Source organism: Planotetraspora mira (assembly GCF_016863275.1).
Lineage (GTDB): Bacteria > Actinomycetota > Actinomycetes > Streptosporangiales > Streptosporangiaceae > Planotetraspora > Planotetraspora mira.
The window spans coordinates 226,776-453,989 of the sequence record NZ_BOOO01000004.1 but is presented as its reverse complement, the minus strand read 5'-3'; the positions used below and the strand labels follow the sequence as shown (position 1 = coordinate 453,989).

Below are 227,214 nucleotides of genomic sequence, written 5' to 3'. Positions count from 1 at the left end.
GCCGCAGGCGGACCTGCTCCGAATGCGGACGCAGGTTCACCACCCAGGAGACCGTGCTCCTCATGGTGAGCAAGCGCAGCGGCGTGACCGAGCCGTTCTCCCGAGACAAGGTCATCGCCGGTGTCCGGCGGGCCTGTCAGGGCCGGCCGGTCAGCGAGGACTCGCTCGCGCAACTGGGGCAGCGTGTGGAGGAGACCATCCGGGGCACCGGATCGGCGGAGATCGCCTCTCATGAGGTCGGTCTCGCCATCCTGGGCCCGCTGCGGGATCTCGACGAGGTCGCCTACCTGCGATTCGCCTCGGTGTACCGGGGCTTCGAGACGCTGGCCGACTTCGAGGCCGAGATCGAGCAGCTCAGGGTGGCTCGGGCCCCGGCCGATCAGTAGCAGCCCGCCCCCGTGCCGGGTACCGGCCGGCACGTCGGTGTGGTTATAGAACATGTGGTCCGACAAGGGGCTCCCACCGGGCCCTTGAAGGGGGAAGTCATGACGGAGATCGTGAACGGCACCGCGACGGGGACCGGGGGGACGGCCGGCGGAGGCCGTGGGGGCAGGCGTCCGCGCAAGGGCCTCAAGATGAAGCGCATCTTCACCACCCCGGGGGTTCATCCCTACGACGAGGTCCGCTGGGAGCGCCGCGACGTCGTGATGACGAACTGGCGCGACGGCTCGGTCAACTTCGAACAGCACGGCGTCGAGTTCCCTGAGTTCTGGTCCGTGAACGCCGCCAACATCGTGACGACGAAGTACTTCCGGGGTGCCGTCGGCACGCCGCAACGCGAGTGGAGCCTGAAGCAACTCGTCGACCGGGTGGTGGGCGTCTACACCAAGACCGGCGTGGAGCACGGCTACTTCGCCACCGAAGAGGACGCCGAGATCTTCGACCACGAGCTCAAGCACTCGTTGATCCACCAGATCTTCAGCTTCAACTCGCCCGTTTGGTTCAACGTCGGCACGCTGTCTCCGCAGCAGGTGTCGGCCTGTTTCATCCTCGCCGTGGACGACACCATGGAAGCGATCCTCGACTGGTACAAGGAAGAGGGTGTGATCTTCAAGGGCGGTTCCGGCTCGGGCATCAACCTGTCCCGCATCCGCTCGTCCAAGGAACTGCTGTCCAGCGGTGGCACGGCCAGCGGCCCCGTCTCCTTCATGCGCGGCGCCGACGCCTCGGCCGGGACGATCAAGTCGGGCGGTGCGACCCGCCGGGCCGCCAAGATGGTCGTGCTCGACGTCGACCACCCCGACATCGAGGAGTTCATCGAGACCAAGGCGCGCGAAGAGGACAAGATCCGCGCCCTGCGCGACGCCGGGTTCGACATGGACCTGGGCGGCAAGGACATCGTGTCCGTGCAGTACCAGAACGCCAACAACTCGGTCCGCGTCTCCGACGAGTTCATGCGCGTCCTCGAGGCCGGCGGCAAGTTCGGCCTGCGGGCGCGACTGACCGGCGAGGTCATCGAGGAGGTCGACGCGAAGTCGCTCTTCCGCAAGATGGCCAAGGCCGCCTGGGAGTGCGCCGACCCCGGCCTGCAGTACGACGACACGATCAACGACTGGCACACCTGCCCGGAGACCGGGCGCATCACCGCCAGCAACCCGTGCTCGGAGTACCTCCACCTGGACAACTCGTCCTGCAACCTCGCGTCGATCAACCTGCTGAAGTTCCTGCGCGACGACGACACCTTCGACGTGCCGAACTTCGTCAAGCTGACCGAGCTGATCATCACCGCGATGGACATCTCGATCACCTTCGCGGACTTCCCGACCGAGAAGATCGGTGAGACGACCCGCGCGTACCGCCAGCTCGGGATCGGCTACGCCAACCTCGGCGCGCTGCTCATGGCCACCGGCCACGCCTACGACTCCGACGGCGGGCGGGCCATCGCCGGAGCGATCACTTCGCTGATGACCGGCACCTCCTACCGCCGCTCGGCCGAACTGGCCGCGATCGTCGGACCGTACGACGGCTACCAGCGCAACGCCGAGCCGCACAAGCGGGTCATGCGCAAGCACGCGGCGGCCAACGACGACCTCCGCACGATCGACGCGATCGACGGGGCCATCCACGCCGAGGCGACCCGGCAGTGGCAGGAGTGCCTCAAGCTCGGTGAGAAGCACGGCTACCGCAACGCCCAGGCCTCGCTCCTCGCGCCGACCGGCACCATCGGCCTGATGATGGACTGCGACACCACCGGCATCGAGCCCGACCTGGCTCTGGTCAAGTTCAAGAAGCTCGTCGGCGGCGGCTCCATGCAGATCGTCAACCAGACCATCCCGCGGGCCCTGCGGCAGCTCGGCTACCAGGAGGAGCAGGTCGAGGCGATCGTCGAGTACATCGGCGAGCACAGTCACGTGGTCGACGCCCCCGGTCTGCGGCCCGAGCACTACGAGGTGTTCGACTGCGCGATGGGTGAGCGGGCCATCGCCCCGATGGGACACGTCCGGATGATGGCGGCCACCCAGCCGTTCCTGTCCGGCGCGATCTCCAAGACGGTCAACCTGCCGGAGTCGGCCACGATCGACGACATCGAGCAGGTCTACCAGCAGGGCTGGAAGCTCGGCCTGAAGGCGCTGGCCGTCTACCGCGACAACTGCAAGGTGGGCCAGCCGCTCTCCGTGGCCAAGAAGCCCGCGGAAGAGGCGCAGGCCGAGACGCCCGCCGTCCAGGTCATCGAGGTGCCGCGGCCGACGCGCCGCCGGATGCCGAACCAGCGGCCGAGTCTGACCACGCGCTTCACGGTCGGCGGCGCCAAGGGCTACATGACGGCGTCCTCCTACCCCGACGACGGCGTCGGTGAGGTCTTCCTCAAGATGTCGAAGCAGGGATCCACTCTCGCCGGCGTCATGGACGCGTTCTCCGTGGCCATCTCGATCGGCCTGCAGTACGGCGTGCCGCTGGACACCTACGTCCAGAAGTTCGTCAACATGCGGTTCGAGCCGGCCGGGATGACCGACGACCCGGACGTCCGGATGGCGCAGTCCGTCATGGACTACATCTTCCGGCGGCTGGCCCTCGACTACCTGCCGTACGAGGACCGCGCGGCGCTCGGCATCTACTCGGCCGCCGAGCGTACGGCTCAGGCACGCGGTGAGGACCCGGCCGCGCTGCAGGACGTCGTGGACACCGCCGCGCTGGCCCAGTCGGCGCCGATCGAGGAGAAGCCGATCGAGGGCAAGGCGGCTGAGGGCAAGGCCGTGGCCGTCACCCCGCCCGCCTCACGTCCGGAACTCGAGCTCATCCCGTCGCTGGAGAGCCACGCGGGCCGTACGGCGGACGCCCCGCTGTGCATGACCTGCGGGACGAAGATGCGGCCTGCGGGAAGCTGCTACGTCTGCGAGGGTTGCGGCAGCACCAGCGGCTGCAGCTGAGATCGGGTGCAGACGCATCCGGCGCACCTGATCGGCTCCGGCTGAAACGGCGACTCTGAAGGGGGAACGGCTCCGGCCGTTCCCCCTTCTGCGTGCCAGGCGCCCCGGGTGCGGAGCGATTCGAATTCGTTCACCTGTGCGGCCGGCCCCAGGGGTCGTCCGGCCGTCCTCGCTGAGCGGTCGCCATCCGCAGGACGAGTGCGCCGATGTTCCAGGCGTCGTCCGCTCCGCTGTGGTGGCGCCCTTCCAACGGGAGCCCGGCGTGATCCAGGGCGGCCTTCATGCCCAGTCTCCGGGTCAGGCCGTAGACCTCGCGGAACACCGCCTTGGCGTTGACATGCCGCGCGCCGAACGGGTAGCCGCCAGGTGCGCACTGCCGCTCGAACTGCCGCCGGTCGTAATCGCCCCAGCTCGCCCAGGTCCGGTACCACGCGTAGTGGTCGCGCCTGAGGATGTCGCATGCCTCCGGGAATCCGACGCCGCCGTCGACCTCCTTCTGGGTCAGGCCGGTCAGCTCGGTGCAGAAATCGCCGACCGTCGACCGCGCCGGGCGGACCAGCAGCCGGTGGCGCGACACCCGTTCCATCGACTCCAGGTCCACGACGCAGAGCCCGATCTCGATGATCTCGCTGGTCTGGCCCGGTGGCGGACGGCCCTCCCAGCAGGTGGCCTCCACGTCGATCACGTTGAGGAAGCGTCCGAACGGCTCCATGGCGGACAGGCTAGTGATCGGGTTCGCGTCGGCGCCTCCCGATTTCACCCCGGCTTAACAGGCGATATGGCACAGAAGACGGCCGGGATCAGAAGAGCGTGCTCCCGCTGACCTGGCGCTCGAAGGCGAGCAGATGGCGTTTACGGTCCAACCCGCCCCCGTAGCCCACCAGGCTGCCCGAGGAGCCGACGACACGATGGCAGGGCACGATGATGCCGATCGGGTTCTTGCCGTTGGCCAGGCCCACGGCCCGGACGGCGGCCGGCTGCCCGATCCGCTCGGCGAGCTGCCCGTACGAGATCGTCTCGCCGTGGGGGATCTCGCGAAGGCCGGCCCAGACCCGCTGCTGGAACGGGGTGCCGACCAGCCTCATCGGGAGGTCGAACGTCGTGCGCCGCCCGGCGAAGTAGTCCGCGAGCTGGTCGCCGACCTCGGCGAACGGAGTGTCGTCCGGCTCGCCGAAGGTCTCCTCCGCCGGTCGGTGGCGCTGGCGTTCCATGTAGAGGCCGGCCAGGACGCCGTCCAGCGCCACGAGGGTGAGCGGGCCCACCGGGCTGTCCACCACGGTGTGCGTCCGGTGCCCCGTTCGGGCTTCCCTGGTCATCGAAGATCCCTTCCCGCCGGTCGGCCGGCTGTCGTCGATTCGCGATCCGCGTGCGCCTCCGGCATGCGGTTGATCGGGTGATCGCCGGTGGCCCACAGATGTTGTACGGCATAGGCGCGCCAGGGCCGCCAGGCGGCGGAGTGCCGGCTCAGGGCGGCGGGCGTCGCGGGCAGGCCCAGCTCGCGAGCGGCGACGCGGACGCCGAGGTCGCCGGGCACGAACGCGTCCGGATCGCCGAGAGCGCGCATCGCGATGGTCTCGACCGTCCACGGTCCCAGTCCGGGCAGGGCCGCCAGCTGGGCGCGGGCCCGCTGCCAGTCGTTGCCCGCGCCGAGGTCGACGTCCCCGGCGGCCAGGGCCGCGACCAGCGAGACGACGGCGTCGCGGCGTGCTCGTGGAAGGGCGAGCCCGGCCGGGTCCAACTCGGCCAGGGCCGCCGAGTCGGGGAACAGGTGGGTGAGCCCTCCTCCCGGGTCCGCGACCGCCTGGCCGTACGCGGCGGCGAGCCGTCCGGCATGGGTGCGGGCCGCCGCCGTGGACACCTGCTGGCCGAGCACCGCACGCACCGCGAACTCGTCCGCGTCGACGGTGCGGGGCACTCGCCGTCCGGGCTCCTTTTCCACGAGCGGGGCGAGGACCGGGTCGCGGCGGAGCAGGTCGTCGACGGCGACGGGATCGGCGTCCAGGTCGAGCAACTGGCGGCACCTCGTGATGGCGGTCGACAGATCGCGCAGGTCGGTCAGGGTCAGCACACAGGCGATGTGATCGTGTTCCGGCCGCAACGCGACCACGCCATGGCCACGGGGCAGGCGAAGAGTCCGCCGGTACGCGCCGTCCCGCCATTCCTCCACCCCCGGGACGGCGGTCGCGGCGAGATGGCCGAAGAGATTGCCGGGGCACAGCGGCGCCCGGAACGGCAGGCGCAGGGAGAGGACTCCGGGGGCCGCGGCCTGATGCCCGCGGGCCGCGCGGGCCCGGAGTTCGCTCGGGGTCAGGGCGAAGACCTCACGGACCGTGTCGTTGAAGGCCCGCACGCTGCCGAACCCCGCGCCGTGGGCGACGTCGCTCATGGGCAGGGAACTCGTCTCGATCAGGATCCGGGCCGTCTGGGCGCGCTGGGCACGTGCGAGCGCCAGCGGGCCGGCTCCCATTTCGGCGAGCAGTTGCCGTTCGATCTGCCGGGTGCTGTACCCGAGCCGGGTCGCGAGACCGGAGACGCCGTCGCGGTCCACGACGCCGTCGGCGATCAGGCGCATCGCCCGGGACACGACGTCGGCGCGCTCGTTCCATCGGGGAGACCCGGGGCTGGCGTCCGGCCGGCACCGTTTGCACGCCCGGAAGCCGGCCTGCTGCGCCGCGGCCGCGGTGGGATAGAACCGCATGTTCTCCGGCTTGGGCGGCACCCCCGGACAACTCGGCCGGCAGTAGATGCCCGTGGTGACGACCGCGGTGAAGAACCATCCGTCGAACCGGGCGTCCTTGGACTGCACGGCTCGCACGCATCGGTCCCGGTCATCATGCATGTCGACAACTGTGCGCCCAGCCATCCGCGCAAGCTAGCGGAAATCCGACATCAACGTCGACACGGCCCTCGGGTGACGTTGATGTCGGAATCTCGCCAGACCCCGGACCGCCGGTGCCGCTGGAATGCTCGTATGTCCATCTCTCACACTCAGACCGCGTTCTCGACCGACCGCGCCCGGCTGTTCCGCGCCCTGCACACGAGCGGCCGCCCGCTCGTGCTGCCCAACGTGTGGGACGTCGCCGGCGCCCGCGTGGTGGAGGACGCGGGCGCCGCCGCGATCGCCACGACCAGCGCGGGGGTCTCATGGAGTCTCGGCGCCGCCGACGGCGACCACCTCAGCCGCGACCTCGCCGTCGGCCTCGTCGCCCGCGTCTGTGCGGCGGTGAGGCTCCCGGTCACCGCGGACATCGAAGGCGGCTACGCGGACGATCCCGACGGGGTCGCGGTGACCGTCCGGGACGTGGTCGCCGCCGGAGCCGTGGGGATCAACCTCGAAGACGCCCGTCACGCCGGGCCGGCGGCGGCACTGCGGCCGGTGGGGGAGCAGGCGGAACGGATGGCGGCGGCCCGGCAGGCCGCCGATCCGGACGCGCTGTTCATCAACGCCAGGATCGACACCTACCTGCTCGCCGCCGGGGACCCCGCGACCCGCCTGGCGGACACCCTGAACCGGGCCGAGGCCTACGTCGCCGCCGGCGCGGACGGGATCTTCGTGCCCGGGGTCACGGACCCCGCGATCGTGTCGGCTCTGGCCGAGGGCGTGAGGGCGCCGCTGAACGTGCTCGCCGGTCCGGGGGCGAGCACCGTCGGGGACCTGGCCCGGCTGGGGGTGGCCCGCGTCAGCCTGGGCTCCTCCATCGCCGAGGCCGCCTACGCCGTCGTCCGGCGCGGTGCGCGAGAGGTGCTCACCACCGGCACGTACGGAACCCTCGCAGGGGCGCTCGACTACGGCGAGCTCAACGACCTCCTGCGCCGCCCCGAGGCGTGATCACGACGTCGCACGGGAGTACCGCTCGCCGAGCCGGCGGATGTGCTTCACGAGCTCGGGCGGCTCCGTGACCTCGAAGTCGGCGTCGAGCATGCCCAGGTAGAGGGCGAGCATGTGCGGGGTGTCCGAGCCCGCGGTGATCACGCAGGTGTGCTCGTCGACCGCCTCTACGGTTATGGCGGGCGGCAGTCGTCCGGCGATGACCTCCGCGGGCGCGTGCACGGTCACCCGGGCGCGGAACCTCCAGGTGGCCTGCCCCAGCCCGGCCATGACGTACGTCTCCAGGTCGGGCAGTTCCCTGGGGGTGAAGCGCGGGCCGGTGGGCGTCCTGGGCTCGATCCGGTCGGCCCGGAACGTCCGCCAGTCCTGCCGGTCGATGTCCCAGGCGACGAGGTACCAGCGGCCGCGGGTGTGCACGAGGCGGTGCGGCTCGACCTCGCGACGGCCTGCCGTACCGTCATGGCCGATGTAGTCGAACCGCAGTCGCTGATGGTCGCGCGCGGCTCCGGCGAGGGCGGTCAGGACCGAGGCGTCCACCGTGGGGCCAGACCCGGGGATGGTGACCGTCTGGCTCTGCACCGTGCTGACCCGGTGGCGCAGCCGCGCGGGCAGGACCTGTTCGAGCTTGGCCAGCGCACGCAGGGAGGTCTCCTCGATTCCGGACACGCTGCCGCCCGCCGCCGTCCGGAGTCCGACCGCGACCGCGACGGCCTCCTCGTCGTCGAGCAGCAGCGGCGGCAGGGAGGCGCCGGCGCCCAGCCGGTAGCCGCCGGTGACGCCCGGGCTCGCGTGGACGGGATAGCCGAGGGAACGCAGCCGCTCCACGTCGTTGCGGATGGTCCGCGTGGTCACGCCGAGCCGTTCGGCGAGTTGCGGGCCCGTCCAGTCACGCGGGGTCTGCAGCAGCGACAGCAGGCGCAGGAGACGTGCCGAGGTTTCCAGCATTCTTCGATGATTCCATCAAACGCGGAACGAAGCTTTCCGCATGGGATGACAACGTCGTCGTCATGGAGAACAACACCGACATCCGCCCGTTCCGCATCGACATCCCGCAGGCCGACCTCGACGACCTCGACGATCGGCTCGGCCGTACGCGCTGGCCCGGGGAGATCCCCGGCGTCGGCTGGACCCGCGGCGTACCCCTGGAGTACCTGAAAGGACTGGCCGCGTACTGGCGCGACGGCTACAGCTGGCGGGAGAACGAGGCAGAGCTGAACAAGCTTCCGCAATTCATGACCACGATCGACGGCCAGGACTTCCACTTCGTCCACGCCCGCTCGCCCGAGCCGGACGCCCTGCCGCTGGTCCTCACGCACGGGTGGCCCGGATCGTTCGTGGACTTCGCCAAGGTCATCGGCCCCCTGTCCGACCCGCGGGCGTACGGCGGCGACCCCGCGGACGCCTTCCACGTGGTGGTCCCCTCGCTGCCGGGGTTCGGGTTCTCCAACCCGGTCCGCGAGCAGGGCTGGGGGAACATCTTCCGGGTCGCGGGGGCGTTCATCGAGCTGATGGACCGGCTCGGATACGACCGGTTCGCCGCGCAGGGCGGCGACATCGGGTCCGGCGTGTCGGGGCTGTTGGCGACCCTCGCGCCCGATCGCGTCGCCGGTGTGCACATCAACGGGCCGGGGCCGGTCCCGTTCGGGCCTTCCCTGCAGGTGGATCAGTTCGGCGGGGCCGACAAGGTCCGCGCCGAACGGTTCAACCGCTTCCAGTCGGAAGGCATGGGATACCTGGGGATCCAGTCCACCCGGCCGCAGACCCTCGCCTATTCGCTCAACGACTCACCGGCCGGGCAACTGGCCTGGATCGTCGAGAAGTTCAGGGAATGGACCGACCCGGCGGCCGAGCTTCCGGAGGACGCCGTCGACCGCGATCACCTGCTCACCGGCGTGAGCCTGTACTGGTTCACGGGGTCGGGCGCCTCATCGGCCAACTTCGGTTACGAGGGGATGAAGGCCTTCAGGGAGGTCGTCGCCCGGTCCGGTGGAAACGGCTCGCACGGCCGGGTGGGCTCGCCCCGGCCGACCGGAGTGGCGGTCTTCGCCGCGGACAACGGCATCCGGAGCCTGCTCGACCCCGATAACGCGATCACGCACTGGTCGGAGTTCGACACGGGCGGCCACTTCCCGGCCATGGAGACGCCCGGCCTGCTGATCGCCGACGTGCGTGAGTTCTTCCGCTCACTGCGGTGAGCTGGGGAATGAGGGCCGTCGGCGGCGCGTTTCACCGGCCATGGTTATTGGACTGATCGGCAGCGGGCACATCGGCGGCACAATCGCGAAGCTGGCGCTCGGCGCCGGGCACTCGGTGGTCGTCAGCAACTCCCGAGGCCCGGAGACGCTGTCGGAACTGGTCGCGCAACTCGGCCCCGGCGCCCGCGCGGCGACCGCGGCCGAGGCGGCGGCCGCCGGAGACATCGTCGTGGTGACGATCCCGTTCGGCCGCTACCGCGAGGTCCCGGTCGAGCCGCTCGCCGGCAAGATCGTGATCGACACGAACAACTACTACCACGAGCGCGACGGGCGCTTCCCGGACATCGACTCGGGCGAGACGTCGGACAGTGAGACGCTCGCCGCGCACCTTCCCACGTCACGGGTGGTCAAGGCGTTCAACTCGATCCACTACGCGCAACTGGGGGACCAGGGGGTGCCCAGCGGAACCGAGGACCGGCGCGCGCTGCCCATCGCGGGTGACGACGCGGACGCCAAGAAGGCCGTGACCGACCTGATCGACTCCTTCGGCTTCGACGTGGTCGACGCCGGGCCGCTCGCCGAGGGCCGCCGGTTCCAGCGGGACAAGCCCGCCTACGGCCCGCGCTTCACGGTCGAGACGCTGAAGGACGCCCTGGCCCAGGGCTGAGCTAGCCCGCCTCGAAGGCGAGGCGGTCGGCGAGCCAGCGGTGGAACTTGATCGCGAACCTGACCCAGTGGGCGATGACCGTGGTCAGGTGCTCCCGGGTGACGCCCGCGCCGATGTACAACTGCGCGTCGCCGATGACCCGGATCACGCCGCTGTCCGGGGTGAACGCGTAGACCTTCGGCCACATGGTGTCCGCGTTCCACTCGTTCAGCGCCGTGAGCAACATCGGTTTCTCATCGACCGAGTAGTGCCGGTCATAGAAGGTCCGGATCGTGAAGAGATCGCCCTCCGAGCCGAACAGGAAGAAGACGGTCAGCTCCGAGGTGGAGATCGCGAGATCCCCCTCGGAGTCGACGGTGTGCTCGAGATCCAGCTCGTCGAGGATCTCTGTGATGAGCTCCTGATCCGGCTGGACGACCGCTGGCGAAGGGGTCACACCAACCATCCTGCACCATGCGGCCGTCAATAGGCTGGGGGTCGTGGCAGAGGAATTCGAGGGGCACCGTCAGCGGCTGTTCGGGCTCGCCTACCGGCTGCTCGGCTCGGGGGCCGAGGCCGAGGACGCCGTGCAGGACGCCTACCTGCGCTGGTACGCCGCCGATCGCGCGTTGATCGCGTCCCCCGAGGGCTGGCTGGCGAAGGTCCTGACCAATCTGTGCCTCGACCGGCTCACCTCGGCCCGTGCCCGGCGGGAGCAGTACATCGGGCCATGGCTCCCCGAGCCCGTCCTCACCGACGAGCCGGCTGAGACCGCGGAACGGTCCGAGTCGATCTCGATGGCGTTCCTCGTCCTGCTCGAACGGCTCACGCCTGCCGAGCGGGCGGTCCTCGTTCTGCGCGAGGCGTTCTCGTACGGCTATCGCGAGATCGCCGACGTGCTCGACCTGTCCGAGGCGAACTGCCGTCAGGTGCACCACAGGGCGCTGCAGCGGGTGTCGGGTGAGCGGAGGTTCGACGCCTCCGCCGAGTCGCGGCGGCTGATCGTCGAGCGCTTCCTCACCGCGGCCACGAACGGCGACCTCGCCGGTCTGGAGCAGATTCTCGCCGCCGACGTCGTCGCCTGGGCCGACGGCGGAGGCAGGGTCAGCGCGGCCCTGCGCCCGGTGTCCGGAGCCGTCAAGGTCGGCCGGTACGTGACCGGGATCGCCGAGAAGTACCGCGAGGTCGACGTCCGCCTGCTCTACGCCGAGGTCAACGGCGAGGCCGCGCTCATCGCGTCGATCGAGGACCGGCTTCTCGCGGTATTCGTCATCGAGACGGACGGGGAACGGATCCACGGCCTCCGCAGCGTCCTCAACCCCGAGAAGCTCGACTATCTCGCCGGCCAATTGGCTCGCCGCTGAGGGTTGTCACAATCCGGAGGCCTATCCCGTTCGTAGGAGTATGAGCCAATCCATACTCGTCACGGGGGGCACCGGCACGCTCGGCGTCCATGTCGTCGGCCGGCTCCTGGAGGCCGGGCATCTCGTCCGGGTGCTGACCCGGTCGCCCCGCCTCGACACTCCGTACACGGTGGTGGCCGGTGACCTGACCAGCGGCGCCGGAGTGGACGAGGCCGTCGCCGGCGCGGACACGATCATGCACCTCGCGACCGACCCCATGGTCATGGGCGCCGACCTCGAGGGGACCCGCCGGTTGGTCGAGGCCGCCCGCCGGGCCGGGACGGCGCACCTCGTCTTCATCTCGATCGTGGGCGTCGACCGGAATCCGTACTTCTACTACCGGGCCAAGCACGCGGCCGAGCGGGTGATCGAGGCCTCGGGCCTGCCGTACACGATCCTGCGGACGACCCAGTTCCACGATTTAGTCCTTTACGTGACCCGGAAACTGGCCCGTCGTCCCGTCATGCCCGTTCCGATGGGATGGCGATTCCAGCCGATCGACACCGGGGAGGTGGGGGAGCGGATGACCGCACTCGCCGCAGGAGGCGCCGCCGGCCGTGTTCCGGACATGGGCGGACCCGAGATCTTCACGTTCCGCGAGCTGATGAACCGCTATCTCGCCGCCGCGGGGTGGCGGCGCACGCTCGTGCCGGTCCCGATCCCCGGGAGGATCTCGGCGGCGTTCCGCCGGGGTGTGCAACTCGTGGAGGGAGACGGTGGAGGCCGCCGAACGTATGGCGCGTTCCTTGCTGATCGGGTCAAGCCGGGCCAACCGGTGGGAAGGTAGGGGGAGTCATGGACACCGTCTCCGCTCCGCGGCCGACTGTGGGTGGCCGTGCCGTATGGCTTCGTGTCGGATTCGCCTATCTGGCGTTCACGGAACTCGTCATCGGGTTGTGGCAGATGTCGGCGCCGCGCTCGTTCTACGACGACTTCCCCCTGCCCGGGCATCCGTGGGTCTCGATGTTGCCCGCGTACAACGAGCACCTGATGCGGGATCTCGGTGGTCTCAACACGGGCATGGGGGTCATGCTCGTGATCGCGGCGATCACGTTGAACCACACGGTTGGGTGGGTGACGCTGCTCGGGTACCTGATCTACTCGGTGCCCCACCTGCTCTTCCACGTCGGTCACCTCGCCCATTACACGCCGGTCGACGTGGCGGGCCAGGTGATCACTCTGGGGATCAGCGTCATCGTCCCGGCCCTGCTCCTGTACGGACTGCTGCGGACCCCGCGGAACGGTTCGCACCGGTGGTGACTCCGGTTGTCGTGCCGGGAGAGGGTGGGCCGACGATGGGAGCATGTCGATCTCAGGTGACGACGCGGGCGGCCGGGACGCGACGGGCACAGGCCCCGGCTCGATCAGCGGGTATGGGGCCGGGTCTCCCGCCGATCCGCTGATCCGGCGGGCCGTCGCGGCAGATGTCCCCGCCCTGGTACGGCTCCGCGCGCTCATGCTTCAGGAGATGGGGCTCGTTATCGGGGATCAGGACGCCGAATGGCGACACGGCGCCGGGACCTGGTTCGAGCGGCGACTGCGGGACACGTCGCGGTTCGCGGTGTTCGTGGCCGACGATCCCGAGCTGGGACTCGTGAGCTGCGCCGCGGGGATGTGTGAGGACCGCGCACCGAGCCCGACGAATGTCAGCGGGTTCCACGGCCATGTCTTCAACATCAGCACGGACGTCCGCCGCCGGCGACTGGGTCACGCGAGGGCATGTCTGGTCGCGCTGCTCGGCTGGTTCCGCGACGAGACGGCGGCCGGGGTGGTCAGCCTCAACGCCACTGAGGACGGCATGAACCTGTACCGGTCCCTCGGCTTCGAGGCTCCAGGATTCCCGCCGCTTCAGCTGCGGATTGAAGGCTTGGACGAGAGGCCGGACACACCTAGGGCTCCATGAAGCGCTGACACCTGGTTCGGGTCACCCACTGCACGGCGCACGTGTCTCCGCCTGAGAGCCCGGCCCATGTCTGAGAGAACGGCGATTCTCACGTCAGGCTTCTCACCAGCACCGTGATCTCCTCGGCGAGGAGGGCGTCGACGGGCGCGTGCCGGTTGAGCAGCCGGTACCACATGGCTCCGAAGATCATGTCGACGATGAGGTCGAGGTCCGCGTGGGAAGGCGCCGAGTCGCGCTCCAGCACTTCCCTCAGCGCGGCCCGCCGAGGGCCGATGAGCCGGGTGCGGAGCCGTTCCGCCAGATCCGGATCGCTCTGGGCCTCGGCCATGAGCCCCACGACCACCCGCCCGGCGACCCCGTCGGTCAGGGCGAAGGTCTCCCGCAGAAACGATCCGAGGTCCGGCGGCGACGGCGGAAGCCCGGGGGCGACGACGGCGGTCATCGCCTCCAGGAGCACGTCGGCCTTCGTGTTCCACCACCGGTAGAGCGTCTGCCGCCCGGTGCCGGCCTCCGCGGCGATGGCCTTGAGCGTCACGTTCGGATAGCCGTCGCGCTCACACAACCGCAGGGCGGCCTGGAGGATGGCCCTGCGGGACTCTTCGCTGCGCGGCCTGCCGACCATGCGGCCACTTTACAGGACACCGTGTCTCGTTTTAGCATTTACGAGGCACAATGTCTCGATTTAAGCAGGAGTACGGCATGAGGACGATTCTCATCACCGGCGCCACAGACGGCCTGGGCCGTCATCTCGCCGGGCGCCTCGCCTCCAGGGGCGACCGGGTGATCGTCCATGGGCGGGACGCGGACCGGGTGCGACGGGTGCGGGAGGAGATCGGCGGCGCCACCGAGAGCGTGCTGGCGGACCTGGCCGACCTGCGGCAGGTCGACCGCATGGCCACCGAGGTCGGGGAGCGGTTCGACCGGCTGGACGTGCTCGTGAACAACGCGGGAGTCGGCGGTGGGACGCCGGGGTCGGGCAGGCAGGAGAGCCGCGACGGAATAGAGCTCAGGTTCGCGGTGAACTACCTGGCCGGCTACCACCTGGCCCGGCGCCTCGCCCCGCTGCTGGTCAGGTCGGCGCCCGCCCGCATCGTGAACGTGGCGTCGGCGGGCCAGCAGGCGATCGACTTCGGCGATCCCCTGCTCACCAAGGAGTACGGCAGGCAGCGGGCGTACTCCCAGAGCAAACTGGCGCAGATCATGTTCACCGTCGATCTGGCGGATGAACTGGCCGGCGCGGGAGTGTCGGTCACGGCCCTGCACCCGGCGACCTACATGGACACCACGATGGTCCGCCAGTCGGGCGTTCCCGTTCTCACCCCCGTGAAGGAGGGGGGCGACGCGACCCTGCGCCTCATCGACGAGGACGTCCCGAGCGGCCGCTACTTCAACGGCACCCGCGAAGCCCGCGCCGACTCCCAGGCGTACGACGCCGAGGCGCGCGCCCGTCTGCGCGAACTCAGCGACGATCTCATCCGCCAGGCGCTCGGATAGGCGCCGGGCTCGGGTGGGCGCTGGACGGTCGGGTGGGCGCCGGGAGTTCGCCGAGCGCTCAGAGGGGCGTCTCCGCGCGGCGCATGACGTGGTCGGGGATCGGGCGGGTCGCCAGGGGATCGGTCACCGGCCGGCGCCACGAGGTCGCGAGCGGCAGCACGCCCGCCCAGACGTCATGCGGATCGTCGGCGTCTTCCGGCGGGCCCTGCCGTACCTTGACCGAGGCCTCCTCCAGGGAGATCGCCAGGATGGTCGTGGCGGCCAGTTCCTTGCGGTTGGGGCGGCGGGCGTAGTCCCACTGGCCGGGGGCGACGTGCTCGGTCAGGCATTCGAGCGCGGCCAGCTTCTCCTCGTCCTCCAGAGCGCGCGGAACGCCGTAGATCATGGCGCTGCGGTAGTTCACCCCGTGCTCGAACACCGAACGGGCGAGCACCAGGCCGTCGATGTGAGTGATCGTCACGCAGACCGTGGCACCCTGGGCGAGGCTGCGGCTGGCGACCGATCCGTGCACATAGATGTGGTCGGAGTCGAAACCGTAGACCGTCGGCACGACCATCGGGTCACCGTCGGCGACCACTCCCAGATGGCAGACGAACCCGGCGCGGAGCACCGCGAACAGATCCTCACGGTCGGTACGGCCCTGCTCCCGTAGCCGCCGATGACGGGTTCGGCTCGTAGCCGACAGATCACTCATAAGGTGACATCTAACCCAACAGCAGCCCTAGCCGGAAGCCTCCGATGTCATGCCGCCGAGGTCGGTCCCGAGGTGCGGGGGAAACGGATGACGTTGCCTCCGGTGTACGCCCGCAGATCGACGACCTTGCGGCTCGGCCGGATCGGCCTTCGGCGCAGAGCCGGTCCGATGTCCCTGACCTTGGCGAGTGACGGCACCACCTTGAGCATGTAGACCCCCCGACCGTGATGATTCCGTTATCCGTCCCCGATAGATACAGGTGATGGCGTAAAGCAAGCGTAAAAGGTCAGTAAGGCAGGCGGCGGCCGGAGGGCGAGCGCAGGTCGAGGTCGTAGAGGCCGCTCACGCGGCGGGAGTGGCGTGGCCGGGAGATCCTTATGCGTCTCATGGTCCGTGCCTCCTTGCGACGATGGTGAGCAGACTATGCTCCCTCTCGCTTGCGGTCCCCTTGTTTTCCGCTTGCAGCGTCAGCCGTGGGAGCCCGGGACCATACGGGTGGTCACGGAGATCCTGTTCCAGGCGTTGATCGTCGCGATCGCCACCACGAGAGCGGCGAGGGACTCCTCGTCGTAGTGCTCGGCCGCCTCCTGCCAGACCTCGTCCGGCACCGGGTCGGGCCGATCGCTCAACCGGGTGGACGCCTCGGTGAGCGCGAGCGCCGCCCGCTCGGCGTCGGTGTAGAAGGGCGCGTCCCGCCAGGCCGCCACAGTGAAGAGGCGCTCGTCGGTCTCCCCTTCCTTCTTGGCCTCGTGACTGTGCATCTCGACGCAGAAGGCGCATCCGTTGATCTGGCTGGCCCGTAGCTTGATCAGGTGGAGTGTGCGCTGGGGCAGTGCGCTCTCGCGAAGGAAGCGCTCCAGGCCGTAGAGCGACTGATAGGCCTTGGGAGCCGCCGCAGCGACGTTCATCCTCTGCATAATTATCCCCTTGTCATCCGCGTCATCCTTTTCGGGTCTGTACCCGCGGTGCAGAACGACGGGACCCAGGCCCCGATCTGTGACGCCGCCGTCCTGACACGGCGCGCCGACGGGGGCGGCGTCAGGCGAGATGTCAGGCGGATTCCCGGACGATCAGCCGGGTGGGGAGGATGACGGATTCCACGTGCTCCGCGCCGTCGATGAGCGCCAGCAGGAGCCGTACGGTCTCCTCCGCGACGTCGGCGAGCGGTTGGCGGATCGTGGTGAGCGGGGGATGGGTGGACAGGGCGACGGACGAGTCGTCGAACCCGCCGACCGCCACGTCGTCCGGCACCCGCCGCCCGGCGGCGCGCAGGGTCGCCAGCGCGCCGGCGGCCATCAGGTCGGAGGCCACGAAGACGGCGTCGAGATCCGGCGTGCGCTCCAGGAGCCGGGCCATCCCGCTCTCGCCGCTCAGCCGGGTCCAGTCGCCGTGCTCGATCAGCTTCCTGGACGCCTTGCGGCCGAGGACGTCCGCGAATCCCTCAAGTCGCTGGATGCCGCCCGGCGTGTCCATCGGCCCGGTGATGGTCGCGATCTTCTTGCGGCCCGCCTCGATCAGGTGGCGGGTCATCTGGCGGGCGCCCTCCCGGTCGTCGGCCGCGGCGTGGGGGATCACGCTCTCCCTGCCGATGACCGCGCCGAGGGCCACGGCCGGAATCGCGATGTCGACCAGCGCGTCCACCATCCGGTCACCGGCGTGGGTGGACAGCAGGAACACGCCGTCGGCGTGGCCGCCCCTGACGTAACGGATCACCCGGTCGCGATCGCCGTCGTCGCCCGCCACCATCATCACCAGCGACATGTCCCGATCGGCCAGCCGCCGGACCGCCGTGCGGATCGTCACGCTGTAGTTGGGGTCCTCGAACAGCTTCTCGTGGGGCTCGGACAGGACCATGACGATCGAACCGGTCCGCTGCGTGACGAGGCTGCGCGCGTTGCGGTTGACGATGTAGCCGATCTCGGCGATCGCCCGCCGGACGGCGGCGTGGGCTGCGGGGCTGACGTACCGATCGTCGTTCAGCACGCGGGAGACGGTGCCGCGGGAGACGCCCGCGACCGCCGCGACATCGTGAATGGTCGGACGCTTTGCCATGCCGGTATTGTCACTCAGCTCTTGACGGCGCCGCTGGACAGGTCGGTACGCCAGTATCGCTGCATCGTGAGGAAGAGCGCGATGAGCGGGATGAGCGAGACCAGCGCGCCTGTGATGATCAGGTTGTAGAGCGCCGGCTGATTGGAGCCCGCCGCGAGCAGCGTGTAGAGCCCGACCGTGAGCGGGAACGTGTGGTCGTCGCCGAGCATGATGAAGGGCAGCAGGAAGTTGTTCCAGATGGCGACGAACTGGAACAGGAAGATCGTGACCATGCCCGGCAACATGAGCGGCAGCGCGACCCGGCGCAGCAGCAGCCAGTGCCCCGCGCCGTCGATGCGGCCCGCCTCGAGGAGCGAGTCGGGGATCGCGGCGCCGGCGTAGACCCGCGCCAGATAGATGCTGTACGGATGCAGGATCTGGGGCAGCAGGACCGACCAGTAGGAGCCGGCCAGCCCGATCGAGGAGAACAGCACGTACTGGGGGATCGCCAGAACCACGGACGGAACGAGGATGCCGCCGATCAGCACGTTGAAGATCGCGTTTCTGCCCCGGAAGCGGTACTTCGCGAGGGTGTAGCCGGAAACGGCCGAGACCGCGGTCGACAACAACGCGCCGCCGCCCGCGTAGATCAGCGTGTTGAGCATCCACAACCAGAACACGCCGCCCCGGTAGGCGGCCAGGTCGGCGATGTTGGCGGCCAGGCCCGTGCCGGGGGCGAAGGTCGCCGTCGAGAACAACTCGGCCTTCGACTTGGTGGCGGCGATCAGCACCCAGCTCACCGGGAGGAGGCAGTAGACGGCGCCCAGCAGGAGGATCGCCGTCGGAGCCACACCGTACGGCCGGAGCGGTCTCCTGAGCGTGCGTTGCCTCGCGACGGTTCCGGTGGTGACGGCCATCAGCCCTCCTGGAACGCGCGGTCGCGGACGACGCGCAGGAAACCGAACGACAGGACGAGGGAGATCGCCGCGATGACGATCGACGTGGCGGCGGCCGAGTACAGGTCGCCGTTGACGAACGCGTCCCGGTAGACCTTCATGAGCGGACTCCACGTGGAGCTGATCGTGTTCGTCAGCGGCCGCAGTGCGGTCGGCTCGGTGAACACCTGGATCGTGGCGATGACGGAGAAGACGGTCGTCAGGATGATCGCCGGCATCAGGATCGGGATCTTGATCCGCAGCGCGATCTGGCGCTCGCTCGCGCCGTCGATGCGGGCGGCCTCGTAGTAGGTCCGGGGGACCGCCCGGAGTGCGGTGTACAGGACCAGCATGTTGAAGCCCGTGCCTCCCCAGACCGCGATGTTGGCCATCGAGAACGTCACGGTCCCCGGGCCGAGCAGGACGGCGTCGATGCCGAGGTCGCGCAGTGGCGTGACGCTGGGCAGGTAGAGGAAGCCCCACAACAACGTCGCCACCACACCCGGCACGGCGTACGGAAGGAACAGGGCGATCCTCGAGAACCGGGCGAGCCGTACGTGCGCCGAGTCGAGCAGCAGCGCGAACAGCAGCGCCAGGCCGAGCATGACGGTCAGCACGATCGCGCCGTACCCGAGCACGCGCAGCCAGCCCGCCCACAACTCGCCGTCTCCGACCGCCGCGCTGTAGTTGTCGAGGCCCGCGAAGACCTCTCTGCGTGCCCCGCGGCCGAGGCCGAGTCCCGAGACCTTCGTCCTGCGGAGGCTGAGGTAGGCGGTGTACACGATGGGGACCGCGGTGAAGAGCGTGAACAGCACCACGGCCGGCGCCAGGAACAGGTAGGGGGCGGCGCCCGCACCGCGGGCGCCGCTCGGCCGGTGTGCTCTCATTGCGCGAGCTGGAATCCGGACTTCTGCATGTCCGCCACGGTCGTCTCCTGCATCACCTTCACGGCGTCGGAGAACGAGGACGTGCCCTGCACGGCCTTGTCGAAGGCGTCCTTGAAGGCGTTGTAGGTCACGTTGACGTCCGGTCCGAAGGTGAAGCCCCGGGCCGTCGCGGAGATGTCGGCGGTCTGCTGCCAGAAGTCCGGCTGGTTGGAGAAGTAGTCGGGGGCGCTGGTCAGCGCGGCGCCGCCCTTCGTCGCCGCCGGGTAGACCGCGCCTTCCGTGACCAGCAGGGACAGCGCCTCGGGGTCGGTGTTCAGCCAGGTGGCGAATTGCGTGGCGGCCGCCTGGTTGGGCGACTTCTGGGCGACGGCGGTGGACGAGCCGCCCCAGAAGCCGGTGGCCTTCTCACCGGCGGACCACTGCGGAAGCGGCGCGATCGCCCACTTCCCCTTGCCCTTGGGAGCGTTGCTCGACAGGACTCCCGGACCCCAGACGGCCGAGGGCCAGGTCAGCAGGGTGCCGTCGTTGAGCGCCTTGTTCCATTCGGGGGTGAAGTACGGCTGGCCGTCGATGACCCCCTCCTTGACCAGGCCGCCCCAGTAGTCGGCGACCTTCTTCGTGGCGTCGTCGTCGATGGCGACCTTCCACGATTCGCCCTGGATCGACCACCACTGGGCGCCCGCCTGCTGGGCGAGGCCGGCGAACGAGCCGGGGTCCTTGCTCGAGAACGTGCCGAGGTAGACCTTGGGGTCGGCCTTGTGCACCTTGCGGGCGGCCTCGGCGTACTCGTCCCACGTCTGGGGCACCTGGACGCCGTACTTGTCGAAGAGGTCCTTGCGGTAGTAGAGCATCATCGGACCGCTGTCCTGCGGGATGGCGTAGACGGCGTCCGTGCCGAGTGTGACCAGCCCCCAGATCCCCTCGCCGAACTCGCCCTTGATCTGGGTGGTGCCTGCCGTCAGGTCGGCGACGGCGTCGGCGGCCACGAACGACGGCAACATCTGGTACTCGGCCTGGATCAGGTCGGGCGGGTTCCCGGCCTTGGCGGCGGTGAGGAACTTGGCGGCCGCGTCGTCGCCCCCGGCCTGCTTGCTCACGCTGACCTGGATGTCGGGATGCGCCTTGTTCCAGACCGCCACGATCTTGTCCATGTTGGGGACCCAGCTCCAGTAGGAGAGCGTGACCGGCCCCGCGGCGGAGGTCTGGGCGGCCGTCGGCGCGGCCGTTTCCCGTGATCCGCCGGAGCATCCGGCGGATAAGGCGAGGGCGAGGGCCGCGGCCCCCGCCACTGCGAGCCGACCTGAACGCATACGTGCCTCCATGGGGGTGGGGGAGACGTCAACAGTCTGGGAACGTTCACAGACTGGAATCCCGGTCTGCGAGTGTCAATGCTCGTTACATTGTCGTTAACTGACGCGTTGATCTGCGATGTTGGCGGCGACTCTTTTCTCGCGTGGGCGGCTCGATTACTGTGCACGTTCACAGAACAAGTCGAGGGGGAGCTTTGCCTGGATATCCCGTCCTGCCCGATGGCCTGGCATACGGGGGGGACTACAACCCCGAGCAGTGGCCGGAGGAGGTGTGGCAGGAGGACGTCCGGCTGATGCGCGAGGCCGGGGTGAACCTGGTCACGGTCGGCGTCTTCAACTGGGGGCTGATCGAACCCGCGGAGGACGTGTACGACTTCGACCGGCTCGACCGGATCCTCGACCTCCTGCACACCGAGGGCATCATGGTCGACCTCGCGACGCCGACGTCCTCACCCCCCGTGTGGTTCCGCAACCGCTACCCGGGAAGCCGGCTGGTCGACCGGGAGGGCCGCGTGCTCGGCGGAGCCACCCGCCACAGCTTCTGCCCCAGCTCACCCCACTACGCCGCCGCCTCGGAACGCGTGGCCGTACGGCTGGCCGAACGCTACGCCGGGCATCCGGCGCTGGCCATGTGGCACGTCCACAACGAGTACGGCTGGGCCAACGCGCACTGCTACTGCGCGACCTCGGCGGAGGCGTTCCGTGCCTGGCTGCGGGAGCGCTACGGGGACATCGGAGCCGTCAACGCGGCCTGGGGGACCACGTTCTGGGGGCTGACCTACGGCTCGTTCGACGAGATCGAGCCGCCGGTGCTCGCCCCGGTCGGCCTGCTGACCGGACTCCAACTCGACTTCATGCGCTTCTCCGTCGACACCCACATAGCGAACTACCGGCGGGAACGGGCCGCTGTCCGGCGGTTCAGCGACCTGCCGGTCACCACCAACTTCATGATCCCCAACTGCAAGCCCATGGACTACTGGCGGTGGTCGGCCGAGGTCGACGTCGTCGCGAACGACCACTACCTCGACGCGGAGGGACCCGACGCCCACATCGACCTGGCGATGGCGGCGGACCTCACGCGCTCGGTCGCCGGCGGCCGCCCGTGGATGCTCATGGAGCACTCGACGGGCGCGGTCAACTGGCAGCCCCGCAACCTCGCCAAACGCCGGGGGGAGATGCGGCGCAACAGCCTCGCGCACGTCGCCAGGGGCTCGGACTCGGTGATGTTCTTCCAGTGGCGCGCTTCGCGTCACGGCGCGGAGAAGTTCCACTCGGCGATGGTGCCCCACGCCGGGACCGACTCCGAGGTCTGGCGGGACGTCGTCGACCTGGGAGCCGACCTCGGCCGGCTGGCCCCCGTCCGCGGCTCGCGGGTCGAGGCGGACGTCGCCGTCATCTGGGACTGGGAGTCCTACTGGGCGCTCGAACTGGAGTGGCGGCCCTCCACGGACCTGCGGTTCCGGGAGCGGGTGGGGGCGTTCTACGCCGCCCTTTGGCGTGAGCACGTCACCGTCGACTTCGTCCACCCGTCGGCCGACCTGTCGGCGTACCGGCTGGTGGTCGCGCCCAGCGCGTACCTGCTCACCGAGGCGTCGGCCAAGAACCTGCACCGCTACGTCGAGGCCGGCGGTCACCTGCTCGTCTCGTTCTTCTCCGGCATCGTCGACGAGAACGACACGATCCACGGGGGGCCGTACCCGGGGGTGCTCCGCGAGGTGCTCGGCCTGTCGGTGGAGGAGTTCCATCCGCTCCGCGAGCACGGCACGGTCACCGTCACTCCCGCCACCGGGATCGAGGGATCCGTCGGCCGCATCTGGTCCGAGCGCGTTCGCGTCAGAGAGGCGACGCCCGTGTGGACGTTCGCCGACGGCCCCGACGCCGGCCACCCCGCGGTGACCAGGCACGACCTCGGAGCCGGCGCGGCCTGGTACGTCGCCACCGCCCTCGGCGAGGTCCACGGTGCGACGGACGGCGATGGTCACGGCGCGACGGACGGCGATGGTCACGGCGCGACGGACGGCGATGGTCACGGCGCGACGGACGAGGCTCACGGCTCCGGCTCGCGTGATCCGTACGGCCTGCGGGGGCTGCTCCGCGAGGTGCTCGACCACGCGGGTGTACGGCGGCTCGCGGGCGTCCCCGAGGACGTCGAGGTCGTCCGCCGTGGTGCCCACCTCTTCCTCATCAACCACGCCGACCGGCCGGTCACCGTTCCCGGCGTCACGGGAACCGGCCTGCTCGACGGCGTGGAACACCGGGGATCCGCCACCGTCCCGCCCGGAGGGGTGGCGGTGGTCCGCACATAGGGGTCCCCGGTGCCGCGCCGATTCCTGACCGCGGCGCGGCGCCGGGGACGCACGGGGGTTCGGGGATGTCCGTATCACTCCTCACCTGAGCGAGGACACATGAACAAGACCCTGATGGCGCTCGCCCTGTGCGCCACCGCGATGCTCGTCGCGATCCAACCGGCACGGGCCGACTCCGGCCCTCCCAAGGTCGTCAACGGCGGTTTCGAGAACGGAGTCGCCGGCTGGCGGACGTCCGCAGGCAAGAACGCTGCGGTGTCCGCCCAGGCGGGAGGGCACACCGGGGCGTACCGGCTCACGCAGCAGGCGGCGACGGCGTTCCGGGCCGAGACCCGCCAGACGGTGTCCGGGCTTCGGGACGGCTACTACACCCTGCGCGCCTGGGTGCGGACGGGGACGGCGAGCCAGAGCCGGATCGCCCTGAAGGACTGCGGCTCGCCGGACGCGGCCACCTTCGTCCCGGCATCCGGCTCGGAGTGGTTGCACATCGCGGTCACCCAGAAGGTGACGCGGGGCAGGTGCACGATCAGCCTCGGCACCGACGCGGCCGCCGGAGGCTGGGCCGAATTCGACGACGTCGCCTTCGCCCCGGGGAAGGCGATGCTCTCGGTGAAGGGGGCCGACACCTCGAGCCTGCCGAAGTCGGAGGCGAACGGCGGCAGGTACCTGACCGCGAGCGGCAAGCGGGCCGACGCCCTGAAGATCCTGCACGCCGCCGGGGCCGACTACGTGCGGCTCAAGGTGTGGGTCGACCCGGTCGACGGCTACAACGACAAGGCGCACGTGCTGGCCATGGCCAGACGGGTCAAGGCGCTCGGCATGGGCCTGCTGGTCGACTTCCACTACTCCGACGCGTGGGCCGACCCGGGCAAGCAGTACAAGCCCGCCGCGTGGACGGGCCTCGACTACGCGCATCTGAAGACCGCGTTGTACGACCACACGTACGACGTGCTCAACGCGCTGAAGGCACAGGGGACAACGGCCGACATGGTCCAGGTCGGCAACGAGATCAACGACGGGATCCTGTGGGAGGAGGGCCGCAGCTCTCACTTCGCCGACCTCGCGGGCCTGCTCAACGCGGGATATCAGGCGGTCAAGGACGTCTCGGACCGGACGAAGGTCGTCCTGCACGTGGCCGAGGGCGGGAACAACGGGCTGTTCCGCTGGTGGTTCGACAGCGCCGCGGCCAACGGGGTCCGCTACGACGTGATCGGCGTGTCCTACTACCCCTACTGGCACGGGACGCTCGGGGCCTTCCAGGCCAACATCGACGACATCGCGGCCCGTTACGGCAAGCCCGTGCTCATCGCCGAGACGGCCTATCCCTTCACCGACGCCGAGAACGACCCCCTGACCAACATCATCACCTCGGCCGAGCCGTACCCGAACTATCCCGCAACGCGTGCGGGCCAGACCGCGATGTTCCGTGACGTGCTGAGCATCGTCCAGGCGGTGCCGGACGGGCGCGGGCTCGGCGCCGTCTACTGGGAGCCGACCTGGACCGCCGTGCCCGGCAACGGCTGGGACCCGGCCGACCCCTCTTCCGGGAACGGCTGGGAGAACCAGGCGCTGTTCGGCTACGACAATCGGGCGCTCCCCGCGATGGGGGCGTTCGCCCACCAGTGAGCCCGGCCGTACGGCTCCCGCGACCCGCGCAGGTCGCGGGAGCCGTACGCGCTCCGCGTCCGGAGGCGTCAGCGGGTGAGCGGCGCCAGTTCCCGCCACTCGCGGCGCGGGAACGCCCCGTCCGCGCGCAGGACGTGGAGGGCGACGTGGTCGGCCCCCGCGTCGTGGTGTTCTGCCAGGCGGCCGGCGATCGCCTCGACCTCCCCCCAGGCCACGACCCCGTCGATCAGGCGGTCGCTGCCGCCGCCGGCCAGATCCTCGTCGGCGAACCCCTGGCGGCGCAGGCTCCTGGCGTAGTGGTCCATGGTCAGGAACGGCCCGAGGAAGCCGCGCGCGGTGGCACGCGCCCTGCCGGGGTCCCCGTCCAGCACGACGGCCTGGTACGGGGCGAGCGTGGGCCCCCGGCCGAGCGACTCCCGGGTGGCCGCCGTTGACTCGGGCGTGACCATGAACGGGTGCACCCCCGAGGTGCGCTGCCCGCCCAGCCGTACGAGGCGGGGGCCCATCGCGGCGAGGATGCGCTCGCCCGCGGGGAGGGGGACGTCCGCGTGGTCGAGGCGGTCGAGATACCCGTTCATGTCCTCCACCGGCCGGAACGGGCGGCCCGCCCCGTTCGCGGCGGCGGGGTCGCTCACCCCGAGGCCCGTGAGGACGCGTGCGCCGTACGCCTCCCGGAGCGCGGCGTGACCTCGGGCGATCTCCTCGGCGTCGTGCCGCCAGATGCTGATGACGCCGGTGGCCACCGTGGTCGTACGGGTGGCCCGCAGCAGCCTTTCCACGTCGCCGAGGACGTCGCCGCCGCCCAGGCCGGGGATCCACAGCGTCCCCCAGCCGAGGTCGTCCAGTTCGGCCGCGGCCTCCGCTGTCTCGACCGGATCGCCGAGACGGAGTTCCGTGCTCCAGATTCCCGCTCGTCCCAGGTCCATCGTTGACGCTCCTGTCCGTCCTAGTCCTGGTCTCAGATCTGGTTGAGGCCGCCGTCGACGTAGAGGTTGGAGCCGGTGACGAAGGTGCTCTGGCCGGAGGCGAGGAACAGGATCGCGTCGGCGATCTCCTCCGGCCGCCCCATCCGGCCCATGGGCACCTGGCTCGCCATGTAGCCCTTGAGCTGCTCGGCCTGCTCCTCGTCGGGGGCCAGGCCGCTGAATCCGGGGGTGTCGACCGGCCCCGGAGTGATGGCGTTGACCCGGATGCCGCGGCCTCTGAGCTCGTTGGCCCAGGTGCGGGCGAAGGAGCGGGTAGCAGCCTTCGACGCCGCGTACACACCGAAGGCCTCGGTGCCCGAGTCCGCGGCGGAGGAGGAGCTCACGATGATCGACGCGCCGTCGTTGAGCAGTGGCAGCGCCTTCTGGACGGTGAAGAGCGTGCCCCTGACGTTGGTGTCGAAGGTCTGGTCGAAGTGCTCCTCGGTGACCTGCTCGAGCGGGGCGAACGCGCCGCCGCCCGCGTTGGCGAACAGCACGTCCACTCCCTGCCCGCGCTGCTCGACCGCGGTGTAGAGGCGGTCGAGGTCAGTCAGGTCCGACACGTCGCCCTGGACGCCGACGGCGTTGGGTCCGATCTTCCGTACCGCGTCGTCGAGTTCCGGCTTGCGCCTGCCGAGGACGAACACGAGCGCGCCCTCCTGCGCCAGTCGCCGGGCAGTGGCGAGTCCGATGCCGGTGGTGCCTCCGGTGACGACCGCGGTCTTGCCTGCGAGCTGTCCCATTTGTCTGGTCCTTTCCTGCCAAAACTTCAGTACCGATCGGTACTGAAAAAGACCATAGCACTGCGCGGACGACTTGTGTACCGATCGGTTTCTCGTTGGCTATCCTGAAGGCATGGGCAGCACTGGACGGGCCGTGATCGGCCGGCCTCGCGGATTCGACGCCGACGCGGCGCTGGACCGGGCGCTTGAGGTCTTCTGGCGTCAGGGCTACGAGGGCGCCTCGCTCAGCGACCTCACCGAGGCCATGGGCATCAACAAGACCAGCATGTACGCCGCGTTCGGCAACAAGCGTGAGTTGTTCGGCAAGGCGCTCGTCCGCTACGCCGAGGTCGACATGGCCTACGCGCGCGACGCCCTGGCCGCGCCGACCGCCAGGGGGGTCGCCGAGACCTTCCTGCGGGAGAACGCCAAGGCCGTGACCACGCCGGACCGGCCGCCGGGGTGTTTCTCCATTCAGGGCGGCCTGTCCTGCGGGCCCGACAACGCCGAGGTGACCGCGACCCTCGCCCTCGCGCGCAAGGGCGGGGAACTCGCGATGCGCGACCGGTTCCGCCGTGCGATCGAGGACAGTGACCTTGGCCCCGAGAACGATCCCGACGACCTCGCCCGTTACATCATGACCGTGTCGGAGGGCCTGGCCGTCCACGCCTCCGCCGGCGCCACCCGCGAGGAACTGACCCGCACCGTAGAAATCGCCCTCCGCGCCTTCCCCTGACCTCCCTTGAGCGTGATCATGCACACATTCGGCAGCAGCCCACCTGGCCTGCCCCGATCCCCGTCGTGATCATGCACGCCTTCGGGGAGTGTCCGCTCACCTGCGGCAAGGCCTGTCGTGATCATGCGCAGATTCGTGCGCCTGCCGGATGACCTGGCCGAGCCTCATCCGTGATCATGCACGGAATGCCTCGCCAGCCGTACGGCACGAGCCGAAACGGGCGCCGACCCCCGGCGTGATCGGTGCGGGTCGCCCCCCGTGACCCTTGCGTGCATGATCACCACCGGTGTACGGCCAGGTCGGGGCGTGTTCTTCTGAATGTTCGCATGATCGCCAGATGTGAATGCGCTGGTCAGAGGCCCTTCTTGCGAGGGTATGCGTGATCACGGAAGGCGTCTGGGCAGGTCGGGCGGGCTGCTGCCGAATGTGCGCATGATCACGGTGGGGGTTTGGGCAGGTCGGGTGGGCTGCTGCCGAATGTGCGCATGATCACGGTGGGGGTTTGGTCACGGCGGGGGTTTGGTCACGGCGGGGGGGTGGGTCAGGGCTCGGGGGAGGCTTCCCATTCGTGGCAGGGGCGCAGCGCGTAGTGGTGGTAGATGATGATGCAGACCGCCAGGCGGGGGTCTCCCTCCGGGTCATCGTCGTCCGCCTGCTCCAGGCCGTCCGCCCGATCCCAGTCGAGGTAGGTGGCGTCCACGGGGTCCTCCCCGTCCAGAAGTCCCCGGCCGTCGGAGTCGGTCAGGTCGTCCGGGTCGACGACGCCGTCGAGGTCCGGGTCCTCCAGTAGGTCCGCCGCGCTCACGATCTGCCCCGCCGGGCCGCAGATGCAGTCCGGCGTGCCCTCATGGCTGATGACGTCGTCGAGCGGCATCACGTGAACGAACTTGTTCATGCCCCCTCCTGGCCCTCAATTGCCGGTCACATTACCTAAAACAGGCATAAAGCGGAACAAAATGGGCGAAAGTTGTACCAAAGCTCCTGTCGCGACGTGGAGCCCCGGTAGGCCGTTGACGTTTGTTCGGATGGACGGCAAACTAACTCCAAAGTCTTCGCATCAACGTTGGAGTGTCGCAAATGCCGTACCGCCCTCCCCTGATCGCGCGCGAGTACTTCGTGGCGGACCCGCCCGAGCTTCCCGTGCGGGAGCCGGGGGAGACGGGCCTGTCGGCGGTGAAGCGGGCGGAGGTCGTGTCCTCGGACGGAGACGGCGTCATCCTCAAGGGCGCCACCTCGGCGGACGAGACACTGGTCGTGCAGGTCACGGTGGCGGGGGAGGGCGTCATCCGGGTCAGGCTCGGTGCCGAGGCCGACGCCCGCAGTCGCGCCGCCCAGGTGACCACCATGGTCACCCCCGGCCGGTACGGCGAAGCGGTCGTGGAGGCGGGGCACAGCCGGGTGATCGTCGACGCGGGCTCGCTCCGGGCGGAGATCAGGCTCGATCCGTGGAACATGCGCTTCACCGACCGCGCCGGCCGGACCCTGGTCGAGCAGGACCCGGGAGTCCCGGACATCAGCGGCAGGCTCCGCACGCTGCCCTTCGGCCGGTCGAGCGTCGACGGCGTCCCCGTGGCCTACCACGAGACGTTCGTCGCCCCGGCGGACGAGGCGTTCGGCGGCTTCGGCGAGTCGTTCACGCCCGTGAACAAGCGCGGGCAGCGGCCGCTGATGTGGAACTTCGACGCCTTCGGCGCGGAGTCGCAGCGCGCGTACAAGAACGTGCCGTTCTACCTGTCCAGCAGGGGATACGGCCTCCTGGTCGACAGCGGATCACCGGTGGAGTTCGACGTCTGCCAGTCCACGCACAGCGACGTGCAGATCATCGTGCCGGACGACCTGATCGACTACTACGTGATCGCGGGACCGGCCCCCGCGGACGTGCTCGCCCGGTTCGGGCGGCTCACCGGAAAGCCCGAACTGCCGCCGAAGTGGGCGTTCGGCACGTGGATCTCCTCGGGGTTCTTCCGGGACAGCCAGGAGCGCGTGCTGGAACGGGCCGGAAAGATCAGGGATAGGGGCATCCCCTGTGACGTCCTCCACCTCGACACCTACTGGCAGGTCGGCGACCACTGGTCGGACATGCGGTGGGACCCCGAGACCTTCCCCGACCCCGTGGGGATGCTGACCACTCTCAAGGAGCAGGGCTTCAAGGTCTGCCTCTGGATGAATCCGTATATTTCACATCTCAGCCCGGCCTTTCCGGAGGCGGCTGAGAACGGATATCTCCTCAGGAGGCAGGATGGCGAGGTCTACGTGGCCGACTCCTGGCACGGCTCCCATCCGGCCTGCGGCATCGTCGACTTCACGAACCCCGCGGCCGTCGGCTGGTTCAAGGGACTGCTCCGCGACCGCCTGCACGAGGGCGTCTCGGTCTTCAAGACCGACTTCGCCGAGGGCGTCCCGGCCGACGCGGTGGCCTTCAACGGGATGACGGGCACCGACCTGCACAACGTCTACGCGCTGCTGTTCAACGACGCCGTCTCCGAGGTCACCCGTGAGGTCGCCGGTCACGGCATGGTCTGGGCGCGCTCGTCCTACCTGGGCGGCCAGCGGCACGCCGCGCAGTGGAGCGGCGACGTCGACGCCACCTACCCCGCGATGGGCAGCACGATCAGGGGCGGTCTGTCGCACGGCCTGTCGGGCATCCCGTTCTGGACCCACGACGCGGGCGGTTTCACCGGGACGCCCACGCCCGACCTCTACATCCGCTGGTCGCAGTTCAGCGCGCTCTCCCCGCTCGTCCGCTTCCACGGCACCACCAGCCGCGAGCCGTGGCAGTTCCCCGCACACGCCGAGCGGGGGGCCGTCGAGGCGATCCGGCTGCGCTACCGGCTCATGCCGTACATCTACTCCGCGGCGGTCACGGCGGCCGAGACGGGGGCGCCGATGATGCGGGCGCTCTGCGTCGACTACCCGGACGACCCCGTCGCGTGGCACGCCGACCTCGAGTACCTCCTCGGGACCGACCTGCTCGTGGCCCCCATGATCTCGGCCGACGGAACCCGGAAGGTCTACCTGCCTGCGGGGGTGTGGGTGGACTGGTGGACCGGGGAGGCGTTGGACGGAGGTCGTCACATCACGGTCTCGCCGCCGCTGGACCAGATCCCCCTGTTCGTACGGCACGGCGCGCTCATCCCGGTGACCGAGCCGGGCGACACGGTGGGCGAGGACGCACCGGTCACCCTGGTCGCCTTCGGCGTTCCCGAGAGCGGGAGCCGTACGACCATCAGGGACCCGGCCGGCGACACCGCGGTCACGGCCGTGCGCGACGGCGAGCGCCTGGTCGTCACGGTCGACGGTCCCCAGCGGATCTCTGGCGTCGAGTTCACGGGCCCCGGCGCACCGGTCATCATCAACTAGCACAAACCCCCTGGAGAATGACCATGTTGAAGATAGGCAGGACGGCCGCGGCGGCTGTGCTGGCCGCCTCCGCGCTGGTGCTCGCCGCGTGCGGCGGGTCGGGCGACCCGGGCGGCGGCTCCTCGTCGGGCCCGCGAACCCTCACGCTCTGGCACTACGAGGGCGCCGACAGCGCCATGGGCAAGGCCTGGGCGCAGGCGATCAAGGAGTTCGAGACGAGCCACCCCGGCGTCACGGTGAAGTTCGAGGAGAAGGGCTTCGAGCAGATCCAGAAGACCGCGGGCATGGTCCTCAACTCCGACGAGGCGCCCGACGTCATGGAGTACAACAAGGGCAACGCGACGGCCGGCCTGCTGTCCAAGCAGGGGCTGCTGACCGACCTGTCCGACGAGGCCGCCAAGCGCGGCTGGGACAAGCTGCTCAGCCCGTCACTCCAGACCACGGCCCGCTACGACGACCGCGGCATCATGGGCTCCGGCAAGTGGTTCGGCATCCCCAACTACGCCGAATACGTGATGGTCTATTACAACAAGGACGCCTTCAAGAAGCAGGGCATCGAGGTTCCCACGACCTTCGACGAGTTCACCACCGCGCTGGACAAGTTCGCCAAGGCCGGCATCACGCCGATCGCCACCGGCGGCGCGGAGTACCCGGCTCAGCAGATCATGTACCTGCTCGCGCTGAGCAAGGCCAACCGGGCCTGGGTCGACGGCTTCCAGCAGTACAAGGGCAAGGTCGACTTCCACGGGCCCGAGTTCACCTACGGCGCGCAGACGTTCGCCGACTGGGTGAAGAAGGGGTACATCAGCAAGGACTCGGCCGGGATCAAGGCCGAGGACATGGGCGTCTCCTTCATCGGCGGCAAGTTCCCGATCATGATCTCGGGTAGCTGGTGGTACGGCAGGTTCCAGGAGCAGATCAAGGACTTCGACTGGGGTTCGTTCCTGTGGCCGGGCGGCACGATGGCGCCCGGGTCGAGCGGCAACCTGTGGGTCGTCCCCGAGAAGGCCAAGAACAAGGACCTCGCCTACGACTTCATCGACATCACGATGAAGAAGGACATCCAGAACCTGCTGGGGAACTCGGGCGGCCTGCCCGTCGCCGCCGACCCGGGCGCGATCACCGACCCCAAGAGCAAGGAACTGGTGGAGAACTTCAACAAGCTCTCCGCCCAGGACGGCCTGGCCTTCTACCCCGACTGGCCGGCCCCCGGCTACTACGACGTGCTCGTCGCGGGCGTGCAGGAGCTGATCAACGGCAGCAAGACTCCCGAGCAGGTGCTCGACGAGATCGCCGGGCCGTACGACGACAACCTCGCCGACATCGGGAACTGACCTCCCGACGCGAACGCAAGGCTCCCGGCGGCAGGGGTGACCGGCTCCCGCCGCCGGGCATATTCCGAAAGGTCTGCTCATGGCGCCATCCCCGGTGCGTCCCCGAGGGCGAGGCGGCTACTGGCTCTTCCTGATCCCCAGTTTCGTGCTCTTCACCGTGGTCATCGTCGTGCCGTTCGTCATGAACGTGGCGACGAGCTTCACCCGCTGGTCCGGGGTCGGCACTCCCACCTGGATCGGGCTCGACAACTACACGAAGCTGTTCAAGGACGAGCGGTTCTGGACGTCGTTCGAGCACAACGCCGCCCTGATCGTCGCCATGGCCGTCGTGCCGACCGTGATCGGGCTCGTGCTCTCCGCGGCCCTGTTCGACTACATCGGCAAGAAGTTCGGCTCACGCACGGCCTCCGCCCTGCGTGCGGCGTACTACCTGCCGCAGGTGCTGCCCGTCGCCGTGGCGGGCGTGGTGTGGAACTGGATGTTGCACCCGTCGTACGGCGCCGTCAACGCGATCTTCGGGACGAAGGTCAACTGGCTGGGAGACCCCGACCTCGCCCTCGCCACGGTCATGGCGATCATGGTGTGGTTCCAGCTCGGCTACCCGGTCGTCATCTTCATGGCGGGCCTCCAGCGGGCCGACCCCGCGCTGCACGAGGCCGCCGAGATCGACGGCGCCTCGTGGTGGCGCCGGTTCTGGCACATCACGATCCCGCAGATCAGGCCGGAGATCTTCGTCGTGCTTCTCACCTGCACGATCGCCGCCCTGAAGGTGTTCGGGCCGATCTTCGTGCTCACCCGGGGCGGGCCGGGCAACGCGACGATGGTGCCCTCGTACTTCTCGTATCTGAACTTCTTCGAGAAGGCCAACGTCGGGTACGGCTCGGCCATCGCGACCGTCCTCGCCTTGATCATCGTCGTCGTGACCTTCCTCTTCCTGCGCGTCCAGGAGCGTGACTCATGAGCGCAGAACGCCCGGTCCGCGCCCCCGGGAGATGGGCGGTGCTGGCGGCCCTCGCGTTGCTGGCCGTCGTGATGCTGTCCCCGTTCCTGATCGTCACGCTCAACGCGTTCAAGTCGCCCGCGGAATACTCCTCAGGCGGGCCGCTGAGCCTGCCCAAGGGGCTCTACCTCGACGGGATCATCGACTTCTGGAACCGGGTCGACTTCGGCGAGAAGCTCTGGAACAGCCTCCTCATCAGCGGCGCCGTCGCGATCGGCGCGGTGGTGCTGTCCGTGCTCAACGCGTACGCGCTGGGGATCGGCAGGGTGCGGGGCCGGTTGTGGATCCTGGTGCTGTTCCTCGTCGCCAACACGCTGCCGCAGGAGTCGCTCGTCTACCCGCTCTACTACCTGTCGAAGCAAGTGGGGCTGTACGACTCCAAGCTGGCCGTGATCCTGATCTTCACCGTCATCCAGGCGGCGTTCGGGACCTATCTGCTCTCGTCGGTGCTCGGGCAGTTCCCCCGCGAGATCCTCGAAGCGGCCTCGATCGACGGGGCGGGCAAGTGGCGGGCCCTGTCGCGGATCGTCGTCCCGATCAGCCGCCCGACGTTGTCGGTACTGCTGATCTTCTTCTTCATCTGGACGTGGAACGAGTTCTTCCTGCCGCTGATCTTCCTGATCTCCAACGACAACCAGACCGTGCCGGTCGCCCTCGGCGTCCTGCAGGGGGAGAAGATGATGGACGCCACCATGTCGAGCGCCTCGGCGCTGCTCGGCATCGTGCCGGCCGTCGCCTTCTTCCTCATCTTCCAGCGCACGCTGACCAGGGGAGTCACGGTCGGCGCCATCAAGTGAGGACTCGGCTCCCTTTCGTCTTCCCCGGACCCCAGTGAACTCCATGCCCCCCACCTGACCTGGAGGCACCATGTCCCTGCGACGTCCGTTATGGGTGGCCGCCGTCATCGGCCTGCTGATGACGCTCCTGGTGGCCCCGGCCGCCGGGGCCGCGCAGGATCCGCCCTTCCGCGATCCCGCCCTCCCGCTCGGCCAGCGGATCGACGACCTGCTCGGCCGGCTCACGCTTGACGAGAAGATCTCCTGGCTGCACCAGTACCAGCCCGCGGTCCCGCGCCTCGGCATCGGGCTGTTCAAGACCGGCACCGAGGCCCTCCACGGCGTCGCCTGGTCCACCGACATCGACCACGGCGGCGCGGTCGTCACGGCCGACGGGACCGTCTTCCCGCAGTCCGTCGGCCTCGCCAGCACCTGGGACACCGACCTGATCGAGCAGGTCGGCGCCGCCGTCGGCGACGAGGCCCGCGGCTTCAACAGCCGCAACCCCCGCGTCTGGGGCCTGAACCTGTGGGCGCCCGTCGTCAACCTGCTGCGCGATCCGCGCTGGGGCCGCAACGAGGAGGGCTACTCCGAGGACCCGACGCTGACCGGCGCCATGTCCATCGCGTACGGCTCGGGCATCCAGGGCGACGACCCCGACCACCTGAGGGCCGCGCCGACGCTCAAGCACTACCTGGCCAACAACAACGAGGTCCGCCGGGACACCACGTCGTCCGGGCTTCCGCCACGGGTCGAGCAGGAGTACGACCAGGCCGCGTTCAAGCCCGCCGTCGCGGCGGACGCCGCCACCGGCGTCATGGCCTCCTACAACCTGGTCAACGGGCGGCCCGCCACCGTCAACCCCGACCTGGACGATGTCGTGCGGTCGTGGACGGACAGGGACCTGCTCAACGTCACCGACGCCGGCGCCCCCAACAACCTCGTCGGCTCGCAGGCCTACTACCCGACCCTCGCCGAGGCGGACGCGGCCACGCTCAAGGCCGGCGTCGACAGTTTCACCACCGACGACACCAACGCGGCTCCCACCACCGGGGCGATCAAGGCCGCCCTGGCGCAGGGGCTGATCACCGAGTCGGACGTCGACACCGCCGTCCGGCACATCCTGTCCATCCGCTTCCGGCTCGGCGAGTTCGATCCGGACGGAGGTCCGTACGGAAGGATCGGCCAGGAGGTCATCGACAGCCCCGAGCACCGCCGGCTGGCCCGTCAGACGGCCGCCGAGGCCATGGTGCTGCTCAAGAACTCGAGCCGGGCCCTCCCACTGAACCCGGCGGCCAGGAAGGTGGCCGTGATCGGCCCGCTGAGCCAGACTCTGTACACCGACTGGTATTCCGGCGGCCTGCCGTACAAGGTGACCCCGCTCGACGGGATCAGGGAGCGCCTCGGCGGCGGCGCCGTCACCGGAACCGAGGGCGCCGACCGCATCGCCCTGAAGGACGTCGCGACCGGGAAGTACATCACCGCCGGCGCCGGGGAGGCGGGCGCCGTCCTCAAGGAGAGCGCGACCACCGCGGGCGACACCGAGAAGTTCGACGTGTTCGACTGGGGCCAGGGCGTCGTGACGCTGCGCAGCGCGGCCAACGGCAAGTACGCCGGGTACAACTGGTCGAACTTCGTCAACGACCAGGCCCAGCCGAACGGCTGGTTCGTGCAGCAGCAGTTCAAGCTGGAAAAGCAGGCCGACGGCGCCTACCTGCTCCGGTACGCCGGCTATGAGACCGCCGAGAGCTGGTTCGGGCCGAACACCTACATCAAGGCGGGCGGCGACGGGACCCTCGTGCTCACCACCGCCGACCAGGCGTCCAGGTTCGCCAAGGAGACGGTCGCCAGTGGCGTGGACGCGGCCGCGGCGGCGGCCAAGGGCGCGGACGTCGCGGTCGTCGTCGTCGGCAGCATGCCGTTCATCAACGGCCGCGAGGCGCACGACCGAACGGACCTGAACCTCGCCGAGGGCCAGGAGGCCCTGGTCAAGGCGGTCAGGAAGGCCAACCCGAACACCGTGGTGGTGCTGGAGAACAGCTATCCGGCGACGATCGACTGGGAGCAGGCGAACGTCCCGGCGATCCTGTGGACCACGCACGCCGGCGCCGAGACCGGGCACGCCCTCGCGGACGTGCTGTTCGGCGACGTCAATCCCGCGGGACGCCTGACGCAGACCTGGCCCAAGGCGGTGGGCGACCTCCCGGGGATCCTCGACTACGACATCATCAAGAGCGGAGCGACCTACCAGTACTCGAAGGACAGGCCTCTCTACGCGTTCGGGCACGGACTCAGCTACACGACCTTCGGATACCAGGGCCTGAAGCTGAACTCGAACGCCGTGCGGCCGGACGGCACGGTCGAGGCGACGGTCAAGGTCACCAACACCGGCAGGGCCGCGGGTGACGAGGTGGTCCAGCTTTACACCCACCAGCGGTCCTCGCGGGTGGAGCAGCCGGTCAAGCGGCTTCGCGCGTTCGAACGGGTCCACCTCGAGCGCGGGCAGACCAAGACGGTGACGTTGTCCTTCAAGGTCGCCGACCTGGCCATCTGGGACGTCACCCGGAACAGGTGGGTCGTCGAGGCCTCCGGCCACGACGTCATGGTGGGCGGCTCCTCCGACGGAATCAGGCAGCGGACGACGCTGAACGTGAAGGGGGAGACGATCCCGCCCCGTGACCTGACCCGGTCGACCAGGGCCGTCGACTTCGACGACTACTCCGGCGTCGACCTGGTCGACGAGACGAAGGAGCGCGGTGACGCCGTCGCCGCGTCGAGCGGAGAGTGGATCGTGTTCGAGGACGCCGATCTCAGGAAGCCGGCGCGCATCACCGCCGGAGTCTCCTCGGTGAGCGGCGGCTCGTTCGAACTGCGCCTGGGCTCGCCCACGGGCAGGCTCCTCGCCACCGTCCCCGTCGCCGCCACGGGGGACGTCCGCACCTGGGGGACGGCCAACGCCCCGATCGGCCCCGCCGAGGGAGTCAAGGACCTCTACCTCGTCTTCACCGGCGACCTGCGGATCAAGGATTTCGTCCTCAACCGGTGACCGGCCGCTGATGGCAGCCGGTTCCGGGCGCCGCGTGCCACTGGGGGGCGCGGCGCCCGGGGCCGGTGATGAAAGTCCTGGTCAGTGGGTTGTTATGCGCGGTACATCGCGGTTCGCCGGTGTGGCCGGAGGGGTATGCCGGACTCGATATCGGCTAACCCGGGGGTGAACCATGGCGACCTGCGAGGTCTGCGGCAACGATTACGACATGGCTTTCGAGGTGCACGCGCAAGGGGCGGTGCACACCTTCGACAGTTTCGAGTGCGCGATAACCCGGATGGCGCCCGTCTGCGAGCACTGCTCGTGTCGCATCGTCGGTCACGGCGTGGCGGTGGACGGGCAGTTCTACTGCTGCGCCCACTGCGCGCGCGAGGCCGGCGCGACGATGGTCGCCGACCGTGAGACCGCTCCCGGCGGGCGGCGGTAGTCCCGGGGTCAGGACTCGAAGGCGATCAGACGGATGATCACATAACCCTCGCCGTCGGGGACGGGAGGGAACGTGGTGCCGGGCACGGCGTCGAACACGCTCGGACGCTCTGCCCGGGTCACCACGCCGAACATGTCGCCGGGCAGTGTCATGCCGAACACGTGCGCCCGCTTGGCCGCCGCGTAGAAGCTGCCGCCCGCCTCGAGGTCCGCGGCGACCGCCGCCGCGGCCCGGTGGTCGACGAGCCGCAGGAACGCGACACGCGCCTTGTCCGGCTTCGCTGTCTGTGCGCTGAGATAGTCCTCGATCTCCCAGATGAGAAGCTCGCTGAGATACCGAGAGGTGTCCTTCCACATAGTCAGCAGAGTGCCTTGTCCCGCTTGCGCATGAGTTGCACTTGAATTGCCTCGTCCATCCTCGGACTTGTGCAGCGCCCCGCCGCTCCCGCCTCGACCGGCGGTCACCGGGCGTCGATCCCCGGTCCGTCGCCACGTCCGCCCTGTCATCTGCGGCGGTGTGAACAATGCGCGAAATGCGGATCAACATGCCACGTCGGAGGCGGTGAAACGCGGAGAAGTCTTTGCGGCGCCATCGTGGAGCCTCAAACTAACGATGTGACCGACTTTGACGTACTTGTCCTTGGCTCCGGGCCAGGTGGGCAGAAGGCAGCGATCGCCGCGGCGAAGCTGGAACGACGGGTTGCCATCGTCGAGCGCCGCGACATGATCGGCGGGGTCTGCATCAATACGGGGACCATCCCCTCCAAGACGCTCCGCGAGGCGGTGCTGTACCTGACGGGTCTGACCCAGCGGGACATGTACGGCCAGAGCTACCGGCTGAAGGAGGACATCACCGTCACCGACCTGACCGTGCGGACGCGGCACGTCGTGGGCCGTGAGGTCGACGTGATCCGCAACCAGCTCGCCCGCAACCGCGTGACGGTCCTGACCGGGTCGGGTCACTTCGTGGATCCGCACACCGTGGCCGTGGTGGACGAGCGCGGCAACGAGATGAAGGTCACCGCCGACAAGATCATCGTCGCCACCGGGACCAGGCCCGCGCGGCCGGCCAGCGTGCAGTTCGACGATCAGACGATCATCGACTCGGACGGCATCCTGCAGATGGACCGCGTGCCCGACTCCATGGTGGTCGTCGGCGCCGGAGTCATCGGCATCGAGTACGCCTCGATGTTCGCCGCCCTCGGCACGAAGGTCACCGTGGTGGAGCGGCGCGAACGGATGCTGGACTTCTGCGACCTCGAAGTGGTCGAGGCGCTCAAATACCACCTGCGCGACCTCGCGGTCACGTTCCGGTTCGGCGAGACGGTCGCGGCGGTGGAGAAGCACCCGCGCGGCGCGCTCACCATCTTGGAGAGCGGCAAGAAGATCCCGGCGTCCACGGTCATGTACTCGGCGGGCCGCCAGGGGATGACCGAGAACCTCGTCCTGTCGGCGGCCGGGCTCGCCGCCGACGACCGCGGCCGGATCACGGTCGACGAGTTCTACCGCACCTCGGTCCCGCACATCTACGCCGTCGGCGACGTCATCGGGTTCCCCTCGCTCGCGGCGACGTCGATGGAGCAGGGCAGGCTGGCGGCCTACCACGCCTGCGACGAGCCCGTGAGCGGGATGAACCAGCTCCAGCCGATCGGGATCTACACCATCCCCGAGATCAGTTTCATCGGGAAGACCGAGGACGAGCTGACCGACTCCCTCATCCCGTTCGAGGTGGGCGTCTCCCGCTACCGCGAACTCGCGCGCGGCCAGATCATCGGCGACACCTACGGCATGCTGAAGCTGCTGGTCTCCCCGGAGGACCGGTCGCTGCTCGGCGTCCACGTGTTCGGCACCGGGGCGACCGAGCTCATCCACATCGGCCAGGCGGTCATGGGCTGCGGGGGGACCATCGACTACCTGGTGGACGCCGTCTTCAACTACCCGACCCTGGCCGAGTCGTACAAGGTGGCCGCGCTCGACGCCGTCAACAAGCTCCGGAGGGTGGCCCGGATCACCGACTGACCAGGGTCCCCGTGCTCTGGCCCGAAACGCCACTCCCCATCCCGCGCTCCCGTTAGTTAGTATTAAGGTCAAACAAAATGGGGAACGCCGTGCCTGTGGAGAGGCAGGGCATGCCGTGCCGCCCGCCCATGCGGCATGATGAGCCGGAGCACGAACGGGGCTGACTTTTGATCACATCGCACAACGGGCCTCAGCCTGCCGACTTCACCGACGTCCGGGCGACCAACCTGGCGGTCGTGTTGCGGTTCGTGCGGGAGAGCGCCCCCTGCTCGCGTGCGGACATCGCCGCGTCGACCGGCCTCAACAAGGCGACGGTGTCCAGCCTGGTGGCCGACCTGATCGACCGCAGGCTGCTGCGTGAGACCGGCCTGACCGAGAACCGGGTCGGCCGCCCCGCCACGATGCTCGTGCTGGACGGCTCGCCGTACGCCGCGATCGGCATCGAGGTCAACGTCGACTACATCACGGCCGTCGCGGTCGACCTCAAGGGCGAGGAACTGCTGAACTGGCGGCGCGCCTTCCCCGGAGGGACGTCGAGCGCCGGCCAGGCGGTCGCCGCGGTGGCCGCCATCGCCAGGCGCGCGGTGAGCCGGATGACGAAGGAGGCCCGGCAGGTGCTCGGCCTCACCGTGGCGGTCCCCGGCCTGGTCGACGTGAACGGCTCGGTCCGCATCGCGCCCAACCTGGGCTGGCACGACGCCGACCTGGGCGGCGATCTCGCGAAGGCCCTGCGTGATCCCGGCTTCCCCGTTCTGGTGGACAACGACGCGAACCTCGCGGCCCTGGCCGAGTGCCGGTTCGGCCCGCACGGCGACGTCGGGGACCTCGTGTACGTCACCGGAGAGGTCGGGGTCGGCGCCGGCGTCGTCATGGACGGCAGGCTGCGGCGCGGAGGCCACGGCTACAGCGGCGAGATCGGCCACATCGAGATCGACCCCGCAGGACCCGAGTGCCGCTGCGGTCGCCGGGGCTGCCTGGAGGCGGTGGCGGGCATCGGCGCGATCCTCGCCCACACGGCGCCCGGCGCCCCGCCGGCCGAGTTGGAGGCGGAACTCGACGAGGTCGTCCGGCGGGCAGGCAAGAACGACCCGGAGGTGCTCGCGCTGCTGGAGGCCGTCGGCAGGGGACTCGGCAAGGGCGTGGCGATCGTGGCCAACCTGCTCAACCCCGAGGTCGTCGTCCTCGGCGGCTACTACGTCCCGCTCGGGCCGTGGCTGCTCGGGCCCGCGCAGGACGAGATGCTCCGTCGTTCGCTCGCCCCCGCCGCGGGTGGCTGCCGGCTGGTCGTCTCCACGCTCGGGCATCGTGCGGCGGCCCTGGGCGCCGCGGCCCGCGTGCTCGACTCGGTCGACTCCGGGCGTCTTCCGCCGCGCCCCTGACCGGGGAAGCCCCGGGCGGCCCGTGATGCGGGCCGTCGAGGCGCGGTCTTGGGTCTTGACCGGAAGCCAATGAACCGGCAGTCTTCCGGATAAGTCCGGAATTAACACATCAGAAACTTCAGGGAATCCTTTTCGAAGCGCTTCGACTCCGGCTTGGCGCTTCAGCGAACCGAACACGGTCGGTCGAAAGCACAGGCGCCTCAGGGCGCGTTTTTCCGGCTGGTCGTCGAAGCGCTTCGACAGGAAGGTCGGATCCTGATGAACGAACCGGTCACCGCCTCCGGTCCGGCGGCTGACGATGAGGCGCCCAGCCGTGACGCCCACCCGTTCAGGGACCCCGCGCTGCCCGTCGGGGAGCGCGTGGGCGACCTGCTCGGACGGCTCACCCCCGAGGAGAGGCTCGGCCTGCTGCACCAGTACCAGGCCCCGGTCGACCGGCTCGGCCTGCGGGCGTTCCGCACCGGCACCGAGGCGCTGCACGGCCTGGCGTGGCTCGGCCCGGCCACCGTGTTCCCGCAGGCCGTCGGGCTGGCGAGCACGTGGAACCCCGACCTGGTCACGCAGGTGGGAGCGGCCACGGGTGACGAGGTGCTGGCCTTCCACCACAAGGATCCCGGCGGGGCGGGCCGCAACGTCTGGGCGCCCGTGGTGAACCCCCTCAGGGATCCGCGCTGGGGCCGCAACGAGGAGGGGTACTCGGAGGACCCCTGGCTCACCGGGGTGATGGGCACGGCCTACGCCCGCGGCCTGCGCGGCGACCACGACGTGTTGAAGACGGCCCCCACGCTCAAGCACTTCCTCGCCTACAACAACGAGACCGACCGCTACGTGACGTCGAGCAGCGTGCCGCCCCGTGTGTTGCACGAGTACGAGCTCAGGGCCTTCAGACCGGCGATCGAGTCGGGGGCCGCGGTCGCCGTCATGCCGTCCTACAACCTGGTCAACGGGCGCCCCGCCCACCTGTCGCCGCTCATCGGCGCCGAGTTGCGGACCTGGACGGACGACGACGTGCTGGTCGTCAGCGACGCCCACGCGCCGGCGAACCTCGTGGGCCCGCAGAACTACCACCACGACCTGCCCGAGGCGTACGCGCACGCCGTCAAGGCGGGGCTGGACAGCTTCACCCAGGACGACGCCGACGCGGCCGCGACACTCGGTCACATCAGGACCGCGCTGGACCGCGGGCTGCTGAGTGAGCGTGACATCGACGCCGCGGCGCGGCGAGTGCTCGCCGTCCGGGTCCGCCTGGGCGAGTTCGACCCGGCCACGCCGTACGACGGGATCACGCAGGACGTGGTCAACGGACCCGGGCATCGCGCGCTCGCGCGGGAGGCCGCCCGGCAGTCGATCACGTTGCTGAAGAACGACGGCATCCTGCCTCTCGCCGCGCCGAAGACGGTCGCCGTGATCGGCCCGCTCTCCGACGTCCTGCTGGAGGACTGGTACAGCGGCACGCTGCCCTACCAGGTCACGGCGCGTACGGCCCTCGGCGGACGATGCCGGACCGTGTACTGCGAGGGCGTCGACCGGGTCGCGCTGCGCGCCGCCGACGGCTACCTCCAGGCGACCGACGACCCGGCCGGCGGTCCGCTGAGCGTCGGGCCGGTCAGGTCGGCGTTCGACGTGTTCGACTGGGGCGGCGGCGCGTACGCCTTCCGGGCGGCGGCGAACGGGCGGCACGTTTCGGCGGGCGACGACGGCGTCCTCGTCAACGACCAGCCGGGGCCGAGCGGCTGGGAGGTGCGCCAGACCTTCCGGATGGAGGACCGGCCCGGCGGGATGGTCCTGCGGAACATCTCCACCGGTCACTACGTCTCGGTCGCCGGCGGCGTCGCCACCGTCGCCGAGGACCCCGAGGCGGCGACCGTGTTCGCGGTCGAGCTGATCGAGAGCGGCGCCGTCCGGGCCGCGGAGGCGGCCGCGGCGGCCGACGTGGCGGTGGTCGTCGTCGGCGACCACCCCCTGGTCAACGGCCGCGAGACCGAGGACAGGACCGACCTGCGCCTGCCGCGGCAGCAGGAGTCGATGGTCAGGGCGGTCCACGCGGCCAACCCCTCGACCGTCCTCGTCGTCTCCAGCGGCTACCCGTTCGCGGTCACCTGGGCCGACGAGCACGTGCCCGCGATCGTCTGGTCGTCGCACGGCGGGCAGGAGTACGGCAACGCGCTGGCCGATGTGCTGTTCGGCGACGAGGATCCGGGCGGCCGTCTCACCCAGACCTGGTACCGGTCGGCCGTCGACCTTCCCGACCTGCTCGACTACGACATCATCGGGACGGACTCCACCTATCTCTACTTCCTGGGCACGCCGCTCTACCCGTTCGGCCACGGTCTCAGCTACGCCCGCTTCGCCTACTCCGACCTGGTCCTGTCCGCCCCTGAGGTCGGGCCGGCCGAGACGCTGACGGTCCGCGTGACCGTCACCAACACGGGCGGCCGGGCGGGGGAGGAGGTCGTGCAGGTCTACACCCACCAGCGGCGCTCCCGCGTCAAGCAGCCTCTTCGCCAGCTCCGGGGTTTCCGCAAGGTACGGCTCGGGCCGGGCGAGAGCCGTACGGTCGCGGTGGACGTCCCGGTGGCCGACCTCGCGTTCTGGGACGTGACGCGCGGCCGGTTCGTCGTGGAGGACGCGCCGCACAAGGTGCTGGTGGGCCGCTCGTCGCGGGACGTCGAGCTGAGCGCGTCGTTCACCGTGAAGGGGGAGCGGATCCCCCCGCGCGAGGTGGTCGGCCGTTCGATCGAGGCCGCCGACCACGACGAGTACGACGGGATCGTGTTGTGCGACGCCGCGCCCGAGGCCGGTGACGCCGTCCGGTCCGCCGAGCCGGGCGCCTGGATCGTGTTCCGCGACGCGGATCTCACCGGTGTGCCGTCCCGTTGCGCGCTCGCCGCCGCCGGCGCCCAGGGCGGAATTCTGACGCTTCGTCTCGACGACCCCCTCTCCGGGGACGTGATCGGAACCGTCGCGGTGCCGCCCACTCCGACCAGGCACGACTTCGCCGGGCTCGGCACCCCTCTGGCGGGAGCCGCCGGAGTGCGCGATCTTTATGTCGTGTTCGAGAACGAGGGCCTTGTGGTGAGCGCGCTGGAGTTCCGCCCGTGAGCCCGCCCAGAACGGCGACCATCGCCGACGTCGCCAAGCACGCCGGGGTCGCGGTCAGCACCGTGTCGTACGTGCTGAGCGGCAAGCGGGCCATCTCGGCGAGCACCCGGCAGCGGGTGCTCGACAGCGTCCGGGCGCTGGGCTACCACCCGAACGCGGGCGCGCGCGCCCTCGCCAGCAAGCGGGCCAAGGTGATCGCGCTCGTGCTGCCGCTGCGCGCCGGCATGAACCTGCCGGTGCTGATGCAGTTCGCGACCTCGGTCGTGACCACCGCGCGGCAGTACGACCACGACGTGCTGCTGATGACGGCCGACGAGGGTCCTGACGGGCTGCGCAGGGTGGCGGCGAGCGCGCTGGTGGACGGCCTGCTGCTGATGGACGTGGAGATGCACGACCCGCGGGTGCCGCTGCTCCGCCAACTCGGCGAGCCGAGCGTGCTCATCGGCTTCCCCGCGGACAGGGAAGGGCTGACCTGCGTCGACCTCGACTTCGCCCGGGCCGGGGCCCTGTGCGCCGACCACCTCGCCGAGCGCGGCCATCGGGAGATCGCCCTGCTCGGCGCCCCGGGCGTGGTCTACGAGCGCGGCACCGGCTTCGCCGAGCGCACGCTGGCCGGTTTCGCCGAGGCGGCGGAGAGGCACGGCGTCAGCGCGCTCACCCGGCCCTGTGAGGAGTCCTTCGACGAGGTCTGCTCGGCCGTGCGCGATCTGATCGACGAGCATCCCGGCGTGTCCGGACTGGTGGTGCACAATGAGGCCGCGGTCGGGCACGTGCTCGGCGCGTTGCGCGTCCTCGGCAAGCGGGTGCCCGAGGACGTGTCGGTCGTGGCGATCTGCCCGGACGACGTGGCCGAGCGTGCCAGCCCGGCGCTGACCTCCGTGCTCGTCCCCGCCGAGGACGTCGGCCGGCAGGCCGTCAGACTGCTCATGGCCAAGCTGGACGACCACCCCGTACCGCAGTCGACCCTTCTCGAACCCCGCCTGACCATACGTGAGAGCACTAAATGACGACATTTCCTGATGGCTTCCTCTGGGGCGCGGCCACCGCCTCCTACCAGATCGAGGGAGCCGTCCATGCCGACGGCCGCGTGCCCTCGATCTGGGACACCTTCTCCCACACCCCCGGCAAGGTCCGCCTCGGGCACACCGGCGACGTGGCGTGCGACCACTACCACCGGTACGTCGAAGACGTCGAGACGATGTCGTGGCTCGGCCTGCAGGCGTACCGCTTCTCGGTCGCCTGGCCGCGACTTGCCGACCTCGGCTTCTACGACCGGCTTGTGGACGCGCTGCTCGACAAGGGCATCGCGCCGGTGGCCACCCTCTACCACTGGGACCTGCCCCAGAGCCTTCAGGACAAGGGCGGCTGGACCGACAGGGACACGGCGTACCGGTTCGCCGACTACGCGACGCGCGTCCACGACCTGCTGGGCGACCGCGTCCGCACGTGGACCACGCTGAACGAACCGTGGGTGTCGGCGTTCGTCGGTCACGGCTCCGGCCGGCACGCGCCGGGCGTGTCCGATCCCGCCGCGGCCTTCACCGCCGCCCACCACCTAATGCTGGCGCACGGCCTCGGCGTCCAGGCCCTCCGGGCGGCGGGGGCGGAGTCGATCTCGCTGACCCTGAACCTGACGCCCATCCTCGGCGACCCCGGACCGGCCCGCCTCGTCGACGGCCTCGCGAACCGGATCTTCCTCGATCCCGTGCTGCGTGGCGCGTACCCCGATGACGTCCTCGAGCACCTGTCGCGCTACACCGAGGTGAACCTGGACGACCTGGCGACCATCGCCGAGCCCATCGACGTGCTCGGGGTGAACTACTACACGGTCAACCGGGTGGTGGCCGACCCCGCGGCGGAGGGCTCCCCGGAGCATCCCGGCACTCAGGGGATCGCGTGGGCGCAGCCCCACGGCGCGCTCACCGAGATGGGCTGGGAGGTCATCCCCTCGGGGCTCGAGGACCTGCTCGTACGGCTCTCGCAGGACTACCCGGGCGTCCCGTTGATGATCACGGAGAACGGCGTGGCCGTACCGGACGGAGTGGCCGACCCCGAGCGGATCGCCTACCTCGACGGGCACGTGCGCGCGGTGCACGCCGCCATCGGCAAGGGGGTCGACCTGCGCGGCTACTTCGTGTGGTCCCTGCTCGACAACTTCGAGTGGGCGAGGGGATACGACAAGAGGTTCGGACTGGTCCGGGTCGACTACGACACCCTGGAGCGCACGCCCAGGGACAGCGCCCGCTGGTACCGCGACGTGATCGCGCGCAACGGCCTGCCGGCCTAGAGGGCCGCGGCCCGGCGGAACATCGGACGGCCACCGCGTGATCATTCTGAAGATCGCGCGGTGGCCGCGGAGCATACCCACCGGATTCGGGAGGATCTTGACCGTCATATATATGTCGTGTAATTTAATGACACGACATAGAACTTCTGGTGTCGCGCCGGGTGCAGCAGATCCGGCGCGACGCGCCCAGGAATCACCGAAGGAGCGAACGATGATCACAGGCCTTCTCGGATCCTCGCGGAGGGAAAAGGGCGTGAGGTTCGCCAACGCCGTACGCATCGAGCGTCCGGCCGGCACGGTCTTCGACTATCTGGCCGATCTGCGAAATCTTCCCGCCTGGAACTACGCGATTCGTGAGACCCGGCCGGTCACGCCGGGACCGGCCGGTCTCGGGTCGGTTTACGAGCAGCTCCGCAGCCTTCCCCGGGTCATGCGGGAACGACTCGAGATCGTCGAGTACGAGCGCGACCGCCGTCTCGTGATCGAAGGCGGCTTCGGCCCGTTCCAGGGGCGTGCGATCTACGACCTCGAGGGGTCCGCCACCGCGACGCACCTGGTCAACCGGTTCGAGCTCGAAGCCGGGGCCCTGAACGTGGTGAGCGGCCTGGCGGCCCGCGGCATGGCCGGCGCCGTCGCACGGAATCTCCAGGTTCTGAAGGACATCCTCGAGGCGCACGCGTCGCACAAATAATGCGGTCGACTCCAAATATGGAGTTCGGTTAAAATTCTCCTTCATGACCGAAGGGCTACGGGAACGCAAGAAACGCGAGACCAGGCGGCGCATCTCGGATACGGCCATCGGGCTGTTCGTCGAGCGGGGCTTCGAGCACGTCACGATCGCCGAGGTCGCCGCCGCAGCCGGAGTGTCGGCCAACACCGTCTACAACTACTTCGAGACCAAGGAGAACCTCGTCCTACCGCCCGACGAGGCGTCCCCCCAGCGACTCGCCGACATGGTGCGCGACCGCAGGCCCGGCGAAGCCGCCGTACCGGCCGTGCTGCGAACCCTGCGCGGCGAGGTGCGCCGCCGTGACCGCAGGATCGGCCTGACCGACGGGTTCGGCCGCGTCTTCGTGATGATGCGGGCCGCGCCCACGCTGACCGCCCGGCTTGAGGACCTCGGCCGGCAGATGACCGACACACTCGCCGCCGTACTCGCCGGAGAGACCGGCGCCTCCCCTGCCGACCCGCTGCCCCGCGTGGTGGCCTGGCAGGTCGGCGCCCTGCATGAACTCGTCTACACCGAGATCGGCAGGCGCACGGCCACCGGAGAAGACCCCGCCACCATCGCCGCGGCCGTCCTCGCCATCCTCGACACCGCCGAGGACCTGCTCGGCGGCCGCATCCTCACCTTCGCCACAAGACAGGAATCGCAGTGTTCAGAGTGATCATCTCCGGCCGATTCCGCGATCTCGACGAGTCCGGCCGCGCGGCCGTGCTCGCCGCGTCCGGGCTCGCCTTCAGCGAGCAGGGCGCCTTCACCCACGACGGCACCCTGTCAGCGTTCACCTTCCGCTGCCAGGTGCCCGCCAAGCCGGACGACAGCGAGCAGGACGCCACCCGGCGGGCCCTCGCGGCACTCGACGCCTACGGCCAGCAGTACGACGTACTGCGCGTCGCGGCGACCGACATGCGCAACATCAAGATCCGCAGACGTCCCGAACGATGATCCACTCAAAGGAGGTGGCATACGCGTCCACGACGGCCGCCACACCGCCTGCCTGACCTCACTGGATCCGTTAGAGGGAGCGTTCGGCGAAGAGCGTCACGACGAGGAGCGCGACCAGCGCTCCGAGGTGCGCGGTCGACGACCACAGCCCGATGGGGAAGCTCGCCGCGGCCAGCAGCGCGGCGAGGGGCCGCGCCGGACCGCGGCCGAGCCCGAGCAGGCGCCGGAACCACACGTTGCCGGCGATGAACAGGGCGACGCCGGCCGCCAGCGCGACGGCCGGCCCGAGGTCGAGATGGTCGTGCCCGATGGCCTTCTTGATCCCGGCGGCCGTGGCCACGACGCCGAGCAGCAGGGGGACGTGGGCGTAGAAGTAGGCCCCGAGGATGTGCCGGGTGCGGCGCACGACCTCCATCCCCAGCAGGGACCGCATCGGGGCCTCCTCGTCCCCGCCGAAGTACACCCACCACAGGGCGGCCGTGAGCGCGAGCCCGAGCAGGGCCGCGATGACCAGCCCCGCGCTCGGGTGCGCGCCGCTCGCGCCGATGCCGATGGCCACGATCGACTCGCCGAGCACGATGATGACGAGCAGCCCGTGCCGTTCGACGATGTGCGCCGGGTGGAGCGCGAAGCCCCGCTGGCCGATGAAGTACGGGCTGGTCCACACCAGGACGAGCGCGGCGGCCCAGAGCACGTAGTTCCACGGCGCCGACGCGAAGGCGGCGCCGAAGATGAGCGCGGTCGCTCCGAGGTTGAACGGCAGCAGCCTGAATACGGCGCTGGACGCCTGCAGGTAGAGCCCGCCGTGGACCAGAACGATGACGAGATAGCCGATCGCGAAGGTCACGCCGCCGCCGTCGAAGGCGCTCGGGACCGCCAGCGCCATGATCAGGAATCCGGCCATGCCGCACAGGATGAGGACCCGCCGGGCCGGCCTCTCCGGGGGGACGGCGTTCGTCAGCCAGGCGTAGCCGGCGTACATCCACCACAGGACGCCGAAGATGAGCAGCGTCTGGACGGCGCCCTGGCCGGTGAAGTGGTGCGCTCCCGGCGCCCTTTCCGTGAAGTCGCCGACGACCAGCGTGGTCAGCTGGGTGACGGTGAAGACGAAGACGAGGTCGAAGAAGAGCTCGATCGTCGAGACGCGGAGCTCGTTCTCGGGGGAGGTGGGTTCCACCTTTTCCGCGAACCAGGTGGGCAGGCGCATGCGGACATTGTGCGGCTTTCTTGATTACAAGATTGCACCGCTTAGATCACGTCTGGTCGAGAACCTCGTCCCGCAGTTGGGGGAAGACCTTCGAGACCTTGCCGAGCAGGTAGTCGCCGTACGTGCCGGTGAAGGCGCGCAGGTCCTGGCCGTCCCATCGGGGGCGTCCGCCGTCGGCCTGCGGCAGCGAGGGCAGCGGCGGCACCTCGCAGTCCCAGCCGGGATCGAAGAAGAACGGGAACGACAGGCGCTCCCGCCCGCTGAGGTTGCGCACGCGGTGCGGCGTCGACCGGTAGTGGCCGCCGGTCAGGCGGTCCAGCATGTCGCCGATGTTGCAGACGAACGTGCCGGGAATGGGCGGGGCCTCGATCCAGCCCCGGGAGGTGTGGACCTGGAGTCCGCCGTTGCCGTCCTGCAGCAGCAGCGTCAGCAGTCCGTAGTCGGTGTGCTCGCCCACCCCCCAGTCGTCGGAGTCCGGCGGCGACGGCGGGTAGTGGAACATCCGGAAGAGCACGGTCGGCGCCGCCGTGTAGCCGGAGGAGAAGTAGTCCTCGTCGAGCCCGAGGCTCAGGGCGATCCCGCGCATGACCGCCTGGCCGACGTCGGTGAGCATGCCGAGGTAGCGCAGCACCGTGTCCCGCAACTCCGGCACCTCGGCGGGGAAGAGGTTGCGGCCGTACAGCGGACGCTGCTCGTCGTCGGTCGCCTCGGTGCCGAAGTAGACGCCCTCCTTGAGGTCGGGACGCCCGGAGGTGAGCTCGCCGCCGACGGGGAAGAAGCCGCGCCAGGCCCGGCCGCCCCTGTTCATGGAGATCTCCATCTTGCGCTCGAGGGGGAGCGCGAAGAAGCGCCGCGCGGCGGCGTCCAGTCCGGCCACGAGTTCCGGCGGCACACCGTGCCCGCTGATGTAGAAGAACCCGCTGTCCCGGCAGGCCGCCTCGATCTCACGTGCGACGGCCGCACGATCCTCGGATGAGGCCGGGCCGACGAGGGCGCTCACGTTGATGATCGGCAAGGGTCCCGATGCGCTCGACATTCTCCTATCCCAACACATGGTCCGAAAATCGCTCGAACTAAGGTGCCATAGGGCATTACGCTCCTTACCGGCACGAGATCGTCTTGCGAGCAGAGGACTGCACACATGCGCCGGTGGGTTCCCTTCTTCATCCTGCTGGCCGCCATCTGGGGCAACAGTTTCTTCTTCATCAAAGTCGCCGTGGGCAGCCTCCATCCGCTCCAGATCTCGTTCGGGCGGATGGCGATCGCGTCGGTGACCCTGCTGGTCGTGCTGTTCGCCGGCGGGAGGCGCCTGCCGAGGGATCCCAAGCTGTGGGGTCACTTCGCCGTCGCCTCGATCGTGCTCACCACCTTGCCGTTCACCCTCTTCGGGTACGGCGAGCAGCACGTGTCCTCGGTGGTGGCCGCGATCTGGAACGCCACGACGCCCCTGTGCACGCTCCTGTTCGCCCTGCTCCTCAGGAGCGAGAAGGCGACCGCCGCCAGGATCACCGGGCTCGGCGTCGGCTTCGCCGGGGTGATGGTGGTCCTGGGCGTCTGGGAGCCCGTTTCCGGCGGTGAGCTGACCGGCAGCCTCGCCTGCATGGCGGCCGCCGCCTGTTACGGCATCGGCGGCGCCTATCTGGGCCGATTCATCACGCATCGCGGCGAGGAGCCGATGGTGCTGGCCACCACCCAGATCCTCGTGGGAACGGTCGAACTCGCCGTCATCACGCCCCTCGCGGGCGTGCCGCTCGTCAACCTCGATGTCCCTGGGGAGGTGTGGGGCAGCCTGCTCGCGCTCGGTGCGCTCGGCACCGGCATCGCCTATCTGCTTCTCTACCGCGTCCAGCGGATCGCGGGCGTCACGACCACCTCGACCGTGACATACCTTCTGCCGGTGTTCGCGACCGTCTCCGGCGTGACGATCCTCGACGAGCGGCTCACCTGGCACCAGCCGGTCGGCGCCGTCGTCGTGCTCGTCGGGATCGCGGTGATCCAGGGCGCCATCCCGCTCCGCCGCCGGGCTGCCCGCCCGGTGGCCGCGGTGGCCGCCGAGTAGCGACCGGCGTCCGGCCCCTCAGTCCTGCTTGCCGGTGCGCCGGCCGGCGACCAGGGTGTCGCCCGACTTCGGTGAGGGGGCCTCGCTGCGGCTCTCGGTCGTCTCGTCGGGCCGCTTGGGACGGCGGAGTCTCGGCTTAGGCACGGTGTTCTCCACCGCCTCCTTGGCGTCCGCGCTTCCCGTGTTCCCGGCCGTTCCGGTCTGCGACGGCGTCTCCGGATCGCGGAGCGACGAGGTGCCGGAGGCCGTCCCCTTCGTGGCCGAGCCCTTCTCGGCGGGCGCCTTCGCAGCGGGCGACGGCGTGGCGGCGCCCGGCGTTCCCGCCCCGCCTTCGCCCGGCCGGGTGTCGCCGGGCCGGGGCTCGCGCAGCGCGGCGATGACGGCGTCGGCCTCGGCGTCCGCGGCGAAGTCGTCGGCCGCCTCCGCCTCACGCCGTTTGATCACGACCATGTGATCGACGGACACACGTCCCGCGCCGACCACCGCGAGCAGCACGGACGCGGCTCCCAGCGCGACGATCAACTCGATGCTCCCGCCGGTGAGCGGCAGGCCGGTGTCCCCGGCCGTGAGGACGAAGACGGCGAGGGCCTCGGCGAACAGCACGAGCCCGATGGCCGGCACGGCCAGGCCCGCGATGAGCAGCGTGCCGCCGATCAGTTCGATCAGCATGGTGGCCGCGGCCCAGACGTCGGGCGCGGGGGCGCCCAGCTCACCGAACTGCGCACCGGTCGCGGTGAGGCCGGCTTCGAGCTTGTGCCAGCCGTTGGCGAAGAAGATTCCGCCGACGCCCATGCGGGCCGCCAGCGATGCGAGATCTTGGAGGGTTTTCTTCACGGCTCCTCATTCTGGAGGGCTGGGGGTGGCTTGCCCAGACAATCTCCCCATAACCCCTGCCCTCATGCGTGGTCGTCAGGCCGAGAGGCGATCGTCGTCCTCTTGGGGGGAAGGGCCGGACCGGGGGATCAGCACGGCGACGGCGAGCGCGGTCAGGCAGAGCAGGGCGACGCTGACGACGACCGTGGAGTGCAGTGCGGTGACGAAGGCGACCCGGGCCGCGCTGAGCAGCTCGGGACCGGCGGTGCTCCCCGTCTCCGTGGCCACGTGGGCGGCCGCGGCGAGCGATTCCCGCGCCTCAGCCATCAGGGGTTCCGGAACTCCCGGGACGGCGGCCAGCGACGGCGCGTAGACGATCGCGGTGATCGTCCCGAGGACCGCGATGCCGAGCCCGGCCCCCAGTTCGTAGGCCGTCTCCTCGATCGCGGCCGCTCCTCCGGCGCGCGACTCGGGGGTGGACGCCATGATGGTGTCCGAGGCCGCGAGCAGCGCAACCTCGACTCCGAAGCCGATCCCCACGAAGCAGAGCGTGAGCATGACAGGGTGCTGCTCGACGCCCCAGCTCAGGACGGGGATGAGGGACAGGGCGGTGAGGGCCAGCCCCCCGGTCGTCGTCGCGCGCAGGCCGATCCGCTGGAGCACGTGCGCCGCGGCGAGCCCTCCGGCGATCGCGGCCACCATCAGGGGCAACATGCGGACCGCGGCCGCCAGCGGAGTCAGGCCCAGCACGAGCTGGAGGTATTGGGCGAGCATCAACTCCAGCCCCACCAACGCGAAGATCGCGAAGAGCACGCAGGCCACACCGGTAGAGAACCCGCGCTGCGTGAAGAGCCCGACGTCGAGCAGCGGGAACGCCAGGCGGCGCTGACGCTGTACGAACCAGATCAGCAGGACGACGCCGGCGAGGAACACGGCCACGGAGGGGCCTCGGCCGATCGTGTGCCCGTAGCCGGCCTCCTTGAGCCCGAACGCGACCGACAGGATGCCGAGCGTCGACAGGACGGCGCTCAGCGCGTCCCACGGATGGCCGGAGCGGCGCCGCGACGGAGGCAGGAGCCGCACCGCCAGCGGCAACGCGACGATGAGCAGGGGGACGTTGATCAGGAAGACCGCCCCCCACCACAGGTGCTCGACCATCACGCCGCCGATCAGCGGCCCCACCGCCGCTCCCGCCGCCGCGACCGCGCTCCAGACGCCGAGGGCGATCGCGCGTTCCCTGCGGTCGGTGAAGACCTGCCGGATGATCGAGAGCGTGGCCGGCATGATCATCGCGCCCCCGACGCCGAGGAGCGCCCGGGAGACGATCAAGGCGAGCGGGCTCCAGGCGAAGGCGGCGGCCAGCGAGGACAGGCCGAAGACGACATAACCGGCGATGACGAAACGCCGTCTGCCGTACCTGTCGCCGAGCGTGCCGAAGGTCACGAGCAGCGGGGCGACGACCAGCGAATAGATGTCGATGATCCAGAGCAGCTGGATCGAGGAGGGCTCGAGCGCCGCCGTCAGTGCGGGGACCGCTATGTGCAGCACCGTGGCGTCGACGGCGATCAGGAGCAGGCTGAAACAGAGCAGCACAAGCACCGACCACCGGTTCGCCCGGTGTTCTCGCACATCGCCTCCAGCGCTGACAGCGCCGGACTCGGTCTCAACCCCGACCATGATCATAGGGGGATCAGGGCTCCTCGGCCCGCTGGAACATGCGTGGCAGCTTAGGCCATCACCGGAGACTTCCTCAGCCGCTTCCGGTGAGCTCCATCCGATATCGGGCTATGTCCTCTTAAGTCTCTCTAGAGAGCCATAGGTATATAGCCGCTGTCTAGGCAAGCCACGACCCGCAACGGATCATGCGGGGGTGGGGAGCGAGATCGATCAATGGGACACATCCCCGGTTCCGCCCCCGCACGACCGCGCCGACCCTCGGGCCTGGTGTGCGGTCGCGGTGGCGAGACTGTCGCGCGGCCAGCCGGACGCGGCGCTGGACGCGGCGCGCCAGGCGGTCGATCGTGACCCGCACGGCGAGTGGGGGCATCGCCTGGCGAGTCTCGCCCTCGAGCGTCTCGGCCGGGACTCGGAGGCGGTCGAGGCGGCCCGCGAGGCCGTACGGCTCGCGCCGGGGTCGTGGGCGGCCAGGCTGCGGCTCGGCGGCGCACTCCGCCGTGTGCCGGGACACTGGCGCGAGGCGTGGGCGGAGGCGCGCACAGCCGTCCGGTTCGCCCCAGAAGAGGCGGATCCGCACGTCCTCACCGGAGATCTGGCCCTGCTCAGGGGAGAACACGCGCGAGCGGCGAGGGCGTACGAGGCCGCGCTGAGCCGGTCGCGGGACCACCGGGTGGCGCGGATCAACCTCGGACTCACGCTCCTGCGCTGGGAACGGCCGCGCGGGCACCACGACCCGGCCTGGGAGGCGGACCCGCGCGACACGGGCCGCGCGAGGCACGCCATCGTGATGTGGTCGCGCCAGATCCGGGTGCTGCTCGCGCTGGCGCTGACCGCGGCGTCGGTCGCCGGCCTCGGGTTCGACCTGCGCAGGGAGGCGCAGATCGGGGGCGCGGCGGTGCTCGCCGTGGTGCTGGCGATCACCATCAGGCAGGCGGGCCGGGTGCGGTCGTGGCCGTACGTCGTCCCCATGATGGGACGCGACCTGTGGCTCAGCATGTCGGCGTCCGTCAGCCTCCTCGTCGTCGCCGCCTACGTGGCCGGCATCGCGACGCTTCCCGAAGGCGCTGCGACGGCGCTGCGACGGCCGGAAGACGGCGTGTGGGCCGGTGCGATCGGCCTGGTGCTGTTCAACGGCCTGGCCGTGGCGCTGACGCGCCTCATCGTGGAGACCTGGCGGGGCAGACTCGTCCCGGCGCTGACACAACTCGCCGCCGCCTCGGACGAGCGGACCGCCCTGCGCGACAGCGACGTGACGCTGTGGCTCGTGGTGGGCCGCGGGTGGTGGCTGGTCGTGCTCACCGCGCTGCTGCCGCCCCTCACCGGCGAGCCGTTCACGGCCGCCGTCGCGCTGGCCGTCCCGGCCGCCCTGCTGTACGGACGGGCGAAGGTCGCGCGGGGAGCCGGGCGGGGGCTTCCTCTGCGCGCGATCCTGCGAACCGACCGGTGGCTCGCGATCGCGCTGTCGGCGCTGCTCGTGGCCGTCGCCGGCCTGGTCGTGGCCGGCGTCGTCAGCGGGACCGCGGAGATCCTCGGCGGATCGGCGACGAGAGCCGTCCCGCGTCCGGACGCCGGGCCTGCCGCCGCCGTCGCCCGTGGGGCGTCGCTGTGCGTGCTGGGCGCACTGGTCGTCGTGGCCGTCGCGTTCGCGGCGCGGGCCGCGCGGGCGTGGTGGCGCGGCGGTCCCGGACCCCTGCGCTCCTCGCTCGTCATGTCGGACTCGCGGGCGGCACCGCTCTCCGGCGACGTCAGCCCGTCGATCGGGCTGAGTGACGACGTACGGCACGCCGCGACCTTCTCCCGGAGCGTGGTGCTGGCCTACACCGAGCCCGGCGGGCCGCGCGCGCTCGCGGTCAGCGCGGTCACCTCGGTGAGCGCGTCGGGGGAGTTCCGCCTGATCACCGGGGACGAGGCGTGGGACGCCGTGGAGCGCGACCCCCGTGTGGTCCTGTACGTCGGCGACCCGCGCTTCTGGGCGGAGGTCAGAGGCGTCGCCGTGCCCGACAACGACGTCCTGCGCGTCACCCCCCGGCACGTCCTCATGCGGGAGTACCCCGGCCGCCACCAGGCTCGCACTCGTTAGGTCCACCCATTGCGCCGTCCCGTGCGGTATAACCGGGGGCGAACCGGGGAGGCGTCGATGCGAGACTCCGAAAGGGCACGGTCCGCGGGGATCTTAAGACGGACCACGGCACGGGATGTGTTCGAACAGGTCCGCGTCCGCTATTTCCGCCTTTCGCCGTTCGCCAGACGTGTCGTGTTCGTGGGGCTGCTCATCGCCGTCATGGGCCTGGCCGCGGCGTTGAGTTGGCCGCTCAGCACGACGTTCGTCTGCACCGTCGTCGTGCTGGCCTTCGTCGCGCTCGCGCTCAGTTATCCGCGAGCCGCGGCGACCGTGCTGGTGATGGCCGCCTGGGGGCTGCTGCTCTGGCCGTTCCTTGGCGTGTTCGGCACGCAGTCGATCGCGCCGTCCCTGTTGCTGTTCCTCGCCGTCCCCGTCGCCGCGGCCGCGCACCTGATCCGCTGGGTGACGCCGTGGGTCACCACGCTCATGGCACTGGCCCCGGCCGGCGTCGTCGCGTTCGCGTTGTCGTGGTCGTCTCCCGCCGCGTCCCTGTGGGGTGCGTACGGCGTGGCCGCAGCCGTCCTCGTCTTCCGGTTCGTCCTGGCGCGCGGGGTCCGGGCCGACTACGAGCAGGAGGGGACGGAGGGCGAGGCGCAGACCGCCCAGCAGCGGATCCGGATCGGCGGCCATCAGGCGTCCACCGGTGACAAGGGAGCGCCGCCGCCCATCACGGTCGAGCAGGCGCTCGGCGAACTGGAGTCCATGATCGGCCTGGAGCCGGTCAAGGAGCAGGTGCGGGCGATCGCGGCCTCCATCGAGGCGGCCAGGCTCCGCAAGGAGGCCGGCTACGCCAACGAGCCGCCCATGCGGCACTTCGTCTTCGTCGGCCCGCCGGGCACGGGCAAGACGAGCGTCGCCCGCACGGTGGCCAAGATCTTCTACGCCTTCGGGCTGCTGGAGACCCCGTTCGTGGTGGAGGCCCAGCGGGCCGACCTCGTGGGCGAGTATCTGGGCGCCACGGCGATCAAGACCAACGAGCTCATCGACCGGGCGCTCGGCGGGGTCCTGTTCGTCGACGAGGCCTACAGCCTGATCAACTCCGGTGACGGCCAGCCCGACAGATTCGGCTCGGAGGCGGTGCAGACCCTGCTCAAGCGGGCGGAGGACGACCGCGACCGGCTGATCGTCATCCTGGCCGGCTACGAGAAGGAGATGAACGGCTTCCTGGCGTCCAACCCCGGTCTGTCCAGCCGGTTCGCCAGCAGGGTCCGCTTCCCGAGCTACACGCCGGCCGAACTGCTGGAGATCACCGAGGCGCTGCAGATCAAGCGCGGCGACGCCCTCGCCCCCGATGCCCGGCCGGTGTTCCGCCGCCTGTACGAGGACGTCCACCGTCGCGGACTCATCGACGAACTGGGCAACGCGCGGTTCGCGCGCAGCCTGACCGCGGCCGCCGCTCAGGCCCGCGACGTGCGGGTCGTCAGTGCCGGCGGCGCGCCGCGCGGCGAGGACCTGGTCACGATCATCGCCGCCGACGTCACCAGGGCGTTCAACGAGATCACCGCGCGGTTCCGCGGTTACCAGGCCACGCCGACGCTCGAGGACGCTCTGGCCGACCTCGACCGCATGGCCGGGCTCGAACCGGTCAAGCAGCAGGTCCACGCGATAGCGGCGCAGCTGAAGGTGGCGCGGATGCGCCAGGAGCAGGGGCTGCCCATCCAGTCGCAGATGCGGCATTTCGTCTTCGTCGGTCCACCGGGCACGGGGAAGACGACCGTCGCCAGGATCCTCGGCCGGATCTTCTCCGCGCTGGGTCTGCTCGCCCGTCCCGACGTGGTCGAGGCGTCACGCGCCGACCTGGTGGGACAGCACCTCGGGGCCACCGCCATCAAGACCAACGAACTCGTCGACCGGGCGCTCGGGGGAGTGCTGTTCATCGACGAGGCGTACAGCCTGGTCAACGCGGGCTACTCCGGGGGCGACGCCTTCGGGTCGGAAGCCGTGCAGACCCTGCTGAAGCGGGCCGAGGACGACCGCGACCGCGTCGTCATCGTCCTGGCCGGCTACCGGCGGGAGATGGACGCCTTCCTCGCGACCAACCCCGGGCTGGCCTCGCGGTTCGACCAGCGGGTGTCGTTCCCGTCCTACGCCCCCTCCGAACTGGCCGAGATCGCCGCGCTGACGGCGTCCAAGAGCGGCGACCGCTTCGACGACGCGGCGGCGCGGGACCTCGCGGACGTCTTCGACTGGGTCTGCCGCGAGGGGCTCATCGACGGGCTGGGCAACGGGCGCTTCGCCCGGTCGCTGTACGAGAAGGCCGCACTGCGGCGCGACGTGCGACTGGCGGCCCAGGGGACGGCGAACACCGCCGAGCTCACGACGATCACCAGTGAGGACGTCCGCAGCGCGGTCGACGAATTGTCCTGACCCGCTGAAGGAGTCCTGACGGTCTATGTCTTTCGTGCTCGCGCGTCCAGATGGCCGGGAGTGATTACTTTCTGCTACTAATCAAGTGCGATATGTAGCTGGAGGAATCGGAGAGCACGTTGAGAGCACGATGGCCGGCCGTCTTGGCCGCACTGATCGCTCTGGGATCCGTGAGCGCCTGCGGGGGCGACAACATCCCGGGGTGGCGCGGAAGCAGCCTCGCTCCGTCTCCCGTCAAGGCGATCGACATCAACCCGGTGCCGCGAGAGAAGGTGCGGGACGGCGGGACCCTCAAGTGGGGGCTCGGCGACTTCCCCACCCAGTGGAACCAGAACCACATCGACGGCGACATCACCAGCGTCGACACGGTCATGAGCGCCCTGATGCCGGCCCCCTTCCGGTCGGATGAGAGGGGGCAGGTCTCCTTCGACCTCGACTACGTCACCAACGCCAGGGTCACCGCGACCACGCCTCACCAGGTCATCACCTACACGCTGAACCCGAAGGCCAAGTGGTCGGACGGCAAGCCGATCACCTGGGCCGACTACGCGGCGCAGTGGAAGGCGATGAACGGGCAGAACAAGGCCTTCCGCGTCGACTCCACGATCGCCTACGAGAACATCCAGAGCGTGACGAGGGGTGCGAGCGACCACGAGGTGGTGGTCACGCTGGCGCAGCCGTTCAACGAGTGGCAGTCGCTGTTCTCACCTCTGTATCCGGCTTCGGCCAACGCGACGCCCGAGGCGTTCAACTCCGACTGGGTCAACAAGATCCCTGTCACGGCCGGCCCGTTCAAGCTGTCCTCGTTCGACGTGAAGAACAAGACGATCACGCTCGACCGCGACGACAACTGGTGGGGCGACAAGGCGAAGCTCGACAAGATCGTCTTCAGGGGCGTCAAGACCGACATGGTCCGCGCCTTCACCAAGGGCGAGGTGGACGTCTTCGACGTGGGCGCCTCTCCCGACGAGTACTCGCGGGCGAGAGGGGCCTGGGACGCCGTCGTACGGCAGGCGGCGGGCACCGACTTCCGGCAGTTCACCTTCAACGGCGAGAGCCCGGCGTTGTCCGACCTCCGGGTCCGCCGGGCGATGGCGATGGCGCTCGACCGCCGCGCCCTCATGCAACTCGACCTGAAGGGGCTCGGCTGGCCGGCCGTCACGCTCGACAACCACTTCCTGGCCAACAGCCAGCAGGGGTATCGCGGCAACGCGGGAGATCTCGGCGTCTACAACCCGCAGCGGGCCGGGCAGTTGCTCGACGAGGCCGGCTGGAAGTTGTCCGGCAAGACGAGGGCCAAGAACGGCACCCCGCTGAACCTGCGCTTCGTCGTCCCGTCGGGGGTCGGCGTGAGCGACACCGAGGCCGAGGTGACGAGGCTCATGCTCCGGCGCATCGGGGTCGGCGTCACGATCCAGACGGTGCCGTTCAACGACTTCTTCACCAAGTACCTGATCCCGGGCAATTTCGACGTCACCGCCTTCTCGTATCCGGCCACGCCGTACCCGATCTCGAACGCCTTCGACGTGTACGCCAATGGCGAGGCGGCCAAGGGTGACGACATGAAGTGGTACTCCAACCTGGGCCGCACCGGCAGTCACGAGATCGACCAGGCGATGTACCGGGCGGGCAGCGTGCTGGACCTGGCGGAGGCCGAGGAGTCCGTCAACACGGCCGACGGGCTGGTCTGGCAGGAGATCAACGTCCTGCCGCTCTACCAGACGCCGCAGAACGTGGCCGTGCGGTCCACCCTGGCCAACATCGGGGCCAGCGGGTTCTACGACCTCAAGTACGCCGACATCGGATTCACGTCCTGACGCCCGGCACCGGCCGGAACCACAACCGGTCGCCGGGTCGCAACTGCGCGACCAGGGAGAGGTCGCGCGCCGCCACCACACCGATCACCGGGTAACCGCCCGTCGTCGGATGGTCGGCGAGGAAGACGATGGGCCGGCCGTCCGGGGGGACCTGGACGGCCCCCAGCGTCATCCCCTCGCTGGGGATCTCGCCCCCGCGGGCCCGCTCCAGCGCCGTGCCCCTGAGCCGGACGCCCACGCGGTTGATCTCCGTGGCGACCTCGTACGGCCCGGCGCGCAGAGCCGCGACGGCGTCCGGCGTGAACCAGTCGGCCCTCGGCCCGAGCACGATCCGTACGGGCGGACACGAGGAGAACGGGCCCTGAACGGCGGAGTCCACCCTGATCGCGGCCGAGGGCCCGGCCCCGCCGACGGGAAGGACCGTCCCCGTCCGCAACGGCGGCGGCCCGAGCCCGGACAGCGAGTCGGTGGACCGGCTGCCCAGCACCGGTTCGACGCCGATCCCGCCCCGCACGGCGACATACGTACGCAGGCCCTCCCGGGGGGTGCCGACGCGGAGCGTGCCGCCCTGGGGGATCCAGACGGGCGCGCACATGCCCGTGGGCCGCCTGTCGGCGTCCACCGGGCACGGAGCCCCCGTCAGGGCGATCCACGCGTTGTCCCCGAAGCGCAGCGCCGCGCCCCCGAAGGTCAGCTCGATCCCCGCCGCGGACTCGGGATTGCCGACCAGCCGGTTGGCCAGGCGCAGGCTCGGGGCGTCCGCCGCGCCGGAACGCGGCACGCCGAGATGGGCGTAGCCGGGCCGGCCGAGGTCCTGGACGGTCGCGTACGGTCCCGGCGACACGATCTCGATCATGGCAGGAACCGGACCCGCGTCCCCGGCGGCAACTTCGTCGGAGGGTCGGCCGCCACGTCCCAGACCCGCACGTCCGTACGGCCGAGCAGCCGCCATCCGCCGGGGGACGCCGAGGGATACACGGCGGAGTACGGCCCGGCGATCGCCACGGACCCGGGCGGCACCGACGTGCGCGGCGCGTCCAGGCGCGGCGCGTGCAGCCGGGGGTCGAGCCCGATGAGATAGGCGAATCCCGGGGCGAAGCCGAGCCAGCCCACCACGAACTCCGATCCGGCGTGCAGCGCGATCACTTCGGCGACGGTGAGGCCGGTCAGCGCGGCCACGGAGTCGAGATCGTCGCCGTCGTAGACCACGGGGATCTCGACGATCCTGGCCGCCGTGCCGGTCTCGTCCCGCGCCGGACCGGCGTCCGTCACCGAGGCGAGCAGGCCGGCCAGCCTCGACTCCAGGCGTTCCTGGTCGGCGTCCGGCGCGACGACCAGGACGGTCTCCTGGCCGGGCACGATCTCCTCCACGTGCTCGGGCCGGTCGGCCCGCAGCAGCGCGTCCAGGCGATGGGCGGCCTCGAGCGAGCCCGTCTCGACCAGCAGGGCCTGCTCGCCCGCCCGCCGGATCGTCATGCGAAGGACTCCAGGGTGACGCCCGCCTCCGTGAGCGCCTTGCGCACGGCCTCCGCGAGCACCACGGCGCCGGGGGTGTCCCCGTGGACGCAGACGGAGCGGGGGGCGATCCGCACCTCGGTGCCGTCGACGGCGGTGACCGTCCCCTCGAGGGCCATCCGCACCGCGCGGGCGGCCACCTCGTCCGGGTCGTGCAGGACGGCGCCGGGCTCGCGGCGCGACACGAGCGTGCCCGCCGGTGTGTAGGCGCGATCGGCGAAGGACTCGGTCACCGTGGGCACGTCGTATCCGGCGGCGATCTCGTGCAGCACCGAGCCGGGCAGCGTGAGGACCGGCAGAGGCCGCCCTGCCGAGGGGATGTAGTCGGCCACGGCGGCCACCACGGCCTCCGCCTGGACGACGTCCCGGCAGGCCCGGTTGTAGAGGGCTCCGTGCGGCTTGACGTAGGTCACCTCGCCGCCCATGGCCCTGGCGATCCCGTCGACGGCCGAGATCTGGTAGAGCACCTCGGCGCAGAGTTCCTCGGGGTCGACGTCCATCTCCCTGCGGCCGAACCCGGCGAGGTCCCGGTAGGACACCTGGGCCCCGATGGCCACGCCCCGGTCCACGGCTGCGGCGCAGGTCCGTCTGATGATGAGCGGGTCGCCCGCATGGAACCCGCACGCCACGTTCGCACTCGTCACGATGTCGAGCAGGGCCAGATCCTCGCCGAGGCTCCAGACCCCGAAGCCCTCCCCGAGATCCGCGTTCAGATCGATCACTGCGTTCATGGTCTCCGCCGCCCCCCTCGCATCATCAATCCTGCCGCAGATCGGCCGGGCCGCGGGGTCAGACCGGTGGTTCGTCCGGGATGTCGGCGATGTCGTCCAGAGCCGCGGCCAGTTCGTCGGGGTGGTCGCCGATCCGCTCGGCGATCTCGATGAGGATGTGCAGCACGTCGTGCCGGTCGTGCCCGAGATCGATCAGCCGCTGGGCCGCCTCCCACAGTTGCGGAGGGTCGCCGACCCACAACCTGCCCGCTATCTCCTCGTGCCAGGCGAGATGCTCCTCGAGGTCGTGCCTGCTCAGCTCGTCCGCGTGGTCGATCTCGAGGAGGATCCGCCGGTCAGCCTCGTCCGACGGGTTGAGCAGGTCGAGGTCGGTCGAGCCGCGCATGCCCTGGAGCAGCGGGAACGCGAACGCCCGCCGGGCGAGGGCGGACAGGTCGCCGTCGGGCAGCAGCCGTCGCACGAGTGAGGGGTCCAGGCCGAACGACGTCGGGTCCCGGTAGGCCTCGGTGAAGCGTGCCGTCGCCTCCCAGACCGCGTCCAAGGTGGCCCGGACGCCCTCCTCCGGCAGTCCGATGCGCGGGGCGGCGAAACGTACCCAGGCCGACAGCACGTGCGGAATGGCGTCCTGCTCGGCGGGGGAGAGCAGGACCTTGCGCGGCAGCCAGTCGAGCAGGAACGTCTCGCACTTGGTCGGGCTCACCCGCATCGGCCGCCCGAAGTCCTGGTCACAGCCGTAGTCGATGATGTGGTCGGTGCATCGCGAGGCCGCCGACGGGTCGGACAGGTTCTCCGCCGCGTCCGAGGCCAGGAACTCGGCCGCGAGCATCGCGCGGCGGTCCCGGCTGTAGGGGGCCTCCGTGTGCGCCGGTTCCGGGCGCAGGCGTCCCGGCGGCAGGGCCTTGATCCGCGCCCGTGCGAAGGCGTGGTAGGCGCTGTAGCTGTCGCTGACGAGCTTGGGAGTCTTGCGGCCCTGGGCGGCCCCGGTCGCCTTCATGGCGAAGTCCAGCAGCGCCCGGGCCTGTTGCGGCTCGATCTCCTGGAAGCGCAGCAGGGCGTTCCCCGAGGCCTCCTGCCTGGCCTGCTCCAGCAGCTTGTCGACCTGTGACGACACCCACGCGTCCCTGGCCATGCCGCCCATGTTGTAGTCGACCACCAGGACCAGGGCGTGCGTGTCCTGCCCGTTGTAGGCGAAGGTGCACACGACGGTGTCCTGGTCGCCGTAGACGTCCCTGGAGACGTAGCACCCCGCGGGCTTCACCGCGCCGACGCGGTCGGCCCACTGGGGCCTGGCCACGTCCGACTCCATCAGCGCGAGCGCGGCGCCCTCGGCCTTGGCGGCCTGGCGGGCGGTGCCGAGATAGGCGACGGAGACGAGCAGCGTCAGCGCCGCGGGGGTGCCGGCCTTGGCCGCGTAGTCGACGAGACCCTCGCCGAGTATCTGCTCGACGTCGCCGCCGCGCAGCCGCCTTCCCCACCAGGCGCCGAGCATGTCGGACACCATGAGCTCGGCGTCGAGCGGGCTGCGGACGGCGAGCAGCTCCCGGGCCGCCAGCAACATCTCCGCGAAAACGTCGTCCGGCGGCCGGGTCTCCCGGGGATCTCGTCGGTGCCGACGACTCACGAGAACTCGTTCCGCTCGCTCACGCTCCCACCCTCTCGCATTCCCGCGCCGAACGGCATCAGGAACGCGGGCCGGTGACGTCCCCGTTATGTGCGGGACGGCGGAGCCGAGTTGACCATTCCGAGCAGGTGCTCGCGGGCGACCCGCTCGACGATCTCGGGTGTGACGTCGAGCCCCAGGTGACCTGCGCACGCGGACACGTCCGTGACGCAGCGGTTGATGGAGCTCACGGGGATGCTCAGGAATTCGGCGGCCAGCCGGGCGATCACGTATCCGCGGAGCTCGGCCTCCGCGGACGGGCCGCCACTGACACGCATTGCGAGTGCGGGCATAGGCTGCGTTCCTCGCTCAATGGGGACCTGCCGCCCCTTATTCCACCCCTTTCCGGGCGACTGTCAACCCTTTGATGACGTCACATGCCAAGCTTGTCGCATGCGGATCCAGCTCGCACAGCAACCGGAGGCCGACGAGTTGCTCGGCCGCAACCCCCTCGCCCTTCTGATCGGCATGCTGCTCGACCAGCAGATTCCGATGGAATGGGCGTTCTCGGGGCCCCGGGCCATCGCCGACAGGATGGGCCATGACTTGGCCGCGCGGGAGATCGCCTCCTATGATCCTGCGCAGTTCGCGGATCTGCTGGCGGCCAAGCCCGCGGTTCATCGCTATCCGAAGTCGATGGCGGGCCGGATCCAGCAGCTCGCGGCCTACCTGGTCGAGCATTACGACGGCTCGGCCGACGGGGTGTGGGAAGATGTCGGCGATGGTGCCGAACTGCTGGGCCGGTTGATGGCCTTGCCCGGATTCGGGCGGCAGAAGGCGCAGATCTTCGTGGCACTGCTGGGCAAGCAACTCGGTGTCCGGCCGCAGGGGTGGCGTGAGGCGGCCGGGCCGTACGGCGAGGAGGGCGTGCACCGGTCGGTGGCCGACGTCGTCGACGCCGGCAGTCTGGAACTGGTCCGTGCGACGAAACAGGAAGCGAAGCGGGCGGCCAAGAAGTAAGCCGGATCTTCCTGCGCGGGGTGCCGGTCTTTTGACAGGATGCGTTGACCGTATGGCGGGCGGGGCTTCCGTCCGTACATGCCCATCACCGATGATGTAGGGCAGATCGCGCTACCAATCACAGTTATGGAGATGTGCCTCGTGGGAGAGCCTGGCACGCGACGGAGGTGCCGACCATGAGCGCCGAAACCTCCGTGCCCCGGCCCCGGGAGTCCGGTTTGGACATCTCAGACTCCGACCTCTTCAGAGGTTTGATGTCGGAGGCTCCGTTTGCTTTTGCCTTTTTTGACCCATCCGGTCGATTTGTCCGAGTTAATTCCACATTTACCGAACTGACCGGACATCCCGTCGAGCGACATCTCGATCGCCGCCCCGCGGAACTTCTCGCCGCCGATCTCACGGCACTCATCGACTCGGCCCTGCGCCGGATCGGTGAGGAGGGCCTGCCGGTCACCGACCAGCGGATCAGGACCAGGGCGGAGAACGGCGACAGCCGTCACTGGGCGGTCTCGTTCTACCCGATGCACGGCGACGAGGGCGTCGTGGGCGTCGCCCTGTTCGGCATCGACCTCACCGAGCGGCAGATGACCGAGGAGGACCTGCGGCGCAGCGAGGAGCGGTACCGGTCGCTCGTCGAGTCGCAGCAGCAGCTCGTGTGGATCACCGCCCCGAGCGGCAGCGTCGTCGAGGACGCGCCGCAGTGGCGGGCCATCACCGGCCAGGGCCTCGAGGAGTACCTCGCCCACGGCTGGCTCGAGGCCGTCCACCCCGACGACCGTCCCGGGGCCGAGGAGGCGTGGCGCGAGGCGCTGCGCGGCCGGACGATGTTCGAGTGGAGCTACCGGGTCCGCACCCGGGCCAGCGGCTACCGGCACTTCGAGGTCCGCGCCGTGCCGATCATCAGGCACGGCCGGGTGGTCGAGTGGGTCGGTGCGAACTCCGACGTCACGCCGCAGCGCGAGGCGGAGGAGATGCGCGGACGTCTCACCGACCAGCTCGGCGCCGCGGCCCTGCGCACCGCCAGGCTCCAGGGCGCCACGGCCCTGCTCGCCGAGGCTCTCACCGTCGAGCAGGTGGTGCAGGTCATCATCGACGTCGGCCGTACGGCCCTGGCCGCCGACCACTCGGCGGTCGCCCTGCTCGACCCCGATCGGGCGACGCTCAAGGTGATCAACAGCGGTGGCATCCCCGACGCGCCCGGCGCGCCGGGCGAGGACATCCAGCTGTCCCAGTCCAGCGTGATGACCATCGCGGTCAACAGCCGCCGCCCGGTCTTCGCCGAGTCGCCGGACAGTCTCCGGACCAAGCTGGTGGACGCCGGCGCGGAGGAGGAGCAGATCCTCGGCTTCCTCCGGCACACCGACGAGCGCGCCTGGGTCGGCCTCCCGCTGCTGGCCGCGGGCCGCGCCCTCGGCGCGCTGCGGTTCTCCTTCACCCGCCCGCAGAAGATCTCCCAGGAGGACGGCGTCTTCCTGGAGGCCCTCGCGGGCCAGTGCGCGCTCGCCGTCGAGCGGGCGACCTTGTTCGAGCGTGAGCACCGGACCGCCGAGACGCTCCAGCGGAGCCTGCTGCCCGATCGCCTGCCGGTCGTGCGAGGCCTGGAGTTGGCCCAGCGGTTCAGGTCGGGCTCGCGCCACGTCCAGGTCGGCGGCGACTGGTACGACGCGTTCGTCCTGCAGGACGGGCGCGTGGCGGCCGTCGTCGGCGACGTCATGGGCAAGGGCGTCAAGGCCGCGGCGGGAATGGGCCGCATCCGCAACGCGATGCGGGCCCTCGCGCTGACCAACCCGCCGCCCGCCGCCGTCCTCACGGGTCTCGATCGGGTCTTCGAGGCCACCGAGGAGGAGGAGCAGGTCACCACGCTGGCCTACATGGTCGTCGAGCCGGGCACGGGAGAGGGCACGCTGGCGCTGGCCGGCCACCCGCCGCCCCTGCTCGTCTCACCCCAGGGGACCGCGATGCTCCACGAGACCGAGCCCGGCACGCCCCTCGGCTGGGCCACCAGCCGGAGGCAGTTCAGGTTCTGTGTGCCGCCCGGGCACACGGCCGTCCTCTACTCCGACGGTCTCGTCGAGAACCGCAAGCGGGGGCTGGATGCGGGGCTTCGTGAGCTTTCGTCCGTTGTGGCCGAAGCGCCCCCGGAGGTCGTGAGCAGCCCTCATATGTTGCTGGATTTCCTGGTGGACCGAATGTTGTCCGGGTATGAGCAAGATGACGACGTGACGGTACTCGCAGTTCATGTGCCGTCCGCCACGAAGAGTGACTGAATGAAACAGTCATAACGGTTGCTTTCGGGTATCAGTGACCGGCTTCCGTACGCACTAGTCTCTCGGTCCGCCTAGGGTGGAGAGGCAACCGGCGGTACGCGGCCGTATTACGTGCCGTGGCGTGCCACAATGGCATGTCGCGGTCCGCGCGGCCTCACCACCGGAAAAGAAGAAGCACTGGGTCCATTCCCGTCATGCGTTCGTTCGAGAGGTGTTCGTGTCGCCTGCAAGTTCGACTCGCTCGAAGCCGTCGGAGCTGAACGAGCCAGTGATTCAGCAGCTCCTCGAGCGTGGGCGCTCGCAGGGTTTCCTCGAGTCCGAGGATGTCCGCAAGGCCTTCGAGGAAGCGGACATCCCGCTGTCGCACGCTGCTGGATTCCTGCGCAGCCTCAGCAAAGAGGGTGTGACCGTCGTGGTCACCGCTGCTGACTCCGCGGCGCCGAAGCGGTCCCGAGGTCAAGCCAAGCGTCGCACCACCGCGCCCGTCAAGAAGACGACGACCAAGTCGGCCGCGGCCAAGGAATCGCAGCCGGAGACCGTCACCGCCGTGGTGACCGACTCCGCGCCGGCGGCCAAGCCCGCGGCCAAGAAGGCGCCCGCCAAGCCGGCCGCCAAGCCCGGAGCCGCAAAGCCCGCTCCGGCGAAGGCGCCCGCGCAGGCGGCCGCCAAGAAGGCCGCGCCGGGGGCCAAGCCCGGGGCCAAGGACGCGCCCGCCAACGGGCCCGAGTCCAAGGTGACCAAGGCCGACGCGAAGGCCAAGTCCGCCGACGCGTCCGAGGACGAGGACGATCTCGACCTCGAGGCCGATGTCGAGATCGAGGACCTCGACCTGGAGGTCGAGGACGTCGACCTGGAGGTCGAGGCGGACGCCGAGCCCGACGCGGAGGCCGAGCCTGACGCGGAGGCCGAGACCGACGAGCCCAAGGCCGAGGTCGTCGTCCAGTCCGACGATGAGGTCCTGATCCTCACCGACGACGACGATGACGCGCCGGTGGCCCAGGTCGCGGCCGCGGGTGCCACCGCGGACCCGGTCAAGGACTACCTCAAGCAGATCGGCAAGGTCCCGCTCCTCAACGCCGAGCAGGAGGTCGAGCTCGCCAAGCGGATCGAGGCCGGCCTGTTCGCCGAGGAGCAGCTGTCCAGCGATGGCGAGCAGCTTCCCGTCGATGTGCGGGCCGAGCTCGAGTGGATCGCCGAGGACGGCCGCCGGGCCAAGAACCACCTGCTCGAGGCCAACCTCCGTCTGGTCGTGTCGCTCGCCAAGCGCTACACCGGCCGCGGCATGCTCTTCCTGGACCTGATCCAGGAGGGCAACCTGGGCCTGATCCGTGCGGTCGAGAAGTTCGACTACACCAAGGGCTACAAGTTCTCGACGTACGCCACGTGGTGGATCCGGCAGGCGATCACCCGGGCCATGGCCGACCAGGCGCGGACCATCCGCATCCCGGTCCACATGGTCGAAGTGATCAACAAGCTGGCCCGTGTCCAGCGGCAGATGCTGCAGGACCTCGGCCGGGAGCCCACGCCGGAGGAGCTGGCCCGCGAGCTGGACATGACCCCGGAAAAGGTCATCGAGGTCCAGAAGTACGGCCGCGAGCCCATCTCCCTGCACACTCCTCTGGGTGAGGAGGGTGACAGCGAGTTCGGCGACCTGATCGAGGACTCCGAGGCCATCGTCCCGGCCGACGCCGTCAGCTTCACGCTGCTGCAGGAGCAACTGCACTCCGTTCTGGACACGCTGTCCGAGCGGGAGGCGGGCGTCGTCTCGATGCGGTTCGGTCTCACCGACGGACAGCCGAAGACTCTTGACGAGATCGGCAAGGTCTACGGGGTCACCCGTGAGCGCATCCGCCAGATCGAGTCCAAGACCATGTCGAAGCTCCGTCACCCGTCCCGCTCCCAGGTTCTGCGGGACTACCTCGACTGATCGGCTTTAACCTCTCTGTAACACCGTGGTAGCGCGCCGCGCACCCTGACACTCCTAGGCTCCGGCCATGGGAGCGATCGAGGTGGAACGGGCGCGTGCTCGGGGGCCACGAGCGATCTCAGCCCGCCCTTGGGCGGACGCCATGCTCGACGAGGCGGCCGAGGCCGTTCGCAGGGGGATTCTCGCTGCGGGGGCCTCGGCTCTTCTGGGGAGCCGGGGCGATCCCGAGGCGAGATCACTGCGGGTGGAGGCGCTGTCGCGCACCGCCGTCGGCTCGAGCCGGTCGATCGAGGCGCTCGTCGCCGCCGACCAGGCCAATCCGGACCTCTGGCTCTGGCTGGGCCGTACGAGGATCGAGGAGGCCTGGGCGCTCAAGCCCGACGTCCGGGCGAGAGCCGTACAGGCGGATCGGCTGCAGAGCTATCACGCGGCCATGGAACTCGGCCGCCAGCCGCTGCTGGCGGCCGCCGCGCTCGCTCCGAGTGACCCGGTGCCATGGGAGTGCCTGATGTGGCTGGCACTCGGGCTGGACCGGCCCAGGGCCGACAAGGACGCGGTCTGGCTCGAATCCTCGCGCCGATGGCCGACGTTGTACGGCGCGGCGGTCGCGCGCATGGTCACGCTGTCGCCCGGCTGGGGCGGCACCGCGCAGGAGATGCTCGAATTCGCCCGCCTGGCGGCCTCCCGCGCCCCTGAGGGGAGCCCGCTGCCGGCGCTCGTGCCGCTCGCCCACTTCGAACTCGTGGCCTCCGAGCGCACGCCGATGTCGCGTGGCGGGTGGTTCCCGTTCGACGTCCAGCGGGAGATGATCGTCGCCGCCGGCCGGTGGTCGGAACGGCGACCGGCCGGCGCCCATCCCAGGGCCGTCGAGGCCCACAACGCGTTCGGCGCCGCGTTCTTCCTCACCGATCTGCGGCGGCCCGCACGGGGTCACCTGGTCAGGACCGGCGGGAGGTTCAGCGAGCTGCCGTGGTCCCATCTCGGCGACCCCGGTCAGCAGTACCAGCGGGCGTGCGGGCGGCTCAACGTCAGCTGACGATCACGTCCAGCGTCCACGGCCTGCCTGCCCGGGGAGGATCTCCCAGCTCGGTCCGATGTCCCCGCTCCGTCAAGAACCCGGCGAGCTGCTGGGCGGTCCTGAGCCGGTCAGGGCACTCTACGAGAGAACGGGCGACGGCGCCCCTGGTCGCCTTGGCCATGTGGCTGACCACCGTGCGCGCCCCTGCGGCCTCGCGCAGGACCCGTACGGTCACCGCCCGCTCACCGGGCTGCCAGGCCGCCGCGTAGGTGGAGGAGCGCAGGTCGACCACCAGGCCCTTGACCGGTTCGAGGGCGGCCGTCACCGAGGGCTTCCAGAACGCCGCCAGGCCGCCCATGGGCGGAAGCCGCACGCCCATGGACAGCCGGTACGGCGGGACCCTGTCATTGAGTCTCAGGAGCCCCCAGAGCCCCGAGAACACCACGATCCGGCGGGTCGCCCTCGCCCTCGCCTCGGACGGCAGCGAGCTCAGGCCCAGGTTGTCGTACAGGACGCCGGTGTAGAGCTCCGACACGGGAAGGCCGGGTGCCGTGCGCAGCTCGCGATTGAGGGCGATGCCGGCCGCCTGGCCGTCCGAGAGGCCGAGCACCGACTGCGCCTGGCCGGATTCGGACAGCGCGATCAGGGCGTCGAGGACCTTCTCGCGCGGGGACGCCAGTTCGGGGAAGCTCAGCCGCCTGAGTTTCGAGGTCCCCCGGGGCGCCTTCCCCTCTGAGGGTGGCAGCAGGATGAGCACGATCCCGCACTTTATTAGGCCGCGGAGCCGGGCGTGCGGGCACCCCGCGTACCGGTGCCGCGACGGGGGCTCGACTACGCTCCACGGATGAATCGGGAGATGTCGCCGTTCGACCAGCTTGTGGATGAGGCGTGGCCTGCCCCGCACCGGGTGGAGGCGGAAGGCTGGATCTGCCGGCACGCGGGCGGCGTGACCAAGCGGGCCAACTCGGTGCTCCCGCTGGGGGAGCGCGACGATCTGCGCCGGGCCGTCGACGAGGCCGAGGGCTTCTACGCGGGGCTGGGACTGCCGTGCGTGTTCTCGGTGGGAGCGCAGGCGCCGCCTGATCTGGACCGTGAGCTCGAGCGCCGCGGATACCGGCGGGCGGACCCCACGCTCGTCATGACGGCGCCGCTGGCCGAGCCGGCCCCGGGAGCCGTCCCGGACGCGGAGATCCACGACAGCCCCTCCGAGTCGTGGTTGCGCACCTGGTGGCAGGTGGACGGCGGCCGCCATCCGGACGGGGGAGAGGTCGCGGCGCGCGAATGGGCCGAACGCATCCTCGGGGGCGTCGGCGCGGGCTACGCGTCCGCGGGCGCCGGGATGGCGGTGGGACGCGGTGTGCCGCAGGGAGATTGGCTGGGGATCTACTGCATGGCCGTGGACCCTGGCGCCCGGCGCCGGGGTCTGGGCGGATCGGTGCTACGCGCCCTGCTCGCCTGGGGACGGGAGCGAGGCGCCAGCCGCGCGTATCTCGTTGTCACGATGGCGAACGCCGGAGCCCGCGCCCTGTACGAGGGCGAAGGCTTCGGCGTCGCCGGGAACTATCACTACCGGATCGCACCCTGACGACACCGGCGGTGTGGCCGGAATGAGGGATCATTCCGGCCACACCGATCGATGATCAGCGTTCGTCGTCCGAGGCGGTCGCGGGGGATTCACTGAGTCGGGCCGACTCGTCCTGGATCTCAGCGCCTTTGTCGCGCAGGGCAGCCACGTGCTGACGCCCGTGATGGGCGCAGAACAGCAACTCCCCACCTACCACAGGCAGGGTCGCGCGGATGTAGGCCTGAGCTCCGCACCGGTCGCACCGGTCCAGGGCTGTCAGCGGCTTGGTGGGGGCGAGAGCTCCAGTCACGTATCGCCTTTCGGGTCGCCCCACCGTGTGGGGACGTTGGCGTCAGTCACTTGGCACAACATCTAACCGGATGGGGGCCTTCCCAACCGTGCCGCAACTACGCCGAGAGCAGAATGATCTGGAAAGTGACGCAGATCACAGCGTTGGTGCTGAGGACCCCGCTGCGCCTGGCAAGCTTGTACGCGTAAAACATGAGTGAGGGTTAAGCTGCGTACGCGTGTTCGATTGATAAGTGGGAGCTCGGTGTGACGGCGGTTAGCGCGGAGGCGGGTTATACGGCTCGTCATCTCTCGGTGCTGGAGGGCCTCGAAGCCGTCCGTAAGCGCCCGGGGATGTACATCGGGTCCACTGACACCCGCGGTCTCATGCACTGCCTGTGGGAGATCGTGGACAACGCCGTCGACGAGGCGCTCGCCGGCTTCTGCTCGCACATCGAGGTCGAACTGCATCCGGACGGGTCGATCGAGGTCCGCGACAACGGGCGCGGCATCCCCGTCGACGTCGAGCCCAAGTCCGGGCTCGCCGGAGTCGAACTCGTCTACACGAAGCTGCACGCCGGCGGCAAGTTCGGCGGCGGCTCCTACGGCGCGTCCGGCGGCCTGCACGGCGTGGGCGCCTCCGTCGTCAACGCCCTGTCCTCGCGCCTGGACGTCCAGGTCGACCGTGACGGCCGTACGCACGAGATCAGCTTCCGCCGGGGAGTCCCCGGCGCCTTCGAGGGCGACGGCCCGACCGCCAAGTTCCGCAAGAAATCGGGGCTGCGCGACGGCGGCGCGGCCGGGCGGAAGGCCACGGGGACGCGGGTCCGCTGGTGGACCGACCGGCAGATCTTCCTGCCCGAGGCCGAGGTCTCGGTCGATGAGATCCATGTGCGGCTGCGCCAGACGGCCTTCCTGGTGCCGGGCCTGTCCCTCACGCTCCGCGACGCACGGGGCGAGGAGCCGGTCGAGGAGTCCTACCGCTTCGACGGCGGCATCAGCGAGTTCACCGACTTCCTCGCCCGCGACGAGCCGGTGTGCGACGTGCTCAGGCTGCAGGGCGCCGGGCACTTCCACGAGACCGTCCCGGTGCTCGACGAGCAGGGCCACATGACGTCCACCGAGGTCGAGCGCGAGCTCATCGTCGACGTCGCGCTCCGGTGGGGCAAGGGCTACGAGACGACCGTGCGCTCGTTCGTCAACGTGATCGCGACCCCCAAGGGCGGCACTCACGTGGCGGGCTTCGAGCGCGCCCTCGTCCGCACGGTCAACGAGCAGCTTCGCGAGACGCGGCTGCTCAAGAACGGCGACGACCCGGTCACGAAGGAGGACATCCTCGAAGGCCTGACGGCCGTCGTGACCGTCCGCGTCCCCGAGCCGCAGTTCGAGGGCCAGACCAAGGAGGTGCTCGGCACCTCCGCGGCCACCCGCATCGTGGGCCACGTGGTCTCACGCGAGCTCAAGGCCCAGTTCGCCAATCCCAAGCGCGGGCAGAAGCAGCAGTTGCGGGCGATGCTCGAGAAGGTCGTGGCCGCGGCCAAGGCCCGTATCGCCGCCCGCGAGCACCGCGACAACCAGCGCCGCAAGTCGGCCCTGGAGAACTCGGCGCTCCCCGCGAAACTGGTCGACTGCCGCAGCGACGCCGTAGACCGCAGCGAGCTGTTCATCGTCGAGGGCGACTCCGCGCTCGGCACCGCGAAGCTGGCCCGCGACTCGGAGTTCCAGGCGCTGCTCCCCATCCGGGGCAAGATCCTCAACGTGCAGAAGGCGTCCGTCGCCGACATGCTCAAGAACGCGGAGTGCGCCGCGATCATCCAGGTGGTCGGAGCCGGATCGGGCCGGTCGTTCGACATCGAGTCGGCTCGCTACGGCAAGATCATCCTGATGGCCGACGCCGACGTCGACGGCGCTCACATCCGCTGCCTGCTGCTGACCCTCTTCCACCGCTACATGAAGCCCATGGTCGAAGCCGGCCGGGTCTTCGCGGCGGTCCCGCCCCTGCACCGGATCGAGGTCACCAACCCGGGCAAGGGCCAGGACAAGTACGTCTACACCTACTCCGACGCCGAGCTGCGGAAGGTCATGCGAGACCTGGAGCGGCGGGGCAAGCGCTGGAAGGACCCCATCCAGCGCTACAAGGGTCTGGGTGAGATGGACGCCGACCAGTTGGCCGAGACCACCATGGACCCGCGCCAGCGCGTCCTGCGCCGCGTCAGGATCGAGGACGTCGAGGAGGGCGAGCGGATCTTCGACCTTCTGATGGGCAGTGACGTCGCCCCGCGGCGCGAGTTCATCGTCGGCAGCGCGGCCGAGGTGGACCGCGACCACATCGACGCCTAGCTGGTGGGGCTGGGGATCGCGCAGCCGTCCGGGCCGCACATCCCGTCGCCCTCCCCGAGGGCCGGCAGGGTCCGGGGAGCGGGGTGGCTCTCGTCCCACGTCCTGATCATGGCGGCGAGCAACTCGTCGGCGCCGATCGCGCCGGGGATCGCGTACCTGTCGTCCAGGACGATGAACGGGGTGCCCTGGGCGCCGAGGCGCTGGGCCGCGCGCTGATCGGCCGCCACGCGATCACGGTAGCGCCGGCTGCCCAGGGCCTCGGCCGCGCCGTCGCGGTCCAGGCCCGCCTCGGCGGCGAAATCGAGGACCTCCTCAAGGGTCCACAGCTTGCGGGCCTGCCCGAAGTGGGCCCGGAACATCGCCGTCCAGATCTCGCCCCCGCGGCCCTGATCGGTGGCGTAGGCGAGGAGTTCGTGGGCGAAGTCGGTCGGGCCGAGCGTGCGCTCCAGTGCGTGGTAGGGCGTCAGGCCCTCTGACCGGGCAGCCGCTTCGATCGAGCCGAGGATCTGCTCGCCGGTCGCCGCGGGCATCCCGGCCATCCGGAACAGCTCGCGCTGGGTGACGCCTTCTCGGGGCAGGTCGGGGTGCACCTGGTAGGAACGATGGATCACCTGCACGTCCGGGGCGTGCTCGAAGCGGTCCAGGGCCCGGTGCAGCCTGTCGTCCATCAGCCCGCAGTATGGGCACACGATGTCCGACCAGAACTCGATCCTCATTGAGATCGTCCTCATTTCCTCGATACATACCTTCTGTTCGTAACCAGATGGTGCATTAGAATCAGAAGCTCTACAAAATGCACATTCATGTGCGTCGAGGTCACGACGAAGGAAGGGCGGCAGGCATGGGAGCGGCGGGCATCCGGAAGGCGCGGACAGGCGTGCGGGCCAACGTGCGACGAGTGCCCGGACCGTGCGCCCAGTGGGGCGACCAGGACGCGGACTTCATCCGGGAGGTCCTCGACCTCGTCGGCGACAAGTGGAGCGTGCTGATCATCGGGACCCTCGCCGACGGCCCGACCCGCTACTCCGATCTCGCCGACGCGATCCCCGGCATCTCGCAGCGCATGCTCACGCTCACCCTGAAGCAACTGCGGCGCACCGGGCTCGTCGACCGGACCGCGTACCCAGAGGTCCCTCCGCGCGTCGAATACTCCCTGACCGACCTCGGCGCCTCACTGCTGTCGATCGTCTTGGCCCTGGCGGCCTGGTCCGCCGACCGCCATGCCGAGATCCGCCGCCACCAGGCCGCCTTCGACGCCGCCACGGCGTCTGCGGGGGAGTCCTGAGGCCCGGCCGGGCCCTGCCCGCGGAAAGCTAGGAGCGGAGCAGGCGCCGTGCGCCGGGACCGTCGTCGCCGAGGGTGTCGCACGGGTTCGCCAGCGCGCACCGGTCGATCGACAGGCAGCCGCACCCGATGCATTCGGTGAGGTCGTCCCGCAGTCGCTGGAGGTGCTCGATGCGGTCGGTCAGGTCGTCCCGCCACCACGCGGACACCCGTGCCCAGTCCTCGCGGTTCGGAGTGCGCTCCTCCGGCAGGAGGGCGAGGACCTCCTTGACCCGGCTGAGCGGGATGCCCACGCGTTGCGCGACACGGATGAAGGCGACGCGGCGAAGGGCGTCACGGGAGAAGCGCCGCTGGTTGCCGCTGGTGCGGCGGCTCCGGATGAGCCCCTGGCGCTCGTAGAACCGAAGCGCTGACGTGGGGACGCCGCTTCGGTCCGCCAGGTCGCCGACCGTGAGCTCGCGGGCCTGCCAGGACAGAGTCACGTCCTCACGCTAGCGGACATGAACCATTGTTGAAGTACGTCCGCGGTCATCGGGGAGGCGAGGCGAGGCTCCAGACCCGGATCATGTTGTCGCGTCCGCCACTGACCGCGATCGGGTCGCCGGCCAGATCCCCGAAGGCGACACACCAGATCCTGTCGTCGTGCCCCAGGAACGGGGATCCGAGAGGCCGTCCGGTCCCGAGGTTCCAGACGCGGACGGTTCCGTCCTCGCCGCCCGACACCGCGACGGGTGTCCCGTTCAGGTCGCCGGCGGCGAGGGCCCAGACCGGGCCGCTGTGCCCGGTGAGCGTGGGACCGGCCTGCGCCCCCGTGGAGAGGTTCCAGACCCGGACGGCCGCGTCCTGGCCGCCGGTGACGGCGTAGGTGACACCGTCGAGTTCGTAGATCGCCAGCGCGCGCACGCCTCCGCCTCCGCCCGCGGCCATGGAGCGGATCTGCTGCCTGGTGGTCAGGTTCCACACGCGTACGGTGCCGTCGTCGCTCGCCGTGACGGCGACGGGCGTGCCGGTCAGCATGCCGAGGGCGATCGACCACACGGTGGCGGTGTGGCCTGAGAGCGGGTCGCCGAGCGGGCGGTGATTCGCGAGGTTCCAGACTCGGACCACCTTGTCCTGCCCGCCGGTGACGGCGATCGGCGTGCCGCGGAGGTCTCCGGCGGCCGTCGCCTTGACGGGCTGGGTGTGCCCGGTGAGTCTGCCGAGCTCCTCGTGCGTGGTGATGTCCCAGACGCGCACGGTCGTGTCGTCGCTCGCGGTGACGGCGACCTGGGCCGCCCCGACGGCCACGAACGCGACGGATCGCACCCAGCCCGTGTGGCCTTCGAACGGGGCCCCGATCGGCGTCCCGTCGGTGAGGTCCCAGATTCTGGCCGTGTCGTCGTCGCTGCCCGTCAGGGCGACGGGGGTGCCGTCGATCCGGCTCAGGGCCACCGATCGGACGTCGTCGGAATGCCCGGCCACAGGCTCGTACAAGGGGGTGCCGAAGGGCGGTGCCGTACGGGCGGCGCCGGACGGGCTCGACGGGGTCGTGGTCTTCCGCGTCGCCGGCTCGCCGTCGTCTCCGCGGAGGAGGGACGGCAGGGTCAGGGCCGCCGCCACGGCGACGAGCGCGCCGCCTCCCGCCACCAGCGCGCGGCGCCGGGACGGCCGGCCGTCTGGTGACGGCCGAGTGGCCGGGCCGGCGGGACGCACGGGAGTGGTGGCGTCCTCATCGGGCTCGGGTGACCGCGTCTCGTGCGGCTCTGCGGGCCGCGTCTGGGCCGAGTCGGCGCTCTTTGCCGGGTCCGGCCCTTGTGCCGGGTCTGCGGCCTGTGTCTGTGCCGGGTCCGGGCCTTGCGGCTGGTCCGCGGCCTGTGTCTGTGCCGGGCCGGTGCTCCGAGCCTCGCCGGGGACCGGTAACGGGGCCGTCGGAGCAGGCCGGGGCGGGGCGGGCGCGATCAGGGTGGCGGCATGGCCGCTGTCACCCGTGAGCGTGCGGTGGAGCTCGGACGCGGTCGGCCGGACGCCGGCGTCCTTCGACAGGCAGGTGGCCAGCAGGGAACGGAGATCGTCCGGAACTCCGGAGAGATCGGGCTCCCGGTGCAGGATGGCGTTGAGCACGGCGGGGACCGTGTCGCCGGTGAACGCGCGATGCCCTGTGGCCGCGTAGACCATGGTGGCCGCCCAGCTGAACACGTCCGACGCCTGGCTCACCGTCTCTCCGGTGAACTGCTCGGGCGACATGTAGCCAGGCGTGCCGACCGATCCGGATCGGGTGACGGTGTGGTCGTTGGCCCGGGAGATGCCGAAGTCGATCACGACCGGACCTTCGGGTCCGAGGATGACGTTGCCGGGCTTGAAGTCGCGATGCACGACGCCGGCCCGGTGAATCGCGGCCAGGGCGCTCACGGTCGCCACTGCCAGACGCTCCAGGCCGCCACCGGTTCGCGGGCCCGACTCTCTGATGACTTGGTCCAGGGACGGCCCGGGGACGTACTCGCTCACGATGTACGGCCCGTCGTCGTGGAGGCCGGCGTCCAGCACCCTCGCGGTGCAGAACGGCGCGACGCGGCGGGCGATCTCGACCTCGCGCAGGAAGCGCCTGCGCGCGTCGGCGTCCTCCGACATCCACGCGTGCAGGACCTTGACGGCGACCTTCCCCCCGGAGGGGGCGATCCCGAGATACACCACGCCCTGCCCGCCCTGGCCGAGCAACCCTGTCAGTCGGTAACCCGCTATCTGGCCGGGTGCCCCCGGATTGAGCGGACGGGGATCCGGCACGGCCACCCCTCAGGAACTAGCCCGGCGTTCGGAAAACCCTCTGATCATACGGCGTGGGCGCCGGGCGAAGCCGTGGAGAGACGGCATTCGCCCGGCTGCGATCAGGGCGACTCGATCTCCAGCGTGGTGACCCGGGAGCGCGCCTCCACCATGGCCTCGCGGTAGCGCTCGTCCCAGTGCGCGTCGTCGTCGGGGATGGCCCGGACGGTCTGCCTCGTGAGCTCGACCGGGCCGCGGCGGCCGGGGGCGGTCTTCTTGACGACGATCAGCGTCCACCCGTCCTCCATGACCGTGTCGACCTCCCAGCGGGGCGTGCCGGACGCGTCCTGCGCCGCCCTGCGCCATCCGCGCAGGAGGATCACGAGGAGGTAGACCAGGACGGCGACCACGATCAGGGTCGCCGGGAGAGCGAACAGCCGCATCGGGTCCCGACCCCTTTCGCTAGGAGTTCGACGCTTACTCGGTGGGTGGCGCGATTACTTGGTGGGCAGCGCGACGCCACCGGTGTTGCCCGGGGCGTACACCGTGATGCCCTGCGGAAGCGCCTTGAGCTTCTCGATCTCGGCACACGTGGGGCACTTGTTGTAGCCGTCCTGGCGGGCCTTGTTGGCGTCCGCCTCGGCGCGCGCCGAGGCGACCTTGGCCTGGGCCTCGGTGACCTGCGCGAACGCGGCCTGCGCCTTGTCGACCGCCGCCTGGACCTCGGGCGGCAGGGTGACGCGGGAGAGGTTGAAGTGGATGTTGGTCAGGAACTCCGCGCCCAGCGTCGACTTGAGGTCCTCGGCGAGGCTCGTGTTCACCGCGTCCTGGATCTTCGCGATGTTCGCGTTGTTGCCCTGCTGCTGCAGGCCGCCCTGCTGGTTGCTGTTGTTCTGCACGAGGGCGCAGGAGGACACGAGTTCCGCGCAGCGGAAGGCGTTGACCTGGGTGCGCAGGTCGTTGTCGATCACAGGCCGGATGATCTGGTCGAGGAAGGCGGACCAGCCCTCGTCGCCGTCCCAGGGGGAGAAGGTGCCGCCGGCCGCACTGCGGAACTTCCGCGTGCCGAACTTGTCGTCGAACGACTTGAGCGTCGCGTGGTCGAGATTGAGCGCGAAGTACACCGTGCCCTCGATGCCCATGTTGACGCCGTCGCTGCTCGGCACCGTGACCACGTCGACGCCGGAGCGCTCACCCTGCCCGGCGGTCGACGTGATCGTGTAGAAGCGCTGCTGCGCCGGATACCGGTGGATCTGCGACCACCAGCCGATCCAGGTGACACCCGAGGCGGGATCGATGACCTGGCGGACCTTGTTGTTGTCGAGAGGTCCGCCGTCACGGACGACGGCGACGTCGCCGCCGCTGGTCCGCTCGAAGCCGTTGAAGGCTCCGATCACGGTCGGCACCGCGAGGACGATGAGCGCGATCACGATCAGTACGGCGATTCCGCGGAAGGACCGGGATCCGCCGGTCTCCTTGCGGACGGAGGTGCTGGGCATCGGCGGTTCCTTCGAACGGTCGGGGGGTCCTCGTGGACCACGGGGGTGGTGATCCACTCAGCTGGAGAACGTAGCAGCCGAAGCCGGGGTTCCAGGTCCCGTACAGCCCCTGTGGCGCCGAACGGAACGGTTATGGGCGCGGTGGTTCGACCAGTCGCAGCCGGCCCGTGCGGACGTCGTAGAGCGCGCCTCCGACGGTGAGGGTCTGCGGAAGGAACGGGCTGGTCATGATGCGGGTGATGTCGTGCCGGAGGGTCTCCTCCTGATCGCGCACGGTCTGGAACTCCAGGCTCCGGGTGTCGATGCCGTGCTCGGCGGAGATGAGCCGGTGGACCTCCTCGTCGGTCGACTTCGCCATCCGGCAGTCGGTGTGCGGCATGACCAGGACGCGGTCGACGCCGAGCAGATAGACCGCGAGCACCAGGGTGCGGAGCACGTCGTCCGTCACGCGGGCGCCCGCGTTCCGCAGGATCTTGGCGTCTCCCGCGTGCAACCCGAGCAGGCCGAGCGGATCGATCCGGGAGTCCATGCACGTCACCACGGCGAGCCCGCGTGCGGCACGCCCGGTCAGCTCGCCATCCGAGAACGTGTTCGCGTACGTCTCGTTGGCGGCCAGCAGATCATCAAAAGCACCGGTCATGAGGTTGATGTTCTCTCATGTCCCTTTCCTTCGTTTAACGGGGGTCCGGTAGCCGGCGCGCCGGTGCTGTAGCGGCCGGGCGGAGCGCGCCGATATATCAGGCGTCCGGCTCGTTGGATCGCCGTGAGACTCAGGGAGAGTCGTGACGGATCTCGTTTACGGAATCGAGTTCGGCGCCACGCGTTCGGCCCTGGTGGTCGGTGAGGCGCACGGAAGTTACACCGGGGTCGGCGATCCCGAGCCGATCGAGAACGAGATCCCCGCCCGCGTGCTCGGCCTGCTCCGGGTCCGGGCCCAGGCACGGGTCCCGGGAACGCCGGCGATGGTGGTGATCGCCGTCCCGGCGTCGTGGGACGCCCAGCGGCGCGGCCAGATGGTGGAGTCCGCCGTGGCCGCCGGATTCGACCGGAGCAAAGTCCGCGTCGACACCTCCGACGCCGCGGTCGCCGCCCTCGGTGCGGGCGCCGGCAGGTCACCGGACGACGCGGAGGCGGTGGCGCGCGGCGCGGCGATCCTGGCCAGGACCCGGCTGGAGGAACTCCCCCCGACTCCGCCCGGCGCCGGGCTTCCGCCGTACACGCAGCCGGAACCGGTGCAGCCGGCGTCCGCCCGGCTGCCTCCCGTGTCCGACTTCCTGGCCGGCGCCCCCGCCCCGTCCCCGGACCCGTCCGCCTCCGCGACGGGGACCCGCAGACTTCCCGTCGTGTTGTCCGTGGTGGCGGGGGTCGCCGTCATCGGGCTTGTGGTCGGCATAGCGGCGGCCAACAGCGGTCCGTCCCCGGACCCGTCCGCTAGTCCGTCGTCGAGTTCGTCGGCCTCGCCGTCGGAGTCGCCGTCGGAGTCCGAGTCGCCGTCCCCGTACGAATCCCCTTCCTCCGACGGGCTGACCGTGGTCGACCCGTCTCCCACTCCGGAGTACGACTACGGCCAGGAGCAGGCGGAGGCGATCGACGACCTCCTCGACGACAGCGCCTCCTCACGCTCCGACCTGGCCGCGGCCATCAGCGACCTGTCGGCCTGCCGGGACATGGACAGCGCGCTCGGCACACTGTCGAGCATCGGCGAGGACCGCGACGACCAGGCGAGCAGTGCCGACGACCTGGAGGTCGACGCGCTCGACGGCGGAGAGTCTCTGCAGGAGTACCTGGTCGCGTTTCTGGAGGCCTCCGGCGCCGCCGACGACGCGTTCTACGAGGCGGGCCAGTCGTACCAGGACGACGACTGCAGCGGCAGCATCACGGACTACTCGTCCTACGACGACGGCATCTCCTATTCCGAGGACGCCGGCGACGCCAAGGGCAGCTTCGTCGACCTGTGGAATCCGGTGGCCGAGACGTACGGCCTGCCGACCCGCACCCGGGACGAGATCTGAGAACTCACGCGGCCTTTCCCGGCACACCGGCACCGGGCGGAATACCGGTATAGCGTTTTCGACCGGTGAGCCGAAGGAGGTAGGCGATGAGTGGGATCGCACGGATGCGCTCGATCGTGCTGGACTGCCCGGACCCGAAGGCGCTGGCGGACTTCTACGCCGCGCTGGTGGGGTGGAAGGTCGTCTGGTCGGATGACGACTGGATCACGGTGTCCGACGGCGGGCCGATCCGCCTGTGCTTCCAGCGGGCTCCCGACCACAAGCCGCCGGTCTGGCCCGACCCCGAGCATCCGCAGCAGTTCCACATCGACGTGACCGTCGACGACCTGGCCGAGGCGGAGGCCGAGGTACTGGCCCTCGGGGCCGTCAAGCACGCGCACCAACCCGGCGCCGACGACGGTTTCACCGTCTTCCTCGACCCCGCGGGTCACCCGTTCTGTCTCTGCGTCGACGACTGACCGCACGTCGGCCTAGAAGATCGGCGCCGCCTCCCCCTGGCCGTCCTGCGTGCCGTCCAGGAGTGAGCCGTCGGCGCCCGCACCGTCAGAGCCCGAGCCGGCGGGGTCCGCGGAACCAGCGCCGTCAGGCCCGGCTCCGAGTGCGCCGCCGATCGCCGCGACGCCGTGCAGCAGCCGCAGGCCCGAGCCGTCCCTGCGGCCGAGTTCCTCGGGCAGCGGGACGGGCTTGCCCGTGGAGGAGACGGCCTTGGCCGGGGCGGGACCCGCCCAGGCGAGCAGGATCGTGTCCTCGCCCTTCAGGAACCGCTGGGCGCGGACGCCTCCGGTCGCGCGGCCCTTGGCGGGGAACTCCGCGTAGTCCGACATCTTGCCCGCGCCCGTCTGGGTGCCGGCGAGGGCCGTCGACGAGCCCGCGATCGTCACGACCCGCGCCTCCTGCGTCGGATCGACCGACCCGAACCAGACGACCCGCGCGTCGTCCTCGAGGCGGATTCCCGCCATGCCGCCCGCCGGACGGCCCTGCGGCCGCACGTGGGACGCCGAGAAGCGGAGCATCTGGGCGTCGGAGGTGATGAAGACGAGGTCGTGATCGGCGGAGGTCAGCTCGACGGCGCCCACCACGGTGTCGCCCTCGCGCAGGCCGATGACCTCGAAGTCGTCGCGGTTCACGGGATAGTCGGGCAGGACCCGCTTGACCACGCCCTGGGCCGTGCCGATCGCGAGACCGGGGCCGCCGACGTCGATCCCGCCGAGCCCGACGACGTGCTCGCCCGGCTCGAGCGTGACGTATTCGGACACGGGATGCCCGCCCGCCAGAGAGGGCGGGTTCGCCGAAGGAGGCAGCGCGGGCAGGTCCAGCACGGAGACGCGGATCATGCGTCCCTGGGACGTGACCGCTCCCACCTCGCCGCGGATCGTCGCGCGGACGACGGAGACCAGGACGTCGTGTTGCGTCCGCTCACCCTCGCCCCCGATGGGGGAGGCGTCGGCCGTACGGGCGAGCAGGCCGGTCGACGAGAGCAGCACGAGGCACGGGTCGTCGGCCACCTCCAGCGGAACGGCGGCCGTCCTGACGACGTTCGACGACTCCAGCAGCACGGTCCTGCGCGGCGTGGAGTAGGTCTTGGCGATCTCGGCCAGCTCACCCGAGACGACGGCGCGCAGACGGTCCTCCGAGGAGAGGATCGCGGTGAGCTCGGCGATCTCGGTCTGGAGGGTCTCCTTCTCCCGGTCGAGCTCCAGCTTGTCGTAGCGGGTGAGACGGCGCAGCGGGGTGTCGAGGACGTAGTTGGCCTGGATCTCGCTCAGTTCGAAGACCTCGATGAGCCGGGCCCGGGCCTGGGCCGAGTCGTCCGAGGAACGGATGACCTGGATGACCTCGTCGATGTTCAGCAGCGCGATGATGAGGCCGTCCACCAGGTGGAGGCGCTCCTCCCGCTTGCGGCGGCGGAAGGCCGAGCGCCTGCGCACCACCTCGAGGCGGTGGTCGACGTAGACCGTCAGCAGCTCGCGCAGGCCCAGCGTCCGGGGCTGCCCGTCGACGAGCGCGACGTTGTTGATGCCGAAGGTCTCCTCCATCGGCGTCAGCCGGTAGAGCTCGTCGAGGATGGCCTCGGGGTTGAACCCGTTCTTGACCTCGATGACCAGCTGCAGGCCCTTGTGCCGGTCGGTGAGGTCCTTGAGGTCGGCGATCCCGGTGAGCTTCTTGGCGGTCACCAGCTCCTTGATCTTGGTGACCACCCGCTCAGGGCCGACGTTGTACGGAAGCTCGGTGACGACGATGCCCTTGCGCCGCGGCGTCACGTTCTCGATCGTCGCCTTGGCCCGCATGCGGAAGGTGCCGCGGCCGTTCTCGTAGGCGTCCCTGATGCCGCCGAGGCCGATGACCAGGCCGCCGGTGGGCAGGTCGGGCCCGGGGATGAAGCGCATCAGCTCGTCGAGTGTCGCGCCCGGGTGCTTGATGAGGTGCCGCGCGGCCGCGATGACCTCGCCGAGGTTGTGCGGCGCCATGTTGGTGGCCATCCCGACCGCGATGCCGGTGGCGCCGTTGACCAGCAGGTTGGGGAACGCCGAGGGCATGACCCCGGGCTCGGTCTCCTGGCCGTCGTAGTTGGGCCGGAAGTCGACGGTCTCCTCGTCGATCGACTGCACCATGAGCATGGCCGCGGGGGCGAGCCTGGCCTCGGTGTACCGCATCGCCGCGGGGGAGTCGTCGGGCGAGCCGAAGTTGCCGTGCCCGTCGACCAGGGGCAGCCGCATCGAGAACGGCTGGGCCATCCGCACGAGCGCGTCGTAGATCGCGCCGTCGCCGTGCGGGTGGAGCTTGCCCATCACCTCGCCGACGACGCGGGACGACTTCACGTGGCCGCGGTCCGGACGCAGGCCCAGTTCGCTCATCGAGTAGAGGATGCGGCGCTGGACCGGCTTCAGTCCGTCACGGGCGTCAGGGAGGGCGCGCTGGTAGATGACCGAGTACGCGTACTCCAGGAAGCTCGTCCGCATCTCGGCGGATACGTCGATGTCGACGATCCGCTCCTCGAACTCCTCGTCGGGCGTGGGTGTGGTCGTGCGTCGGGCCATATCGAACATTGTGCCGATGTCCAGGCGTGGTCGCGACTTGGCCAGGGTTCCTGCCCGATTTGGTGCTGCTTGTGCCGGGGTGGGAGTGGCTCGCGTCAAGGCGGGAGGTGGCCTTCGCCAAGGAGGTCACGTTCGTCCCGGAAGGGCAGATCTCACATTCCGTGCCCGGGACATCATTTCAGCAACATTCATTGCCAACCTCAGGGAAAAGGGCGACCATCCACTTCAGTGCTTGTGGGATATGGGTGGGGGAGCCGCGAAATGGCTTTGTGGTGCCTGGGAGTCGATCTAGGTACGAGTTTCTCCGCTGGAGCGATCGCGACGGACGACCGTATAGAAATTCTGGAAATAGGTGGAGAAAAGCGGATACCGTCCACAATTCTGCTCAATGAACAGGGCGTGCTGGTCGCCGGGCGCGTCGCTCAGCGGTCGATGGCCCGGTATCCGGAGCGGGTGGAGCGCAATCCGAAGCGGTACGTCGGCAAGAAGACGATGCTCCTGGGCGGGGTGCCCGTCGACGTCGGGGACGCGCTGGCCGCCCTTCTCGGGCTGTTCGTGAACGAGGGCCGGGTGCGCTTCAACGGGTCCATGCCGTCGTGTGTCGTGCTGACCTGCCCGGTCGCCTGGCGCGACGATCGCAGGGACGTCCTCAGGGCGGCAGGCGAGGCCGTCGTGCCGGACGCGCGGATCGTGCTCGTCGAGGAACCCGTGGCCGCCGCCCTCCACTACGCCTCCACGCATCGGGTGAGCGGCGGGAAGCGGGTCGCCGTCTACGACCTCGGCGGCGGGACGTTCGACGCCGCGGTCCTCGCCGCCGACGGCGACGACTTCAAGGTCATCGGCGAGCCCGGCGGTGACGACGCGATCGGTGGCGAGGTCTTCGACGAGCAGGTCTATGGCTTCTTCGGAGAGCAGTTGGAACGGACGCGGCCCGAGTTCTTCGCCGACGTGACCGGCAACCCCGACAGGCGGTTCCTGGCGGCCGCGGCCGACCTCCTGGAGGAGGCGCGGATCGCCAAGGAGACGTTGTCGGCGTACGGCACCGCGAGCCAGTACATCGCCGGCGCGGACGTGGACGTCACCATCACGAAGGACGATCTGGACGGGCTGGTGAAGGCCGACGTCACGCGTACGGCCGACCTGCTCGACGAAACCCTGGAACGTGCCAAGGTGACCGCGGCCGACCTCGCCGGGATCTTCCTGACGGGCGGCGCCAGCAGGATGCCGCTCGTCCACGCCACCCTGCGCGAACGCCACGGAGAGCTGGTCCACACCTCGGACGATCCCAAGATCGTCGTCGCTCTTGGTGCCGCCCGCCTCGCGTGGAAGCTGAAGTCCGACCACGAGAACCACATGGTCCCCGTCATGGAGGGCGTGATCGACGTCGCCGCGAGCACGGCGGGCGTCTACGCCCTGTGCGCGGGCGAGGCGGGCCGCCACGTGTTGCGGCGCATCGACCTCGCCGCCGGGCGGGCCGATCGCGAGCTGCAGTTCGGTGAGGTCGTGGACTGGGCGGTGTCGAGCGAGGGCGTCGTGGTGGCGGATCGGGCGCCTGACGGCATACGGCTGCGGACGCTGACGCCTGAGCTCACCATCCGTTCGGGCCAGTTGCTCCCGCCCGGCAGCGAGCCGCGGGTGCTGGCCCGCGACGCGGCCGGATGGGCCTTCTTCCAGCCCAGGCGGCCCACGCTGGTGAACAACGCGATCGGCCTGCCCTGGGGGGAGACCGGATCCCTGTCCGTCATCGAGGTGAGCCTGGGCGGCTTCTTCGCGCAGGAGGCGCCTCCGGTGCCCCTGGGCAACACCGCTCAGTGGTTCGTGAACGAGGACAACAGCCAGCGGCGGCTGCTCGACCAGGACAGCCCGACGGGCGGCCTCGCCGCGCTCGCCGTGGGATCGTCGGGGTGCGTCGTGGTGCTCGGCCAGTTCAAGTCGAAGAAGGGCGTCTTCGGCGGCGCTCACCAGAACTTCGTCCCCTGGCAGGTCCTCTGCCTGGTGGAACCCGGCGGCAAGATCAGCCGTATCGAGCGCCGGTCGCCCAACTGGCTTCAGCAGGTCGTGCTGCACGACGGCAAGTGGTTCATCTCCACCAACGCCGGGCTGGAGATCGACGCGTCCCCCGCCCCGCCCCAGGTGATCGTGCCGCGGCAGCGGGCCGGGGCCCTGCGGTGGTTCCCCGCGGGCACGGAGATGTACGCCGTCGGGATGGACACGGTCGTACCGGCGCGGGGCTGGTCCGTGCTGCACTACGACGCGGAGAGCGGAAGCGCCCGCGTGCTCGCGCAGGATGACCGCGAATGCCTGCTCGGGCACCTGACCTCCCGCGCCCCGCTGGAGCGCCCCCGGGTCGTCTCCGACGGAGACTCGCTCTGGATGGCGGTATCGGGTGAGGGCGGCACCTCGCGCATCCTGCATGTCACGCCCTCGGGCGCCACGGAGGTGTTCCGCGCGCCGGGATGGGTCGAGCCGGTGGCCAAGGTCCCCCACGGCCTGCTCTGCCTGCACCTGCCCGACACCCCGCCCGGCGTGAGCCGTCCCTTCGTCACCCGGTTGGTGCGCATCGCCGTGTAGGAGCCGCCGAGGGCCGTACAGGATGGGCGGGAGGCGGCGAGCCCGCGAAAGGGGTCCTAAGCGGGCGGCGCGTTCATCGCGTTGACGGCGGCGGCGATCTCCGCGCGCAGGTCCGCCGCCCGCCGGCTGAGCGCCGTGATCGTCTCGAGGCGCTCGCTGCCCGACGCGCGGGTCCGGTCCCGGCCGGCCGGGTCCCCGGCCGCCGCCGACCTGAGCTCCGCCCGGCGGCTCTCCAGCTCACGGCGCTGCTTGGCCAGCGCCTCGTCGGCCGTCTGCTCCACCGCCGTGCGCCAGCCCGCGACTTCTCGCTGCAGCGCGAGCGCGAGGTCGCCGGATGCCTGCGCGAACTGCTCGGTCAGCAGGCGCCGCAGCGAGGCCTGGTTCCGCTGGACCTCGTCCCAGCCCCGGCGCCGGGCGATCACCGCCGCCGCCAGCACCGGGCCGATCACGAACCCCACAGGCGTGAGATGCGCGAGCATGAGCCCGATCGAGGCCGCCATCGAGGCGGCGGGGACGCCCTCGCGGAAGAAGTCGAACCGCGTGGGCGCGGACGGCTCGATGCGCAGGTCGCGCGCTCGTACGGCGGGCATCGCGACCCGGGCGAGGTCCATCTCGGCCGGGGCGAGGCCCAGGGACGCGAGGAATTCGTTGAGCGCCTGTGTGGTCAGCGTGTGCGCCTCATCGAGGATCTCGTCCCAGGCGGCCTGGAGGGAGCGTTCCACGCTGTCGGGAAGCTGGTCCAGGTAGCGGTCGATCTTCGCCCGGGAGTCCAGCTCGCTGATCGCCTCCTCGTACGGCCGCCGGATCTCGGCCAGACGAGCCCGGACGAGCCCGGCGACCTCCTGCCCGAGGAACTGGTTGCCCGCGCCGAGCCTGCGGCGCTCCCGGGCCGTCGTGGCGAGCTCGGCCAGGGCCTTCTCGACGTCGGCCAGCCGGTTCGCGGGCTCGGTCCCGTCGTCGGACCCGGCGGCGACCCGGTCCTGGGCGACGGCGGCGAGCGCCGACAACACCGAGGTCGCGGCCGAGAGCACGGTGGCGCTCCTGGCGAGCTCGCGCGCGCCCGCGCAGCCGCGGATGTAGTCCTCCAGCGCCGCCATCCCGCTGCGGACGCGCAGCGCGTCGGCGCGCTCCGCGTCTCCCATGGACAGCAGGGCCGCCGACGCCTCATGGAGCTTCGCGCTGACGGGCAGCCAGGGCGCGTCGAGCAGGTGCCGGATTCGCTCTCCCGGCCCTCCTGATTCGCCCGGCGCGCCGACGAAGGCCGCCAGGCGGGCGCGGTTCTCCGTGAGGAGGCTCTGCCAGTTGGCGCTGTCCTCCACCTTGGTGAGGACGAACGCGACGGCCTGCACGCGCTCCGCGGCCTCGGCGAGGAACTCCAGCTCGTGCCGGAGCACGGGCTGGTCCTGGGCGCTGAGGGTGAACAGCAGCGCGTCGGCGCGCTGGAGCGTCGCGACCGTCACCTGGCGGTGCCCGACGGTGAGGCTGTCCACGCCGGGGGTGTCCAGCAGGCGCACACCCCGCAGCAGCGGATGGTTCATCGTGACGTCGACGCTCACCACGTCGCGCCGCCGTGACGGGTCGCCGGCCATCGACGCGTAGTCGGTGAGCTGCCCGGGGTCGATCGGGAAGCTCCCCGCGACCTGGTCGGTGACGACGGCGGTCAGCGCGGGGCCGTACCGCAGGGCCAGGCAGCAGTTGGTCGCCACGTCGGCGTCGACGGGGAGCAGCCCCGGCCGGCCGAGCATCGAGTTGATCAGCCGGCTCTTGCCGCGTTTTTGCGCCCCGGCGACCACGATGGTCGTCTCGTCCTCCTTCCAGCGCGCCGCCACCTTGGCGAGGATCTCCGACAGGTCTTCGCGGCCGTGCCTCCTGGCCAGGGTGTTCACCTCGTTGGCCAGCCGCAGCACCTGGTTGACGGATTCAGCGATGGTCGGCATGTCCTGGATCCTCCTGGGCGGGCCGCGCGCCGGCGAGCGCGATGGCGGCGAAGGTGTCGCACACGGTCTCGGCGGCCCGCCGTACCCGCAGCGGCAGCGGGCGCTGCAGGAGCGAGCGGAACCGCGCGCTCAGGGCGGCGGCCAGGGCGGCGACGTCCTGGGATGCCGTGCCCGCGGGAGCCCCGACCTGGGTGGCGCCCTCGTTACCCTCCATGAGGTGGTCGAGGGCCGTCCGGTCCTCCGGAGTGATCAGGGGTGACGCACGCAGCAGCCGTACGGCGTCGCCGTCCACGGGCACGGCGGGAACCGCGGGCGCGCGCCCGGGCGGAGCGGGTGCGTCCGCCGCCGAAGAAGCCGACGCCAGGTCCTCCAGCACACGCAGCACGTCATGGGCCCGCTGGCCGCCCACCCTGCCCTCGGCCATCGTCGCGAGCCCTCGCCAGCGGGCGGACGCAGCCCGGGCGGCCTCCGAGATCTCCTGCGGGGACGCGCCGGGAGCCAGTCCCAGCTGCGCCGCGGGGTCGTCCGAGCGGGCCAGCCGGAGCAACTCCGCCTGCGCCCGCTCGTCGAGCACGAGCCGGCCGCGGCTCATCGCCTCCACCGCCGTGAAGATCCGCAGCCCGCCGAGCCCCGCCGCGATCGGCCGGGTCTCGTCGAGCTCGGCCGCCAGTGCGTCGAGTGTCGTACGGTCCGAGCCGAACGCCGTGGCGCGGGCCAGCCGGCGGAGCTGGTTGATCCCGGCCAGAGCCTTGAGCTGGCCGGCTCTGCGGGCGAAGTGCGTGATGCCGGCGGCGACCGTCCCGCCCTGCGGGGGTGTGCCCGCCCCGAAGCCGGAGCGCTCCAACAGGACGCGGCCGAGCGACTCCGGGTCGGCGGCCCGCCCGCTCCTGAGCGCGGAGACGGCGGCGCGGATGCCGTACCGGTGAAGCCGCCTGACCAGACGGCGTCCCGTCTCGGCGGGGACGGGGGAGTAGGGCGAGCCGGCGAAGTCGTTGAGGTCGAGCAGCAGGTAGTCGAGCTTGTGCTCGTCGAGCGCGGCCAGCGCGGTCAGCGCCTCGATGTCCTCACGGCCGACGACGGGCGTCCGGGCGGTCTCCGCGAGCAGCCCGATCACCGGGACCACGTCGTACACCGCCGTGCGCAGGTCCGCGTACGCCCGTGTGGCCAGCCTCCGCGCGGTCGGCCACGGATCGTCCTCGTCGCCCCGCCGGTCGATCTGGCTCAGCACGGCCAGCGTGTTGACGCACGTCATGCCGCACGCCTCGGTCAGGTTCTTGAACTCGGTGAGGATGTCGTCGTCGAACCGCTGCACGTAACGCAGGACGTAGATCAGCGCCTGGGCTCTGTCGTCGTCCTCGGTGGTGCCGAACAACATCCGCCGCGCCGCACGCTCGTTCCCGGCGGTGAGCGTGTTCATCCCCGGCGTGTCCACGACGGTGACGGCGCGCAACGCCTCCGCGGAGAGCCGGACGCGGGCACGGACGATCTCGGTCACGGGCGCGCCGAGGTCGCCGGGCAGCCGGTCGTCCGGCTCCAGCCGCGACACCATGACGCGGCCGTCGCGTAGCTCGACCTCGATCCGGCCGTGGTCGGCGCCGTACTCGTACTGGGTGACGAACGGCGTGCACTCACCGGGGGCGACCAGCGCGACGGGGTAGCCGAGAAGCGCGTTGACCAGCGTGGACTTGCCGCTGCTCACCGAACCGGCCACCGCTACCTTCAGCGGCGCGTCGAGCCTGGACCGCACCTGGGCGACCTTCTCCCGCAGGCCGGGATCGGCCAGCTTGGCGGCCGTGGCGTCGCACAACTCCTTGAGCCGGTCGCAGGGGTCCGGCGTCATCCGTCGCCGTCCCCGTCTCCGGAGTAGCCGTCGTGGGGGTGATGGTGCTCGTGCCACCCGGCGGGGTCGTCGTGGGAGAACTCCGCGCCGGGATCCCAGTAAGCGGATTCGGCGGGATCGGAGACGAAGGGATCATGTTCGACTGGATCGAAATGGCTGTCTACGGGTGAATTGACAGTTTCAGTGAACATTGCGGTGCTTTCTTCCTCGGTCGGAGAAAGGACCGGGTCGTAAAGCAGACGCTGGAACTCCATTAGCTCCGCACCGTCGAGATCATGATTACGGTCGAATATCATGCCCGCTTATCCCCTGCCGGTGTGGCGTTCCACGTGATCTCATCGTGGCAGATTTCCGGACCTGGGGAGGTCGTCGGCGGATGTCTGCCCCCATAGTCGGCGACGACGAGAACATCCTTCTCCCGGCCGCACGCGCGGGAGACGCGGAGGCCTTCCGGCGTCTGTGGGCTCCCCTCGAGCGCAGGGCGTTCGGCCTCTGCCTGCACCTCACGGACAACCGGGCGGACGCGCTCGACGCGCTCCAGGAGACCCAGATCGCCGTGTGGCGCAACCTCGACCGCTTCGAGGGCCGGGCGCCGTTCGCCGCCTGGGTCATGGTGATCGCGCGCAACTCCGCCCGCTCGGTGGTGCGGCGGGTCAGAGCGGCGCGCGAGGACCTGCTGTTCCCCGAGGCCGCGGAGCCGGAGGCCGTGGAGAGCGGTTTCGACGAGACCGTCGCGGGCCTGGTCGACCTGCGCCGCGCGCTCGCCACACTCCCCGAGACGCACAAGGAGGCCCTCCTGCTGTGGGCGGGCGGGCTCACGTACGAGCAGACCGCGGCCGCGCTCCAGGTCCCGCTGAACACGGTCAGGATCTGGATCTTCCGGGCGCGCAAGGCCCTGCGGGAGACCCTCGGGCGGCCGTGAGCCTGCCGCATCAGCGTTCCAGCCGGTAGACGGCGACCCTCGGCACCCGCACGACGCGGTCGCCGTCGACGTATCCGGGGCGCTCGGTGCTCGCGACGACGTCCCGGAGGCGGGGGTCGGCCGTCGGGACGACCTCGACCGCTTCGTGCACCCGCCCGTCGAACGGCTGCCCGTCAGCGCGGATCTCGTGGACCCCGGCCGTTCCGAGAGCCTCCAGCAGACGGGCCGCCAGGAAGGGATGCCGCTCGCCGAGTTGGTCCCGGAACCGGATGCAGGCCTCCACGAGGGCGTCCCTGCCGGGCTCGGAGGCGAGCAGCCGGTCGATCTGCTGCGCCAGTGCCTCGCTCACTCCTCCGTCCGCGACCTCCCGCAGGGATCCGGCGAGATGACCGAGCCCGCCGGGTGCGGCCGTCCAGGAGGGTGCGGCCGTTCCCGTGGGCGCGGACGCGGGTGAGCCGGCCGCCCATGCGGACGCGACGGAGGCGGGCCCCCCGGAATGGGACGGCTGGACGGTGGGCACTCCTGGAGGCCAGGCCTCCATCCGCGGCGCCCGCCGCCCGCGCGAGACGAAGACCGCGCCCACAGCGACCCCGCCGACGAGGAGGACGAGGGCGAGCCCGCCCAGCAGCCAGCCTCCGGAGGAGCCGCTGGGCGTCACCGGCACAGGGGTGGTGACCCGGGTCGTCGCGGGCGCCGGGTTCGTGGCGTCGGCGGTGGGTGGGGTGACGCGCGGGGTCGCGCTCTTGCCGGGCGTGACCGGACCCCCACCCTTCGCGGGGCTCTTGGTGGCCTCCGGCTTCTTGGTCTTCCCTCCGGTTCCCTGCCCGGGCTCGCCGGTCGTCTTGGGCCTCACCGTCACCCGGGAATCGGACGTCACCGGGGGAGGCTCGACCGGGGCGGCCGCTCCGCCCACGCTCAGGGGAGTGATCCCACGGAGCTTCCCGGGGGTCGCGGCGGCCTGGTCGGCAGATGCACGGTCACCTGCCGGCTCCCTCTCCGGAGTGGTGACGACGGCCACCGGCTCCTGGCGGGCGGCCAGTTCCGCCTGTGTTCCTCCTGACCCGCAACCGGTGAGGACGACGACGATCAGCAGCAGGCCGGGCCCCGCGAGGTGACGGCATCTGACCGCCGGCGACGCGGACGTCGCCGCTCGGGGGCCTCGCCGGTCCCGGTGACCGGGTCGAGTGGGGTTCATGCCCTTGTCCTCCTGTCGAGCCGGTTGTCCTGGCCTGAGGCTCCTCCGGGGCCCTACTCGGCCGACTCGGCGCGGTCGGCCTCGATCCACGCGTCGGTGGTCGCCTGGTGTTCCTGGTTCGACCACTGGACCTCGCGGTCGTGCTGGATCACGTCGTTGTAGACCTGGTCCTGGTAGGTGTAGCCCTCGAGCACGCTCGAGTTCTGCGCCACGTTGTCGATCCGCTCCTCCGCCGCGGCCAGGTCGCCGGAGGAGACCGAGTTCGGGTCGAGAGCCGATCTGTAGACGGTCCCGGCGTCGGCCATCTGCGCGTTGAGGTTGTCGAGGAAGCCGCCCATGCTGCCGCTCACGGGCGGGACGTAGGCCGTCGACGCCTCGGGGAACAGCGGAGCGGGGTCCGGCGGGACGTAGGCCGGCGAGACCTCGGCGGCGGTGAGGGTCGCCGCGTCCGTGAGGTCGGAGGAGCCGGACGAGCCCGTGTAGTCCGATGAATCCGACGAGCCGGTGGAACCGGAGTAGTCCGAAGCGTCATCGGAGCCGGAGCCGGAGCCGGAGCCGGAGTCGGAGTCGGGCCCGGAGTCGGACACGGACTCGTACGAGTCGTCGGAGTCGTCTGAGGTCTCCGAGTCCGAGGAGTCCGAGGTGTCTTCCTCGTGGTCCTCCGCGTCCCCTGAGTCATCGGAGCCGGACGAGTCGTCCAGAGCGTAATCAGCGGAGACTAGCTGGATGTCCGCCTGGCCGTCGCTGTCGACGTCGAACAACTCCTGGTCGGCCGTCCCGTCGTAGTCGGTGTCGGTGTACTCCACGTCCGCCACGCCGTCCGCGTCGAGGTCGTACCTCTCGGAGTCGGCGATGCCGTCGCTGTTGCCATCGGTGAACTGCTGGTCGGCGATGCCGTCGCCGTTGTTGTCGACGAGAAGGGTGTCGTCGGTTCCGTCGCTGTTGAGGTCGGCCCACTGCGTGTCGGCGTCGAAGGCGTCCATGCGTTGCTCCGTCGTGATCCGGACAGGTGCGTCACGGATGGGATGCCGGCGGAGGCCGCATTGTTTCAGCCGAGCCTGACGGAATTCCCCGCCGGCCGTCGCGGGCCGGCGGGCGGGACGTCAGTCGCGCGGGCCCGCGCCCGCCCACGGACCGGGCGTCACGCCCGTGTCCTCGTCGCCGGGCACGTTCAGCCTGGTGTCGTAGATCCGGAAGCCGCGGGCCTGGTAGTTCGCCAGGGCCGCCGGGCCGTCCAGCGAGCAGGTGTGCACCCAGACGCGGCGCGTCTCGTCCCGGCCGGGCCAGCGGTCGGCGAGGTCCCAGGCGCGGGCCGCCCCGGTCGCCAGCAGGTGCCCGCCGAGGCCCTGCCCGATGGCGTACGGCAGGAGCCCGAAGCTGGCGATCTCCACCACGCCTTCCTCCTGGGCGACGAGCTCCACGTATCCGGCGGGCGTCCCCTGCGACCAGGCGACCCACGTCTCGACGCCGGGACGGCTGAGCCAGTCCATCCACTGCCGCCAGGTCCACGGCAGCCGCATGGTCCACTGCCAGTCGCCGCCCACCGCGGTGTAGAGGAACCGGCTGAACTCAGGGCTCGGCCGTTCCGCGCGGACGACCTCGGCGGGAGTGGGAAGAGGGCGGCCGGGACGTACGTCGCCGGGGCTGGTCTGTTCGAGATACCACGTGGTCACGTCCATAGCAGGCCTTATCAAACCATGACATCTCGCCCGTTCGGCCGCCCCCTCGGCCGGGAGGCCGCCGGGCACGGGGCCTTTCGTCACCTGAACCTGGTACCAATGACCGGGTGAGCGAAGAGGAGTCCCTGAGAGAAGAGGCCGAGGCCCGGTTGCGGGCGCTGGCCGGCGACGGCGCGCGCCTGCGTGACGACCAGTGGGCGGCGATCAAGGCGCTGGTCGTCGACCGCCGGCGGGCGCTGGTCGTCCAGCGCACGGGCTGGGGCAAGTCCGCCGTCTACTTCATCGCGACGGCTCTGCTGCGCGAGCTGGGCGAGGGCCCGACGGTCATCGTCTCCCCGCTGCTGGCGCTCATGCGCAACCAGATCGCCGCCGCCGAACGCGCCGGCATCCACGCCGCCACCATCAACTCGGCCAACCCGGAGGAGTGGGAGAAGACCTACGCCCAGGTCGCCGAGGGCATGGTCGACGTGCTCCTGGTCAGCCCCGAGCGGCTGAACAACCCCGAGTTCCGTGACCAGGTCCTCCCCGAACTGGCCGAGAGCGCGGGCCTCGTCGTGATCGACGAGGCCCACTGCATCTCCGACTGGGGGCATGACTTCCGTCCCGACTACCGCCGGCTCCGCACGATGCTCGCCGAGCTTCCGCCGGGCATCCCCGTGCTCGCCACCACCGCGACCGCCAACGCGCGGGTGACCCGTGACGTGGCCGAGCAACTGGCCGTGGTCGCGGACGCGGAGGAGGCCGATCTCGGTGACGTCCTGGTCCTTCGGGGGCCGCTGGAGCGTGAGAGCCTCCACCTCGGCGTCGTACGGCTCCGCGGTGCGGAGCAGCGGCTCGCGTGGCTGGCCAGGACGCTCCACGAGCTGCCCGGGTCGGGGATCGTCTACACGCTGACCGTGGCGGCGGCGCAGGAGATCGCCGCCTACCTGCGCGAGCAGGGGCATCCCGTCGCGGCCTACACCGGGCAGACCGAGCCCGCCGAGCGGCTGGCCGCCGAGGAGGATCTGCTCGCCAACAGGATCAAGGCGCTGGTCGCCACCTCGGCCCTCGGCATGGGGTTCGACAAGCCCGACCTCGGCTTCGTCGTGCATGTGGGCGCTCCGCCGTCGCCGGTGGCGTACTACCAGCAGGTCGGCAGAGCGGGGCGCGGGGTCGAGCAGGCCGAGGTGATCCTCCTGCCCGGCTCCGAGGATCAGGAGATCTGGAGCTATTTCGGCTCGCTGGCGTTCCCGCCCGAGCCGGTGGTCCGCACGACCCTGGACGCGCTCGCCGAGGCGGAGATCATGTCGACCGCCGCCCTGGAGACGCGCGTCGACCTCAGCCGCAGCCGCATGGAGATGATGCTCAAGGTGCTCGACGTGGACGGCGCGGTCCGCAGGGTCAAGGGCGGATGGGAGGCGACCGGCGAACCGTGGGCCTACGACGCCGATCGTTACGCGCGGGTCGCGGCGGAGCGCAAGGCCGAGCAGGACGCCATGCTCGGCTACATCACGACGGCCGACTGCCGCGAGGAGTTCCTCCGCCGCCACCTGGACGACGACGCCGCGACCCCGTGCGGCCGCTGCGACAACTGCACCGGCGCCCATCGCTCCGCGGAGATCGCGCAGGAGGCCGTCGAGGCCGCCCGGGCCCGGCTCACACGGCCGGGGATCGAGATCGAGCCGCGACGGCAGTGGCCGACCGGGCTGGCCGACCTCAAGGGCCGGATCAAGCCGGACCTGGCGGCCGACTCCGGGCGCGCGCTCGGCCGGCTGACCGACATCGGCTGGGGCACCCGGCTCAGGGAGCTGCTCGCGGCGGGTGACGCCCCCGTGCCGGGCGAGGTGCTGGCCGCGGTCGTCGAGGTGCTCACGTCGTGGAGCTGGGCGGAGCGGCCCGTCGCCGTGGTGGGCGTCCCCTCGGCCGGCCGTCCCGAGCTGGTCCGCAGCCTCGGCGAGGGGATCGCGCGGATCGGCCGGCTGACCTACCTGGGCGAGCTGGGTTACCGCAGCGGATCACCGGGCCGTCAGTACAACAGCGCGCAGCGGGTGGCCGCCATCCGGAACACCCTGGCGATGCCGCGAGAGCTGGGCGGCAGGATCGCCGAGCTGGGCGGCCCCGTGCTCCTCGTGGACGACCGCGTCGACACCGGCTGGACGATGGCCCTCGCCGCCGCCCAGATCCGGCACGCGGGCGCCCCCGCGGTGTTGCCCCTGGCGCTGGCCACGACCACCTGAGAGCAGGACGACGGAAGGGCCCCCGCCACGAGGCGGGAGCCCTTCCGGAGAAGTCAGATCAGAGGCGGGGACGGGCGCCGAGGTAGGAGATGCACCTGGCGGCCAGCGCGTTGCCCGCGGCCAGGGCCTCGGTGGGCGGCTTGCCGTCCAGCCACGGGGGAAGGAAGCCCGCGGTGAAGGCGTCGCCCGCACCTGTGCCGTCCACGATCCGGTCGACGGACTCGGCCGGCACGCGCACCGGCTCAGCCCGGTTGTTGGTGTACCAGAGCGAGCCTTCGTCGTTCAGCTTGATCACGACCTGCGGGAACCAGGCCGTCAGCACCTTGGCCGCGGATTCGGGCTCGTCGCGGCCGGTCAGGACCTTCGCCTGGTCGGTGTTGGCGAACAGCAGCTTCGCGCCGTGTGTCCACTCGAGGAACGGCTCCGCGCCGATGCGCTCGACGGGGGCCGACGACGCGCAGTCGACCGAGATCGACATCCCGGTCCTGCGGGCGAGGTCCAGCGCGGCCATGCCGGCGTCCCGGGAGCCTTCGTTGATCAGCGTGTAGCCGGACATGTGCAGATGGCTGCCGCCCGAGAAGAGGTCACGGGGCAGGTCCTCGGGGGAGAGCGCGGCGTTGGCGCCCGGGTCCGAGAGCATGGTCCGCTCACCCTTGTGCGTCACGAGGACGACACAGGTGCCGGTGGGCCGCTCGGGATCCATCACGAGACGGGCGTCCACGCCGTAGCCCATGAGTTCCATGTCGCGGTTCCGGCCGGTGATGTCGGCACCGCGGCGGCCGATGAAGGCCACCTCCGAGCCCTCCACGGCCAGCCAGGAGGCGACGTTGGCACCGGAGCCCCCACCGTGCATGGTCACAACGGCCGGGGTGTCGCTCGCCCTCGCGAGAGGGAACTTGGCGCGGGCGACCGCGTCCGTCATGAGATCGCCCACCACGACGACCCGCGTCATGATGTCACCACCTTGCCGACTGCTGTGGAGGCGAGGCCGCCGATGCCTATGGAGGGGCGGCGTCCTCTCCGTGCTGTGAGGCTGACGCGAAGAAACCTAACAGTTTCCGGGGGTGCCGTGGGGCATAGAGCGGACACCGGGGCATAGTCGATGCACAAGCGTTGCCCAACTCACCAGCTGGCGAGTTGTCTTTTTCCAGGGCAATCCGGGTCACCCCGGAGCGAGGGACTCCCTGGGTTTCGTAAAAGTAAGAATCACCTCAATCAACAGCAAGCCGGACAACGCTAACCTCTCGTTCGTGCGACCTCATTACCCCGCTCACTGGGAAGCGGACGTCGTCCTGTCCGACGGGGGCACGGCACACCTGCGCCCGATCAGGCCGGACGACGCCGATCTGCTGCGCTCCTTCTACTCCCGGCTCTCCGAGCAGTCGATCTTCTTCCGGTTCTTCGGCCCCCGGCCCAGGCTCACCGACCGCGAGATCGCCTGGTTCACCAACGTCGACTACTCCGACCGCGTGGCGCTCATCGCCACGATCGGCACCGAGATGGTCGCGGTCGTACGGTACGACCGGGTCGAGCCCAGGGACCACGCCGAGGTCGCCTTCCTCGTCGAGGACGCCCACCAGGGCAGGGGCATGGCGTCGATCCTGATGGAGCATCTCAGGGCCGCGGCGCGGGAGCGCGGGATCAGGACCTTCATCGCCGACATCCTGCCGGGCAACCACCGGATGACCGGCCTGCTCCGGCAGGCCGGCTACACGGCGCAGAGCCAGTTCGAGGACGGCGTCGTCCGCATGACGCTCGACCTCGCGACCACGGAGACCGCACTCGAGGTCAGGCTGGCCCGCGAGCACCGCTCCGAGGCCCGGTCCATCGAGCGCCTGCTGACGCCGGAGTCGGTCGCGGTCGTCGGGGCCAGCAGAGAGCCCGGCGGGATCGGGCAGACCGTCCTGCGCAACCTGCTCGGCGCCGACTTCTCCGGACCGGTCTACCCGGTCCATCGGCACGCGCGGGCCGTCGCGGGCGTGCGCGCGTACAAGAGCGTCTCCGCGATCGAGGGCGACGTCGACCTGGCCGTGGTGGCCGTGCCCGCCGAGGGCGTGCTGGACGTGGTCAGGGAATGCGCGGAGAAGGGCGTCAAGGGCCTCGTCGTGGTCTCGTCGGGCTTCGGCGAGACCGGCGACGACGGGCGGTTACGCCAGGAGGAACTGGTGAGCATCTCCCGGGCGTACGGCCTGCGCGTGGTCGGCCCCAACTGCCTCGGCATCGCGAACACCGACCCTTCGGTGCGGCTCAACGCGACCCTGGCGGCGACCCTGCCCGGCCGCGGCAGGGTGGGGTTCTTCAGCCAGTCCGGGGCGCTCGGCACGGCCCTGCTCCAGAGGGTGGCCCAGCGGGGCATGGGCATCTCGACCTTCGTGTCCGCGGGCAACCGGGCCGACGTCTCCGGCAACGACCTCCTCCAGTACTGGGAGGAGGACCCCGCCACCGACGTGATCCTGCTCTACCTCGAATCTCTGGGAAATCCGCGCAAGTTCACCCGGCTGGCCCGCCGGATCTCGCGGAGCAAGCCGATCGTGGTCGTCAAGAGCCGCGGAGTCCCCGGCGGCCACGCCGCGCCCGTGCTCAACCTGCCCGACACGGCGCTGAGCTCGCTGTTCGAGGAGGCGGGGGTGATCCGCGTGGACGATCTCACCCAGCTGTTCGACGTCGCCCAACTCCTGGCCTACCAGCCGCTTCCCGCCGGTCCCCGCGTCGGCGTGGTGAGCAACTCCGACGCCCTGGCGTTGCTCGCCGTCGAAGCCTGCGTCTCCGCCGGTCTGGAGCCGGCTCCGCCGGTGAACCTGGGCGCCCAGGCCCGGGCCGCCGAGTTCGCCGGGGCGTTGTCGGAGGTCCTCACCACCGTGGACGCGGCCGTGGCCGTCTACATGCCCCCGATCCCCGGCAGGTCCGACGAGATCGCCGCCGGGCTGGTGCGGGTCGCCCGGGAGTCGGGCAAGCCGGTCCTGGCCACATTCCAGGGCGAGATGGGCATGCCGGTCGCCCTCCGCACGCCTGCGGCCCCCGGGGACGCCGCCGGTGCGCCGGGCCAGGCGGCCCCGGGAAAGGGATCCATCCCCTCCTATCCCGCTCCGGAGGAGGCCGTACGGGCTCTCGCCCATGTCGTACGGCACGCCCGCTGGCGCGAACGGCCCGCGGGCACCGTTCCCGACCTCGACGGCATCGACGCCGCCGGGGCACGGGAACTGGTCGCCGCCGCGGTCGATGAGGACGGCCGGGACCGGGAGATCGACGCGACCGGGCTGCTGGCCTGCTTCGGCGTGGAGGTGTGGCCCGCGCAAGAGGTCGCCTCGGCCGACGAAGCCGTGGCGGCGGCCGAGCGGGCGGGCTGGCCGGTGGTGGTCAAGGCCACCGATCCCGACGCCTCCCACCGGGCGGGGACCGTCCGGATCGGCCTCGGCGAGCCGTCCGGCGTCCGGCAGGCGTACACCGGCCTGGCCGGTCTCCTCGGGCCGGGAGCGACCCTCGCCGTCCAGCGCATGGCCCCGCAACCGGCGGTGCCCACCGTCGTCGGCGTGGTCCAGGACGGCCATTTCGGCGGGGTCGTGTCGTTCGGGCTGGCCGAGGTCGCCGCCCGCCTCCTCGGTGATCGTGTGTACCGCCTGGCCCCCCTGACGGCGGAGGACGCCGAGGGCCTGGTCCGCTCCGTCCGCACCGCGCCGCTCCTGTTCGGCCGGTACGGCTACCCGCCGGTGGACGTGGGAGCGCTGAACGACCTGCTCGTCCGGGTGGGGCTGCTGGCCGACGCGCTGCCCGAGGTGGTCAGGATGGACCTCGACCCGGTCCTGGTGGGCACGTCCGGGGTGGTGGTCCTCGGCGCCCGCGCGGTTCTGCGGCCCGCTTCCGCGTTGCGCCCGGACGGGGGTCCCCGCCGCCTGGGCTGAGGGGCGGAGACCGCTCGGGTGTGAAACCGGTGTCCCTTACAGGGCAGGATGGACCCATGAGGGAAACCCGAGTCTCCGCCGCGGGCATGCGTGAGGCCATCGACCGCAGCGGCTACTACCCCGACCTGGTGGCTGACGCCGTGGACTCCGCGCTCGGCAAGGAGCAGGTCACGGCGTATGTCGTGCATCACGAGGCCACGTTCGACCCGGCGATGGAAGTCCGCAGGCACGTCACCGTCCTGGTGCTGTCGTCCAGCCGGCTGCTCGTCTGCCACACCGACGAGCACCCGCCCGCGGAGGGCATGCCCGCCTCACACGCCTCCACCACCACAGAGGCCGTGCGGCTCAGCCGGATCCAGTCGGTCGCGGTGACCAGGGTCGTTCCCGACCCGGCGACCTACGTGCCGGGGGTCGCCCCCAGCGAGGTCACGCTCACGATCGGCTGGGGCGCCATCTCGCATCTCGATCTCGAGCCGGCGACCTGCGGAGACGAGAACTGCGAGGCCGACCACGGCTACACCGGCGCGATCACGGCCGACGACCTGTCCCTGCGGGTGAGCGAGGCGGCCGACGGCCCCGAGGCGGTCGTCCACGTGCTCGCCTTCGCCAAGGCGCTTTCCGAGGCCACCGCCCGCGCCGCCACCTGATGACCGCTCGCATGTGAGCATGGAGGCGATGTGACCGAGCCAGGGACCCCCGGACCGCGGCCCGCGACGTCTGAGACGACGACGGCCGTGCCCTTCGTGCCGGCGTACGGCACCGCGTCGCTCGCGGACCTGCCGGGGTCCCTGCTCGCCTCCCTGGGGATGCCCACCGCCAACGTCCTCGGTCTCGATCCCGCGGAACGGGTGTGCCTGTTCCTCGTCGACGGGCTCGGGGCCGAGCTGCTCGCCGCCCATCCCGGCGCGGCGCCGTTCCTGTCCGCCCATCTCCGGCGGACGCTCACGGCGGGCTTCCCGTCGTCGACCCCCACGAGCCTGGCCACGCTCGGCACCGGCACCCCGCCGGGTGAGCACGGCATGATCGGCATCTCCATGGCGATCCCAGGTGAGGGGCGAATGCTCAACTGCCTGCGCTGGACGGCGCCGGGCCTGCCCGTCGACCCCGACCTCTGGCAGCCGGCCGACACCGTCTACCAGCGGATGGACTCCCACGGAATCCAGCCGATCTACGTCGCTCCCGGGGCCTTCGACGGCACAGGGCTGACCCGGGCCGTCTACCGGGGAGTGCGCTACCGGGCCGCGGAGACCGTCGACGAGCGGGTCGAGGGCGTACGGCAGGCCCTGGCGGAGACCTCCTACGTGATCGTCTACTACGGCGACCTCGACGCCATGGGCCACATGACCGGGTGGGGCAGCGCCCATTGGCTGGAGCAACTGACGATCGTCGACCGCATGGCCGAGCGGATCGCCGAGGGGCTGCCCGCGGGATCGGCCCTGTACGTGACGGCCGACCACGGCATGATCAACGCCGTCGACAAGGTCGACGTGGACGAGTCGCCCGTGCTCCAGGAGGGCGTCGTCATGCTGGGCGGCGACGCGCGCGCCCGCCACGTCTACACCGCCCCCGGTGCGGCGGACGCCGTCCTCGAGACGTGGCGCGAGATCTTCCACGGCCGTGCCTGGGTGGTCTCGCGCGAGGAGGCCGTCGCCGAGGGCTGGTTCGGCCGCACCGTACGGAAAGAGTGGCTCGGCCGGATCGGCGACGTCATGGCGGTGCCGTACGGCGACTGCGTGATCGTCGCCTCGCGCGCCGAACCGCTCGAATCGTCGCTCGTCGGCTACCACGGTTCGCTGACGGTGGCCGAACAGAGTGTGCCGCTGCTCGGGATCCGCCGGTGACGGCGCCGCGGAAGGGCACAATGACGAGGCACAACGCTTCAGGAGGGACGTTCCGATGAGCCCACTGATCACCCCGGAGGAGCTGGCCGCACTCCACGACGTCAGCGTCCTCGACGTGCGATGGCGGCTCGGCGGTCCGCCCGGGGCCGACTCGTACGCGGAAGGGCACATCCCCGGCGCCGTCTTCTGCGACCTCGAGGCCGACCTCGCGTCTCCGGCCGGGCCAGGCGGCCGTCATCCGCTGCCCACCGCCGACGCCTTCCAGGCCGCGATGCGCCGGCTGGGCGTGTCCGGGGCCCGCACGGTCGTGGTCTACGACGACGCGGACTCCACGGCCGCGGCCAGGGCGTGGTGGACGCTGCGCTACTACGGCCACGGCGACGTCCGCGTGCTCGACGGAGGGCTGCGGGCCTGGGACCGGGCCGGGCTGCCCGTCGTGAAGGACACCGCCGCCGTGCCGCCCGGCGACTTCGAGGCGGCTCCCGGCGGGATGCCGGTCCTCGACGCGGACCAGGCCGCGGCGCTCGCCGACAACGGGGTCCTGCTCGACGCCAGGGCCGGCGAACGCTACCGGGGCGAGGTCGAGCCCGTGGACCCGGTGGCCGGCCACATCCCCGGTGCGATCAGCGCCCCCACGGCCCAGAACGTCGAGCCGGGAGGCCGGTTCCGGTCGAGGGGATTCCTCCGCGAGCGGTTCAACACGTTCGGTGCGGTCGAGGGCGTCCAGGTCGGCGCCTACTGCGGGTCCGGCGTCACGGCCGCTCACGAGGTCCTCGCGCTGGAGGTGGCGGGGATCACGGCCGGCCTCTACGCAGGTTCCTGGTCCAACTGGGTGACCGACCCCACCCGTCCCGTCGCCACGGGCTGACCGGACCCCGCGCCCGATCCCGCCGGCCGCGGCGCCACGGGCTTACCGAGCCCTCGGCTCACCCCGCTCCGGCGGGCCGTGGCCCGTTCGGCCGATCGGCTCGTCTCCCGCGCCGAAGCAGACGAAGCCGCCGACGCCGGTCTTCGCCGCGGCCGCGGCCAGCGCCTCAGCGGGGGAGCGGCCGTCGGCGAGGAAGGCGTGGAAGACGGTCATCAGGGCCGCGGCCTCGTCGTCGCGCACCGGGGCGACCCCGGCGACCACACAGGCGGCGCCGCGATCGACGAAGGCCCCGGCCAGGCCGAGCACCGCACCGTCCACCGGCGCGTGCGCCATCCCCGCGTCGCACGCGGAGAGGATCACCAGTCGAGGTACGGCCCGGAGCCGTCGCAGCTCGTACGCCATGAGGGGACCGTCCTCCAGGGTGATCCGCGACAACATGGGGCTGCGCGGCGAGAACATCCCGTGCGCGGCCACATGCAGCACGTCGGCCCGCTCCAGCGCCGTGAGCATCCCGGACCTGGTCCCATCGGCCCGCTCGGCTCCCGGATGCGTCCTGACGACCAGGTCCACCTCAGGTCCGGCGTGCGCCAGTCCCGGCCCGGCCAGCGCGACGACCACAGGCGGGCCGTACGGGTCGCCCGTGCCCTGGGAGCGGACCCGTGTGAACCAGGAGGCGCCCTCGGCCGCCACCGACACCGCCCGCCCGCGAAGGACGGGAAGCAACGGCCACGGCAACGTGCACAGCGACCCCGTGGGGACGACGAGCACGGAACCCCCGACCGGTTCGACGGGCCCGAGCAGTCGCCGGCCGAGCAGGTCCAGCTCGTGGTCCAGCCCCTCCGCGGCCTCGGCGTCCCGCAGGTTGCGCCGGCGCAGGCCGTACCTGATCCGGACCGTCGCCTCCGCCGCGGCGGTGTACGAGCCGAGCGAGTGCAGCGTGCATCCCCGTGAGCCGACGGCGATCCCCCAGAGATCGTCGCCGTCCCGCACCAGCTCCAGGAGGGTGCCGTCCGGCACCGGGTGACGGGTGAATGCGGCGGGGGGCGGCGCGCCCCGCACGATCGCCCGCCACCGCTCCGCCCACGTGAGGACCGTCCAGGGATCACCGCGGCCGAGCGCCGTCCGCAGGCCGAACGCGGCGAGATCCTCCGCCGGCCGGGCCGCGTGCGCCCGCATCGCGGGCTCGGCCGCCTCGCCGTCGCGGACGGGCGCCGCGACCGCCTCCAGGCCCGCCGCCGCGGCCTCGAGGGCGCCGTCGACGTCACCGTCGAGGTGCAGACGCATCGCCCTGGCGTGCTGCCCGATCAAGGCCGTGGACGGAGATCCGGCCAGCAGGTCGAGCTGGTCCCGCGCGGTCCCGAGGTCGCCCAGGCGGCAGGCCAGACCGGCGGCGGTGAGCCGGAGCGCGCAGGAGGCGCCGGTCCAGCCGGACCCGGCCAGGCGCCCGGCGCACGCGAGGAGATCGGCCAGCAGTTCGTGACCCGGCTCCTCCTGGAGGACGCGGGCACGCAGAACGACCTCCGTCGCCAGGGGCGCCCACGCGGCCCGTCCCTGGCCGAGGAGCTCGGCGAGTGCGGTCTCGGCCGTCGTGGCGGCCCGGTGGCCGTCGCCGGTGAGGAGCTCCGCCCGGGCCAGCAGGAGCCGGGCCTCAGGGAGCGCCGCGTGCGCTCCGGCCGCCTCCAGATCGGGCACGGCCTGTTCCGCGACCGCCCGAGCCTCGCCGGGCAGGCGTGCCGCCAGCAGCGCCTCCGCGTAGTCCGTCCGCATCGCCGCGAGGCGTTCGGGGTAGCCGAACAGCGCCGACTCCGCGGCGTGGTACCTCTCGAAGGACGAAGGGATGTCACCTCGCCGGGCGGCGACGAAGGGGAGGTTCCCCTCCGCCAGCATGGCCACGTGGTCGAGACCGGCCTGTCTGGCCAGGTCCGCGCATGCCGACAGGTCCGCCTCCGCCGCGCCGTACTCCTCGAGGAAGGTGCGTGCCAGGCCGCGGTTGAGCAGGCCGCCCGCCTGGAACTTGGGATCGCCGTCCAGCGACTCGATCGCGTCGTCACAGTGACGGACGGCCTCCCCGTGGCGTCCGAGGAGGATGAGCGCCACCGAGCGCTGCACGCCGAGCCGCGCCAGGTCGCCGCCCGCCAGGTCCCGCTCCGCCAGGTCGGCGAGGCGGAGCCCGCCCTCGGGATCCCCGAGTTGGGCGCGGATCGTCACCAGCGACATCCGGGCCTGCGCCACCCGTCGCGGCCACCCCTCCCCGGCGGTGATCGCCTGAAGGAGCCGCTCCTCGGCCAGCGCGAGGTCGCCCAACTCCCGTGTCGCGAGGGCCGACGCGCGCAGCGCGATCGAGACCGCCTCGGCGCACGGCTCGCCCGCCGTCTCCGCCAGTACGGCTCTCGCCTCCGCCAGTGCCACACGAGGGTCGGTGCCGGAGAGCAGGACCGCCGCCTCCGCACGCGAGACGAGGCCGGCCGCCCCCTCCGGCGCGACGGGCTCAGGCGTGACGGGCTCGGGCGTGACGGGTTCGGGTGTGACGGGTTCGGGTGTGACGGGTTCGGGCGCGGCGGGGGTCACGGGCGGACGTGCATCCACCGGGTGGACACCGGCGGCTCGCCGGGACGGTGGCAGACCACGCTGACCCAGCCCGTCGGCAGGCCCCCGACCGCGAACCGGCCGTTCTCCGACAGATCACGTGTCTTGCTGAGGTGCGACGTGCGGATCTCGACCTGCCAGCCGGTGCCGGGTTCGGCGCTCGGACCGGAATCGGGGCGGGCGTCGGTTTCGGCACCGGAAGCGGGGGAGACCTGCCCGGCCACCTCCAGGCGGCCGTCGGCGACGACGGCCTCCACGTCGATGGTGAGCCCGGTCACCGCGAACCGGCGCACCCCCGGGCCTTCGTCCTCAGGGATGTCCGGCGCCCCGCCTCCGGACCTGGCGCCTCGCGGCCCGGAGATCTCGACGGGCGTTGCGACGATCCCCCCGGGCAGGCGCAGATGGAAGGCCGCACGGGCGTCGGCCGAGACACGGCCGGGCACGGGATCGGCGCCGGCGGCCATCCGGAGCGCGGCGAGCAGGTACTCGTCCCTCATGCGGGCTCCTCCAGCAGACCACGCAGGCGCGACATGCAGCGTGCCCGGGTCGGGCCGATGCTGCCGGGCGAGATGTCGAGGCGGATCGCGATCTGGGCGTACGTGGCCTCCGGCCGCAACACGGACATGCGCAGAAGCGAGCGGCAGGGCTCGCCGAGGGTGTCGAGCCGCTCCCAGACATGCCGGCCGAAGTCCGCGTCGACGATCGCCGCGGCCGGATCCGGCAGCACGGCGTCGGGCAGGTCGTGGCCCGACGCCACCTCTCCCCGGCGTCCGCGGCTCAGCCGGAGCGCCTCGTGCCGGGTGGTGGTGACGAGCCACGCGCCGATCCGCTCGGGATCGCGGATGCCGTCGAGGTTCTCGACCATACGCAGCCAGGCGCCCTGGACCGCGTCCGCGGCGTCGGTGTGGTTCAGCCCGAAGGCCCGGGCGACCGCCCACATCCTGGCGCCGAAGCGGGCGACGAGGTCTTCCCACGCGGCCTGGTCGAGACAGCCGAGCGACTTTTCTACGGTCATGGACGTCACTTCGCGCATCGAGGGGGGAACGCTGCGTGAGCACACTATCGATCCTGAGTGACCATGACCCCGAGATCCGGAATTCGCCGGCCGCCCTCGAGCACGTGCCGTACGGCGTCGCGGGGCGGCATGTCCCGGCACAGGCGGGCGACGGCTCCGGTGACGACGGCGGTCGCGAACGACGTGCCGCTCCAGGCGGCGTAGCCGTGGAAACCGGAATGCTCCAAGAAGCTGCTCGTCAGGCCGACGCCCTCGGCGCAGGCGTCCACCCATGGCCCATGCGCGGAGAAGTCCGCCCTGGCGTCCCCGTCGAGGGCGCCGACCGCGAGCACCCCGGGAAGCGCGGCGGGCCAGAAAGGACGTGCGGAGCCGGTGTTGCCGGCGCAGGCGATGGCGGCGGGAAAGGCGCTCAGCGCGTCCTCCAGCCCCACGGGAGGCCGGTCGTCGAAGGTGTGACCCCCGAAGGAGAGGTTGAGGACGTCGACCCGGTCGTGCCGCAATCCGGCCAGGGCCCGCAACAGGGCGGCCTCGTCGCCGACGCCGTGACTGTCCAGCAGTCGCAGGGCGCGCAGGCGCACCCCCGGAGCCTGCCGGAGGATCAGCCCGGCGACGAACGTGCCGTGCCCGGCCTGCTCGTCGAGCGCGCCGTCGCCGTCCGCGTCCGGCGTCTCGGCGATGTCGTCCCGATACCAGTCGAGCAGCCACGGGTGCGGCGCCAGGCCCGTGTCGAGCACGCCGACCGTGACGTCACAGGCCTCCCCCTTCTCGTACGGCACCGCGGGCGCGGGCGTCGGCCGGCTGCCCGGGCCGCCGAAGTACAGCGGCTGACCGACGATGAGGTGGTTGGGCGAGGCGACGTGGCCCCCGTCCCGCAACGTGGCGGTGAGGTCGAGCACGTCCACGCCGGGCGAGAGCCGTACGTGGTGGAGGGGGCCGGCCGGGGCGGCGTCGTCGGCCCAGCGCGAGACGGCGGCCGGGGACGAGGTGAGAAGCTCGCCGGGCCGGATGAGGGCGGGCCGGTCGGGGAGGTGCTTTACCAGCCGGGCGCGCATCCGGACATCCTTCGTGGGGGAGTCACGAGTAGATCACGATAGGTGCCTTTCCCGATCCGGAGCGTTAACAAGCCTGATTCGCTATGACCTCCCTCTGGTGCCGGGCCACGACGGACGGTAGTCTCTCTTACGTTTGAAACTTGTGATCATCCCAAACTATGAGGCCGTTGGGGAAGGCGCACCTCATGGGATTTGGGAGGTCCGGTGGCTGCTGCTCGTGGCGTCCTGTACGTCCACTCGGCTCAGCCTGCGTTGTGCCCGCACATTGAGTGGGCGGTCGCAGGCGTTATTGGCGTACCCGTCGACCTGACGTGGACAGCTCAGCCCGCTGCGCCGGGGACCTTACGGGCCCAGGCCGAGTGGGAAGGCCGTCCTGGCACGGCTGCCGCGATCACGTCCTCGTTCATGGGCTGGCAGCGCATCCGATTCGAGATCACCGAGGACGCCTCACCGGGCGTGGACGGTTCCCGGCAGGCCTACACGCCGACGCTCGGCGCCTTCACGGCCGTGGTGGGCGCGAACGGCGACATCCTCATCCCCGAGGATCGCCTGCGCAACGTCATGCTGATGGCCGCGCAGGGCCGTGCCGTCCTCGAGGACGAGCTCGACCGTCTGCTCGGCAAGCAGTGGGACGAGGAGCTCGAGTCGTTCCGCTACGCGGGAGAGGGTGCGCCGGTCCGCTGGCTGCACGCCGCCGTGTGATCACCGGCTGACCCCGGCGGGGCCGATTCGCCGATCACCGTACGACGACGCCGAAGGCGCCGGCCCCCCCACGGGACCGGCGCCTTCGGCGTCGTATGGGTGCGGATCAGCGGCGGATCACCGCCGGAACCGTCGCCTGATCAGAGCGGGATGTTGCCGTGGGCGCCGCGCGCCGGCGTGGCCTGTGCGATGACCCGGGCGATCGTGCCGCGCGTCTTGGCCGGCTCGATCACCTCGTCGATCACCCCGAGGTCGATGGCGCGCTGGAGGCCGCCGGCGACCTTCTCGTGCTCCTCGGCCAGGCGGGCCTCCAGAGCGGGACGCTCCTCCTCGGAGACCGCCGCGAGTTCGCGCCGCTTGAGGACGCGGACGGCCGCGACCGCGCCCATGACGGCCACCTCGGTGGTCGGCCAGCCGAAGACCCGGGTCGCGCCGAGGGAGCGGGAGTTCATCGCGATGTAGGCGCCGCCGTACGCCTTGCGGGTGACCAGCGTGACCCGCGGCACCGACGCCTCGGCGAAGGCGTGCAGCAGCTTGGCGCCGCGGCGCACCACGCCGTCGTGTTCCTGACCGACCCCGGGAAGGTAGCCGGGCACGTCGACGAGGACCACCAGCGGGACGCCGAAGGCATCACACATCCGCACGAACCGGGCGGCCTTCTCTGCCGAGGTGGAGTCGAGGCAGCCACCGAGCCGCATCGGGTTGTTCGCGACGACGCCGACCGTGCGGCCGCCGAGACGGCCGAGCGTGGTGACCATGTTCGGCGCCCACTTGGGGTGCAGTTCCACACCCGGCTCGTCGAGCAGGCCGTTCACGAGGGGGTGGACGTCGTAGGCCCGGCGGGGGTTGTCCGGGAGCAGGCTGCCGAAGTCGACCTCGTCGACCTCGCGGACCCGGCCCTGGTGACCGAGCAGGGTGGCGAGCTGGCGAGCCTTGAGCAGCGCCTCCGGCTCGTCCTTGGTGACCACGTGGACGACGCCGCTGCGCTTGCTGTGCGGCTCGGGGCCGCCGAGCGCCGCCATGTCGATCTGCTCGCCGGTGACGCTGCGGACGACGTCGGGCCCGGTGACGAAGATGCGGCCGTTGTCGGCCAGGATCACGATGTCGGTCAGGGCGGGGCCGTACGCCGCGCCGCCGGCCGCCGGACCCACGACGACGGAGATCTGGGGAACGACGCCGGAGGCCTTCGTCATGGCGGCGAACACGCGGCCGACCGCGTGGAGGGACTCCACGCCTTCGGCCAGGCGGGCGCCGCCGGAGTGCCAGACGCCGATCACGGGAACGCGTTCCCGCACCGCGACGTCGTAGGCGTGGACGATGTGCTCACAACCCTCGGCGCCCATCGCGCCGCCCTGAACCCGGGCGTCGCTGCAGAAGGCGACGACGGGCACGCCCTCGATGCGGCCGGTGACGGCCAGCACACCACTCTTGTCCTCGGGGGAGATCGGCCGGACGGAGCCCTCATCGAGGAGGTGGCCGAGACGCGCGCTGGGGTCGCGGGGGTCGACGGACTCCTGTTCGGAGTCCCCGGTCACCGTCCTGTTGTCGAGCACAGTCATGCGAGACTCCTTGGTCAAACAGATGTGAAGGCAACAGCGACGTTGTGCCCGCCGAACCCGAACGAGTTGTTGACCGCGGCGATCTGCCCGCCGGGAAGCTTGCGCGGCTCGGCGCGGACGATGTCCACGTCGATGCCGTCGTCCAGATCGTCCAGGTTGATGGTCGGAGGAACGATGCGCTCGGTCAGCGCGAGGATGGTGAAGACCGACTCGATGCCGCCCGCTCCGCCGAGGAGGTGACCGGTCATCGACTTGGTCGAGGTCACCAGCGGGTGCGTGCCGACCGCCTCCTTGATGGCGATCGTCTCGACGACGTCGCCGGCGGGGGTGGAGGTCGCGTGCGCGTTGACGTGGACGATGTCGGCGCCGGTCAGCCCGGCGCTCTCCAGTGCCCGGCGCATCGCGCTCTGAATGCCGGCGCCGCTGGGCTCGGGCTGGGCGATGTGGTGGGCGTCGGAGGAGTATCCGGCTCCCGCCGCCACGGCGTAGATCTTGGCGCCGCGAGCCCGCGCGTGCTCCTCGGACTCCAGCACGACGATGCCCGCGCCCTCACCGAGGACGAACCCGTCACGTCCCTTGTCGAACGGCCGCGACGCGCGGTCCGGCTCGTCGTTGCGGGTCGACATGGCCCGCATCGCCGCGAAGGAGCCGATGTTGAGCGGGTGGATGGCGGCCTCCGTGCCACCCGCGACCACCACGTCCGCCCGGCCGTCCTTGATCATCTGGACGCCGTAGGCGATGCCCTCCGCGCCGGTGGCGCAGGCGCTGACAGGCGAATGGGTGCCCGCCTGCGCGCCGATCTCGATGCTGATCCATCCGGCGGACCCGTTCGGCATGAGCATGGGCACGGTGAACGGCGAGAGCCGGTTCCAGCCCTTCTCCTTGAACACGTCGTAAGCCGCCAGGATCGTCGTGATGCCGCCGATGCCGCTACCGACGGCGACCCCCAGCCGCGTCGGCTCGACCTCCGGCTTGCCGGCGTCCTGCCATGCCTCGCGGGCCGCGATCAACGCGAACTGCTCGGCACGGTCGAGCCGCCTCGCCTCAGGCCTGGGGAGCACGTCCCCGGGGTCGACCGCCGACAGGCCGGCGAACTTCACCGGCACGGAGTCGATCCAGTCCTCAGTGATCGTGCGGACTCCCGACCGCCCGTCGAGGAGCGCCGACCAGGTCGAGGCGGCGTCCCCACCGACGGGCGTCGTCGCGCCGATCCCGGTGACGACCACTACCCGGTCCTTACTCACGTTTCTGCACTCCTCTTTGGTGGATTGGGGGAACGTGCCGGACCCGGCACGTTCACCGGGCCCGCGCCGACCGGCTAGGCCTGGATGAAGTTGATGACGTCCTTGACGGTCTTCAGGTGCTTGAGCTGGTCGTCGGGGATCTCAACGCCGAACTCGTCCTGCGCGGCGACGGCGATCTCGACCATGGAGAGCGAGTCGATGTCGAGGTCGTCCACGAAGCTCTTCTCCGGGGTGACCTCGACCGCCGGGATGCCGGTGATCTCGTTGACGATCTTGCCGAGGCCAGCCAGGATCTCCTGCTCGGTCAGTGCCATGTCGCTAGTTCTCCTTGAATTCATGGATTATCTGGATCTTGTACGGCAAGCCGTACAAAGCATTACGGGAGCTCGATCACCTGGGAGGCGTAGGTGAGGCCCGCGCCGAAGCCGAGCAGCAGGGCGAGTCCGCCCGAGGGCACCTCGCCGCGCTCGATCATGCGGGACAGCGCCAGCGGGATCGACGCGGCCGAGGTGTTGCCCGCCAGGACGATGTCCCTGGCGATGACCGCGTTGTCGGCGCCGAGCTTGCGGGCGATCGCCTCGACGATGCGGAGGTTGGCCTGGTGGGGGATGAACGCGGCGAGTTCGGCGGGGTCGACGCCCGCACGCTCGCACGCGGCCTTGGCGACCGGGTGGAGCGCGGTGGTCGCCCAGCGGAACACGGTCTGGCCTTCCTGCTGGAGGAAGGAGTTGCGGTCCCTGACCATGATCGCTTCAGACTTGTCGCCGGCGCTGCCCCAGGCCACCGGGCCGATGCGGGGTGTCTCCGACGGGCCCACGACCGCCGCGCCCGCTCCGTCGGCGAAGATGACGGCGGTGGTGCGGTCGTCCCAGTCGACCCACTGGCTGAGCTTCTCGGTGCCGATGACCAGCACGTTCGTGGCCGACCCCGCACGTACGGCGTCGTTCGCCGCGGCGAGCCCGTAGCAGAAGCCCGCGCACGCGGCGTTGACGTCGAAGGCGCCCGGCGCCTCGATGCCGAGGCGGTGCGCGACCCGGCCGGCCGCGTTCGGGATCTGCGCCTCGAGGGTGCAGGTCGCCACGATGACCAGGTCGATGTCGCTGCTGGACAGGCCACTCGCGGCGAGGGCCTTGCCTCCGGCCTGGACCGCGAGGTCGATCTCCGACTCCTGCGGGCCCGCGACGCGTCGCTCCTTGATGCCGACGCGGCTCTGGATCCACTCGTCGCTGGTCTCGATCCGCTGCGCGAGGTCGTCGTTGGTCACGACATCGGCGGGCTGGTAGCCGCCGAACGCGAGAACCCTCGCGCCGGGAGAACCTTGGCTGAGCCTCACTTGAGCACCTCTCGGGCGGCGTCGAGATTGTCGGGAGTCTTGAGTGCGACGGTCTTCACGCCGGGAAGGCCGCGGCGCGCGAGTCCGGTCAGAGTGCCGCCGGGCAGCAGTTCGATCATCGCGGTGACGCCCTCCGCCGCCATGGTAGCCATGCAGGCGTCCCACCGGACGGGGTTGGCGACCTGCTTGACGAGGCGGTCGACGAAGTCGGGGCCGGTTGCGACCAGGGCGCCGTCCGCGTTGGACAGCAGCCTCACCGTCGGGTCGCCCGGGGTGATGCCGTCGGCGGCCTGACGCAGGTGGTCGACCGCGGGGGCCATGTGGACCGTGTGGAACGCGCCCGCCACCGACAGGGGGATCAGACGGGCCTTGGCCGGAGGATCGGCTTTGAAGGCCTCGAGCTGCTCCAGGGTGCCGCCCGCGACGATCTGGCCGGCGCCGTTGATGTTGGCGGGCGTGAGGCCCTGCCCGGCGATGGCGGCGAGCACCTCGTCCTCGGCGCCGCCGAGGACGGCCAGCATGCCGGTCTCGGTGACGGCCGCGGCCTTGGCCATCGCCTGGCCGCGTTCCCGGACGAGGCCGAGCGCCTCCTCGCGGGTGAGCACACCCGCGATCGCGGCGGCGGCGAGCTCGCCCACGCTGTGTCCCGCGACCAGGTCGGGCGTCACGCCGAGCACGTCGTAGGCGGCGAGGGCGGCGGCCACGAGCAGCGGCTGCGCGACCGCGGTGTCGCGGATCTCGTCGGCGTCCGCGGTCGTGCCGTACGCGATGAGATCAAGGCCGGCGATCTCCGACCACGCGGAGATACGGTCACGGAACTCGGGGATCTCAAGCCATGGGTTGAGGAAGCCTGGAGTCTGGGCACCCTGGCCCGGGGCGGCGATGACGAGCACGTAGTTAACCCTGCCCTGTAGAGGTTCGCCACACTGATGGAGATCCGAACGAACTTTGGGCCCGCTGGTTTGTGGGGTACCTACAGTTTCCGTTTCGCTGCGGTTAACGCGGGCCCACTACATTACGGACAGGCGGCCGAGTATGAGCCCCACCTGAAGCGTGAAAGCGGATCTGCCCTCCGTGGGCTGGTATCCGGTCAGCTCGGTGATCTTCTTGAGCCGGTAGCGCACGGTGTTCGGATGGACGAACAATAGCCGCGCGGTGGCCTCCAGTGAGGTTCCCTGCTCGAGATAGGTCGCCAGAGTGTCCAGGAGCGGCGTGCCCGCGAGGGGTTTGTAGACGTTCTCCACAAGCTGGGCCCTGGCGTCGTCGTCGCCGTCGAGGGCGCGCTCGGCCAGCAGGTCCTCGGCGAGGACAGGCCTGGGCGCGTCCGGCCAGCCGGAGGCCGCCCGCAACCCGGCGATGGCGGCGCGCGCCGAACTCGCCGCGGCGTGCAGGTCGGGCACCTCCGGGCCGATCACGATGGGCCCCGGGCCGAACCGGGGGACGACGCTGCGGGCCGCTTCCTTGACGCTCGCGGCGCCACCGACGATCACGATCAGGCGGTCGCCCTGCACTCCGGCGAGCAACTCGTGGCCCACCCTGCGGCCCTTGTCGCGGAGCCCGTCGATGATGCTCTGCGGGTCGTCGTCGGGCGCGTGGCCCGCGAAGACCATGACGGGCGCGGACGTCCAGCCGAGTGCCGCGGCCCAGGAGTGCAGGCCGTCGTCCACCTGCCCGCGCACCAGGGCGTCGACGATGAGCGCCTCCAGCCGGGCGTCCCAGGAGCCGCGTGCCTCGGCCTCCCGCGCGTACACCTGGGCCGCGGCGAAGGCGACGTCGCGGGTGTAGCGGAGCATCGCGTGGCGGAGCACGTCCGCCCCGCCGGGCGCGGCGAGCTCTTCGACCTGGGCCTCCACGACCTCCACGACGATGCGGACGAGGTCGACGGTCTGCTGGAGGGACACGCTGCGCTTGAGCTCGCGCGGAGCGGTGCCGAAGAACTCGATGCTCGGCGTGGGCCGTCCCTCGCCTGCGTGGCCGAACCATTCGACGAACGCCGCGATGCCCGCCTGGGCGACCAGGCCGACCCACGACCTGTCCTCCGCGGACAGCGCCCGATACCAGGCGAGCTGCTCCTCCATGCGGGCCATCGCAGCCGTGCCCAGGCTGCCCATCGCACGGTCGAGCCGGCGCGCCGTGTCCTCCTGGACCTTCACGTTCATGACGCCTCCCCGGCCGGCCACGCGAGCGGCGGTGTCATCGTGCCCATCGTCGTGCGCCTGTCGGCCGTCCTGCTCTCCCGCTCGCTCACGTCTCTAGCGTGCCAGGTCATCCGGGGTGCTGCGGCACCCGGCGCGGCACGGCGGGCCGGGGAGGCCGTTTGCGGCGGTCATCCGTACAGGTCCTAGATGACCGCGACCGCGGTGACCAGGCCGATGACGAAGTGGGTGACGGACAACAGGAGGGCGGCCGGCTGGAGGGTGGGCTCCTGGACGAGCTCGCGGACGGAGATCCCGGCGACCCGGTCGAACACCACCATTCCGAGCGTCTGCGCGACGATGCCGACCAGGCCGAACACGAGCGTGGCGAGCAGTCCCTCCCGAAGAACACCCCCCGACGACCAGATCGAGGCCGCCACGATCAGGCCGACGGCCGCGAGGCTGGAGGAGGCGAGCAAGGTCGCGTTCGGGTTGCGCTCCGTGCGGATCACCTTGCTCAGCCGTCCGGGCGTGGCCAGGTCGATGACGTAGAAGCCGGCGATGAGCAGCAGCACACCGAGGATCGCGTAGGCCAGGATCGCCAGCGAGCCGTGTCCCAGGACCTCGGCGAACGATGTGGCGGGGGGTGCGGGATTCATCGAGCGGTCGCTTTCATCCGTGGATTCGATGGGGGACGAAGGAGGAGGTGTCGTCGGTGATCAGGCCGGAGGTCTCGCGGATGCCGAGCCCGGCCGACTCGTCGTCGACCACCCAGGCGCCGAGGACCGGCCGCCAGCCGGAGAAGTCCGGCAGCGGAAGGAACTCCTGGTAGACGAATCCCTCGGCGCCGTAGTCGCCGTCGGTCTCGACCGTGACGCCGGGGGACACGACGCGCATGGACGCGCCCTCGCGGCCGAGCAGCGGCTTCTCGACGTATCCGGGGCCTTCTGCGAGGTCACGCGGGCCGTCGAGGTAGGCGGGGAGCAGGTTCGGGTGGCCCGGGTAGAGCTCCCACAGGACGGCCAGCAGCGCCTTGTTGGACAACAACATCTTCCACAGGGGCTCGATCCAGGCCATCGAGATCTGCTGGGCCATGGCGTGCGGCCCGAACGGCTCGGCGACGATCCACTCCCAGGGGTAGAGCTTGCATAGGGAACGGACCACTCGGTGCTCCATGTCGACGAAGCGCCGGTTGAGGGCGTCCCAGCCGATGTCCTCCATGGCGATCGCGACCGTCTTCAGCCCGGCCTGCTCGGCGGTCTCCTGGAGGTAGGCGAGCGTCATCACCTCCTCGCCCGTCTCGTCGGCGCTCGTCCAGGCGAAGTGGACCGGGCCCGTCGGCAACGTCAGCGCCTTCCACCGGTCGATCAGCCGTTCGTGGATGGAGTTCCACTGGTCGTCGTCGGGGAAGACGTCGCGTAACCAGAACCACTGGACGATGGAGCTCTCCACCAGGCTGGTCGGGGTGTCCGCGTTGTACTCCAGCAGCTTGGCCGGCCCCGTCCCGTCGTAACGCAGGTCGAACCTGCCGAAGACGTGCTGGTCACGCCGCCGCCAGGACTCCGCGACGGCCCCGCGCCAGGCGGGCGGGACGGCGAAGTCGGCGAGCCGGTCGTGGGCGACCACGTGCTCCGCGGCTGCGAGGCACATCCGGTGCAACTCCTCGACCTGCTCCTCCAGATCGAGGACCTCGTCCATGGTGAAGACGTAGTGGACGCCCTCGTCCCAGTAGGGCCGGGACAGGCCCTCGGGGTGGGCCGACCGGTGGAACGCGAGGCCCTGCGACTCCACGGTGGCGGCCCAGTCGTCCCTGGGCCGTGACGCCTCCCTGCGCATCAGCCGCCGCCGCCGACGTGGAAGCCGAATCCGCCGCGCTGGATGACCCGCCCCGACCGCGTCGATATCTGCGAGCCGGACGGCTTGATCATCGTCCCGTTGAGGACCCGCCCGGCCAGGCGGGCGCCGCCGTAGTACCACCCGTAGGCGCCGTGGGAGCCGTGGTAGCGCGTGTCGTCGCAGTAGTCGTCGCCGACCACGGTGTACGAGCCGTCAGCCTGGCGGCTCGAGGTGTCGACACAGTCCGCGTTCACCTCTTCGTAGCGGTTCTGCGCGACGCAGAATCCGACGACCAGGGTGGACAGACCGCCGATCATGCCGAGCTTGATTACGCTCGACTTCTTGAGGCCGCCCGTCCGCCGATGGATGGGCGGGGCCATCCCCATCGGCGGGGGAGCGGGCGCCCGGAGAGGCGGCTCCTGCCGAGGGGGACCTTGTGGAGGTCCCTCCTTCGGAGCGGCGTCCTCCTCGGCGGCGTCTTTGGGCGGGGCGGTGTCCTCGGGCGGGGTGTCCTCGGGAACGGCGCCCTTTGGCGGAGCACCCTCGGAGGTGGTGTCCTCGGCTTGGGCGTCCTTGGGGGCGGTGTCCTTGGGGGCGGCGTCGTGCGGGGTGGGGTCGTCAGGGGTGGGATTCTGCGGGGGGTTCTCCCCGGATTCCGTCATAGAGCTCCCCCCAGTAGTGAATCTGTGCAGATCAGTCGAACGATAGCGCCAGCCAGACGAACGGGACAGGGCGGTGTTTGGTTCCCGGGTGGCCGCACGGGTATGGCCCGCGCGCGCCGGACCCGCCCTCGGGTAGCGTGCCGGTGTGGATCCGGTCGACGCGCTGAAACGGATCGCCTTCCTTTTGGAACGGGCGGGCGAGCCCACCTATCGCGTCCGCGCGTTCCGCGGGGCGGCCGCCACTGTCGGAGGTCTCCCGCATGACGAGCTCGTACGGCTCGCGCGAAACGGCGGGCTCGGCGACCTCAAGGGCATCGGCAAGGTCACCGCTCTCGCCGTCACCGAGGCGCTGAACGGCGACGTGCCCACCTACCTACGGCGCCTGGAGGACACCGCCGACGTCGACCTGGACGAGGCGACGTCCGCGCTGCGCGCGGCGCTCAGGGGCGACCTGCACAGCCACTCCGACTGGTCCGACGGCGGGTCGCCGATCGAGGAGATGGCGGCCGCGGCGCGGGCGCTCGGCCATGAGTATCTGGCGCTCACCGACCACTCGCCCCGGCTGACGGTCGCGAACGGCCTGTCCGCGGACCGGCTCCGCGCACAACTCGACGTCGTCGAGGAGCTCAACGCCGGCTTCGCGGCCGAGGGCGGGGCGTTCCGGATCCTCACCGGGATCGAGGTCGACATCAACGCGGACGGCTCCCTCGACCAGGAGCCCGGCCTGCTGGAGCGGCTCGACGTCGTGGTGGCGAGCGTGCACTCGCAGCTGAAGATGGGTGCGGGCGACATGACGCGGCGCATGGTGACGGCCATCGCGAACCCGCACGTCGACGTGCTCGGCCACTGCACGGGCAGGATCGTGCAGGCGGGCGGCAAACGGGGCGGGCTGCGGCCGGAGTCGGCGTTCGACGCGGAGATCGTGTTCGAGGCGTGCAGGCGGTTCGGCGTCGCCGTCGAGATCAACTCGAGGCCCGACCGGCTGGACCCGCCGAAGCGGCTGCTGCGGCTCGCCTACGAGATGGGCTGCTCCTTCTCCATCGACTCCGACGCGCACGCTCCCGGTCAGCTCGACTGGCAGCGGTTCGGTTGCGCGAGAGCCGTACAGTGCGGGATCGGTGCCGACCGCGTCGTCAACACGCGACCGTGGGACGAACGGCACGCCTCGCGCGACGCCCCCGGGTGATGTCGCGAGGTCGTCTCGGGGTGATGGTGGTGTGGCGTCTGGGTGAGACGTTTTCGTGGGGTTTCACCGGGCTCGTCGGCGTAGCTTCGAATCATGGACCGCCGCGACGCCCTGGTGGAGGAGCTCCGCACCGGCGGCCGGCTCTCCGCCCGCGAGCTGGCGTCGCGCCTCGGAGTGAGCAGTCGCACCGTCATCCGGGACGTCGCGCGGCTGCGTGAGGCGGGCGTGCCCATCCGGCTCGACCCCGGCGGATACACCATCACGGGGCTGGAGTCGGTCAAGCGGTCGATCGACCAGGCGCTGCTCGGACGGCGGGTCCTGCGGATCGAGTACGGCGACGGGCGGGGCGCGGTGACGTCCCGGGACGTCGAGCCCGGCATCTGCCTCGGCGGCAGGGGCGGCCACTGGTACCTGGTGGCGTGGTGCCGCCTGCGGGACGACGTCCGGGTCTTCCGCCTGGATCGGATCGTGTCGGCGGCAGTCACCCGTGAGCGTTATCCGGAGCCCGCGCCCGACCGTCTCGCGGACCTCGCGAACGCCGTCGGAGTCTGAGAATCTCCGGCTTCACGCGATCCTTGACGCTCCCTCATCTGTAAGTAAAGCTTACTAATTATTTACTCCGGCTCGTGGAGGACGCCATGAGGCCTGCCGTACGGCACGATCGGGCCTCGGGGCGCGGCTCCCGGCTCGCCCGGCTCGCCATGGTGTCGTTCACGGCCGCGCTGCTCACCGCCGGAGCGGGCGTCGCCGTGCTGACCGGCGCCGAGCCGGCGGACGCCGCGGCGTTCGGCGACGTGGTGCCCGCGCCCGTCTCGGCCCAGCCGGCGAGCGGGACGACCTACACGCTGCCCGCCGGCGCCGGCATCCTCACCGAGGCGGGATCCGCCCAGGCCGCCGACGTCGGGACCTACCTGGCCGGGATCCTGCGGCCCTCGACGGGCTACGCGCTGCCGGTCTCCGCCGCGGGGACGGGTACGCCCGTGAGCGGCATCTCGCTCCTGCTCAGCGGCGCGGACGCGAGCGTGGGGCAGCAGGGCTACCAACTCGACGTGACGTCGGCCGCCGTGGTGATCCGGGCGCGGACGGTCACCGGCCTGTTCAACGGTGTGCAGACGCTCCGGCAGCTGCTCCCCGCCGAGGTCGAGAGCACGACGGTCCGCCCCGGCCCGTGGACGGTGCCCGGAGGGCGGATCGTGGACTACCCCCGCTTCGCCTACCGGGGGACCATGCTCGACGTCGCGAGGCACTTCCACCCGGTGGCGACGGTCAAGCGCTACATCGACAGGATCGCCCTCTACAAGATCAACTATTTGCACCTGCACCTGTCGGACGACCAGGGCTGGCGGATCGTCGTGGACGCGTGGCCCCGGCTCGCGACGTACGGCGGCAGCACCCAGGTGGGCGGCGGGGTGGGCGGCTACTACACCAAGGCCCAGTACCAGGACATCGTCGCCTACGCCGCGCAGCGGCAGATCACGATCGTGCCCGAGATCGACATGCCCGGGCACACCAACGCCGCCCTCGCGTCGTACGCCGAGCTGAACTGCAACGGGGTGGCGCCCGCCCTCTACACCGGCACGGACGTCGGCTTCAGCTCGCTGTGCACCTCCAAGGAGACGACCTACACCTTCGCGCAGAACGTGCTGAGCGAACTCGCGGCGATGACGCCGGGGCCGTACCTGCACATCGGGGGTGACGAGGCGAGCGCGACCTCCGCGTCCCAGTACGCGACCTTCGTGAACCGGGCGCAGCCGCTCGTCGCCGCGACCGGCAAGGCGGTCATGGGCTGGCACCAGATCGGCGCGTCGGCCGTGCAGCACTCGCCGGGCCGCGTCACGCAGTATTGGGGCCTGACCACCTCGGACTCCCTGGTGACCAACGCCGTGTCGAAGGGCGCGAAGGTCGTGATGTCCCCGGCCAACAAGGCGTACCTCGACATGAAGTACACCTCGGCGACGACGCCCGGGCAGAGCTGGGCGGGCTACATCGAGGTGCAGACGGCCTACGAGTGGAACCCCGGGACCTACCTCAGCGGAGTTCCGGAGACCGCCGTGCTCGGCGTCGAGGCGCCCCTGTGGACCGAGACCGTCGTCACCGAGGACCACATCGAGTCCATGGCCTTCCCTCGGCTGCCGGCGATCGCCGAACTCGGCTGGTCTCCGTGGTCCACGCACAACTGGACGGCCTTCCGCCAGCGGCTGGGCGCCCAGGGGCCGCGCTGGACGATCATGGGGATCGGCTTCTACCGGTCGCCCCAGGTGCCGTGGGCCACCGAGGGCCAGGGGGCCGTGCGGTACGAGGCGGAGAACGCCGTCATCTCGCGCGGGGTGGCCGAGTCGAACCACGCCGGGTTCTCCGGCACCGGCTTCGTGAACTACGACAACGCCGCGGGAAGCTACGTGCAGTGGACGGTGAACGCCGCGGCCGCGGGCGCGGCGACGCTCAGGGTGCGGTACGCCAACGGCACGACCACCGGCCGGCCCATGGACATCGCCGTCAACGGCGCGACGGCGGCCGCGGGCGTGGCCTTCGACGGCACCGGAGCGTGGACCACCTGGCAGACCCGGACGCTGACCGTCAACCTGAACGCCGGGACGAACACGGTCAGAGCCACCGCCACGACGGCCGGCGGCGGTCCCAACGTGGACTACATCGAGATCCAGCGGTGACCGGACCCGCGCGGCCCGGGGGGACGCGCGGCCGCCGTAAATGTCGGTGGGGTGGCCTACCGTCTCGCCTGTGAACCGTACCGACCGGCTCTACGCGATCGTCGAAGACCTGCGGGCGATCTCCCCACGCTGCAGGTCCGCCCGTGATCTCGCCCGCCGGTTCGAGGTCAGCTCGCGCACCATCGAGCGGGACATCGCGGCCCTGCAACAGGCCGGGGTCCCCGTCTACGCCGAGGTGGGGCGTAAGGGGGGCTACGCGCTCGACAAGAGCATGTCGCTGCCCCCGCTCAACTTCACCCCCGCGGAGGCCGTGGCCGTCGCGATCGCGCTCAACGGGGCCGACCGGCAGCCGTTCGCGGACGACGCCCGGAGCGCGTTGCGCAAACTCGTCGCCGCGATGCCCGGTCACGAGGGGGACCGGGCGCGGCAACTGGCGGGCCGCGTGCAGATCATGACCTCCGATACGCCCGAGAGGCCGGGAGACGGCCTGGTCACGAGAGTCGTCGAGGAGGCCGTCCTGCAGGGTGTCGTCCTCGAGATCGAGTACGCCGACGCCGAGGGCACGCTGACGGCGCGGCAGGTCGAGCCCGGCATGTTCGTCGGCGGGCGCACAGGCTCGTGGTATCTGGTGGGCTGGTGCAGGCTCAGAGAGGCCGTCCGCGTGTTCCGGCTGGACCGGATCATGGCCGCGGCGCTCACCCGGCAACGGGCGCCCGCCCGTCCGCTGGAGACCTTCGAGTCCGATCTCTCCGACATGATCGTCCGGCACCCCGCCCTGGACTGAAAGGGCGGGACCGAACAGAGGAAACAACTCCGACCGAAACACCGACAGGGGGTTGTCGCCACTCGCTGGGAAGCTTGATCCCGACGGCTTGGAGCATCTACAGCAGTGAGGAGGCCGCCCATGAGCGTGCCTGCGATCAACACCGTGGCGTGGTTCGAGGTGGCGAGCGACGACCCGGCCGCCGTGCGGCGTTTCTACGGCGACCTGTTCGGCTGGCGGTTCCAGATCGATGAGGATTCCGCGGCCGGGGGAGTGGACTACCAGATCATCAGATACTCCGATGACGAGAAGGCCCGCGGCGGCGTCTTCAGCACCGGAGGTTCGCGGCCGGGCCACGCGGTCTTCACCGTTCTCGTGGCGGATGTGACCGCCACCTGCGAGAGGGTCGAGTCTCTCGGCGGCAAGGTGGTCTCCCAGGTCGTGGGCAACGCCCACGGGCCCGACCTCGCCTACGTGCAGGACACGTCGGGCAACCTCGTCCAGATCTTCGCCGAGGCGGGTTCCTGACCCGCTGAAGCGATCCTGGGCCGTCCGATCGCCCGCCGGGACCCCGTTCCTGTGCTTCCCCCTCCGGCACTTCCCCCCACGGCGACCTGCCACCGGGCCGAGAGGGCGATCGGACGGCCCCTCCCGCGTTCGGCCCCTCCCGCGTTTCGGCGCGGTACGCCCCGTCGCGCAGGCGCGGGATGACGCCGGGCTAAGAAGAAGACGCGGTACGTCGGGCCCGCAAAACAGAAACGGCCCCCGCCGTGGCGGGAGCCGTACTGCTGAGTGAACCCTCGGAGAGGTCAGACGCCCATCGACTGGGTGTCGTTGGTCTCCGGAGTCGGGTGGCCGACCACCTCGGTCACGCCGTTCTTGAGGTGGTAGCGGGCGACGGCCTCCTGAAGCACTTCCTGCTTCATCTCGCCACGCTTGACCAGCTGGGTCAGCACCGCCAGCGTGATCGAGGCCGCGTCCACGTGGAAGTGGCGGCGCAGTGCCGACCGGGTGTCCGACAGGCCGAAGCCGTCGGTGCCCAGCGAGGACCAGTCTCCCGGCACCCACTGCGCGATCTGGTCGGGAACCGCACGCATGTAGTCGCTGACGCCCACGAGCGGCCCCGGCACGCCGGCCAGCTTGCTCGTCACGTACGGGATGCGCTGCTCGGCCTCGGGGTTGAGCAGGTTGTGCTCATCGACCGCGAGGGCGTCCCTGCGCAGCTCCGACCACGACGTGGCCGACCACACGGCCGCCGAGACGCCCCAGTCGTCGGCCAGCAGGCGCTGCGCCTCCAGCGCCCACGGCCCGGCGACGCCCGAGGCGACGATGTTCGCCTTCGGCCCGTCACCCGTCGCGGGAGCGAAGAGGTAGAGACCCTTGAGCACACCCTCGACGTCGAGGTCGGCCGGCTGGGCCGGCTGCTGGTAGGGCTCGTTGTAGACGGTGAGGTAGTAGAAGACGTTCTCGGGCTGGTCCCCGTACATCCGCCGCAGACCGTCCTTGACGATGTGCGCGATCTCGAACGCCCACGCCGGGTCGTACGACACGGCGGCGGGGTTCGTCGAGGCGATGAGCGGCGAGTGGCCGTCCTCGTGCTGGAGGCCCTCACCGTTCAGCGTCGTGCGGCCCGCGGTGGCGCCGAGCAGGAAGCCGCGGCCCATCTGGTCACCGAGCTGCCACATCTGGTCGGCGGTGCGCTGGAACCCGAACATCGAGTAGAAGATGTAGACCGGGATCATGTGCTCGCCGTGGGTGGCGTAGGCACTGCCCGCGGCCATCACCGACCCCATCGAGCCGGCCTCGCTGATGCCCTCGTGGAGGATCTGACCCTCGGTCGACTCCTTGTAGGACAGCAGGAGGTCGCGGTCGACCGCCTCGTACGTCTGCCCGTGCGGAGAGTAGATCTTGGCGGTGGGGAACATCGCGTCCACGCCGAACGTGCGCGCCTCGTCGGGGATGACCGGCACGAAACGGTGGCCGATCTCCTTGTCGCGCATGAGGTCCTTCAGGAGGCGGACGAACGCCATCGTGGTCGCGACGTTCTGCTTGCCCGAGCCCTTGGACAGCTGCTTGTAGACGTCGTCGCCGGGCAGCTTGAGCGGCTTGGCCCGTACTACGCGCTTCGGCAGGAACCCGCCGAGCGCGGCACGGCGCTCCTTCATGTAAGCGATCTCTTCGTTGTCCGGACCCGGGTGGTAGTAGGGCGGCAGGTCGCCCTCGAGGTCCTTGTCCGGGATCGGCAGGTAGAGCCGGTCGCGGAACTCCTTGAGCTCCGCCTTGCTCATCTTCTTCATCTGGTGCGTGGCGTTGCGCGCCTCGAAGTCCTTGCCGAGCGTCCAGCCCTTGATGGTCTGGGCGAGGATGACGGTCGGCTGGCCGACGTGCTCGCGGGCCGCCTTGAAGGCCGCGTAGACCTTGCGGTAGTCGTGGCCGCCGCGCGACAGCTTGCGGATGTCGTCGTCCGACATGTGCTCGACCATCTTGCGCAGCCGGGGGTCGCCGCCGAAGAAGTTGTCCCGGATGTAGCCGCCCGACTCGACCGAGTAGGTCTGGAACTGCCCGTCAGGGGTGGTGTTCATCTGGTTGACCAGCACACCGTCGACGTCCGCCGCGAGCAGCGGGTCCCAGTCGCGGCCCCAGACGACCTTGATGACGTTCCAGCCCGCGCCGCGGAAGTACGACTCCAGCTCCTGGATGATCTTGCCGTTGCCGCGCACCGGGCCGTCGAGCCGCTGGAGGTTGCAGTTGATCACGAAGGTGAGGTTGTCGAGCTCCTCACGCGAGGCGACCCCGATGGGACCGAGCGACTCAGGCTCGTCCATCTCGCCGTCGCCGAGGAAGCACCAGACATGGCTGCGGCTGGTGTCCTTGATCTTGCGGCTGAGCAGGTAGCGGTTGAACCGCGCCTGGTAGATCGCGGCGAGCGGGCCGAGGCCCATGGACACCGTGGGGAACTCCCAGAAGTCCTGCATCAGGCGGGGGTGCGGGTAGGAGGGCAGGCCGTGGAAGCCGTGCGACAACTCCTGCCGGAACGCATCGAGGTCGGTCGCCGACAGGCGGCCCTCCAGGAAGGAGCGGGCGTAGATGCCCGGCGCCGCGTGACCCTGGATGAAGACCTGGTCGCCCGACTCGCCGTGGTCCTTGCCGCGGAAGAAGTGGTTGAAGCCCACCTCGTACAGCGACGCCGCGGAGGCGTAGGTGGCGATGTGGCCGCCGACGTTGGTGTGCGCGTTGGCGCGGCTCACCATGACCGCCGCGTTCCACCGGATGTAGGCCCGGATCCGGCGCTCGACGTGCTCGTCGCCGGGGAACCACGGTTCCTTCTCCGGCGGGATGGTGTTGATGTAGTCCGTGCTGCGCAGGCCGGGGACACCGACCTGGTGTTCACGGGCGCGCTCCAGCAGGCGGAGCATCAGATAGCGGGCACGGGTGCGGCCCTCGGTCTTGATGACGTTGTCGAGCGATTCGAGCCATTCCTGGGTCTCGCTCGGATCGACATCAGGCAACTGGCTGGGTAGGCCGTCGCTGATGATCGAGAAACGCTGGCGTCCGGAAGCCACTGGGTCTCGCCTTCCGAGAATGGACATTGGTCACGTCGGATCTTGCTGAACTCTTGCCGGCTGGGGGTGCGTCCTGCTGGATCGCCGCTCCTCTTGGTCTTCCATCCTTGCTCTTCGGTCCAGAAAGCGCATCTCTACTCCCCGGTAACCAAAATGTCCCTGCTGGCAGCAGGGCTTGGATGGCTTAGACCACCGATGGTAGGACGATTTTGGCAAACCGCACACTTGCTCCGTGCGGTGGGGCCGATGTAAGCCGTCTGCGGGGCTCGTGCCCGTGGACGCTATACGACTCCCGTCGGGTACTTCCCCCCGGGACCGCCCTCTAAATGGCTGACGGGCCCCTTCTCTGGTGGCGTAAACATCGGTGGGTCGCCGGGCGGTCCGGGATGCCGGTTTTCGCAGATTTTCAGGGCGAGGCGTCCGCCGTTTCGTCCCGGCGCCGGCGGGTCCCCGGAACGGCAGGAGAGGCGTCGAGGGGGCGGCCGCTGTGATCATGACGGCGACGGCGGCCGGGCCCATATCCGCAGCGTAACGTTTTGGTATGTGTTGTCCCCTCCTCTCGAGAGGGTGGGGTTTCTCCTCTTTCCAGGTGGCGATAGCCGTATCAGGCTCAGAGAGGGAGGGGATCGAGATGCACGCAACCGTTGGCGACAGGCTCGTGGTGCACGGTGCCGTCGTCGGAGAGCACGACAAGTGCGGCGAGATCATCGAAGTGCGCGGGTCTGGTGGCGGGCCACCCTTCGTGGTCCTCTTCGAGGACGGGCACCAGGCGCTGGTCTTCCCGGGCCCCGACGCTGTGATCGAGCAAGGCCAGAGGGGATCGTAGTATCACGCTGTGAAGTCGAGGGAGATCCAGGTGCGCACCGGCTCGCGCGAGCGGGTCCACGACATCACCCAGGAGTGTGCGGATTTCGCGCGCGAGTCCGGCGAAGACGGGCTGCTGCACGTGTTCGTGCCGCACGCGACGGCGGGCATCGCGGTGATCGAGCTCGGATCGGGCAGTGACGATGATCTGCTCGCCGCTCTCGGTGATCTGCTTCCCGCCGACGACCGCTGGCGGCATGCGCACGGATCTCGGGGGCATGGGCGATCACATGTCATGCCCGCGTTCATTCCGCCGTATGCGACGGTTCCCGTGCTGGGCGGAAGGCTCGCTCTGGGGACGTGGCAGTCGGTCGCCGTGATCGATCTCAACGTGGACAACCCGAACAGGCGTGTTCGTTTGTCGTTTTTGTCCAATTAACAGATAACGGTGCGGGTCACCGGCCGTGGCGACCGTTGACGACGATGGGTCACAGCGTGTGGACTGTGCCGAAGCATGGCTCTCCGGAGCCGGACGACCGCACAAAAGAGCGGGGTCACCCAAGCAGGAGGGATGAACGTGAGCGCGACCGCGGGTCAGGCGCAAGGCGAGCGCGGCCTGGCCGAAAGACTCGGCCTCAAAGCCGGTCAGGTGGTGCAGGAAGTCGGCTGGGACGAGGACAGCGACGAGGCGCTGCGCCAGTCCATCGAGGAGCTGACCGGCAACGAGATGGTCGATGAGGACTACGAGGACGTCGTCGACGTCGTGCTGCTGTGGTGGCGCGATGAGGACGGTGATCTGTTCGACGCCCTCAGCGACGCGATGACCGCACTCGCAGACGGAGGCCAGATCTGGCTGCTGACCCCGAAGGCGGGGCGTGACGGCCATGTCGAGCCCAGTGACATCGGCGAGGACGCGACGACCGCGGGACTGTCCCAGACGAGCAGTGTGAGTGCTGCCAGGGACTGGTCGGGGACCCGGCTCGTCGCCCCGAAGGCTCGCCGCTGAGCTGACCCTGCCGTACGGCTCGGCTGCGCCGTACGGCAGGAATGGTGTGCGGACGACGTCCGGGAGGACAGTTCATGGCGGTAGAGGTCGGGGCGATGGCCCCGGACTTCGAGCTCAAAGATCAGCACGGTGCCCCTGTCAGGCTTTCCGGCCTTCGGGGCAGGAGGATTGTGCTCGTCTTCTACCCGCTGGCGTTCAGCCACGTCTGCCAGGGAGAGCTGTCCGCGATCCGGGACGAGTTCGTCGTCTCGGCGGCTGACGACGTCCAGGTGCTGACGATCTCGGTCGACTCGATGTTCAGCCACCGGGTCTGGGCGGACCAGGAGGGATATACCTTCTCCTTGTTGTCGGACTTCTGGCCACACGGAGAGGTGGCCAGGTCCTACGGCGTGTTCGACGAGGAGAAGGGGCTCGCTCTGCGCGGAACGTTCATCATCGATGCGCAGGGTGTCGTCCGCTGGAAGATCGTCAACGAGATCGGCTCCGCGAGGGATGTCGTCGAGTACCAGAAGGTGCTCGACGGCATCTGATCAGCTATTTCTCGTGATTTATCGCGTCTTAACCGGCCGAAGCTTGTCTTCTGGACCTCGTTCGAGTTACCTGAATCTTGTGTCCGGGTCTCCTTGCCCGGACTGCCTTTATGGGAGGCGAACATGCCCTGCTATCGGTGCGGGGCCCGGCAGACAGACCCTGTCCGTGGCGCCAGCCCCTGGAAGCGTGGAGTGCGCGACGAGACGCAGGTCCTGATCTGCCCGGACTGTCAGCGCGCCTGCGACCTCGATCTCGACGCGTGCCCTTCGTGCGCGTCCACTTCCCTGATCCGCCGCCTCGGCGAGGTCGAATGCCGCTCGTGCGGTTCCGTACGGCAGGCGCGGCCCGAAGAGCCGCACGTCGCGACGGGGAAGCCGAGTAGGTCCACCGGCGCGCCGGGGCTGCCCGCCGAGGTGGAGGCCGCCCTCGACCGTGTGCTCGGACGCTCGTGACCACCACTGAAACCCCAGGAGTCACACACGTGGACTATGTCGTCGGGCTCGACGTGGGCGGTACGACGATGAAGGGTGGCCTGGTCACGCGCGACGGCGAGGTGACGGCCTTCGAGGGACGTCCCACCGGGCGTGAGGAAGGTCCCCAGGCCGTGGTGGAGGCCGTCCGCGCCTACTCGGGCGAACTGGTCGAACTCGGCACCTCCCAGTTCGGGGCTCCACCGGCCGGCATCGGCCTGGCCGTACCCGGCATCGTGACCGCCTCCACGGCCGTCTACTCCGCGAACATCGGCTGGCGGAACATCCCGGCGTCCGCGTTCGTCCCCGAAGGCATCCCCACACGGCTAGGCCACGACGTCCAGACCGGCGGACTCGCCGAGAGCGTGCTCGGCGCCGGCCGTGAGGCCGACGACTTCCTGTTCCTGCCGATCGGCACCGGCATCGCCGGCGCCGTGATCATCAAGGGCGAGCCGTACGGCGGCTCCCGGGGCTGGGGCGGCGAGATCGGCCACGCGCCGGTGTGGCCGACGGGGGAGAAGTGCGCCTGCGGCCAGATCGGCTGCCTGGAGACCTATGCCTCGGCTTCCGCCGTGGCCCGGCGCTTCGAGACCCGCACCGGCCGTTCGGCGACCGCGAAGGAGGTCGTGGCCCTGGCGGCGGCCGGCGACCAGGTGGCCGCCCAGGTCTTCGGTGAAGCCGTCGAGGCGCTGTCGATCTCGCTCGCGACGTACGTCCTGCTGCTCGATCCTTCGGTGATCGTGCTGGGTGGCGGGCTGGGGGAGGCAGGCCGGGTCCTGTTCGACCCCTTGGAGGAGCAACTGGCCGGACGGCTGACCTTCCGGGATGCGCCTCCGCTGCGTCAGGCGGCCCTCGGCATGCGTGCCGGAATGCTCGGCGCGGCCCTTCTCGGATGGCGTGCGGCGGGGGCGTTCGACGTGGGGCGAGGCTGGTCGCTCGATGTGCTGAGAGGCGGCGGTGTGTCGTAAGGTGTAGTCCCGTCCGGGCGGTTAGCTCAGCGGTAGAGCACTCGCCTTACAAGCGAGGGGTCACTGGTTCGAACCCAGTACCGCCCACCAGGCAAAACGCACCTTTCTGATCTTGTTTTCCCCGGCTGTATGTGACACTGGTCGGCACGTGAGGCCGCTCGGTCGGATCTTTCTGTCGCAAGATGCCAGAATTCACGCGGTGGATCGAGGCTGATAGCAGCCATCAGTGAGTGGCTGTGACAAGCACTTTTGAAACGCACCCCAGGCGGTCCAGCAGCGGGCGTACCCCGGGCTTCTCGGTCCCGGGAAACCAGCGCCTCCGAATCGGGCGTCAGGCCCCACACCGGAGGCGTGTCAGCATTATCACCGTGTGTGCAGCCGGTCCATTGCTGCTTGGCTGTCGTCGTCCGCGGCGCGGCAGATCATCAGCCGTTGGTCGGGGTCTTGAAGTGGCATGAGTACTTCGAAGTGGACTGCGATTTCTCCGGCGTCGGGATGCCGTATCACCTTGTGTCCGCGGCCGTTGATTTTGACGTCGCGTTGGGCCCACAAGCGTGCGAACTGCTCGTTGTGAGTGATGCACTGGGAGATGAGTTCGTTCAGAACCTGGTCCTCCGGATATGCGGCCCACGCGGCGCGCAGGTAGGCGATTCCCTCCCGCACGACGCGTTCGCGGTCGACGTAGTACTCGCGTGTTTCCGGATGGATCAGGCACAGCCACATCGAGTTGCGCTGCTGGGGCGGCAGGGTGTCGAAATCGATGAGCAGCCTCCCCATTTCGGGATTCCAGGCCAGGATGTCGTAGCGGTGGTTCAGCACCATGGCCGGCAGCGGGGACAGGTCGGTGACCAGCCGGGCCAGCGGCGGTGCCGCCGTGGTGGGGGGCTTGGCGGTGGTGCGGGGGCGTTGCCGGGTGAGGTCGTAGAGGTAGGTGCGTTCGTCGGGGGCCAGGCGCAGGGCGCGGGCCAGCGCTTCGACCACGTCGGCTGAGGGCCGCAGCGGGCGGGCCTGCTCCAGCCGCACAAGGTAGTCGATGCTGATCCCGGCCAGTTCGGCGACCTCTTCGCGGCGCAGTCCGGGGGTGCGCCGGGCCTGCCGGCGCACGGGCAGACCGACGTCACGCGGGTCAAGGCGCTCGCGTCGGGTGCGCAGGAACGCAGCCAGCTCCTGGGCCGGGTCCACGGCGCGGGTCGTCATGCCCTGTCCAACAGGCTGGGTGGGAGTGGTGTTCCCAGGAAGCGTCTTCCCTTACCCCTGGCTGCTGGCGGTCGCAGGCTGGTAGCCGACGTTGGATCACGAGCACAGGAGAACACGATGTCGCTGACCCTCGACACCTACCGGCTGCTGGGCCGCTCCGGGCTGCGGGTCTCACCGCTGGCGCTGGGCGCGGCGACCTTCGGCACCGAGTGGGGCTGGGGCGCCGAGCGCGAGGAGGCGCGCAAGCTGTTCGATCGTTACACCGAGCTAGGCGGCAACTTCTTCGACACCGCCAGCACCTACACCAACGGCAGTTCCGAGCGGCTGCTGGGCGAGTTCACCCGCACCAACCGCGACGGACTGGTGCTGGCGACGAAGTACTCGACGCTGCGCCAGCCCGGTGACCCCAATTCCGGGGGTACGCATCGCAAGAGCATGCTGGCGTCGGTGGAATCCAGTCTGCGGCAGCTGAACACGGACTACATCGATCTGCTCTATCTGAACGTATGGGACTTCAGGACGCCGGTGGAGGAGATCCTGCGCGGCCTGGACGACCTGGTGAGGCAGGGCAAGGTTCTGTACGTGGCGATCTCCAGCGCGCCGGCCTGGCAGGTGTCGCGCATGCAGACGATCGCCGACCTGCGCGGCTGGTCGCCGCTGGTCGCACTGGAGATCGAGTACAGCCTGATCGAGCGTACCGGGGAGCGTGACCTGATCCCCATGGCACGCGAGATGGGACTGGGCGTAGTCTCCTTCTCCCCGCTGGGCGGCGGGGTGCTCACCGGCAAGTACAGCCGGGAGGACCTGAACCCGACGGGCCCCGTTGCCGGCGAAACCGCCAGCAGCCGCAAGAGCCTCAACGCCGCCCTGGGAATGGTCACCGAACGTACCCTTGCCATCGCTGATGTGGTGAAGGAGGTGGCCTCGGAGCTGGGCCACACACCCGCCCAGGTCGCACTGGCCTGGACCCTGAACGCCCCGGGCGTGACGGCACCCATCATCGGCGCCCGCACTATCGCGCAGCTGGAAGACAACCTGGGCGCCCTGCAGGTCGACCTCACTCCTTCCCAGCTGGCCCGCCTCGGCGAGGTCAGCGCCATCGACCTCGGCATTCCGCACGGCCTGCTCGCCAGCGACCACATCCGCACGGTCACCACAGGCGACATGAAGATCGAAACCCGCAGCTGATCCACTTCATGAACGGCAACATCCAGACATAGCACCACGTTTTTGATGATGGAACGGAGCAACCTCGGCATGGGTAGGTACAGCGACAAGAATGTGGTGATCACGGGTGGCAGCAGCGGCATGGGGCTCGCGGTAGCGGAGCTGCTGGCGCAAGGCGGAGCCCGCGTGGTGATTACCGGCCGTTCTCAGGCCACGCTCGACGCGGCGCGCAAGCGGCTCGGTGAGAATGCCGTGGCCGTCCGGGGCGATGTGGCCTCACTGTCCGACCTGGATTCGCTCGCCGGCCGTGTGAAGAGCGAGCTCGGCTCGATCGAGGCTCTGTTCGTCAACGCCGGCATCGCACCCCACACGCCCCTTGAGTCGACGACCGAGGAGGTGTACGACGAACTGTTCGCGATCAACGTCAAGGGCGCCTTCTTCGCTGTGCAGAAGCTCGCCCCGCTGCTGAGCACGAACGCCGGCGTCGTCCTCACCACCTCGATCGCGAACGTCATCGGCATGGTGGACACCAGCGTCTATGCGGCCGGCAAAGCGGCGCTGCGCTCGATGGCCCGCACCTTCTCCGCCGAGCTGCTTCCGCGAGGAATTCGTGTCAATGCGATCAGCCCGGGTCCCATCGACTCGGGGATTCTGGAAACGATGATGTCCAAAGAGGCCGCCGACCAGTTCAGGGCGGAGCGGATCGCGAGTAACCCCATGGAGCGTTACGGCACCGTCGAGGAGTTCGCCAAGGCGGCCGCGTTCCTCGCCTTCGACGCCACGTACACCACCGGTATCGAGCTGGCCGTGGACGGCGGCGAAACCCAGCTCTGAGCTCGCCCTGCCGCTCTGCCATGGGCTCAGGCCCGGCCATGACCGACCGAGAGACTTCCATCATGACTGTCCAGAGACCATACGCCGTCGTCCTGCGCGAGCATCGCAGGGATCTGGCTCAGCCGCCCAGCTCACTGCTCGAGGTGGTCACGCTCCCTCCGCAGAAGCTGGCCGCCGGCCAGGTCCGGGTGCGGAACCTGTACCAGCAGGTGATCGCGGCGAACGGCGACCTGATGTTCGAGACCACTCAAATCCCGGTGCCCGCCTTCCGGGTCGGCGAGCCGGTCTACGGCACCGCGATCGGCACGGTCGTCGAGTCACGTGTCGACGGCCTGCCGGTGGGAACCGTCGTGCTGCACATGTCGGGCTGGCGCGAGGAGAGCATCCTGGGGCCGGGCAAGGCGTTCCCCGTGCCCGACAGCGTCTTCCCCGGTCCCGAGTACCTGCTCAACCAGGGCGTGCCCGCCTACCACGGCATCGTCGACATCGCCGCCGTCGGCGACGGTGACGTCGTCCTCGTCAGCGGAGCCGCCGGCGGCGTCGGGTCGATGGCCGCGCAGATCGCCAAGGCACGTGGCGCCGCGTACGTCATCGGCATTGCCGGCGGGCCCGAGAAGACCCGCTACCTCGTCGAAGAGCTCGGCCTCGATGCCGCCATCGACTATCGCAACGACGACCTCGACGACCGGCTCACCGAGCTCGCCCCCGACGGGATCACCGCCTTCTTCGACACCATCGGCGGCTCCCAGTTCGAAGCAGCACTCCGGCACACGGCGTTCGGCGCCCGCTTCGCGCTGTGCGGCACCCTCGCCGGGCAGGTCAGCGGCGGCGACGGCGGGCACCCCCGCTTCGACATCATGACCGCGCTGGTTCACGAGGTGCAGATCCGCCCCTTCACCACCAGGCACACCCCCGACCAGGTCCAGGCCTGGAACACCCACTATGCCCAGTGGTACGACGAAGGCCGGATCAGGTTCGCGCACACCCTCCTCGAAGGCACCCTCCAGCGCGTCATCACCGCGCAGGACGAGCTCCTCGCCGGCGTACACCGCGGCAACGTCATCGTGAGGCTGACCGCATAGGCGAGATTCACGATGACGCGGCGGCGCTGGTCCCGCCGCAGTCTCAGCTCCCCTGCCCCGGCGGCAGTCCCGACGTGGACGGGCCGGGTGCCAACGCTCAGGTCCCACGTGATCGCACCCCCGCGCATCAGCCCCGGACTGGAGATGGGTGAAGACCCGGTGCCAGATGCCTCTAGGCTTGACTTACAAGCGAGGGGTCACTGGTTCGAACCCAGTACCGCCCACCTGGAAAACGGGGCGCGTGTCATTAGCGTGCCATTAGCGGGCGCGGATGATCTCGCTTGGACACCACTCGCCTTGGGCGCGACCACTTTGTGATCTTGCCGTTCACCGCATTGGCGAATCGTGCGGTTGGCCTCGGTGTCCTGTGCTGACAGATCAACGCGGTGGAGGCGGCGAGGGCGCGATCACCTGGGGAGACGCGCGCGTTTGTCGGCAGGCCGAATCGCCTGCTCAAGTCCTCTGATTGGCTGGGCCGCGCTGAGGACCTGTACATACAGTGACGGCATGAGCGCGCAACCACACGAGTTCACCCCCGAAGGCTCCCTACCGGAGAAGAACCTGCGCGCCATCCGTAGAGCGTTGGTCGTGCCGCAGGACCGAGATGGGTTCGACGCAGGGTTGAACGTCGTCTTGGCTGAGGTTCGCGCCAGTTTGGACCTTGGTCGGCTGAACGAGTTCATCCATACCTGGTGGCTTGTCGCGTGCGATTCGATCAAGGATCAGCAGGGTCGCAGAGATCTTTACGAGCGGGCTGCTCGTGTCCAGGAACCGAGCGATGCCGGTCGGCCGATCCCGCGAGGCGACAAGACGTGGCGTCAACTACTGGCTGATCGCGGGGTCGAGCGGTAGGTGTACTCGATCGTCGAGCCCGATCCTGTCGCCCAAGACCAGATCGCGGCCCTTCCCGAGGATGCCTTGCGGTATCTGGTCGGAGTGCTGGACTTGATTGAGTTGGAGCCGTGGGCCGGCGGACCGTAAGCGCCGAGTAAGCCCGATGGCAACATGCGGGTCATGCCGTTCGGAGAACGTGGGCTCATGACCTATCTGGTGCTGGAGTCTCAACGCCAGGTGTACATCGTCCGTGTGCAGTGGATCTAGCTTGATCCTGGTACTGCGGTCGTGCTTGGTCACTGGCGCGTCGATGGCATGTACTGGGTGCCACTGGCGACGCTGACGCACGCCAGCCACATACGTCAGGCATGTCCCGGGACAGACAGCTAGGACAACGTTCAGTCTGCCGAATTGTGCTTATTAAAGATCAAGCGGCGGCGCGGCGCGCCGCCGTACCAAGCGAACTCGCCGACGCCAGCCCCCCGCGCCACCGCCAAACGTAGTCAGAGCTCAAGCACCATCAGGATCTCGTCGCGATCGTCACCGGGCGCGAGCCGGAGCGCACCAGGCCACCGGCCGATCTCTTTCCAGCCCAGCCGCCCATAGAAGTCTTCGAGCCCTACTCCACCCCGGGCGGCGAGATGGAGCTGTTCGAGCGCCATCTCTTCGCGCGCAAGGCGGCGCAGACGGTGCATCAGCGCGGCCCCGATGCCCCTGCCGCGGAAGCCGGTATGTGTCTGGACGTGATGGACCGTGCCCCAGTGAGCGATCAACGGGTTGGCGTCGCTGCGCACGTTCAGCCACCCAGCGAGCGTCCCATCGACGCAGGCCAGGAGGAATCGACTGCGTTGTGGAGCGAGGCCGGCAATGATCTGATCAGCGACCACCGCCACCTGATCGAAGTTGACAGGTGGGAAGGGAAAACCGGCCGCGCCCCCGGCGTTGGTCACCGTGACCCAGCACTCGATCATCTCCCGTCGCAAGTCGGACGACATCTCAAGTGGGCTGGTGATCTGCAGGAACTCAGGAGTCTCCTCGTGCATCATGGCCGCAGCCTGGCATACGCCTCCGACAGGACAAGAAAGACCGCCTCCGGCGGGGGCCTCCGGCTCCGGGATGATCGCCTGCGCACAAGTCGGGGCCATAGGTGGTTGCGACGGGAAGATCAACAGGGAGGACGTGCGGGCATGCGCCCCTGGCTGTGCAGTACTGCACCGAGTACTGCAACGCGGGCACATGGCCGCTCATAGCCACCGGCGTCCATCACCGCTCAGGAGGGTGGTCCGATCGTGGAGCGGCAGGAACGCGGGCCGAGCAAGGTCGGTCGGCTTACGCTCGGAGATCGAATCAGGAGCGGGGCCTCTGGCCGGGCTTCTCCGCACACTCCCTACCGTTCAGCGGTAAGGGTGGATTGGCGAAGTTGCGTAGAGGGCTCGGATATTGCTTTGCCGAACTCGGACGGGTTGCATAATTTTGCCGGATGGTAGAAATCAACACCGAGCGACTCACCCTGCGGGACTGGCGAGACTCCGACCTGTCGCCGTGGGCGGCCATGAACGCCGACCCGGAGGTCCGAGAGCACCTCGGGCCGCTTCTTACTTCGGAGCAGGCCGCGGCCTCGATGCGCAGTTTCCAGGAAGACCTAGACCGGAACGGCTTCAGCTTCTGGGCTGTGGAGGTTCGCGACACGGGGGAGTTCATCGGGTTCACTGGCCTCGACGTGGTGGATGAGGGAATGCCGTTCACCGGCGTGGAGGTTGGCTGGCGACTGTCCCGGTCGGCTTGGGGGCACGGGTACGCCACGGAGGCGGCGCTCGCGGTGTTGCAATACGGCTTTGACAAGCTCGGGTTGACCGAGATCTTGGCGGTAACCACAAGGACGAACGTGCGCTCGCAGGCCGTGATGCGCCGGATCGGCATGACCACGGACCCGACTGAGGACTTCGACGACCCCGAGGTGGACGACGGTCCGCTGCGCCGGTGCGTGCTGTACCGCAAGCGCGCGGATCCTAAGCGGCTGAGGCAGACCTGATCACCCCTGGTCGTCATACAGGAACAAGATCCGGAACATGCCCGGAATGACCTTGCTCCAGCCGAGAGGGACCGAGCGATCACCCGCAGGTCAGCGCGTCCCCAGGCCCAGAAACGGTGATCCACTTCTAATCCGATGGCCCTCTGAGCAGGCTGAACCGCTGCCGTCCTATTGCGGTGAATCGAGGCAGACGGGATCAGCGTGCCTTGAACCGCCCTCTCGGAGCCCAGGGGCTGACGCGAATCTGTTGCGTGCGGTAGGGACGTTGGCAGTCTCCTTCCGGTTCAGGGATTGGCCTGTCGAACTCGTCCTGGAAGCTTGACTCGAGAGCGCTGACGATCGTACTGATGACGGTGTGAATATCACTACTGTGGCGATCAGGCGAGTTGGGAATGGATCAGCGGAAATATGTGACAAATGCAGGCGCTCTTATTCGTCGTCTATCCGAATGATCTCGGATGTCGAGTCCGCGACTCGAATGTTTCAATCAGGGTTCCATGCTCTCGTAAGGCATCGATTCGGCCGATACCAAAGAGTTTCGTCAAGCCCGGTTTTTATATATCCATCCAATAATCTAATGGAAATAGACCCAGCCCCCGCCGCCACTTATAACCCTCTCGCGTGATTCGAAGCCCACTCTCAGGTTCTCCGGGTTCGGCCACTGCGCCTCTTGGAAGCAAGCGATTACAAGACTGCGCATTTCACGCACTTGAGCTACTAGTCCTTCTTCGTCGTCCAGCGGGACCCTGTCCGGAAAGAACCAGCTAGGAAGCTCGTCTGGCGAGATGTCGAGCAGTATCCACACGACCAAATGGCGAGGATCAATCTCTAATGCGCCATACGAAAAGACTTCTCTGATTATGTCTCCGTAGGCCTCTCGTAGCCCATGTTCGGCTTCCCCTAACGCCCTATCGCGACGTTCGCAAATTTCGGGCGAACCAGGCATTTCGGCGCCTCCTTCATCTTCGATCGGGGAGTTGGAGGTCGAACATTACTGTCTCTGCTTCACTCATAAAAGAAATACGCGTGAACCAGATATCAGGCTATGCAGTACACCGCAGTGGCGTCGTCGTGAGGTTGCTTCGTGGTAATCGTTGGCCGTGGAGGTCAGTCCGCTCTGCTTTGTGGACTTGGCGAATTAGTTCTGCTGGTACGGGTCGAATGGATCTATGGAATCCTCAGCGAGTGCTGCGGCGATCAACGTTCGCATGAACTCGTCGAGATTGGCGGCTACTGGTCCGAAGCCTGTGACGTCGGCATCGTAGATGCCGTTCTGGATTGCACTGTTCGGTAGCGCCAGGATCGGCCGACCATCAGGCAAGGGAGCCGCGTAGAGCACGCCGCCACCGTTCGAAGCGACGATCATCACTTCCTGAATTGTGGCGCCATGGCGGATGAACCTCGGGTCCTGGGAGCTGTGCAGCTCGATGAAGTAGCCGTTCCACAAGTCCGGAAGACTCACTTCGGCGATGGCGCTAAAGAAGGCTGATATGTCAGATGGGAGGGGAGCTCCTAGCTGCTGCGACAAGACACGGAGCTCTTCGTCTCCATCGCTCAGCACCGTCGCATTAGTGCCTGGCGGGTACCCGTACTTGCTCTCGAAGTCCGCAAGGAGAGCGCGTACGACGGTGTCGAGTTGCTCGATGATGTGATCGACATCCATGTCGTGCCTTCGCTACTTGGGTGCCTCGTCGAAGAGAACAGACCTTAACGCTGGTCAATGCTGTCTGAACCGAGCCGCTCGTACGAGTCCATCAGCGGTGGAAACCAGGGGTAACTCACCCTGACCAGGTAAGCGTGCGGAGCTGAGTCGGACGATGCTGCGAAAGCGGCAGTCGCCCCGTGTTGTGGCATACCGCAGCTGCTTAGCGCAGGACGGCCGCCAGCAGGTCTGTGCCCAGCGTCGTCATCTCGGGCAGATTGAGGGTGTAGTGGACGTAGCGCCCGCGCCGCCGGGTTGTGAGGAGGCCCGCGCGGCGCAGGACGGCGAGGTGGCGGGAGACCTCCGGGGGAGAGAGCTCCCAGGCGTGGGCCAGTTCGCCGGTGGTGTGCGGGCCGCGGGCCAGGGTGCGCAGCAGCCGCATTCGTACCGGATGTGCGAGTGCCTCCAGCCGGAGGGTGACCGTTTCCAGCGGTACCGGCTCTGACGGACTCGGCTCGGCCACGGGATACTGCACCACCGGCTGCCATCCAGGCGCGTGGATCACCACCAGATGCGGGCGGCCGAAGTCGCTGGGGATGAAGGTGACCCCGGTGCCGTGTGCGGCGGTTGCGTTGTCCTGCAGCTTGTCCACGATGATGCAGTCGCCGTCCGATGCCAAGGTTACGGCGCCGGAGACCGAGGAGAGTGCGGCCCCGATGCCCTGGCGTTTCAGCAGGTCGTTCTTGAGACGCAGGTCGGTGGCCAGTCGCACGGAGACGCGCGCCCAGGCGGCGTCGAAGAACGCCTCTGCGCACTGTTCGAGGGTGTGGCGCACACGCGCCCGCACCGCGGCCGGGTCCGCGAGCAGCCGCTCCGCGAATGCTTCTTGGAGTGCGCCGCGGGCCTGGGCCAGGTCCAGGGCCCGCTCGCGCGCGGTTGCGTCAGAGAGCGGCGACGGCGCGGCGAAGTGGACCCGATTGCTGCCGCACGTGGTGGTGAGCGCGGCGGCCACATAGGTCTCGTCGTCGATCCGGTCCACATCGTCCAACTCCTCGGCGAGGGTCTGCCGAGGTCGGGCGGGGACCAGGAAATCGGCTCGTGAGGAACGCCAGAGGAACTCCGCCTCCCGCAACCGCTCGGCCAGCTCCGGCCGCAGCCCGGACCAGACTTCCCCGGCCCAGCCGGCCAGCCGCGGGTGATGCCCGGGTTCGGCCAGGACGTGCAACATCGCGGTCAACTCGGCCAGCGGGGAGGCGGCGAACCGCAGCCGCTCGGCCGGCAGCCCGGTGATGTCGATGCGCAGCGTCATCCCCCCATCATTGCTGGTCGGACGGCTGGCGGCGGCGTCGGTTGACGATGTCCGTCAACCGACGTGCCGCATCCGGCGGCCCGGCACAACCGTAGGCGCCATGGCAACCACCACCAGAATCCAGCCCCGCGCCCTCCTCTATGCCTCCGGAGGCCCCCGCTACGCCGTCGCCCTGGCCGTGGACGCGCTCGGCACCGGTCTGCTGCGGCCCTTTCTGCTGCTCTACGGAGTAACGGTGCTGAGGCTGTCCACGCCGGTCACTGGCACCGCCATGACGGCCGGCGTCGTCGCGGGCCTGGTGTGCATGCCTGTGGTGGGCCGATGGCTGGACCAGGGCGCACGCAGCACGGTTGTGGCGGCATCGATGCTGGTGCGGGTACTGGGCGTGGCGCTGCTGCTGGCAACGCCGACGGGGAACGTCTGGCTGTTCGCGACAGCGGCGCTCTTCCTCGGCATCGGCAACCAGGCATGGCCGGCCGCCCACGCCGCCCTCGTGGCCACGGTCGCCCACGGCCGGGAACGCGACGCCGCCCTCGCAGGGGGCCGCGCCCTGCGCAACGCCGCCCTGGGTGCTGGTGCACTCGTCGCCACCGCCTGCCTGGCGGGCGGAACCACCGCATTGAGAACGTTGGCAGGCGTGACCGGGCTCGCCTACCTCGCGGCGGCGGCCTTGGCGTGGTCGGTCCACGTGCACGCGCGTCCGGCCGCTGCCGCTGCCGAGGACAGGGACGACGAGCCGACACCCCGGATGCGTGCGCTGCTGGCCGCCAACGTGATCTACGTCTTCTGCCTCAACGTCCCCGAAGTCGCCCTCCCTCTGGTCCTGGTGACGCAGATGCACGCCTCCCCGGTGTGGTCGGCGGCCATCTTTGTGGCCAACACGGTGCTGGTGGTCACCCTGCAGGTTCCGGTCACCCTCCTGACGTCACGTTTCCCCCGCCGGTCCGTGCTGGCATTCGCCGGCTTGGTGCTCACCGCGTCCTACCTCGGCTTCCTCGCCGCCACCTCACTGGGACACGGCTGGGGTGCCCCGGCCATCGCCGCGGTGTCCGTGGTCTGCACCCTCGGCGAGATCATCTATGCAGGCAGCGCCACCGCGCTCGTCACCGCACTCGCCCCGGCCCCTGCCCTGGGAGGCGCTCTCGCCCGCTTCCAGCTCTCCACGGGTTTCGGCCTCGCGGTCTCCCCGGCGGTCATCACCACTCTCGCACCGCAGGGCCCGGCTGCCCTCTGGGGCAGCCTCGCCGCCGTGACTCTTCTCTCCGCCTCCGCCGTTGTCGCTGAGAATGGTTCGAGCATGATGCGCCACGGAACGGCCGCTGCCGCCGAGAAGGAGCAAGGAACGCGGTTCAGCGGCTGGTGTCGCCGGGCGCGACCAGGCTCGTGAGCTCGGCAATCGCCTCTCCCCGCGCGTACGGCCCTTGATGGAGTGCCCGATCCTGCGGCCTCCTCCCCACTGACGCAAGCGCCGAAGGGCTCACCCTGTGGTTCGAGGACGAGAGTCAGGAGCCGGTCCAGATCCAGACGAAGCCGTCCATCCACGTGACGTGGTACCTGAAGGCGCCCGGTGTGTGGTGACCCCAGGGGCGGCTAACTAGATCTCCGTTCTCGCCTGCTCGACTTGCCGCACGATGGCATGGGCGCCATGCGCCTGTGCGATTGCGTGCGCCTCGTCGAGTGTCGCGAGCGCGTCCGCCCGGCGGTCCTGGGCGGCGGCGATGTAGGCCAGCCCGACCATGTTGGCGGCCACGCCCGGCAGGGCCCCGACCTCCCGGCGCAGCCGCGACGACTCCTCCAGCCGCTCGCGCGCTTCATCCAGCCGACCGGCCATGTGTGCCGCGATGCCCAAGTGCCGCAGGGCCTCGGACTGGGTCTGCTTGTCGCCGACCTGCGCCGCCAGCTGGCAGGACTGCTCCAGTTCCGGAACCGCAGTCTCGTTGTCACGCCGGATGACCTGATGGAGGCAGCCGATCCAGAACAACGCCTCGGCCTCGCCGCGCGCGTCGCCCAGCGCCCGGTACAGCTCGATCGCGCGCTCAAACAACGGCAGTTCAGCCGGGTCCTCGACGGGTGACGAGCCGGCGCTGGCGCGCTCGTTGAGAAACCGCGCATGCAGGATCCGCCCACGGGCCAACGCGGCATCGGCCTCCACCGCGTCCAGGCCCCGTTCGGCGTTGGTCAGCACGCTGGCGTCGCCGCTGAACACTGCCCGTTCATAGAGCGTCTTGGCCCGTTCGATCCGGTCTTCGGCGTTCATCGCCGCCCCCGCCCTGGCGTCGCCATTACGTGCTAGATCAGCAATAGAGTACTCCGGCCCAGGATCGTCATTCTGGCCGTCGAAGGCCGATTTGTTCAGGACGTTTGGAGGGTGTTGGGTCGATCAGTATGATCCCCGGGGTGTTCGGACTCTTCCGTAAGCCGCCCCTGAGGAGATCACCAGACGCCCAGCAACCCGTCGGCTTGTCCGCGAGATTCTCACCACAGCACCCATCAGCGTCAGGCGCGAGGCACACGAGTACGCCGAATCTCTAGGAGTGACCGCGTGACCCAGCCCGGCAAGGTTCTCTATGTGATCGTGTGCGCTGCCGGACCTGCCGGCGACGTCGGCCGCCTCGTCACCATGGCCCAAGATGAGGGATGGACCGTCCAGATCGTCGCCACCCCGCCCGCGCTCGACTTCATCGACGTCCCCGCGCTGGAAAAGCAGGCCGGCCGCCCCGTCCGGAGCCAGTACCGCAAGCCAGACGAACCCAAGCCCCCACGGGCGGACGCCATCATCGTCGCCCCCGCGACGTACAACACCATCAACAAGTTCGCCCAAGGCATCGCCGATACCTACGCTCTCGGGCTCCTCGCTGAAGCACCAGGACTCGGCATTCCCGTGGTGGTGTTGCCCTTCGTCAACAGCGCTCTAGCTACTCGTGCACCATTCCGGCAGGCTGTCGAACTGCTCCGTGCTGAAGGCGTTCGAATCCTCCTTGGCCCTGGCGAGTTCGAGCCACACGCCCCCAGCACCGGGGCCGACCGCATCGATACATATCCATGGCGGCGATCGTTGGATGATCTCGATGCTCTACTTCATCAGCGCGATAATCGCCGTCACGCCTGACGCGACGGTGGCGAAACCTCCGAGAGTCGCGATGCAGTCCCGAGGTTGAGTCCAGAGCCCGCGATTGGCTTGCGCCCACTTGCTGCGCGCTACGCGCATCTACGATGCCGGGTGACCGACCGCGAGACGCTCGTCAAATCATGACGTGGCCCTGCTCTTGGCGTTCGCTGACTTGACGCTGAGAACCGTGTCGAGGTAGTCGGCGATTGCGTCTCTGTTGCGGGTCAGGGACTCGATGCGTTCGGACAGCCGAGCTTGTTCGCATTGCAGTGTGACGATCATTTCGGGTGTCACATTGGGGACGTAGATGGTCTGCGGCTTGTCCAGGCACGGCAGGAGTTGCTGAATGATTCGGGTCGGCAGCCCGGCATCGAGCAGTCCCTTGATCTGCAGCACGACGTCCACGTGTGACTCTTTGTACTCACGGTAACCATTGAGAGCGCGGCTGGATGTGATCAGCCCCTGCTCCTCGTAGTAGCGCAGTAGCCGGCGGGATACGCCGGTACGCTCCGCGAGCTCTCCGATCCTCATGTGCTCAAGCCTACGCCTTGACCTTCACATCAATGTGAGTGTTTAAGACTCGCTGGGTGGGCCGAGAACAGCCGAAATCTGCCCTCTGCCGGGAAAGCGGGGGTAGGTGGGGCTCGGCTCAGTTCCTGCGGCGGCACGACATTCACGACTACATCGGAGGTCTCAAATGAGACTCGGACTTCGTCTGCCCCAGAGATTGGGAGTAGACCTACAACACGACTTGGTCGAAGCAGCTAGAACGGCTGAAGCGGCCGGATACGCCAGTTTGTGGACGTACGAACGGCTGCTCTTCCCGGAGACGCCCGCCGAACCATATGCCCCGCCGAACGTGCCGTGGCCGGAAACCCAGCGGCAGGCCGCCGACCCCCTGGCAGTCCTCACGGCAGCGGCGGTGGCAACCGAACAGGTGCGCCTCGGTACTTCCGTTCTGATCGCTGCACTCCACACACCCATCCAGCTGGCGAAGACGCTGGCCACGATCGATCAGATCAGCGGCGGCCGCATGATCGCAGGTATTGGCACCGGCTGGTCCACCGACGAACTCCAGGCCACTGGCGCCACCCGAGCGGATCGCGGCCGCTTCCTCGACGAGACGCTGGACGTCTTCGATGCCGTGTGGGGGCCGGACCCGGTGACCTTCCGGAGTCCTCGCGTAGTCATCGACAACGCCTCGGTCCTGCCCAAGCCTGTTTCGAAAATCCCCGTGATGCTGGGCGGCGGTGGCAGCGCCAAGGCCGTCGAGCGCATTGCCAAACGCGCAGACGGCTGGCTGCCGTTCCTCACCACGCCCGGGCCGGCTGGAGCCGCAGAACTGCGCGCACGCTGGGACCGTATTCGGGAAATGGCTTCTGAGTATGGCCGGGACACAAGCCGGATGGAGATGGTCGTGGTGGGAAACGTCACCTTCACCGACCGTCCGGCAGGACCTGACCGATCGCCGTTCGTCGGCACTCTCGACCAGATCATGGACGACATCCACTCGGCCGCAGAGGCCGGCGCCGACGAGCTCATCGTGGATCTGAATCTGCAGGACTGGTTCACCAGCACGCGGCAGATGCTTGAGACGGCGGTGGAGATCCGCGAACGGGCCGCGGTCTCATGACCGATCGCGGTGTCCCCGTAGGCGCGGAGGTGACGGCCCACGTCGACCTGGCGGACCTGGTTGAGGTGACGGACTTCAGCACCTATCGCCGCCTGTGACTAGTGCAGACAGGGCCTCTTCATGGCGCCCAACTTGGCCAGGGCCTCTTCGGAGGGGCTGCCTGGCTCCGCCCGGTTGGTGACAAGGATCTGGCCGGGCGTGCTGTCGACGGAGAACGACGCTTGCCAGAGGGTCAGGTCACCGACAAGAGGGTGGCGAACGTAAACGACGTCGTGGCGCCTGGAGCGTACGTCGTGGCGAGCCCACATCTGTTGAAAGTCTTCGCTTTCCTCCGAGAGTTCCTCGACCAACTCGAGTAGGGACGGATCTTCGTGGTCTGCCCCCACGGCGGCACGTAGGTGGGCCACCATGGCACGGGCCTCCTGTTCCCAGTCCTGCCAGAACCTCTTGGCGACCGGGTTGAGAAAAAGCATCCGCAGAATGTTGTCCGTGTGGTCTAACCCTTCGATGAGGGGAGAGACAGCGCGTTTTGGGCCAGCACGTCCGTTCGACGGTTCAGCACGGCCGCCGGCCCGTGGCTCCAGCTGTCCAGGAGCAGCAGCACATGCGACTTGACCTGTTCGTCCTGGCCATCGACTTCATACCTGCGCGCCCGGGCACGGGCGAGCTGGTGAAGATGCTCGGAGGCTTCGGCGTCGAGGTGGAACACGCGTGCCAGGGCGTCGAGCACCTGATCCGACGGACGGCGTTCTCTGCCCTGCTCCAGCCTCGTGTAGTAGTCGACACTGACCCCCGCCAGCAAGGCCACCTCATCGCGGCGCAAGCCCGGCGTACGCCGACGGTCGTGACCGCTTGGCAAACCCACCTCATCGGGGGAAACGACCTGACGCCGAGCACGAAGGAACTCGGCAAGGGGGCTCCGCATACCGGACAGAGTACGAAGCGTCAGGTCAAAGCCATGCAAAACGAGGGAGCTCGTGAGCGGGCGCAAAGACGTTCGTTCTTTACGGCGCGGCCGACGGGAGGCTCGCCCGAACACACGCCTTGACCTGGGGAGATGCGAGTACTAGCAGGTCGACCGGTTCGGGGACGATCCGAGCGGTGTCTGGTCGGAGCTGATGGACCATCTGTGCCCGCAGCTGGACCAGGCCTTCTCGGCGAGCTATGGGCGGCTATCGGGAGAAGAGGTCGTCCATCGTGTCGGCACCTTGCATGAGCATCTGAGACAGTGCGCTCGCCTAGGAGGTAACTGCTCGCTTTCGCGACAGGGAAAGCCGGCGTCCGTCGATTTCGGTAACGACAACGGTGACTTGGTCACCGAGTTGGACGACTTCCTCCGGGGCTTCGATGGACCCCCAGTCGAGCTCGCGAAGATGGACCAGGCCCTCGATACCGGCGTCTACGCGGATGAAGGCGCCGAAGGGGACGATCTTGGAGACCGTTCCCTGCAGTACTTGACCCACGTGAAGATTGAGGAAGATCTCCCGGTACGGGTCCGGTTGTGTCGCTCGAAGGGACAGCCGGGCCTCTCCGTTCCAGGTGTCGAACTGCAACACCGTGCATATGACCCGCTGTCCGACCTGGACAACGTCGGACGGCGCGTCGAAGCGCCGCCAAGACAGCTCGGGAATCGAAATGAAGCCCACACCGGGGAAGACGGGGTGGTCGGGAGCGTCGTCCAAAGCGACGAACACCCCGAAGGACTCGATCGCGGCCACCACGCCGGAACGGATCTCACCAGGGCGCAGCGACTCGAGGAACGCCCAGAGTTCTGGATTCTCGGTCGAGACGAAGGCCGGCCGCACCTCGCCCCAGTCGCCCCGCTCTTCCTCCGCTCTACTCATTTCGTCCACCCTGCCCAAGGTGGTTACGACGGGAATGATCTGTCAAGCATGTCCCGGGACGGGACATGACCGCGCTCGCCGTGTCGTCTTACAGTCCCGGCGCTCGGCATGTCGCCCCTGTCACTCCGAAACCGGGACCGGGACTCCATCGGCGGCTGTAGGTGTAGCGGCCATGGCGTCCTCCCAGGCGCGCAGATATGTCTCGATCGCGTGCCGGTTGCGTTGTAGCACGTCGATGCGTCGTTCGATGCTGCTGAGTTGACGTCGCAGTCCGTCCAGATCTTTTACCGCCGGGCACGCCGGGGCCTCTGTTTCCTCCTTCGCGGCCTCGAGACAGGGCAGGACCTCACGGATCATCTCCGTCGTGAAGCCGGATTCGAGAAGTTCGCGAATCTGCAATACACGGTCGATAGCGGGCTCGCCGTAGGTGCGGTACCCATTGCTGCTCCGGAACGGGTGCAGGATGCCGACCTCTTCGTAGTAACGAAGCAGTCGCGGCGCCACACCCGTCTTAGCGGCCAGGTCTCCGATCTTCACAGCGCTCTCCTCAACTAGGCGTCCGTTCAGGCGGTGCGCCTCGCCGTCGCACCGGTAGGCGACCTCGCCGTCGGCCGCTTGACCTTCACATTAATGGAAAGGTTTAGCTTTTCCGCATTCCCAGACCTGCCGAAGCGGGTTGATCAAGACCGCGTCAACAAGAATGTGAGATCAAGAGATGACGACGGGTTCCATAACAAACCCAAGCAAGCCGGGCAGTGGTGGATGGACCGCGGACCGAATGGCCGATCAGAAGGGCCGTACCTTCGTCGTGACGGGCGCGACCAGCGGTCTCGGCCTGGTGACGGCGCGCGAACTCGCGGCGCACGGCGGTCGGGTGCTGCTCGCTGTTCGTGACGCGGCGCGGGGAGAAGTGGTGGCGTCCTCGCTGCGTAGGGCGTATCCCGGGGTTGAGGTAGAGGTGCGTCAGGTCGATCTGCTGGATTTGGACTCGATCCGCCGGGCGGCGGAGGAAATCGGCGAGGAGGAGTCCGTCGACGTGCTGGTCAACAACGCGGGCATCTCCATGGTCGAGCACTCCGTGACCGCGCAGGGCGCAGAGCGCCATCTCGCTGCGAATCACCTTGGCCACTTCGCGCTCACGGCGTTGCTGGAACCGGCGCTGCGCCGGTCGCCGGCGCCGCGGGTGGTCACCGTGACCTCGTACATGCATGAGAAGGGCGAACTTGATCTGGACGATGTCGCGTGGATGCGGAAGTACACGCCTCTCGCCGCCTACTCGGCATCGAAACTGGCCAACGCCGTCTTCGGCGTGGAGTTGGCCCGGCGCGAGCGGTCGTCATCGTCGCCGATCACCAGCATTCTCGCGCACCCGGGCTACAGCAACACGCCGATGCAGAGCAAAGGCACCGGGATCACGGGAATCGTCATGCGCGTTTCCGGCAAGCTCTTCGCGCAGAGTCCGGAGATGGGAGCTCTGCCCCAGCTTTTCGCGGCAACCGAGCCCGATCTCGCCGGCGGCTCCTACATCGGACCTGACGGTCGGGGCGGACGATCTGGACATCCCAAACCCGTGCAACTGTCGGCGGCAGCCCAAGATCCAGAACTCGGCCGTCGCCTGTGGGAGCGCTCGCAGCAGCTGACCGGCATCCGCTGGCACACCCCCGAAGTCTGACCACGCCGCCCGCAGACGAGGACGATGTGCACTGCGTGCGGGAGAAGCAGGGCAGACTGATCCAGAGCCATCGTGTGGTGTCCTCCGCGAGAACCTTTGGTCGGGAACTCGCTGACCGTCACACGATGGCTCGCCCCCATGTCCGGGGCTTGCGTCACCAGCCTGGAGTTACACCACCCGAGGGGACGTCACCTCCCTGCAGGTCAGAAGGTAATGACGGTGGCGCCTTCCAGCGCAAAGCGCAGGAAGGCATCTCGGGCCACGTCCAGATTGAACCCACAGTTCAGCAGTTCCTCGTCCGTGTTGGCTTCCTTCGCCGCATTGATGCAGGCGCCGACGGGAACGCCCGCGGCGATCAGCTCATCGAGCCGGCTGTTGTAAGCCGAACGGGCGTCGTCGGCGAGGTCGTCTGTCAGTCGTGCCTGTACGGGCGGCGCAGCGGAGATCGTTCACGCGACCGCCGCCCTGGGTGGGGTCCAGGCGGAGGGAACCGTCGTCACGTAAGTCCCGCCCGGCGAATGCTCGCGGGGAACTCGCGGAGCCGCCATGATTGCGTCAGTCCACGAAAGGCCGGCAATGCGGCGCTTAGGCCGACACCTCATGGATTTCATGGTGGAGTTCGTCGGGGAGTTCGTTGTCTGGGGTGTCCTCGCAGTCATCGGAGCGGGTTTCGTCATCGCGGTATCCGCGCTGTTCCATCTGCCATGGCTGACCAGAGCGCTTGTGACGGGCGACAACGCCAGCATCAGGCTTCTGGCGATCATCGGTCTGGTTGCATTGATCGGAGCGGTTGCCGCTGTCACCTGGCTGGTACGGAAAATCAGGAAGAAGAAGGCTCCACCGCCAGACGCACAGAATGCGGGGGAAGGCAGAGAAGGGTCCGCTGTCCCGCATCGCAAGGGACGGGGCCGGCACGCGGCCTCAGAGGGCCGCGGGCCGTTCGGTCACTCGCCCTGAATCAATGCCGCCATCGACTGCCACGGCGCAGTGTCGAAGATCAGCATGATGTTGTTGATCTTGCCGTTCTCGTCGAGGTGGAAGTGCTCGGCGGTGCGCTGGGTGCCGGCCGGCGTGGCTGTGTGGACGTCGTAGACGAGGGTGGCCTCGGCCTCGCCGTACAACTCGCTGATCATGTCGACGCCTGTGACCACCTGGACGAATCCCGGCAGCCCGGCCAGATGGCCGGCCGGGTCGGTGGAGGTGATGAACGGGCTGCGAAAGCTGAAGGGCTCCGCGAGGTGTGCGGCCGCTGCGGCCACGTCACCTCGGAATCTGGCGTCGTGGTAGCCGCGGACGGTCTGTGCGGTGGTCATCGGGCTCCGTTCAGATACTGGGTGAGCTTGTGATGGTTGTCGGCAAGACGCAGGCACAGGTGGCGCAGTTGCGCCAGGTCGTCGGGGGTGAAGTCGCGGAAGATCGCTCCCATGGCGAGCTGGGTCGGCCGCCGCCAGTTCTCGATCCACTCCTGCCCGGCCGGCGTGATCCTGGCCAGGACGGAGCGCCGGTCGTGGGGGGCGGGAGCCCGCTGCACCAGGCCGTCGCGTTCAAGGGTGTCGACCAGCCCGGTGACGTTGCGGGAGCTCACCCCCGCCGATTTGGCCAGGTCGCCGATGGTCATCCCGTCAGCCGAGGCGCTCAGGCGCAGGAGAACGTCCAGCGTCCCCGAGCTGAGCCCGCGATTTTCGGAGCCCTGGGCGCGCATGCGCTCGATCGCGTGGGAAGCGGTGCGGACGGCCGCGGCAGCCTCCATGGCAAGGGTGTCGTCGCCGCCGATGAACTGGACCAACGCGGCTCTTGCCTGAGGGTCGAAGAGACGGCCGTCCGCGTCGGCGGAGACATTATGTACGTCCTTCATGATGAAGTCGTACTTTAATACGTCCTTCCATAAATGGGAAGCGGCGAGTCCACCGGGCCTCAGGCAGAGCCGTACAGAGGTCAGCCCTGACGTCCGAGGAATCTCAGGAACTGGGAGCGGATGGTGGGGTCAGCGCCTGTGGCCAGTTCGGGGGCGTAGTGGCGCGGATCGCGGTCCTTCCCGATGACCTGGCGGGCCGTCTTGAGGCCAACGGCCCAGACCTCGTCCGGACAGGAGTACTCCGCTCCCACTGCGGCTTCGAGGTCCCAGCCGTGCGCGAGCAGATCGAAGAGGTTGATTCCGGCCGCGAGATCGGCCGAGAACTCACCGAAGGGCAGGAAACAGGTACGGGACAGGTCGGCGCCGGCCCAGGAGACCTTGGCTGCCTGGACCGCCTTCTCGAACGCCCGATGGTGGTCCGCTCCGACAAGATCGCCCTTCGGAGTCCTGGGCTGATCTGTCGCTCCGGCGGCGAACGCGGCGAACTTGAGCGTGACTCCGATCGAATGGCCGATGACGTCGCGCACCGTCCAGCCCGGATTCGGTGTGATCAGGTGTAGCTGTGAGGCGGTGATCCGTCTGACGAGACCGGCCGAGCTGTCCAGCGCGATATCGAGGGCGCCGATGGTCGGCAGGCCTCCAGACGGATTCATCGTCACAGTTTCCACCACGTTGAGCAGCCGGCCGGGACCGTGTCCGGAAGCGTCGTGTGGAGCAGGGTCCCGGCCGACCGTGTCGTGGTCCTCCGCGGAGACGGGCAGGGCGTCGATCCCGCGCTGTGTGCGCCTACGAGCAAGCCACCGGGGCGGTGATGTTGCCGGACACACCCGCCGTTGTCTGCGTGTGCGTTTCGACGAGGTCGCAGCTCGGCGACGTCTTGTACGTCCACGACCAGCCGCCCAGGTCCAGCTGCGCGAACTTGGTGCCGGCCGGGAAGAACTGCTTCACCCACTCGCCGGTCGACGAGGTCAGCGGCGGGTCACCCGCACCGGTCGCCGGCACGGCCAGCTCGTCCGGGGTCTTGGAGTCCGCGTAGAAGGAGATGCCTTCTGTTCCGCCCTCGATGCCGCCCGTGATGGCCGCGCCGATCGTCTTGGACGGGTCGGCGGGCGTCTTGGCTCCTGCGATCGTCGTGAACGTGCCGTCGTCCACCAGCGTGCCGGTGTAGTAGTAGCAGACCGTCGCGCCCGCACCGCAGGTCTCCTTGGGGACGCCGTACTCGCGGGTGATGGTGACCGTACGGTCCATCGTGTCCTTCGCCCACGTCTCCCCGCTGGTCCCGGAGTCGGACCGGTTCGTCAGGTGCGTGGTCGCCTTGAAGGTCTTCTTCGCGACCGGGGCGGGTGCGCCGTTGTCGCCCTTGTCGCCCTTGGGCCCCTGAGGTCCGATCGGCCCCGCGGGCCCCTGAGGACCGGTGTGTCCAATCGCGCCCTTCGGGCCGGCAGGACCCGCGGGACCGGCCTTCAGCTTGAGCTTGTCGATCGCCCACTGAGTGGGGAGGAGCACGAATTGCTCGGAGCCGTCCTGTGCGCAGGTCGCCTTCGACGAGTAGCCGGGATCCACCGACGCCGACCTGATGGCCCGGCTTTTGATGTTGAAGCAGAGACCCACGGCATCGGGCTGGTGTTTGGAGTCCATGGTCGCGGCGGAGGTGTTCGGCCGCGTCTTCGTCGCGGCGATCGCCGTCGACGCGGCGTAGCCACCGACCGCCACGACTGCGACGCCGGCGGTGATGGCGACAATTCGGGTGCGCTTGCGCATGGATCCTCTTTCCGGGGGGTGAATTGTCGGCGGTTTCCGACAAAAGCGGCAGAACGTCCCCGGGCGCGGTCCAGAGCCTTCCTGCTGATCAGCTTTCGGCGATTCAGTTGGAATCACAAGTCGCGTTTACGGCGGCAGCCACAATGGGCGCGCCTATATACGACTCCCGCCATCGCACCATGGTTTACCGCGCCATGTGAGGCGGGGCATTCCTGTTGCGAATGAATGCAATTCAAGATCGAGGAGTGAAGATATGTGCTGGGCGGCAGGTCCTGTGCCGGTCGGTGAGATGATCTCAGCGATCTCTGGGGACCCAGTTGTGCTCGAAACGGGTCAGGACATCATTCAGCTCTGGGGTGTGTCCGGTGGATCCTTGTTCGTGGTGCACCCGGACAAGGGTCCACCGGACGGCTAGTTGACGCAGCCCGGGATGGTGTTCAGCGGACTGCAGTTGTCGGGGAAGTTGTCATTGACGATCGATTTCCGGAGGGTGACATCCGCGTTGCCGGTGGCGATCCCGCCGCCACCGGATCCCCTGTTCTGCCCGACCACGGTGCCGTCGAGGCTGACGGTTCCCAGGTTGGAGATGCCTCCTCCCAGGCCGCCGGCCGTGTTGTTCTGCACGGCGCCCTTGATGAGGTTCGACACGCCGCCCGGCTGGGTGTTCAGAGCGCCGCCGTTGATCGGCGCGGTGTTCTTGGTCAGGATGACGCCGGACAGCGTCAGCGTCCCGAAGTTGATGACGGCGCCGCCTCCGATGCTCCCGGCCGCGTTCTCCTTGAGCACGCTGTGGGAGATCATCGCGTTGGATCCCGCGAGATTGGCGAACGCACCACCGTTCGCCGCCTGGTTGCCGGACAGGATGGTGTGGTCCAGGACCACGGTGCCGGCGTTGGAGATCCCGCCGCCAAAGCCCGTCGTGCTTCCGCCCACGATGGAGACGCGTTGGACACGGAGCGTCGCCCCGGATGCCACTTCCAGGATGCGGAAGCCGGGTGCGGCCGGATCGCGCCTGATCGTCGTGTTCAGCCCGCCAACCAGAGCGATATCGCCCGTGATGATCGGGAGGGCGTCGTCGGGGACGGTCGCGGTGGAGTAGTTGTAGATGCAGTTCGGCGCGAGAAAAAGCGTGGCGACCCCGGCCCCGTTGGCTGTCTGGATCGCCGTGGCGAGCGTGGCCGCGTCGCACGGGACGTTCACGGCCTGCGCCAGACGGGGCATCGCCTGCGCCGACGGCGCCGCCGCACCCAGTGTCATCCCCGCCAGCGCAAGGGCGCCCATGCCGCCGATAATTCTAGAAAAATAGCCCATCGGGCCGCCTCTATATAGAAATGGACATTTGTCCTGCCGCTAAACGAATGCCCTGTCGACATCGCCGACAATTAGGGAAACACGCCCGAGCTGAATGAATGTTCAGGGCGCGTCTCTGCTCGAAACAGTTGACCAAGATTTGCAGGCGCCTTTCATGGCGTCCGCCGCCTGCTGTGTCCCCCACGTCGAGCGTCCGGTTCCAGACGGGACGGCGACGACTCCGGGGGAGGGGAGCCGGTGAGGCCCGGGTGTGATCGGTGCTAGGCCTTCTCGCCGAGGAGTCGGCGGACTGTGACGGCGTACTGCTCCTGCACCCTGGCCAGATCGGCGCCGTAATCGTTGTCGGCCCTGGCCAGGATCTGGTACGTCGAGACGGCCTCAGAGCCGAGCCGCAGAGCCTCCTCGGCCGCGCCGGGTGATCGCAGGACCGCCAGAATCGACGCAAGCCTGCCCTTGGCGTCGGCGGTCATGGCGGCAAGCCGGATGAGGTCGCCTCGGGGCGTCAGCGTCGGGCGGGGCGAATGGGACAGCCTCATCAGCCGATCCTCCAGGATCGCCGCCTGACTGACCTCGCCGCCGGTGAGTTCCAGATAGCTGTCCAGGCAGGCGCGGGCGGTGTCGGCGGCCTCGGCGAACTGCCCGCTCTGCGTCAGCATTCCCGCGTGGTTGTAGAGCTTGCCCGCGAGTTGAGCGAGGTGCTGCTCGTTGTTCGGTTCCTCGGCTCGAAGCCGGCGGATGACGGTGAGCGCCTGCCGGTTGTGGACCAGTGCCTCATCCGCGTGTCCCGCCCGCCAGAGGAGCAGCGCTGTCTCCGCGTGCTTGTTGGAGGCGTCCTGTAAAGCCTGCAACCGCCGCTCGCGTCGCCACCCAGAGCTGAACAACCCCACGTAGACTCCCGGCTTCGCTCATTTATTCGCGTGACAGGAACACTTGAGTGAACGATATCAGCGCAAAGTTGACAGTCGATGTGACATTCGGTGCATAAGTGGATATCGGCGCGAGCTAAGGCATAGGCGGCGAACGCGAGTTTTCGCGTCGACCGGTCAGGCATTTCACCAGGATGGCGACTGTCCGCGTCTCCGGGTGCCGGCGGTCGCCTCGATGAACCTCGACGGGCGACTCGATGTCGCCCGTGTCTGCGGCCGCCCGGAGCAGGTAGGGGCGTGCAGGGAAAACCTGTTGCGGAGGCCCGGCGGCTCGTCGGTAGTTTGGGGGGCATGTCGCATACGCCCGAGCCGGAGAACGACCCCCGCGCGGAGACCTCGGCAGAGGGAGAGCCCGCCCGGCGATTCGGATGGTGGGACATGTTCGTGCACCCCGATGAGGATCAGCGGAGCGAGGGTGGGTTCCAGGGCGAGCGCGCCACGCTCGTCGGATACCTGCGCGATCAGCGCCTGACGCTGGAGATGAAGTGCTCCGGCCTCGACGCCGCCGACCTGGCTCGCGGCTCGGTCGAGCCGTCCAACATGTCATTGCTGGGGCTGGTGCGCCACATGGCCGGGGTTGAGCAGAGCTGGTTCCGGATCAGGCTGGCAGGTCAGGACGGACCCCGGCACTATCGCACCGAAGACGACCGCGACGGAGACTTCAACGGTGCGGTTCCCGACCCCGCCGTCGTCGCCCACGCGTGGGAGACGTGGCGGGCCGAGGTCGCGTTCGCGGAGCGGTTCGTGGCCGAGGCGCCCGATCTCGACCTTGTCGGGAAGCAGGGGGACTGCCTGCGCGAAGTCCTGGTGCACATGATCGAGGAGTACGCGCGGCACAACGGTCATGCCGACTTTCTGCGCGAGCGGATCGACGGGCGAGTGGGCCAGTAGCCCGTCCCGCACGAGGACCAGGACGAGGACCGGTACGAGGAACACCGCCTTGAACCCCGAACACCGGCTCGCTGCCTAGGATGGCCGGCGTGATCTCTCCCCCTGAGACCGTGATCGACGAGATCCGGATGCGACTGGTGACGCCGGCCGACGCGGAAGCCCTGCGGCAGGCGTACCTGCGCAATCGCGAGCACCTGCTGCCCTGGGACCCGGACCGGGATGAGCACTTCTACACCCTCGACGGCCAGGCCGACCGCGTGCGCGCCCTGCTGGCGCAGCAGGACTCCGGCCGGGCGCTGCCGTGGGTCTTCGCCGATGGCGATCGGGTCGTCGGCACCATGACCCTCTCGAACATCGTGCTGGGGCCGTTCCGCAGCGCGAGCCTCGGCTACTGGATCGACGCCGACTACAACGGCCGCGGTCTCGCCACCAGAGGCGTCGAGTTCGTGTGCCGCACGGCCGACGAGCACCTCGGCCTTCACCGGATCGAAGCCAGCACTCTGATCGACAACGTCCGATCGCAACGGGTCCTGACCACGTGTGGGTTCCGGCTGATCGGCACCGCGCCCGACTACCTTCACATCAACGGGGCGTGGCGCGAGAATCGTCTGTTCCAGCGCATTCTCAACGACCGGGGCCCAGGTGACGTGCCGCGCCGGCCCACGGTGGGTGTCAGCGGAGTCGTGCCGCCGGATCTGCCCGAAGGCTGAACACGGCTACAGGGGGCTCTACGTCCTTAAGCGGATGGAACGGACGTGAGCCGAAAAGGCTCGCATGGAGTGAGGAAGCTTGCGTTCGCCCGCTTTTTTTAGCGGTGCCGCGCCGCGACATCAATTGAATTGCGCCATGCCGGGAGGGTCTTGCTAGCGTGCCGTACATGAACTGCTCGTTCTTCATCAGGATCCGCCGCTTCTAGCGGCGGGCTGATTCGCGTTCATCACCACAGCTCTGCCGCCTTCGGTGTCCTCGCCGGTGCGGCTCTTCGTGCTGCCCGGCGCTATTCCGGGTCCACGCGGAGAGCATCCATGCATCACCCCTACCAGGGCGGGCGGCACGAACTCGGCCAGAATTTCCTGGTCGATCGCTCGGTCATCGCCACCATCGAAGAACTGGTCGCCCTGACGACCGGCCCGATCATCGAGATCGGCCCCGGCGACGGCGCGCTGACGCTGCCGCTGAGCCGCTCCGGCAGGCCGATGACCGCCGTCGAAGTCGACCCCCTGCGTGCGTCACGGCTCGTCCGCCGGACGCCTCAGAACGTCACCGTCGTCAATGCGGACATCTTGAGATACCGGTTCCCCCGGCATCCGCACGTGATCGTCGGAAACATTCCGTTCCATCTGACGACCGCGATTCTGCGGAGGATCCTGCCCGCGGGCCACTGGCGGACGGCGGTGCTGCTGGTGCAGTGGGAGGTCGCCCGCAGGCGAGCGGGAGTCGGCGGCGCCAGCATGCTGACGGCGGCCTGGTGGCCCTGGTACGAGTTCGGACTGCGCCGCCGGGTGCCCGCCCGGTCCTTCCGCCCGATGCCGTCGGTCGACGGCGGCCTGCTGACGATGACGCGCCGAGCCGTCCCTCTCATCGAGGAGCGCGGGCGGTATCAGGATTTCGTGCGCCAGGTCTTCACCGGCCGTGGACGCGGGCTCGGCGAGATCCTCGGCAGGGTCGCACGCGACGACCGCGCGGCCGTACGCGACTGGCTGAGGAGGGAACGCGTGTCGCCGCACCTGCTGCCGAAGGACCTGACCGCCGAGCAGTGGGCCACGCTGTGGAACACGGCCGGCGGAGGCGACCCGCGCAACCGCTGATCGAGGCTCGTGTTCACCGGCGCCGGTCCGGGAGCCGGAAAAACGGGGAGGGGGCGCCCGCCGGACGAGGTGCCCATGTTGCCACCTCGTCCAGCGGACGACCCCTCTTTGACCTGCGATGCGCCGGGCCCGAAGGCGCCGGCCCGCCGGTCCTCGTGCCTAGAGGCCGAGCCCGAGGCCGAGGCCGAGGGCCAGGCGGAGCCGCAGCGCGAGGGCCAGCCGGACGTTCGCGGCGACGTCGGCCGTCGCCAGCGGGGTGTAGGTCGGCGCATACAGCGTGGTGGTCGTGACCGGCCGCGGCGTGTACAGCACCGACGTGGTGGTGTTCGTCGTGGTCGGCACGGTCGTCACCGTGGTGGTGGTGTTGTTCGTCGTGGCCGGCAGCGTCGTCACCGTGGTGTTGGTGCTGTTGTTCGTCGTGGCTGGCAGCGTCGTGACCGTGCTGGTGGTCGTGGTCGGCAGGCTCTGCGTGACGGTGCCGCCGCCGTTCACAGGGTCGTCGTTCTGCTGCTGCTGCTGTTGCTGTTGCTGCTGGGTGGAGGCCGAACTGCTGGACGAGCTGCTGGCCGCGGCGCTGGCCGTTTGGTCGATCGTGCCCTCATTGCTGGCGTTGTTCGAGTTGTTGACGTTCGTGACCGGCGGGTCGGTCGGCCCCGTAAGGGAAGCGTCCGAGGTCTGGTCCGAGGTCTGGTCCGTGGTCGCGGTCGTGTCCGACGTCTGGGACGGCGTCAGGTTGACGTTGATGTCGTGCAGCATGTGCTGCCGCTCGCGCATGTTCAGGCGGCCGTGCTGCCGCTGCCTGTCGCGGTTGCGGTTGAAGTTGCGGTTACGGTTGCGGTGCTCGGAGTCCCAGCTCGCGTCGTCGTCGTCATCGTCGTCATCGGCGACGTGGCGAACCTGGCTCGAGACGCCGCTGATGGCTCCGGCGGAGGCGCCGGCGGAAGAGGCGGTGACGGCAGCGCCGAACACGAGGGCGCCACCCGTCAGGGTGGCGGTGGTGGCGAGCACCGCGATGAGGCCATGAGCCTTGGGCATTTGGTTTCTCTCCTAGAAAGGATTACTGCCCTGCATTCTGATATTTTTCAGAATTGGCAAGAATTGCATTTTCTGAAAAACCCTGCAGATCAACACTGCGTTGTCTTGTTTCCCGGCGATCCCTCCCGCAAACGATCATCAGCGGCTTTTGCCGTTCGGCTGCCACTTTATTGATGAAGCCACGCGAATCCCGTGTCGAGCCAGGCCGAATATCCCTCCTGTCGTATTTTGTGTGCGCGCTCGGACATGTCCGATGTGTCATCCAAATATCCTTGCATCCCGACAAGTGGAATTGCCTGCATAAATGCGTTAAGAAAGACAAAGGGGTTGTGCCGCTGGTTTCGGCTGATGAACTGAAAAGGTGTCTCCGGAGCGCGCCACGGGCTCGGGGAACAACCGCACGTCCCGGGAGGTTCTCGCGGGCATGGGTGACTATGGGCGTGATGTCGAATTCGGATACTTCCTCGTGCCGAACGCGGGGGATCCCCTGCTGCGGACCGCGCAGGCGGCCGACCGGCTCGGGCTCGACCTGATCGGCGTCCAGGACCATCCCTATCAACGGCGCTACGTCGACACGTGGACGCTCCTGAGCGTCATCGCGGCCGGCACCGAGCGCATCAGGGTCTTTCCCGATGTCGCGAACCTGCCCCTGCGACCGCCGGCGGTCCTGGCCAAGTCCGCCGCGAGTCTGGACCTGCTCAGCGGCGGGCGGGTCGAACTGGGACTCGGCGCGGGCGGCTTCTGGGACGCCATCGAGGCGTACGGCGGGCCGCGCCGTACGCCCAAGGAGGCCATCGACGCGCTGGAGGAGGCCGTCGAGGTCATCCGCGGAGTGTGGAGCGGCGAGCCCGCCCTGCGCTTCGAGGGCGCGCATTACCGGTTGAAGGGCGCGAAGCCGGGCCCGGCGCCCGCGCATCCGATCGAGATCTGGCTCGGCGTACGCGGGCCGAGGGCGCTCGCGCTCACCGGCAGGCTGGCGGACGGCTGGCTTCCCTCGAGCGGGTGGGCTCCGCCGGAGTCGCTGCCCGGACTCAACGCCCGCATCGACGACGCCGCGGCCGCGGCCGGGCGTGAGCCGCGGGACATCCGGAGGCTGTACAACGTCAACGGCACGATCACCGACGGCTCGTCGTCGGGGTTCCTCAACGGCCCCGCGGACCAGTGGGCCGACGAACTGACCGATGTCGCGGTCGGCTACGGGATGGACACGTTCGTCTTCTGGGGCGAAGGAGACCAGGAGACCCAACTCCGCCGGTTCGCCGAGGAGGTCGTGCCGGCCGTACGGGAACGGGTCGCCCAGGAACGCGCGGGCTGACCGGCGTCAGGCGGTCACGAAGCGGCGTCCCGCCCGGTTCCCGCCGAGGATGATGAGGGGCGTCAGCAGCCAGAGGTACGGGACGCCGTCCGCCAGCCAGCTCAGAGCAGCCGTGATCAGCCAGAAGACGCCGACCATGGACAACATGACCGCTGTGACGCGCAGGTGATGGGTGTCGGTGCCCGGCCTGGCGACTCCGCCGCGCACGACGGAGAGGTTCAGGCCGGCCTGGCAGAACAGCAGGCCCGCCTCCGCGCCGGCGAACAGGGTCACCGACAGCGGGTTCAGTGAGGACTCGCCGATCAAGGCCGTCGGGTACGGCAGCAGCACGACGAGGATCAGCAACGGGATGTGGATGCGCAGCATCCCCGGACTCACCTTGGTGATCTGGTCGAACAGCCGATGATGCTGACGCCAGGTCGCCCACAGCACCATGAACGCGATGAAGAACGCCAGGAAGATGCCGGCGTTCTCGCCGAGGAAGTGCCAGAGTTCGCGGGCCATCGCCATGCGGTCGCCGCGGTCCCCGCGGGAGTGACCCTCCGGGCGGGGGATCTCGATGACGAGCAGGGTCATGGCGATGGCGAAGACCGCGTCGGTGAACATGCCCACCCGCTCATGGGTCAGCCCCGGCGCGGCGGTGGTCACGTCAGACGATTCGGTGTCGGTCATCGGGCTCCTCGGGCACGAGAACGGCTTTCGCGGCGAACGGGAGGATAGTCCCAAACGCCGGAACACGTGGGCGCGGCAGTCCCGGGAAGGACGCGGCCGCGCACGATGTGACGCCGCGCGGCGGAGTGACGGCTCGGTCCCAGCGAACGTTCAGGTGATCTTCAGTCGTTCACCAGGCGGCCACCGGTTAATCCATCGGCCGTCATCGCGCTGTCGGGACGCCTCTTTACCGTCCGAAAAGCCCCCAGTAACCACAAGTCAATAATGGGAGGGCCTGGACGATGTTGAGGCGCAAGGCCGCGATCGCGACATTTCTTGCGGCCGCAAGCGTGGCAGCCGGCACCGTGGTCGCGGTGCTGGGCGACGCCACAGTCGCGTCGGCGGCGACCGCCACCTTCACCCCGGTGGCCGACACCTATGTCGACAACTCCGTGACCACCACCAACTACGGCACATCGGCTCAACTCGGCGTGGACAACTCTCCCGTCAAGCGGATGTTCCTCAGGTTCACCGTGTCCGGCGTGACCGGAACGGTGACCGGGGCCAAGCTGCGGGTCCACACCGACGACGTCTCGGGCGCGGAGAGCCCCAGCGGCGGCACCTACAAGGCGATGAGCAACACCACCTGGTCGGAGACCGGGGTGACCTGGGCCGACCAGCCCGCCATCGACGGCGCGACCCTCGGCTCGGTCGGCTCGGTCGTGCGCAACGCCTGGTACGAGGTCGACGTGACCTCCTACGTCAAGGGCAACGGCACATTCAGCATCGGCGTCACGTCGTCGAGCAGCGACGGCGCCGACTTCGACTCACGCGAGTCGGGGTCCACCGCTCCGCAGTTGGTCATCACGACCGGCACGACGTCGACCCCCACACCCACCCCGACCCCGACTTCCGGGGACCCCGTGCTGGTCGGCGCGGGCGACATCGCGAACTCCGGATCCGGCGACACCGCGACCGCCGCCCTGCTCGACGGCATCCCCGGCACCGTGTTCACCGCGGGCGACGACGCCTACGACAACGGGTCCACCGCGGACTTCAACAACTACTACGCGCCCACCTGGGGCCGGCACAAGGCGCGCACGCGCCCGGTGGCAGGCAACCACGAGTACAACACCTCGGGCGCCTCGGGCTACTTCGGCTACTTCGGGTCGTCCGCGGGCGAGCCCGGCAAGGGCTACTACTCCTACAACCTCGGCAACTGGCACATCGTGGCGCTGAACTCCAACTGCTCCTCGATCGGCGGCTGCAACGCCGGTTCGGCGCAGGAGCAGTGGCTGCGCTCCGACCTCGCGGCCAACACCCGGCCGTGCACCCTCGCGATCTGGCACCACCCGCGCTTCACCTCGGGCTCCAACCACGCGCCGACGACCTCCGTCGGCCCGCTGGTGCAGGCGCTGTACGACAACAACGCCGAGGTGATCGTCACCGGTCACAACCACCAGTACGAGCGGTTCGCCCCGATGAACCCGAGTGGCCAGCTCGACAACACGCGCGGCATCAGGCACTTCGTCGTGGGCACGGGCGGCGCCGGAATGTACAACTTCGGCACGATCCAGCCCAACAGCGAAGTCCGTAACAACAACACCTTCGGCGTGCTGAAGTTCACCCTGCACTCCAACAGCTACACCTGGCAGTTCGTGCCTCAGTCGGGCAAGACCTTCACCGACGGCGGCACCAACTCCTGCCACTGATCCCGGCCGTACGGCGCCGCGCCCGGCGTGCCCCTCGCACACCGGGCGCGGCATCCCACCCCCACTCGGGAAGGTGTGCACACCCGTGTACCTGTCCACGATCGGCCGGCAGAGGACGCGCACCGGCGACGGCCAGGCCGGTCGGCGCCGCTGGACGGCGATCGGCGCCAACGTGTTCGCTCTCGGCACCGTCAGCCTCGTCACCGACATCTCATCGGAGATGGTCACCGCGATCCTGCCCGTCTACCTCGTCGTCGGCCTGCAGTTCAGCCCCGCGGCCTACGGCGTCATCGACGGCGCCTACACGGGGGCCACGGTGTTGTTGCGCCTCGTCGGCGGATACCTGGCCGACCGGGTGCGGAGGCGCAAGGCCGTCGCCGGCCTCGGCTACGGCATCTCCGCGGTCGCGAAGCTCGGGCTGCTCGCGGCGGGCGGATCGGTCACCGCGATCGGCCTGGTGATCGCCGCCGACCGGGCGGGCAAGGGCCTGCGCACCGCCCCGCGTGACGCGCTGATCACCCTGTCCGCCCCGCCGGACCAGCTGGGCCGGGCCTTCGGGGTGCACCGGACGATGGACAGCGTGGGCGCCTTCCTCGGCCCGCTGGTCGCCCTGGCCGTGCTCGCTCTGGCCGGGCAGCAGTACGACGCCGTGTTCGTCACGAGTTTCTGCGTCGCCGCGTTCGCCGTGGTGATCCTGGCGCTGTTCGTCCGGGACCACGCGGGGCCGGCCACCGGGCCGGATCCGTCCCGGAAGGCGGTCTCGGTGCGTCAGGCCGCCGGTCTGCTGCGCATCCCCGGCGTGCGCAGACTCCTCGCCGCGGCGTGCCTGCTGGGCCTGGCCACGGTGGGCGACGGTTTCGTCTACCTCCTGCTCCAGCGCAGGGAAGACCTGTCGCTCGGCTGGTTCCCGCTGCTCGCCGTGGGGACGAGCCTGGCGTACCTGCTGCTCGCCGCACCGCTGGGCGTCCTGGCCGACCGCGTGGGCCGGCTCCCTGTGACGCTCTGCGGCTACGGCGCACTGATCCTGGTGTACCTGGCGCTGCTCGGGCCGGTCGGCGGGCCCGTGCTCGTCATCGGCGTGCTCGGGCTCTACGGACTCTTCTACGCCGCGACCGACGGCATCCTGATGGCCCTGGCGGCGCCTCTCCTGCCGGAACGGCTGCGCACGACAGGGCTCGCACTCGTGCAGACCGGCCAGGCCATGGCTTATCTGGGGTCGTCCGTCCTGTTCGGCGTCGCGTGGCAGTTGTGGGGGACCGGTGCCGCGATCCTGCTCGCCGTACTGGCCGGGGGAGTCGCGATCACGGCGACGGCGGTGCTGCTGTCCGGACAGGACCGGCGGACGAGCGGAACGGAGGAGGCGACGGCATGAGCGACGTCATGAACGACCCGAGCGGGTCCAGCGAAACCGGTCCGTCCAGCGTGCCGGGCGACACCGGCGGAGGTTCCGGCGTGTCCGGCTCCGGCGGCGGGCTGAGCCTGCGGGCCAGGGTGTCCATCGCGTTCGCCGCGGCCGTCCTGCTGGCGGTGGTGGGGGTCGTGTACATCCTCCGGGCCCCGACCGGCTCACCGGCGATCGCGGAACCGAATGCCGCGGACGCGGGCACGATCAGTGCCGGCGGCCCCAGGCTCCGGATGCTCGACAACGGCATGGTGGCCGCCGTCTCACTCGGCGATCCGCGCGGACCCCGGATCGTCACCTCGCAGCGCTGCGACCGCGCCTACGCGGCCGCCGGCACGGTGGCCTGCCTCCGTCCGGCGAGCGCCCTCGGGGCCACCCGGCTCGCCGTGCTCGACGACGACATGCGGGAGAGACGGTCGATCCGGCTGACCGGCTTCCCCAATCGTCTGCGTGTGTCCGACAGCGGACGGATGATCGCCTGGACGTTGTTCGTCAGCGGTGACTCCTACGCGGGCGGAGAGTTCTCCACGCGGGCCGGCATCCTGGACACCCGCACCGGCCGGATGGCCTCCTCCGTGGAGGAGTTCGCGGCCGTCGTCGACGGCCGGCCGTACCGGGCGGCGGACGTCAACGTGTGGGGCGTCACCTTCACCCGCGACGACAACCGGTTCTACGCCACGATGGCGACCGCCGGGCACCGCTACCTCGTCGAGGGCGACTTCGCGGCCAGGACGCTCAAAACCGTGGCGGACGGCGTCGAGTGCCCCTCCCTGTCACCGGACGGCACCCGCGTCGCGTTCAAGGCGGCGATCGACGGCGACCCCGCCCAAGGGTGGCGGCTGTCGGTGCTCGACCTGGCGGGCAAGAAGGTCGTCGCGACGGCGGAGAGCCGCAGCGTGGACGACCAGGCCATCTGGCTCGACGATCGCACGGTCGCCTACGGCCTGCAGCGCAGCGACGGCGTCAACGACGTGTGGGCCGTCCCCGCCGACGGGAGCGGCGGCCCGCGACTGCTGGTCCCGGGAGCCAACTCCCCGTCTGTGGAGGACCCCGGATTCTGATCACCCCGGGTATGCCGTGACCAGGGTGATCACCCTGCCGATCCCGGCGATCCCGGCGAAACGCCGGCCGCTCGGGAACGCTTGTGAATGAGGGCGTCGAGGGCCATTGCACGGGGTGATCGGCGGGCGTAGCTTCCAGCCATGGACGTCATCCATCAGGAACGTGTGGCGTGGGAAGGCGCACGCGCCTTCGTCGCCGCGTCCGGCGCCGACACCTATTGGTGGCTCAGCGAGATGCTCGAGCGGAACCTCGGCCGCACCTACCAGGTGTGCCTGGCCACGACGCGGACGCGCCTGCAGCGGGAAGAGGCGTCACTCGCCGAGATCGGCGCGTGGCGGGTACGTCTGGAGGATCTGCTCCGGGTCCGCCCGGACGTCCAGCCCGCCCTGCTCGAACTGGTCACCGAGACCTCCGCCCGGCTGGGCCGCTACTGAACCGAGCCTGAGCCACCACTGGGCGAGCAGTGGGCGTGAGCCATCCCTTGGGCGAATACTTGCGGGCCCCTGATGAGCGACGGCAGGGTCCCGCGGCCGCCGGAGGATACGTTGGCCGGTGAGCGGGCGTTTTGTCCGCTAGTCGGCCCGGGTGCGGCCTTGTGCGACGCGCGCGGTCATTCCGAGCGAACCAAGGAGCACGCATGACTCGCCCTCCGGTCCCTCCCTTCACTCACCAGACGGCCGTCGAGAAGGTCCGCCTGGCAGAGGACGCCTGGAACTCGCGTGATCCGGAGAAGGTGTCGCTCGGCTACACGACCGACAGTCGCTGGAGGAACCGTTCGGAGTTCCTCACCGGCAGGGACGAGATCGTCGCGTTCCTGAGCCGCAAGTGGGCGAGAGAACTCGACTACCGGCTGATCAAGGAGTTGTGGGCCTTCGGCGGCAATCGCATCGCCGTGCGGTTCGCCTACGAGTGCCGCGACGAGGCGGGCAACTGGTTCCGCTCCTACGGCAACGAGAACTGGGAGTTCGGCGAGCAGGGGCTCATGCGCGTACGGCTGGCCAGCATCAACGACCTGCCCATCAAGGAGTCGGAGCGCGCCTACCACTGGCCCCTCGGCCGCCGGCCCGACGACCACCCCGGGCTCGGCGACCTGGGCTTTTGAACCACGGGTCACACGGGCGGCGCGTCGTCCAGGGCGAAGTCCAGGTAGCGCTCCGCGGAGCGGCGGACGGCCTCCGACCCGTCGGTGCGCACCACGTGCTTCCACCAGGCTCCGTAGACCTGGTCGAACGGGTACCGCTCCAGCAGTGACAGGGCCCGGCGCACGGTGCGGGGCCGCTCCGGGATGAGGTTCGGGTAGCTGTACATGAAGCCGACCCAGCGGCGGTCCTTGACGACCTGCAGGATGTCGCCGGAGAACAGGGCGCCGGCGCTGTCCGGGGCGTCCCGCCAGTGCAGCACCTGGCCGCCCGCGAAGTGGACCCCGGCGTTGACCAGGGTGAGACCGTCGCCGATCTCATGGGTGTCGCCCTCCCAGAAGACGACCGAGTCGTCGGGACGCGCCACCCACTCGCGGTCCAGCGCGTGGATGTAGACGGGTGCGTCGAACGCGTGCGCCCAGTCGACCATGGTGCCGTAGTAGTGCGGGTGGCTGATCGCGATCGCGCTGATCCCGCCGAGATCGCGCACCTGCCTGATGACGTCGTCGTCGAGGTAGGTGACCATGTCCCACAACACGTTTCCCGCAGGCGTCCGGACGAGCAGCGCCCGCTGGCCGATCCCGGTGGCCGGCACCGTACCGACGCCGACGACGCCCGGGCCCTCCTCCTCGATCCGGGCCCGATGTCCCGCCCGGCGCAACGCGTCGAGCGAGGTCCACCGCTGGCCGTCCCAGCCGACGTACTGCCGCTCGTCCTCGCAGATCGGGCAGTCCTCGCGGCTGCCGGCGTACTGGACGCCACAGGTCAGGCAGATGGGCAGGTCGTTCATCCGCGCCCCTCCTCGTGGTGACGTTGGGTGACCGCCGAGTCCTCCGCGATCTTCGTTCTGATCTTTCCGGGCCACGATGAATCAGGTCAAATCGGGCTTAGTCATATCATTACGCATATAGCGTTGCGTGTCTGAATTGTCACGGGGTGTAATCGCATGGGCGATGAGCCAGACCTACCTGGCTCGAAGGAGACACTATGACGTTCACGACGATGAACCCCACGTCCATGGCCATGCCGCTGGGATTCGGCTCTCAGCAGCAGCTCTCTCCTCAGCACCTCGGTCAGATGTCCCCGGCATCCTCGATCCACGCGCCGAACATGCAGGCGCTTCAGCAGCTACAGGTGCTGCAGCAGGCTCAGGTCCTGCAGCAGGCACAGGCTCAGCTCCAGGCCTTGCAGCAGGCACAGGCTCAGGTCCAGGCACTGCAGCAGGCGCAGGCGCTGCAGCAGATGTCGCCGCTCGGGGCCGTGGTGCCGCAGGATGAGCAGATCCTGCCGCAGGAACACGTGCTGAGCCCGGTCACCTTCTGGAACAAGGTCGCTCACATCGGTGCCCGGCATGGCGCCGCCGTCGTCAGGCAGATCCTCGACGGCATCCAGCTCCAGCAGGTGGCCTCTCAGCAGGTCGCCTTCCAGCAGCTCGGTCAGGTGTCGCCACTCCAGCAGCTGGCCCAGCATCAGTTGGCTCAGCACCAGATGGCCAACCAGATGGCTCAGCAGCTGCCGCAGTCGCTGCAGCAGACGGCCATGGCGTTCGGCCAGGCCCAGCACTTCCCGCAGCAGCAGGGTCAGGTCGCCCCGCACCACCTGCAGCAGCAGGTGCCGGCGGCGTTCGGCCAGGCGCTGCAGCAGCAGCCCATGGTGTACGGCCAGGCCGTACATCACCTGCAGCAGCAGATGCCCATGGCGTTCGGCCAGGCCGGCCAGCAGGTGTCCCCCCAGCAGGCTCCGGTGGCCGCCGGCTCCGGGTTCTGAGCGGAGGACGCGAGGTGGACTCGATCGGTGGGGGACCGCTGGGTCCCGGTGCCGGCTCGGGTGGGATGGGTGCGGTCACGGGCCCGGCGATGTCGCCGGGCCCGGGGCGGCCCGGACCATCCGGCCTCCTGCAGGTGCACTGCGCCATGAGCCTGCAGCAGCTCTACGGCTGGCTGCAGGCGACCATCCCACAGGCGCCGCAGGTCGCCGGGATCGTTCCTCTGGTGGTGCGGGCGGTGCAGCTCTACCGGGCCGGGCAGCACGAGGCGTGCGTGGCGCAGATCCAGTCGGTGCTCGACAGCATCGCCACGGGTCACTGGTCCGCAGCCCCGGTGACCCGGCCGATCGCCTGATCCGGTCGAGCCCGCGAGGGTGCGGCCAGTGAGACCAGCCTGAGCTGGGGAAAGTCGGGACGCAGTGACCAGTGACGACAAGCCCAAGAACGGAAGCGGGCAGTCGCGCCCGCCGGGCCCGAACCGGTCGCGGCAGACGTCGCGGCAGGGCCCGCAGCCGGTGCTGCCGCGTCCGCTGCGCTACATGGTCGCGCTGCCACCCCAGGCTCATCCGCAGGCGGGGACGGACGGCCAGGCTCTCGACGCCGACGGGCTGCACCGGCTGCTCGAGAGCGATCCCGAGGTCGCCGTACGCCGCAGGCTTCCCACGACGGCCGCGGAGCCGGGCATGGGAGCCCGGGCCTTCCCGGCCGTCGTGGTCGCGGACATGACCGTCGAGCACGCGGCCGCCCTGCGACGGCGGCTGCCCCAGGTGCACATCGAACGCGACCGGCTGCTGACCTACAGCGAGGTCCCTTCGCCGCCACGGAAGAGGAGGCAGGCGTCGGCCGCGCCGCCTCTGGGGACGGAGAGCACCTTCGCGTTCCTGGTCCAGGGCTCCGACGGCACGCCGGTGCCGGGGGCCGTCGTCATGCTGACCGGGTCCGGCTGGCCCGCCCAGGCGGTGACCGGGCCGGACGGCCGCGCCACGGTCACGATGGTGGGCGAGACGGCGGAGTCGATCGTCAGCCTGCTGGTCAGGCCGCGATCCGGCCACTGGAGCTCGTATGTGGAGCGACCGGCCCTGTCGTCGAGCCGGGAGAACCTGATCGAGGCTGCGGGGTTGTCCGACGGACTCGAGGGATTCCCCGGGCGGCAGGTCTTCGGCTGGGGACAGAGGGCGATGGATCTCGACCGTCTCCCGCGGGCCCTGAGCGGCGCGGGAGTCAAGATCGCGATCATCGACTCGGGGGCGGCGGCCGAGCATTCCGATCTCCTCGGCCGGGTGACGTGCGGCATCGATCTGGCGGGGGGAAAGCCGGACGGCTGGACGGACGACACCGCCCACCACGGCTCTCACTGCGCCGGGATCATCGCGGGTGGGGACGACGGGCGGGGCATCGTGGGCTTCGCCGCGGAGGCGGAGGTCCACGCCTGCAAGATATTCCCCGGTGGCCGGTTCAGCGACCTCATCGAGGCGCTCGACTACTGCATCGAGCAGCGCATCGACGTGATGAACCTCAGCCTCGGCAGCCGCCATTCCTCGCGGCTCGTCGCCGCGAAGATCGAGGAGGCGCGCCGGGCGGGGGTGGCGTGCGTGGTCGCCGCCGGAAGCGACGGCGGCTCCGTCGGCTTCCCCGGCAACCTTCCGACCGTGCTGACGGTGGCCGCGATCGGGAAGGTGGGGACGTTCCCCGGCGGCAGCGGGCACGCCGCCGAGATCCGGGGGCCGGTGACGGGCGAGGGCTACTTCTCGCCCCGATTCACGTGCCGCGGGCCCGAGGTGGACGTGTGCGCTCCGGGAGTCGCCGTCCTGTCGTGCGTCCCTCCGGAGACGTACGCCGCCTGGGACGGAACCTCCATGGCCGCGCCGCACGTCACCGGGCTGGCCGCTCTGGTGCTCGCCCATCACGATGACTTCCACTACGCGTACGGCCGGCGCGACGCCCGCAGGGTCGACCGACTCTTCCACGTCATCAGGGCCAGTTGTCAGGCGCTCGATCTCGGTGATCCGTACCGGACGGGAGCGGGGCTGCCGAATGTGCTGCGCGCCCTGGGCCCGGCGCTCATGCGGGTGAGGCCGCAGCCTGAGGAGGTGCGGAGGCTGTCCGCCGAACTCACCGCCGAGATGGGCCTCGCCGGGCTGCTGCCCCTCGCCACGGGCCGGGCGGCCATGTCCGGGGACGTCCAGGCGGCGGGCACCGTCCCCGGGACGGGGGTCACGCTCGCGGCGGTCAACGGCTTCGCGCCGCAGGACGGCATGGCCGTCATGAACGGTCCCGTGCCCTTCGACGGGCTCATGCCGGCCAACGGGCTCACGCCTGCCGACCACCCCGGGCAGACACCCGGCGGCGGGGCGGCCGGGAGCGCCCCCACGGCCTCGAACGGCTCGGATCCGATGGCGGGCGCCGTACCGGCCGGTGACGGTGACCCGGCGAAGGCGGCGGGACAGGGCGCCGATGCGGATGGCGTGCCGACGGCGAACGCGACTCACGCGTCCGACGGGGTTCCGGCGGCGGGTGTGACATCAGGGGGACACGCGGCCCATGAGGGAGGCGCGGCCCATGAGGGAGGCGTACGGAACCGGCAGCAGGACGGGGAGGCCGCGCTCGCGTGGCTGACCAGGGAGATGGGCGCAGCGGGGCTCATCGCCGGCCAGCGAGCCGCTGACCCGCTCCATTGAGCGCGTGGCCCGTGACCGGGACGCCGTCAGCGCCGCTCGCGCGCCGATCCGGCCAACTGGGCGACGTCCTCGGCCCCGTCGCCGATCAGCTTGGCCGCCAGATCCGACAACGCCCGGCCGACGGCCAGTTCGTCGCCGATCTCCGGCACCGGGCGGTCCGTGGGATTGCGGCGGGCGTGGGCGACGCTCTCGTGCCTGCGTCCCGCGTCGGTGTACAGCACCGCGGTCGCGCTGGTGACGTTGTCGCTCTCGTCCTCGGTCAGGAAGACCTCCACCGTCCATCGTTTGGTTTCCATGACGAACACCTCCCGCTCCAGCATCCCCCCAGGGGAATCGCGGCCGGAAGGGACTTTCGGCCTCCTGCGACGCCGGCCGGCCGGGAACCGCGCGGCAACGCCCGATGAAGGAAGGAAAGCCCATGCCCGATCCGATCATCGTCGGCACCGACGGCTCGGCCGCCGCGCTGGCAGCCGTGGAATGGGCGGCGGACGACGCCGTCCGGCAGGGACGCCCGTTGCGCCTTGTGTACGTCGTCGATCGCTGGGCGTACGGCATCGTGAAGTTCCCCACCACCGCGGGCGACCCCTTGACGCTGCACGCCGAGCGGGCGCTGGCCGAGGCGGAGGCGGCGGCGAACAAGCGCCAGCCCGACGTGACGGTCAGCATCGAGATCATCGAGGGGCTGCCCGCCAAGATCCTTCGTGACAAGGCCAAGGAAGCGGCCGAGATCGTGCTCGGCACGAGAGGCCTCGGCGGGTTCGCCGGAATCCTGATCGGCTCGGTCAGCACCCATGTGGCCGGCCAGACGCACGGCCCGGTCGTCGTCGTGCGCCCCGGATGGAGGGACACGCACGGCGAAGTGGTCGTCGGCATCGACGACTCGGCCGAATGCGAGGCCGCGATCGAGTACGCCGTCGCGCAGGCCCGCTTCCGCGGCAGCGTGCTCCGGGCGGTCTACGCGTGGCAGCTTCCCGTCCACGCGCTCGCCCCCGAGATCACATACGACATCGACGGGGTGCGCGAGGCCCAGCACCGGGTGGCGGCGGAGAAGCTCGCCCCCTGGCGGCGGCGGTCCGAGGTGACGATGCTGGAGGACGTCGTGTGCGGACACCCCGTCGACGCGCTGACCGACGCGTCCAAGGCCGCGGACCTGCTCGTGGTGGGCTCACACGGCCGAGGCGCCCTCGGGTCGGTGATGCTGGGATCGGTCAGCCGGGCGGTCCTGCATCACGCCCAGTGCCCGGTGGCCGTGGTCCGCCCCTGAGCGGCGGTCGTCACCCGTCCTCGGGCGTGTCGTCACGCTCCCAGTCCATCCTGTCGACCACGTCGACCACGCCGTTGACGCGTTCGGTCATCCGTACGAGCGTCAGGACGTCGCCCCGCAGGGGCATCGTGCCGCTGAGCGTGACCACGGCGTCGGCCACCGACACGCGGACGTGCGAGGTGTCCGCCCACAGGGCGCCCTCGACGATGTCGTCACGGATCTCGCGGGCCACCTCCTCGTCGCTCCTGACGATCGTCTTGAGCAGGTCGGTACGGCTGACCACGCCCTCGAGCCGTCCCTCGTCGTCGACCACGGGCAGCCGCTTGACGCCGTGCTCGCTCATGAGCCGGGCCGCGCTCACGGCGCTGGTGTACGGCCTGGCCGTGATGGCGGGCGCCGTCATCAACTGGGCGGCGGTCTCGCCCCGGGCCTTCACCGCGGGACTCCTGCCGGGCGAGCCGATGCGCTCACGGAGCCGCACACGCAGGGGAGGACGGTAGCCCTCGCCGTAGAACTGCTCCCTGAACTCCTCCTTGCGGAGCAGATCGGCCTCCGAGACGACGCCGAGCACGTGGCCCTCGCCGTCGACCACCGGTACGGCGCTCACGCCGTGGGTGTGCAGCACCTCGGCGACGTCCCTGAACGGCGTGCAGCCGTTGACGGACACGATCTGCCTGGACATGACGTCCCGCACCTTCATGTGCATGATCAGCCCCTCACGTCCGCGACGCGGCCACGCCTCCCATTCCACCGGAGAGCGGCGCTCCGCACAGGAGGCGGAGGTCCCCGAGTGCCAGGGCCGTTCGGCCACTGCGGGCATCTGTTTCGATCGAGGGTTCCCCTACGGGTCAGGGGTTGGAGTACACCCGCCGAGGGGTGAGCAGGACGGCGGTGCGCCGCTCCGCGGCCATCACCCGGTCGTAGTCGTCCCAGTCGTCGTGGGTGCCGCCCGCGGCTTTGAAGATGTTCCTGAGCAGAAGCCGGAGGCCCTCCGCGTCGAGCCCCTCGAGCGGGTCGTCGGGGCCGGCCAGGTCGATCCCACCCTCTGCGGCCGTCCACTGCCAGCCGCTGCGCACCACGATGGTGGCCTGCGGCCTAGCGCGCATGTCGGCCAGTTTGCGGGCCGTTCCCCGCGCGACGAACCCGACCACCGACTGGCCGGTGGCCGGATGGTCGAGGACCCCCGCATTGACCACGGAGGAGCGGATGCCTCCGTCGGGACGCAGGGTCGAGACCACGCAGAGGCCGTGGTCACCGGAGACGAGGCCGGCGAATTCCGCGAGATCGGTCACCTGAGGAGCCTAACTCCGCCGTCCGGTCTCCCGCGGTTCCGCGGGCCCGCGCGCCGGGCCGCCCTGCTTGTGGCGGCGGGCCTGTGGTGGCGAGCCTGTGGTGCCCGGCCTGTGGCGGCGGGCAGGCCCGGGGTGACGGCGGCCGGGGGTCAGCCGGTGGTGACGGTCAGGTCGGCGCGGGCGCGCACGTCATGGGCGGCGTAGTACCGGTCTTCCTGGCGTGCCCAGCGCAGCCAGTGCGGTGCGTAGACGTCCCCGTCGCGTGCCAGCGCCCTGGCCCGGCGCACGCCCGCGCCCGCCTCCAGCCACACGAGCCCGCTGAGGTGGGGCGCGGCCTGGCGGGCGCCGGATCCGACGCCTTCCACGATGAGAGCGGCGGCGGGCGGGGCCTCATGCCATTCCGCATACTCGCTCCGCTCCCAGTCGTATCGCCGCCACCGTGCGGGCCGGCCGGCGGCGAGGGGCCGGAGCACCCAATCCAGCAGGGCGTCCACTCCGGCGAGCAGGCCGTCCCAGCCGTCGTAGAGGTCGTCCATCCGGATCACCGGAGCGCCGAGTTCCGCGGCGACGGCGGCGGCGAAGGTGGACTTGCCCGCTCCCGATCGCCCTTCGACGGCGAGGACACGGGTCGTGCGCGCCCGTGCGGGACGGCCGCGCAGCCAGGCGGCGACCTCGCCCGCCGCGTGCCCGTCGGCTAGACGCCCGCGCGGGAGGGCATGCGGATTCCCCGTTCCATGTTGGGGTCCTCCCATTCCTCCGTCACGCGCCCCTTCTCGGCGTGCATCTCCTCCATGCGAAGGGCCACGCCCATCGCGAAGAACGTCGGGGCCCACTCGCCCACGAACAGGCCCCAGCGGTCCGCACGGTCCATGCCCGCCGACTCGTAGTTCTTCGACAGGAACCAGGAGGCGGCCGTCAGGCCGATCGACGCGATGCCGGCCGTGTACATCATGCTGGAGCGGACGCCCATTCGGTGAAGCTGGCGGATCATTTTGTCCCCCTTTGTAGCGATTTCTACCTACCTCGCTACCCCGTGTCCCCGTCCGCGACACGCTGAGTGATCACCCCGCCCGTACGGCCATGCTTACGACCTCTCTGTACGGGTAGCGTTGATCGGCGGACTCTGGAGGAAGCCATGGAAGCGCTGGGCATAGATATCGGCGGCTCGGGGATCAAGGGCGCCACTGTGGACACGGTGGCGGGCGAGCTCACGCGGGAGCGGTTGCGCATACCGACGCCGGAGCCGTCCACGCCCGCGGCGGTCGCGACGGTCGTGCGGGAGATCATCGACCACTTCTCGTGGACGGGGCCCGTGGGGGTGACCTTCCCCGGCGTCGTGCTGAACGGCGTCATCAGGACCGCGGCCAACGTCGACCGATCGTGGATCGGCGTCAAGGGCGAGGAGTTGTTCGGCGCCGGAGCCGCCCTGCTCAACGACGCCGACGCGGCGGGCGTCGCCGAGGTCGCCTTCGGTGCGGGCCGTGACCGTGCCGGCGCGGTGCTCATGCTGACCTTCGGCACCGGCATCGGCAGTGCTCTGTTCACCGGTGGGCGACTGGTGCCCAACACGGAGTTCGGGCACGTCGAGATCCGCGGCAAGGAGGCCGAACACCGGGCCTCCGACCATGTGCGCGAGAAGCACGACCTGAGCTGGGAGAAGTGGGCCGAGCACGTTCAGGAGTACCTGGTGCACATGCGCGACCTGCTCTGGCCCTCCCTGATCATCATCGGCGGCGGCGTCAGCAAGAAGGCCGACAGGTTCCTTCCGCTGATCGACCTCGGTGACACGCCGGTCGTGCCCGCCGTGCTGCGCAACGAGGCGGGCATCATCGGAGCGGCCATGACCGCTGTCGACCGGTGAGACGAGTATTACCTTAATCCCTACTTGAAAAGCATGGAATACTCGTGTCACGATGCCTTCATGGCTTCATGGCGAAGACTGACCGAGCGTCGTCACATCGACCTGCTCCGCGTCTGCGGCGCCGCCTGTTGATCGCCGGGATCACCCCATCCGGAAATGCTTCAGGCAAGGAGAAACCACGAAATGTCACATGTCATTGATTTCGTCGCGCGCCGGCGTGAGCCCGGCTACGACCCCTCACCCCCCGACGAGGGGACCGTGCTCAGCGTGCTGCCCATGCCCGGGGCGGACGCCGCGCTCGTGATCGTCGGTTACGTGGTCCCGCTGGACGGCGGATCGCGGTCCGCCCGGGGTCTCCGGCTCCCGCAGGGGGTCACCCTGCCGGAGGGGGGCGCGGAGCGGGCCCAGGACGTGAAGTGGCCCCACGGGATCGCACTGGTCCAGGAAGCCGAGCTGCCGGAGGGCCTCGCGGCGTTCCAGAGCGCCGCCACGGGAGTCGCGGAGGTCCATGAAGGCTCCGAGGCGTCCGGCGCCGACAGGCCGGCGAGGGCCGCACGTGGGGCCGGAGCCGCCCCCGGCCTCGTGGCGCACCCCGATCGCGGAGGCCACGCCTCCCGCCATGGCCGGGCGTCCGCACCGGTGGAGGAGCTCGTCGTGGACCGGGCCTCCCGCGTGGTCCGGGTGGACGGTGTGGAGATCGACCTCACCTACCGCGAGTTCGAGCTGCTCGACTACCTGTGCTCGGCGCCGGGCCGGGTCTTCAACCGTCGGCAGCTGATGGCCGCCATCTGGGACAGGTACGGCGACGAGGGCGCCAGAACCGTCGACGTGCACGTCCTCCGGCTCCGGCGCAAGCTGGGCCCGCACGCCGGGCGGATCGTGACGGTGCGGAACGTCGGCTACAAGTACCAGCCGCCGCGTTCCTAGGCGCCGCCCGCCGGGCCCCGGAAAAATCGGCTGGCGGAACCGTGGGGGCGGGTGCCTATCCTTGAGCCTGGAATGAACATGCTCGCCGATCTCCAGAGCCGCCTGCCCGGCCTGATGCTGCGCGACCAGCGCAGGCTGCGCCGCCGTCTCGACGGAGTGCGCAAAGTACGTGACGGCACGTCACGCCAGTCCGTCGCCCTCCAGATAGCGGGTGACATCGAGGCCGCCGAGTCGCGGGTCGCCGCCCGCCGTGAAGCGGTGCCGCGTCTCAGCTATCCACCCGAACTGCCGGTCAGTCAGCGCAAGGACGACCTGCTCGCGGCGATCCGCGACCACCAGGTCGTGATCGTGGCGGGGGAGACGGGCTCGGGCAAGACGACGCAGCTGCCCAAGATCTGCCTGGAGCTGGGCCGGGGGGTGCACGGCCTCATCGGGCACACCCAGCCCCGGCGGATCGCGGCGCGCACCGTGGCCGAGCGCATCGCCGAGGAACTGTCGATCTCGCTGGGGGAGGCGGTCGGATACAAGGTCCGCTTCACCGACCATTCCAGCGACGGAACCCTCGTCAAGCTGATGACCGACGGCATCCTGCTGGCGGAGATGCAGACCGACCCGCTGCTGCTGCAGTACGACACTCTGATCATCGACGAGGCCCACGAACGCAGCCTCAACATCGACTTCATCCTCGGATACGTCAAGCAACTCCTGCCGAAGCGTCCCGACCTCAAGGTCATCATCACGTCGGCGACCATTGACCCCGAGCGGTTCTCCCGGCACTTCGCCCCGCCCGGGGGCGACGGAGGCGCTCCGATCGTCGAGGTGTCCGGCCGCACCTACCCCGTAGAGGTGCGCTACCGGCCGGTCGAGGAGGACGACGACCAGACCCAGGCCATCGTGCAGGCGGTCGACGAACTGTGCGCGGAGGGCCCCGGGGACATCCTCGTCTTCCTGAGCGGCGAGCGGGAGATCAGGGACACCGCCGACGCGCTCAAGGGCCGTCCGGAGGAGGTCCTCCCGCTGTACGCGCGGCTGTCGGCGGCCGAGCAGCACCGCGTCTTCCAGGCGCACCGGGGCCGCAGGATCGTGCTGGCGACCAACGTCGCGGAGACCTCCCTCACCGTGCCGGGCATCCGGTACGTCATCGACCCCGGCACGGCGCGCATCTCGCGGTACAGCCACCGGCTCAAGGTGCAGCGGCTGCCGATCGAGCCCGTGTCGCAGGCGTCGGCCAACCAGCGCAAGGGCCGATGCGGCCGGACCTCGGACGGCATCTGCATCCGGCTCTACGCCGAGGACGACTTCGTCACCCGGCCGGAGTTCACCGACCCGGAGATCCTCCGTACGAACCTGGCGAGCGTCATCCTGCAGATGACGTCGCTGGGGCTGGGCGACATCGCGGCGTTCCCCTTCGTCGAGCCGCCGGACAGCAGGCAGATCCGGGACGGCGTCAACCTGCTCCAGGAGTTGGGCGCGCTCGGCGACAAGGGCGCGAACCTGACCCCTCTCGGGCGCAAACTCGCCCAGCTCCCCGTGGACCCGCGTCTCGCGCGCATGGTTCTCGAGGCCGAGGGGAACGGCTGCGCGCGCGAGGTCATGATCATCGCTGCCGCGTTGTCGATCCAGGATCCCCGCGAGCGGCCGGCGGACAAGCAGCAGGCGGCCGACGAGAAGCACCGGCGCTTCGCCGACAAGGAATCCGACTTCCTGACGTACCTGAACCTGTGGAAATACCTGCGCGAGCAGCAGCGGGCGCTGTCGTCCAGCGCGTTCCGCCGGATGTGCAAGGCGGAGTTCCTCAACTACCTGCGCGTCCGCGAGTGGCAGGACATCGACAGCCAGCTCAGGTCGGTGGCCAAGAGCCTGGGCATCGTCCCCAACAGCGTCGACGCGGACCCGCAGCGGATCCATCAGGCGCTGCTGAGCGGCCTGCTCTCGCACATCGGCGTCAAGGACCTCGAAGCCAAGCGGAAGCAGGACGGGCCGCGGCGCCCCATCACCGAGTACGTCGGCGCGCGCAACGCGCGGTTCGCCGTCTTCCCCGGCTCCACCCTGGCGAAGACGCAGCCGCTGTGGGTGATGTCGGCCGAGCTCGTCGAGACCTCGCGGCTGTGGGCGCGCGTCAACGCCAAGATCGAGCCGGAGTGGATCGAGCCGCTCGCCCAGCACCTGATCAAACGGACCTACAGCGAGCCGCACTGGGAGAAGGACCAGGCCGCCGTCATGGCCCTGGAGAAGGTCACCCTGTACGGCGTGCCGATCGTCGCGGAACGCAAGGTCAACTACGGCCGCATCGACCCGGAGCTCAGCCGCGACCTGTTCATCCGCAACGCCCTCGTCGAGGGCGAGTGGCGGACCCACCACAAGTTCTTCCACGACAACCGCAAGCTGCTCCAGGAGGTCGAGCAGCTGGAGGAGAAGGCCAGGCGCCGGGACATCGTCGTCGACGACGAGACGCTGTTCGACTTCTACGACGGACGCATCCCGCCCGAGGTGGTCTCCGGGCGTCACTTCGACAGCTGGTGGAAGAAGACCTCGCGCGAGTCTCCCGGCCTGCTCACGTTCACGCCCGAGATGCTGGTCAACTCCGGCGCCGGGGTCAGCGCCCGGGACTATCCCGACTCATGGGGACAGAGCGGGCAGCGGATGCGGCTGACCTACCGGTTCGAGCCGGGCACGGCCGTGGAGAAGGCCGCGGAGAAGGTGGCGGACGGCGTCACCGTGCACATCCCCCTCGACGTGCTGAACCAGGTCGACCCGGCCGGCTTCGACTGGCAGATCCCCGGCCTGCGCGAGGAACTGGTCACCGCGCTCATCAGGTCGCTCCCCAAGCAGTTGCGGCGCAACTTCGTGCCCGCCCCCAATTTCGCGAAAGCCGTACTGGAACGGGCGGAGCCGGGAAGCGAACCGATCCTGGACACGCTGGAGCGGGAGCTGTACCGGATGACCGGCGTGACCATACCCCGCGAGGCCTGGGCACCCGACCAGGTGCCCGACCACCTGCGCATCACCTATCGGGTGGTCGACGACAGGAAGCGGCCGGTCGCCGAGGACAAGGACCTCGAGGCGCTCAAGCGCAGGCTGGCCCCCCGGCTGCGGGCCACGCTGTCGAAGGCGGCCGACGACCTGGAGCGCACCGGACTGCGGAGCTGGACGATCGGGACACTGCCCAAGGTCTTCGAACGGGGCAGGCTGCGCGCCTATCCGGCGCTCGCCGACGAGACCGGGAGCGTCGGGGTCCGGATGTTCGAGACCGAGGCCGAGCAGCGGCGGTCCATGTGGGCGGGCACCCGCAGGCTGGTGCTTCTCAACACGGTCAGCCCGGCCAAGGCCATCCTTCGCGGGCTGGGCACCGCGCAGAAGCTCGCGCTCAGCCGGAGCCCGCACGGCGGCGCCGCCGAGTTGTTCGACGACTGCACGATGTGCGCGGCCGACAGGCTGATCGCCGAGGCCGGGGGACCGGCCTGGGACCAGGCAGGGTTCGAACGGCTCCACGACCACGTGCGCGCGTCGTTGTTCGCGACGACCGAGGAGGTGGTCGCCAGGGTCGAGCGGATCCTGGCCACCTGGCATTCGGTGCAGACCGTCCTTAGCGGTCCGGCCGATTCCGTCGCCGACATCAAGGAGCAGCTCGACGGGCTCATCTACGCCGGCTTCGTGACGGGGACGGGCTACGACAGGCTGCCCGACCTGCACCGCTACCTGCGGGCGGTCGAACGGCGACTGGAGAAGCTGCCCGACGACCCGCACCGAGACCGCGAGTGGATGCACCGCGTGCACGACGTCGAGGACGACTACCGCGACCTGCTCGACCGGCTCAAGCCCGCGGAGCGGGACGCGAAGGCCGTACGGGACATCCGGTGGATGATCGAGGAGCTGCGGGTGAGCTTCTTCGCGCAACAGCTCGGTACGCCCGCCCCCGTCTCGGAGAAGCGCATCCGCAAGGCCATCGACGCCATCTAGGAGAAGTCCCGGAAGCGGGGTCCCGCCCTCGGCCATGACATTCCGGGCCGGGTGCGTTCTAGGCGTGTCCGAATATGGCCGAAATCACTGCATGTCGGCGCTGTGAGTTACCCAGGGAGTGCCCTCGTTCCTCGACGATCTCCTGCGCAAGGCGCTTGGGGAGACGGCGGACCTCCAGTGGGCGGGATGGACGGTCAGGGACGGGCGCACTAGCGACCGAGAGCGGCGCCGATCAGCGCACGGGGGTCGGCGGCTCCCGCGAGCACACCCGAGGGCAGGACGTCGATCAGGTGGGCGTGGCCGAAGTTGGAGCCGTACTCGACGGCCGTGACCGGGTGGCCGCGCTCGCGCAGGCCGTCGGACCACGGCGCGCCGTCCTCGACCTCGACGACGGCCTCCTGCCGCCAGGTGTCGAAGCCCGTGTCGGCGCCGCTCACGCCGAGCGCCCACCGCGGGGCGTCGATGACCTGTCCCGGGGCCTGGTCGTGATGCAGGAGCCGGGTGATCAGTTGCAGCAGGATCTGCGGCTGGGCGTCGCCGCCCATGGTGCCGACGACCGACCGCAGCGAGCCGTCCTGGCGCGTGATCAGCGCGGGGGAGAGCGTGTGGGGCGGCCGCCTGCGCGGGCCGTACTCGGCGGGGTGATCGGGCGTGAGCGAGAAGCCGATGCCGCGGTTGTGCAGGTTGATGCCGGTGCTCGGTTCGAAGAGCAGGCTGCCGAAGCCCGCCGCGTTCGACTGGATGAGGGAGACGCCCATCCCGTCGCCGTCCACGGCGCACAGGTAGGTGGTGTCGCCCGGAGCCGTGTGGTCGACGAACGGCGAGCGCCGTTCGGGATCGATCATCGCGCGCCTGGCGTCGGCCGAGCCCAGGGGCGCGACGGCGCCCTCGTGGAGCACGTCCAGCCGGTCGTGGCCGGCCGCGCGGGCCGACTCGACGAGGAGGTGCGCCCATCGGGGGTCACCGGGGTCGTCGGGCAGGTCGAGCTTGTCGAGGATCGCCAGGGAGAGCAGCAGCAGGTAACCCTGCGAGTTCGGCGGGACGGTCCAGATCCGGTGACCGAAGGCCTCCGCCTGGATGGGGTCCACCCAGTCGGCGTTCGGCCGGGCCAGGTCCTCGGGGACGTACTCGCCGGCGCCGAGCGTGAGCAGGCCCTCGCCGAACTCGCCCTCGTAGAAGGCGGCCCGGCCGCCCGAGGCGATCGCCTCGAGTGTCCGCGCGACGCCCGGGCGGCGGATGATGTCGCCGGCGCGCCTGGCCGAGGCGAAGTCGCCCGCTCCGGGGAGTGAGCCGATGAACTCGCCGCCTGGTGCCAGCAGCGGCGAGGCGGGGAAGCCCGCCGCGGCATGCCGGATCGCCGGGGCGAGCAGATCGGCGAGCGGGAGCCGTCCGAAGCGCTCGTGCAGGGCCGACCAGCCGTCGACGCAGCCGGGCACCGGCACCGACCGGATGTCGTAGAGGTGCGGCATGCGGTCCAGGCCCTCGGCGCGAAGCCGGTCAGGATCGGCGCCCGAACCCGACCTGCCCGACGCGTTGAGCGCGGTGGTGGCGGATCCGTCGTGGACGAGAGCGAACAGGTCGCCGCCGAGTCCGCACAGGTGCGGGGACGTGACGGCGAGCACCGCGTTGGCCGCGATCGCGGCGTCCACCGCGTTGCCCCCCCGCTCCAGGACGGACACCCCGGCGGAGGACGCCAGATGGTCGACGGTGGAGACCATGCCGTTCAGGGCATACCGCGTTTCGCTCACGATTGGGGACTCTATGACGGGGGGATCGCCTGGACGAGTCCGCCCCCTAGAGTGGCCGCGATAGTGACGAAACAGTGACGAATGCAAAGGAATTGCCGTGATCCGGGTGCTGGTGTTCGACGTGGGGGAGACGCTGATCGACGAGACTCGCATCTGGACGCGCTGGGCCGACAGGCTGGGAGTTCCCCGGGGGACCTTCCTGGGGCTCGTCGGCGGCATGGCCGCCCTCGACCGGCCGCTCCGTGACGCGTTCGAACTGGTCCGGCCCGGATTCGACCTGGAGGCGGAGATCGCCGCCTGGCGCGCCGACGACCCCGCCGGTCTGCGCGAGAACTTCGACGAGGACGACCTCTATCCCGACGTACGGCCGGGCCTCGGCGCGCTCCGCGACGCCGGATACCGGCTGATCGTCGCGGGGAACCAGCCGCCGCAGGCCTATGACGCGCTCGCCGCGATGAACCTGCCCGTGGACGGCGTCCACACCTCGGCGGCCTGGCGGGTCGAGAAGCCGGAGCCCGGATTCTTCGCCAAGGTCTCCGAGGTGGCCGGGCACGCTCCGGAGGCGATCCTCTACGTGGGGGACCGGCTCGACAACGACGTGCTCCCCGCGAGGAAGGCCGGCATGCGGGCCGCACTGCTGCGCCGCGGCCCCTGGGGCTTCCTCCACGCCGCTCGTCCCGATGCGGACCAGGCCGATCTGGTCGTCGACGATCTCGCCGAACTCGTCACGCGGCTCGGCTGAGCCGATCACCGGGCGTCGCTAGCCTGCCTTGGTCAGATCGCCGTTGTACTCCAGCAGGCCGGCGTCGTCGTTCCACCGGTAGGCGAGTCCGCCGCCCTTGCGCTGCAGGCGGACCGTCCCCGGTACGCACTGGCCCGCGTCCACGAGGTCGAAGGTCAGCGTGGAGCCGGTGGCCTCGGTGAGCTTCAGGGTCCCCTCGCAGGAGTTGGCCGGCTCCTTCCACGTTCCCTTGTCGTCTCCGGACTCCAGGTCGATCTCGATGTCGTAGTCGCCCGTCAGGCCTGCCGGAGTCGGCGTGATGTGCCCGCGCCAGGTTCCCGCGAAGGCCGCGGAGACTCTCTTGCCCGAGCCGCCCTCGTTCGCGTCGCCGCCGGAGCCTGTGGCGGGGGCCGGGTCCGTGGAACCGTCGGTGGTGTCGTACGGGCCGGTGGTCGTGGGATCCGGGGTCTCCGCCACCCCGGGCGTGGTGCGGGACGTCGTGGGGGTCGTGGAGTCGGATGACGCGACGGAACCGGACGGAGGGAACAGCCGGGGCACGAGGAGCGCCGCCGCGACCGCCACGGCCGCCACGAGGGCGACGAGCCCGGCGATCACTGTGGTCCGGGAGCCGCGCCGTCCACTAGCCGGCTCGGTGCCCAGCGGCTCCGGCCTGCCCGGCCCCGCCGGTGGCCCGGGCTGAGGCTCCGCGCTCACGGGATGCGCCATCGCCTGTCCGGCGGGCCGCCGGGGCTGGGTCCGGTCGTCGTCCGGGTGGTCCTGACCGCTCTCGTGCCCTCCGCCGTCCGCGGCCGCCACACCGGCCACGAGCGGGTCGGGCGCGGATCCCACCAGGCCCAGAAGCAGGTCGCGGGCCGTGGGCCGCACCGCCGGATCCTTGGCCAGGCAACGCCGGACCGTGGCCTGGAGGGGCGCCGGGACCCCCGTGACGTCCGGGTCCATCGTCATGATCTTGTGCAGCACGGCGGCGACGCTGTCGCCGCCGAAGGCTCGATGGCCGGTGGCGGCGAAGACGATCGTGGCGCCCCACGCGAAGACGTCGGACGCCGGGCTCGCCGGGCTTCCGGCGATCTGCTCGGGAGCCAGGTAGGCCGGAGTGCCGATCGGGCCCGCCGTGATCGTTTCGCTCTCGCCCTGCCGGGCGATGCCGAAGTCGACGACACGCGGGCCGTCCGGGCCGAGCAGGACGTTCCCCGGCTTGAAGTCACGGTGGACGATCCCGGCCGCGTGGATCGCGGTCAGGGCGGTCGCGGTGCCGACCGCGAGCCGTTCCAGCTCTCCGCCTCGCAGCGGACCGCCGTCGGACACCCGCTGCTGCAGCGAGGGCCCGTCGACGTACTCGCTCACGATGTACGGCTCGCTCCGGTCCACCACCGCCGTCAGCACGCGGGCGGTGCAGAAGGGGGCGACGCTCCGCATCGCGTCCAACTCGCGGGCGAGCCGGGTGCGGACGGCCGGGTCGAGCCCGGTCTTGATGACCTTCACGGCCACGGGTTCGCCGTCGGAGGCGTAGCCGAGATAGACGACTCCCTGACCGCCCTCGCCGAGGCGTCCGGTCAGGCGGAATACGCCGAGCGTGGTCGGGTCATCGGGGGCCAGAGGGGCGACCATGGTCATACCGTAGCGATCCCGGCAGGTTGTCCGAGACTCAGAGTTCCCGCAGGACGACCGCGTCAGCCAGCCTCCGGCGTCCGGCGTCGCTCATGTGCAGGTGGTCGCCGGCGTCGTAGGCGCGGGCCAGTCGCTGCGGAGAACGGGGGTCGCGGACCGCCTTGTCGAAGTCGGCGACGGCGTCGAAGGCGCCGCCGGTCCTGATCCACCGGTTGACCTGCTGCCGGATCTTCTCCCGCTTCTTGGTCCAGGAACCGAAGCCGTGGAACGGGGTCAGCGTGGCGCCGATCACCCGCAGATCCTTGGCGTGGGCGGCCTCGATCAGCTTCTTGTAACCGTCGATCAGCGGTGTGGCCGAGTCGTAGGAGCCCCGGGAGATGTCGTTGATGCCTTCGTAGACCACGACCGTGCGGACACCGGGCTGGGACAGGACGTCGCGCTCGAACCGGACGACCCCGCTGGGGCCGACGGTGGGGCGCAGGATCCGGTTCCCCGCCATGCCGGCGTTGAGCACGCCGAGCCTGGTCGGCTTGGCCGCTCCCGACAGCCGCCGGTGAAGGTAGTCGGTCCAGCGCCGGTTGGCGTCGTTTGCCTGTCCGGTCCCGTCGGTGAGCGAGTCGCCCAGCACCGCGACGGATCCGATCGTGGACGCCGCGCTGACCGCGACGCGGTCCAGGAAGAACCACTGGTTGCTGGTGTAGGTGTAGCCCTTCGCGGACTCCTCCGCCGCGTGGTCGCCGGGACCGGACATGTAGGTGGTCGCGTAGGCGCGGTCGTGACCGGTCACTCCGTGGACATAGGCGGGGAGGTGGACGCTGACGACGAGGTCCTGACCGCCGGCGACCTTCCCGGGCACCATGTCGCTCCAGACGCTCTGCCCGGCGGGGACCGTCACCGACGGGGCGCCGTCGAACGTCACCGGGCGGTTGGTGCCCGCGCGGACCTTGGCGCCCGAGCCCTGGATGCCGAGATGGACGTCGGCGAACGTCACGGGAGCGAGGCCGAACACGTTGGACAGGTGGATGCGCGCCTGCGAGCCGCCGAGGCTCGCCCGGACGACCATCCGGACGGTCTGGCCGCCGACGGCCGTCGCCACGCGGGTGGTCGCGGCCGACCAGGTGCCGACCAGGTGCTCGTCCGCGGGCGGCTCGCTCGGGGGCGTCGTGGACGACGGCGACGGCGTGCCGTCCAGGCGCCGGGCCTCGGCCGCCGAGAAGGGGGTCGCGGCCGCGACAGTCGCGATCATGGACGCCGCGAGCGCCAGGGCCACCACGGACAACCGGTGAACCGGCCGTGCCATCCAGTTCCTCCACAACATGTGACCGCGGAAGGCTCCCGCGGCGGGAAGAGCGTCTGCGGTGCCATACCTTACCGATGTTTTGACATCGGCAGACGGGATGCGGACGCGGTCGCCCATAGGTAGATCGATTCTGCTTGAATCACGGGTGAGAAGCGGTCGTCCACGACGCCCGAATCCCCGAGGCCCTGAAGGACAGGACGGATGCGCCGGTCCAGGCACGATGACAGACTTCCCGCCCGGCGACGGTCGTCGATCGCGGGCCCGGCCGCGGCGGGCCTGCTCGCCGCCGTCGCCAGCGCGCTCGGCACCTCCCTCAACATCTGGACGCTCCCCGTTAGCGCCCGGGTTGTGATCACTGTGGTCTCCGCCGTACTGGTCGGAGCGCTGGCCTGGGCGACGACGGATCCGCGGCCGGCGCCGCCCGCCGCGCCGCCCGGTCCCGAGGCCGTCCCGCCTCCCGCCCAGCTCCCCCCGGCGATCGCTCACTTCACCGGGCGGGGGGAGGCCCTCGCCGAGTTGCGCGAGCAGTTCGCCGACCGCGCGGACGACTCGCCGCTGGTGGTGTCGATCTACGGCCAGGGCGGGGTGGGGAAGTCCGCGCTCGCGACGAAGTTCGCCCACGAGATCATCGGCGCGTTCCCCGACGGCCAGCTCTACTTCGACCTGCGCGGACCGGACGGCACCGCCGGGCCCGAGGACGTGTTGCTCGGGTTCCTGCGCGCCCTGGGTGTCCGCCTCACCACCGACCCCGGCGGCCTCGCCGAGTTGCAGAAGCTCTGGTGGACCTGGACCAAGGACCGCCAGATCCTGATTTTTCTTGACAACGCCCAGAATGGTGACGACGTCAAGGCCCTGATTCCGCCCGAGGCCCGGTGCGCGGTCATCGTGACCTCCCGGCAGCCGCTGTTCCTCCGCAACCGCCACGACCGCCAGCTGGGAGCCTTCACCGAGGCGCAGGGCGTCGAGCTGCTCGCGCGGCTCGCGGGCGACGAGAGGGTGGCGGGGGATCTCGACTCCGCCCTCGCGATCGTGCGGCTCTGCGACCGTCTGCCGCTCGCCATCAGCATCTGCGGCGGCCGCCTGGCGACCAGGGAGAACTGGTCGCTGAAGGAGCTGGCCGACCGGCTGGGCGACGAGCGCCGCCGCCTCGACCACCTGGAGGTCGGCCGGCGCATCGACAAGAGCGTCCGCGCCTCCCTGCAGCTCAGCTACGAGGACTGCACGGACGTCCAGCGCCGCCTGCTCCGGCTGATGGGCCTGCTGACGGCGCCCGACGTGCAGGGCTGGGTGGCGGGCGACCTGCTCGACACCTCGGTGCTGGACGGCGCCGACCAGCTCGAGGCCCTGGTCGACACCCAGCTCGCCGAGTGCTCCGGGCGCGACGGCACCGGTGAGATGCGCTACCGCCTGCATGACCTGGTGCGCCTGTTCGCCCGTGAGCTGGCCGTGGAGGAAGAGCCGGAGAGCCATCGCCGCGCCGCCATCGAGCGGGTCCTGTACGGCTATCGTCGCCGGGCGGAGGCCGCCGCGACCGACCGGTGGCCGCAGGACTGGCGCCGCAGGGGCACCCGCAGGGGACCTGTCGCGAGCGGACCGGAGTCGCCGGCCGAGATCTCGTCGGCCGAGTGGTTCGCCGCCGAGCGCGTGGCGCTGCTGTCGGCGATCCACCTGGCGAGGGACGCCGAGCTCTGGGACCTCGCGTGGGGGACGGGCCGCGCCTTCTGCTCGCTCTGCCACTCGCTGCGCGCCTACTGGTCGGACTGGCAGGTGGTGGCCGACGTCGTCTGCGAGGCGGCGACCCGGGCGGACGACCCCCGCGCGCTCGGGATCGCGCTCATGGAGCGGTCGGCCGTCGTGGGAGGCATGGGCCGGCCGGCGGAGGCCAGGCACGACGCCGAGCGGGCGCTGGAGATCTTCACCGGCCTCGGCGAGTCCTGGTGGGCGGCGCGGGCCACGCGTTCGGTCGGCATGTCACTGTTCAGCGACGGCAACCTCGACCGCGGTCAGGGCCATCTGATCGACGCCATCGCGGCCTTCAAGGCCGAGGACGACCGATGGTGGCAGGCGAGGACCCAGCGCAACCTGGCCGAGCTGCGCCTGGCGCAGCGCCGGTACGGCGAGGCGAGGGAGTTGCTGGAGGACTCACTCGGCGTCTTCCAGTCCGACGCCAACCGCTACTCGGAGGCTCAGACCCAGCGTGTCCTCGGCGAGGTCCTCGCCGCCGAGGCGCGCGGCCACCTCAGGGACGGAGAGGCCCTGGAGGCGGAGCGGAAGTTCATCCTGGCGGGCAACGCCCTCCGCTTCGCCATCCGTGCCTTCCGCGACCGGCACGAGGAGTGGGAGGAGGCCAGATGCCTGCGGGCGGCGGGGGAGATCGGCGACCCGCAGAACGGCCTGCAGGAGTACGCCTCCATGCGCCGGGCCAAGGAGCGGCTCGTGAAGCTCGGTGACTCCTGGGGTGTGGCGAGGACGGAGCTCTCGGAGGGCAGGGTCCTCGCCCGGCTCGGCCGTACGACGGAGGCCGTCAAGGCCCTGCGCGGCGCCGTGGAGGACTTCGAGGAACTCGGCGACCGCTGGTGGCAGGCGCGCAGCCTGCGCACCCTCGGTGAGGCACTCGTGGACGCGGGGCGGCGGCAGGAGGCGCGGGAGCCGGTCGAGCAGGCGCTGGAGATCTACCGGAGCCTCGAGAACGAGGCCGGAGTGTCACGTGCCCAGGAGGTCCTCGAACGGGCCATGCGTCCGTGACGCCGGTATGGGGCAGACGTTCATTGGGCGATCACGCCGCTGACACATGCCGACAGATAGGCTCATAAGCGATGAACAACTATGAGCGTTGGATAGTTCTCGAAGGTGCGGTCAACGTGCGGGACCTCGGCGGCCTCCCCACCACCGACGGAGGCACCACGCGGTTCGGACGGATCCTGCGGGGCGACAACCTCCAAGGGCTGACCGGCGGAGACGTCACCCGCCTGGTCGGGGAGCTCAAGCTGAGGCACGTCGTCGACCTCCGGTCCGACACTGAGGTCCGGCTGGAAGGCCCCGGCCCTCTCCATCAGGTGGCCGACGTCGGCATCCACCACCTCAGCCTCTTCGCCGAGGGCGGCCATCTGACCGACGTCGACGCGGACACCATCGACGCCAAGGCGCTGCCGTGGCAGGACCGGCTCGACGAGGAGACCCTCGCCGAGTTGCGGGTCACCGGTTACTACTACGGCTATCTCCGCGACCGTCCCGACTCGGTCGTGGGGGCGCTGCGGGTGCTCGCGGAGAACGACGGCATGGCGCTGGTCCACTGCGCCGCGGGCAAGGACCGGACCGGCGTGGTGAGCGCCCTGGCGCTGGCCGTGGCCGGAGTCGCCAAGGAGGCGATCATCGCCGACTACGCGGCCACGGGCGAGCGCATCGAGGCGATCCTCGCGCGGTTGCGGTCGAGCGAGACCTACCGTGCCGACCTCGACGGCAAGCCGGCCGACAGCCACCTTCCCCGGCCCGAGTACATGGCGCAGTTCTTCGCCACCCTCGAGGACAGGTTCGGCGGCCCGCTCGGCTGGCTCGCGGCCAACGGCTGGACCGACGGCGACACCGAGGCGATGCGCGCCCGTCTCCTGAGCTGAACGTGCCTGGGGAGTCGCGGCCTAAGCCGGGTCCGCCTGGTCCATGACCACGGTGGAACCGGTGGCCGCGGAACGGGCCGCCGCCTCCAGCACGGCGACGGTCTCGGCCGCGCTCTCGGGGGCCACGGGCGGAGGCGTCCCGTCCCGCAGGCAGGCCGCCACACCCGCGTAGAACTCCTGGTAGGCGCCCGGCTCCGTGGGGACTGCGCGGACGTCGTCCCCGGCCCCCAGCATGCCCCAGCGCTCGGAGGGCTCGGCGCCCCAGACGGCTCCGTCCGTGCCCGGGCGCTCGCCCGCGCGCAGGCGCTCCTCCTGCGGGTCGAGACCCCACTTGACGTAGGCGCCCCGGGATCCGAGCACCCGGAACCGGGGGCCGAGTTGTGCGGTGACCGCGCTCATCCACAGGTGCGAGCGCGTCCCTCCGGTGTGGGTCAGCGCGATGAACGCGTCGTCGTCGGCCCGGACTCCGGACCGCCTGACGTCGCTCTCCGCGTGGACGTGCGAAACCGGGCCGAACAACTGCAACGCCTGGTCGACCAGGTGGCTGCCGAGGTCGTAGAGCACACCCGCGATCTCGTCGGGCCCGCCCATCTCGCGCCAGCCGCCCTTCGGGACCGGGCGCCAGCGCTCGAACCGCGACTCGAAGCGGTGGACGTCCCCAAGTTCCGGCAGCAGGCGGCGGATCGTCAGGAAGTCCCCGTCCCATCGCCGGTTCTGGAAGACCGTCAGCATCGATCCGCGGTCGCGGGCCAGCCGTACGAGGTCGCGGGCGTCCGCGGCCGTCCCGGTGAGCGGCTTGTCCACGACGACCGCGAGACCCTGCTTGATCGCCTCCTGCGCCAGCGGCACGTGCGTGCGGTTGGGCGAGGCGATCACCACCAGGTCCGAACGGCTCCACAGGTCGTCGGCCGTTCCCACGACCTCGGCGCCGGGATGGTCCTGCCGTACCTGCTCGGCCCTGGCGGGGTCGCGCGTCACCACGGCGGCGAGCCGCAATCCCGGGGTAGCGGCGATCAGAGGCGCATGGAAGAACGATCCCGCCGGGCCGTAGCCGATCAGCCCGACGCGGATCTCAGAGGTCGGCATGGACACACCATATGCGGCATGGATCAGTTGTCGTGGTCGTCCCGTTCCGCGAGGAAGGCCTCGAACTGGGCGGCCAGCTCGTCACCCGTCGGCATCGGGGTGCTCTCGGCGAGGAGGTTCTCCCGTTCGGTTCCCGACTGGAACGCGTCGTACTGCTGCTCCAGGCCCTGGATGGCGCCGGAGAGCTCGGTGGAGGCGCTGATCTGCTGCTCGATCTCGGCCGTGGTCTCCTCGGCGGCGCCCCGGAGACTGTCCATGGGGAAGACCAGCCCGGTGCCGCGCGTCACCGCCTCCAGAGCCGTGACGGCGGACTGGGGGTATTCGGCCTGCGCGAGATAGTGCGGCACGTGGATGGCGTAACCCACGGCGTCGTGGCCCTTGGCGCCGAGGCGTAACTCGATCAGCCCCGCCACGCTGCCGGGCACCTGCACCCTTCCGAAGGGGCTCGGCGGGCCGACGACGAGCTCGCTCCGGCTGCCGTGCGAGGTGAGGCCGAGGGGGCGGGTGTGGGGAACGCCCATCGGGACGCCGTGCATCGTGACGAGCCTGCCGACGCCGAGCCGCGTGGCCAGCATGCCGATGGCCTCCGTGAACAGCTCCCACTCGCGGTCGGGCTCGGGGCCCGTCATGATGAGGAACGGCGTCCCCGTCACGTCGCGAGTGAGATAGACCACGAGTTCGGGGCTGTCGTAGTCGACCCAGTGGTCGGAGTCGAAGGTCATCACGGGACGGCGGGAGCGGTAGTCGATCAGGCGGTCCACGTCGAAGGTCGCGACGACCCGGTGCTCCAGCTCGGCGAGCAGGTGTCCGAGAGCCAGCCTGCCGGCGCCTCCCGCGTCCACGAACCCCTCGAAGTGGTAGAGCAGCACCGGATCGGTCAGCTCCGGGACGTCCCCGTCGAGCCGGTAGAGATCCGTGGGGTCGAACACCGTGTTCCAGCCTTTCTCAAGGGGGCTTTGCCAACTGTTACCTACTGAACCGCTGGGGAGCCGCCTGGATTCCGTGTGATGGAGGTGACCTTACCGGTGGACAATGGTCGGTATGGAGCCGGATCCGGAGCTCGAAGAGTTCGCCACCAAGGTCTTCGGCCTCGCACGGGCGGGGGAGACCGAGGTGCTGTGCGCCTACGTGGACGCGGGAGTGCCCGTCAATCTGAGGAATGACAGGGGCGACACGCTGCTGATGCTGGCGGCCTACCACGGGCACGCGGCGACCGTCCGCGCTCTCACCGAACGCGGCGCGGACCCGGATCTCGCGAACGACCGCGGGCAGACGCCACTCGCCGGAGCCGTGTTCAAGAAGGAGCCTGAGGTGATCCGGGCGCTGATGGACGCGGGTGCCGATCCCACCGCGGGCACGCCGTCCGCGCTCGACACTGCCCGGTTATTCGGCAGTTCGGACATTGTGGGCTTGTTAGGGCCAGGTTGAGGTTGAGGGCCGAAATTTCCGTAAATGCTGTCGGTCTAGCGCTCTAATGACCTAATGGTCATGCTTGGCGGATGGCGACTCCCTCTGTGGTACAGATCGGTAGGGACCCGATCCGCATCCCCTCTCTCACCTGCCCCTTCCCCAGCGCCGTGAATCCGCATGTGGACGAGGTCGACAGAGACACGCTGGCGTGGCTTGCGACCTCAGGAATGGTCGACGATCCGGAGCAACTGGAGCGGTTCCAGCGAGCCGCGTACGGATGGCTGGGCGCCCGGACCTATCCGTACGCGTCCCGGGAACTGTGTCAGCTCGTCACCGACTGGTGCGTCTGGCTGTTCGCGTTCGACGACGCGTTCTGCGAGTCCGACAGGCGCGCGGCCGAGATCGCCCGGGCGCTGCCCCAGCTCTACGTCGTGGTGGACGATCTCGCCGGAGACGATCCCCACGGCTCGAAACAGGTCGACGACCCCTTCGCCCGCGCCCTGCTGGACATCAAGGCGCGCATCACCGTCCACGGCGGTCCCGACCAACTCGACCGGTGGCGCACCGTCACCAAGGACTACCTGTTCGCCCAGGTGTGGGAGGCGGCCAACCGGGAGGACGATGTCGTCCCGACGGTGGACGACTACCTCTTCATGCGGCGCAGGACCGGTGCGATGCTCACCGTCTTCGCGCTGATCGACGTGGCGGCCGGGGAGCGGCTCACTCCCGAAGAGTGGCGCCACCCCGCGGTCCACGCGATGACCGAGCACGCCAACGACGTCGTCGTGTGGGACAACGACCTCATCTCCTACGCCAAGGAGCAGAGCGGGGCCAACGTCCGCAACAACCTGGTCAGCGTCCTGTCCGGCCACACCGGCCGCTCCATCCAGGAGGCGATGGACCGGATCGGCCAGATGCGCGACCAGGCCGTCGCCGACATGGTGACGCTCGGGCCGGTCCTGGAGTCACTCGGCTCGCCCGCCGTCACGGCCTACGCCCGCGGCCTGGAGTACTGGATCAGCGGCAGCGTCGACTACTCGCTGACCAGCTCGAGGTACTTCGACGTCTGACCGCCGTCAGTCGACGGGAGCGCGGAAATCGTCGAAGTCGTCCAGCGCGTACTCGATGAGGTCGCTCAGGCTCAGCCGCGCTCCCTCGGCGTAGGCGTCGTCATAGGCGGCGTCGCCGATCGCCTTCTTGCACTCCTTCACGCACTGCTCGTGCTCCGTGGTGAAGAACGGCGAGCCGAACTGGGGCAACCCGAAGGTCTTCCAGTTGGCCTGGGCCGCGCCCAGCAGGAACGCCGTGCGCTCGGGCCAGCCGAGGTCGAGGCTCAGCCCCGCCAACTGGTCCACGCACAACACCACGCCCAGCACGTCGTGGAAGTGGCGCTTGATGCGCAATGCCTCCTTGCACGCCGCCAGGGCCTCGTCACGGCGGTCGGTCCCGCGCCGGACGAGCGAGGTGACGTACCAGGCGTACGACCGCAACCACAGCTCACCGCGCTCCTGGCAGACCTTGAGACAGTCGGCCAGCAGCGTCTCGGCCTCCATGTAGTCGCCCTGGGCGAGCAGGACCATCGACAGCTCCACGATCGCCGGGAGCAGGCCGGGGTTGAGCTCACGTCCGCCGCGGTGGAACTCGATGGCGACGCCGAGCAGAGCGGTCGCCTTCTTGGCGTCCCCCTGCAGCATGGCGGCGGTGCCCTGCATCTGGGTGGCCAGCAGGACGGCGACGGAGTCACCCACCTGGACGGCGTCGGTGCTGCACTCCTCGGCCGCGGCGAGCGACCCCGGCAAGTCGCCCTGGGCGCTGCGCAGGTAGGCGAGCACCCACAACGCCTTGCAGCGCTCCTTGCTCGGGGTGGGGCAGCCCTTCAGCGCCCGCTCCAGATAGAGAGCGCCCTCCCTGGCGAACCCGCAGGCGACCCAGAGGAACCACAGCGACGACAGCAGCTCCAGCCCGATCCGGGCCTCGCCCGGGGTGGTCAGGCAGTAGTCGACGGCGATGCGGATGTTGTCGTGCTCCTGGCGCATGCGGGTGTACCAGTGCACCTGCCGCGGGCCCGACCACGACTTCTCGCTGCGCTCGGCGAGCTGGAGGTAGTAGTCGCGATGGCGGCGGCGCAGGGCCGCGGTCTCGCCGAGCTTGTCGAGCCACTCCCCGCCGTACTGCCGGAGCGTGTCGATCAGCCGGTACCGCTGGCCCGCCGCCGTCGCGAAGCTGAGCAGCACCGACTTGTCGACCAGGCCGGACAGCACGTCCGCGATGGTGGCCGGCGCGAGGTTGTCGCCCGCGCACACCGATCGGGCGGCCTCCAGCTCGAAGTCTCCGGAGAAGACCGACAGCCGCGCCCACAGCAGGCGCTCGGCGGGCTCACACAGCTCGTGGCTCCAGCCGATGGCCGCGCGGAGCGTCTGGTGCCTCGGCAACGCCGTACGGCTGGCACCGGCGAGCAGGCTGAACCGGTCGGCCAGCAGCGCGAGGATCTGCTCGACCGACAGCGTCCGAAGGCGGACCGCGGCGAGCTCGATGGCCAGGGGGATGCCGTCGAGGCGGCGGCACAACTCGGCCACGGCGACGACGTTGTCCTCGTCGAGCACGAAGTCGGGCACGACGACGGAGGCGCGCTCGCTGAACAGCTCGACCGCTTCGTTGTTGTACGGGTTGTCCGCCGGGTCCTCACTGGGGACGGTCAGCGGCGGGACCGCCAGGGTGTACTCATGGCGCGCGTTGAGCGATCGGCGGCTGGTCGCGATGATGCGCAGGTTGGGCGCGCGGTCGAGCAACTGGTCGGCCAGGCGGGCGCAGGCCTCGACGAGGTGCTCGCACGTGTCCAGGATCAGCAGGAGCTCGCGATCGCCCAGCCACTCGGCCAGGGTGTCGGCCTCGTCCCGGGACGACTGGTCGGCGATGCCGAGAGCCGAGGTGATCGCGTGGTGCACCATTCCCGGGTCCTGCAGCCGGGCGAGGTCGGCGTACCAGACGCCGTCCTTGTACTTGCCGCGAACCTGGTGGGCGATGCGGAGGGCCGTCCGCGACTTCCCGACTCCGCCGATCCCGGTCACGGTGACCAGCCGGGAATCCTGAAGTCGCTGCCTGAACGAGGCCAGCAGGCGCGTGCGGCCTACGAAGCTGGTCAGCTCAGTGGGCAGGTTGCCCTCTCGTCGCCATCCTGATGGCGTTGCCATGCCGCCTCACGGGGGGGATCGTCCGGCGTGCTGTCTGTTCCCGCATCGTACCTTCGGCGACCGATAGATGTCCGGATGTGCGGTCGCGACGTTTCCGCTCCGGGGGAAAACTCCGCACCCCTGCGGCCCGGATCCCCGCCCCCGCACGGGAGAAACATCCGGCCGGCGTCCTCGCCCCGGAGCAGGCACCCGGTCTGGCCGCGCCCCCCCGACACGGCCGGATAGCATTGGACCGTGACTGCGCAGCATCCGGATGACATGCGTCCGGTGGACCTCTTCGACGAGGGATTGCCGGTGCTTCCCGACCAGACCAGTGACGACACCGACCTGGGGTGGGGCGAGTGGAGCTCCGGCTCCGACGACTCCCGTTTCCTGGAGGAGCGCCCGCCTCATTGGGACTAGCGCGTCCTTCCGGCATCGCGTCTAGGACACCACGTCCTTGCGGCGGAAGCGCCGGAAGGCGAACGCGATCAGGATCACCGAGTAGGTCACCGAGACCGACACGCCCTTGATCATCCCGCTGTAGTCGGGCTGGGGCGACAGCGCGTCCAGCCATGCGGTGTTCCAGAAGGTGGGCAGGAACTCGCGGAACGAGCCGAGGGCCTCGACGGCCTGGAGGATGCTGCTCACGATCACCAGCCCAACGGCGCCCCCGACCGCGCCCAGGGGGGAGTCGGTGCTGACCGAGAGCAGGAAGGCCATCGCCGCGACGACGAGCTGGCTGACCAGCGCGTACCCGATGACGAGGGCGAACTTGGGCAGCACGTCCGACGCCGCGATGATCTCTCCGGTGCCCGGCACCCGGATGTCGTTCCAGCCGAACGCCAGGGTGCCGGCCAGCAGCGCCATAAGCGGCAGCACGGTCACCGCGGCCGCCGAGTACCCGAGCGCGACGATCAGCTTCTGGCGCAGCAGCCGGTCGCGGGGGATCGGCGCGGCCAGCAGGTAGCGCAGCGACGACCAGTTCGCCTCGCTCGCCACCGTGTCGCCGCAGAACAGGGCGACGGCGACGACGAGCAGGAAGCTGGCCGACACCGACAGGGCGAACGCGGCGAAGTTGAGCCCGCCCGCGGTGGCCAGGTCGGACAACCTGAGCGAGTTGCCGCCGTTCGATCCCGGCCCGAACTGGAAGGCCACCACGAGCACCCAGGGCAGGGCCAGCAGCAGGGCGAACATCGCCATCGTGCGACGCCGCCTGAACTGGCGCACGATCTCCACGCGCAGCGGCAGGGTCCGCCCGGGGGTGTACCCGGGGGCGTACCCCAGGGTGTTCTCGCCGGCGGCGGGGCTCGCGGGCGCGCTCATCTGCTCTCTCCGATCAGGTCAAGGAAGACGTCCTCCAGGCGGTGGCCGGAGCCGTTCGGCGTGGAGGAGCCGAGCAGGCCGTCGACCGGTCCCTCGGAGACCAGCCGCCCGCGGTGCATCACGACCACGTGGCTGCAGGTCTGCTCGACCTCGCCGAGCAGGTGACTGGAGACGATCACCGTGCGGCCGCGCTGCGCGTAGGCCTTGAGCACCTTGCGCATCTCCGCGATCTGGGGCGGGTCGAGCCCGTTGGTGGGTTCGTCGAGCACGAGCAGGTCGGGCAGGCCGAGCATGGCCTGGGCGATGGCCAGCCGCTGCCGCATCCCCTGGGAGTAGGTGCGCACCGCGCGCTCCAGAGCGGCGCCCAGCCCGGCGATCTCCAGCGCCTCCTCCAGGTGCGAGTCCTCGGCCGGCCGGCCCGTGGCCTGCCAGTAGAGCTCGAGGTTGGCCCGGCCCGACAGGTGCGGGAGGAAGCCGGGCCCCTCCACGAACGACCCGAGCCGGGACAACACGGGGGCGCCGGGCACCACCGGATGGCCGAAGATCCGGATCTCACCCTCGTCGGGGAGGATGAGCCCCATCAGCATGCGCATCGTCGTGGTCTTGCCGGCGCCGTTCGGGCCGAGCAGGCCCAGCACCTGGCCCTTGTCCACCCGGAAGGACAGGTCGTCGACCGCCTTCTCGCCGTTGCTGTAGCGCTTGCCCAGGCCGGTGATCACCAGCGGCACGTCGGCCAGGTCGGGGCGGTCTCCGGCCGATCTGGCGGGGCGGGCGCGCCGGGTCAGGACGATGGCCGCTGCGGCCACGATCGCGGCGAGCGGCAGGGCCCAGGTCCACCACGCGGGGCCGGTCGACGGGGTGATCAGCGCCGGGTCGGCGGGCACCGTCAGCTCGGGTGAGGCCAGCCCGATCCGGTAGACCGCGGGCGCGGCCGGCGTGCTGAACCCGAGGTCGGTGGTCGAGATGACCACCCGCATCCGATGGCCGGCGTCGAACGTCCTGTCGATCGCCGGAAGCGTCACGGTGACCGGCGTCCCCGCCTCCGTCGCGGTGACCCGGAACGGCGCGACCAGGCTCGACGGCAGCACGGCCACCGGTCCGCCGGAGGAGTCGTAGAGCTTGGCGAACAACGTCGCCTCGCCCGTGCCGTACACCTTGACCTGGACGGTGGGGCTGCCGGTGACGTGCGCGGGAGCGGCCAGGGGAGCGGACTCGAACGCGGCCGCCTGTCCGGGGACGTCGATGGAGACGCCGAGGCCGCCGCTGCTGCGCAGAAGGCCGCCGAATCCCGGGACCGAGGAGATGGACGCGGGCGAGCCGCCCGGAGGGTTCGCGACCTGCTGTTCGGGCCCGGAGAGCGTCACCGTCGTCTTGTCGGTGCCGGACAGGCCCGGATAGCCGCCCGCGGCGGCGTGCACGAGCACGGTCTGCCGTGTGCCGGGGTCGCGTCCGCCGTCGCGGCTCACGGTGAAGGCGTCAGAGCCCGTTCCCGTGCCCGTTCCCGCGCCGTTCGCGTCCGCCGTCGTGCCGGGGCTGTTCTTGAGCCAGCGGTCGAACCAGCCGGCCGTACGGTCGAAGACCCAGTCGGGCTCGCTGTCGCCGCCGTCGTGCCCGCCGTTGATCCAGGCAATCTCGACGGGCGCGCCGGTCGCGGCGATCTGCCGTGCGTTGGCGTCGGCCTGCCCGAGGGGGAACAGCGAGTCGCGCTGGCCCTGGATCAGGAGCGTGGGAATGCGGATCCCGTCCGGCACCGAGGAGGGGCTCGACCGGCGCAGCAGGCTGATGGCCTCCGGTGTCGCCCGTCCGGTCGAGGCGACGGTCTGGTACATCTCACAGATCGCCGGGAGGAACCGCCCGCACTGCACCTGCTGGGGAGTCAGAGCCTTGGCGGCGCCGGAGGGTCCGGACAGTCCGGCCAGGCTCGCCGCGTCGAGGCCGCCGTCGGGGGCGAGGTCGCTGCCGCCGGAGCTGAAGAAGATCCCCGCCCACATCTTCTTGAAGACGCCGTTCATGGGGCCGTTGCCCCCGGCGTCGGGGAAGAGCGCGTCCGCGAGGTCGTTCCAGGTGATCTCGGGGGCGATCGCGTCGATCCGGCTGTCGTAGGCCGCGGTCATGAGGGCGATGGCCCCGCCGTACGAGCCGCCCGCGATGCCGACGCGCGGGTCGCCCGCCCGGTCGAGGCGGACCTCGGGGCGCTTCGCCAGCCAGTCGACGAGCTGGCGGACGTCCTTGACCTCGTAGTCGGGGGAGTTCAGCGCGATCTCGCCGGTGGAGCGGCCGAATCCGCGCGCCGACCAGGTGAGCACGGCATAGCCCCGCTGGGACAGTCGTACGGCGAGGTCGCGCACGCTCTGCTTGCTCCCGCCGAAGCCGTGTGCCAGCAGCACCGCGGGAGCCTTCCCGCCGGAGGCGGGCGGGAAGAAGGTGGCGTCGAGGGTCACGTGCTGGTCGTCCGCGGGGCCGTCCACCACGGTGATGGCCGTGTCCTGGCCCCGGACCGGGTGCCCGGACGGCCACAACGCCCATGCCAGGCCGCCCACGACCACGAGGACCAGTGCGACCACGGCAGTCAGGGCCCGCCGCCCGCCCGGAAACGTCATATCGCGATGCTACTGAGCGATCAGAGGAGATCGATCCACACGAGCCGGGTTTTCGGGCCGGGCCGGGTCTCGATTGAGCTCAGGTGTCCGTCCGAACCCGCGGATAACTGGAGTGGGGCCTCCGTAGGATCCCGCGGACCCTCGCCGAGCGTTTCCGGGCGAGCGCGCGGATCTCGGAGAGGGCCTTCGTCACGAGCCGTCGGATCGTCGGTGAGGGGTCTTGCACAAGAACGCCGGACGCTTCTCCGGGACATCCCCGATTGCGCCTACAACCGGCGGAGCGGCATCATTTCGCGCGTGACGACAGGAACGACGCTCAAGCAGGTCCCCGCTCGCGTCATCGAGTGGGCCCTCCCCTACTGGACCCGCGGGGAGGCGGGGAGGCAGACCCCGGCTGATCTGTTCAGGGTCCTCTATCTCGGCTGGCTCGCGGCGTTCGTCCTGAAGGTGCTCGGGTCGACGTGGGACGTCTCGTGGCACTTCAAGTGGCTGCGTGACGACCTCGCCCCGCCGCACATGCTCAACACGGTCGGCACGGTCATCGCCGTCGGGCTGGCGATCGTGCACTGGTACACGGGTTACGGCGTCGACCGCCTCGCCTCCCGGCTGATCCAGTGGGGGACGGGGATCTTCCTCATCGCGATCCCGCTGGACCTGATCAACCACCGGGTCAACGGCCTCGACATCACCGCCTGGAGTCCCTCGCACGCCCTGCTGTTCATCGGGACCGCCCTGATGATCGCCGGAGTGATCCGGGGCTGGTATCTGGGGGCCGCGTCCTACGGCGTGATCTCCGACCGGCGGCGGACCATCGTGCTCGCGGTGTTGTTCACGTTCTTCTTCGAGAACGTGCACTTCCCCGAGCAGCACCAGGAGTACGGCGTGCTGGAACTGGCCTCGTGGGATCGGGGTCAGCCGTACGCCGAGCCGAGCCTGCTCCAGTTCGCGGCCAACCAGATGGGCCGGGCGGTGGATCGGCCCATGATCCTCAAGTTCTCGCTGCCGGTGCCCGACTACGTCTACCCGGTCTACGCGGGCGTGGCCGGCATGATCATCCTGGTGGTCGCCCGGATGATCGTGGGCAAGCGCTGGACGGCGACGTCGATCGCGGCGGTCTACGTCGCCTATCGCTGCCTGGTGTGGCCGCTGCTCGTCGGGACGACCTTCCCCCCGTCGGCGATCCCGTTCTTCTTCCTGCTCGCCGGACTCGCCGTCGACCTTGCCTTCTTCGTGCGGGTTCCGTACTTCAGGCCGGTCCTGGGTGCGGCGCTCGTGACGGCCGGGGTGTACGGCGGGCTCGCCCTTCAGGACCGACTCCTGGACGCTCCGCCGTACGCGGCGGCGTCGTGGCCGGTGACCGCCGCCGCCCTGGCGGCGGCGTGGCTGCTCGCCGAATGGCTCGTCGGCAGGCGCCAGGCGTCGGCCGTGTCCGTGAGCGGGTCGTCAGTGAGCGGGTCGGCTTTGAGCGGGGCCGCCTTGGGCGGGGCCGCGGAGACGAGGGCGGAGACAGGGGACGAACCGGCGCGGGAGCCGGGTGCCGAGCCGGTGCCGACCACCGCGCCCGTGCGTGACTCGGGTGCGGCCACCGCGTCCGACGGAGGCGACGTCTAGCGGCGGACCGCGGACCACCGGTGTGGACGGCCCGGCAGGCTTGGTGGCCTGCCGGGCCGTCGTCATCATGCCCCGGGTGTGTGCGCCTTCGTCGCGGGACTCGGGACGGCCGTCAGGCGATGGGCGCTCTCGTGAGCGCCACCGCGACGCCGAAGGCGAGGCCCATCACCGCCAGTTCGAACGCCGCCCATGCCGCGAAGGCGGTGGGGGCCTGCCGGGTGATCGCGGGCAGCAGCCGCCACCGGATGTTGGCGCCGAGCAGCGCGATCACGACGACGAACACGGTCTTGGCCAGCACGAGCCAGCCGTACCGGGTGGTCACCAGCGACTCGGGGAAGCTCTGGGCGGGGGCGAGCAGCAACTCGACCAGGGCGTTGAAGACACCGGACAGGCCCACGACGATCAGGGCCACCGTGGCGAGCCGGGAGAACCGGGGCAGGGCGCGGGCCAGGAGTCCGCGGTCGCGCACCAGCAGCACGGCGAGCGCCGCAAGCCCGCCGGTCCATACGGCGGCGCCGATGACGTGCAACTCCATCGAGACCATGGTCAGGTCGTGCCAGTACCAGTTCGAGGCGTGCCCGGTGACGGGGATGGGGAGCAGGCCGAACGCCGCGACGAGCACCCGCAACTCCGCGGGCACCTTCTCGCCGAACCGCACGGCCAGCATGCCCACGGTCGCGCTGACCAGGGCGCACGACGCGCTGATGATGAGCCCCTGGCCGGAGCCGATGCGGTCGACGTAGGTGGCGACGTCGGGGAACGTGCCCGGCTGCACCTCCGCGGCGCTCAGGATCGTGGAGACGAGCGCGGCGGCGCACCAGAGCAGTGCGCTCAACACGGCCCAGTGCCTGGCCCGGGCCGCGATCGGTTCCGTCCGGTCGGGATCGTCGAAGCCGAGGAACTTGGGCAGCAGGCTCAGGCCGACGGCGGCCGTCGCGGACAGGTCGAGGACGAGCCGGGCGACGGGCAGGCCGTACTCGACGAACCCGTCCGGCATCGGGATCCCCTCGGCCGGCCCCGGGCGCGTGACCCACGTCGCGATGAGGACCGCGAGCAGCCCGGCCGCCGAGGCTCCCGCGATCGGGAACCTCGACCTGGACCTTTCCGGGATGCCGCCCCGTATCTGTTGCTGCGCGGCCGTCGTGGTCATGCGCCGCTCCCCACGCGCCGGTCGTGCCGTACGAGCCCGAAGGCGGCCAGGGCGAGCAGCGCCGCCGTGGCGGCGAGCAGGCCCCAGACCCAGGCGCCGCTGGACGGGCTCACGGGCGGTGCGATGCCGGCGGCCACAGGCGGGCCCGTCGCGGGTCCCATGGTCGTCCCGGGGACCGGGGGAGCGGCGTTCGTGGCGGTCTGGCCGCCCGTGGCGTTCCCGACGGCGAAGGAGACGGTGCCCGTCACGGGATGCCCGTCGTTGGAGACGATCCGGTAGCCGATGACGTAGGTTCCGGACGGCCCCTGGCCGCGGAGGGCGACGAAGATGCCGCTGCCGCTCACTCCCACGTCGCCCTGCTCGTAGTGGGCCCCGTCGGGGCCCGTCACGGCGATCCTCGCGAAGTCGCGCCGGACGGCCTGGTCGAAGGTCAGGGTCACTTTCCCGGGCATCGCCGCGAGCACCGCGCCCTGACGGGGATCGCTGCCGGTCAGCACGTTGTGCGCCCGCGCGGGCGTCGCGATCAGCAATGTGGCGGCACATGCGGTCAGCACGACTACGGCCGCGCGCATGATCGGGCTGCGGCCGGACGTCCCGGCACGCGCGACCTGGAACACCTGAGTCGACCTCCGCTTCGCGAGCCTCGCTGAGACCCGGTGAGTCTTCGTGAATTCGGGTGAATCTGGGTGAGTCGTGGAGTCCAGCCATGGTCCCACTGATCGTGCGCGGTGCCGCCAGGGGCCCGTCTCCGCCGCCTGAGACGCCGATGCCCGGCGATCCGTCGGGGGATCGCCGGGCATCGGCCGGGAGGCTCCGGGCCGCGCGAGTGTCACCGGTCTCACGCGGCCCGGAGGCGTCTGCCCGCAGTCAGGGTGGGTCACCCGTCGTGGCGGGCATGCCTGGGTTCAGATCTTCTTCCAGAGGACGGGGCCTTCGGCTCCCAGCCGGTTGATCGGAAAGTAAGCCCGTGTGACCAGGCCCGTCAATGCTCTCTATAAGGAAACTTTCCTGATAGTTAGCCTCTTGACCCTCCCTTAAGCCCCCTTTAAGCCCCTTCCCGCGTGATCATGCACAGATTCGTGATCAAGCCCTCTGGCGTGCCCCCACACCGGGCGTGATCATGCACAGGTTCGGCGACACGCCGTCCGGCCAGCGCGAACTCTCGCCGTGATCATGCGCAGATTCGGGATCATGCCGTACGACCAGGGTGAACGCCGAGCGTGATCATGCACGAAATCCCAGCCGAAGCGGAGGCGCAGGAGACCCGACTCTGGAGCCGCCCGGAGGGGTCGCTACACCACCAGCCAGCCGTACATCCAGGTGATGAAGGCCAGCCCGGCCAGGCACGGGACGATCGCGAACGCGCGAGCCCGCAACCGGAAGGCGGACACGGTGGACACCAGCCATGCGGCGATGGCGATCAGGCCGTACCAGGGGATCTCCTCCGGAAGGCCGATCGCCAGCGTCATCGGCGCGAAGCCACGCAGGCTGTCGATGACGAGCCCGATGAAGGCCAGCCCCAGCACACCGCCGAGGACGGCGAGCCAGTCGCCGCGCCGCCGGACCAGCGCCACCAGGCCGAGCAGAAGCTGGAGCGCCGATATGAGCGCGAACCCCAGCAGCGGGATCAGCATCACCGGATGCTTCGTGATCTCGTACGCGGACGAGGTCAGCAAGATCGTGCCGGGCTGGACCATCGGCCGGGGCGCCTCCGCGGGGTCGCAGGGCGCGCTCGCGGCCGGGTCGTCGAGGAACGCCGCGATCGTACGGCGCCCGCAGCCGCTGTTGAGGAAGACCGCGTGCCCCACCCCGGCGAACTCGACGAAGCGCGCGGACGGCGTGCGCAAGGCGGTCTCGCGGGCGGCCTCGGGAGGGGTGGTGGCGTCGAACTGACCGCCCACGACGAGTACGGGCGCGGCGAGGGCCGGCTTGCGCACCGGTGGCCTCGGGGTGCGGGGGGTCCTGGACTTGACCCTCCCGGTCCGTCCCGTCCCGCGTGTGTTTCCTGATCCGGTCGCGCCGGGCGTCGTGCGGGCCCTCGGAGTCCGGCCCTGGACGGTGCCGGTCTTGCCCGTACCCGTACCGGAGGCGCCGACCGCGGAACCGCCGGTCCCGGTCGTGCCGGTGCCGGTGGTGTTGGTGCCGGTCGTGCCCTTGCCCGGGGTCCCGGTCGCACGATTGGGGGTTGTGCTCCCGGTGCCTGGCGTCTTCCCGGGTGTGGAGGCCGGGGGCGAGCTGACCGCCGTCTTCGGAGGGGCAGGCCATGCCGGACACACGGCGGCGTCGGCGGCATAGGTGAACAGCGGCCGGCTCCCGGGCGCCGGGGCCGAGGGCGGCTGGTCCTGGCACAGGACCGTGTAGTACAGGCCCCACTCGTGCGACAGAAGGTCGTTGCCCACCTCGTCCAGGAGCGGCTGAAGCAGCCCGGTTCGGCCGTCGGCGACACCGTCGACGAGCGCGGGGAAGATCGGGATGACGTCGGACGACTGGAGGGACTCCGCCAGGATCGTGGCCACGTCCGCCCCGTCGAGGAGCAGCGTCACCTCAGCGCCCGTGATCGGGTTGCGGGTGGTGAGCGTGACCGGCTTCGCGTTCAACCGCGCGACCATCGCGTCGAAGCGGGCGGTGATCCCCAGTTTCGCGATGGTCGCCGCGAGCCTGGGCCAGCCGTCGCCGTTCGGCGCCACCCGGCCGGTCACCAGGGAGTCGAGCACCACGCTCCTGGTGCCCTGCGGGTCCTTGGCGGCGGCCTGGAGCATCACACGCGTGGAGTAGCTGACGCCCAGAAGGTTCCACTTCGAGTAGCCGAGCGCCTTGCGGAGATCGACCACGTCTGCGGCGATCTCGGAGGTCCGGTAGCCGGAGAGGGAGGCCTGTCCCGAGAGGCGATCCTGGCAGGTCAGGGCATCCTTGGCGAGCAGCGCGCTCTCCTGCGCCGCCTGGCCGGTGGTCTGGAGCGTCTGGACGAGGCCCTCGGCGATCTCGGGGCACTGGAGCCGGGGCTCGGAGTAACGATCGCCGCGCTGCTCGATCGTGATCACGTCACGGTTGGGCAGCATCTCCGCGAGGAACCCTGTCAGCTGCTGCGACGACGACCCCGGGCCGCCACCCATGTAGACGACCGCGTCGGCCTTGCGTCCGGGGCCCTCCGCGTGGTGTACGGCGTAGCCGACCTTGATGGTCGGGCCGGACGGCACGTCACGCCGTTCGGGGACGATGAGGAATCCGCAGATGGTCCCGGCCGGAAGCTGCTTGGAGCAGGGGTGCTGCTCGACCCGGGCCTGCTTCGTGGAGACGGCGCCGGGCGCCTGCGACGTCGATCCAGCGGTGCGGGTGGCCTTCGGCGTGGGTCGGCCGGTGGCGTGCGGTTTGGCGCGGCCGGTCGTCTGTGGTGTGGCTCCGCCGGTCGTCTGCGGTGTGGGGTCCGCGGTGACTCGCTCGGCGCGCGCTGCCGCCTGTGCACCCGGCATGACAAGAGAAGTCAGAACAAGTGCCGTGACAAATGCCGTGACGGCCGCTCCACGTATGCCCTGCAACCGTCAGCCCCGTTTCACCGAAACCCTGCAATTTCGCAGAAACCATAGCGCGAACACCACACGGTCGGAGCAAAGGGTTCAAGCGTGAATGAAGGGGTCGAGCCGGGTTCCTCCCGCTGGAGGACCGTCGATTTCCGGTCGCCACCCGGCCATGGATGGCCCCTGCGGCACGGACCCGGCCGGGCCCACCCGCTTGTACGGCTATGGCCGTACAAGCGGGTTAACCCGGTAGTGGAATTTCCCGACTGAGGGATCTGCCTCAGCAGCTCGGCTTGGGCCCGAGGAGTGTTTTCGGCTGATTTCCGCATCTCAACAGGGGCGTCAGCGAGGCGGCTCGGTGCTTTCGCGGATGACGAGGTCGGTCGCCAGTTCGACGCGGCGGGCATCGGACCCTTCTCCGCGCCCCATGGCGAGCACCATGCGCGCCGCGAGGGCGGCCATCTCCTGAAGCGGCTGCCGGACGGTGGTCAGCGGCGGCCAGGCCGACCGGGCCAGCGGCAGGTCGTCGAAGCCGACGACGCTCAGGTCCTCGGGGACCCGGAGGCCGCGCTGGCGTGCGGCCTCGAACACACCGAACGCCTGCAGGTCGCTCCCGGCGAAGATGGCGGTGGGCGGCTCAGGAAGCGACAGCAGGCTGTGCCCGTGGTCGTGGCCGGAGTTGACCAGGAAGTCGCCGTTCCGGATGAGCTCGGGATCGATGGCGAGGCCCGCGGTCTCCAGCGCCGCACGGTAACCGTCGATCCTGGCCCGGCTGCACAACATGTCGGACGGCCCGCCGATCATGCCGATCCTCGTGTGACCGAGGCTGAGGAGGTGGCGCGTGGCGGCCAGGCCGCCGTGCCAGTTCGTGGCGCCGACGGACGCGACACCCGGCGCCGGCTCACCTTCGGGGTCGACGACGACGAACGGAATCGAGCGGGCGCTGAGCTGCCCCTGCTGCCGCACGGAGAGCCGGGAGCCGACGATGATCACCCCGTCGGTGCGCCGTGCCGCGATGCGCTCCAGCCAGTCGCGCCCGGGGCCGGCGTGGGTGTGCAGAACCGAGATGACGACGCTCGCGCCGGCCTCGTGGGCCACGGTCTCGGCCCCCCGGACCAGTTCCATCGCCCACGGGCTCTCGATCTCCGCGAAGACCAGGTCGAGCAGCCCCACTGGTCCGTCGCCCTGTCCGGTCCTGCGCTGGTAGCCGTGCTTGTGCAGCAGGCGCTCCACGCGCTGCCGGGTATCCGGAGCGACCTCGGGGCGGCCGTTGATCACTTTGGAGACGGTCGGTACGGAGACGCCGGCCTCCTGGGCGATGAGGGCGATCGTCACCCGCCTTTTTGCTGGCATGCGTCAGAGCGTATCCGAAAACTTTCGGGGCTCTTCTCGCAGGGTGGGGGCCGTATGGTGGAGATCAGGTGGTGGGATCGCTCCCACGAGACCCTTGACGATGTCACTCGGCTTATTTATTCTCCGGGTCACGAAACATTCGGTTAATAGCCGAAAATTTCGGAAGCCGTGTGGAGGGCCGGACAGGTCGGCGTCCGACCCTCCCCGGCTGGCTGAACGAACATGGAGAACTCCCTCTCCAACCCGTGATCATGCACAGGTTCGGGGAAACGGTCGCTGACCTGCCACGACACCGGCCGTGATCATGCGCAAGTTCTGCCGTACGCCCGCTGACCAGCCGAAACGGCATACGTGATCATGCGCTGGCCGTCCACGGGCACGCCGCGTGGCGAGCGGGGCGCGGAGTGAGCGCCCTGAGCGAGAACATTGGCGCTGATTGAACGACCACTGCATGATCATCAAACGTGTCAGGCCTGGTCGGCGGCCGTTTCCAAGAACCTGTGCATGATCACAAAATGGATCGGCGCAGCTCAGCGTGCAAGTCGCAGAAAGTGTGCATGATCACGGCCGGGGTTGTGGCAGGTCAGTGGCCACTTCTCCGAACCTGTGCATGATCACGCCCGAGGGGAGGGTCAGGGGAGGGCTCGGCGGGTGGCTTGGCGGGTCACGTGGACGGCCAGAGCCGGCGAGAGCCGTACGAGACTCCATGCCCGCCTGGCGAACGACGGCACCACGATGAGCGCCTGGTCATGCTCCATGCCCCGGATGACGTCACGCGCCACGGCGTCGGCGGGGTAGAGCCGCTTCTGCACCCTGACCCCGATCGTCCGGGCAAGGCGGCCGATCTCGGTCTGCGGCAGGCCGGGGTTGGCGTGGTCGAGCAGCGGCGTGTCGACGAAGCCGGGACAGATGGCGCTCACCTTGACACCGTGCGCCGCCGCCTCGACCCGCAGGGCGAGGGACAGGCCGACGACGGCGTACTTGGTGGTGGTGTATGGCAACATCAGCGGCGCGGGGATCAGCCCGGCCAGGGAGGCGGTGTTGACGATGTATCCGAACCCCTGCTCGACCATGATCGGATATGCCGCATGGACGCCGTGCACCACGCCGCGCAGGTTGACGTCGAGCATCCGGTTCCAGTGGTCGAGAGTCAGCTCGTCGGTCCGGCCCGCGACCGCGATGCCGGCATTGTTGAACATGAAGTCCAGCCGCCCGCGGTCCGCCTTGAGGCCCCTCACCAGATCCTCCACGGCCGTCGCGTCCGTGACGTCCACTCGCGCTCCGGAGCATCCGAGCTCGCGAGCCGCCGACTCGGCGCCCGAGATGTCGGCGATCGTGACGTCGACGCCGCGACGGAGCAGTTCGATCGCGACGGCTCTTCCGATGCCGGACGATCCTCCGGTGACGATCGCGGTCTTCGCCATGTCGGCTCCTCCCCGCCGGTGCCGGTTCGTCATGCCGCGCGGGCCGTCGGCGCGTACCAGACGATCTATTCTACGAACGTCCAATAGCGCTGGCGAAGGTGCGTCGGCACACTGCGAACTCGCTCCATTTCCGCGCTTTCAAGATTCCCGCGCGGTACAGTTGCCGACCAAGGCCACGAGTCTGTGACCTTCTAGAACGGCGCTGCCTCGCCTACCGTCGAAGCGAGGGGATCGCGCGGAAGCACTGAGGAGCCCGGGTTGCCTGAAACCTGCGATGTCGCGATCATCGGCGGTGGTGTGATCGGATGCGCGATCGCTCACCGCCTTGGTTCTGAGGGACGCGACGTCGTCCTCATCGACGCGGGGGATCGCCTCGGTCTCGGCGCCTCCGACGCGGCCATGGGCGGCATCCTTACGCAGACGGAGCCCGCCTGCCTGGGCCCGCTGAGCACGGTCATCAAGCGCAGCCGCGACATCTACCCGGAATGGCTCGACGAGCTCACCTCGATCTCCGGCGCCGCGGTCCACGTGCTGGACGGCGGCGACATCCAGGTCGCGCTCGACGACGCGGCGATGACGCGGCTGGAGACCGATGTCCTGCCTCAGTGGAAGAACTCGCCCTTCGCCGTCGTCCGCCTGACCGCCGCGGACGCCAAGGAGCTGGAGCCGCTGCTGAGCGACGCGGTCGTCGGCGGGTTCCTGCTCCCCGAAGAGCTGGCGCTGGACCCGCGGGAGCTCATGGTGGCCCTCGGCAGGACGCTGACGCGGGAAGGCGGCGCGGTGCGGGTCCGGCTGGGCTCGCGGGCCACCGGCCTCGAGTCGACGCCCAACGGTGTGGTCGTCGAACTCGGCGACGGTTCGCGCATCTCGGCCGGCACGGTCGTCGTCGCCGCCGGGCATCACAGCGTGCGTTTCCTGCCCGAACTCAGGGAGCACCTGTTCCCGATCAAGGGTGAGGCCTTCGACATGCGGCCGCCCGGCGCCACCACCTACCCGCTGCGTCACCACGTCTTCACCGAGATCATCGAGGACGGCTACGAGGGGTACCCCTACCTCGTCCCGCGGCACGACGGCAGGGTCGCCGTCGGCGTCACGTACGAACCGCGTGTGGGTGACGCGGAGGTGACCGACCGGGCCCGTGACGAGATCATGAGGGGCGTGGCGGCGCTGATGCCGGCGGCCGCGAACTGGCCCATCGAGAAGCGCTGGGCCGGGCTGCGACCGGGGAGCACGGACCACATGCCGATCATCGGCTTCGTCGACGCGCATGAGCGGGTCCTGGCGGCCACCGGTCACAGCGGCCTCGGCGTCACCCTCGCCCCCGTCACCGCGGAGATGGTCTCGGCCCTCATCCGCCGTGACGTCGACGCGGAGACGCGCAAGCGGCTCGACATCTGCCGGCCCGACCGCGAGTTCCTCGCGGCCACACCGGCGGAGTCCACGGCGGCCGCGGCTACGCCAGCGGAGACGCCAGCTCCCACAGCTCTCTGAAGCGGTCGGTCCGCCGCTTCACCTGCGGCGGTTCGAGCACCAGGAGGGTGTGCACGAAGGTGTGCGTGGTGATCTCACCGACCTGCGGAGACGGGGTCACCTCATAGCTGACGACGTCGTCGAAGACGATGAAGTCGAACAGTCCCAGCGGAGTGACGAGGGTGTTCGGCGTGAGGACGCGCACCTGGACGCCGATCTCGGAGTGCATCTTGCAGATGCGGCGGAACTTCTCCGACTCCACTTCGGAACGATCCACGAAGAAGATGCGCCGGATGCGCACACCTTCACGGATGCGGTCCCGCTGCGCCTCGAGATAGCGCTGGCCCGCGTCGGTGGTCCAGAAGCCGCCGTCGAACTCGGTGATCCCCTGGTCGACCAGGTTGAGGCTGAGGGCGTCCAGGGAGCGCTGCGTGTTCGCGGTGAGGCCGAGGAGCCAGTCGCGGTCCTCGCCCTCGTAGATGACGTTGCCCTCGCCGAGCTCGCGGAGAAGCGTGGAGATCCTGGCGATCTCCGTCTGGGCGAACGCCTGGACGAGCGCCGGCATCCCCCTGTCGACCCGGGTGGCGTTGCGGACGAGCTGGGTGACCACGTCGGTCTGTACGGCGGACGCCTCCACCAGGCCGAACAGCTCGGTCGCCTCGTTGATCCTGGACATGCCCGCGACCATTTCCAGGCGGGTCGACTCGAGTTGCCTGTCGACGTCGATGAGGTACTGGACGACGATGACCACGCTGCTGATGAAGACGGTGAGGACGAGGCCCCACGCCTGGGGTTCCGCGTCGTTCCCGAGGAACGGGCCGTTGTCGTCGGTCACGAAATAGGTCGGGATGCCGACCGCCGCCGTGATGAGGATCTTCCTGAGCGTGCGTGGCATGATCTCGCGCGTCAGCTTGCTCTTCACCGTCACCGGGCCCCGCCCCCGCTTTTCTCTCGTAAGAAGGCCAACGTGTGGACCGCGAGCTGGTCGCGGACACGGTCGACCAGCGACTGCCACTGACGTGTGAATCCCGGACGCCGGTCGAGGCTTTCCCAGTAGGCGCTCAGCACGTCGTCGACCCGGGCGGACGGCATCCACAGATGCAGGAGGTGGTCCACGGCGGGAGCCAGCTTGACCGCCGCCTCCGGCCCCGGCGTGCCGCCGATGCGGGCGCGTTCGATGATGACCAGCAGGGCCGTCAGCAGCCAGTCGTGCAGCGCCAGATCCTCGCAGAGGTCGGCGACGGCGGGGGTGAACTCGCCCGTGTGGACGAGTCGCACCGTGCGCATCTGCTCGGAGTGAAGGGTGAAGCGGATGGCCGGCTCGCCCTGCTCGGCCACCCAGCGGAGGCGCGTACGGGCGATCTTGAACGGCGCCCGCCGGTCGAGGAGCGGGGACGACTGGACCACGTCGAGAAAGCGCGCGCTGATCGCGCCGAGGTCGAGGCCGTCCGCGGGCGGATCCTCGGCGAACCCGTCGGCGAGGTCCCGGGATTTGACCTTGCCCAGCACCTCGACCACGCCCGGCCGCGCGAGGTAGTGCGACCACGGCTGCCGGCGGTCGGAGCCGCTGCGCTCGATCCGGGTGTAGGAGGAGCCCTGCACCACCCGCCCGCCCGTGATGGAGGAGCGGGACAGAACCGTGCCCGCTCCTCTGATCCGCGACTGCGAGGCCGACGGCAGGCGGCAGTCGACTCCGGTCAGCAGATCCGGCGACACCGCGTAGACGATGGGACGCCGGGAGACGCGGACCCTCTCGCCCGAAAGCAGCTGGAGCACGTCCCGGCAGGTCGATTCGGGTATCTCCCCGGAGTTCTGCAGCAGCCCGGTGTGGACTTCCCCCATGACAAGCATCAGCTCGAAGGCTCCTAAGCGAAGACGTAGGAGATGCGGTCCACGAGCTCTTCTTCGAGCCGGATGCCCTCGCCGCCGCTTCGAGCGACCACCTGCCGAAGGACGTCGCCGTCCACCGCCACCTGGCTCAGGATCGTGCGCACGGCCAGTTCGACGGGCAGGAAACGAGGAGAGAGGACGGACAGCGTGGTGTACGCGCTGAACGGCGCCGCTGCCGGGTTCAGCTGCATGACGGCGGGGAGGGACTCCCAATCGTCGGGGAAGGCGTCTTCACGCATGACCGGCCGGAGCGGGAGCCGCCCGTCCGTGCGCAGCAGCCCGAGACGCAGGAGTTGCCAGACCGCGGCCAGGAACGGGCACGACCATGTGCGCTTCCCGCCGTTCTCGTCCCACAGCTCCACGTCCACGAAGATGGAGTGGCCACGCTTGGCGTTCTGCAGCGGGGGCGCCCACCGATTGGCCTTGCCCATGGCCTGTACGGTTCCCACCTGCGGAGACCGTGCGCCGTTGCACAACCAGCCGCTCTCCTTCACCGGTGGGCGGGACCCGTTGGTGTCCGGCGGCGGGTCGTTGACCAGCCGGTCCTCCACCAGCCTGGCCAGCTCGACGCCGTCCGACACGGCACAGGCCGACTCTCTGGCGATGTAGTCGATGGTCAGGTCGCAGTCGGCCGCGGCCTCGAGCACCATCGGCACCAGCTCGGCCGGTGTGCTGAACCGGCTGAAGTAGTCGTCGATGAGGAAGCACGTGCTGACCCTGGCGCGACCGCCCGGAACCCGGTCCTGCCAGCTCGACCGCACGGTGCCGGCCCAGGGGGCGACCCGGCGGAACTGCTCGCGCAGCCGTTCCGGCCCGGCCTCGAAGTCCTCCATGTAGAGATGCCCGAGCTCGATGGACACGTGGGAGAGGGGAGCGGACGCGATCCGGCGCTCAGCCGCGACCTCGCCGAACGTCGCGTTCACCGACGTCACAGACCCTCCCACGCGGCGTCGTCCACGATCTTCTTGGCCAGGTCGTCGAACGCCGCGGCCGTCTCGGCATTCGCGATCTTGCTCGCCAGGACGTCCTCGTCCGAGATGAGCTGCTCGCGCCACTGGAGGATCGGGTCCAGCGGGATCTTGCCGAGCATCGACGTGCGCCCGACCTTGTGCCGGCTTGCCAGCTCGCGCAGCTCGGTGTCGCACGCGAACAACCAGGCGCGCTGCTCGTCACGCAGACCCACCAGTTCGGCGGCGTCGGGTTCGAGCACGGCGGTCCTGACGAAGCGGATGCGGTCGCGGAGGGCGTCGCGTTTGTGCCCGAACCTCGTTCCGGCGTCGAGGAGTCCGTCGGCACCGGTGACCAGACCGTCCGCCGCGATGATGTGCTGCCGGGTCCAGCGGTGGAAGACCAGCCAGCGAAAGGGCACCGACGGCAGCCTGACCGTGGCCTGCAGGACCATCTCCGCGGTGAAGGAGCGGCCGGCGCTCACGTCGACCATGACCAGGTCGAACTCCTCATCGAGACGGCTGAACAACTGGACGCACCTTCGGAGCGTCTCCTCCTCGACGGCGGGAAGCTCGCCGCCGCCCTCGTTGCCGGGCAACAACACCAGCCGCCCCGCGCCGGGCGGCTTGGTCCGCAGCCCCTCTCGATCGGACTCGGTCCAGACGTCCACGCGGTGCGGCTCGGGGGCGCCCTCGCCGAGGAGGTAGTCGTGCAAGCCCTTCCGCGTGGTCCCTCTGGCCACCGAGCCGACGCTGAAGATCGCCCCGGCCGTCGGGGAACCGAAGTCGAAGTCGAGATAGCAGACGTCGTTGCCCTGCAGGGCATGCCTGTACACGATGTTGGTGCTGGTGACCGAGCGGCCTGTGCCGCCCTTGTCCGAGATGGCGAAGATCAGCATCAGATCGCCTCCGAGGCGCTGTCACGCGCGGTGGTGAGGCGTTCCAGGTCGAGAAGCGCGTCGATCACGAGGGCGTTGGCGGTGGCGGGCCGGCTACTGATGATCAGCCGGGCCCGGTTGAGGGCGGCCTGAATGCTTCGCAGCTTGGGCTGGATGGTCTGCCCGGTGATCAGCGGCCGGGTGACGAGTTCCTGGTCCAGCAGGTGCTCGGCCTCGCTGAGCATCTGGTAGGCGAAGTCGACCAGTTGCGGGCTCCGCAGGGGGGAGTCACCACTGGCCTGGGCGGCCGCGACGAGGAACTCGACCACGCGCTCGCTGAAGTACCAGGACGGCTCCTCGTGGTGGGCGTCCAGGTCGGTGAAGACGTTGGCGGGCTGGTCCCAGAGCCCGCGCCCGACACCCTCGGTGCCCCGGCGCTGCATGATGTGCCGCCAGATCCTGTCGGCGAGACTCAGCAGCTTCTCTCTGGTCCTGGTGTTCTGCGCGATCGAGGCGGCCCAGATCGTCCTCTTGAGCAACGTGATCGCGAAGTCGGAGACGACCCAGACCATGTGGGGGCCGAGGGAGTCGCTGCCCTGCAGATTGACCTGGACGCCGGGGGAGTGCATGAGGACGGGCAGGTCGCCCGGCACGGCCCTGCGGATGATCCTCGCCCGGATGGCGAGTTCCTCCAGGACGTCCGCGACCCGGCCCAGGTCGACGTCGCCGGTGCGGTTGTTGACGAGGCTCTGGACGACCATCGCGGTGACGCCGAGGCTGTAGTACTCCGACTCCTTCTCGTCGGAGGTCTTCCAGGGGATGTCCTCCAGGGGCCAGGTGCCCTTGCCGTACATGGCGATGGTGCGCCAGTAGCGCTGGGTGATGTCCCAGCGGCGCTGGAGCGCCTGGGCGAGGGTCAGCTGGTCGTCGTCGAGCAGGCCGAGGATTCTGGTCCGCTCCGACCACAGGTCCTGGACGCCGACGAGGGCGTTGACCGTGAAGTACAGGAAGGGGTTGTCCGCGGCGACGCCCTTGGGCTGAGGGCCGACGTGCAACGGCGTGACGACGTCGGGGGCGTCCTTCACGATCCCCCACGTCCAGCCGCACTCGAACAGCAGGTTCTCGTTGTCGAGGTCGACCTCGCTGCCGGATCCGATCGTGAGGTCGCGAAGGCCGGCGCGGACGGGGCGCAACTCGCGTCGCAGGTCGTCGAGGACCCGCCGCTCCGCGGCGCCCGTCTGGTTGACCGTGCGCAGCAGCGCGCGGCCCGCGGGGGAGCCGGGGTCGAAGGCGTTGACCGTGAAGCTGCGCAGCAGCCCGACCATGGCCGCGGACAGGCGGGTGTTGGACATGTTCTCCAACTCCCGGATCTCCTTGCGGATGTCCTCGCGCCGGACGCTCTGCCGGAAGACCTTGAGGAAGCCCAGTGTGCCCAGCATGAGCGTGACCGACATGGAGAAGGAGTCGACCACGTCGAGTTGCATCTGCTCCGGGGTGACCTTGACGTCGGGGTCGGCGGTGCTGAAGTAGGTACCGCCGGAGAAGAGCGGGCGCCCGTCGTCTCCGGTGTAGGTGCGCAGATACTCGCCGATGACCTTCAGGAGGAGCTTGGGGATCTCGACGCTGTCGCCCAGCCGGGACAGTGCCGTCAGCACGTCGTCGGCCGTCTCGTCCGGGGCGTCCAGCCGGAAACCGGGGAGTTCGGAGGCCGGATGCATGAAGCACAGGAGTTGCTCGGCGTCCGAGATGGAGTTCGACCCGTCTCTCCCGCCCCATGTCCACACCCCGTCACGGAGTGAGGTGCGGGCGGCCGCCTCCCAGACCTCCAGAAGCTGCTGACGGGGTTGGAGTTTCATATGTGAACCCTCTCTGCACTACGGGTGACGACGTAGTCCGGCGGGCCGATGAAGGGGTTCTCGGCTTCCTTTAGGGCTTGCTTTTGCTGCTAGGTGGAGACGAGACCACCAAGACCCTTATACCATTGAATTCCTGCTCCGTCGCCTGACCAAGCGGGCAAATCGCCTCACAGGCAGGTTTGCTGTGATGGGAGCTGCTCGCGAGAAAAACGGACATTGGTGTCCTAAGTCTGAGAGATAAAATGCCCCATACCGATGTGATCACGGATATATCGGGCCATTTTGACATGGCCGATCGCCCTATCCAGGCGAGGGCGGTGAACAGGACGATCCTGGTCACGGGGACGGGCATCGACGCGGGGCGGCTGGAGGCTCTGAAGGCACGGGGGTACGACGTCAGGCAGCCCTCTCCTGTGCTGACCGAGGAGCAGTTGACGCATGAGCTGCAGGGCGTGGTCGCCTACCTGCACGGAGGCGAGGAGCGTGCCTCCCGCGCGGCGCTGGAGAGCGCGAAGGCCACGCTGAAGGTCGTCGCCTTCCTCGGCGTCGGATACGAGACCTTCGTGGACGTGGCCGCGGCCGACGACCTGAAGATCGTCGTGACGTCCACGCCCGGGGCCGCGAGGGACTCGGTCGCGACCTTCACCGTCGGTCAGATCATCAACGCCAACCTCCGGATCTTCCAGCAGTACGGCAACCGCTACCCCGACTGGACCTCGGCCGAGGAGTTGCCGTCCGAACTGAGCGTCCGGAACGTCGGCATCGTCGGGATGGGCGTCATCGGCTCGCGGATCGCGGAGATGTTGCGGGTCGCCTTCGACGCGAACGTGGCGTACTACAGCCGGACGCCGAAGAGGCATCTCGAGCGGTCGCTGGACATGAAGTTCATGGAACTCCCGGATCTGGCGGAGTGGAGCGACATCCTCGTCGTCATGGTCCCCGGGAACGACACGACCACCTCCATGATCGACGATGAGGTTCTGGGCAGAGCCCGCCCCGGGACGATCCTCATCAACACGGCCCGTCCGTCGGTGGTGGACCCCGTCGCCCTGTACGCGAGCATGAAGGCCGATCGTGTCCACCTCGCCGTGTTCGACGGGTTCTACGGCAAGGATTCCGAGGCGGCCGTGAGGCTCCTGCAGGACTTCGGCAGCCGGATGTTCGTGACCGGCCACGTCGCCTCACACACCCGCCAGGCGATGGACAGGATGCTCGACCAGGCGGTCATGTCCATCGAGAACCTCCTGGGCGGCAACGCCGACCCCTATGCCGTGGGCGCGGCCGACCGCATTCCCGAGCCGTAGGGAAAACGTTTCGCCCGGGGCGAAGAAAAAGGGTTTGGCGTCGCGGAAGCGCGGAAACAGACTAGAAATGCTTCTGCGACTCCACCCGCCCGGAAGCGATGCCTGATTTGAACTCCCCAGCCGGCCGGACGACGTCGTTGACTGGGGCACGTGCGCTTGTCGCGGCCCTCCGCTTACACGGAGTGGACACCGTATTCGGCATTCCCGGAACGCATAATCTCGCGATTTACCAGGAACTCGACCTCGCCGGCATCAGGTGCGTCACCCCACGTCACGAGCAGGGCGCCGGATACGCCGCCGACGGCTACGCGCGGGTCACCGGCCGGCCCGGCGTCATCGTGACCACGACGGGTCCCGCGGCGGTCAACGCGGCAGCGGCTCTCGGCCAGGCGTACTCCGACTCCTCACCGCTCCTGCTCATCTCGCCGGGCGTGCCCACGGACCATCCCCGTCAGGGCAGGGGATACCTCCACGAGAGCAAGGACCAGTCGGGCGCCATCGACGCCCTCTGCGCGTGGAGCCACCGCGTGAGCTCCGTGCGGGAGATCCCCGCGGGCGTCGCTCGCGCGTTCGGCCAGTTCGCCGAGGGCCGCCCCCGGCCGGTGCACGTCGAGATCCCCGCCGACCTGCTCGACCGGGAGGGCGAGGCCAGGCTCGCCCCGCCGTACCGGCTGATGCCGCGCACCCCCGACCCGGAGGCGCTCGACGAGGCCGCACGTCTCCTCCGTACGGCCAGGCGTCCCGGGCTGGTGCTCGGCGGCGGCGCCCAGCGGCCGGGGGCGCGGGAGCAGCCCGTCGGCCGGCTGGCCATGCGGATCGCCGAGTGCGTCGGCGCCCGGGTGGTGACCACGGTCAACGGCAAGGGCGTGGTGCCGGAGAGCCATCCGCTCGCCCTCGGTGCGACGTTGCACCTGGAGGGTGTCCGGCGATGGCTCGCCTCCTGCGACGTCGTCCTGGCGGTCGGGACCGAACTCGGGCCCGCCGATCTCTGGGAGGACGACTACGTGCTCCCCGGGACCCTGATCCGGGTCGACGTGGACCCCGGGCAGATGTACGGCGACCACGTCGCGGACGTGGCCGTCGTATCCGACGCGGGGCTCGCGATGGAGGGTCTGCACGGCAGGATCGAGCAGGCGGGAGCCGTACCGAGACCGCGGCAGGAGCCGTGGCGGGGGCACATCCCGGAGATGGACGAGCTCACCGCCCGGTGGGCCGGCCACATCGCCGCGCTGCGCAGGGCGCTGCCGCAGGACACGATCCTCGTCGGCGACAACTCGATGATGGTCTACCACGGTGCGCTCGTCGCCCTGCCCATGGACCCGCCCGGGCGGTTCCTGTTCCCCACGGGATACGGCACGCTGGGATTCGCGCTCCCCGCAGGGATCGGGGCGAAGATCGGGATGCCTGACCGGCCCGTCGTCGTGCTCGCCGGAGACGGCGCCCTGCAGTTCAGCGTCCAGGAGTTGGCCACCGCGGTGGAGTTGCGGCTGAGCCTGCCCATCGTCGTGTCGGCCAACGGCGGATTCGGCGAGATCCGCGACGAGATGAAGAACCGGGGCATGACGCCGGTCGCCGTCGACCTGCATGCGCCCGACTTCGTCGCGCTCGCCGTCGCGTACGGCGCGCGCGGACGGGCGGTGGGCTCGCCCGACGACCTGCACGAGGCCCTCACCGAGGCGCTGGGAGCTCCCGTGCCGACGGTGATAGTGATCACCGAGTGAGTGTCAGGGGTTTGCCAGGGGAAGCCGCAACACGAACCGTGCGCCGACCGGGCTGTCCTCGATGGTCAGCGTTCCCTTGTGGCTCTCCGCGATCTGGCGGGCGATGGAGAGGCCGAGCCCGGTGCCGCCGGCGTCCTTGCTGCGCGCCGCGTCGAGCCGGGTGAAGCGCTCGAAGACCACGTCTCGCTGGCCGGGGGGAATGCCCGCACCGTCGTCCACGACCTCCAGAACCCCGAAGTCCTTGTCGCGGCACGCCCGCACCGTGATCAGCGATGTGGCATGACGTTCGGCGTTGTCGAGCAGGTTGTTGAGCAGGCGCGCGAGGCGGAGCCGGTCACCGATGATGATCATGCCTGGTTCCAGATCCCTGGCCACGTCGACCTTGCGCTGGCGGCGGTCGAGTTCGCGGGTGGCCAGGTCGGAGAGATCGACGTTGTCCAACTTGTGCGGTGCGCCGGCGTCCAGCCTGGCGATCTGGAGCAGGTCGGTGACCAGGGCCTGCAGCCGGTCCAGGCTGTCGAGCAGGGCCTCGCCCGTGGCGTTCCAGTCGGCGATCTCCGGGTGGAGCATGGCCTCCTCGATCTCGGTGCGCATCGCGGTCAGCGGGCTGCGCAGGTCGTGCGACGCGTCGGAGGCGAACCGGCGCTGCTGCTCGACCGCCAGTTCGGCCCGGTCGAGCGTCTGGTTGGCCGTTTCCGCGAGCCTCCTGATCTCGTCGCGGAACCTCGGCACCGGCACGCGCTGGCCCAGGTCGGTCGTGGTGATCACGGCGAGCTTGTCCGCGATCGCCTCGACGGGTGACAGGGCCTTGCCCACGGTCTGGTAGGTCCCGAACGCGGTGAGCGCGATCAGCAGCAGAGAGCTCCCGATGAGGGCCAGCAGGAGTTCGGAGCTGACGTACCACGGCACCTCGGTGCCGGCCGAGTAGACCAGCCACGCGCCGTCGGGCTGCGGGACGCGCAGGGCGACGATGATCACGCACTGGTCCGGGTACGCGGGTGAACGGCACAGGACCTTGGCGTCCTGCGCGCTGGACTCGCTGGGGCGGAAGGCCGCCATCCTCGGCCTGCCGGCGATGTCGTGGCTCGTGGACACGATCTGGCCCGTGGGATTGACGACCTGAACACCGGCGACGTCCTCGTCGAGGATGACCGGAGGCAGCCGCTCGCGTTTGATGAGGTAGCTGACGCGGATGGCGGCGGTGACGACCTCTTCGGTCTTGTACTTCTCCGCGGTGCCGCGGACGGAGAGCAGGACGAAGGCCCCGGCGGCGGCGCAGACCAGCAGCATGACGGCGCTCGCGATCACCGCCAGGCGCGTTCTAACCGACCATCCGTGCCACAAGCTCACCAGATCCCCCCGGTGATCAGATGATCACACTTGGTCGATCTGTCGCCAATTAAGGGAGATTCGATACTAAAAGCGGGCAAACCACCTCAAGAATATCGCTACCCAGCGAGCCACTCCACGGAGGTCGTCACCTCGTCGAGGACGGCCGGGTCGGGGTCCACCCCGATCCCCGGGCCCGCGGGCACGTCGAGGTGCCCGTCTCGCAACTCGAACGGCGGCGTGATGTCCCTCGCGAAATACCTGCGCGACGCCGAGGTGTCACCCGGGAGCGTGAATCCCGGGAGCGCGGCGAGGGCGACGTTCGCGGCCCGGCCGATGCCGGTCTCGAGCATGCCGCCGCACCAGACGGCGACGCCGTTCGCCCGGCACAGGTCGTGGATCCGTCGGGCCTCCAGATAGCCGCCGACCCGTCCCGGCTTGATGTTGATCACCGAGCAGGCCTTGAGCGAGATCGCGGCGGCGGCGTGGGCCGCGGACTCGATCGACTCGTCGAGGCACACCGGCGTCCGCAGGCGCTTGGCAAGCTCGGCGTGCTGCACGAGGTCGTCGTCGGCCAGCGGCTGCTCGATCAGCAGCAGGCCGAACGCGTCGAGCCCGGCCAGATGCGCCGAGTCGGTCAGCGTGTAGGCGGCGTTCGCGTCCACCTGCAGCAGCACGTCGCCGAACCGCTCCCTCACGGCCCGGACCGGCTCGAGGTCCCAGCCCGGCTCGATCTTGAGCTTGATCCGGACGTACCCCTCGGCGACGTAGCCGTCGACCGCGTCGAGCAGTTCCGGGATCGAATTCATGATCCCCACGGAGACGCCGCAGGGCACGGCCTCCCGCGACGCGCCGAGGAATCGCGCGAAGGACTCCCCGGAGGCCCGTAGCTGGGCGTCGAGCACGGCGGTCTCCAGAGCGGCCTTGGCCATCCGGTGCCCCTTCAGGGGTTCCAGCGCCTGGCCGACGCCGTACGCGTCGACGTGGTGCAGCGCCGTCAGGGCCGGGACCATGAAGCGGCGCATCACGTCGGCCGCCCCGTCCACGTACTCCGGCGAGTACAGCGGCTCACCCATGGCGACGCATTCGGCCCAGCCCTCGGCCTCGGGCGTCACCACCCGGACCAGCAGCACGTCGCGGGAGTGCTCGGTCCCGAACGACGTGCGGAACGGCGCGACCAGCGGCATCGCGATCCGCCGCAGCTCGACTCCTGTGATCTTCATGTGCGCTCCACCACGTAACAGCCGTCGGCCAGACCCGTCACCCGGGCGCCCTGCGCCATCATCCCGCCCAGCACCTCTCGTACGGCGTGCCGCCAGGCCTTGGCGAGCCCCGGATCCTGCTGACGAAGAGTCTCGATGTCCTCGGGGAGCGCCACCAGCACGACACGCGCGTCCGTCGGCCCGACCATCGGCCGCCCCTGGTGCGACGCGACGCCGGCGACCGCGTCCGCCGGGACCTCCGGCCGGTACGGCCTGCCCTCGCAGGCCTCCGCGACGTGCGGATCGGTCAGCCGCCAGACGGCCAGCAGCCGGTCCGACTCGTCGCCCGCGTTGACGGCGTCGGTCATGGGCCCGTAGAACTCCGGCAGGTACGCCTCGGGACGGGCCCCCAGCTTCGCCAGGTTGAAATAGGCGTTGCGCCGTACCAGCGGGTCGTAGGTCCAGGTGATGACGCCGATTCCCCGGCCGAGCGCCCAGGCCCGCTGGTGGAGCTTCAGGGCGAACCCGGCGCCCCGCCTGACCGCGCCGGTGACGTGGGAGTGCAGCACCTGGCCCACGGGGGCGGCGAAGAATCCCGCCGACGCCCCCACGAGGGTCGATCCGTCGAACGCGCCCGTGACGTAGTTCCCGGCGTGAGACAGCGCCCGCATCATCTCGACCGTGATGGGAGGGTCGGTGGGGTCGGGGTGCCAGATGTCGTCGAAAAGCCGCGCCACCTGTTCGAACGCGGGGATGTCATGCAGTTCGCAGAGCCGTACGCCGCTCCTGATCGCGGCGTCCGCGGCCTGACGCGCGGGGTCGCTCACCGGGCACGCTCGCCGGAGAGCACGTGGGAGGTCAGCGCCGCGACCAGACGTGCCCTGACGGGCATCTCCGCGACCACGACGTGTTCCCCCGGCGCATGGGCACCTCCGCCCACGGCGCCGAGCCCGTCGAGAGTGGGACAGCCGACCCCTGCGGTGAAGTTGCCGTCGGAGCCGCCGCCCACCGAGACGCCCTCGAGCGAGCCCATGCCGAGGTCGCCGGCGATCCGCCCGGCGACCTCGAAGAGCCCGGCCGAGGCGGCCGCGTCGAGCGGCGGGCGGTTCGGGCCGCCGAGGAGCTCCAGCCGGGTGCCCGGGGTCCGGGGGGTCAGGGCGCGCATCAGCTCGTCCACCCGCGCCTGCGCGCCGGCGTCGGGGACACGGACGTCGATGGCGACCCTGCCGATGGCGGGAACCGTGTTCGTGCTGGTCCCCGCGGACATCAGGGTCGGCGTCACCGAGACCAGCCCGGCCTGAGAGGACGACTCGACGGCGTTCGCGATGTCGGTGATGGCGATGATCTGGTGCGCCAGCTCGACGCCGGCGTTGGCGCCCAACTCGGGCTCGAGCCCCGCGTGGGCCGCTCTGCCGTGGACGACGAGTTCGTACCGGGATACGCCCTTGCGTGCCGTCTTGAGCGCTCCGCCGTTCGCGCTGGCCTCCAGGACGAGCGCCGCCTCGCAGCTCGCCGCGCTCGCCTCGATCAGCGGACGGGAGGTGGGGGAGCCGAGCTCCTCGTCGCCCACGATGAGGACGGTCACCCCGTCCGGTGAGGGCAGCGACGCCAGCGCGTGGAAGAGCTGCACCAGGCCGGCCTTCATGTCGAAGACGCCCGGCCCCGTGGCGACGCCGCCGGAGACCGACCAGGGGTGGTCGCGCAGCGAGCCGATCGGCCAGACGGTGTCGTGATGGCCGAGCAGCAGCACCTTGGGCGTGCCGAACGACCAGCGCAGATGGGTGACCCCGCCGATCACCGTCGTCTCGGGCTCCGCCTGGAGCATCCGGGTCCCCAGCGCGGCGACCACCCGCGCGCTCCGCGCCACCGCGTCGTGGTCGCTCGAGTACGACTCGCAGACGACGAGCTCCTCGAGATCGGCCAGCATGCCGTCGAGGTTCACCGGCGGCCCTGCCCCAGCTCGGCGCGGAACAGGCGCATCACGTTGCCGCCGACGATCTTGACGATCTCGTCGTCGGAGAAGCCGTGCTTGAGCAGGGACTCGGTCACCAGCGGCAGACCCCGGGGACCCTCGAGGCCAGGGATGGCCGCCATCGCGTCGATCTCGCTGTAGCTGAAGCCCTCGCAGCACGGCGGGGTCAGGTCGAGATGGACTTCCCGCATGAAGTCGGGCCCCAGGCCGACGTGGTCGATCCCCGCGACACCCGCGATGTGCTCGATGTGATCGACCAGATGGTCGACCGTGGCGGCGCGGGCGTCCATGGTCAGGAACGCCGCCAGGAAGTTCACGCAGATCACGCCGCCGCCGGCCGCGATGGCGCGGAGCTGGTCGTCGGTCAGGTTGCGGTGGTGGTCGCGCAGCGCGCGTGCGGAGGAATGGGTCGCGATCACGGGCCGGGTGGCGAGCTCCAGGACGTGCCCGACGCCGGAGGCGCCCAGGTGGGAGACGTCGAAGATCATGCCGAGCCGTTCCATCTCCTGGAGGGCTTCGACGCCGTGGCTGGTGAGCCTCGATCCGGTGCCGTCCTGTCCGCTGCCGTCCGCGAGAGCCGTACGGCCCCAGTGGGCGATGGAGGCGACGCGGACGCCGAGGCGGTGCACCGTCGAGATCAGCTCCACGGTCTCGTCGATGCCGGGCATGCTCTCCATGGCGAGCACCAGGGCGATCTTGCCGAGGGCGAGCGCCTCGTCGATCTGGGCGCCGTCGTGGCAGATCCGCACCGCGTCGGCGTTGCCCTCGGCCAGCACGTGGGCGCACTCGATCATGCGGAGCGTCTGACGCAGCGCTCCCTCCGGGCGGTACGCGTCGTCGATGAACACCGGGAGGACCTGGACGTCGACGCCGCCTTCGACCAGTTGGGGCAGCCACTGTTCGCGGAAGAAGGAGGCCCACAGCCGCGGCGGGCGGGCGGAGACCGCCATCAGGAGATCGTTGTGAGTGTCTGCGACGACCGCGTCCCTGTGGATGTCCTGCTGGTCAACGGACACGTCGGTTCCTCCCTTGCAGCGTGGTGTCACATGGACGTTACCTCGGTTTGCCGTTCTCGATAGTCTGCGCGGATGCCAACCTGCTCTCTCGCCGAGGTCGTCGCCGAACTCGAGGCGCGATACGACCCGGCCTGGGCCGAGACCTGGGACGCGGTGGGGCTCGTCTGCGGCGATCCCGCGCTGACCGTACGGAAGATCCTTTTCGCGGTGGACCCGGTGGCGGCGGTGGTGGACGAGGCACTCGAATGGGGCGCCGACCTGATCGTCACGCACCACCCCCTCTATCTCCGGGGCACCACGACCGTCGCGGCGACCACCTTCAAGGGCCGGGTGATCCACCGGCTGATCAGGAACGACGTGGCCCTCTACACCGCCCACACCAACGCCGACGTCGCAAGCCCCGGGGTATCGGACGCGCTCGCCCGCGCCGTCGGGCTGTCCTCCGAGCTGCGCCCGCTCCAGCCGTCGGCGGACGACCCGCGCCGCGGGCTCGGCCGGATCGGCACGCTGCCGTCGCCCATGCCGCTGGGTCGTTTCGCCGAGCTCGCCGCGGCCGGTCTTCCCCGTACGGCACTGCGCGTGGCCGGTGATCCGGAGCGTATGGTCGAGACCGTCGCCGTGAGCGGGGGAGCGGGGGACTCGCTGCTGGGGGCGGCTCGGGACGCAGGCGTCGACGTGTTCCTGACCGCGGACCTGCGCCACCATCCGGCCAGCGAGCACATGGAGGCGGGCGACCGTCCCGCGCTCATCGACGCGTCCCACTGGGCCACCGAATGGCCGTGGCTGGCCGACGCCGCCGGACATCTGACGTCGGCGCTGGCGGCCAGGGGCATTAATGTTGAGGCGCGTATCTCCCGCGTCGTCACGGATGTATGGACGACCACAGACCTGGATCGAGGATGGGGATGAAGGCCGCACCCGAAGCACAGAGGCGTCTGCTCGATCTTTCTGAGCTGGATGCGGGGCTCGACCGGCTGAGGCATCGCCGTCGCACCCTGCCCGAGCTCGCCGAGATCGAAGAGATGTCGAAGAGGCTCGCTCAGCTCGCCACCCAGGTGATCGCCGCCGAGACCGAGGCGGGCGACCTGTCGCGCGACCAGACCAAGGCCGAGTCCGACGTGGACGCCGTGCGGACCCGAGCCGAGCGTGATCAGAAGCGGCTCGACTCCGGCCAGGTGTCCTCGCCCAAGGATCTGGCGAGCCTCCAGTCCGAGATCACCTCGCTCCAGCGGCGCCAGAGTGACCTGGAGGAGGTCGTCCTGGAGATCATGGAGCGCCGTGAGGCCGTCGACGCCCGGGTCGCGGCGCTCAAGTCGGAGCGGGACGAGGTGACGGCCACGCTCGACGCCGCCGGGGACCGCCGCGACGCCGCGTTCGCCGAGCTCGACAAGGAGGTCGCCGAGCTTCAGGGCAAGCGCTCCGGGATCGACGACATCCCGGCCGACGTGCTCAGCCTCTACGAGAAGCTGCGCGAGCAGTCCGGCACCGGAGCGGCGATGTTGCAGGGCAGCCGGTGCCTCGGGTGCCGCACCAGCCTGTCGATCGCCGAGCTCAACCGGATCCGGGCCGCCGGCCCGGATGAGGTGGTCCGCTGCGAGGAGTGCCGCCGGATCCTGGTCCGAACCCCCGAGTCCGGGCTGTGAGCTCCTTCGTCGTCGAGGCCGACGGAGGGTCGCGGGGCAACCCCGGCCCCGCCGGGTACGGCGCGGTGGTGAAGGACTCCGACGGGCAGGTCGTCGCCGAGGCGGCCGAGTCGATCGGCACCGCGACCAACAACGTGGCCGAGTATCGCGGCCTGATCGCCGGCCTTCAGGCACTGGTCGCCCTCGGCGCCGAGGGCGCCGCGGTCACGGTGCGGATGGACTCCAAGCTGGTCATCGAGCAGATGGCCGGTCGATGGAAGGTCAAGCACGAAGGACTGCGGCCGCTCGCACTGGAGGCGGCGGCGCTCGCCCGGCGGTTCCGTGTGACGTGGACGTGGATCCCGCGAGAGAAGAACACCCACGCGGACCGGCTCGCCAACGAGGCCATGGACGCCGCGGCGCGGGGTGAGAAGTGGCAGGCCAAGACCGTCTCGGCCACGGCCTCGGCCACCACGTCCGTGACGGCGCGTGTCGAGTCCGCCGCGGCTTCGGAGGCCGGCGGCACCGGGTGGATGCCCCGGCCGGCCCTCAGACCGACGTCCCTGATCCTCCTGCGCCACGGCGAGACTCCGCTGTCCGTGGACAAGCGCTTCTCCGGTCTGGGCGACCCGTCCCTCACCGCGGACGGCATGGCTCAGGCCGAGGCCGCCGCGACGCGGCTGTCGCGCAAGCCGTACGAGATCGAGGTGATCGTCAGTTCGCCGCTGACGCGCGCCCGGCAGACCGCCGAGGCCGTGGCCTCCCGTACGGGCCTCGCCGTGTCGGTGGAGGAAGACCTCCGCGAGACGGACTTCGGCGCGTGGGAGGGGCACACGTTCGCCGAGATCCAGAAGAGGTGGCCGGACGACCTGGCGGCCTGGCTGGCGGACCCCGAGGTGGCTCCGCCGGGCGGCGAGAGCTTCGCCACGACGGCCCGCCGGGTCGAGCGGGCGCGGGCGAGGATCATCGAGGCGCACCAGGGCCGGACGGTCCTCGTGGTGTCGCACGTGACGCCGATCAAGCTGCTCGTCCGTTCGGCCCTCGAAGCCCCTCCGCAGGCCCTTTATCGGATGCATCTCGACCTGGCCTGTCTCTCGTCGATCGACTACTACGCCGACGGCCCTGCCGTGATGCGTGCGTTCAACGACACCGCGCATCTTCAGATGTGAGCCCAGAGGCGTCCGTGGCGGGGGCGAACCCGTCGAGCCGCTAGGCTTGTACATACAGCGGACGAGTCGGCCGGGCGGCCGCGTCAGGGCTTTCGGGCCCTGCCGAGGAAGGTCCGGGCTCCACAGGGCAGGGTGGTCGGTAACGCCGACCCGGGGTGACCCGCGGGACAGTGCCACAGAGAGCAGACCGCCCCTTCGGGGGTAAGGGTGAAAGGGTGGTGTAAGAGACCACCAGCGCCCACGGTGACGTGGGCGGCTAGGTAAACCCCACCCGGAGCAAGGTCAAGAAGGGGCGCCTCCTCGGAGGCGTTCCGCGCGCGGCGTTCGAGGGCTGCTCGCCCGAGTCGTGCGGGTAGACCGCTTGAGGCCGTCGGCAACGACGGTCCTAGATGGATGGCCGCCGATCAGCTCCGGCTGATCACAGAACCCGGCCTACAGGCCGACTCGTCCGCTGTTTCCAGGTCTGACCTGGAAGTTCTCCCCGCCTCATTCATGATCGGGGCACATTGGGTGAATGCGGCCTGATTGCAACGGCACTGCGCAGCAATCCTTCATACATTTCGTCAGAGACGTCACCAACCTTGCTCAGCTCGGAAATCGCCCTGCTCAGAAAGTCAACGGCCGCAGAAATTCGGCCTCCCTTACTAAGCAGCGCCGGGGGGAGATCGTAACTGTTTGGACTTAGGGACACGGCCAACGGCTCAAGAACGTAATAAATCCATGATGGCTCGAAAAAATCTTGCAGATCCTCTGACGCAGCAACAAGGGCGGCATCTATGCAGATCAACGCATCGGTTGCATGCGTACTCCATGGCGAGTCCAGCTCGTGGCCATTCGGTACAGATTCCAGCAGTCGATCACGAAGCTCGCGATTATGTTGAGCTGGAGCATCCCCAAGCGCAAATTCCCTCGAAATCAGAAGAGCCCTTTCCGTGTCAGGAAAAGTCCACTGGCGCATGAAACGCTCCTCCACCTCCCGTAGGATCGGCAGCAATGCGTATCCACAGACTCCAAAGAGCGTAGCGTTGCCCTGCAACGACAATCCCGATAGTTGATCTTCTAGGGGCTTGGAGATCTGGCCAAGATCGACTGGGTTCAGCATTCATGCTCGATTCCCCGAGCGTCCATCTGACCCGCGCCATCACGCCGGTCTGATCTATAGGCGCCCTGATTGTCACTTGCTACTGGCACGCCGGCCAACCTACTGCGGAGACGGCCGGGGCATTTTGGGTGCAGTACGTATCCATGGTCTCGGCGATCGTGGCATGGGCGCCGCCCTGGACCCGCTCGAACCGTCGCCAATTTCCACCCGAGGTCCGCCTTTTCCTGCCGTAGTGCCCGCCTTCCGGCCGCCGGGACCCTACCAACGACGCACGCTCATACCGAAAGTCGCGCGCTCATGCCGAGAAGGGGACGTTAGGCGGGCTGCTACTGGCCTGGGGACGGCGCTGATGTTCAGCTGAGAAACTCCCCTAGTGCGCGGTTGAGGTGCTCGGGGTTCTCTGTCGGGACGGTGTGGTGAGACACGTCGGGCAGGACCGCGGTGACGATGTGGGGCATGAGTTTGCGGGCGTTGGCCGACACCTTGTGGATGTCGTGCGCCCGGCTCTTCTCGGCCAGGAGTAGCAGCGTCGGGACGGTCGAGGCTCGCAGCCGATCAGGGGCGGGGTGGCGCGGCATGACGACTTTCGCGCTGGGGAACCCGGCACTGAGGCATATCAGCTTCAGCCATGCCGGGTCGACTGGCACGCCTGCGCTCTCCCGCGTGATGAAGGCGCGCATTCGTTCGGCGCTTGGCCTGACGAATATCGGCACGGCGTGCAGGCGGTAGCTCAGCCTCAGGCCGGTGAAGCAGTCGGTCGGGTCGAGTAGCGCGAGCTTGTGCACCCGATGCGGCGCGTGCAGGGCGTAGTTGAGTGCGAGCCAGCTGCCGTACGAGTGGCCGCAAAGGGACGCACTGTTGAGGTCCAATGCGTCGAACAGTCCGTCGAGCCAGTCCATGAACCTGGCCAGGGTGTCGACGGGTCGGCCGTCGTTGACGCTGCGGCCGGCGTCTCCGATGGTGTCGATCGCGTATATGCGGTGGGTCCGGCTCAACTCGCCCACGTTGGCGAACCATACGGTTGACGTGGCGCCACGGCCGTGCAGCAGGACCAGGGGCTTGCCGTCGCGTGGTCCGCAGATGTGGACGTGGGTCGTGCCGTACGGCGACCGGAGGCCGACGGACTCGAGGGCAACCGGCCACTGGGTCAGGACGGTGTCGTATGCCGCGAAGTACTCGGCTTCTCCCTGCCCGGTGTTGAACGCGGGCCGGGTGGCGGGGCTCGATGCGGCGTCGTCGACCATTGGTCACCTCAGCTTGTCTGATTATCACGGTGAACGATATTCTCGGTGAGCGAGATATCACCCTGTCAAGAGAGTAAGCGGGCAACATGGACGACCAGGAGCCAGGGCTGCAGTTGGTTCACCTGCTGCGAGGTCTCACGGTGGAGTTCGACCTGTTCGCGGCCGAGTTCGCGAATACGCACCGCCTGCACCCGACTGACCTGCGCGCACTGATCCATCTCCTGGACGCCGCCCGGGCCGGGACCGTGGCGACGCCGGGCTGGCTCGGCGAACAACTGGGACTCAACTCGGCCTCGACCACGGGCCTCATCGACCGGTTGGAGAAGGCCGGGCATGTCCGGCGGGTTCGTGACACCCAGGACCGTCGCCGCGTCCTGCTCGCCGTCGAGGAGCAGGCCATCGCCTTGGGCTGGACATTCTTCGGCCCACTGATCACGGAGTTGGTGACCGCGATGCGGTCG

The 227,214-nt window shown here is 69.8% G+C and carries 204 protein-coding genes, 1 tRNA gene and 1 other RNA gene (2 of these 206 running past the window's edge); 101 read left to right on the top strand and 105 right to left on the bottom strand.

Going from position 1 to position 227,214, the window contains the following annotated elements; translation table 11 throughout:
• Nucleotides 1-386 carry the 3' portion of a transcriptional regulator NrdR gene (nrdR, locus tag Pmi06nite_RS05610; protein WP_203951728.1) on the top strand. The gene continues 76 nt to the left of window position 1, outside the view, so the window shows 386 of its 462 coding nt (coding positions 77-462); the start codon falls outside the window, past its left edge; the stop codon is at nt 384-386.
• 99 nt (nt 387-485) lie between these two features.
• Nucleotides 486-3,368 carry a vitamin B12-dependent ribonucleotide reductase gene (locus tag Pmi06nite_RS05605; protein WP_203951727.1) on the top strand — a complete coding sequence of 961 codons (2,883 nt, stop codon included), beginning with the start codon at nt 486-488 and terminating at the stop codon, nt 3,366-3,368.
• A gap of 130 nt (nt 3,369-3,498) precedes the next feature.
• Here Pmi06nite_RS05605 and Pmi06nite_RS05600 read toward each other — a convergent pair whose 3' ends face one another.
• The 3 genes from Pmi06nite_RS05600 to Pmi06nite_RS05590 form a co-directional block, all read right to left on the bottom strand.
• Nucleotides 3,499-4,080, bottom strand: a complete 582-nt coding sequence (locus tag Pmi06nite_RS05600; protein WP_203951726.1) for a 3'-5' exonuclease — start codon at nt 4,078-4,080, stop codon at nt 3,499-3,501.
• Nucleotides 4,081-4,168: 88 nt separating this feature from the next.
• Complete coding sequence (locus Pmi06nite_RS05595; RefSeq protein WP_203951725.1) at nt 4,169-4,684, bottom strand: methylated-DNA--[protein]-cysteine S-methyltransferase; 516 nt, start codon at nt 4,682-4,684, stop codon at nt 4,169-4,171.
• On the bottom strand, nt 4,681-6,207 hold the full coding sequence (locus tag Pmi06nite_RS05590) for a DNA-3-methyladenine glycosylase 2 family protein (protein ID WP_203951724.1): 1,527 nt from the start codon (nt 6,205-6,207) through the stop codon (nt 4,681-4,683). Before Pmi06nite_RS05590 ends, Pmi06nite_RS05595 begins: the two co-directional genes overlap by 4 nt.
• 132 nt (nt 6,208-6,339) lie before the next feature.
• Between Pmi06nite_RS05590 and Pmi06nite_RS05585 the strand changes: the two genes are divergently transcribed.
• Complete coding sequence (locus tag Pmi06nite_RS05585) at nt 6,340-7,197, top strand: isocitrate lyase/PEP mutase family protein (RefSeq protein WP_203951723.1); 858 nt, start codon at nt 6,340-6,342, stop codon at nt 7,195-7,197.
• On the opposite strand, the gene Pmi06nite_RS05580 is transcribed toward Pmi06nite_RS05585, so the two are convergent.
• Nucleotides 7,198-8,142: a helix-turn-helix transcriptional regulator gene (locus Pmi06nite_RS05580; RefSeq protein WP_203951722.1), complete on the bottom strand. Its 945-nt coding sequence runs from the start codon at nt 8,140-8,142 to the stop codon at nt 7,198-7,200.
• Between the two features lie 62 nt (nt 8,143-8,204).
• Here Pmi06nite_RS05580 and Pmi06nite_RS05575 point away from each other — a divergent pair, with 62 nt between their 5' ends.
• Together Pmi06nite_RS05575 and Pmi06nite_RS05570 are read left to right on the top strand one after the other, a co-directional pair.
• A complete protein-coding gene (locus Pmi06nite_RS05575) occupies nt 8,205-9,392 on the top strand; it encodes an epoxide hydrolase family protein (RefSeq protein WP_203951721.1) in 1,188 nt (395 codons plus the stop codon).
• 40 nt (nt 9,393-9,432) lie between these two features.
• The gene (locus Pmi06nite_RS05570) at nt 9,433-10,059 is read left to right on the top strand and encodes an NADPH-dependent F420 reductase (RefSeq protein WP_239113676.1); all 627 of its coding nucleotides are present in this window, start codon (nt 9,433-9,435) and stop codon (nt 10,057-10,059) included.
• 1 nt (nt 10,060) lies between these two features.
• On the opposite strand, the gene Pmi06nite_RS05565 is transcribed toward Pmi06nite_RS05570, so the two are convergent.
• Nucleotides 10,061-10,495 (bottom strand): YbjN domain-containing protein, encoded by a 435-nt coding sequence (locus Pmi06nite_RS05565; protein ID WP_203951720.1) that lies wholly within the window; start codon nt 10,493-10,495, stop codon nt 10,061-10,063.
• Nucleotides 10,496-10,538: 43 nt separating this feature from the next.
• Between Pmi06nite_RS05565 and Pmi06nite_RS05560 the strand changes: the two genes are divergently transcribed.
• Genes Pmi06nite_RS05560 through Pmi06nite_RS05545 form a run of 4 tightly spaced genes read left to right on the top strand, consistent with a single transcriptional unit; the run spans nt 10,539 to nt 13,344 of the window.
• Entirely contained in the window at nt 10,539-11,402 is an 864-nt protein-coding gene (locus Pmi06nite_RS05560) for an RNA polymerase sigma-70 factor (RefSeq protein ID WP_239113675.1), read from the top strand.
• Between the two features lie 40 nt (nt 11,403-11,442).
• Nucleotides 11,443-12,228, top strand: coding sequence for an SDR family oxidoreductase (locus tag Pmi06nite_RS05555; RefSeq protein WP_203951719.1), 786 nt, complete (start codon nt 11,443-11,445; stop codon nt 12,226-12,228).
• Between the two features lie 8 nt (nt 12,229-12,236).
• Complete coding sequence (locus Pmi06nite_RS05550; RefSeq protein WP_203951718.1) at nt 12,237-12,701, top strand: hypothetical protein; 465 nt, start codon at nt 12,237-12,239, stop codon at nt 12,699-12,701.
• 43 nt (nt 12,702-12,744) lie between these two features.
• On the top strand, nt 12,745-13,344 hold the full coding sequence (locus tag Pmi06nite_RS05545) for a GNAT family N-acetyltransferase (RefSeq protein WP_203951717.1): 600 nt from the start codon (nt 12,745-12,747) through the stop codon (nt 13,342-13,344).
• Nucleotides 13,345-13,432: 88 nt separating this feature from the next.
• Here Pmi06nite_RS05545 and Pmi06nite_RS05540 read toward each other — a convergent pair whose 3' ends face one another.
• The gene (locus tag Pmi06nite_RS05540) at nt 13,433-13,966 is read right to left on the bottom strand and encodes a TetR/AcrR family transcriptional regulator (protein WP_203951716.1); all 534 of its coding nucleotides are present in this window, start codon (nt 13,964-13,966) and stop codon (nt 13,433-13,435) included.
• A 77-nt stretch (nt 13,967-14,043) separates the two neighbouring features.
• On the opposite strand from Pmi06nite_RS05540, the gene Pmi06nite_RS05535 reads away from it, so the two are divergent.
• On the top strand, nt 14,044-14,838 hold the full coding sequence (locus tag Pmi06nite_RS05535) for an SDR family NAD(P)-dependent oxidoreductase (protein ID WP_203951715.1): 795 nt from the start codon (nt 14,044-14,046) through the stop codon (nt 14,836-14,838).
• A gap of 58 nt (nt 14,839-14,896) precedes the next feature.
• On the opposite strand, the gene Pmi06nite_RS05530 is transcribed toward Pmi06nite_RS05535, so the two are convergent.
• The 7 genes from Pmi06nite_RS05530 to Pmi06nite_RS05500 form a co-directional block, all read right to left on the bottom strand.
• Nucleotides 14,897-15,532: a pyridoxamine 5'-phosphate oxidase family protein gene (locus tag Pmi06nite_RS05530; protein ID WP_203951714.1), complete on the bottom strand. Its 636-nt coding sequence runs from the start codon at nt 15,530-15,532 to the stop codon at nt 14,897-14,899.
• 47 nt (nt 15,533-15,579) lie between these two features.
• The gene (locus Pmi06nite_RS05525; protein WP_203951713.1) at nt 15,580-15,741 is read right to left on the bottom strand and encodes a hypothetical protein; all 162 of its coding nucleotides are present in this window, start codon (nt 15,739-15,741) and stop codon (nt 15,580-15,582) included.
• 258 nt (nt 15,742-15,999) lie between these two features.
• Nucleotides 16,000-16,440, bottom strand: a complete 441-nt coding sequence (locus Pmi06nite_RS05520) for a carboxymuconolactone decarboxylase family protein (protein WP_203951712.1) — start codon at nt 16,438-16,440, stop codon at nt 16,000-16,002.
• Between the two features lie 142 nt (nt 16,441-16,582).
• Nucleotides 16,583-17,584, bottom strand: a complete 1,002-nt coding sequence (locus Pmi06nite_RS05515; RefSeq protein WP_203951711.1) for a LacI family DNA-binding transcriptional regulator — start codon at nt 17,582-17,584, stop codon at nt 16,583-16,585.
• Nucleotides 17,585-17,598: 14 nt separating this feature from the next.
• Nucleotides 17,599-18,480 carry a carbohydrate ABC transporter permease gene (locus Pmi06nite_RS05510; protein ID WP_203951710.1) on the bottom strand — a complete coding sequence of 294 codons (882 nt, stop codon included), beginning with the start codon at nt 18,478-18,480 and terminating at the stop codon, nt 17,599-17,601.
• Nucleotides 18,480-19,385, bottom strand: coding sequence for a carbohydrate ABC transporter permease (locus Pmi06nite_RS05505; RefSeq protein ID WP_203951709.1), 906 nt, complete (start codon nt 19,383-19,385; stop codon nt 18,480-18,482). The genes Pmi06nite_RS05510 and Pmi06nite_RS05505 overlap by 1 nt, the downstream gene beginning before the upstream one ends.
• Nucleotides 19,382-20,695, bottom strand: a complete 1,314-nt coding sequence (locus Pmi06nite_RS05500) for an ABC transporter substrate-binding protein (protein WP_203951708.1) — start codon at nt 20,693-20,695, stop codon at nt 19,382-19,384. Before Pmi06nite_RS05500 ends, Pmi06nite_RS05505 begins: the two co-directional genes overlap by 4 nt.
• A 194-nt stretch (nt 20,696-20,889) precedes the next feature.
• Between Pmi06nite_RS05500 and Pmi06nite_RS05495 the strand changes: the two genes are divergently transcribed.
• Nucleotides 20,890-23,001, top strand: coding sequence for a beta-galactosidase (locus Pmi06nite_RS05495; protein ID WP_239113674.1), 2,112 nt, complete (start codon nt 20,890-20,892; stop codon nt 22,999-23,001).
• Nucleotides 23,002-23,100: 99 nt separating this feature from the next.
• Nucleotides 23,101-24,627: a glycoside hydrolase family 53 protein gene (locus Pmi06nite_RS05490; RefSeq protein ID WP_239113673.1), complete on the top strand. Its 1,527-nt coding sequence runs from the start codon at nt 23,101-23,103 to the stop codon at nt 24,625-24,627.
• A gap of 68 nt (nt 24,628-24,695) precedes the next feature.
• On the opposite strand, the gene Pmi06nite_RS05485 is transcribed toward Pmi06nite_RS05490, so the two are convergent.
• Together Pmi06nite_RS05485 and Pmi06nite_RS05480 are read right to left on the bottom strand one after the other, a co-directional pair.
• Nucleotides 24,696-25,553, bottom strand: a complete 858-nt coding sequence (locus Pmi06nite_RS05485) for a TIGR03620 family F420-dependent LLM class oxidoreductase (protein WP_203951707.1) — start codon at nt 25,551-25,553, stop codon at nt 24,696-24,698.
• 32 nt (nt 25,554-25,585) lie between these two features.
• Nucleotides 25,586-26,335 carry an SDR family NAD(P)-dependent oxidoreductase gene (locus tag Pmi06nite_RS05480; RefSeq protein WP_203951706.1) on the bottom strand — a complete coding sequence of 250 codons (750 nt, stop codon included), beginning with the start codon at nt 26,333-26,335 and terminating at the stop codon, nt 25,586-25,588.
• A 112-nt stretch (nt 26,336-26,447) separates the two neighbouring features.
• Between Pmi06nite_RS05480 and Pmi06nite_RS05475 the strand changes: the two genes are divergently transcribed.
• Nucleotides 26,448-27,050 (top strand): TetR/AcrR family transcriptional regulator, encoded by a 603-nt coding sequence (locus tag Pmi06nite_RS05475; RefSeq protein ID WP_203951705.1) that lies wholly within the window; start codon nt 26,448-26,450, stop codon nt 27,048-27,050.
• A gap of 541 nt (nt 27,051-27,591) precedes the next feature.
• Here the strand turns inward: Pmi06nite_RS05475 and Pmi06nite_RS05470 are convergent.
• Complete coding sequence (locus tag Pmi06nite_RS05470) at nt 27,592-27,945, bottom strand: hypothetical protein (RefSeq protein ID WP_203951704.1); 354 nt, start codon at nt 27,943-27,945, stop codon at nt 27,592-27,594.
• 182 nt (nt 27,946-28,127) lie between these two features.
• Between Pmi06nite_RS05470 and Pmi06nite_RS05465 the strand changes: the two genes are divergently transcribed.
• The 6 genes from Pmi06nite_RS05465 to Pmi06nite_RS05440 all read left to right on the top strand — a co-directional run bounded on the left by Pmi06nite_RS05465 (nt 28,128) and on the right by Pmi06nite_RS05440 (nt 36,993).
• Complete coding sequence (locus Pmi06nite_RS05465) at nt 28,128-30,410, top strand: TIM-barrel domain-containing protein (protein ID WP_203951703.1); 2,283 nt, start codon at nt 28,128-28,130, stop codon at nt 30,408-30,410.
• Between the two features lie 23 nt (nt 30,411-30,433).
• The gene (locus Pmi06nite_RS05460; RefSeq protein ID WP_203951702.1) at nt 30,434-31,744 is read left to right on the top strand and encodes an ABC transporter substrate-binding protein; all 1,311 of its coding nucleotides are present in this window, start codon (nt 30,434-30,436) and stop codon (nt 31,742-31,744) included.
• A 79-nt stretch (nt 31,745-31,823) separates the two neighbouring features.
• Nucleotides 31,824-32,705 (top strand): carbohydrate ABC transporter permease, encoded by an 882-nt coding sequence (locus Pmi06nite_RS05455; protein WP_203951701.1) that lies wholly within the window; start codon nt 31,824-31,826, stop codon nt 32,703-32,705.
• Nucleotides 32,702-33,541: a carbohydrate ABC transporter permease gene (locus Pmi06nite_RS05450; protein ID WP_239113672.1), complete on the top strand. Its 840-nt coding sequence runs from the start codon at nt 32,702-32,704 to the stop codon at nt 33,539-33,541. Before Pmi06nite_RS05455 ends, Pmi06nite_RS05450 begins: the two co-directional genes overlap by 4 nt.
• A 70-nt stretch (nt 33,542-33,611) precedes the next feature.
• Nucleotides 33,612-36,566, top strand: a complete 2,955-nt coding sequence (locus tag Pmi06nite_RS05445) for a glycoside hydrolase family 3 protein (protein ID WP_203951700.1) — start codon at nt 33,612-33,614, stop codon at nt 36,564-36,566.
• A 172-nt stretch (nt 36,567-36,738) separates the two neighbouring features.
• A complete protein-coding gene (locus tag Pmi06nite_RS05440) occupies nt 36,739-36,993 on the top strand; it encodes a metallothionein (RefSeq protein ID WP_203951699.1) in 255 nt (84 codons plus the stop codon).
• Nucleotides 36,994-37,001: 8 nt separating this feature from the next.
• On the opposite strand, the gene Pmi06nite_RS05435 is transcribed toward Pmi06nite_RS05440, so the two are convergent.
• Nucleotides 37,002-37,349 carry a hypothetical protein gene (locus Pmi06nite_RS05435; protein WP_203951698.1) on the bottom strand — a complete coding sequence of 116 codons (348 nt, stop codon included), beginning with the start codon at nt 37,347-37,349 and terminating at the stop codon, nt 37,002-37,004.
• Between the two features lie 258 nt (nt 37,350-37,607).
• On the opposite strand from Pmi06nite_RS05435, the gene sthA reads away from it, so the two are divergent.
• The 8 genes from sthA (at nt 37,608) to Pmi06nite_RS05395 (ending at nt 47,448) form a co-directional block, all read left to right on the top strand.
• On the top strand, nt 37,608-39,011 hold the full coding sequence (sthA, locus tag Pmi06nite_RS05430) for a Si-specific NAD(P)(+) transhydrogenase (RefSeq protein ID WP_203951697.1): 1,404 nt from the start codon (nt 37,608-37,610) through the stop codon (nt 39,009-39,011).
• Between the two features lie 167 nt (nt 39,012-39,178).
• Nucleotides 39,179-40,390, top strand: a complete 1,212-nt coding sequence (locus tag Pmi06nite_RS05425) for an ROK family transcriptional regulator (RefSeq protein ID WP_203951696.1) — start codon at nt 39,179-39,181, stop codon at nt 40,388-40,390.
• A gap of 258 nt (nt 40,391-40,648) precedes the next feature.
• Nucleotides 40,649-43,492: a glycoside hydrolase family 3 protein gene (locus Pmi06nite_RS05420; RefSeq protein WP_203951695.1), complete on the top strand. Its 2,844-nt coding sequence runs from the start codon at nt 40,649-40,651 to the stop codon at nt 43,490-43,492.
• A complete protein-coding gene (locus Pmi06nite_RS05415; protein ID WP_203951694.1) occupies nt 43,489-44,499 on the top strand; it encodes a LacI family DNA-binding transcriptional regulator in 1,011 nt (336 codons plus the stop codon). The genes Pmi06nite_RS05420 and Pmi06nite_RS05415 overlap by 4 nt, the downstream gene beginning before the upstream one ends.
• Nucleotides 44,496-45,779, top strand: coding sequence for a GH1 family beta-glucosidase (locus Pmi06nite_RS05410; RefSeq protein WP_203951693.1), 1,284 nt, complete (start codon nt 44,496-44,498; stop codon nt 45,777-45,779). The genes Pmi06nite_RS05415 and Pmi06nite_RS05410 overlap by 4 nt, the downstream gene beginning before the upstream one ends.
• A gap of 211 nt (nt 45,780-45,990) precedes the next feature.
• Nucleotides 45,991-46,470 carry an SRPBCC family protein gene (locus Pmi06nite_RS05405; protein ID WP_203951692.1) on the top strand — a complete coding sequence of 160 codons (480 nt, stop codon included), beginning with the start codon at nt 45,991-45,993 and terminating at the stop codon, nt 46,468-46,470.
• 43 nt (nt 46,471-46,513) lie between these two features.
• Entirely contained in the window at nt 46,514-47,167 is a 654-nt protein-coding gene (locus tag Pmi06nite_RS05400; protein WP_203951691.1) for a TetR/AcrR family transcriptional regulator, read from the top strand.
• A complete protein-coding gene (locus Pmi06nite_RS05395; RefSeq protein ID WP_239113671.1) occupies nt 47,155-47,448 on the top strand; it encodes a DUF6204 family protein in 294 nt (97 codons plus the stop codon). Before Pmi06nite_RS05400 ends, Pmi06nite_RS05395 begins: the two co-directional genes overlap by 13 nt.
• Nucleotides 47,449-47,518: 70 nt before the next feature.
• On the opposite strand, the gene Pmi06nite_RS05390 is transcribed toward Pmi06nite_RS05395, so the two are convergent.
• Nucleotides 47,519-48,655 (bottom strand): low temperature requirement protein A, encoded by a 1,137-nt coding sequence (locus Pmi06nite_RS05390; RefSeq protein ID WP_203951690.1) that lies wholly within the window; start codon nt 48,653-48,655, stop codon nt 47,519-47,521.
• 46 nt (nt 48,656-48,701) lie between these two features.
• Nucleotides 48,702-49,691, bottom strand: coding sequence for an isopenicillin N synthase family dioxygenase (locus Pmi06nite_RS05385; RefSeq protein WP_203951689.1), 990 nt, complete (start codon nt 49,689-49,691; stop codon nt 48,702-48,704).
• A gap of 105 nt (nt 49,692-49,796) precedes the next feature.
• On the opposite strand from Pmi06nite_RS05385, the gene Pmi06nite_RS05380 reads away from it, so the two are divergent.
• Nucleotides 49,797-50,714, top strand: coding sequence for a DMT family transporter (locus Pmi06nite_RS05380; protein WP_203951688.1), 918 nt, complete (start codon nt 49,797-49,799; stop codon nt 50,712-50,714).
• Nucleotides 50,715-50,732: 18 nt separating this feature from the next.
• On the opposite strand, the gene Pmi06nite_RS05375 is transcribed toward Pmi06nite_RS05380, so the two are convergent.
• Both Pmi06nite_RS05375 and Pmi06nite_RS05370 read right to left on the bottom strand, forming a co-directional pair.
• The gene (locus Pmi06nite_RS05375) at nt 50,733-51,548 is read right to left on the bottom strand and encodes a DoxX family membrane protein (protein ID WP_203951687.1); all 816 of its coding nucleotides are present in this window, start codon (nt 51,546-51,548) and stop codon (nt 50,733-50,735) included.
• A gap of 75 nt (nt 51,549-51,623) precedes the next feature.
• Entirely contained in the window at nt 51,624-53,156 is a 1,533-nt protein-coding gene (locus Pmi06nite_RS05370; protein ID WP_239113670.1) for an MFS transporter, read from the bottom strand.
• Between the two features lie 241 nt (nt 53,157-53,397).
• Here Pmi06nite_RS05370 and Pmi06nite_RS05365 point away from each other — a divergent pair, with 241 nt between their 5' ends.
• The 3 genes from Pmi06nite_RS05365 (at nt 53,398) to Pmi06nite_RS05355 (ending at nt 59,510) form a co-directional block, all read left to right on the top strand.
• On the top strand, nt 53,398-55,284 hold the full coding sequence (locus Pmi06nite_RS05365) for a tetratricopeptide repeat protein (protein WP_239113669.1): 1,887 nt from the start codon (nt 53,398-53,400) through the stop codon (nt 55,282-55,284).
• A 57-nt stretch (nt 55,285-55,341) separates the two neighbouring features.
• Nucleotides 55,342-57,693: an AAA family ATPase gene (locus tag Pmi06nite_RS05360; protein ID WP_203951685.1), complete on the top strand. Its 2,352-nt coding sequence runs from the start codon at nt 55,342-55,344 to the stop codon at nt 57,691-57,693.
• Between the two features lie 143 nt (nt 57,694-57,836).
• The gene (locus Pmi06nite_RS05355; protein WP_203951684.1) at nt 57,837-59,510 is read left to right on the top strand and encodes an ABC transporter family substrate-binding protein; all 1,674 of its coding nucleotides are present in this window, start codon (nt 57,837-57,839) and stop codon (nt 59,508-59,510) included.
• Here the strand turns inward: Pmi06nite_RS05355 and Pmi06nite_RS05350 are convergent.
• The 5 genes from Pmi06nite_RS05350 to Pmi06nite_RS05330 all read right to left on the bottom strand — a co-directional run bounded on the left by Pmi06nite_RS05350 (nt 59,500) and on the right by Pmi06nite_RS05330 (nt 63,709).
• Nucleotides 59,500-60,366 carry a 5-oxoprolinase subunit C family protein gene (locus Pmi06nite_RS05350; protein WP_203951683.1) on the bottom strand — a complete coding sequence of 289 codons (867 nt, stop codon included), beginning with the start codon at nt 60,364-60,366 and terminating at the stop codon, nt 59,500-59,502. The two genes, Pmi06nite_RS05355 and Pmi06nite_RS05350, sit on opposite strands and share 11 nt — an antisense overlap.
• Nucleotides 60,363-60,986: a 5-oxoprolinase subunit B family protein gene (locus Pmi06nite_RS05345; protein WP_203951682.1), complete on the bottom strand. Its 624-nt coding sequence runs from the start codon at nt 60,984-60,986 to the stop codon at nt 60,363-60,365. Before Pmi06nite_RS05345 ends, Pmi06nite_RS05350 begins: the two co-directional genes overlap by 4 nt.
• The gene (locus tag Pmi06nite_RS05340; protein ID WP_203951681.1) at nt 60,983-61,756 is read right to left on the bottom strand and encodes a LamB/YcsF family protein; all 774 of its coding nucleotides are present in this window, start codon (nt 61,754-61,756) and stop codon (nt 60,983-60,985) included. The genes Pmi06nite_RS05345 and Pmi06nite_RS05340 overlap by 4 nt, the downstream gene beginning before the upstream one ends.
• Nucleotides 61,757-61,814: 58 nt before the next feature.
• A complete protein-coding gene (locus tag Pmi06nite_RS05335; protein ID WP_239113703.1) occupies nt 61,815-63,314 on the bottom strand; it encodes a hypothetical protein in 1,500 nt (499 codons plus the stop codon).
• A 149-nt stretch (nt 63,315-63,463) separates the two neighbouring features.
• Nucleotides 63,464-63,709, bottom strand: a complete 246-nt coding sequence (locus Pmi06nite_RS05330; RefSeq protein WP_373317254.1) for a hypothetical protein — start codon at nt 63,707-63,709, stop codon at nt 63,464-63,466.
• A gap of 100 nt (nt 63,710-63,809) precedes the next feature.
• On the opposite strand from Pmi06nite_RS05330, the gene Pmi06nite_RS05325 reads away from it, so the two are divergent.
• The 4 genes from Pmi06nite_RS05325 to Pmi06nite_RS05310 all read left to right on the top strand — a co-directional run bounded on the left by Pmi06nite_RS05325 (nt 63,810) and on the right by Pmi06nite_RS05310 (nt 69,606).
• Nucleotides 63,810-64,376, top strand: coding sequence for an HhH-GPD-type base excision DNA repair protein (locus Pmi06nite_RS05325; protein WP_203951679.1), 567 nt, complete (start codon nt 63,810-63,812; stop codon nt 64,374-64,376).
• Between the two features lie 176 nt (nt 64,377-64,552).
• Nucleotides 64,553-66,643 (top strand): SpoIIE family protein phosphatase, encoded by a 2,091-nt coding sequence (locus tag Pmi06nite_RS05320; RefSeq protein ID WP_203951678.1) that lies wholly within the window; start codon nt 64,553-64,555, stop codon nt 66,641-66,643.
• 217 nt (nt 66,644-66,860) lie between these two features.
• Nucleotides 66,861-68,570 (top strand): RNA polymerase sigma factor, encoded by a 1,710-nt coding sequence (locus Pmi06nite_RS05315; protein ID WP_203951677.1) that lies wholly within the window; start codon nt 66,861-66,863, stop codon nt 68,568-68,570.
• Between the two features lie 67 nt (nt 68,571-68,637).
• A complete protein-coding gene (locus Pmi06nite_RS05310; protein ID WP_203951676.1) occupies nt 68,638-69,606 on the top strand; it encodes a hypothetical protein in 969 nt (322 codons plus the stop codon).
• Here the strand turns inward: Pmi06nite_RS05310 and Pmi06nite_RS05305 are convergent.
• Nucleotides 69,599-70,345: a YaaA family protein gene (locus tag Pmi06nite_RS05305; protein ID WP_203951675.1), complete on the bottom strand. Its 747-nt coding sequence runs from the start codon at nt 70,343-70,345 to the stop codon at nt 69,599-69,601. The genes Pmi06nite_RS05310 and Pmi06nite_RS05305 overlap by 8 nt on opposite strands.
• A gap of 87 nt (nt 70,346-70,432) precedes the next feature.
• Between Pmi06nite_RS05305 and Pmi06nite_RS05300 the strand changes: the two genes are divergently transcribed.
• Nucleotides 70,433-71,173, top strand: a complete 741-nt coding sequence (locus Pmi06nite_RS05300; RefSeq protein WP_203951674.1) for a GNAT family N-acetyltransferase — start codon at nt 70,433-70,435, stop codon at nt 71,171-71,173.
• A 55-nt stretch (nt 71,174-71,228) separates the two neighbouring features.
• On the opposite strand, the gene Pmi06nite_RS05295 is transcribed toward Pmi06nite_RS05300, so the two are convergent.
• Complete coding sequence (locus Pmi06nite_RS05295) at nt 71,229-71,462, bottom strand: DUF7455 domain-containing protein (RefSeq protein ID WP_203951673.1); 234 nt, start codon at nt 71,460-71,462, stop codon at nt 71,229-71,231.
• Between the two features lie 245 nt (nt 71,463-71,707).
• On the opposite strand from Pmi06nite_RS05295, the gene Pmi06nite_RS05290 reads away from it, so the two are divergent.
• Nucleotides 71,708-73,780 (top strand): DNA gyrase/topoisomerase IV subunit B, encoded by a 2,073-nt coding sequence (locus tag Pmi06nite_RS05290; RefSeq protein ID WP_203951672.1) that lies wholly within the window; start codon nt 71,708-71,710, stop codon nt 73,778-73,780.
• Here Pmi06nite_RS05290 and Pmi06nite_RS05285 read toward each other — a convergent pair.
• Entirely contained in the window at nt 73,777-74,496 is a 720-nt protein-coding gene (locus Pmi06nite_RS05285; RefSeq protein ID WP_203951671.1) for a DsbA family oxidoreductase, read from the bottom strand. The genes Pmi06nite_RS05290 and Pmi06nite_RS05285 overlap by 4 nt on opposite strands.
• 125 nt (nt 74,497-74,621) lie before the next feature.
• On the opposite strand from Pmi06nite_RS05285, the gene Pmi06nite_RS05280 reads away from it, so the two are divergent.
• A complete protein-coding gene (locus Pmi06nite_RS05280) occupies nt 74,622-75,065 on the top strand; it encodes a winged helix-turn-helix transcriptional regulator (RefSeq protein WP_203951670.1) in 444 nt (147 codons plus the stop codon).
• Between the two features lie 28 nt (nt 75,066-75,093).
• On the opposite strand, the gene soxR is transcribed toward Pmi06nite_RS05280, so the two are convergent.
• The 5 genes from soxR to Pmi06nite_RS05255 form a co-directional block, all read right to left on the bottom strand.
• Entirely contained in the window at nt 75,094-75,546 is a 453-nt protein-coding gene (soxR, locus tag Pmi06nite_RS05275; RefSeq protein WP_373317253.1) for a redox-sensitive transcriptional activator SoxR, read from the bottom strand.
• Nucleotides 75,547-75,592: 46 nt separating this feature from the next.
• Entirely contained in the window at nt 75,593-77,824 is a 2,232-nt protein-coding gene (locus tag Pmi06nite_RS05270; protein WP_203951669.1) for a protein kinase domain-containing protein, read from the bottom strand.
• A gap of 101 nt (nt 77,825-77,925) precedes the next feature.
• The gene (locus Pmi06nite_RS05265) at nt 77,926-78,246 is read right to left on the bottom strand and encodes a hypothetical protein (protein WP_203951668.1); all 321 of its coding nucleotides are present in this window, start codon (nt 78,244-78,246) and stop codon (nt 77,926-77,928) included.
• Nucleotides 78,247-78,300: 54 nt separating this feature from the next.
• Nucleotides 78,301-79,302 carry an SPFH domain-containing protein gene (locus tag Pmi06nite_RS05260; RefSeq protein WP_203951667.1) on the bottom strand — a complete coding sequence of 334 codons (1,002 nt, stop codon included), beginning with the start codon at nt 79,300-79,302 and terminating at the stop codon, nt 78,301-78,303.
• A gap of 130 nt (nt 79,303-79,432) precedes the next feature.
• Nucleotides 79,433-79,942: a beta-class carbonic anhydrase gene (locus Pmi06nite_RS05255; RefSeq protein WP_203951666.1), complete on the bottom strand. Its 510-nt coding sequence runs from the start codon at nt 79,940-79,942 to the stop codon at nt 79,433-79,435.
• A gap of 142 nt (nt 79,943-80,084) precedes the next feature.
• Here Pmi06nite_RS05255 and Pmi06nite_RS05250 point away from each other — a divergent pair, with 142 nt between their 5' ends.
• The gene (locus Pmi06nite_RS05250) at nt 80,085-81,314 is read left to right on the top strand and encodes a hypothetical protein (RefSeq protein ID WP_203951665.1); all 1,230 of its coding nucleotides are present in this window, start codon (nt 80,085-80,087) and stop codon (nt 81,312-81,314) included.
• Between the two features lie 86 nt (nt 81,315-81,400).
• A complete protein-coding gene (locus Pmi06nite_RS05245) occupies nt 81,401-81,772 on the top strand; it encodes a VOC family protein (protein ID WP_203951664.1) in 372 nt (123 codons plus the stop codon).
• A 12-nt stretch (nt 81,773-81,784) separates the two neighbouring features.
• Here Pmi06nite_RS05245 and Pmi06nite_RS05240 read toward each other — a convergent pair whose 3' ends face one another.
• Nucleotides 81,785-84,352, bottom strand: coding sequence for a DNA gyrase/topoisomerase IV subunit A (locus Pmi06nite_RS05240; RefSeq protein WP_203951663.1), 2,568 nt, complete (start codon nt 84,350-84,352; stop codon nt 81,785-81,787).
• Nucleotides 84,353-84,751: 399 nt separating this feature from the next.
• Between Pmi06nite_RS05240 and Pmi06nite_RS05235 the strand changes: the two genes are divergently transcribed.
• Nucleotides 84,752-86,923, top strand: coding sequence for an Hsp70 family protein (locus tag Pmi06nite_RS05235; RefSeq protein WP_203951662.1), 2,172 nt, complete (start codon nt 84,752-84,754; stop codon nt 86,921-86,923).
• A gap of 56 nt (nt 86,924-86,979) precedes the next feature.
• On the opposite strand, the gene Pmi06nite_RS05230 is transcribed toward Pmi06nite_RS05235, so the two are convergent.
• From Pmi06nite_RS05230 to Pmi06nite_RS05220, 3 genes are read right to left on the bottom strand one after another with little or no spacing between them, the layout of a single operon-like run.
• Nucleotides 86,980-88,860, bottom strand: a complete 1,881-nt coding sequence (locus Pmi06nite_RS05230; RefSeq protein WP_203951661.1) for a dynamin family protein — start codon at nt 88,858-88,860, stop codon at nt 86,980-86,982.
• Nucleotides 88,844-90,700 (bottom strand): dynamin family protein, encoded by a 1,857-nt coding sequence (locus Pmi06nite_RS05225; protein WP_203951660.1) that lies wholly within the window; start codon nt 90,698-90,700, stop codon nt 88,844-88,846. Before Pmi06nite_RS05225 ends, Pmi06nite_RS05230 begins: the two co-directional genes overlap by 17 nt.
• Complete coding sequence (locus Pmi06nite_RS05220; RefSeq protein ID WP_203951659.1) at nt 90,697-90,996, bottom strand: hypothetical protein; 300 nt, start codon at nt 90,994-90,996, stop codon at nt 90,697-90,699. The genes Pmi06nite_RS05225 and Pmi06nite_RS05220 overlap by 4 nt, the downstream gene beginning before the upstream one ends.
• Nucleotides 90,997-91,076: 80 nt before the next feature.
• Here Pmi06nite_RS05220 and Pmi06nite_RS05215 point away from each other — a divergent pair, with 80 nt between their 5' ends.
• Complete coding sequence (locus tag Pmi06nite_RS05215) at nt 91,077-91,622, top strand: RNA polymerase sigma factor (RefSeq protein WP_203951658.1); 546 nt, start codon at nt 91,077-91,079, stop codon at nt 91,620-91,622.
• Between the two features lie 10 nt (nt 91,623-91,632).
• On the opposite strand, the gene grpE is transcribed toward Pmi06nite_RS05215, so the two are convergent.
• The 3 genes from grpE to Pmi06nite_RS05200 all read right to left on the bottom strand — a co-directional run bounded on the left by grpE (nt 91,633) and on the right by Pmi06nite_RS05200 (nt 94,496).
• Entirely contained in the window at nt 91,633-92,817 is a 1,185-nt protein-coding gene (grpE, locus tag Pmi06nite_RS05210; protein ID WP_203951657.1) for a nucleotide exchange factor GrpE, read from the bottom strand.
• Nucleotides 92,818-92,870: 53 nt separating this feature from the next.
• Nucleotides 92,871-93,800, bottom strand: coding sequence for a hypothetical protein (locus Pmi06nite_RS05205; protein WP_203951656.1), 930 nt, complete (start codon nt 93,798-93,800; stop codon nt 92,871-92,873).
• Nucleotides 93,801-93,920: 120 nt separating this feature from the next.
• Nucleotides 93,921-94,496: a GNAT family N-acetyltransferase gene (locus Pmi06nite_RS05200; protein WP_203951655.1), complete on the bottom strand. Its 576-nt coding sequence runs from the start codon at nt 94,494-94,496 to the stop codon at nt 93,921-93,923.
• Nucleotides 94,497-94,603: 107 nt separating this feature from the next.
• Between Pmi06nite_RS05200 and Pmi06nite_RS05195 the strand changes: the two genes are divergently transcribed.
• Nucleotides 94,604-96,712, top strand: coding sequence for a RecQ family ATP-dependent DNA helicase (locus Pmi06nite_RS05195; protein ID WP_203951654.1), 2,109 nt, complete (start codon nt 94,604-94,606; stop codon nt 96,710-96,712).
• A gap of 58 nt (nt 96,713-96,770) precedes the next feature.
• Here the strand turns inward: Pmi06nite_RS05195 and Pmi06nite_RS05190 are convergent, their stop codons facing one another.
• Nucleotides 96,771-97,664 carry a carbohydrate kinase family protein gene (locus Pmi06nite_RS05190; RefSeq protein ID WP_203951653.1) on the bottom strand — a complete coding sequence of 298 codons (894 nt, stop codon included), beginning with the start codon at nt 97,662-97,664 and terminating at the stop codon, nt 96,771-96,773.
• Nucleotides 97,665-97,962: 298 nt separating this feature from the next.
• On the opposite strand from Pmi06nite_RS05190, the gene Pmi06nite_RS05185 reads away from it, so the two are divergent.
• The 4 genes from Pmi06nite_RS05185 to Pmi06nite_RS05170 are packed head-to-tail and all read left to right on the top strand — an operon-like array spanning nt 97,963 to nt 103,320.
• Nucleotides 97,963-100,611, top strand: coding sequence for a bifunctional acetate--CoA ligase family protein/GNAT family N-acetyltransferase (locus tag Pmi06nite_RS05185; RefSeq protein WP_203951652.1), 2,649 nt, complete (start codon nt 97,963-97,965; stop codon nt 100,609-100,611).
• Between the two features lie 56 nt (nt 100,612-100,667).
• Nucleotides 100,668-101,258, top strand: a complete 591-nt coding sequence (locus Pmi06nite_RS05180; RefSeq protein WP_203951651.1) for a DUF5998 family protein — start codon at nt 100,668-100,670, stop codon at nt 101,256-101,258.
• A 30-nt stretch (nt 101,259-101,288) separates the two neighbouring features.
• A complete protein-coding gene (locus Pmi06nite_RS05175; protein ID WP_239113668.1) occupies nt 101,289-102,452 on the top strand; it encodes an alkaline phosphatase family protein in 1,164 nt (387 codons plus the stop codon).
• A 55-nt stretch (nt 102,453-102,507) separates the two neighbouring features.
• Nucleotides 102,508-103,320: a sulfurtransferase gene (locus Pmi06nite_RS05170; protein WP_203951650.1), complete on the top strand. Its 813-nt coding sequence runs from the start codon at nt 102,508-102,510 to the stop codon at nt 103,318-103,320.
• A gap of 42 nt (nt 103,321-103,362) precedes the next feature.
• Here Pmi06nite_RS05170 and Pmi06nite_RS05165 read toward each other — a convergent pair whose 3' ends face one another.
• The 4 genes from Pmi06nite_RS05165 to Pmi06nite_RS05150 are packed head-to-tail and all read right to left on the bottom strand — an operon-like array spanning nt 103,363 to nt 107,973.
• On the bottom strand, nt 103,363-105,888 hold the full coding sequence (locus Pmi06nite_RS05165) for a CHAT domain-containing protein (protein WP_203951649.1): 2,526 nt from the start codon (nt 105,886-105,888) through the stop codon (nt 103,363-103,365).
• Nucleotides 105,885-106,403 (bottom strand): hypothetical protein, encoded by a 519-nt coding sequence (locus Pmi06nite_RS05160; protein ID WP_203951648.1) that lies wholly within the window; start codon nt 106,401-106,403, stop codon nt 105,885-105,887. Before Pmi06nite_RS05160 ends, Pmi06nite_RS05165 begins: the two co-directional genes overlap by 4 nt.
• Entirely contained in the window at nt 106,400-106,921 is a 522-nt protein-coding gene (locus tag Pmi06nite_RS05155; protein ID WP_203951647.1) for an RNA polymerase sigma factor, read from the bottom strand. The genes Pmi06nite_RS05160 and Pmi06nite_RS05155 overlap by 4 nt, the downstream gene beginning before the upstream one ends.
• Nucleotides 106,922-106,965: 44 nt before the next feature.
• The gene (locus Pmi06nite_RS05150; RefSeq protein WP_203951646.1) at nt 106,966-107,973 is read right to left on the bottom strand and encodes a S8 family peptidase; all 1,008 of its coding nucleotides are present in this window, start codon (nt 107,971-107,973) and stop codon (nt 106,966-106,968) included.
• A gap of 204 nt (nt 107,974-108,177) precedes the next feature.
• On the opposite strand from Pmi06nite_RS05150, the gene Pmi06nite_RS05145 reads away from it, so the two are divergent.
• The gene (locus tag Pmi06nite_RS05145) at nt 108,178-108,675 is read left to right on the top strand and encodes a DUF3145 domain-containing protein (protein WP_239113667.1); all 498 of its coding nucleotides are present in this window, start codon (nt 108,178-108,180) and stop codon (nt 108,673-108,675) included.
• Between the two features lie 140 nt (nt 108,676-108,815).
• On the opposite strand, the gene Pmi06nite_RS05140 is transcribed toward Pmi06nite_RS05145, so the two are convergent.
• The 9 genes from Pmi06nite_RS05140 to Pmi06nite_RS05100 all read right to left on the bottom strand — a co-directional run bounded on the left by Pmi06nite_RS05140 (nt 108,816) and on the right by Pmi06nite_RS05100 (nt 117,444).
• Complete coding sequence (locus Pmi06nite_RS05140) at nt 108,816-110,234, bottom strand: acyl-CoA carboxylase subunit beta (protein WP_203951645.1); 1,419 nt, start codon at nt 110,232-110,234, stop codon at nt 108,816-108,818.
• Between the two features lie 14 nt (nt 110,235-110,248).
• The gene (fabF, locus tag Pmi06nite_RS05135; RefSeq protein WP_203951644.1) at nt 110,249-111,478 is read right to left on the bottom strand and encodes a beta-ketoacyl-ACP synthase II; all 1,230 of its coding nucleotides are present in this window, start codon (nt 111,476-111,478) and stop codon (nt 110,249-110,251) included.
• Between the two features lie 74 nt (nt 111,479-111,552).
• On the bottom strand, nt 111,553-111,792 hold the full coding sequence (locus Pmi06nite_RS05130; RefSeq protein WP_203951643.1) for an acyl carrier protein: 240 nt from the start codon (nt 111,790-111,792) through the stop codon (nt 111,553-111,555).
• A 62-nt stretch (nt 111,793-111,854) separates the two neighbouring features.
• Entirely contained in the window at nt 111,855-112,811 is a 957-nt protein-coding gene (locus Pmi06nite_RS05125; protein ID WP_203951642.1) for a beta-ketoacyl-ACP synthase III, read from the bottom strand.
• Nucleotides 112,808-113,704, bottom strand: coding sequence for an ACP S-malonyltransferase (locus Pmi06nite_RS05120; protein WP_203951641.1), 897 nt, complete (start codon nt 113,702-113,704; stop codon nt 112,808-112,810). The genes Pmi06nite_RS05125 and Pmi06nite_RS05120 overlap by 4 nt, the downstream gene beginning before the upstream one ends.
• Before the next feature lie 117 nt (nt 113,705-113,821).
• Nucleotides 113,822-114,970, bottom strand: a complete 1,149-nt coding sequence (locus tag Pmi06nite_RS05115; protein ID WP_239113666.1) for a PucR family transcriptional regulator — start codon at nt 114,968-114,970, stop codon at nt 113,822-113,824.
• Between the two features lie 182 nt (nt 114,971-115,152).
• Entirely contained in the window at nt 115,153-115,605 is a 453-nt protein-coding gene (locus Pmi06nite_RS05110) for a DUF350 domain-containing protein (RefSeq protein ID WP_203951640.1), read from the bottom strand.
• Nucleotides 115,606-115,618: 13 nt separating this feature from the next.
• Nucleotides 115,619-116,782, bottom strand: a complete 1,164-nt coding sequence (locus Pmi06nite_RS05105) for a glutathionylspermidine synthase family protein (RefSeq protein WP_203951639.1) — start codon at nt 116,780-116,782, stop codon at nt 115,619-115,621.
• The gene (locus tag Pmi06nite_RS05100) at nt 116,782-117,444 is read right to left on the bottom strand and encodes a hypothetical protein (protein WP_203951638.1); all 663 of its coding nucleotides are present in this window, start codon (nt 117,442-117,444) and stop codon (nt 116,782-116,784) included. Before Pmi06nite_RS05100 ends, Pmi06nite_RS05105 begins: the two co-directional genes overlap by 1 nt.
• Before the next feature lie 145 nt (nt 117,445-117,589).
• Between Pmi06nite_RS05100 and Pmi06nite_RS05095 the strand changes: the two genes are divergently transcribed.
• The 5 genes from Pmi06nite_RS05095 (at nt 117,590) to Pmi06nite_RS05075 (ending at nt 122,590) form a co-directional block, all read left to right on the top strand.
• Complete coding sequence (locus tag Pmi06nite_RS05095; protein ID WP_203951637.1) at nt 117,590-118,630, top strand: PHP domain-containing protein; 1,041 nt, start codon at nt 117,590-117,592, stop codon at nt 118,628-118,630.
• 93 nt (nt 118,631-118,723) lie between these two features.
• Complete coding sequence (locus Pmi06nite_RS05090) at nt 118,724-119,182, top strand: helix-turn-helix transcriptional regulator (protein ID WP_203951636.1); 459 nt, start codon at nt 118,724-118,726, stop codon at nt 119,180-119,182.
• Between the two features lie 74 nt (nt 119,183-119,256).
• Entirely contained in the window at nt 119,257-121,299 is a 2,043-nt protein-coding gene (locus Pmi06nite_RS05085; protein ID WP_239113665.1) for a family 20 glycosylhydrolase, read from the top strand.
• A gap of 70 nt (nt 121,300-121,369) precedes the next feature.
• Complete coding sequence (locus tag Pmi06nite_RS05080) at nt 121,370-122,083, top strand: helix-turn-helix transcriptional regulator (protein ID WP_203951635.1); 714 nt, start codon at nt 121,370-121,372, stop codon at nt 122,081-122,083.
• A 120-nt stretch (nt 122,084-122,203) separates the two neighbouring features.
• Complete coding sequence (locus Pmi06nite_RS05075; RefSeq protein WP_203951634.1) at nt 122,204-122,590, top strand: VOC family protein; 387 nt, start codon at nt 122,204-122,206, stop codon at nt 122,588-122,590.
• A gap of 281 nt (nt 122,591-122,871) precedes the next feature.
• Here the strand turns inward: Pmi06nite_RS05075 and aceE are convergent, their stop codons facing one another.
• On the bottom strand, nt 122,872-125,625 hold the full coding sequence (gene aceE / locus Pmi06nite_RS05070) for a pyruvate dehydrogenase (acetyl-transferring), homodimeric type (RefSeq protein WP_373317249.1): 2,754 nt from the start codon (nt 125,623-125,625) through the stop codon (nt 122,872-122,874).
• 631 nt (nt 125,626-126,256) lie between these two features.
• On the opposite strand from aceE, the gene Pmi06nite_RS05065 reads away from it, so the two are divergent.
• The 7 genes from Pmi06nite_RS05065 (at nt 126,257) to Pmi06nite_RS05035 (ending at nt 129,494) form a co-directional block, all read left to right on the top strand.
• The gene (locus Pmi06nite_RS05065; protein WP_203951633.1) at nt 126,257-126,451 is read left to right on the top strand and encodes a DUF1918 domain-containing protein; all 195 of its coding nucleotides are present in this window, start codon (nt 126,257-126,259) and stop codon (nt 126,449-126,451) included.
• Nucleotides 126,452-126,460: 9 nt separating this feature from the next.
• Complete coding sequence (locus Pmi06nite_RS05060) at nt 126,461-126,868, top strand: secondary thiamine-phosphate synthase enzyme YjbQ (protein WP_203951632.1); 408 nt, start codon at nt 126,461-126,463, stop codon at nt 126,866-126,868.
• Nucleotides 126,869-127,006: 138 nt separating this feature from the next.
• Nucleotides 127,007-127,435: a DUF3052 domain-containing protein gene (locus tag Pmi06nite_RS05055; protein WP_203951631.1), complete on the top strand. Its 429-nt coding sequence runs from the start codon at nt 127,007-127,009 to the stop codon at nt 127,433-127,435.
• A 74-nt stretch (nt 127,436-127,509) separates the two neighbouring features.
• On the top strand, nt 127,510-127,965 hold the full coding sequence (locus Pmi06nite_RS05050) for a peroxiredoxin (RefSeq protein ID WP_203951630.1): 456 nt from the start codon (nt 127,510-127,512) through the stop codon (nt 127,963-127,965).
• A gap of 192 nt (nt 127,966-128,157) precedes the next feature.
• Nucleotides 128,158-128,418 carry a hypothetical protein gene (locus Pmi06nite_RS05045; protein WP_239113664.1) on the top strand — a complete coding sequence of 87 codons (261 nt, stop codon included), beginning with the start codon at nt 128,158-128,160 and terminating at the stop codon, nt 128,416-128,418.
• A 29-nt stretch (nt 128,419-128,447) separates the two neighbouring features.
• Nucleotides 128,448-129,404: an ROK family protein gene (locus Pmi06nite_RS05040; protein ID WP_239113663.1), complete on the top strand. Its 957-nt coding sequence runs from the start codon at nt 128,448-128,450 to the stop codon at nt 129,402-129,404.
• A gap of 15 nt (nt 129,405-129,419) precedes the next feature.
• Nucleotides 129,420-129,494, top strand: a tRNA-Val gene (locus tag Pmi06nite_RS05035).
• A gap of 273 nt (nt 129,495-129,767) precedes the next feature.
• Here the strand turns inward: Pmi06nite_RS05035 and Pmi06nite_RS05030 are convergent.
• Nucleotides 129,768-130,601, bottom strand: coding sequence for a helix-turn-helix transcriptional regulator (locus tag Pmi06nite_RS05030; protein WP_203951628.1), 834 nt, complete (start codon nt 130,599-130,601; stop codon nt 129,768-129,770).
• A 117-nt stretch (nt 130,602-130,718) separates the two neighbouring features.
• Between Pmi06nite_RS05030 and Pmi06nite_RS05025 the strand changes: the two genes are divergently transcribed.
• The 4 genes from Pmi06nite_RS05025 to Pmi06nite_RS05010 all read left to right on the top strand — a co-directional run bounded on the left by Pmi06nite_RS05025 (nt 130,719) and on the right by Pmi06nite_RS05010 (nt 134,536).
• Nucleotides 130,719-131,789, top strand: a complete 1,071-nt coding sequence (locus Pmi06nite_RS05025; RefSeq protein WP_203951627.1) for an aldo/keto reductase — start codon at nt 130,719-130,721, stop codon at nt 131,787-131,789.
• A gap of 48 nt (nt 131,790-131,837) precedes the next feature.
• Nucleotides 131,838-132,602, top strand: coding sequence for an SDR family oxidoreductase (locus Pmi06nite_RS05020; RefSeq protein ID WP_239113661.1), 765 nt, complete (start codon nt 131,838-131,840; stop codon nt 132,600-132,602).
• Between the two features lie 62 nt (nt 132,603-132,664).
• A complete protein-coding gene (locus Pmi06nite_RS05015; protein WP_203951626.1) occupies nt 132,665-133,684 on the top strand; it encodes an MDR family NADP-dependent oxidoreductase in 1,020 nt (339 codons plus the stop codon).
• A gap of 507 nt (nt 133,685-134,191) precedes the next feature.
• The gene (locus tag Pmi06nite_RS05010; protein ID WP_203951625.1) at nt 134,192-134,536 is read left to right on the top strand and encodes a DUF6247 family protein; all 345 of its coding nucleotides are present in this window, start codon (nt 134,192-134,194) and stop codon (nt 134,534-134,536) included.
• Nucleotides 134,537-135,021: 485 nt separating this feature from the next.
• On the opposite strand, the gene Pmi06nite_RS05005 is transcribed toward Pmi06nite_RS05010, so the two are convergent.
• Nucleotides 135,022-135,564 carry a GNAT family N-acetyltransferase gene (locus tag Pmi06nite_RS05005; RefSeq protein WP_203951624.1) on the bottom strand — a complete coding sequence of 181 codons (543 nt, stop codon included), beginning with the start codon at nt 135,562-135,564 and terminating at the stop codon, nt 135,022-135,024.
• Between the two features lie 434 nt (nt 135,565-135,998).
• Here Pmi06nite_RS05005 and Pmi06nite_RS05000 point away from each other — a divergent pair, with 434 nt between their 5' ends.
• Nucleotides 135,999-136,550 (top strand): GNAT family N-acetyltransferase, encoded by a 552-nt coding sequence (locus tag Pmi06nite_RS05000; protein ID WP_203951623.1) that lies wholly within the window; start codon nt 135,999-136,001, stop codon nt 136,548-136,550.
• Nucleotides 136,551-137,688: 1,138 nt separating this feature from the next.
• On the opposite strand, the gene Pmi06nite_RS04995 is transcribed toward Pmi06nite_RS05000, so the two are convergent.
• Together Pmi06nite_RS04995 and Pmi06nite_RS04990 are read right to left on the bottom strand one after the other, a co-directional pair.
• On the bottom strand, nt 137,689-138,213 hold the full coding sequence (locus tag Pmi06nite_RS04995; protein ID WP_203951622.1) for a hypothetical protein: 525 nt from the start codon (nt 138,211-138,213) through the stop codon (nt 137,689-137,691).
• A gap of 202 nt (nt 138,214-138,415) precedes the next feature.
• The gene (locus Pmi06nite_RS04990) at nt 138,416-139,501 is read right to left on the bottom strand and encodes a DUF5937 family protein (RefSeq protein WP_239113660.1); all 1,086 of its coding nucleotides are present in this window, start codon (nt 139,499-139,501) and stop codon (nt 138,416-138,418) included.
• A gap of 100 nt (nt 139,502-139,601) precedes the next feature.
• Here Pmi06nite_RS04990 and Pmi06nite_RS04985 point away from each other — a divergent pair, with 100 nt between their 5' ends.
• On the top strand, nt 139,602-140,888 hold the full coding sequence (locus Pmi06nite_RS04985) for an MFS transporter (RefSeq protein WP_203951621.1): 1,287 nt from the start codon (nt 139,602-139,604) through the stop codon (nt 140,886-140,888).
• Between the two features lie 207 nt (nt 140,889-141,095).
• Here the strand turns inward: Pmi06nite_RS04985 and Pmi06nite_RS04980 are convergent, their stop codons facing one another.
• Nucleotides 141,096-141,758, bottom strand: a complete 663-nt coding sequence (locus Pmi06nite_RS04980; RefSeq protein ID WP_203951620.1) for a tetratricopeptide repeat protein — start codon at nt 141,756-141,758, stop codon at nt 141,096-141,098.
• 285 nt (nt 141,759-142,043) lie between these two features.
• On the opposite strand from Pmi06nite_RS04980, the gene Pmi06nite_RS04975 reads away from it, so the two are divergent.
• Nucleotides 142,044-142,610, top strand: a complete 567-nt coding sequence (locus Pmi06nite_RS04975) for a flavoprotein (protein ID WP_203951619.1) — start codon at nt 142,044-142,046, stop codon at nt 142,608-142,610.
• A 138-nt stretch (nt 142,611-142,748) separates the two neighbouring features.
• Here the strand turns inward: Pmi06nite_RS04975 and Pmi06nite_RS04970 are convergent, their stop codons facing one another.
• The gene (locus Pmi06nite_RS04970; protein WP_203951618.1) at nt 142,749-143,141 is read right to left on the bottom strand and encodes a MerR family transcriptional regulator; all 393 of its coding nucleotides are present in this window, start codon (nt 143,139-143,141) and stop codon (nt 142,749-142,751) included.
• A 220-nt stretch (nt 143,142-143,361) separates the two neighbouring features.
• Here Pmi06nite_RS04970 and Pmi06nite_RS04965 point away from each other — a divergent pair, with 220 nt between their 5' ends.
• On the top strand, nt 143,362-144,243 hold the full coding sequence (locus Pmi06nite_RS04965; protein WP_203951617.1) for a TIGR03619 family F420-dependent LLM class oxidoreductase: 882 nt from the start codon (nt 143,362-143,364) through the stop codon (nt 144,241-144,243).
• A gap of 98 nt (nt 144,244-144,341) precedes the next feature.
• On the opposite strand, the gene Pmi06nite_RS04960 is transcribed toward Pmi06nite_RS04965, so the two are convergent.
• The 4 genes from Pmi06nite_RS04960 to Pmi06nite_RS04945 form a co-directional block, all read right to left on the bottom strand.
• Nucleotides 144,342-144,716 carry an MmyB family transcriptional regulator gene (locus tag Pmi06nite_RS04960; RefSeq protein WP_203951616.1) on the bottom strand — a complete coding sequence of 125 codons (375 nt, stop codon included), beginning with the start codon at nt 144,714-144,716 and terminating at the stop codon, nt 144,342-144,344.
• A 23-nt stretch (nt 144,717-144,739) separates the two neighbouring features.
• The gene (locus Pmi06nite_RS04955; protein ID WP_203951615.1) at nt 144,740-145,168 is read right to left on the bottom strand and encodes a helix-turn-helix domain-containing protein; all 429 of its coding nucleotides are present in this window, start codon (nt 145,166-145,168) and stop codon (nt 144,740-144,742) included.
• A gap of 313 nt (nt 145,169-145,481) precedes the next feature.
• Nucleotides 145,482-146,096 (bottom strand): S1 RNA-binding domain-containing protein, encoded by a 615-nt coding sequence (locus tag Pmi06nite_RS04950; RefSeq protein WP_239113702.1) that lies wholly within the window; start codon nt 146,094-146,096, stop codon nt 145,482-145,484.
• Between the two features lie 111 nt (nt 146,097-146,207).
• Nucleotides 146,208-146,624, bottom strand: coding sequence for a MerR family transcriptional regulator (locus Pmi06nite_RS04945; RefSeq protein WP_203951614.1), 417 nt, complete (start codon nt 146,622-146,624; stop codon nt 146,208-146,210).
• A gap of 178 nt (nt 146,625-146,802) precedes the next feature.
• On the opposite strand from Pmi06nite_RS04945, the gene Pmi06nite_RS04940 reads away from it, so the two are divergent.
• Both Pmi06nite_RS04940 and Pmi06nite_RS04930 read left to right on the top strand, forming a co-directional pair.
• Nucleotides 146,803-147,759, top strand: a complete 957-nt coding sequence (locus Pmi06nite_RS04940; RefSeq protein ID WP_203951613.1) for an oxidoreductase — start codon at nt 146,803-146,805, stop codon at nt 147,757-147,759.
• Between the two features lie 600 nt (nt 147,760-148,359).
• Nucleotides 148,360-148,716 (top strand): hypothetical protein, encoded by a 357-nt coding sequence (locus Pmi06nite_RS04930; RefSeq protein WP_203951612.1) that lies wholly within the window; start codon nt 148,360-148,362, stop codon nt 148,714-148,716.
• Here the strand turns inward: Pmi06nite_RS04930 and Pmi06nite_RS04925 are convergent.
• From Pmi06nite_RS04925 to Pmi06nite_RS04900, 6 genes are all read right to left on the bottom strand, one after another.
• A complete protein-coding gene (locus tag Pmi06nite_RS04925) occupies nt 148,704-149,072 on the bottom strand; it encodes a hypothetical protein (protein ID WP_203951611.1) in 369 nt (122 codons plus the stop codon). The two genes, Pmi06nite_RS04930 and Pmi06nite_RS04925, sit on opposite strands and share 13 nt — an antisense overlap.
• On the bottom strand, nt 149,069-149,614 hold the full coding sequence (locus Pmi06nite_RS04920; RefSeq protein ID WP_203951610.1) for a MarR family winged helix-turn-helix transcriptional regulator: 546 nt from the start codon (nt 149,612-149,614) through the stop codon (nt 149,069-149,071). Before Pmi06nite_RS04920 ends, Pmi06nite_RS04925 begins: the two co-directional genes overlap by 4 nt.
• An 80-nt stretch (nt 149,615-149,694) precedes the next feature.
• Nucleotides 149,695-150,267 carry a TIGR03086 family metal-binding protein gene (locus tag Pmi06nite_RS04915; RefSeq protein ID WP_203951609.1) on the bottom strand — a complete coding sequence of 191 codons (573 nt, stop codon included), beginning with the start codon at nt 150,265-150,267 and terminating at the stop codon, nt 149,695-149,697.
• A gap of 133 nt (nt 150,268-150,400) precedes the next feature.
• On the bottom strand, nt 150,401-151,375 hold the full coding sequence (locus tag Pmi06nite_RS42530; protein ID WP_203951608.1) for a collagen-like triple helix repeat-containing protein: 975 nt from the start codon (nt 151,373-151,375) through the stop codon (nt 150,401-150,403).
• A 411-nt stretch (nt 151,376-151,786) separates the two neighbouring features.
• Nucleotides 151,787-152,656 (bottom strand): hypothetical protein, encoded by an 870-nt coding sequence (locus Pmi06nite_RS04905; protein ID WP_203951607.1) that lies wholly within the window; start codon nt 152,654-152,656, stop codon nt 151,787-151,789.
• Nucleotides 152,657-152,946: 290 nt separating this feature from the next.
• Nucleotides 152,947-153,573, bottom strand: coding sequence for a hypothetical protein (locus tag Pmi06nite_RS04900; RefSeq protein ID WP_203951606.1), 627 nt, complete (start codon nt 153,571-153,573; stop codon nt 152,947-152,949).
• 330 nt (nt 153,574-153,903) lie between these two features.
• On the opposite strand from Pmi06nite_RS04900, the gene Pmi06nite_RS04895 reads away from it, so the two are divergent.
• From Pmi06nite_RS04895 to erm, 3 genes are all read left to right on the top strand, one after another.
• The gene (locus tag Pmi06nite_RS04895) at nt 153,904-154,503 is read left to right on the top strand and encodes a DinB family protein (RefSeq protein WP_308442483.1); all 600 of its coding nucleotides are present in this window, start codon (nt 153,904-153,906) and stop codon (nt 154,501-154,503) included.
• Between the two features lie 89 nt (nt 154,504-154,592).
• Entirely contained in the window at nt 154,593-155,213 is a 621-nt protein-coding gene (locus Pmi06nite_RS04890) for a GNAT family N-acetyltransferase (RefSeq protein ID WP_239113655.1), read from the top strand.
• A gap of 315 nt (nt 155,214-155,528) precedes the next feature.
• Complete coding sequence (erm, locus tag Pmi06nite_RS04885; protein WP_203951604.1) at nt 155,529-156,311, top strand: 23S ribosomal RNA methyltransferase Erm; 783 nt, start codon at nt 155,529-155,531, stop codon at nt 156,309-156,311.
• A gap of 159 nt (nt 156,312-156,470) precedes the next feature.
• Here erm and Pmi06nite_RS04880 read toward each other — a convergent pair whose 3' ends face one another.
• A complete protein-coding gene (locus Pmi06nite_RS04880; protein ID WP_203951603.1) occupies nt 156,471-157,346 on the bottom strand; it encodes a hypothetical protein in 876 nt (291 codons plus the stop codon).
• Between the two features lie 424 nt (nt 157,347-157,770).
• On the opposite strand from Pmi06nite_RS04880, the gene Pmi06nite_RS04875 reads away from it, so the two are divergent.
• Entirely contained in the window at nt 157,771-158,661 is an 891-nt protein-coding gene (locus Pmi06nite_RS04875) for an LLM class flavin-dependent oxidoreductase (protein ID WP_203951602.1), read from the top strand.
• 6 nt (nt 158,662-158,667) lie between these two features.
• On the opposite strand, the gene Pmi06nite_RS04870 is transcribed toward Pmi06nite_RS04875, so the two are convergent.
• Nucleotides 158,668-159,333, bottom strand: a complete 666-nt coding sequence (locus Pmi06nite_RS04870) for a TMEM175 family protein (protein ID WP_203951601.1) — start codon at nt 159,331-159,333, stop codon at nt 158,668-158,670.
• 281 nt (nt 159,334-159,614) lie between these two features.
• Between Pmi06nite_RS04870 and Pmi06nite_RS04865 the strand changes: the two genes are divergently transcribed.
• The 5 genes from Pmi06nite_RS04865 to Pmi06nite_RS04845 all read left to right on the top strand — a co-directional run bounded on the left by Pmi06nite_RS04865 (nt 159,615) and on the right by Pmi06nite_RS04845 (nt 164,590).
• Nucleotides 159,615-161,024 (top strand): CBM96 family carbohydrate-binding protein, encoded by a 1,410-nt coding sequence (locus tag Pmi06nite_RS04865; RefSeq protein ID WP_203951600.1) that lies wholly within the window; start codon nt 159,615-159,617, stop codon nt 161,022-161,024.
• 85 nt (nt 161,025-161,109) lie between these two features.
• Nucleotides 161,110-162,396: an MFS transporter gene (locus tag Pmi06nite_RS04860; protein ID WP_203951599.1), complete on the top strand. Its 1,287-nt coding sequence runs from the start codon at nt 161,110-161,112 to the stop codon at nt 162,394-162,396.
• Complete coding sequence (locus tag Pmi06nite_RS04855; protein ID WP_203951598.1) at nt 162,393-163,487, top strand: TolB family protein; 1,095 nt, start codon at nt 162,393-162,395, stop codon at nt 163,485-163,487. The genes Pmi06nite_RS04860 and Pmi06nite_RS04855 overlap by 4 nt, the downstream gene beginning before the upstream one ends.
• A 141-nt stretch (nt 163,488-163,628) precedes the next feature.
• Nucleotides 163,629-163,922, top strand: coding sequence for a hypothetical protein (locus Pmi06nite_RS04850; RefSeq protein WP_203951597.1), 294 nt, complete (start codon nt 163,629-163,631; stop codon nt 163,920-163,922).
• Nucleotides 163,923-164,125: 203 nt separating this feature from the next.
• Nucleotides 164,126-164,590, top strand: a complete 465-nt coding sequence (locus Pmi06nite_RS04845) for a nuclear transport factor 2 family protein (RefSeq protein ID WP_203951596.1) — start codon at nt 164,126-164,128, stop codon at nt 164,588-164,590.
• An 8-nt stretch (nt 164,591-164,598) separates the two neighbouring features.
• On the opposite strand, the gene Pmi06nite_RS04840 is transcribed toward Pmi06nite_RS04845, so the two are convergent.
• Complete coding sequence (locus Pmi06nite_RS04840; RefSeq protein ID WP_203951595.1) at nt 164,599-165,417, bottom strand: MBL fold metallo-hydrolase; 819 nt, start codon at nt 165,415-165,417, stop codon at nt 164,599-164,601.
• Nucleotides 165,418-165,614: 197 nt separating this feature from the next.
• Here Pmi06nite_RS04840 and Pmi06nite_RS04835 point away from each other — a divergent pair, with 197 nt between their 5' ends.
• The 3 genes from Pmi06nite_RS04835 (at nt 165,615) to Pmi06nite_RS04825 (ending at nt 169,070) form a co-directional block, all read left to right on the top strand.
• On the top strand, nt 165,615-166,394 hold the full coding sequence (locus tag Pmi06nite_RS04835) for a hypothetical protein (RefSeq protein ID WP_203951594.1): 780 nt from the start codon (nt 165,615-165,617) through the stop codon (nt 166,392-166,394).
• A gap of 146 nt (nt 166,395-166,540) precedes the next feature.
• Nucleotides 166,541-166,747: a hypothetical protein gene (locus tag Pmi06nite_RS04830; protein ID WP_203951593.1), complete on the top strand. Its 207-nt coding sequence runs from the start codon at nt 166,541-166,543 to the stop codon at nt 166,745-166,747.
• Nucleotides 166,748-166,811: 64 nt separating this feature from the next.
• A complete protein-coding gene (locus Pmi06nite_RS04825; protein ID WP_203951592.1) occupies nt 166,812-169,070 on the top strand; it encodes a S8 family serine peptidase in 2,259 nt (752 codons plus the stop codon).
• 26 nt (nt 169,071-169,096) lie between these two features.
• Here Pmi06nite_RS04825 and Pmi06nite_RS04820 read toward each other — a convergent pair whose 3' ends face one another.
• Nucleotides 169,097-169,366 carry a DUF1876 domain-containing protein gene (locus Pmi06nite_RS04820; protein WP_203951591.1) on the bottom strand — a complete coding sequence of 90 codons (270 nt, stop codon included), beginning with the start codon at nt 169,364-169,366 and terminating at the stop codon, nt 169,097-169,099.
• 122 nt (nt 169,367-169,488) lie between these two features.
• On the opposite strand from Pmi06nite_RS04820, the gene Pmi06nite_RS04815 reads away from it, so the two are divergent.
• A complete protein-coding gene (locus tag Pmi06nite_RS04815) occupies nt 169,489-170,334 on the top strand; it encodes a universal stress protein (protein WP_203951590.1) in 846 nt (281 codons plus the stop codon).
• A gap of 10 nt (nt 170,335-170,344) precedes the next feature.
• Here the strand turns inward: Pmi06nite_RS04815 and Pmi06nite_RS04810 are convergent, their stop codons facing one another.
• The 4 genes from Pmi06nite_RS04810 to Pmi06nite_RS04795 all read right to left on the bottom strand — a co-directional run bounded on the left by Pmi06nite_RS04810 (nt 170,345) and on the right by Pmi06nite_RS04795 (nt 172,617).
• Nucleotides 170,345-171,016, bottom strand: coding sequence for a CBS domain-containing protein (locus Pmi06nite_RS04810; protein WP_239113653.1), 672 nt, complete (start codon nt 171,014-171,016; stop codon nt 170,345-170,347).
• A 166-nt stretch (nt 171,017-171,182) separates the two neighbouring features.
• Nucleotides 171,183-171,626: a pyridoxamine 5'-phosphate oxidase family protein gene (locus tag Pmi06nite_RS04805; protein ID WP_203951588.1), complete on the bottom strand. Its 444-nt coding sequence runs from the start codon at nt 171,624-171,626 to the stop codon at nt 171,183-171,185.
• 149 nt (nt 171,627-171,775) lie between these two features.
• A complete protein-coding gene (locus Pmi06nite_RS04800) occupies nt 171,776-172,378 on the bottom strand; it encodes a nucleoside/nucleotide kinase family protein (protein WP_239113651.1) in 603 nt (200 codons plus the stop codon).
• A complete protein-coding gene (locus tag Pmi06nite_RS04795; protein ID WP_203951587.1) occupies nt 172,321-172,617 on the bottom strand; it encodes a hypothetical protein in 297 nt (98 codons plus the stop codon). The genes Pmi06nite_RS04800 and Pmi06nite_RS04795 overlap by 58 nt, the downstream gene beginning before the upstream one ends.
• A gap of 144 nt (nt 172,618-172,761) precedes the next feature.
• Here Pmi06nite_RS04795 and ppgK point away from each other — a divergent pair, with 144 nt between their 5' ends.
• From ppgK to hrpA, 3 genes are all read left to right on the top strand, one after another.
• Nucleotides 172,762-173,487 (top strand): polyphosphate--glucose phosphotransferase, encoded by a 726-nt coding sequence (gene ppgK, locus Pmi06nite_RS04790; RefSeq protein ID WP_203951586.1) that lies wholly within the window; start codon nt 172,762-172,764, stop codon nt 173,485-173,487.
• Between the two features lie 183 nt (nt 173,488-173,670).
• Nucleotides 173,671-174,414 carry a winged helix-turn-helix domain-containing protein gene (locus tag Pmi06nite_RS04785; RefSeq protein ID WP_203951585.1) on the top strand — a complete coding sequence of 248 codons (744 nt, stop codon included), beginning with the start codon at nt 173,671-173,673 and terminating at the stop codon, nt 174,412-174,414.
• Between the two features lie 72 nt (nt 174,415-174,486).
• Complete coding sequence (gene hrpA / locus Pmi06nite_RS04780) at nt 174,487-178,374, top strand: ATP-dependent RNA helicase HrpA (RefSeq protein WP_203951584.1); 3,888 nt, start codon at nt 174,487-174,489, stop codon at nt 178,372-178,374.
• Between the two features lie 209 nt (nt 178,375-178,583).
• On the opposite strand, the gene Pmi06nite_RS04775 is transcribed toward hrpA, so the two are convergent.
• On the bottom strand, nt 178,584-180,122 hold the full coding sequence (locus tag Pmi06nite_RS04775) for a gamma-glutamyltransferase family protein (protein ID WP_203951583.1): 1,539 nt from the start codon (nt 180,120-180,122) through the stop codon (nt 178,584-178,586).
• 97 nt (nt 180,123-180,219) lie between these two features.
• Between Pmi06nite_RS04775 and Pmi06nite_RS04770 the strand changes: the two genes are divergently transcribed.
• Nucleotides 180,220-180,864 (top strand): HAD family hydrolase, encoded by a 645-nt coding sequence (locus tag Pmi06nite_RS04770; RefSeq protein ID WP_239113649.1) that lies wholly within the window; start codon nt 180,220-180,222, stop codon nt 180,862-180,864.
• A gap of 18 nt (nt 180,865-180,882) precedes the next feature.
• On the opposite strand, the gene Pmi06nite_RS04765 is transcribed toward Pmi06nite_RS04770, so the two are convergent.
• Entirely contained in the window at nt 180,883-182,472 is a 1,590-nt protein-coding gene (locus tag Pmi06nite_RS04765; RefSeq protein ID WP_203951582.1) for a serine/threonine-protein kinase, read from the bottom strand.
• Between the two features lie 37 nt (nt 182,473-182,509).
• Complete coding sequence (locus Pmi06nite_RS04760) at nt 182,510-183,772, bottom strand: SGNH/GDSL hydrolase family protein (protein ID WP_203951581.1); 1,263 nt, start codon at nt 183,770-183,772, stop codon at nt 182,510-182,512.
• A gap of 201 nt (nt 183,773-183,973) precedes the next feature.
• On the opposite strand from Pmi06nite_RS04760, the gene Pmi06nite_RS04755 reads away from it, so the two are divergent.
• Together Pmi06nite_RS04755 and Pmi06nite_RS04750 are read left to right on the top strand one after the other, a co-directional pair.
• On the top strand, nt 183,974-186,517 hold the full coding sequence (locus Pmi06nite_RS04755; protein WP_203951580.1) for a tetratricopeptide repeat protein: 2,544 nt from the start codon (nt 183,974-183,976) through the stop codon (nt 186,515-186,517).
• 71 nt (nt 186,518-186,588) lie between these two features.
• Entirely contained in the window at nt 186,589-187,386 is a 798-nt protein-coding gene (locus tag Pmi06nite_RS04750; protein ID WP_203951579.1) for a tyrosine-protein phosphatase, read from the top strand.
• A 21-nt stretch (nt 187,387-187,407) separates the two neighbouring features.
• Here Pmi06nite_RS04750 and Pmi06nite_RS04745 read toward each other — a convergent pair whose 3' ends face one another.
• Complete coding sequence (locus Pmi06nite_RS04745) at nt 187,408-188,472, bottom strand: Gfo/Idh/MocA family oxidoreductase (RefSeq protein WP_203951578.1); 1,065 nt, start codon at nt 188,470-188,472, stop codon at nt 187,408-187,410.
• A 23-nt stretch (nt 188,473-188,495) separates the two neighbouring features.
• Nucleotides 188,496-189,401 (bottom strand): PAC2 family protein, encoded by a 906-nt coding sequence (locus Pmi06nite_RS04740; protein WP_203951577.1) that lies wholly within the window; start codon nt 189,399-189,401, stop codon nt 188,496-188,498.
• Between the two features lie 112 nt (nt 189,402-189,513).
• Here Pmi06nite_RS04740 and Pmi06nite_RS04735 point away from each other — a divergent pair, with 112 nt between their 5' ends.
• Nucleotides 189,514-189,900, top strand: coding sequence for an ankyrin repeat domain-containing protein (locus Pmi06nite_RS04735; protein WP_373317248.1), 387 nt, complete (start codon nt 189,514-189,516; stop codon nt 189,898-189,900).
• Nucleotides 189,901-189,971: 71 nt separating this feature from the next.
• Nucleotides 189,972-190,952, top strand: coding sequence for a 4-epi-cubebol synthase (locus Pmi06nite_RS04730; RefSeq protein ID WP_203951575.1), 981 nt, complete (start codon nt 189,972-189,974; stop codon nt 190,950-190,952).
• A 6-nt stretch (nt 190,953-190,958) separates the two neighbouring features.
• Here the strand turns inward: Pmi06nite_RS04730 and Pmi06nite_RS04725 are convergent, their stop codons facing one another.
• Complete coding sequence (locus tag Pmi06nite_RS04725; protein ID WP_203951574.1) at nt 190,959-193,073, bottom strand: ATP-binding protein; 2,115 nt, start codon at nt 193,071-193,073, stop codon at nt 190,959-190,961.
• A 234-nt stretch (nt 193,074-193,307) separates the two neighbouring features.
• Here Pmi06nite_RS04725 and Pmi06nite_RS04720 point away from each other — a divergent pair, with 234 nt between their 5' ends.
• Entirely contained in the window at nt 193,308-193,475 is a 168-nt protein-coding gene (locus Pmi06nite_RS04720; RefSeq protein WP_203951877.1) for a hypothetical protein, read from the top strand.
• Between the two features lie 21 nt (nt 193,476-193,496).
• Here Pmi06nite_RS04720 and Pmi06nite_RS04715 read toward each other — a convergent pair whose 3' ends face one another.
• On the bottom strand, nt 193,497-194,378 hold the full coding sequence (locus Pmi06nite_RS04715) for an ABC transporter permease (protein WP_203951573.1): 882 nt from the start codon (nt 194,376-194,378) through the stop codon (nt 193,497-193,499).
• Nucleotides 194,375-196,978, bottom strand: coding sequence for an alpha/beta fold hydrolase (locus tag Pmi06nite_RS04710; protein WP_203951572.1), 2,604 nt, complete (start codon nt 196,976-196,978; stop codon nt 194,375-194,377). Before Pmi06nite_RS04710 ends, Pmi06nite_RS04715 begins: the two co-directional genes overlap by 4 nt.
• 297 nt (nt 196,979-197,275) lie before the next feature.
• Here Pmi06nite_RS04710 and Pmi06nite_RS04705 point away from each other — a divergent pair, with 297 nt between their 5' ends.
• Nucleotides 197,276-198,589, top strand: a complete 1,314-nt coding sequence (locus Pmi06nite_RS04705; protein WP_203951571.1) for a hypothetical protein — start codon at nt 197,276-197,278, stop codon at nt 198,587-198,589.
• 112 nt (nt 198,590-198,701) lie between these two features.
• Here the strand turns inward: Pmi06nite_RS04705 and Pmi06nite_RS04700 are convergent, their stop codons facing one another.
• From Pmi06nite_RS04700 to Pmi06nite_RS04680, 5 genes are all read right to left on the bottom strand, one after another.
• The gene (locus Pmi06nite_RS04700; protein ID WP_203951570.1) at nt 198,702-199,739 is read right to left on the bottom strand and encodes a CopD family protein; all 1,038 of its coding nucleotides are present in this window, start codon (nt 199,737-199,739) and stop codon (nt 198,702-198,704) included.
• Nucleotides 199,736-200,356, bottom strand: a complete 621-nt coding sequence (locus Pmi06nite_RS04695) for a copper resistance CopC family protein (RefSeq protein ID WP_203951569.1) — start codon at nt 200,354-200,356, stop codon at nt 199,736-199,738. The genes Pmi06nite_RS04700 and Pmi06nite_RS04695 overlap by 4 nt, the downstream gene beginning before the upstream one ends.
• 675 nt (nt 200,357-201,031) lie before the next feature.
• Nucleotides 201,032-203,209, bottom strand: coding sequence for an alpha/beta fold hydrolase (locus Pmi06nite_RS04690; RefSeq protein WP_203951568.1), 2,178 nt, complete (start codon nt 203,207-203,209; stop codon nt 201,032-201,034).
• Nucleotides 203,210-203,596: 387 nt separating this feature from the next.
• Nucleotides 203,597-204,607, bottom strand: coding sequence for a LacI family DNA-binding transcriptional regulator (locus Pmi06nite_RS04685; protein WP_203951567.1), 1,011 nt, complete (start codon nt 204,605-204,607; stop codon nt 203,597-203,599).
• Nucleotides 204,608-205,239: 632 nt separating this feature from the next.
• Entirely contained in the window at nt 205,240-206,031 is a 792-nt protein-coding gene (locus Pmi06nite_RS04680) for an SDR family NAD(P)-dependent oxidoreductase (protein WP_203951566.1), read from the bottom strand.
• Between the two features lie 258 nt (nt 206,032-206,289).
• Here Pmi06nite_RS04680 and Pmi06nite_RS04675 point away from each other — a divergent pair, with 258 nt between their 5' ends.
• A complete protein-coding gene (locus Pmi06nite_RS04675; RefSeq protein WP_203951565.1) occupies nt 206,290-207,522 on the top strand; it encodes an NAD(P)/FAD-dependent oxidoreductase in 1,233 nt (410 codons plus the stop codon).
• On the opposite strand, the gene Pmi06nite_RS04670 is transcribed toward Pmi06nite_RS04675, so the two are convergent.
• From Pmi06nite_RS04670 to Pmi06nite_RS04650, 5 genes are read right to left on the bottom strand one after another with little or no spacing between them, the layout of a single operon-like run.
• Entirely contained in the window at nt 207,485-208,429 is a 945-nt protein-coding gene (locus tag Pmi06nite_RS04670; protein WP_203951564.1) for a hypothetical protein, read from the bottom strand. The genes Pmi06nite_RS04675 and Pmi06nite_RS04670 overlap by 38 nt on opposite strands.
• Nucleotides 208,426-209,343, bottom strand: coding sequence for an SCO2521 family protein (locus tag Pmi06nite_RS04665; RefSeq protein WP_203951563.1), 918 nt, complete (start codon nt 209,341-209,343; stop codon nt 208,426-208,428). Before Pmi06nite_RS04665 ends, Pmi06nite_RS04670 begins: the two co-directional genes overlap by 4 nt.
• A 23-nt stretch (nt 209,344-209,366) precedes the next feature.
• Nucleotides 209,367-210,323 carry an SCO2522 family protein gene (locus Pmi06nite_RS04660; protein WP_203951562.1) on the bottom strand — a complete coding sequence of 319 codons (957 nt, stop codon included), beginning with the start codon at nt 210,321-210,323 and terminating at the stop codon, nt 209,367-209,369.
• Nucleotides 210,320-211,237 carry an SCO2523 family variant P-loop protein gene (locus tag Pmi06nite_RS04655; RefSeq protein ID WP_203951561.1) on the bottom strand — a complete coding sequence of 306 codons (918 nt, stop codon included), beginning with the start codon at nt 211,235-211,237 and terminating at the stop codon, nt 210,320-210,322. The genes Pmi06nite_RS04660 and Pmi06nite_RS04655 overlap by 4 nt, the downstream gene beginning before the upstream one ends.
• The gene (locus tag Pmi06nite_RS04650; protein WP_203951560.1) at nt 211,237-213,072 is read right to left on the bottom strand and encodes an SCO2524 family protein; all 1,836 of its coding nucleotides are present in this window, start codon (nt 213,070-213,072) and stop codon (nt 211,237-211,239) included. Before Pmi06nite_RS04650 ends, Pmi06nite_RS04655 begins: the two co-directional genes overlap by 1 nt.
• Before the next feature lie 317 nt (nt 213,073-213,389).
• On the opposite strand from Pmi06nite_RS04650, the gene Pmi06nite_RS04645 reads away from it, so the two are divergent.
• Nucleotides 213,390-214,376, top strand: coding sequence for a 2-hydroxyacid dehydrogenase (locus Pmi06nite_RS04645; RefSeq protein ID WP_203951559.1), 987 nt, complete (start codon nt 213,390-213,392; stop codon nt 214,374-214,376).
• Between the two features lie 98 nt (nt 214,377-214,474).
• A complete protein-coding gene (locus Pmi06nite_RS04640) occupies nt 214,475-216,097 on the top strand; it encodes a 5-guanidino-2-oxopentanoate decarboxylase (RefSeq protein WP_203951558.1) in 1,623 nt (540 codons plus the stop codon).
• Nucleotides 216,098-216,100: 3 nt separating this feature from the next.
• On the opposite strand, the gene Pmi06nite_RS04635 is transcribed toward Pmi06nite_RS04640, so the two are convergent.
• The 5 genes from Pmi06nite_RS04635 to Pmi06nite_RS04615 all read right to left on the bottom strand — a co-directional run bounded on the left by Pmi06nite_RS04635 (nt 216,101) and on the right by Pmi06nite_RS04615 (nt 221,616).
• Nucleotides 216,101-217,405: a sensor histidine kinase gene (locus tag Pmi06nite_RS04635; RefSeq protein WP_239113644.1), complete on the bottom strand. Its 1,305-nt coding sequence runs from the start codon at nt 217,403-217,405 to the stop codon at nt 216,101-216,103.
• A 140-nt stretch (nt 217,406-217,545) separates the two neighbouring features.
• The gene (menC, locus tag Pmi06nite_RS04630) at nt 217,546-218,649 is read right to left on the bottom strand and encodes an o-succinylbenzoate synthase (protein WP_203951557.1); all 1,104 of its coding nucleotides are present in this window, start codon (nt 218,647-218,649) and stop codon (nt 217,546-217,548) included.
• Entirely contained in the window at nt 218,646-219,455 is an 810-nt protein-coding gene (locus tag Pmi06nite_RS04625) for a GNAT family N-acetyltransferase (protein WP_203951556.1), read from the bottom strand. Before Pmi06nite_RS04625 ends, menC begins: the two co-directional genes overlap by 4 nt.
• Entirely contained in the window at nt 219,452-220,555 is a 1,104-nt protein-coding gene (locus Pmi06nite_RS04620; RefSeq protein ID WP_239113642.1) for a M20/M25/M40 family metallo-hydrolase, read from the bottom strand. Before Pmi06nite_RS04620 ends, Pmi06nite_RS04625 begins: the two co-directional genes overlap by 4 nt.
• Nucleotides 220,556-220,566: 11 nt before the next feature.
• Nucleotides 220,567-221,616: a dipeptidase gene (locus tag Pmi06nite_RS04615; RefSeq protein WP_239113640.1), complete on the bottom strand. Its 1,050-nt coding sequence runs from the start codon at nt 221,614-221,616 to the stop codon at nt 220,567-220,569.
• Between the two features lie 72 nt (nt 221,617-221,688).
• Here Pmi06nite_RS04615 and Pmi06nite_RS04610 point away from each other — a divergent pair, with 72 nt between their 5' ends.
• The 4 genes from Pmi06nite_RS04610 (at nt 221,689) to rnpB (ending at nt 224,858) form a co-directional block, all read left to right on the top strand.
• Entirely contained in the window at nt 221,689-222,525 is an 837-nt protein-coding gene (locus Pmi06nite_RS04610) for a Nif3-like dinuclear metal center hexameric protein (RefSeq protein WP_203951554.1), read from the top strand.
• Nucleotides 222,522-223,259: a zinc ribbon domain-containing protein gene (locus tag Pmi06nite_RS04605; protein WP_203951553.1), complete on the top strand. Its 738-nt coding sequence runs from the start codon at nt 222,522-222,524 to the stop codon at nt 223,257-223,259. Before Pmi06nite_RS04610 ends, Pmi06nite_RS04605 begins: the two co-directional genes overlap by 4 nt.
• Nucleotides 223,256-224,407 carry a bifunctional RNase H/acid phosphatase gene (locus tag Pmi06nite_RS04600; RefSeq protein ID WP_203951552.1) on the top strand — a complete coding sequence of 384 codons (1,152 nt, stop codon included), beginning with the start codon at nt 223,256-223,258 and terminating at the stop codon, nt 224,405-224,407. The genes Pmi06nite_RS04605 and Pmi06nite_RS04600 overlap by 4 nt, the downstream gene beginning before the upstream one ends.
• Before the next feature lie 62 nt (nt 224,408-224,469).
• Nucleotides 224,470-224,858, top strand: an RNA gene (gene rnpB, locus Pmi06nite_RS04595) — RNase P RNA component class A.
• 39 nt (nt 224,859-224,897) lie between these two features.
• On the opposite strand, the gene Pmi06nite_RS04590 is transcribed toward rnpB, so the two are convergent.
• Together Pmi06nite_RS04590 and Pmi06nite_RS04585 are read right to left on the bottom strand one after the other, a co-directional pair.
• On the bottom strand, nt 224,898-225,509 hold the full coding sequence (locus Pmi06nite_RS04590) for a hypothetical protein (protein WP_203951551.1): 612 nt from the start codon (nt 225,507-225,509) through the stop codon (nt 224,898-224,900).
• 353 nt (nt 225,510-225,862) lie between these two features.
• A complete protein-coding gene (locus Pmi06nite_RS04585) occupies nt 225,863-226,753 on the bottom strand; it encodes an alpha/beta fold hydrolase (RefSeq protein WP_203951550.1) in 891 nt (296 codons plus the stop codon).
• A gap of 86 nt (nt 226,754-226,839) precedes the next feature.
• Between Pmi06nite_RS04585 and Pmi06nite_RS04580 the strand changes: the two genes are divergently transcribed.
• Nucleotides 226,840-227,214: the 5' portion of a MarR family winged helix-turn-helix transcriptional regulator gene (locus Pmi06nite_RS04580; RefSeq protein ID WP_203951549.1), read on the top strand. It continues 111 nt past the right edge of the window; the window shows 375 of its 486 coding nt (coding positions 1-375); the start codon lies at nt 226,840-226,842; the stop codon falls past the right edge of the window.

Bases quoted from the DNA above. Each gene is read 5' to 3' on its own strand.
- Pmi06nite_RS05105 (WP_203951639.1), bottom strand. From the start codon at position 116,782: ATGCGCAGGGAGGCGTCACGGCCCAGGGACGACTGGGCCGCCACCGTG.
- Pmi06nite_RS05015 (WP_203951626.1), top strand. From the start codon at position 132,665: ATGACTGTCCAGAGACCATACGCCGTCGTCCTGCGCGAGCATCGCAGG.
- Pmi06nite_RS04940 (WP_203951613.1), top strand. From the start codon at position 146,803: ATGACGACGGGTTCCATAACAAACCCAAGCAAGCCGGGCAGTGGTGGA.
- Pmi06nite_RS05470 (WP_203951704.1), bottom strand. From the start codon at position 27,945: ATGAACAAGTTCGTTCACGTGATGCCGCTCGACGACGTCATCAGCCAT.
- Pmi06nite_RS04610 (WP_203951554.1), top strand. From the start codon at position 221,689: ATGCCAACCTGCTCTCTCGCCGAGGTCGTCGCCGAACTCGAGGCGCGA.
- Pmi06nite_RS05580 (WP_203951722.1), bottom strand. From the start codon at position 8,142: ATGCTGGAAACCTCGGCACGTCTCCTGCGCCTGCTGTCGCTGCTGCAG.
- Pmi06nite_RS04875 (WP_203951602.1), top strand. From the start codon at position 157,771: ATGGGTGACTATGGGCGTGATGTCGAATTCGGATACTTCCTCGTGCCG.
- Pmi06nite_RS04590 (WP_203951551.1), bottom strand. From the start codon at position 225,509: ATGCTGAACCCAGTCGATCTTGGCCAGATCTCCAAGCCCCTAGAAGAT.
- erm (WP_203951604.1), top strand. From the start codon at position 155,529: ATGCATCACCCCTACCAGGGCGGGCGGCACGAACTCGGCCAGAATTTC.
- grpE (WP_203951657.1), bottom strand. From the start codon at position 92,817: ATGAACCCCACTCGACCCGGTCACCGGGACCGGCGAGGCCCCCGAGCG.
- Pmi06nite_RS04880 (WP_203951603.1), bottom strand. From the start codon at position 157,346: ATGCCCAAGGCTCATGGCCTCATCGCGGTGCTCGCCACCACCGCCACC.
- Pmi06nite_RS05065 (WP_203951633.1), top strand. From the start codon at position 126,257: ATGCACGCAACCGTTGGCGACAGGCTCGTGGTGCACGGTGCCGTCGTC.
- Pmi06nite_RS05100 (WP_203951638.1), bottom strand. From the start codon at position 117,444: ATGACGGAATCCGGGGAGAACCCCCCGCAGAATCCCACCCCTGACGAC.
- Pmi06nite_RS05160 (WP_203951648.1), bottom strand. From the start codon at position 106,403: ATGAGGGACGAGTACCTGCTCGCCGCGCTCCGGATGGCCGCCGGCGCC.
- Pmi06nite_RS42530 (WP_203951608.1), bottom strand. From the start codon at position 151,375: ATGCGCAAGCGCACCCGAATTGTCGCCATCACCGCCGGCGTCGCAGTC.
- Pmi06nite_RS04970 (WP_203951618.1), bottom strand. From the start codon at position 143,141: ATGAGGATCGGAGAGCTCGCGGAGCGTACCGGCGTATCCCGCCGGCTA.
- Pmi06nite_RS04845 (WP_203951596.1), top strand. From the start codon at position 164,126: ATGACTCGCCCTCCGGTCCCTCCCTTCACTCACCAGACGGCCGTCGAG.
- Pmi06nite_RS04690 (WP_203951568.1), bottom strand. From the start codon at position 203,209: ATGCCGGGTGCACAGGCGGCAGCGCGCGCCGAGCGAGTCACCGCGGAC.
- Pmi06nite_RS04930 (WP_203951612.1), top strand. From the start codon at position 148,360: ATGGATTTCATGGTGGAGTTCGTCGGGGAGTTCGTTGTCTGGGGTGTC.
- Pmi06nite_RS05540 (WP_203951716.1), bottom strand. From the start codon at position 13,966: ATGGTCGGCAGGCCGCGCAGCGAAGAGTCCCGCAGGGCCATCCTCCAG.
- Pmi06nite_RS05390 (WP_203951690.1), bottom strand. From the start codon at position 48,655: ATGCGCCTGCCCACCTGGTTCGCGGAAAAGGTGGAACCCACCTCCCCC.
- Pmi06nite_RS05200 (WP_203951655.1), bottom strand. From the start codon at position 94,496: ATGGACGTGACCACGTGGTATCTCGAACAGACCAGCCCCGGCGACGTA.
- Pmi06nite_RS05595 (WP_203951725.1), bottom strand. From the start codon at position 4,684: ATGACCAGGGAAGCCCGAACGGGGCACCGGACGCACACCGTGGTGGAC.
- Pmi06nite_RS05260 (WP_203951667.1), bottom strand. From the start codon at position 79,302: ATGCCCAGCACCTCCGTCCGCAAGGAGACCGGCGGATCCCGGTCCTTC.
- Pmi06nite_RS04905 (WP_203951607.1), bottom strand. From the start codon at position 152,656: ATGGGCGCCCTTGCGCTGGCGGGGATGACACTGGGTGCGGCGGCGCCG.
- Pmi06nite_RS04785 (WP_203951585.1), top strand. From the start codon at position 173,671: ATGTCACATGTCATTGATTTCGTCGCGCGCCGGCGTGAGCCCGGCTAC.
- Pmi06nite_RS04920 (WP_203951610.1), bottom strand. From the start codon at position 149,614: ATGAAGGACGTACATAATGTCTCCGCCGACGCGGACGGCCGTCTCTTC.
- Pmi06nite_RS04640 (WP_203951558.1), top strand. From the start codon at position 214,475: ATGCCTGATTTGAACTCCCCAGCCGGCCGGACGACGTCGTTGACTGGG.
- Pmi06nite_RS04765 (WP_203951582.1), bottom strand. From the start codon at position 182,472: ATGGTCGCCCCTCTGGCCCCCGATGACCCGACCACGCTCGGCGTATTC.
- Pmi06nite_RS05555 (WP_203951719.1), top strand. From the start codon at position 11,443: ATGAGCCAATCCATACTCGTCACGGGGGGCACCGGCACGCTCGGCGTC.
- Pmi06nite_RS04620 (WP_239113642.1), bottom strand. From the start codon at position 220,555: ATGCTGGCCGATCTCGAGGAGCTCGTCGTCTGCGAGTCGTACTCGAGC.
- Pmi06nite_RS05455 (WP_203951701.1), top strand. From the start codon at position 31,824: ATGGCGCCATCCCCGGTGCGTCCCCGAGGGCGAGGCGGCTACTGGCTC.
- Pmi06nite_RS04995 (WP_203951622.1), bottom strand. From the start codon at position 138,213: ATGGATGTCGATCACATCATCGAGCAACTCGACACCGTCGTACGCGCT.
- Pmi06nite_RS05550 (WP_203951718.1), top strand. From the start codon at position 12,237: ATGGACACCGTCTCCGCTCCGCGGCCGACTGTGGGTGGCCGTGCCGTA.
- Pmi06nite_RS04655 (WP_203951561.1), bottom strand. From the start codon at position 211,237: ATGCTGATCTTCGCCATCTCGGACAAGGGCGGCACAGGCCGCTCGGTC.
- Pmi06nite_RS04755 (WP_203951580.1), top strand. From the start codon at position 183,974: ATGCGCCGGTCCAGGCACGATGACAGACTTCCCGCCCGGCGACGGTCG.
- Pmi06nite_RS05515 (WP_203951711.1), bottom strand. From the start codon at position 17,584: ATGGCAAAGCGTCCGACCATTCACGATGTCGCGGCGGTCGCGGGCGTC.
- Pmi06nite_RS05380 (WP_203951688.1), top strand. From the start codon at position 49,797: ATGCGCCGGTGGGTTCCCTTCTTCATCCTGCTGGCCGCCATCTGGGGC.
- hrpA (WP_203951584.1), top strand. From the start codon at position 174,487: ATGAACATGCTCGCCGATCTCCAGAGCCGCCTGCCCGGCCTGATGCTG.
- Pmi06nite_RS04715 (WP_203951573.1), bottom strand. From the start codon at position 194,378: ATGAGCGCGCCCGCGAGCCCCGCCGCCGGCGAGAACACCCTGGGGTAC.
- Pmi06nite_RS05575 (WP_203951721.1), top strand. From the start codon at position 8,205: ATGGAGAACAACACCGACATCCGCCCGTTCCGCATCGACATCCCGCAG.
- Pmi06nite_RS05230 (WP_203951661.1), bottom strand. From the start codon at position 88,860: ATGCCGACCATCGCTGAATCCGTCAACCAGGTGCTGCGGCTGGCCAAC.
- Pmi06nite_RS04650 (WP_203951560.1), bottom strand. From the start codon at position 213,072: ATGAAACTCCAACCCCGTCAGCAGCTTCTGGAGGTCTGGGAGGCGGCC.
- Pmi06nite_RS05030 (WP_203951628.1), bottom strand. From the start codon at position 130,601: ATGACGACCCGCGCCGTGGACCCGGCCCAGGAGCTGGCTGCGTTCCTG.
- Pmi06nite_RS05010 (WP_203951625.1), top strand. From the start codon at position 134,192: ATGAGCGCGCAACCACACGAGTTCACCCCCGAAGGCTCCCTACCGGAG.
- Pmi06nite_RS05605 (WP_203951727.1), top strand. From the start codon at position 486: ATGACGGAGATCGTGAACGGCACCGCGACGGGGACCGGGGGGACGGCC.
- Pmi06nite_RS05140 (WP_203951645.1), bottom strand. From the start codon at position 110,234: ATGACTGTGCTCGACAACAGGACGGTGACCGGGGACTCCGAACAGGAG.
- Pmi06nite_RS05400 (WP_203951691.1), top strand. From the start codon at position 46,514: ATGACCGAAGGGCTACGGGAACGCAAGAAACGCGAGACCAGGCGGCGC.
- Pmi06nite_RS05525 (WP_203951713.1), bottom strand. From the start codon at position 15,741: ATGCTCAAGGTGGTGCCGTCACTCGCCAAGGTCAGGGACATCGGACCG.
- Pmi06nite_RS05505 (WP_203951709.1), bottom strand. From the start codon at position 19,385: ATGAGAGCACACCGGCCGAGCGGCGCCCGCGGTGCGGGCGCCGCCCCC.
- Pmi06nite_RS05245 (WP_203951664.1), top strand. From the start codon at position 81,401: ATGAGTGGGATCGCACGGATGCGCTCGATCGTGCTGGACTGCCCGGAC.
- Pmi06nite_RS05255 (WP_203951666.1), bottom strand. From the start codon at position 79,942: ATGACCGGTGCTTTTGATGATCTGCTGGCCGCCAACGAGACGTACGCG.
- Pmi06nite_RS05345 (WP_203951682.1), bottom strand. From the start codon at position 60,986: ATGACGATCCGGCGGGCGGGCGAGCAGGCCCTGCTGGTCGAGACGGGC.
- ppgK (WP_203951586.1), top strand. From the start codon at position 172,762: ATGGAAGCGCTGGGCATAGATATCGGCGGCTCGGGGATCAAGGGCGCC.
- Pmi06nite_RS04895 (WP_308442483.1), top strand. From the start codon at position 153,904: ATGTCGCATACGCCCGAGCCGGAGAACGACCCCCGCGCGGAGACCTCG.
- Pmi06nite_RS04685 (WP_203951567.1), bottom strand. From the start codon at position 204,607: ATGCCAGCAAAAAGGCGGGTGACGATCGCCCTCATCGCCCAGGAGGCC.
- Pmi06nite_RS05075 (WP_203951634.1), top strand. From the start codon at position 122,204: ATGAGCGTGCCTGCGATCAACACCGTGGCGTGGTTCGAGGTGGCGAGC.
- Pmi06nite_RS04815 (WP_203951590.1), top strand. From the start codon at position 169,489: ATGCCCGATCCGATCATCGTCGGCACCGACGGCTCGGCCGCCGCGCTG.
- Pmi06nite_RS04700 (WP_203951570.1), bottom strand. From the start codon at position 199,739: ATGACCACGACGGCCGCGCAGCAACAGATACGGGGCGGCATCCCGGAA.
- Pmi06nite_RS04725 (WP_203951574.1), bottom strand. From the start codon at position 193,073: ATGGCAACGCCATCAGGATGGCGACGAGAGGGCAACCTGCCCACTGAG.
- Pmi06nite_RS04750 (WP_203951579.1), top strand. From the start codon at position 186,589: ATGAACAACTATGAGCGTTGGATAGTTCTCGAAGGTGCGGTCAACGTG.
- Pmi06nite_RS04800 (WP_239113651.1), bottom strand. From the start codon at position 172,378: ATGGGAGGACCCCAACATGGAACGGGGAATCCGCATGCCCTCCCGCGC.
- Pmi06nite_RS05180 (WP_203951651.1), top strand. From the start codon at position 100,668: ATGAGGGAAACCCGAGTCTCCGCCGCGGGCATGCGTGAGGCCATCGAC.
- Pmi06nite_RS05325 (WP_203951679.1), top strand. From the start codon at position 63,810: ATGCGGATCCAGCTCGCACAGCAACCGGAGGCCGACGAGTTGCTCGGC.
- Pmi06nite_RS05150 (WP_203951646.1), bottom strand. From the start codon at position 107,973: ATGCGCGCCCGGCTGGTAAAGCACCTCCCCGACCGGCCCGCCCTCATC.
- Pmi06nite_RS04925 (WP_203951611.1), bottom strand. From the start codon at position 149,072: ATGACCACCGCACAGACCGTCCGCGGCTACCACGACGCCAGATTCCGA.
- Pmi06nite_RS05385 (WP_203951689.1), bottom strand. From the start codon at position 49,691: ATGTCGAGCGCATCGGGACCCTTGCCGATCATCAACGTGAGCGCCCTC.
- Pmi06nite_RS04710 (WP_203951572.1), bottom strand. From the start codon at position 196,978: ATGACGTTTCCGGGCGGGCGGCGGGCCCTGACTGCCGTGGTCGCACTG.
- Pmi06nite_RS04665 (WP_203951563.1), bottom strand. From the start codon at position 209,343: ATGGGGGAAGTCCACACCGGGCTGCTGCAGAACTCCGGGGAGATACCC.
- Pmi06nite_RS05285 (WP_203951671.1), bottom strand. From the start codon at position 74,496: ATGAGGATCGAGTTCTGGTCGGACATCGTGTGCCCATACTGCGGGCTG.
- Pmi06nite_RS05600 (WP_203951726.1), bottom strand. From the start codon at position 4,080: ATGGAGCCGTTCGGACGCTTCCTCAACGTGATCGACGTGGAGGCCACC.
- Pmi06nite_RS04850 (WP_203951597.1), top strand. From the start codon at position 163,629: ATGGACGTCATCCATCAGGAACGTGTGGCGTGGGAAGGCGCACGCGCC.
- Pmi06nite_RS05110 (WP_203951640.1), bottom strand. From the start codon at position 115,605: ATGAATCCCGCACCCCCCGCCACATCGTTCGCCGAGGTCCTGGGACAC.
- Pmi06nite_RS05445 (WP_203951700.1), top strand. From the start codon at position 33,612: ATGTCCCTGCGACGTCCGTTATGGGTGGCCGCCGTCATCGGCCTGCTG.
- Pmi06nite_RS05440 (WP_203951699.1), top strand. From the start codon at position 36,739: ATGGCGACCTGCGAGGTCTGCGGCAACGATTACGACATGGCTTTCGAG.
- Pmi06nite_RS05465 (WP_203951703.1), top strand. From the start codon at position 28,128: ATGCCGTACCGCCCTCCCCTGATCGCGCGCGAGTACTTCGTGGCGGAC.
- Pmi06nite_RS05025 (WP_203951627.1), top strand. From the start codon at position 130,719: ATGTCGCTGACCCTCGACACCTACCGGCTGCTGGGCCGCTCCGGGCTG.
- Pmi06nite_RS05450 (WP_239113672.1), top strand. From the start codon at position 32,702: ATGAGCGCAGAACGCCCGGTCCGCGCCCCCGGGAGATGGGCGGTGCTG.
- Pmi06nite_RS05330 (WP_373317254.1), bottom strand. From the start codon at position 63,709: ATGCCCGCACTCGCAATGCGTGTCAGTGGCGGCCCGTCCGCGGAGGCC.
- Pmi06nite_RS04585 (WP_203951550.1), bottom strand. From the start codon at position 226,753: ATGGTCGACGACGCCGCATCGAGCCCCGCCACCCGGCCCGCGTTCAAC.
- Pmi06nite_RS05215 (WP_203951658.1), top strand. From the start codon at position 91,077: ATGTCTGCCCCCATAGTCGGCGACGACGAGAACATCCTTCTCCCGGCC.
- Pmi06nite_RS05485 (WP_203951707.1), bottom strand. From the start codon at position 25,553: ATGGACCTGGGACGAGCGGGAATCTGGAGCACGGAACTCCGTCTCGGC.
- Pmi06nite_RS05005 (WP_203951624.1), bottom strand. From the start codon at position 135,564: ATGATGCACGAGGAGACTCCTGAGTTCCTGCAGATCACCAGCCCACTT.
- Pmi06nite_RS04730 (WP_203951575.1), top strand. From the start codon at position 189,972: ATGGCGACTCCCTCTGTGGTACAGATCGGTAGGGACCCGATCCGCATC.
- Pmi06nite_RS04745 (WP_203951578.1), bottom strand. From the start codon at position 188,472: ATGCCGACCTCTGAGATCCGCGTCGGGCTGATCGGCTACGGCCCGGCG.
- Pmi06nite_RS05240 (WP_203951663.1), bottom strand. From the start codon at position 84,352: ATGGCCCGACGCACGACCACACCCACGCCCGACGAGGAGTTCGAGGAG.
- Pmi06nite_RS05460 (WP_203951702.1), top strand. From the start codon at position 30,434: ATGTTGAAGATAGGCAGGACGGCCGCGGCGGCTGTGCTGGCCGCCTCC.
- Pmi06nite_RS05155 (WP_203951647.1), bottom strand. From the start codon at position 106,921: ATGACCGTAGAAAAGTCGCTCGGCTGTCTCGACCAGGCCGCGTGGGAA.
- Pmi06nite_RS05280 (WP_203951670.1), top strand. From the start codon at position 74,622: ATGGGAGCGGCGGGCATCCGGAAGGCGCGGACAGGCGTGCGGGCCAAC.
- Pmi06nite_RS05130 (WP_203951643.1), bottom strand. From the start codon at position 111,792: ATGGCACTGACCGAGCAGGAGATCCTGGCTGGCCTCGGCAAGATCGTC.
- Pmi06nite_RS05350 (WP_203951683.1), bottom strand. From the start codon at position 60,366: ATGATCGAGATCGTGTCGCCGGGACCGTACGCGACCGTCCAGGACCTC.
- Pmi06nite_RS04980 (WP_203951620.1), bottom strand. From the start codon at position 141,758: ATGAACGCCGAAGACCGGATCGAACGGGCCAAGACGCTCTATGAACGG.
- Pmi06nite_RS05335 (WP_239113703.1), bottom strand. From the start codon at position 63,314: ATGTTGCTGGCGGCCCGGGAGCTGCTCGCCGTCCGCAGCCCGCTCGAC.
- Pmi06nite_RS04760 (WP_203951581.1), bottom strand. From the start codon at position 183,772: ATGGCACGGCCGGTTCACCGGTTGTCCGTGGTGGCCCTGGCGCTCGCG.
- Pmi06nite_RS05300 (WP_203951674.1), top strand. From the start codon at position 70,433: ATGAATCGGGAGATGTCGCCGTTCGACCAGCTTGTGGATGAGGCGTGG.
- Pmi06nite_RS04735 (WP_373317248.1), top strand. From the start codon at position 189,514: ATGGAGCCGGATCCGGAGCTCGAAGAGTTCGCCACCAAGGTCTTCGGC.
- Pmi06nite_RS04810 (WP_239113653.1), bottom strand. From the start codon at position 171,016: ATGTCCAGGCAGATCGTGTCCGTCAACGGCTGCACGCCGTTCAGGGAC.
- Pmi06nite_RS05115 (WP_239113666.1), bottom strand. From the start codon at position 114,970: ATGAACGTGAAGGTCCAGGAGGACACGGCGCGCCGGCTCGACCGTGCG.
- Pmi06nite_RS04985 (WP_203951621.1), top strand. From the start codon at position 139,602: ATGGCAACCACCACCAGAATCCAGCCCCGCGCCCTCCTCTATGCCTCC.
- Pmi06nite_RS04855 (WP_203951598.1), top strand. From the start codon at position 162,393: ATGAGCGACGTCATGAACGACCCGAGCGGGTCCAGCGAAACCGGTCCG.
- Pmi06nite_RS05205 (WP_203951656.1), bottom strand. From the start codon at position 93,800: ATGGACGCCTTCGACGCCGACACGCAGTGGGCCGACCTCAACAGCGAC.
- Pmi06nite_RS05360 (WP_203951685.1), top strand. From the start codon at position 55,342: ATGCGAGACTCCGAAAGGGCACGGTCCGCGGGGATCTTAAGACGGACC.
- Pmi06nite_RS05535 (WP_203951715.1), top strand. From the start codon at position 14,044: ATGAGGACGATTCTCATCACCGGCGCCACAGACGGCCTGGGCCGTCAT.
- Pmi06nite_RS05410 (WP_203951693.1), top strand. From the start codon at position 44,496: ATGACGACATTTCCTGATGGCTTCCTCTGGGGCGCGGCCACCGCCTCC.
- Pmi06nite_RS05545 (WP_203951717.1), top strand. From the start codon at position 12,745: ATGTCGATCTCAGGTGACGACGCGGGCGGCCGGGACGCGACGGGCACA.
- Pmi06nite_RS05420 (WP_203951695.1), top strand. From the start codon at position 40,649: ATGAACGAACCGGTCACCGCCTCCGGTCCGGCGGCTGACGATGAGGCG.
- Pmi06nite_RS05170 (WP_203951650.1), top strand. From the start codon at position 102,508: ATGAGCCCACTGATCACCCCGGAGGAGCTGGCCGCACTCCACGACGTC.
- Pmi06nite_RS04840 (WP_203951595.1), bottom strand. From the start codon at position 165,417: ATGAACGACCTGCCCATCTGCCTGACCTGTGGCGTCCAGTACGCCGGC.
- Pmi06nite_RS05050 (WP_203951630.1), top strand. From the start codon at position 127,510: ATGGCGGTAGAGGTCGGGGCGATGGCCCCGGACTTCGAGCTCAAAGAT.
- Pmi06nite_RS05510 (WP_203951710.1), bottom strand. From the start codon at position 18,480: ATGGCCGTCACCACCGGAACCGTCGCGAGGCAACGCACGCTCAGGAGA.
- Pmi06nite_RS05480 (WP_203951706.1), bottom strand. From the start codon at position 26,335: ATGGGACAGCTCGCAGGCAAGACCGCGGTCGTCACCGGAGGCACCACC.
- Pmi06nite_RS05310 (WP_203951676.1), top strand. From the start codon at position 68,638: ATGGGAGCGATCGAGGTGGAACGGGCGCGTGCTCGGGGGCCACGAGCG.
- Pmi06nite_RS04680 (WP_203951566.1), bottom strand. From the start codon at position 206,031: ATGGCGAAGACCGCGATCGTCACCGGAGGATCGTCCGGCATCGGAAGA.
- Pmi06nite_RS04990 (WP_239113660.1), bottom strand. From the start codon at position 139,501: ATGACGCTGCGCATCGACATCACCGGGCTGCCGGCCGAGCGGCTGCGG.
- Pmi06nite_RS05590 (WP_203951724.1), bottom strand. From the start codon at position 6,207: ATGCATGATGACCGGGACCGATGCGTGCGAGCCGTGCAGTCCAAGGAC.
- Pmi06nite_RS04915 (WP_203951609.1), bottom strand. From the start codon at position 150,267: ATGAATCCGTCTGGAGGCCTGCCGACCATCGGCGCCCTCGATATCGCG.
- Pmi06nite_RS04960 (WP_203951616.1), bottom strand. From the start codon at position 144,716: ATGCTTTTTCTCAACCCGGTCGCCAAGAGGTTCTGGCAGGACTGGGAA.
- Pmi06nite_RS05490 (WP_239113673.1), top strand. From the start codon at position 23,101: ATGAACAAGACCCTGATGGCGCTCGCCCTGTGCGCCACCGCGATGCTC.
- Pmi06nite_RS05500 (WP_203951708.1), bottom strand. From the start codon at position 20,695: ATGCGTTCAGGTCGGCTCGCAGTGGCGGGGGCCGCGGCCCTCGCCCTC.
- Pmi06nite_RS04955 (WP_203951615.1), bottom strand. From the start codon at position 145,168: ATGCGGAGCCCCCTTGCCGAGTTCCTTCGTGCTCGGCGTCAGGTCGTT.
- Pmi06nite_RS05570 (WP_239113676.1), top strand. From the start codon at position 9,433: ATGGTTATTGGACTGATCGGCAGCGGGCACATCGGCGGCACAATCGCG.
- Pmi06nite_RS04820 (WP_203951591.1), bottom strand. From the start codon at position 169,366: ATGGAAACCAAACGATGGACGGTGGAGGTCTTCCTGACCGAGGACGAG.
- Pmi06nite_RS05020 (WP_239113661.1), top strand. From the start codon at position 131,838: ATGGAACGGAGCAACCTCGGCATGGGTAGGTACAGCGACAAGAATGTG.
- Pmi06nite_RS05225 (WP_203951660.1), bottom strand. From the start codon at position 90,700: ATGACGCCGGACCCCTGCGACCGGCTCAAGGAGTTGTGCGACGCCACG.
- Pmi06nite_RS04605 (WP_203951553.1), top strand. From the start codon at position 222,522: ATGAAGGCCGCACCCGAAGCACAGAGGCGTCTGCTCGATCTTTCTGAG.
- Pmi06nite_RS05320 (WP_203951678.1), top strand. From the start codon at position 64,553: ATGAGCGCCGAAACCTCCGTGCCCCGGCCCCGGGAGTCCGGTTTGGAC.
- Pmi06nite_RS05190 (WP_203951653.1), bottom strand. From the start codon at position 97,664: ATGACGCGGGTCGTCGTGGTGGGCGATCTCATGACGGACGCGGTCGCC.
- Pmi06nite_RS05220 (WP_203951659.1), bottom strand. From the start codon at position 90,996: ATGATATTCGACCGTAATCATGATCTCGACGGTGCGGAGCTAATGGAG.
- Pmi06nite_RS04865 (WP_203951600.1), top strand. From the start codon at position 159,615: ATGTTGAGGCGCAAGGCCGCGATCGCGACATTTCTTGCGGCCGCAAGC.
- Pmi06nite_RS05265 (WP_203951668.1), bottom strand. From the start codon at position 78,246: ATGCGGCTGTTCGCTCTCCCGGCGACCCTGATCGTGGTCGCCGTCCTG.
- Pmi06nite_RS04870 (WP_203951601.1), bottom strand. From the start codon at position 159,333: ATGACCGACACCGAATCGTCTGACGTGACCACCGCCGCGCCGGGGCTG.
- Pmi06nite_RS05000 (WP_203951623.1), top strand. From the start codon at position 135,999: ATGGTAGAAATCAACACCGAGCGACTCACCCTGCGGGACTGGCGAGAC.
- Pmi06nite_RS05520 (WP_203951712.1), bottom strand. From the start codon at position 16,440: ATGAACGTCGCTGCGGCGGCTCCCAAGGCCTATCAGTCGCTCTACGGC.
- Pmi06nite_RS04795 (WP_203951587.1), bottom strand. From the start codon at position 172,617: ATGATCCGCCAGCTTCACCGAATGGGCGTCCGCTCCAGCATGATGTAC.
- Pmi06nite_RS04830 (WP_203951593.1), top strand. From the start codon at position 166,541: ATGAGCCTGCAGCAGCTCTACGGCTGGCTGCAGGCGACCATCCCACAG.
- Pmi06nite_RS05435 (WP_203951698.1), bottom strand. From the start codon at position 37,349: ATGTGGAAGGACACCTCTCGGTATCTCAGCGAGCTTCTCATCTGGGAG.
- Pmi06nite_RS05340 (WP_203951681.1), bottom strand. From the start codon at position 61,756: ATGAACGCAGTGATCGATCTGAACGCGGATCTCGGGGAGGGCTTCGGG.
- Pmi06nite_RS05405 (WP_203951692.1), top strand. From the start codon at position 45,991: ATGATCACAGGCCTTCTCGGATCCTCGCGGAGGGAAAAGGGCGTGAGG.
- menC (WP_203951557.1), bottom strand. From the start codon at position 218,649: ATGAAGATCACAGGAGTCGAGCTGCGGCGGATCGCGATGCCGCTGGTC.
- Pmi06nite_RS05585 (WP_203951723.1), top strand. From the start codon at position 6,340: ATGTCCATCTCTCACACTCAGACCGCGTTCTCGACCGACCGCGCCCGG.
- Pmi06nite_RS05090 (WP_203951636.1), top strand. From the start codon at position 118,724: ATGGACCGCCGCGACGCCCTGGTGGAGGAGCTCCGCACCGGCGGCCGG.
- Pmi06nite_RS05475 (WP_203951705.1), top strand. From the start codon at position 26,448: ATGGGCAGCACTGGACGGGCCGTGATCGGCCGGCCTCGCGGATTCGAC.
- Pmi06nite_RS05530 (WP_203951714.1), bottom strand. From the start codon at position 15,532: ATGAGTGATCTGTCGGCTACGAGCCGAACCCGTCATCGGCGGCTACGG.
- Pmi06nite_RS04835 (WP_203951594.1), top strand. From the start codon at position 165,615: ATGACGTTCACGACGATGAACCCCACGTCCATGGCCATGCCGCTGGGA.